Raw genomic sequence first — 226,491 nt, forward strand, 5'->3', positions numbered from 1 at the left:
CGGCGAGGTCGAGCCGCTGCAGGTACGGCCCCGAACTCGCGGCATACCCCTCGGTGAACACCGAGTAGACAACCTGCAGTACACCGGGCAGCCGCTCCGGCAACTCCCCCGGACCGGGCACCCGGAACGGGATCCGCGCATCCCGGATCTTCTGCTTCGCCCGCACGATCCGCTTCGCCATCGTCGCGGTCGGCACGAGGAACGCCCGCGCGACCTCAGGCGTGGTCAGACCGGCCAGGCACCGCAACGTCAGCGCACCGCGGTCCTCAGCCGCGAGCGCGGGGTGAGCGCACGTGAAGAACAGCTGCAACCGTTCGTCCGGCAACTCGTCCCCGGTCGATTGCGGCGCGGCCCGGTCCATGTCGACCTGCAGTACGGCGAGCTTCGCGGCGTACACCTGATCACGCCGAAGCCGGTCGACCGCCTTCCGCCGCGCGGTCGTCATCAGCCAACCACCCGGATTCGGCGGTACGCCGTCGACCGGCCACCGCACCAGCGCCGCCTCGATCGCCTCCGAGGTGACCTCCTCGGCCAGGTCGAGGTCCCCGAACCGCCGGGCGAGCGCGGCCAGCAGTCGGCCGCGCTCCTCCCGGAAGACCGCCTCGACCTGGTCCATCCTCAGAACTCCGCGACCGGCCGGACCACGACCGAGCCGCCGGCCCGCGACCCCGGGCACTTCGCGGCCCAGTCGAGCGCGACATCCAGATCCGGTACGTCGATCACGTAGAACCCGCCCAGTACCTCGCGGGTCTCCGCGAACGGACCGTCCGTCACGGTCCGCTTGCCGTCTCCTGCGACCTGAACCCGGGTCGCCGTGACCAGGTCGGCGAGCGACTCGGACGCGACCACGACCCCGGAGTCGGTGATCTCCTTGTCGAACCGCATCCAGTCCTCCGGCTCGCACCCGACCGGCGCGTTCTCCGTGTCGAGCTCACCGGCGTTGATCAGCAGCATGTACTTCATCAGAACCTCCCGTTTCACCGTATCTACAGCATCACCACGAACGGGGTCGCCCCCGATGGACACCGCCTGTCGTTAGCGCCGGTATGGGCGAGGATGGGGGCATGAGTGTGTTGCCATCTGGGGAGCAATGGACTGTTCGCGGCGGCGGGTACGAGGCGACGGTCGTGAGTGTCGGCGGCGGATTGCGGGGGCTGACGTACGACGGCCGCCCGGTCCTGCTCGGGTACGGCGAGGACGAGGCGGCGCATGCGGGTATCGGACAGCACCTGTTCCCGTGGCCCAACCGCATCACCGACGGGAAGTACACGTTCGAGGGCGCCGAGCAGCAGCTGTATCTGACCGAGCCGGCCCGCTCTAACGCGATCCACGGCCTGACCCGCTGGGCCAACTGGCTCCGCGTGGACGACGGCTCGGACCAGGCTGCGCTTGCCGTCGGCCACCGCCTCCACGGCCAACCCGGCTACCCGCACCAGTTGGACCTGCGCCTGGACTACCGCCTGACCGACCACCTGACCGTCACCGCGACGGCCACCAACATCGGTGCCACCGCCGCGCCCTACGGCTACGGAGCACATCCGTATCTGAGCGTCGGACGTCCCATCGACGAGTGCGTACTCGAGTTCACCGCCGCCGACCGCCTGGAAGTGTCCGCGGATCGCATGCAGCCGGTCGGACTTACGCCGGTGGCTGGCTCGGAGTACGACTTCCAAGGCGGCCGACTGATCGGGGCGACCTCGATCGACAACGCGTTCACCGGGCTGGACGGCACCTGGACGGTCTCGCTGACGGATCCCGACACCGGCGCGCGGTCGGCGCTGACCAGCGACACGCCCTGGATGCAGCTGTTCACCGGCGAAGCGGTCGGGCGTACGGCGCTTGCCGTCGAGCCGATGACCTGTCCGCCGGACGCGTTCGTCACCGGTCAGGACCTGGTCGTCCTGAAACCCGGCGAGTCCCACACAACTAGCTTTGAGGTGGCCGTTTAGCGCCGGCGCCGTGGTCGCGAGCCACCGCCGCGAGTTCCTTCGCGGCGCGGCTCGCCCGGGCACCCTCCGCGGCCTGGACCGCGAGGATGCCGATCCGGTTGCCGTCGGCATCGAACAGCTGCAGCCACGCGTCCCCCGGCCGGAACCGCAGGCCGCTGATCTCCGCCCAGGTCAGCATGTACGTCTTGAACACGTTCCGCACCCGGAGCCCGTCGGCGTACGCCGTCACCCGCAGTGTCGTCATCCGGTACAGGATCCAGAACACCGCGCCGAAGAACGCGATCAAAGTGAGCCGCTGGAACCAGCTGAACGAGTCCTTGGCGTCCGCCGGCAGCCGGATCCAGATCACCGCGAACACCGCGAGCAGCGACAGGCCCATCACGCCCGCCATCGCCGCGAGGATCCGCGGGTGGAAGGTGAAGAGCCTGTCGCTCATGTCAGATCCGGCAGGCGTGGATGTCTGTGGTGAGGATGGCACGGGCGCCCACCTCCCACAGCTGGTCCATCAGGCGCTGCGCTTCCGCGCGCTGCACCATCACCCGGACGGCGACCCAGCCCTGCTTGTGCAGCGGGGAGATCGTCGGCGACTCCAGGCCGGGCGCGACCGAGGTGGCCGCGTCGACGTCCTCGGCGCGGATGTCGTAGTCCATCATCACGTAGTTCCGCGCGATCAGGACGCCTTCGAGCCGGCGTACCAGCTGGTGCATGCCGTTCGGCGTGATCTCGACGCCGTGCCGCTTGATCAGCACGGCCTCGGACTTCAGGATCGGCTCGCCGAACACCTCGAGTCCGGCCTGGCGCAGCGTCGTACCGGTCTCCACCACATCGGCGATGACGTCGGCGACACCGAGCTGGACGGCCGACTCGACCGCGCCGTCCAGGCGGACGACGGACGCCTCGACGCCGTTCTCGGCCAGGTGGTCCTGGAGCACGCCGGCGTACGACGTGGCGATCCGCTTGCCGGCCAGGTCCTTGATCGAGTCCGCGATCCCGGGCCGCCCGGCGAACCGGAACGTGGAGGATCCGAACCCGAGGCCCATGATCACATCGGCGTCGGCGTGGGAGTCGAGCACGAGGTCGCGGCCGGAGATGCCGACGTCGAGGGTGCCCTCCCCGACGTACACCGCGATGTCCCGCGGGCGGAGGTAGTAGAACTCGACCTCGTTGGCCGAGTCGGTGAGCGTGAGGTCCTTGGTGGTCCGGCGCTGCTTGTAGCCGGCTTCGACGAGCATCTCGGTGGCGGCCTCGCTCAGCGAGCCCTTGTTCGGTACTGCGACGCGCAGCATGGCGACTGCCCTTTCTGGGGTATGAACCGTTGGGGGTGTGAACCGGTGATCTGTGGGAGGGGGCTCCTACAGATGTCGGTACACGTCCTCGAGGTCCAGGCCGAGGGCATGCATCATCACCTGAGCGTGGTAGATGAGCTGTGACAGCTCCTCCGCGGCCCGCTCCTTGCCCTCGTACTCCGCTGCCATCCATGACTCGGCGGCCTCTTCGACCAGCTTCTTGCCGATCGCGTGCACGCCGGCATCCAGCGCCGCCACGGTCCCGGAACCCTCCGGCCGCGTCGCCGCCTTCTCGCCCAGCTCGGCAAACAGCTCCTCAAAACTCTTCATCGCGCGCCCAGCCTACGGGGTCCGGCCGGTACCCACCGCCCCCAGGTCCGCCGATCGGACCCCGGTATGGCCCGCCGATGGGTTTACTGGAGCCATGGACGGATTCGCGCAGATCTCCGTGATGCTCGCTGTGGAAGACGCGCCGGCGGCCGCGTCCTGGTACGCCGAGGCGCTCGGGGCGGTCGAGCTCTGGAACCTCGGCAGTGTGATCGGGCTGAGCGTGAACGGCGCCCCGGTCTTCCTCGGCGAGCCGGGGAACAACATCTGGAAGACGCCCGCGGAGACCGGCGCTCCGACGGTCCGGGTCGAGATGTTCGTGGACGATCCGGACGGTTTCGTGCAGCGGGCCGTCGACGCCGGCGCCGATGGGAGCTTCGACCCGGTCCGCGACCACGAGGTGCCGTGGGGAACGCACCGGCAGGGGTCGTTCCTGGATCCGTTCGGGCATTTGTGGTTCGTCGGCGACCGGTCCCCGCTAGGACCCGGCGAGCGCGGCTGATCTCGTCCGCGGCGCGGAGTGGGCGTCGACGTACCAGTCGTGCTGCTCGGACAGGAGCTGTTTGACCATCGCGTAGTCGATCGTGTCGTCGGGCGCGCGGAGGTGGTACGGCGGCGGGTAGAACGCGTCGCCGAGCAGGGCCACGCCGTCCGCGACGACGATGAGCGAGTCCGGGGCGTGGTTTCCGCCGACGTGACGCAGTACGACGTCGGTCGGGAGCGTGCGGGTGGCGTCGAAGGTCTCGTCGGGCAGGACGATCCGGAAGTCGGACCAGTCGGGTACGGCGAGGGCGCGGGCGCGGAAGCTCGGGCCGAGTTTGGGGTTGGCCTCGACCTCGTCGCGGAGGTAGCGATGGCTCCACGGTCGTTGTGCTTCGGCGGTGAGGATCGGGACAGCTGACTCGTGGGCGACGACGGTGACGTCGTTCCAGGCGGCGGCGCCCCAGGTGTGGTCCCAGTGGTGGTGCGTGTAGACGAGCCACTTCGGCGCGGGCAGTCCGGCAGTTTCTATCGCTGCCTGGATCGCTCGGGCGTGATCCGGGCTGTTGCCCGCGTCGACCAGGACTGATCCGTTGTTGTCTGCGATGACGGCGACGGACGGGCGGATGGCGTCGGGATCGGGGTCGTGCGGGTAGATCCAGACCCGGCCGGCGAGGTGCTCGAGCATGTGGCCGACGATAGCCGTATGCAGAATCCCCGGAGAGTCCGCGACCTCGGCGTCGTCGTCGGCACCCTGCCCACCGGTCCGCTCAACGCGATCACCGACGTACCCGGGGTCCGCGTCGGGCAGACCACGCTCACCGGTGACGGCCTGAACACCGGCGTCACCGCGATCGTGCCCGACGGGTACGCCGAGACGCTTCCGGCGGCTGTTGCTGTCGGCAATGGGTACGGCAAGCTCATCGGTACGACGCAGGTCGACGAGCTCGGCGTGATCGAGACCCCGATCCTGCTGACCGGCACGCTCAGCACGTTCCGCGTCGCCGACGCCCTGCTCACCTGGCTCCTCGACCGCAACCCGCGCGCCACGAGCCTCAATCCCATCGTCGGCGAAACCAACGACGCCTACCTCTCCGACATCCGCCGTCGCCCCATCACGCCGGACCACGTCCACGCCGCCCTGGACTCGGCCTCCCCCGGCCTCCCCCTAGAAGGCTGCGAAGGCGCCGGCACCGGCACCACCGCCCTCGGCTTCAAAGCCGGCATAGGTACGTCGTCCCGCACCTTACCGTCGGGCACGGTGGGAGTGATCGTGCAGTCGAACTTCTCGGGCCTGCTGACTGTGCTCGGTCGACCGGTTCCTGCGACGCCTCTGGATGCGGACGGGAACAGCTGCATGATCGTGGTTGCCACGGATCTGCCGCTTGACGCCAGGCAGTTGGGGCGACTGGCCCGGCGGGCGGTGTTTGCGATGGGGCGGGTCGGGTCGGACTTCGCGCCGGGCAGCGGCGACTACGCGATCGCCTTCACGACCAACCGCACCCCGGGGTACGCCGACGCCGACCTGCGCGGCCCGTTCCAGGCCGTCACGGAATCGGTCGAGGAAGCGCTCCTCAACTCTCTCACCATGGCCCGAACCACCACAGGCCACCGCGACCACACCGCCCACGCCGTACCCCACGACCTCATCCGCGCGCTGACATAGCCAGCCGCTGACTACGACCTCGCACGGTCGCGCCGACCTGACTTGCCGCGATCAGCAGACCGAAGGCGAGTACGGCGGCTACCGTGCGGATCGCGTGTGCGACCTGCCAGCGGTCGCGGACATCCGCCCAGTCGGACGGCGGGCTCTGCACCGACCACGCGGTCTGGTCGGAGTTGATCGGCAGGTTGATCGCGAATGTCGTCGCGAAAACGACCACCAGCAAGGCGATCGCGACCAGCACCACCCGTCGATCGTTGCCCCGAGCCCGGATCGCCAGCAGCACGGTCGTGACCATTGCCGGAATCAACGTTGCCGAGGCCAACTTGTCCAGCGAGTCCAGTTCCACCAGCCGCGTCTGCACGTAGACCGCCGCATCGAACCCGCGCAACGAGTTCTCGAGCACCAGCACGCAGACGAGAAATCCCGCGAACACCCCGCTGAACAACAAGCTCGCCGACCGCACCAGCCGCGTCATCAGTACGCCACCCCGACCGGCTGGTCGATCGTCGCCGGGTCGTCGAGCACCGCGAGCATCAGCTGCGCGACGTCGGCCCGCGAGATCAAGTACCCCTTGGTGACCGTGCCGCCGACGACCGTTCGGTACTTACCGGTGAGCGCCTTGTTGCTGAGTTTCGGCGGCCGCACGATCGTCCACTCCGCGGCACTGCTCATGATCGCCGCCTCCATCAGCCGCAGATCCGCGTACACGTCGGCCGCGAACGCGTTGATCATCGGGTACACCACCCGGCGGTTCAGGAAGCTCTCGTCCGCGGGGACCGGCCCGAGCGGCGCGGCGCTGACCGCGACGAACCGCCGCACCCCGGCCGCTTCCATTGCCGTCAGCATCGATCGCGTACTCCTGGACGCGACCGGCCCGTCCTTGCGTCCGCGCGCGCCCACCCCGGACACGACCGCCGCGCTCCCGTCGAGCGCCTCGCGCAGCGGCTCCGCGGCATCCAGACCCGCCACCCGGACCACCTCGAGGGACGGATGCGCCACCTCGAACGCCGACGACTTCCGCACCACCGCGGTCACCTTGTGCCCCGCATCGAGCGCCTGCCGTACGACGTGACCGCCGATCCCGCCCGTCGCGCCGAACACCGTGATCCTCATCCCGCGTCTCCTTGCGCTATCGTGAATCTGATCTGTAACTCATATAATACGGGAATCATAATATATGGAACAGACAGAACCGAGTGACGCACGCCACCACCGGCGCACCGGCAACGAGATCAAGGCCGCGCTCCGCGACCTGCGGATCCAGCTCGCCCTGCTGAACCACCAGGTCGGCGGCAAGCTGGCGCTGAAGGACGTCGACCTGGACTGCCTCGACGTGCTCGCCCGCAGCGGGCCGCTGACGCCGAGCGCACTCGCCCGGCAGGCGGGGCTGCACCCGGCGACTCTGACCGGCATCCTCGACCGGCTCGAGAAGGCCGGCTGGATCGCCCGCGACCGCGCGCGGGCGGACCGGCGCAGCGTCACGATCCGCGTGCTGCCGGATCGCGGGATGGAGGTGTTCCGGCTGTACCAGCCGATGATCGGCGCGATGGACGACGTACTCGCGGAGTACAGCGAGCCGGAGCTCGAACTGATCGCCGATTTCCTGCGCCGTAGCACCGAGGCCGGTCAGCGGGCCAACGGGGAGTTGGCTCAGGAGTAGAGGTCGTGGAGCGCGCGGCCGAGGTCGGCGAGCTCGCTTCGCAGTTCGGCGGGCTCGAGCACCTCGACCGCGGCGCCGAACCGGCTCAGCGAGGCTGCCGCGTTGGCGACCGACTCGATCGGGATCGTCACCACGACGCTGCCGTCGGGCTCCGGATCGGCGGCCGCGACCGCCTTGACCAAGCTCGGGAACGAGACGTCATACATCCTCGCGGCCAGTCGCGCGGAGACCCGTACGACGGCGCGGTCGGTGTACCGGACGCGATCGAAGCCTGTGAGGTGGTCCTGCCAGAACTGGGTCAAGTTGAAGTCGGGGTCCCGCTCGAAACAGTCCTCGGTCGGGGTCAGCTCGAGGATGTTGGAGACGCGGTACGTGCGCAGGCCTCGGGGCGTCGCGGCAACGACGTACCAGCTGCCGTTCTTCAGGACGAGGCCGTGCGGCTCGAGGAGGCGCTCGACCTCGCGGGGTTCCTCCCAGCGGCGGTACAGGACCTTGATCCGGCGATCGTGGAGGACCGCGTCGGCGACGGCCGAGAGATGCGGTGAGTCCTCGGCGTCCTGGTACCAGGCCGGCAGGTCGAGGTGGAAGCGGTTCTTGAGCCGGCCCGCACGGTCGCGTTGATCGGGTGCGAGAGCAGCAAGGAGTTTGAGCTCGGCCGCGCTGGTCTCCGCGGTGAGCCCGAGCGCCGCGGCCGCCCCCGGCATGCCGACGAGGAACAGCGCGGCCGCTTCTTGCTCGGTCAGGCCGGTCAGCTTGGTCCGGTACCCCTCGACCAGTCGATAGCCGCCCGCGCGCCCCTGATCGGCGTACACCGGAACGCCGGCCGCCGCGAGCGCCTCGACGTCGCGGTAGATCGTGCGCAGCGACACCTCGAGCTCGTCGGCGAGCTCACGCGCCGTCAGCTGCCGGCGCGTCTGCAGCAACAGCAGGATCGACAACAGCCGGCTCGAACGCATGCTGTTCAGGTTAGCCGCGAACACTGCCATGGACTGTCAGGTATGGCCGGGAGGCTTGGCTGCATGACGACATGGAACAAGGTCACCGGCGACTTCGACTTCCTGAACGGGTACTTCGACGTCCATCACCGCACGCTGAAACAAGCCTTCGCCGACTGCGACGAGTGGCTCGAGTACGACGGGACCACCACCGCCCACACGTACTTCGACGGACAGATCAGCATCGACGAGATGCGCTTCCCGACCAAGGGGTCGTACGGGTTGTCGCTGCGGGTGTTCGACCCGGTCGCCAAGCAGTGGAGCATCTGGTGGGTCAACAGCACGACGATGAAGCTGTATCCGCCGGTTCACGGCAGCTGGTCGGCGGACGGTACCTCGTGCCGGCTCGTCGGTGAGGACTCGCTGGACGGGTTCCCGATCCTGTGCAGCTACGAGTGGTCGGACATCACCGAGAAGACGGCGCACTGGGAACAGGCGTACTCCAGCGACGGCGGCAAGACCTGGGAGACCAACTGGATCATGGACTTCACCCGGCGCTCCGATCCCCCGCCGGCGCTCGACGTACCGAAGGTCACCGACGACTTCGACTTCCTGGTCGGGCGGTGGTCGTTCCACAACCTCCGGCGCCGGCCGGTGCTGGGCGAGCCGTTCGAGTGGCACGAGTTCGACGCCGAACTGGAGGCCACGACGTACTTCGACGGGGCGATCAGCGTCGACGAAGGCTGGTACCCGACCGAGGGCTTCCGGGGTGCGACATTCCGGCTGTACGACCCGACGTCGCGCACATGGGCGATCCACTGGATCAACAGTGAACGCGGCCACCTTGAGACTCCCGTCATCGGCTCGTTCACCGCCGACACCGGCACCTTCGAAGGCCCCGACGACCTGAACGGCCAACCGATCGACGTCCGCTTCCTCTGGACCCGGGGCACCGACAAAGCTTCCTGGGAACAGTCCTTCTCCACCGACGGCGGCAAGTCGTGGACTGCCAACTGGCACATGAACCACACCCGGATCGGCTGATCGGGTCTGCGATGCTGTCGGTGTGGAGTATGTGTCCCGGGTGCCGCGGTGGCCGCTGGGTGGGCTGGTTGACGACCTCTACTACCTCGAGGGTGTGCCGCCGTACGCCCGGCTGATGCTGCCGCCGATGCCGGCGGCGTTGCTGATCGTCAACCTCGGGGCGCCGTTCCAGATCCGCGGCGGCGCCGACCGCGAGCTGGCCGAGTACGCCGACGGCTGCGTGATCAGCATGCCTACGCGTGCATTCGAGTTCGGCTACCCGGTCCCGACCCGGTCCGTCGGCGTGCACTTGAAGCCGTGGGGACTGGCGCCGTTCCTGCCGATGCCCGCGGCTGAGCTGTGTGACCGGCCGGTGACGATCGAGCAGGTCTGGGGCCGGGCCGCCGTTGCTGAGCTGCGAGACCGGCTGGCGACGGCGGACGGACCGGACGAGATGCTCACGCTGCTCGAAGACGAGCTGATGCGCCGGCTGTGCGAGACAGCCGGCCTGGGGCTGGTACGCAGTACGAGCAGTCTCCTCGACGCGACCAGCGGAGCGGCGGCGATCGGCGACCTGAGTTCGGCGGCCGGTGTCAGCAGCACTCAGCTGACGAAGCGGTTCAAGGAGGTCATCGGCGTCACGCCGAAGCGGCTGGCCCGCACCTACCGCTTCACCGCCACGGTGTTCGCGATCGACCCGGCCGGACCGATCGACTGGGGCGACCTCGCCGGTGGCGCGGGCTATTTCGACCAGGCGCACTTCGGCCACGAGTTCCGGGCGTTCACCGGGTTCACACCGACCCGGTACGTCGAAGTCCGGCGCCGGTTCCTGCGCGAACATCCGGGCCACGTGCTGGACGGCTGGCCACTGCCGGCCGATTGATTTCTTACAAGAGCAACTGCCCACAACACGCTAATTTTGGGCATCCCGAAGCAGAGGAGCGCCTGGTGGGCAAGGTAGTCATGTACAGCTCGGTGTCGGTGGACGGCTTCGTCGCGGACAAGAACGACCAGCCCGGACCGCTGTTCGACTGGCTGACGAGCGGTGACGTGCCGTTGGACGAGAGCGGCGTACTGAAGGTGTCGCAGACTTCCCACGACTACACCCGGGCGTACTGGGACCAGATCGGGGTGACGATCGCCGGCCGCCACGTCTTCGACATGACGGACGGCTGGGACGGGCAGCCGCCCGCCGGGGTCGATCACGCCGTCGTCGTGACGCACCGACCGGCGCCCGAGGGCTGGGACCCCGGGGCGCCGTTCCACTTCGTCGACGGCGTCGAAGCAGCTATGGCCAAGGCACAGGAGCTCGCGGGTGACCGCCTGGTCGAGGTGGCCGCCGGCGACGTCGGCGGCCAGCTGCTTGCCGCCGGCCTGGTCGACGAGGTGCGCATGGACGTCGTACCCGTCGTGTTCGGGTCGGGCAAACGGTACTTCGGGTCAGTCGACGCCCAGCACCTGTTGGAGGACCCTGACGTGATTCAGGGCAACCGGGTGCTTCACCTGCGCTATCAGGTGCGTAAGGCCTAGCTCAGTTGGCGGACGGCAGCGAGGGTGGAGAGGGCTGCCTGGGTTGCTTCGTAGCCCTTGTCCTCGCGGCTGTCCGGGAGACCGGCCCGGTCCAGGGCCTGGGGGTCGTTGTCGCAGGTAAGGACGCCGAACCCGACGGGGACGCCGGTGGAGACGCCGACCTGCATGAGGCCCTCGGTGGCTGCCTGGCAGACGTACTCGAAGTGCGGAGTGTCGCCGCGGATCACCACGCCGAGCGCGACCACCGCGTCGTACCCGGACTTTGCCGCATGCAACGAAGCCACCGGAAGCTCGAACGAACCGGGCACGCGGATGACGGTGTAGTCGCTCACCCCGGAGTCCTCGAGCGCGCGGACGGCGCCGGCCAGCAGACCGTCAGTGACCTTCGGGTGCCATTGCGCCGCGACGATCGCGACGCGGGCGCCGTCGACCCGCGGGGCTTCGATGGTTGGTGCTCCACTGCCCGACATCAGCCGGCTCCGTTCTCTTCCGTGCGAATCTCTTGGGTAAGTACGCCGCCGGGCAGGTGATGCCCCATCCGGTCGCGCTTGGTCCGCAGGTACCGCAGGTTGTGCTCGGTCGGGTCGATCGAGATGCCGCGACGCTCTACGACGTCGATGCCGTAGCCCTGGACCCCGGCGAGCTTGTCCGGATTGTTCGTGAGCAGCCGGACCTCCTTGACGCCGAGATCGGCCAGGATCTGCGCACCGGTGCCGTAGTCGCGAGCGTCGGCGGGCAGCCCGAGATCGAGGTTCGCGTCGACCGTGTCCCGGCCGGCGTCCTGCAGTTCGTACGCCTGCAGCTTGTGCAGCAGCCCGATCCCGCGCCCCTCATGGCCGCGCAGGTACACCACCACGCCGCCCTCGGCCGCGACCTGCCGCATCGCCTCGTCCAGCTGCGGCCCACAGTCGCACCGCAGCGACCCGAACACATCCCCGGTCAGACACTCCGAGTGCAAGCGCACCAGAGTCGGACCATCGCCGATCGAGCCGCGCACCAACGCCAGCTGCTCCGACCCGTCCACCGTGTTCCGGTAGCCGTGGGCAACGAAATCGCCGTACTGCGTGGGCAGCGTCGTGGTCGCGACCCGTTCGATCTGGGACTCCGTACGACGCCGGTACCGGATCAGGTCGTCGATCGACACCAGCACCAGCCCGTGCTCGTCGGCGAACGCCCGCAGCTCCGGACCGCGCTTCATCGTCCCGTCGTCGTTCACCATCTCGGAGATCACGGCTGCCGGCGTCAGCCCGGCAAGCCGCGCCAGGTCGATCGACGCCTCGGTGTGACCGGGCCGCACGAGTACGCCGCCCTCCCGGCCGCGCAACGGGAAGACATGCCCCGGCTGGACCAGGTCGTACGACTCCGAGGCCGAATCCGTCAGTACCCGGATCGTCCGCGCGCGATCAGCCGCCGAGATACCGGTGCTGATCCCGTCCCGCGCATCGACCGAGATCGTGTACGCCGTCCGCATCCGCTCGCGGTTGTGCGGCGTCATCAACGGGATCCCGAGCCGGTCGAGCTCCGAACCCTCCATCGGCACGCACACCACGCCGGAGCTGTACCGGATCAGGAACGCCAGCAGCTCCGGCGTCGCCTTGGACGCGGCGAAGATCAGGTCGCCCTCGTTCTCGCGGTCCTCGTCGTCGACCACGATCACCGGCCGCCCGGCGCGGATCTCGTCGATCGCGTGCTCGATCGTGTCGAGCTTCAGCACGTCACCCATGTCAACCCACCACCACAGCTTCCGGAGTTTCGACCCGCTCGCGGTTCTGGATCTTCCACCACGACGCGAACCCGATCACACAGAACAGTCCGTAGACCACGTACATCGTCGCCGACGGATAGAACTTCGCCTGCACCAGCAGCGGTACGCCGACCACGTCGACCGCGACCCAGATCAGCCAGAACTCGACGAACCCCCGGGCCATCCCGTACGTCGCCAGGATCGAACCGGTCAGGATCCACGCGTCCCACTGCGGGCCCCACGAGCCCAGCTCGCGCAGTACGAAGTACGAGATCGCGTAGAGCACGACCGCGAGGCCGAGCAGCTCGATCCGCTCGCGCGCGGTCGCCCAGCGCGGCTGCACGCCCTTCGCCGCACCCTGGTGACGGGTCTGGTACCAGCGGTACCAGCCGTACAGGCTGATCAGCGCGAAGAACACCTGCCGGCCGGCCTGGCCCCACAGGTCCTTGTCCTGCGGGGTGTCGAAGATCCCGCCGACGAAGACCGTGAACAGCAGCACGTTGCCGACGATGCCGACCGGCCACGCCGCGACCAGCCGGCGCATGCCGAACAGCGCGCTGGCCAGACCGAACACGTTGCCGACGATCTCCCGGACCAGCACCGGCGAACCGGCAATGGTCACCTGGGAGTGCAACAGCCAGTCGATCGGGTTCACTTGTTGCCTCCAGCAATTAGTCTCTCGACGTACTTCGCGATCACGTCGACCTCGAGGTTGACCGTGTCGCCGACCTTGTTCCGCCCGAGAACGGTGAGCTCGAGCGTGGTGGGAATCAGGCTGATCCCGAACGTCGCCGTGGCGTCGTCGACATCGGTGACGGTCAGCGAGACCCCGTCGACCGCGATCGAGCCCTTCTCCGCGACGTACTTGAGGATCTCCGGCGTCGTCTTGATCCGGACGTCCTCCCAGTGCTCGCCGGGGGTGCGCGAGGCGATCGTGCCGGTGCCGTCGACGTGCCCCTGGACGATGTGGCCACCGAGCCGCGCGTGTGCGGTGACCGCGCGCTCCAGGTTGACCGGCGAGCCCTTCTCGAGGCCGCCGAGGCTGGTGCGCTGCAGCGTCTCGCGCATCACGTCCGCGGTGAACAGGCCGTCGCCGTACTCGACCACTGTCAGGCAGCAGCCGTTGACCGCGATCGAGTCGCCGTGGCCGGCGTCCCCGGTCACCTTCGGCCCGCGGATAGTCAGCCGCGCGGCGTCGCCGTCCAGCAGGTCCAGGGACTCGACCGTGCCGAGTTCTTCGATGATGCCGGTGAACATCTACTTTCCTCCCAGAGGAACCAGGGTCAGCCGGACGTCGTCTCCCAGCCGGGTGACGTCCGCTAGCTTGAACCGCCGCAGGTGGTCGATCGATTCCGCGCCGAGGTCGCCGACCGCGGCGAACCCGGAACCGAGCACGGCCGGGGCGACGTACGCGATGATCTGGTCGACCAGCCCGGCGCGTACGAACGCGGCGGCCAGCGTCGGGCCGCCCTCGAGCCACAGGTGCCGGATCTGCCGGTCGTCCAGCTGCCGCAGCACCTCGGCGGGGTCATGGGTCGGCAGCAGCAACGTCTCCGCGCGGTCGTTGCGGACCCGCGCGGTCTCCGGGATCTCCCGGTCGCCGACGACCACCCGCAGCGGCTGCCGCACCGCCGGTACGTCGTTCTCGTCGCGGACCGTGAGCTCGGGGTCGTCGTCGAGCACGGTCTGGGTGCCGACGGCGATCGCGTCGCACTCGGCCCGGTGCCGGTGGACGTCGGCGCGCGCGATCGGGCCGGTGATCCACTTGCTCGTCCGGTCCGGGGCCGCGGAGCGCCCGTCGAGCGTGGTCGCGAACTTCCAGGTGACGAACGGGCGACCCGTCCGCACGCTGTGCAGCCAGACGTGGTTGACCGCCTCGGCCTCGTCCCGCAGTACGCCCTCGACGACCTCGAGGTTCTTGCTGGCCAGCTTCTCGGCGCCGCCGGCCGCAGTCCGGTTCGGGTCCGGTACGGCGTACACGACCCGGGTGATCCCGGCCTCGATCAAGGCGTCGGCGCACGGGCCGGTCCGGCCGGTGTGGTTGCAGGGCTCGAGCGTGACGTACGCCGTACCGCCGCGGGCTCGCGCCCCGGCCATCCGGAGCGCCTCGACCTCGGCATGCGGGCCGCCGGCAACGGCGTGGAAGCCTTCACCGACAGGATGCCCGTCGGGGCCGGTGACGACACAACCGACCACCGGGTTGGGATGGGTGCTGCCGACACCTTTCGCGGCCAGTTCGACCGCACGCCGCATCCACGCGACATCCATCGGCGATGTGTTGCTCACTGCTCTTCCCTCGTCGTCACGGCCGCACTACCGGGGTCTCGTGACGACCGGCGACCACGCTCCGCCACCCGGGCTTCGCCGTACGCCGCCACCGCGCGCACGCCTCGACCGGACGTCAGAGCACACCCGCCGACCGCGTGCGCCTCCCATCCGGACTTTCACCGTCGGTCCCGGAATTCCACCAGGTCAACCAGCCGCCGAACTGCAGCGGCCGGGTCGCGGACTGTCACCGCCGGCTCGGAATTACACCGACCCCGGAGCACGCGAGTGGGTTCACTCGTGGTTCAAGTATGCCCCTCCCCGCAACCCGCACCACGACCCAGGTCACATCGTGGTCCGTTCCAGCTCCTGGGGCCGGGCCGGCGCGATCCGCCGGGTGAGGGCCAGGGCACCCGCTGCCACGGCGCACGCCGCCGCGACGGCGAGGACGAGCGGCCGGTACCCGAACGCGTCGGCCAGCCCCGCGCCGCCGAGCGGTCCGAGCGCCTTCGCGATCGTGGTCGGCGTACCCAGCATCCCGGCGATCGTGCCGAACCCGGCCGCGCCGTACCGCTCGAGCAGGATCGCCGGCGTCGCGACCGAAGAGACCCCGAACCCGAGCCCGAACAACACCAGACACCCGACCGCTCCCGCGACGTGCCGCCCGACAACCGGGAGCAGAGCGATCGCGACCGCCTGGATCGACAGGATCAACGCGGTGATAGTCGCCATCGGCAACCACCGCGCAGACACACTGGTCACCAGCCGCCCCGTCACCGACAACAACCCCAGCAATCCGGCCAGACTCGCGGCCCGCGCCGGCGGATGCCCCAAGCTGACCAGATACAACACAAGGTGCACGGCGATCACCGCCAGCGCCGCACTATGCACAACAAACGCTCCCGCCAACACCCAGAACCCCCCATCCCGAAGCACCCTCCTGGCCGACCTATCGGGAGCCTCGTCGGCAACGCGATCGGAGGAGCGGTTGGAGGCGGCTGCGCGCGGGCTTGGGCGGGCGGAGGCTCCACCGGCGGCGGTCGCGCGCGGAGGTGGGGGGCCGGGGTATACGGCGAGGAGGTGGAGGGGGATGGTGATTGCTGCGAGCGTGGCGGCGAGGATGATGAGCGCCGTACGCCAGCCGTGCGCGTGGGCGAGGTACCCGGTGAGCGGCAGGAAGATCGAGCTGGCCAGCCCGCCGACGAGCGTGATCGTGAGGATCGAGTTCGTCCGCTTGGCCGGCTCGGCGACGGCGACCACGACGGCGAACGCAGGCGGATACAACACCATCGCGCACGCAACGCCGATCACCACGAACACGGCGTACAACTGCACGACGTTCTGCACCTGCGACCACCCGAGTACAGCGACCGCAGCGAGCACCGAGCCGGTCGACATCAGCCCGCGCCCACCCCGCACATCCAGCCGCCGCCCGACCGGGATCGACATCAGCCCGCTCACGAGTACCGCGGTGGTCGACGCACCGACCGCCGTGGTGGTGGAGATCGACAGCTCCGCACTCATCGGCCCGAGCAACGCGCTGAACGCGTAGGTGAGTACGCCGTACCCAACCGTCGTCGTGATCGCCAGCGCCGCCACCATCAGGCGCACCTGGTCCCTCGTCGCCCGAGTAACCAGTGTCGACCCCATCACCGCAAGTATTTCACTTCCCACCCACCCCGTCCGGTGATTTACCACTCACCGAACCAGCAACCACACCGCACTCCCCAACAACCCCACCGCCCCGACAAAACACCCAACCGCAACCACCCACATCCCCCGCCCAGAACCCCGCGAGCGCTCAGGTGGCGCTGCGGGTTGGGGCGTAGGGGCTCGATGGCCCGCCGCTGTTTCGGGAGCCAGCTTGTTGGCTCCGGGCTCGGGGGATGCGGCGGCGCGTGCAGCCGCCGCGGGTCCCGGGGGCTGGGTGTGAGGTGGCCGGGCCGGTTGGTGGGAGCCGAGGTCCGGGGAGTTGCGGGTGCGGGGGCCTGTGGGGGTCCAGGTGGGTGGGAGGGGTGGGAGTTGGTTGAAGACCTCGGGGGTGTCGGGGGTATCCAGCCAGGGCTGGGTTGTGGGGGAAGGTACGGCGCCGGCTGCGGCCAGGAGGCGGCCGGCGGTGGTGGCGGAGTCGGGGCGGTCGGAGGGGTCCTTGGCTGTTAGGTGGCGGACGAAATCGGCGAGGGGCCCGTCGACGTGTGGGAGTTTGCCGTCTGTGCCGGGGCGTTCGCCGGTGAGGAGTTCGGCTGTTACGGCGCCGACGGCGTACAGGTCCTGGCGTGGGTCGGGATCGGCGCCGGCGAGCTGCTCGGGCGCGAGGTACCCGGGGGTTCCGAGGATCGTGCTGTGGCGGGTCATGCGTGGCTCGTCGAGGAGGCCCGCGACGCCGAAGTCCGACAGGCGCAGATGCGGCACCCCGGTACCAGTCGCGTCGAGCAGCAGGTTGGCCGGCTTCACATCCCGGTGTACGACGCGTGCCGCATGCACCGCGGACAGCCCGTGCAGCAGCTGGTCCACCAGCACAGCGGCGTACGACTCCGGCAACGCACCATGGTCGCCAAGCAGCGTTGCGACCGACCCGCCCTGAACCAGCTCCATCGCGAACACGACCTTGTCGTCGTCCGCGGCCCATCCGTGCGGAGCAACGACATGGGGATGCTCGATCCGCAACGACTGCTCCCGCACGAACCGCAGCAGCGTCGCCGCATCGTGCTGCCCCAGCACCTTCGCCGCCACGTACGCCGACCGACGCAGGTCCCACGCGCGCCAGACCGACCCCATGCCTCCGATCCCGACGAGGTCGATCAGCTGATACCGCCCGGCAAACGCCTCCACCCGCCAGAACCTACCGTCCCAACCGCCCACCCCCGAAGCACACCGCCCGGACCACCAAGCGGCGATCCGGCAGGCGCGCACCGAACTACCGGCGCAGTGGACTACCGGTGCGGAGGCTGTTGCGGCGGCTGACCGCCCTGGCCCGGGTACGGCGGCTGCCCGTGCCAGCCCCCGGCCGCAGGAGCAGGCTTCGCACGAAGCCGTAGTACCAGGAGGACTCCGATCAGCAGCAGAAGCAATCCCCCACCGCCGAGTCCCGCGATCAACCCGACCGGAGTCCCGTCGCCCGAATCCGCGCGACCCTGGACCGGACCGCCGGCCTCGGTCTTGCTCCCATCACCAGGCGTCTCGGACACGGAAGGCGTCGCAGTCGGCGTCGGCGTTATCGAGTCGCCCGACACCGGAGTGGCGCCGTCGACGTACGTCGGCTTGCCGGTGCCGGCCGTCCCCTCCAGGGCGACGGTCAGCGTCATCGGAATCGCGAACGCCTTGTCGTCGTCCTTCCGGGTCACCGAGAGCGCGATGTAGTACTCACCGGGCATCGCCGTGCCCTTGTCCATGGTGTTTGCGCCGTCGCGGTTGAGGTAGCGGATCTCCTTGGTCGTGTTCGCCTTGACGACCCCGTCCTTGGTCAACACCCCGCGCCGGCCGACGTTCCCCGGCACCTGCTTGGCGAACGTGGCGATCACGTCCTCGCCGAGCGGCGAGATCAGCCCCATGTCGAGGTACCGGATCCCGTCGATCGCCTTCGCGGTCGCGGCGCCGAGCTTCGGCACTGTCGCCTGCGCCTGGATGCGCTGACCCCAGTCGGCCTTGATCCGGTACAGCTGCACCTCGCCCGGCATCAGCGTCGTCTTGAAGCTGCCCGGGGTGATGAGCGGCGCATCGGCGAAGCTCGAGCCGGGAACGATCGCCTGCGGCGTGACACCCGGCATCGGTGTCCAGGTCGGGTCATCGGCTTCGGGCGGCAGCTGAGTGGTCGATTCCACCGGCGGCTCCTCGTCCACACGCAACTCGTACGGAACACCCTTCATCTCGCGGAAGGCGTCACCGGCGGAGACAGTCAGCACCAGCTGGTCGTCGGTCGAGCAGCCCTTGGGATAGTCACCGGTCCAGCTGGAGGCGGCACCGGTCGCGACGCCCTGATCCCCGTCGAACGCGAGCGGATAGCTCCAACCGCAGTTCTCACCACCGATGGTCTTCAGGAAGACCTCAGCCTTGAGCACGAAGCTGCCGCCCGAGGGCCGCCGGAAGCTGACTCCGGCGCGCAGGGTCGACTTCGCCATCGTCCGCTTGAGCAGGTAGTACTTCGCGGTCTGGTCGTTGACGAAGGTGTCCGAGTAGTGGCCCGGGGCAAGGGTCGGCGCGCCCTCCTGCTGCGGTCCGCCCTGCACTGGCGTCCCGGAGATGCGGAACGGGCGGAACGCTCGCGTGGACAGGCGATCCAGACCGGCCTCGAGGTCGATCGTCGAGTCGGCGTCGTAGTAGTCGCCGCGGCCCTCACGGGCGACGCACTGCAGCTGGGTGCGCGCCTTCCCGGCCACCCGGAACCCGACCACGTCGATCTTCAGATCGATGCCCTGCTTGGCGATCGACTGCGCCACCACACAGGGGTCCGGCGCGCAGGTGGCCTCACCGTCGGAGACCAGCACGATGGTGCGCTGGCCGACCGGCCCGAGATCCTTGGCGGCCTGCTGCAGCGCATAGCCGATCGGAGTCTCGCCGTACGGCTTGTACTTCGCGATCGCGGCCTGCAACTGGGGCCGGTTGTTCGTGCCGATCGGGACGGTCAGCTGGGTGTCCGTGCAGGCGCCGGGCTGGGTCCGCTTGAACACGGTCGCGCCGTACACCCTCAGGCCGACCTCTGCGGCGGTCGGGAGCTTGGTCACCACCTGGGTCAGGGCAGTCCGAGCCGCAGCGATCTTCGTCTGCCCGTCGCCGGCCGGCTCCTGCATCGAGCCGGACGAGTCGAGCACCAGGACGAGCTTGCCCCCGGACGGCGCCGGGTCGGCCAGCGCGGAGCCGGTGGTCAGGCCGGCCAGCACCGCGGTCAGTGTGATGGCGAGGAGCGCCCACACCGCGGGGCGGCGGCGGTGTCCCTGGTGAGTCGTCATCGTTTCCTCCAGTGAGATTCGCTGCCGCAAACCTTCACAGTTTGCGATTGCAAATGTCAAGTCGATCTCCACTGGAAATCTCGGTTCGCAGGTGCGAAGATGTTTGCAATCGCGATGCGGTGGCCGGTGGAAGGGCAGATCAATGGACCAGACAGCGCTCAACATCCAGCAGCAGATCGAGCTGTACGGCGAGCCGCTCGGAGAGACTGTACGACGCGTCCTGGGTCCCCTCGGGCTGACTCAGGGCGGGCTGGCGGAGTTGATCGGGCTGTCCGCGCCGATGCTGTCCCAGCTGGTGAGCGCGCAGCGGGTGAAGATCGGCAACCCGGCGGTGATGTCTCGGCTGCGCGCCGCGTCGGAGCTGGCCGACCTGGTGATCAGCAACGAGATCCTGGAGAGCGACCTCCCGGACGCGGTGCACCGGATCCGGGCGACGAACGGCGCGCTGACCACCTCCGGGCCGACCACGCGACCGCCGGCCCACGGCGGCAACCTGGTGTATGCGACACCGCCGTACGCCACGCCGCCGGGGCTCGGAGCTCAGCCGCCAGGTGCCACCGGGGTGAATGTTGCATCCGGCACGCAATCTGCCTGGCCCACCGCCGCTGCAATGCCACCTCACGACGGCGCCGTCCCGGCGCGGACCGTCGTCCGGGCGATCCAGGATCTGCTGCGCGAGGTCGCATCCACCGACGAGCTCCAGCGAGCAGCCGCCGCCATCGCCACAGAGTCACCGTCCCTGGCCGAGTTACTCCTTGCCTACGGCACCGGCCGGACCGCGGACGCTCTGGCCCACTACGAACAGCATCACGGCTGAGCAGGTAACACCCGCCCTGGCCTAAATGGTTGCCGAGGGCCACTATGGAGACGGGCCCGACAGCCGGGTCGACCATGGCTGGGGGATGGTTATGGTGAGAGATCTTCGGTTGATGATCTCGGCGGCGCTCACCGTCGGGCTGACAGCGATGCTGGGCCTGGCGGTGAGCACCGAGCCACCATCCGCCACCGCCACTACTGCCACCACGGCTGCGGCCGCACAAGTCGCTGCGCCGAGGCAGGCGGCGAAGCCGAAGTGGGTCTACCTGACGTTCGACGACGGACCGAGCGCGCGCTACACCGCGCAGATCCTGAAGATCCTTCAGGCCTACCACGTGCGGGCGACCTTCTTCGAGCTCGGCCAGAACGTCAAGCGGTACCCGGCCGTCACCCGCCGGGTCGATCAACTCGGCCACAGCGTGCAGAACCACTCCTGGTCGCACCCGAACCTCACCAAGGTCAACTGGTCCACCTTCAAGTACCAGGTCCGCACGACCGACCGTTACCTCCTGGCACAGACCGGTTACACCCCGCGCTGTCTGCGACCGCCGTACGGCGCGACGAACCGGGTGGTCGCGAAACGAGCCGCCATGCTCGGCAAGAAGCTCACGCTGTGGACCGTCGATCCGGCCGATTGGAGCCGCCCGGGTACGTCGGTGATCGTCCGCCGCGTGCTGGCGAAGGTGCGGAGTGGCTCCGTGGTCCTGATGCACGACGGCGGCGGCAACCGAAGCCAGACCGTCGCCGCGCTGCCGAAGATCCTGAAGGCGCTCAAGGCCAGGGGCTACCTGTTCTACCCGTTGTGGTGTCACTAGCCGGCGTCCGGTATTCGTTACTCGTTGACGCGGCAGCGGCGTGGGCGCTGGCTTTCGCCGGGATCCTGCCCAGGGTGGACGGGAGGAGTGAGCCACCCACCGCCCTGGGGGACGCATGGATGTTCGCTTGACGCGCGCCGGGAACCGGATGATCGGTCTGGCGATGATGATGCTGGTGAGCGCGGTGATCGGCTCGGTCGTGGTCGCGGCCGCGAAGTCACCCGCCAAACCGGCGACGCCTGACCCGCCCGCCGCGGCGCCGGCAGCGGCCGCACCGACCAAGACTCCGCTACCTACCAAGTACGTCGTGCTGACGTTCGACGACGGCCCCGATGCCGAGTACACCCCGAAGGTGCTCGACATCCTGGCGAAGTACGACGCGAAGGCGACGTTCTTCGAGGTCGGCCAGAACGTCCGGAAGCATCCCGAGCTGACCAAGCGCATCCACGCCGCCGGCCATAGCGTGGAGAACCACACCTGGACGCACGCCGACCTGCGCAAACTCAGCGCGGCCGCGTTCCGGCAGCAAGTCGTGTCGACGGACCAGGTGATCCGCGCGCAGATCGGAAGTACGCCGGGGTGCCTGCGACCGCCGTACGGCGGGGTGAGCGCCGCCGTCCGTCAACGAGCGAAGGCGCTGGGCAAGGACCTCGTCGTGTGGACCGTCGACTCGCGCGACTGGACCAAGCCCGGTACGACGGCCATCGTCCAGCGCGTGATCAAGAACGTCCACAGCGGCTCGGTGATCCTGATGCACGACGGCGGCGGCAACCGCAGTCAGACCGTCGCCGCGCTGCCGGCCATCCTCAAGACGCTGAAGGCGCAGGGGTACGGGTTCCGCACCTTGACCTGCTAGTCCCTCGCACTAGGACAGCGCGCTCACCAGCGGTACGACGTCGGCGATCGACTCGACGATGCGGGTCGGGCGGTACGGGAACCGCTCGACCTCGTGCTCCCCGGTCGAACCGGACAGCACGAGCACGCTGCGCAGGCCCGCCTCGAGTCCGCTGATGATGTCGGTGTCCATCCGGTCGCCGATCATCACGCTGGTTTCGGAGTGCGCCTCGATCCGGTTCAGTGCACTGCGCATCATCAGCGGGTTCGGCTTGCCGACGAAGTACGGCGCGACGCCGGTCGCCCGCGTGATCAGCGCGGCCACCGAACCGGTCGCGGGCAGCGGACCCTCCTGCGACGGGCCGGTCGGGTCCGGGTTGGTCGCGAGGAACCGCGCGCCGTCGGTGATCAGCCGGATCGCCTTGGTGATCGCCTCGAACGAGTACGTCCGGGTCTCGCCGAGAACGACGTAGTCGGGATCGCGCTCGGTCAGCACGTACCCGATCTCGTGCAGCGCGGTCGTCAGACCCGCCTCACCGATCACGTACGCCGTCCCGCCCGGACGCTGGTCGTCGAGGAACTGCGCGGTGGCGAGCGCGCTGGTCCAGATCGCGGCCTCCGGGATGTCGATGCCCGCGGCAAGCAGCCGGGCACGGAGGTCGCGCGGCGTGAAGATCGAGTTGTTGGTGAGGACGAGGAACTTCTTGCCGGACGCCTCCAGCGCGGCGATGAACTCGCCGGCGCCGGGGATCGCGCGCTCCTCGTGCACCAGCACGCCGTCCATGTCCGTCAGCCAGCTCTCGACCGGTTTGTGCTCGCTCACCGGCTCATCGTAGTGGCCGGACGGAATCTGTCGGTGGAGGCCGCAAGAATGCGGGCATGGAGTGGTCCGGGTACCGAGAGTTGTGGCGAACGCACGGCGTGATGTCGCTGCTGTTGGCTTCGTTGCTCGCTCGGCTGCCCGTGCTCGCGACGATGGTGCCGATCGCCTTCCTGGCGAAGGACGCGAGTGGCTCGTTCCGCTGGGCCGGTGTGGTCGCCGGGGCGTACTCGGTGGGTATGGCGATTGCCGGGCCGGTCTGGTCGCGGGCCGCTGATCGTCGCGGGCCTCGGGGCGTGTTGCTGGTGACCGGGATCGCGTGGAGTGTGGCGCTGCTCGCGATCGCGTTGTTGCCGGCCGGGCTGCATCGGTTGCTGCCTGTGTTCACGGTTGTCGCGGGTGCGGTGGTGCCTCCGGTGATGCAGACGTTGCGGGCAGCCTGGCCCCGGGTGGTGCAGGGCCCGGCACTGCGGACGGCGTACTCCGTGGATGCGACGGCGCAAGAGTTGCTGTTCATGGTCGGGCCGATGCTCGGGGCAACTGCTGTGAGCGTGGCCAGTCCGCGGCTCGGTGTGCTGCTCGCGGCGGCGATGTCAGCGGTCTTCATCTGGTGGTATGCGCTTCGACAACCCGAGCCGGTCCCCCACGATCACCAGACCAAGGTGACCGCGCGGCAGTTGCTGTGGCATCGGCATCGGTTGCCGTTGATCCTTGCATTCGGCCTGTGGGTGACATCGTTCAACGGGATCTCACTGGGCATCGTCGCGTTTGCGGACGAGCACGGTCAGCGGCTGATCGCCGGGATCTTCGAGGCCGTCTGGGCGTTCGGCAGCCTCGTCGGCGGTGCCGTCGCGGGCGCGTTGCCCGGTCGACGTACGTCGTACCTGTGGCGGCGGGCCGCTCTGGTGTCGGCCGGGATGCTGCTGTGCGTGTTCGCGACCTGGTCGTCGGTGTCGTTGGGGATCGCGTTGCTGTTGTCCGGGCTGACGTTGGCGCCGGCGATCGGCGCGCTGTACGAGCGGCTCGGTGCGTTGACGCCGGATGTGGCGCGGACCGAGGTGTTCGGCTGGATGGGCAGCGCGGCGATGGGCGGTGCGGCAATCGGAGCCGCGGTGTCGGGTGCGGTGATCGAGGGGTTGGGCGTGCGCTATGTGTGGCTGCTGGCCGCCGTGCTCGCCGCCGCCTCGGTGGTGTTGCTGCTCCGAGTGCCGCCGGACCGGCACCCGGAGGCGGAGCTATCGGCCGGTGGACTGCTCGGCGAGGGTGCGTAGGTTCTCGACCATCGCGTTGGGGTCGTCGGCGGCGTAGACGGCCGAGCCGGCCACGAACACGTCGGCGCCGGCCTCGGCGCACTGCTCGATGGTGTCGGCTGCGACACCGCCGTCGATCTCGATCCACAGGTCGAGGCCGTGCTTGTCCAGCAGTTGGCGGGTACGGCGGATCTTGGGTACGCAGACGTCGAGGAACTTCTGGCCGCCGAAGCCGGGCTCGACGGTCATGATCAGGATCATGTCGAGCTCGGGCAGCAGGTCCTCGTACGGCTCGATCGCCGTCGCCGGCCTGAGCGCCATCGCGGCCCGCGCTCCCTTGGCCCGGATCTCCCGCGCGGTCCGGATCGGCGCCCGGCAGGCCTCGATGTGGAACGTGACGCTCGAAGCGCCCGCCTCGACGTACCCGGGTGCCCAGCGGTCCGGGTCCTCGATCATCAGGTGACAGTCGAGCGGCATGTCGGTCGCCTTCGCGAGCGACTCGACCACCGGCATACCGAGCGTCAGATTCGGCACGAAGTGGTTGTCCATCACGTCGACATGCAGCCAGTCCGCGTTGGACACCGCGGCAGCCTCATCGGCCAGCCGGGCAAAGTCGGCAGCCAGAATGCTCGGCGCGATCTGAATCCCCATGGCGCCAATCTATCGACCCACCCACCGGCCCGCTGCGCTCAGGTGGTCAGCTCAGTGGTGAGGACCTCGTGGAGTGTTGTTGCGGGGCGGCCCAGGAGTGATGGCAGTGTGGGGTCGACGGCGGCGAACTCGCCGTGTCTGGCTGCCCTGAAGATGCCCAGGGTCAGCTCGACCAGATGGTCCGGCATGCCACGGTCGAGGGCAGCCTGCTTCCACTCTTCGTCCCGCACGGTGACCCGGGTGATCTTCCGACCGGTCAGGTCCGTCGCCATCGCGGCGGCCTCCGCGTAGTCGAAGAGTTCGGGGCCGGTCAGCGCGGGCGTGATGCCGTCCAGCCGGCCAGGTTGGGTGAGTGCGAGAACGGCTGCGTCGACCAGGTCCCGATGTGCGGTCCAGGAGACCGGACCGTCCTCGGGCAGGATCAGCTCCCCTGTCTCCAGGGCGGATCGCAGCATGAGCGTCGTCGTACTCGCGTAGAACCCGTTGCGCAGCGCGGTGAACGGAACGCCGGAATCCACCAGATCCTGCTCGGTGGCGGCGTGCCCGCGGGTCGCTGTGAAAAGCGAGTCCGGGCCGGCGGCCTGGTGGCTGGTGTAGACGATGCGCTCGACACCGACCGCCTTGGCCACGTCGATGGCCACCCGGTGAGGCGCGGGGTCGGCTGGGCCGGAGACGATCATCACCTGACTCGCACCCTCGAACGCGCTCGCGAGCGAGTCCGGGTCGGCGAAGTCTCCGCGGCGTACCCGAATACCCCGGGCCGCCAAGTCGGCGGCCTTCGCAGGGTCGCGGACGCTGGCGCCGAGCTGGTCGGCGGGCATGCGGTCGCCGAGGTGTTCGACGACTGCCCGGCCGAGGCGGCCGGTCGCTCCGGTGACGACGATCATGTGCGACTCCTTGTTATCGGTGATTACAGTTGAACGCTATCACTGTTAACACGAGTGACCAACCGCTACCGTTGGCCGCGTGACGGAGCTCCAGCCGGACGGCACCACCCGCGACGACACCCACGACGACACCCACGACGACACCGTCAGCGGACGTGAGCAGATGCGGGCGCAGATCGTCGAGGTCGCTGCGGGCCTGCTCGCGGCCGGCGGGCGCGATGCGGTGTCGACCCGGGCGGTGGCGGCGGCGGCCGGTACGCAGGCGCCGACGATCTATCGGCTGTTCGGCGACAAGGACGGGCTGCTGGCAGCGGTGCTGGAGTTCGGATTCGCGAAGTACCTCGCGGATAAACCGCCGCTGGATCCAACGGCAGATCCGGTCGCTGACCTGCGGGCCGGGTGGGAGCTGCACATCGGGTTCGGGTTGGCGAATCCCGCATTGTTCCTGCTGATGTACGCCGGTACACCCCCTGGCCGGCGGCCTGCGGCGGCCGAGGCGGGGCTGGCGATCCTGCGGACGCGGATCCGGAACATCGCGGCGGCCGGGCGACTCAGGGTCGACGAGGCATTGGCCGCGGACCTCGTCCACGCGGCCGGTACCGGCGCCGTCCTCGCGCTCCTCGCCGTACCGGAGGAACGTCGCGATCCGCGATTGGCGGACACGATGTTCGACGCGGTGGTCACGGCAATCACCACCAACCAGGTCCAGACCCGCAACACCGGACCGACGACAGCCGCGAACGCGCTACGAGCGCAGCTACCGGACCTCGCGATGCTGACCGACGGCGAACGTCACGTGCTCGACGAATGGCTCAACCGCATCACCCACTGAGCGGCTCCGTCGACGGACTCGACGGTCTCGAGTCCGGCGGGAAGCGGAGGGCGGCGGATGATCAGAGTGGGCAGTTCCAGCTCCCGCGCCGCGGCCAGCTTGGCGGCAGTCTGCGAGCTCCCGCTGTCTTTCGTCACCAGTACGTCGATGCTGTTCTCACGCAACAACCCGATCTCGTCGGCGAGCGCGAACGGACCGCGGGCCAGGATCAACGTGCACCACGTCGGGCGGGGTTCGGGGGCGTCGACGCAGCGGGCGAGTGTCCACAGCCCGGTGGTGGCGAAGGCGTCGAGGCCTTGGCGGCCGATCGTGAGGAAGACCCGCGAGCCGAGAGTCGGCAGCAGGTCGGCGGCCGCGGTGGTCGAGTCGGCCCAGTGCCAGGTGTCGTCGGGACCTCGAGTCCAGCCGGGGCGGCGAAGGACGAGGAGCGGTACGCCGGTGTCGCGGCTCGCGGCGACTGCGTGCGCGGTCATCGTCGCGGCGAACGGGTGCGTGGCGTCGATCATCGCGTCGACCGGGTGATCACGAAGCCAGTCCGCGAGACCGTCCGCGCCGCCGAACCCACCCGTCCGGACCTCGCCGACAGGCTGCCGGGCGTCAGTCGTGCGTCCGGCCAGCGACGACATCACCTCGACGCCGGCGCCGGTCAGCACGCCGGCGAGCTTACGAGCTTCACCGGTGCCGCCGAGCAGCAGAATCTTCATCGCGTCCGACCAGGCGGGCCGGCGTGGCGGTACGACGGCACACTCGCCCCGATGAACCGGACCATGTCCACCGTCATCGCGTCCGGTCGGCCGAGTAGAGGTGGCTGTCGCGGAAGGTCGTTGCCGAGAGCACCTTTCCGACGATGATCACGGCGGTACGGCGAATTTTCGCGGCCTTCACCTGGTCCGCGATGCCGGCCAGGGTTCCGCGCAGGATCACCTCGTCGTCGCGGGACGCGCGGGCGACGACGGCGACCGGGCAGTCGGGGCCGTAGTTCGGGGTGAGTTCGTCGACGACGCGGTCGATCTGCTGGACGGCGAGGTGGAGGACGAGAGTTGCCCGGGCGGCGCCGAGGCTCGGGAGGTCTTCGCCGGCAGGCATCGCGCTCGCGCTGCCGCCGATGCGGGTCAGGATGACGGTTTGGCCGACTTCGGGGACGGTCAGTTCGCGGGCAAGGGTTGCGGCCGCGGCAGCGTAGGCGGGTACCCCGGGCGTCACGTCGTACGGGATCTCGAGAGCGTCGAGGCGGCGCATCTGTTCGGCCATCGCGCTGAAGACGGAGGGGTCGCCGGAGTGCAGGCGGGCGACCTCGTGGCCGGCTGAGTGGGCGGCGGCGAGTTCGGCGACGATCTCGTCGAGGTTCAGCTGAGCGGTGTCGATCTTGCGCGCGCCGGGCGGGCAGTGATCGAGCAGTTCGACGGGGACGAGCGCACCGGCGTACAGGCAGACCGGTGAGGCAGCGATCAGGTCGCGCCCGCGCACGGTGATGAGATCGGCAGCACCCGGACCGGCCCCGATGAAGTGAACGGTCACTTCACCACGCTCCAGATCGTCACCGGCATCGCCGGGCGCCAGCCGGTCATGGTGCCGACGGCGGAGGCGCGTTGCACGGAGAGGCGGACCAGGTCGCCGCCGCGTGACTTGTACCAGTCGGCGAGGAGGGACTCGGTTTCGAGCGTGACACCGTTCGCCACCAGGCGGCCGCCGGGTTTGAGGACGTTCCAGCAGGCGTCGAACATGCCTGCGGCGGTCGCTCCCCCGCCAATGAAGATCGCGTCCGGCGCCTCGAGACCGTCGAGCGCTTCGGGTGCGGCGCCCTCGACGATGACGACCGACGCGCCGAGCGTCGCGGCGTTGCGTTCCAGCCGCTTGGCCCGGTCGAGGTCACGTTCGACGGCGATCGCCCGGCAGGACGGGTGATGGCGCGACCATTCGATCGCGATGCTGCCGGCGCCGCCGCCGACGTCCCACAGCAACTGGCCGGGCACCGGGGCGAGTCGCGACAGCGTGACCGCGCGTACTTCGCGTTTGGTGAGCTGCCCGTCGTTCTCGTAAGCGTCGTCGGGCAACCCGGGTGCCGTGGAGAGAACGGGGCCCTCACACTCGACCGCGATGACGTTGAGCGCATCCACGTCCTCGGACCAACTGGCTGCGGGCGCTGAACGGATCCGTTCGGACGGCCCGCCAAGCTGCTCGAGGACGGTGAATTCGCTGGCTCCGTAGCCACGAGCAACCAGCAACTGGGCGACCTCGGCCGGCGTCTGCGCACCACGGCTGAGGATGAGCAGCAGTCGACCGGGCTGCAGGTGCGGGTGCAGCCGCTCGACCGGATTGGTGACCAGGCTCACCACCTGAACCTGATCCTGCGGCCAGCCGAGGCGGGCACAGGCGAGCGACACGCTCGACGGCTGCGGAATGACGTGTACGGCGTCCGCACCCAGCAGCCGCACGAGCGTCGTACCGATGCCGTGGAAGGTGGGGTCGCCACTGGCGAGCACGCAGATCCGCCGGCCGGCGTACTCCGACAGCAGGCCGGGAAGCGCTTCTGACAAGGGCGAGGGCCAGGCAACCCGCGACGCCCCCGCGGGCCTAGCGGCACCAGTCGGCACCAGACCTAGTTGGCGGGTACTGCCCAGCAGGACCTCGGCCGACTCGATGGCAGCGCGGGCCGCCGGGGCCAGGGCTTCCCAACCGTCGGCGCCGATGCCGACGACCGTGATGGGGTCAGGCATTGCCGAGCACCTTGGTGATGGTGATCTCGATGACTACCCGCTGCGGGTTCACTCGCGGTTCCTTGTAGCGCTTGGCGTAGCGGCGCTCGGCATCACGCACGCGCTCCGGGTCGTCGCTGACGACAGCCCGCCCCTCGATCGTGCTCCAGCGCCGGCCGTCCACCTGCGTTACCGCGACCGCGGCCTCCCCCAACCGCCGGATCGCGCGCGCCTTGTACGACGTACCCGAGCAGATGACCCGGACGAGCCCCGCCTCGACGTCCAGCGTCGCCCCGACAGGCGTCGCATGCACGGTCCCGTCCGCGCGGACGGTACTCAGCACGCACAGGTGCCGCTCGGTCCAGAACTCGGCCACTTGCTCACTCAACACCCAGCGATCGTAGACAAGGCGGCCCGCCCGGTGAGGTGCCGGGCGGGCCGTGGTGCGCTGGACCCCTCAGACCAGCGCAGTCTGTAGCAGCTCAGGTCAGCCGATGTCTCGACGCCGGAAGGTGGCGAAGCCGGCCAGGGTCAGTGCAGCGGCGATCGCGGTCAGCCAGAGGACCGGGGTGACGGAGAAGTCCCCGCCCGGCAGCCGCGGCGTGTGGCCGTACGGGCTGAGGTTGATCATCCACTGCGGCAGGTTGAAGATCTCGCCGAACTGGCCGATCAGCAGGAACACGCCGTACAGGACCCACCCGCCGGTGACGAGCTTCGGCGCGAAGCCGAACAGGATCACGACCAGAGCGGTCACCAGCCAGATCGCCGGCAGTTGTACGGCGGCCGCGCCGAGCATCCGCGGTACCTGGCGACCCATGTTGCCCAGCGACGCGCCGCTCGAGATCCCTGAGCCGAGTCCGGCGATCAGGATCAGTGCGCCGGTCCCGAGCAGTGCCATCAGCACGTGGCTGCCGAGCCAGCGCGACCGGGTGACACCGGTTGCCAGCAGCGGCTCAGCGCGCAGCGCAGTCTCCTCGGAGCGGAGCCGGAGCGCCGCCTGGATGCCGAACGCCGACGCGAGCAGACCCATGACGCCCATCTCCGTCGCCAGGAACGCGTCGGTGATGCCCTCCACGCCACCGAGCTTCTGCACCATCTCCTTGGCGCTGTCGCTGGTGACGAACCCGTCGACGTTGCTGGCGATGTTGCCGACCAGCAAGCCCAGCAGCAGGAACGCGAACCCCCAGGCGAAGAACGAGCCTCGGTGCAGCCGCCAGGCCAGTGCGAGCGGTGAGCGCAGCGACGCGGCCGCCCGCGGCGGACCGGGACGTGGACGAACCAGTCCGGCGCCGAGGTCACGCCGCCGGATCAGTGCGGTCGCAGCAGCGATCAGCACGACCAGGAACACCAGCGGGATCAGCAGTACGACGAACCGGTCACCGGCGTACGCGCGGACCTGTTGCGACCACCCGATCGGCGACAGCCACGACACCCACTGAGTGCTGCCGTCTGCCGACGAGTCACCGATCGCCCGCAGTACATACGCGACGCCGAGGACGACCGCGGTCAGTCCGTTCGCGGCGCGGGCGCTCTCGGTGACCTGCGCGGTCACAGCGCCCACACCGGCGAACGCCAGCCCGGCGCCGGCCCACATCAGCCCGAACGCGAACGAGCCCTTGGTGTCCAGCCCGCTCCCCATCAGAGCCAGTGCGGTGACCAGTCCGAGGACGATGACAGTCCCAGCGGAGACGATCAGCGCAGCGGTCAACGCGGCGTACCGGCCGAGCACTCCGGCGCTCAGCAACTCCAGCCGGCCGCTCTCCTCCTCGGTGCGGGTGTGCCGTACGACGAGGATGCCGGCGAGCAGTCCGACCAACAGTGCACCGAACGCCGTCAGCTTGAACAGCGAGACCTCCCCGAGCGAGGACTCGTCGAAGATGCGGCCGTACAGCGAGACCAGCGCCGGCGACGCGTTCGACGTACGTGCGGCCTCGACCAGCGCGTTCTGGTCGGAGTACAGGTCGATCGACGCCTTGGCCGACCCGGCCGCCGAGATCACGAACACAACGACCCAGATCGGAATCAGCAACCGGTCCCGGCGCAGCGCGAGCCGCACCAGCGTCCCGGTCCCGACGAAGTCGCTCATCGCACAGCCGCCTCAGGCTCAGCCGGTGCGTCGTCCTCATAGTGGCGCAGGAACAGCTCCTCCAGCGTCGGCGGCTGCGCGACCAGGCTCTTGATCCCACTCGCGGACAGCTGCCGCATCACCGCGTCGAGCTGTGCGGTGTCGACCTCGCAGCGCACACGGTTGCCCTCGACATCCAAGTCGTGGACGCCGGGCAGCTGCGCGAGACCGTTCGGCGATCCGGCCAGCTCGGCGTGGATCGACGTACGCGTGAGGTGGCGGAGGTCGGACAGCGTGCCGGTCTCGACCACCTTGCCGCGACGGATGATGCTGACCCGATCGCACAGGGCCTCGACCTCGGACAGGATGTGGCTCGACAGCAGCACGGTGCGGTCCTCGCGCTTGTCCTCCTCGATGACCTGCCGGAACACCTCCTCCATCAGCGGGTCCAGGCCGGAGGTCGGCTCGTCCAGGATCAGCAGCTCGACATTCGACGCGAGCGCCGCGACCAGGGCGACCTTCTGCCGGTTGCCCTTGGAGTACGTCCGGCCCTTCTTGGTCGGGTCGAGATCGAACCGCCGCAGCAGGTCGTCGCGCTTCTTCTCGTCCAGCCCGCCGCGGAGCCGGCCGAGCAGGTCGATCACCTCACCGCCGGTCAGGTTCGGCCAGAGGTTGACGTCGCCGGGGACATAGGCGAGCCGCCGGTGCAGCGTGGCGGCGTCGTGCCAGGGGTCGCCACCGAGCAGCGAGACATCGCCGGCGTCACCCCGCAACAGGCCGAGCAGGACGCGGATGGTGGTGGACTTCCCGGCGCCGTTCGGGCCGAGGAATCCGTGCACCTCACCGGTCGCGACCTCCAGGTCGAGACCGTCGAGCGCGTGCGTACTTCCGTACGACTTGTGTAGTCCAGAGACCACGATGGCTGATGTCATGATTCATAACGTACACTGCGTTCAGAAGATTGTGAATCTTCCTAACGACTTGCTGGCAGCTTCCTGACAAGGCAGAGGGGATGATGGGGCGGTGAGTGCACATCGAGACGACGACGCCGTCAAGCGGTACACCGAGCAGTTCGGCAACCTGCTCGCCGAGACAGGCTGGCCGCGGATGGCGGCCCGGGTGTTCGCCGCGATCCTGTCCAGCGTGTCGGGCCGGATGACCGCCGCCGAGCTGTCCGACCAGCTGCAGGCCAGCCCCGCGGCGGTCTCCGGCGCGGTCAACTACCTGCTGCAGCTGCGCCTGGCCACCCGCGAACGCGAGCCCGGCACCCGCCGCGATGTGTACGTCGTCCAGGACGACGCCTGGTACCAGACGATGATGAGCGAGGACGCGTCCCTGCTGCGCTGGTCGGAATCCCTCCGCAAGGTCCTCGACGCCTCCGGCGACGGCACCGACGCCCACCGCCGCATCCGCATCTCCCTCGGCTTCATCGACTTCATCAGCAGCGAGGTCAAAGGTCTCACCGAACGCTGGATGAAACGCAAAGCGGAACTAGACGCCGAAATCGACGCCGAACTCGCCTAGAGCTCGTAGACGGTGAAGATTGTGCAGAAGATGGGTGGGGACTCCAGGCCGGGGTAGTACAGGCGGCCGGCCTCGTCGGTGATTTTGAAGTACGCCGTGGAGGCGCCTACCTGGGCCGGGGCCTGGAGGGGCATCGTGACGATGACGGTCTCCCCTGGCGCCGCATCGGGGACACGCGAGCGGGACGGCGAGCGGAGCCAGCCGGGGGTGCCGGCGGCGCCTTGGCGGGTCAGCCAGCGGTTGTGCCACGGGCGCTCGCCACTGTTGCGGATCTCCCAGCTCTTCTCGAAAGGCTGACCGCGGCAGACCCGTGTGCCGTCCGGGACGGTCTCCCCCACCAGCTCGGCGCGGTCGTCGGGATGATGGTCGATCGGCACGGATCCGCCGAGCAGGACCGGTTGGACATGGCGTCGCATGTCCCGCTGGGAGACCTCCCGGCCGGCGCGTACGGCGGCGTCGAGCTCCACCAGCTGGTTCACCAGAGACTGGCCGGCGCCGAACGAGGCGTCGTACCACTCGGTGAGCTCGCGGCTGGGCTTGGTGAGGCCGCGCTCGACCCGGGACAGATGGCCCTTGTCCCAGCCGGACGCCGCCGCTGCCCGGCTCAGCGGTACGCCGGCCGCTTCCCGGAGCTCACGCATCCGCGACCCGATCACCAAACGAAGCTGCGCAGGCCTCACACCGCACTCCGATCGTTGCGTACCGCTACGACACCGTAACCCTCCGAATCTCAACTGGTCCAGGAAATCAGCCCCCAACCGGCCCAAGGGCGACGGCCCCGAGCCCCCTACCGTCGAGCATGGGAATCCTTTCGAGCTCGAGGGCGGGGCGCCGTACCCGATCAAAGCCGCTCACCTGCGGCGGTGAGGGTCGTTGCCTACTGCGACAACGGTGGGGCGGTCTGGTTCGCTGTAAATAAGTGTCACTTCGCCAGTCGCCCAGCGAAAAGGACAAACATCATGCGTACCGCCCTCATGCGCATCACTCTCACCACCGTGCTGGCCACCGCCGCCGCCCTCGGCACCGGCACCCTGACCGCCAGCGCCGCGACCGGGACCGTGGTCACCGACAGCGGCCAAGGCGTCGCGATCCGGTCCGGCAACGCGACCAGCTTCGGCTCGGTCGGCACCCAGCCCAACGGACCGGTCGAGATCGACTGCCAGATCTACGGCGAGCCCGTCACCGGCAAGTACGGCCGCAGCCTGGTCTGGGACCACATCCCCGGCAAGGGCTTCATCACCGACTCCTACGTCAACACCGGCAGCAGCGGCCTGGTCGCTCCGCTCTGTACCAGCAATCCGCGCGCCGACGCCGCCATCGCCTGGTACGCCGCCCGCAGCGGCTCGACCGCCTACCAGGGGTACTGCGAGATGGCCGCCGAGAACTCCTACGGCAAGACCGCGATCTGGGCCTCCGCCAAGGCCGACTGGAACGACGCCGTGGCCCGCGGGGTCGCCCATCGCGGTGACCTGAACCCGCCAAAGGGCGCCCTGGTGTTCTGGGACCTGGCCGCGCCGTACGGCCACGTCGGAGTCGCCAAGGGAGACGGCACCTTCTGGGCCACCAGCGTCAGCGGCGCGATCGGCACGCGCGCGCTGCCCTACTTCAACAGCTACCTCGGTTGGGCCTGGCCCAACTTCTGATCGCGAGCACCCGGACGCGCGTTCCGCCCCTCACGCGTCCGGGTGCTCGATGCTGTGCTCGATTCTGGCCAGCCAGTCCGACACCAGTGCGCGGTACGTCGCCAGCCCGGGCCCCGGCAGCAGGTGATCCTCCTGGTCCAGTACGGCGAACGTCGCGCGCGGATAGTCCTCGAGGATCGCCCACGCGTCGGCGTACCCGGCCGTGGTGTCCTGGCGACCGGTCACGATCAGAGTCGGACGCTCGAACCGAGCCGCAGGATCTTCCCGCAAGGCGTACGTCGTGACGTCGCGCCGGATGTGGCCGAGGAACGCGAGGTCCGCGGCGGCCTCAGCCGCGTCGTAGTACTGATGCTGGCGTTCCCGATCCGATGACGGGGCGAGGTGTACGTCGGTCGGCAGCGTGCGGCGAGCGCGGTCGACGACGATGCCCGGGGCCCGCAGCAACAATCCGAGAACGCGGTCCGGGTCGCGCCGCAGGATGCCGCGGGCGTGCAGCCCGCCGGCCGACGTACCGGCCAATGCGAACAGCTCGCCGCCGGACAGGTCGTCGACCAGCGCGGCGAGCGCGTCGAGCATCCCGTCCTGGTCGGTGATCGACGGAACCGCCGGCGACTTCCCGGTGCCGGGCGGGTCGACGTAGATCCGCCGCCAGCCCGCTCGCTCCGCGAACACCGGCTCATGGACGTCTCGACCTTCGCCGGCGTCGCCGCCCCAGCTGGGCAGGAAGAAGAACGGTCGGCCCGCACCGAAAGACTCGTAGTACACGTGCCGACCCTAGCCAGCGCGTCAGCGGCTCATCGAGCCTTTCTCTTGGCAGCAGAATCCGGTGGACGTTCGCCGGACCCGCGCTCGATCAGCCCGCACGGCAGCACGATCCGCTGCGGCGGCCGGGTGTCGGCGCCGGACGCGCGATCGAGCAACAACCGCGCTGCGCTGCGGCCGAGCTCGGCGATGTCGGAGGCAACGACCGTGACCGGCGTCGGCAGCATGTCGGCCAGCCGGAAGTCGTCGAACCCGACGACGGCGGGCTCCCGGCCCAGTTCGCCGAGAGCACGCAGTACGCCCTCGGTGAGGAAGTTGGTCGAGGCGAAGATCGCGGTCGGCGGATCCGGCCGCAGCATCACCTCGCGGGTCGCCTTCTCGGCGGCCTCCGCGTTGCCCTCGGGCAACTGGATGACCAGCGACTCGTCGACGTCGATCCCCGCGGCCCGATGTGCCCGGCGGAACCCGCGCAGCCGGCGGCCGATCGTGTAGTACGACGGGGCCAGGATGATCGCGATCCGCTCGTGCCCCTGCGCCAGCAGGTGCTCGGTGGCGAGCCGGCCGCCGCCCTCGTTGTCGACCATCACGATGTCCGCGTCGATCCCGGTCGCCGGACGGTCGACGAACACGACCGGCACGCCGGCGCCTTCGAGGAACGCGTGATCGCCCTGGTCGGGCACGATCATCAGCCCGGCGACCTGCCGGCTGACCAGCTCCTGGATCGCCCGCTTCTCGCCCTCCGGGTCCTCGTCGACACTGCCCAGTACCACGGCGAACCCGGACTGCCCGGCGATCTCCAGCGACGACTTCGCGATCGTCGCGTAGAACGGGTTGGTCAGGTCGCCCAGCACCAGGGCCAGACTGGTCGACTTCTTGCCCGGCCGGAGCGCCCGCGCGACCTCGTTGCGCTGGAACCCGAGCTCGTCGATCGCGGCCCGGACCCGCTGCGCGGTCTCGTCCCGGACACCGTGCCCGCCGTTCACCACGCGCGACACCGTGCCGAGCCCGACACCGGCCCGTCGGGCGACGTCGATCATCGTCGGCCGGGGGACCTCCGGCTTGGTTGGAAACGTTTCGGACACGGGGTTGACTTCCTTTTCACGACACGGCATCGTCACCCAACAGTAAAACGTTGGAAACGTTACCGTCCAGGAGGTCGGGTGAGTAGTTCGTCTCCGGTGAAAGCGCGGCGGTCCGCGAGGAGCGGGATGAGCCGGAACGCCGGGTCCGACGTGAAGGCGGCGTACCTGTTCATCGCGCCGGCGATGATCGGGTTCTTCGTCTTCGTGGGGTATCCGCTGGTCCGTTCGTTCTACCTTGCGCTGACCAAGTACAACGGGCTGACCGACCCGGTCTTCGTTGGCCTGGGCAACTTCCGCCGGTTGTTCACGACCGACCCGGCGTTCTGGCCGGCGCTGCGGGCGACCGGCTATCTGGTCCTGCTGTACGTCCCGTTGTCGCTGGTCCTCGGGCTGGCGCTGGCGATGTTCTGCAACCAGCGGTTCGCCGGGGTGCGGGTGGTCCGGACGCTGGCGTACCTGCCGGTCGTACTGCCCGCGGTCGCGACGATCACGCTGTGGAAATTCATGCTCGACCCGCAGGTCGGGCTGCTGAACACGTTGCTGGACCGGATCGGGTTGCCGACCAGCCTGTGGTTGCAGAGCCCGAAGATGTCGATGCCCTCGGTCGTGCTGGTGATGCTGTGGGGTGTCGGCGGGACGATGATCATCTTCCTGGCCGCGCTGCAGTCCGTGCCGACCGAGCTGTACGAAGCGGCCCGGGTCGACGGCGCCGGGCCGTGGTCGGTCTTCTTCCGGATCACGATGCCGATGATCAGCCCGATCATCCTGCTCCAGGTGATCCTGCAGACGACGGCCGCGCTGCAGACGTTCAACCAGCCGAAGATCCTGACCGGCGGCGGACCGGGATTCAGCACCAACGTGCTGATGCTCTCGATCTACAACAACGGCTTCCCCACCCTGGGCCGGATCCCGCAGCTCGGGTACGCATCCGCGCAGGTGTGGGTGCTGTTCATCATCATCATCGCCGTGATCGCCCTGACCGCCAAGTTCTCCTCACTCTGGACGTACAGTGACAGCACTTCAGACTGAACCCGCCGTGACCGACGCGCCCGCGGCCGCGCCCCCGGCGAAGAAGAAACCCCGCCTGCTCGGTACGACGTCGTGGTACGTCGTCGCGCTGTTCATCTGCGCCGTGATGGTGGTCCCGCTGCTGTGGATGATCACGATCGGCCTGAAGAGCCGGACCGCCGTGTTCGACATCCCGCCGAAGCTGCTGCCGCACGAGTTCCACTGGAGCAACTTCATCAAGGGTCCGCAGGTGATCCACTTCCCGCGGCTGTTCCTGAACTCGATGATCATCACCTCGCTCAGCGTGCTCGGCGGCGTGATGACCGCGATGATGGCCGGCTACGCGCTGGCCCGGTTGCGGTTCCCGGGCCGCAAGGTGTGGTTCTACCTGTTCGTCGGCAGCATGCTGCTGCCGGGCGTGGTCGGGCTGATCCCGTTGTTCCAGCTGTACAAGAGCATCGGCTGGTACGACACCTGGCTGCCGCTGATCGTGCCGGCGTTCCTCGGCGGGAATCCGCTGTTCATCTTCCTGGCCCGCCAGTACTTCCTCGCGATCCCCTATTCCATCGATGAAGCGGCCAAGATCGACGGCGCCGGACACCTGCGGATCTTCGTCAGCGTGATGCTGCCGTTGACCCGGCCGGCCTGGCTGACGATGGCGATCCTGGCGTTCCAGGCGTCGTGGAACGACTTCCTGAACCCGCTGGTCTACCTGTACTCGTCCGGCAAGTGGCCGTTGTCGGTGGGGATGGCGTCGTTCATCTCGCCGTTCGCGGGGAAGACGCCGGACTGGAGCTACTACATGGCCACCAACCTGCTGTACATGCTGCCGCCGCTGATCATCTTCTTCGCCGCGCAGCGCTACTTCATCCAGGGTCTCGGCGCTCTCGGCAGCACGAACCAGAAATAGAAGGAGAATCCTTGTGAAGAGGTCATTGGGCGTCGCCGCGCTGGCGTGCGCCGGGTTGCTGGCGGCAACCGCCTGCAGTGGGTCGGACTCCGGCGGCGGCTCGAGCAGCGGGCCCGTCACCGTCACCGTGATGACGTGGGAGTCGGCGGAGACCAACGCCGCGATCAAGAAGGCGCTCGCGGACTTCAAGGACGACAACATCACCGTCCAGCTGATGGATACCCCGGCCGGCAACTTCGGCGACAAGCTCGCCTCGCTGACCCAGGCGAAGAAGCTGCCGGACCTGTTCTGGTGCGGCAACGACACCGAGCAGCAGTACACGTCGCAGGGCCTGCTGGTCGACTGGGCCGACAAGGTCAAGAGCGGCGACGGCGACTTCAAGGCGGACAACTTCGTCTCGTCCGCGATCGACAACTGGAAGACGGCCGACGGTCAGATGGGCGGCCTGCCGTCGCTGATGAACACGTACGGCGTCTGGTACAACGCCGACGCGTTCACCGCGGCCGGCCTGCCGTTGCCGAAGGCCGGCTGGACGTGGGACGAGATGTACGCCGACGCCGCCAAGCTCGCCAACAAGAACGGCGCGAAGTACGGCCTGGTCGCCGACCAGCTGACCTCGGCCGACGGCCCGTTCACGATGAGCATGTACTCCGTGTCCGCGGGCGGCGCGCCGTTCACCGACAACGTGAACCACCCGACCAAGGCCGAAGCCGACGACAAGTACAAGGAAGGCGTCGAGAAGCTCGTCGCCGCGATCAAGAACGGATCGGTCGCGCCGCCCGGGTACGACGCGTCCAACGTGCAGTCGCTGTTCGCGGCCGGCAAGGTGCCGATGACGTTCGGCGGGCAGTGGCTGGCGGCCGGGTTCCAGACCGACAAGCCGAAGGTCAAGTACGGGTTCGCGCCGTTCCCGCAGGTGCAGACGCCGACGACGCTTTACGACTCGGTCGGCATCTGCACGCCGCAGTACACGAAGGACCAGGACGCGACGTACAAGGTGCTCGAATACATCAACACCAAGGTGTGGGACGCCGTACTGCCGGCTTCTCCGGTCGCGCCGCCGGCGTACAAGCCCGCCCAGACGAGCTACTTCGACGCGCTCACCAAGGCCCAGCAGTCCACCGTCGCCGACACGGTCAAGGCCGACCTGTCCGCCGAGAAGACCGTGGGCGTCCGCTTCACCACCCAGTGGGCCCAGCAGGTCGGCGACCTGACCACAGCCAACTACCAGCCCATCCTGAGCGGCAAGAAGCCAATCACCGACCTCCCCGCCTACATCGACAAGATCAACGGCCTGATCAAGCAGGGCGGCTGAGCCCATTTGCCTGGTCCACCCACGAGTTTGATGGGTTGACCCCCCAGTTGAGGGGTTCCCTACCCGGATTGCGGGTGGGGAACCCCTCATTTGCTGGGTGAGCCAGGGAAATGCCAACCGCGGGACGGCCACCGGCGGCACCGCGATGGGGAAGTGGGGTTGGGGAGGATCTTCTACCCGATTCGGTACAGGATCCTCCCCAGGTCCGGTCGTCCATCCCGGGCGGGAGGTCCACTATGACTGCGTCGTCACACTGCTTGCCAGAGGGACAGGGCGAAGCGGGCTTGGGTGTCGGTCCACCAGGCGGCGGGGGTGAAGCCTGCTTTGTCGAGTTCGGCTTCGACGCCGGGGCGGTGGAACTTGGCGGAGATCTCGGTGCTGAGCTCCTCGCCCTCGTCGAAGGTCACTTCGAGATGGATCTCCGGGATCAGGACCTGCATCGCGCGGGTGGCACGCAGGTGCATCTCGATCCACTCGTTGTCGGCGTCCCAGATCGCCACGTGCTCGAACGCGTCGACGTCGAAGTCCGCGCCGAGCTGCCGGTTGATCACCCGGAGCACGTTCTTGTTGAACTCCGCGGTGACGCCGGCCGAGTCGTCGTACGCCGCCACCAGGGTCGCCGGGTCCTTGACCAGATCGGTGCCGAGGAGCAGCCATTCGCCGGGCTCGAGGACGTCGCGGATCGAGGTGTAGAACGTCTCGCGCTCGGCCGGGATCAGGTTGCCGATCGTGCCGCCGAGGAAGGCGACGATCCGTGGCGGCTCGCCGGGCAGCTTGTCCAGGTGGGCGGTGAAGTCGCCGACCACACCGCGTACGTCGAGCGACGGGTAGTCGAGGTTGATCGCGTCGGCCGCCTCCCGGAGCGCGGACTCCGACACGTCCAGCGGCACGAAGCTGGTCAGGGTCCCGTTGTCGCGCAGCCCGTCGAGCAGCAGCCGGGTCTTCTCCGACGATCCGGATCCGAGCTCGACCAGCGTGTGCGCCTTGGTGATCGCTGCGATCTCGCCGGCCCGGGCGCGCAGGATCTCCCGCTCGGCCCGGGTCGGGTAGTACTCGGGCAGCCGGGTGATCTCCTCGAACAGCTCACTCCCCCGCGCGTCGTAGAACCACTTCGGCGGCAACCACTTCGGCGTCGCCGACAGCCCGGCCCGAACGTCCTCCCGCAGCGCACGAGCCACGTAGTCCGGCGTCAGATGTACGTCGATGAGGGTCACGCTTGTCCTTCCATCGGGGTGATGTGCAAGGTCGTGGCGGTGGCCACGAGCAATGAGCGATCGGGTACTTCGGTCCACTGGTGGGGACCGAACTGCTCGGAGCTGACGGTCACCGAATCCGCCGTCCGGCGTACGTGCAGCGAGTGGGTCCACGTCGTGGCGATGAGTTGCTCGCCGTCGGTCAGCAGGACGTTCAGCCGGCAGCCGGGTGCAGCCGCTTCGACTTCTTGTACGACGGTTGCGACCGCGTCCGCCGGCGGGGCACCCTCGGCGAGGCGGTGGGTGATGAGGGCCCACAGCAACGCCGAGTCGACCGAGGCGTCGAGCTGGAGCAGGTCGGCGACGGGGAGTTGCTCAGCCAGCTTCAGGGTCGAGTCCGGCCAGCCCGGGATCCGTCCGTTGTGGCTGAACAGCCAGTTGCCGTGCATGAACGGCGCGACCGCTGCCTGCCCGTACGGCATGTTGACGGTCCCGTTCCGGATCGCGGCGATGACGGCGCCGGAACGGATCGAGCCGGCCAGACCGGGAAGGTTCTCGTCGGTCCAGATCGGCACGTTCCGCCGGTACCGGACCGGGCCGCCGGACACGGCGACATCACCCTCGGGGTACCAGCCGAGGCCGAAGCCGTCGGCGTTGACCGAGCCGCCGCCGCGCATGTCGGCGGGGGCCCAGCTCTGCTCGTAGATCGAATGGTCGGGGTCGAGGACCAGCGACGCCAGCGTGACCGGCGGGCCCAAGTAGGCCAGATGGCGGCACATCAGTCGTGCAGCTCCTCGGGACGAGGGTCGCGGGCGCAGCGGAAGCCGGCGAAGATCTGCCGCCGGATCGGGTAGTCCCAGTTCCGGAAGGTGCCGCGGGCAACGACCTCGTCGGTGCCGAACGAGCCGCCGCGAAGCACCTTGTAGTCGGGGCCGAAGAAGACCAGCGAGTACTCGTCGTACGGCCAGGCGCGGAAGCCGGGGTAACCGTGGAAGTCGCTCGACGTCCACTCCCAGATGTCCCCGATCAACTGCTCGACACCCAATGGCGAAGCACCCGCCGGGTACGCACCGACCGGAGCCGGCCGGAGGTGGCGTTGGCCGAGGTTCGCGTGCTGCGGACCTGGCGACTCGTCGCCCCACGGGAACCGCCGCGTCCGGCCGCTGTCCGGGTCGAATCGCGCCGCGAACTCCCACTCCTGCTCGGTCGGCAGCCGCTTCCCGGCCCACTTCGCGTACGCCTCGGCCTCGTAGAAGCAGACATGCATGACCGGCTCGTCCAGCGGCAACCGCTCCTGGTGCCCGAACCTGACGCGCGACCACTCGCCGCCGTCGTGAGACCAGAACCGCGGCGCGACCAGCGAAGCCTTCCGCACATGCGCCCATCCGGCATCGGACCACCACTGCGGATCCTCGTACCCGCCGGCGAGCACGAAGCCCAGGTAGTCGCCGTTCGTCACGGGGACCGTGTCGATCACGTACGGCGCGACGTGCACCGCGTGCGCCGGTCGCTCGTTGTCCAGCGCCCACGGCTCGATCGACGTACCCATCTCGAACACACCGCCCGGGACGAACACCTCCTTGCGCGGCAGCTCACGCCCTTGCGGCGGCGGTGGCGCGTCGAGCACTGGTGCACCGGCGCGGAGCTGATGCGTCGCCAGCATCGTCTCGTCGTGTTGCTGTTCGTGCTGCGTGATCATGCCGAACGCGAACGCGTTGTCGACGAGCTCACGCCCGCCGTCGAACTTCACGTGGTCCAGTACGTCCATGACCTTGTCGCGTACTTCGGTCACGTACGCGCGGGTCTCGGACGGGCCGAGCAGCGGCAACGCCGGCCGCTCCGCGCGCGGGTGCTGGAACGCGTCGTACAGCTCGTCGATGTCCTGGCGCAGCGGCTCACGGCCGCCGACGTCGCGGACCAGCCAGAGCTCCTCCTGGTTGCCGATGTGAGCGTAGTCCCAGACCAGCGGTGACATCAGCTTGGAGTGCTGGCGGACCAGGTCATCGGTGTCGACCGCGTCGGTCAGCTGCACGGTCCGCGACCGGGATCGCTCCAGCTGCTCGCCGACGAAGGTACGCAGGCCTTCCGGTGACAGATCTGACAATTGGTGATTCACGAAGCTCGCCTTCCGTGGGTGTCGTCGACGATGCGCTGCAGCCGGGTTGCGACAGCAGCGATGAGTTCGGGATCCGCACCGGTCCGGTCCAGCACCTCGGTGCCCAGGTCGACCACGTCTCGCGCGGCCTGCAGGACCAACTTGTCCTTCAGCCCTTCACGGGCCGCCGGGAACCAGCGGCCGGCTGCGGGCTCGGCCGCGGCCAGCACCTGATCCATCGGTGCGGACATGAGTGCGGTGAGCAGCAGGGTCGGGGCGATCCACCCGTCCCCCGGCTGCGCGTCGAGGTAGCGCACCTCGAGATACCCGCGCGGTCGCACCGGCGGGAACAGCGTGGACAGGTGATAGTCCAGGTCGTCGTACGTCGGTCTGTCGCCGGGCAGCTGCCCATCCGCCCGGCCGTCCGCCCAGTCGCCGAAGGTCAGCCCGGTCGGGGCGTCCCAGGTGTCGCCGCGCCGTAGGCACAGCACGGGGGCCTCCATCGCCATCCGCGCCCAGGCGGCGGCCGGATCACCGTCCAGCGGCGGCGGCTCGGTGAACGGGGCGCAGGTCCCGAAGGTCGCCTCGGTCCGGGCAGAGGCCCACCCGGTGTCCGAACCGGCGCGACGACGGGAGTTGGCGAACAGGCCGACGAGGGCGGGACCGAGATCGTGCAGCGCGCGCCAGCGCACCGCGGTCTGGTCCTGTTCGCCGGCGTCGAGGCAGATCTGCAGGCCTGCCGTGCTGCACATCATCCGCGGGCCGTGCGGTCCGAGCCGCTGGAATGCGTGTTCCATCGCCGCGTAGCGCGGGACGGTGAGGATGCGGCGGGGTGCGCGGAACGGGTCCAGGCCGTAGGCGCCGGGAACGAGGTCCGCATCGAGGAGGAGCGCCGTCAGCTGGGCGGCGTCGGCGGCGGTGTCGTCGATCAACCGGGGAATCGATTCCGCCGCGGGAACTGAGATTTCTACCTGGCCGCCGGGCTCGACGGTGACCAGGGCGCCCCGGCTCAGCGGCAGTTGCGGACTGCCTCGGACCAGGGTCGCGGGGGCGTGCAGCCCCAGGGCTTTGCTCAACCGGCCGGCGTCGAGGGGCCGGTGCGGATCATCCGCGTGATGCACTGTCCACTCGAGCTCGACGCCGAACAGCCGAGGTGGACCGTGCTTGAAACAGACCATCGCGACGTACCCCTCCGCTTCGGCCCGGGAGCCGATCGGAGTCGTCGCCGGAGAACCACCGGGCGAGGTCACGTCAGCGAACCTAGCTCCGGACCCAGGGCTGGACAACCGACCAGGAATTACCCCTCGGTGACGTGTGTGCTGCATGTCGACTCATGCGCAGCATGCTTCCCGAGGCCACCGACACTTTCCGGCCGGATCAGGACAGCTGATTTCGCTCTGAGCGAAATACCGTCGGAAGGCCCGTGGAGCGGCTTGGTTAGGGTCTGGGTGTGACAGTTCTGACTCGGTGGCATGTCGGGCCCTGGACCACTCGCGGCACGCGGCCCGGAGAGAAGTTCGAGCCCGGCCGTAAGCGCACACCGGATGAGCTGAACTTCGACGTGGTCGGGCTGGCCCGCATCCTCGGCCGCCGGCTGTCCGGCCGGGACGAGCTACAGGTCCGCCTCTGGCAGAACGAACTCCGCCCGACCCACACCCGGCTGGTCGGCGTACACACGCTGGCCGACCCATCGAACGCTCAGGTCCTCCACGACACCGCTCAGGAAGCCCTCGCCTGGCTGGCCGAGCGTGCGCCGGCCGGGTACGAGTTCGTCCTGACCGACGCGGTCGAGCTGCGGCCAGTGCTCCACCTCGACGCCGAGGTGGTGGCGGTCGAGGCGGTTGTCGAGCTGGCCGGTGTGGAGCTACCGGCGTCAGGGCTCGCGACAGCTCACGTACGCCGTGCTGCGTCGGGCGACTGGTACGCCGGTGACGCCGTGTGCAACTGGTCCGGTCCACACGAGTCGTCCGACGCCGCGGTGGCCGTCGTACGAGCCGCCCGTGCCGAGCTGATCGACCAGCTGCTGGCAGCCGGTCGCGAGGACCTGGCTGGTACCTCGGCTCGCTGGGCGGACGTTCCGGTCGAGCGCTAACCGGCGGTTTGCGGAGACTTTTCGCCGCTGGGTGACTGATTTGTTCCGGAAAGGTGCTGGGTGAGGAAGGCGAGCTCGGCTTCGACGACCTGTTCGTGGGCGTCGAGGAACGGGGCGTAGTGGCCGCCGGGCACCTGGAGGACCGTGGCGTCGGGGGTCTGGGCGGCGGCTTTCAGCGCCGGGGCTGCGAGGGCCGACTGGTCGTCCTCGCAGACGACGTACATCAGAGGGCAGCGGACCTGCGGGGCGTACTTCGCCGGGCGGTAGAACATCGCGGGGAAGATGGAGCGGGCGGCGATCGTCTGCTGCCAGTCCGTGTAGCGCTGGTCGGGGTCCAGAGCCTTGTCGGTGTCCAAGGCATCCGGGGTGTTCAGCAGTGCGACCGTGCCGGGCGGGCCGGAGAGGGCCACCAGTCTCGGCGTGCCTCCGATGACAGAGTCGAGGATGCAGCGGGCCGTCAGACGGAGCGCGGCACCAGGGGTCTGGTAGCGGGAGGCGTTGCGGGTGACGGTCGGGCCGTCGACGTTCGCCGACTGGGCGATGGCGGCGGAGATGCCGAGGTCCTCCGAGGCGAGCTGCAGGATGTAGCCGCCGGGGAGTGAGAACGCCCAGATGGCTACTCGCTCGACGCCCGGGAGCGTGGCGGCGCAGGCGATCGCGGCGCGCCAGTCGTCGAGCTGGTCTCGGATTCGGGCGACCTGGCGGGGTTCGCCGGCGCTCTCGCCGAAGTTCCTGTGGTCGAAGGCCAGCACGCTGAAACCGGCCGCGTTGAACCGCTCCGCGAAGCGGTCCGTCCCCGGCTCCTTCGTCACTGCGAAGCCGCCGGTCATCACCACGCACCCGCCGTTGGTCCCCGGGTAGTGCCAGGCCGCACACGCGACCCCACCGCTGATGAAGCTCACTTTCTCGCGCATGAGAAAAGTGAACCACGTGGTTCGCAAACTGTCCAGGAGACTTACGGCGCCTGCTCTTCACGCTCCAATGCACGCGTCAGCGCCGCCAGGCCGGCGTCGATGCCGGCCGCGTCGCCGCTCGTCCGCCACTCGATCAGGAAGCCGCGGAGAGTGGCGAGGATCAGCTCGGCAACCTCCTGACGACGCTGCTCGGACCACGACTCCGGGCACAGGGACAGCAGCGTCGGCAGGTACTGGCGTGAGGCGGTCCGCGCCAGATCGGCGTACCGCGGGGCGTCGTACATCGCGAGGCCGATCGCCTGGTCGAGGACCCACGACTCCTCGCCGATGAGTGTCGGCCACATGGAGCGCACACGGTCCGCGAGCGAGCGGTCGGCCGGACCTTCGGTTGCGGCGGCGAGAGCGCGGGTGATGCGTCGTTCGCGCAGTTGCAGGACTGCTTGGGTGAGCAGGTCTTCGGCGCCGTCGAAGTGGTACAGGAGCACCTTGTGCGTCGTACCCGCCGCGCGCGCCGCTCGCCGGAGCGAGAAGTCGACCAGGCCGTTGGTCCCGAGCTCGTCCGCGACCTTGTCCAACAGCTCGCGGCGCCGCGCTTCACCCCGCGGCGACTTCACCGATCGGCGATACCCCGTACGTTCCTCAGTCACCCGGTCAGTATCTAGGTGAACGACGCAACGAGGTAGCCGACGCCGTACGGGGCGGCGTTGTAGGTGAGGTCGGGGGTAAGCGTCGCACCTTCGAGGGCGCCGGCGAGTGCTTGCCAGGGGGCGCGACCGGCGGCTTGCAGTTCGGCGGCGAGATCTGGGTCGAGGGCTGCGAGTGCGTCGAGATCCCTTTGCTGCAAGGCGTTCGCGACGGTGGTGTCGAAGATCTCCGCGCGGGGGTGGAGGTGAACCGGCGAGTGCTCGCTGCGGCGGGCGGAGCCGTCGCCCATCACCAGCAGGCCGACCCGATCGTTGCCTGCAGCAATTTCTCGGCCCAGATCCACGCACTCGGTAGGCGTCGCGGACGTCGGTACGGCGACGTACGTGCGCGGCAACCCGGCCGCCTTCGACTGCTCCAGCAGCCACCCGCCGATCGCGAGCGACAGCGGGAGAACAGGGTCGCCGCTGCCGACCCGCACTCCGGGCGCCCCATACGCCCCGAACGAGCCGCCCGCCGCGGCGGGAAACCATACCAAACCGTATGGTACGGCGAGTGCCGCCGAGCCGCTGGCCACGAGCGTGGTTGGGGTTGATGCCGCCGGCCCGACGACCGCCGGCGTGGTTGGGGCGGATGCCGCCGGGCCGACGACTGCGGGCGTGGTTGGGGCGGATGCCGCCGGGCCGACGGCCGCGGGCGTGGATGGGGTGGAAGTCGCCGAGCCGATGACCACGATTGTGGATGCGGTGGAGAGGGCGTCGATCGTAGCCAGGCAGGCGGCGCGTAGGTCGTCGAGTTCGGGGGCTGCGCCGGAAGCGACTTCGGGCACGAGCAGAGGCGGATGCGGGCAGACGGCAGCAGCGACAACTGGCATGACCTAGACCTCCCGGCGATCAGCGGGCATGGGGGCAGGCCTCCCGGCGATTGGCGGACATCGGTCAGACCTCTCGGGTGTAGCGGAAGAAGAGGTAGTCGTCCTCGGCCCGCAGGGTCGTCCGCAGTTTCATCTGGCGGGTGAGCGTCGTCGGCAGACCTGCCGTGATGCGCCCCGAACCCGGGCCGGCCAGCAGCGGAGCCAGGGCCAAACAGAGCTCGTCGACCAGGTCGGCCTCGGTGAGCGCGCCCAGCAGATGCGGCCCGCCCTCGCACAGGATCTGCGGCATCCCCCGCGCCGCCAGCTCATCCACGACCGCCCGCAGATCGACCTCGCCAGAGCCCAGGACGATCAGGTCCGCCACCTCCCCCAGCGCCTCGCGACGGTCCGTCGGCGCCGCTTCATGCGTCACCACGACCGGCCGTACGGCGGACTGGAACACCGGGTTCACCGGGCTCAACTCGAGCCGCGACGACACGATCGCAAGCGTCGGGTTCTCCGCCAGCCCCGCCGCCGTACGCCACTCCCGCGCCGCCTTCGACAACCGCAGCGGGTTGTACCCCTCGTCGCGGATCGTCCCGGCGCCGACCAGCACCACGTCCGCCAGCCGCCGCACCATACTGAACACCCGGCTGTCCGAGTCGCTCGACAGCGCCTTCGACTTCCCGTCGATCTCGACCGCACCGTCCAGGCTGCTGACGAAGTTCGCCCGCAGATGCGGCACCGACCGGTCCTCGACCGCGTAGACGGCGATCAGCTCCTCGTCGGACAGTTCCTCGAGCATCAAGCCAGGCTCCTTCGGGTTCCGGCGGGCTGCGCACTGCCCCGCAGTACGGCGATGAAATCGAGCGCCTGGCGGGCCGCCGCTACGTCGTGCACCCGGAAGACCCGCGCACCGAGCCAGGCGGAGACGCTCAGCGCCGCCAGCGTCCCGTTGCCGCGCTGACCCGGCGGCAGCTCCAGCGTCTCGCCGATGAAGTCCTTGTTCGACACCGCGACCAGGACCGGCCAGCCCGTCGCGGCGAGCTCGTCGAGGCGGCGGGTCAGCTCGAGCGACTGCAGCGTGTTCTTGCCGAAGTCGTGCGTCGGGTCGATCAGGATCCCGTCCGGCCGGACGCCGGCTTCGACCGCCCACTCGGCCAGCGCGGTCGTCGTACGGATCACGTCGGCGACCACGTCGTCGTACGCCATCCGGTGCGGGTCCGTGCGCGGAGACAGGCCGCCGACGTGGCTGCAGACCAGCCCGGTCCCGGCCTCCGCGGCGGCGTACACGAGGTCGGGGTCGGCGCCTGCCCAGGTGTCGTTGAGCAGATCCGCGCCGGCCTCGGCGACCCGGCGTGCGACCCCGCTGCGGTACGTGTCCACGCTGATCACCAGCGACGGGTGGCGCGCCCGGATCCCGGCCACGAAGTCCACGGTCCGGCGCAGCTCCTCGTCCTGACTGACGGGTTCGCCGTACCCGGCCTTCACGCCGCCGATGTCGACCAGGTCGGCACCGTCCGCGACCGCCTTGTCGATGGCCTCGTACGCCGCGTCGGTCGCGTACGTCGCACCGCGGTCGAAGAACGAGTCCGGCGTCCGGTTGACGATCGCCATCAGCGCGAACTCACCCGCCGCGAACGACCGGTTGCCCAGCCGGAGTACCCCATCGCGCTCGTCCGTCACGCCACCGACTGTAACGGGGGCCGTTGTCCACACACCCAATCAGGTGCCACGATCGCCACATATCCTATAGGATTCACCTCGACAGTCCCGCCCACCGCTGCAGATCGGGTTCTCGATGCCACGATTCACCGAGTTCGAGACGTACGACGTCCGCTTCCCCACGTCGCTGGACCTGGACGGCTCCGACGCGATGAACACCGACCCGGACTACTCCGCGGCGTACGTGATCCTGCGGACCGACGCCGGTGACGGGCTGGAGGGGCACGGTTTCGCGTTCACGATCGGCCGGGGCAACGACGTCGAGACCACGGCGATCGAGGCGCTGCGCGACCACGTCGTCGGGCTCGACCTGGACGCGACGCTGAGCGATCTCGGCGGGTTCTGGAAGTCGCTCGTGCACGACTCGCAGCTGCGCTGGCTCGGCCCCGAGAAGGGCGTCATGCACATGGCGATCGGCGCGGTCGTCAACGCGGTCTGGGACCTGGCCGCCAAGCGCGCCGGCGTACCGCTGTGGAAGCTGCTGTCCGACCTGACCCCGGAGCAGATCGTCGACCTGGTCGACTTCCGCTACCTGACCGACGCCCTCACCCGCGACGAGGCGCTGGAGATCCTGCGCGCCGCGAAGCCGGGCCGGGCCGAGCGGGAGGCGGTACTGCGCGAGCGCGGTTACCCGGCGTACACGACGACGCCCGGCTGGCTCGGGTACGACGACGCGAAGCTGGTCCGGCTGTGTCACGAGGCGGTCGCGGACGGCTTCACCCAGATCAAGCTCAAGGTCGGCGCGAACCTCGACGACGACATCCGCCGGATGCAGCTGGCCCGTGCGGCGGTCGGACCGGACATCCGGATCGCGGTCGACGCCAACCAGCGCTGGGACGTGGCCGACGCGATCCGCTGGGTCGGGGCGCTGGCGCCGTACGACGTCTATTGGGTCGAGGAGCCGACCAGCCCGGACGACATCCTCGGGCACGCGACGATCGCGCGGGCGATCGCGCCGATCAAGGTTGCGACCGGCGAGCACGTGCAGAACCGGGTGATCTTCAAACAGCTGTTGCAGGCCGGGTCGCTCTCGGTCCTGCAGCTCGACTCGGCCCGCGTCGCCGGCGTCAACGAGAACATCGCGAACCTGCTGCTGGCGGCCAAGTTCGGCGTACCGGTGTGCCCGCATGCGGGTGGGGTAGGACTGTGTGAGCTGGTCCAGCACCTGTCGATGTTCGACTACGTCGCGGTGAGCGGATCGATGCAGGACCGGGTGATCGAGTACGTCGACCATCTGCACGAGCACTTCCTGGACCCGGTGGTGATCCGGGACGGGCACTACGTGGCGCCGGTGCGGCCCGGGTTCGGCGCCGAGATGGATGCTGAGACGCTGACCGACTTCCGGTTCCCGGGTGGCAAGATCTGGACAGACCTGACAGAGGAGAAGAAGTGACGGACTTCGCCGGCCTTCGGGCCGTGGTGACCGGCGGTGCATCGGGGATCGGCCTGGCGGCGGCGAAGCTGCTCGCGGCCCGCGGTGCCCAGGTGGTCGTCTTCGATCTGAAGCCCGAGGTCGAGGCGCCGCTGATCGGCATCGCCGCGGACGTCACCGACGACGGCTCGATCCGGGACGCGGTCGCCGCCGCGGCGCTGCAGCTCGGCGGGATCGACATCGTGGTGAACAACGCCGGGATCGGCGCCCAGGGCACGGTCGCCGCGAACGACGACGACGAGTGGCACCGGGTGTTCGACGTCAACGTGGTCGGGATCGCCCGCGTCACCCGGGCCGCGCTGCCGCACCTGCGCAAGTCGGAGGCGGCCGCGATCGTCAACACCTGCTCGATCGCCGCGACCGCCGGCCTACCGAACCGCGCGCTGTACTCCGCGAGCAAGGGCGCCGTCCTCGCGCTGACGATGGCGATGGCCGCGGACCACGTCCGCGAAGGCATCCGGGTGAACTGCGTGAACCCCGGTACTGCGGACACGCCGTGGGTCGGCCGGCTGCTCGACGTGGCAGCCGACCCCGAGGCCGAGCGGGCCGCGCTCGAGGCCCGGCAACCGATGGGCCGGCTGGTGTCGGCGGACGAGGTCGCTTCGGCGATCGCGTATCTGGCCAGTCCGCTGTCGGGCTCGACCACGGGTACGGCGCTGGCCGTCGACGGCGGCATGCAGAACCTCCGGCTTCCGGCGGCGCGCTGATGAAGCTCTTCCCGGACGACCAGCGCGTCGGGCTCGGCGGTGCGCCGCTGGGCAACCTGCTCGGCGAGGTCAGTGACGTCGAGGCGATCGCCACCGTGAACGCGGCCTGGGACGAAGGCTGGCGGTACTTCGACACCGCGCCGCACTACGGTCTCGGACTGGCCGAGGAGCGGCTCGGGGCTGGGCTGCGGGACAAGCCGCGCGACGCGTACGTGCTGTCGAGCAAGGTCGGGCGGATCATCTACCACGCCTCGGATGCGGCGATGGACGACGAGGGGTTCGCGGTCGACACCACCCGGCGCCGCCGGTGGGACTTCAGCCGGGACGGCGTACTGCGGAGCATCGAGGACTCGCTGCAGCGGATCGGCACCGACCGGCTCGACGTGGTCTTCGTGCACGACCCGGACGATCACTACGACGAGGCGGTCGCGACCGCGTTCCCGACGCTGATCGAGCTCCGTGAGCAGGGTGTGATCGGCGCGATCGGGTCCGGGATGAACCAGTCGGCGATGCTGACCCGGTTCGTCCAGGAGGTCGACATCGACGTGATCATGCTGGCCGGCCGCTACACGCTGATCGACCCGGACGGGCTCGACGACGTACTTCCCGCGTGCCTGGAGCACGACGTACAGGTAGTTGCCGTCGGCATCTTCAACTCGGGGTTGCTGTCGCAGCCGCGCCCGGTCGCCGGTGCCACCTTCAACTACGAGCCGGCCGCACAAGCCCTGCTCGACAAGGCCAACAAACTCGCGGACCTCTGCGAATCCCACGGCACGACCCTCCCGGCCGCCGCGCTCGCGTTCCCCCTTGCACACCCCGCAGTAGCCGGCATCGCCGTAGGCTGCCGCACCCCGGAGGAAGTCCACACCAACGCAGCCCTGTCCCGAGCCGAGATCCCCGCGGCCCTCTGGTCGGACCTCAAGTCCGCCGGCCTACTCCGCAACGACGCCCCCACTCCCGGCTAAAGCCCCGTCAGCCGGGAGTGGTGCGGGAGGCTAGGTGTAGGGCTAGGCGTTCGTCTGGGTTGGTGAGGTCTACGCCTAGTAGGTGCTGGATCTTCTGGACTCGGGCGGCTGCTGTGTTGCGGTGGATGCCCAGTACTGCTGCGGTTTCGGCGACGGAGGACTCCGTGTCGAGGTAGACGGCCAGTGTGGTGACCAGGTCGCCGGGCTGGTCCTTGATGGGGGCCAGGAGGGCCTGGGCAGCGGGCTGGAACGTGTCCGTCCGGGTCCACGCCAGCAGCAGCTGCGCCAACCCCAGGCGGTCAACGTGAAGGAAGCGGCCAGTCTCCGCACGACCACGTGCGAGACCGGCAGCATCACCGGCTTCGGCCAGCGTGGTGGCGATCCCGCTCGGACCGGCCTGCACACGACCCACGCCGACGTACGCATCAACGGTCTGCACCAACCGACGGTGCACCCGCCGGATCGTCGCCGCCTGCTCCTGTACCTCGGTCGCGGTCGGCTCACTCACCGCGGTGATCCACGCCGACCACCCATCGCCCTGCTCCACCACAACCGCCTGCAGCCCCTCGGCGTCGAACGCCTCCACCACATCGGTACGCCGACCCGCGACATCCACCTGTCCATCCGCGCCGATCCGGATCCCCGTGTGCCACCCGTCGAGCTGCCAGCCCAGATCCACGGCCCGTCGACGCGTGGCCTCCGACGGCTCACCATGCAGCAGTTCACCGAGCAGCGACGTACGTTGACGCGCATCCCGCTCCAGCTCCAACCGCCGCAACGCCAACCGCTCGCCCACCGCCGGTGCGACCACACTCAGCACCTCAGGTACGGCGGCGACCTCGGCCGGCACCACCGCAGGCAAACGCGCCACCAACCAGCACACCGGCCCCACACCCAGCACAGCAACAGCTATCAGCACCGCACCACTCGCCAGATCCACCCGGTACGGCGCTGCCCACCCAACCGGCACCCGAGGCAACGCAGCAACCAATGCGGTCCGCTCGCCCGGCTCCAGCGGCTCACCGGCGAGCGTGCCGCCGTCGGCGCCCGCTAGCGTGACAGGACGCTCCAGCACGCCAGCCGCAGTCCGCAGCACCGACGCCAGATCTCCATTCGCCCGGCGCAGCGCCGAGACCGCCCGGAGCACCAGGTCAGACCGCACGACCTCCGGCTCGGCCGTGACCCGTCGCAAGTGCTCATGAGCTGCCAGCGGGTCCTGGCATCCCAGCACCGGCAACTGCAACCGCTCTGCCAACAGCTGAGCCCCACGGCCCAACGGCTCGACACCAGCCAGCAGTACGGCCGCTGCCCCGGCCGCCGATGCCCGGCTGATCAGGGCATCGATCCGCCAGTCGGTGTGATCACCCGCCAGCAGCACGACAAGTACCTGCCCGTCCATCGGCTCTGGGTGCACAGACAACTCCAGCGCCACTACAGACCCGGTCAACCGCGGCCCAGGATCCCCGCCGCCTCCCAGCACTACGACATCCAGCCAGCCGGGTGAGGTGAGCATGGCTGCCAGCGTTGGCGACAGGGGCCTCATGACGCCTCCAGCAGCTGGGGCGCGCAGGTGAGGCCGAAGGCTTCGGGTCCGACGTGCGTCAGCCGGTCGGGCCGGCGCCACCATGTGGGTCCGGGCAGTGCGAGTACCAGTACTTCGTCGCCGGTGCGGATCGCGTCCACGGCGATCGGCTGCAGCGTACGGCGGTCCAGCAGACACAGCAGGTCCGGTGTGGTCACTGCGGGTGTGCCGTCGACCAGTGCGAGCAGGTACTCGTTCTCCGTCTCGATCCGGACTACTGCACGGCTGGCAGAGTCCACCACACACACGCTGCCGCGACCGAACGCAGCGCCACCGTCAGCGATCAGGTGCCGGGCAACCTGCTCGACACGACCGCTCGCCAGCAGCCGGCCACCCAGACCGTCAGCGATCTCAGCCGGTGTAGCAGTCGGCTGTAGAGCCGCATGAGCTCGCCCAAGCGCCAGAGCCCGCGTCAAACTCCCCTGTACGGCGTCAGCCGCCGCAGCCTCCACCGGGGTAGGCGCCAACGCCAGCACCGCCCAGCCACCGGTGTGCGCGACGAAGCTGCGCACTGCTCGCTCCAGACCGGCTGCGTCGACGTTATCGACGACAATCACCTGACCGCTCGGCTCACTGAGAGCACATGGCGTCAGCGAACGACCCGCCACCGCCCACGAGAACTGGTCCAGCCGCGGCAGCGCGCGACCCATCAGGTCGGCGTCGACCACCGGAAGGCCCAGATCCAGTGCAGCGATCAGCGGAGTCAGCCCGTTGAGGCCACCGGCCTCCAGCGGCATCAGACCGGTGACGTCCGCCCCGGCCCACCGGCTGACCGCCCGCACCGCAGTGTCGAACTCACCACCACTCGGCAGCTTCTCCATCAGCACACTGGTCGCCCCGACCACGCCGATCGGACTCACCAACGCATCCGGTACGTCCGCGGCGTCACGCAGTACCAACTCGCGGTCACCCAGCCGCCGGCGCAGCATCCGCCCGAACGACCCCGTGTCGCCGCCACCACCCGACCCCAGCAGCGTGACGCCGACAACCAGCGCCTTCAGATCCTGCGGCCTGACGACACTGGTCATGGGGCGATCCTCGCATTGCGGACGTGCGGCACTCACCAAAAGCGCCGAACTGACCGCGGCGGCTGCCAGCTGAGCGTGCAGGCCGTGGGAGCCGTGAGGTTGGTGAGTGGTGGGCGTCCGGTTGGAATCCCGGCCCGCCGCGGAGGGGTCAGCACGGCGGGCCGAGAGCTAGAGGGTGGTGACCAGGTCACCGCGGCGTTCGACCGGCTTGAACTCCACGTCCAGTCCGAAGCAGTCCGGTCCGAAGACCGCCAGGGCCTCAGGCGTCCGCATCAGGTCAGGTGTCGAGATGCCGACCACGGTGACCCGCTGGCCGTACCGGAGGCCCTCGGTGGTGATCGGCTCGGCGGTGTCCGCCTCCAGCACGCAGATCAGGTCCGGCACCGTGCACACCACCTCGCCGTCGACCTCTGCGACCAGGTTCTCGTTCTGGAAACGCAGCTCGAGCTCCGACGTCCCGTCGTACCCGGTGAACCGCGCCCGCCCGCGGGCGAAGCCCTCGAGCGTACGGCGTTCCACGTCGACCACCTTCCCGCGGAACAGCACCCGCAGGTGGTTGTACAGCGTCGGCGCCAACGCAGCCCGCAGCGCCTCGATCGGATCCCGGTGCGCCTCGCGCGCCTCCCGGACCGCACGACCGATCGACAGGCCGAGCGACAGCGTCCGCGGTACGGCGGTGCGCTTCACCTCGGCGCCCGTCATCGAGTACTCCGCGATATGCGCGACCCCGCCGAGCCGGATCGTGATCCCGCGCGCGAGCCACTCCATCTGCTTGTTGTCCGTGCCGGTGTCGATCACCACGGTCTCGTCGTGCTCCCCCGCGATCGCCATCGGCGACCCCGGTACGCCGTACACCGAGAACGTCTCCATCTGCAGCTCGGGGAACGCCCGGCCCATGCCGTCGGCGTCGACCACCGGCAGACCGGTACGGGCGGCAACGAGCAGCGGGATCATCGAGTTGATGCCGCCGCACTCGATCGGCATCGTCGCGTCGGCGGTCCGGCCGAGGTGCTTCTCGAGCGCGCGCAGGGCGCCGACCGGTTCGCTGCCGCGCGGGATCTTCTCCACGATCACGGTCGGCGCGCCCATCTGCGCGGTCGGGATGACGAACGCGTCGTCGTCCAGCTCGTCCGGATCCAGGACCGTCACCGGCCCGTGCTCCCGGATCGCCTGCTCGACCAGCAGCCGCCCGATCAACGGATCCCCGCCACCACCGGTCCCGAGGATCGCCGCCCCGCGGGCGAGGTCCCGCAGGTGCTCGATGTCCAACGTCCAGCTCATACGGTCTCCAAAGCCCGGATCGGGTCGAGGTCGTAGCCGAAGTACCGCGGGCCGACCAGCTGGATACCTTCCGGCGAGTGCCAGCGTTCGTCGGCCGGGGCGGCGAGCACGCTGACACGATGGCCGTAGCGCAGCGCCTCGGTGGTGATCGGCTCGCCGGTCTCGGTGTCGAGCACGATGATGAGGTCCGGCGTGGTCGCGATCGCAGTACCCTCGAGCTCCGCGACCAGGTGCTCGTTCTGGAACCGCAGCACCATCACCCGCCCGTGCGACGCGTCCAGCCCGTCGACGGTCGCGTCGCCACGGGCGAAGCCGGTCGTCGTACGGCGTTGCACGTCGACGACCTTGCCCACATGCAGAAGCCGGCCGCCGAGCTCGTCGACCACGGCCGCGACCGGATCGGCGTGCTCACGTTGGGCCTGCTCGATCGCCCGGCCGATCGTGACGCACTTGCTGAGCGTGCCGGCGACGAACGCACCGCGGATCTCGGCGCCGGTCATCGCGTACAGCGAGACGATCGCCGAGCAGCCCATGTCGATGGTCGCGGAGCGCGCCAGCCGTTCGGCCCATTCGTTCGTGACCGTGTCGAAGACCCCGCGGTTGCCCTTCTCGTCGACGATCGACATCGGGGTGGCCTCGATCCCGGCGAGTGTCGGCAGCACCATCTGCAGCTCGGGGAACGCGCGGCCCATCCCGTCACCGTCCACCAGCGGCAGCCCGAGCTGCGCGGCGGCGATCACCGGCACGGTCGAGTTGACCCCGCCGGCCTCGATACAGGCCAGGTGGGTCGGCGTCTTCCCGACGTACTTCGCGAGCGTCTGCACCGCGACCGAGATCTGGTCCGCGGACGGTAGCTTCTCCACCATCACCGTCGGCGCGCCCATCATTGCCACCGGCAACACACAGGCGTCGTCCGGAAGGTCGCCGACGGCAACGATCTCCACCGGCCCGTGCTCCCGCACAGCCTGCTGCGCGAGCAGCTTCCCGATATGCGGATCCCCGCCACCCCCGGTACCCAGCACGGCAGCACCGCGAGCAAGCGACCCCAGATCCTCAGCACGAAGCTTCATCACAACCACTCCACCCCGGCGCTCATGATGCCTCGCCGAGGCGGAGGTCGCCGACGGCCTTGCAGCGGATGCGGGTCGCGTTGCCGGGCAGGTAGGGGATCGGGACCTCGTCGAAGTCGACGATCCGCACGGCCGCGGGATCCGCGCCGGCCGCGATCGCCCGATCGACGGCCTCCTGCCGAGCCTCGTCCACCACCGCGTCTCGGCGGCCGGGGTCGATCGCGTACACCCGGTCGACCTCGCCGCCGACCTGCGCGATCGCGGCGCCGATCGCGTTGGCGACCGCGAAGTGATCCGGCCGATGGACGGCGAGACTCCCAGGCAGATCGTCCGGCAGCAGGATCGACCCACCGCCGACCGCCACCACTGGCAGCGGGTCGGGCGACGTGCGCATCCGCTCCACCGCATCCGCGATATCCGCCGCCACCCGAGCCAGAGCCGCCTTCACCAGCGTCGGATCCAGCTCGGCGACCGCCGAAGCGTCACCCACCTCGGCCCGGCCGGCCGCGACCGCGATGTCTGTCGCCGTCAGTGTCCGGCCGCCGAAGACCAGGGCCTCCTCGGTCAGGCGGTAACCGACCGACCGCGGACCGACCGTCACCGCATCAGTCGCCGATTGATTGTCCGAGGCAACCAAGCTGCCACCGCCGATCCCGATGCTGAGCACATCGGGCATCCGGAAGTTCGTCCGCACCCCGGCCACGTCGACCTCGGTGGTCGCCTCGCGCGGGAAGCCGTGCGTGAGTACGCCGACATCACTCGTCGTACCACCGACGTCAACCACAGCACAGGTGTCGAGCCCGGACAGCAGTGCCGCACCGCGCATCGAGTTCGTCGGTCCGGACGCGAACGTCGCGACCGGGTACCGGCGGGCGAAGTCGACGTCCATCAGCGTGCCGTCATTCTGGCTCAGGTACAGCGGCGCGGAGATGCCGTGACCGGCAACCGCGCCGGACAACCCGTCGACGATCGAAGCGGCCAGCTCACGCAGCGCGGCGTTGATGATCGTCGCGTTCTCCCGCTCGAGCAGCCCGATCCGGCCGATCTCGTGCGACAGCGAGATCGCCACGTCGTCACCGAGCTCGGAGCGCAGGATCTCCGCCGCGCGCAGTTCGAACTCGTTGCTCACCGGCGAGAACACCGACGAAATCGCCACCGACCGTACGCCGTGCTTCACCATGTCGCCCGCGTGCCGGCGCAGCTCGGCCTCGTCCAGCTCGGCGATGTGCCGGCCGTCGAACTCGTGCCCGCCGTGCGCCAGATAGCTCCGCCCGCTGATCGCCTCGACCAGCCGCTCGGGCCAGTCGACCAGCGGCGGCAGCGATGCCGTGGCGGGCAGACCGAGCCGCAATGCCGCGGTCGGCGCGAGCCGACGCGCCTCGACCAGTGCGTTGATGAAGTGCGTGGTGCCGATCATCACGGCCTGGACCTGCGCGGGGTCGAAGGATCGCTCCGCCTGCAGCCGGTCGAGGGTGTCGATGATGCCTGCCGTGACGTCCGCGCTGGTCGCCGACTTGTTCGCGGCCAGGACGCTCGTCCCGTCGAGCAGCACGGCGTCGGTGTTGGTGCCACCGACATCGATGCCGATACGCATTCAGATCCTCCCAGGTTGTACGACGGTGGTGATCTCGGTCGGTGCACTCTCCATGGTGCGGCTGGTGCCGACGCCGCGGATCAGGCCGAGCTTGCCCGCCACGACGTACGCCGCGAAGCCGACGACCAGTGAGTTGATGCTGGGCAGACCCCAGGCGACGTACTTGCCGATCAGCGCGGCGCCGACCCAGATCACGATCGTGGCCGGCACCCAGGTCGGCGCGGTCGCGGGCAGCGTGCCCTCGGCCCGGGTCGCCTCAAGGTCGGGACGCCAGCGCTTCACCACGAAGTACTCGGCGACCATGATTCCGGCGATCGGCGGGAACGCGACGCCGAGCACGGTCAGGAATTCGGTGAACTTGTCGAGGATCCCGCCGGCCGCGAGCACGCTGCCGAGGACGCCGACGACCAGCGTGACCACGGCCCGGTTGACGTGCCGGCCGAAGACGGTGCCGATGAAGTTCACGATGCCGAGGCCGGAGCTGTACAGGTTCCAGTCGTTGATCTTGATCGTGCCGAGGATGATCACCAGCGTGCCGACCCAGCCGACCGACGAGGTGACGATCGTGATCACGTTCGCCGAACCGACGGCGTGCGCGAGCAGTACGCCGACGAGGCCGATCACGTACTCGCCGAGCGTGATGCCGAGCACGGTCTGCTTGACGACGTCGCCGGCGACGAGCGTCGTACCCTCGAGCAGGCTCAGGTGCGGACCGGGCGGCGCGGCGTTCACGAGCGAGCCGAAGCTGTGGTCGGACAGTTCGCTGATGATCGACCAGCCGACCAGGATCAGGAACGCCGGCACGGTCACGTACGCGACCCAGGCCATCGAGTGGAAGCCGCGCAGTACGACGAGCGTCACCGCGAGACCGAAGACGAGCGACCAGCCCCAGGTCGGGAGTACGCCGATGAGCTGGCTGAGGCCGGCCGCGGACACCGCGGACTGGATCCCGAACCACCCGATCAGGCTGATCCCGATCGCGAGCCCGATCAGCGACGAGCCGGCCTGGCCGAACCCGGTCCAGCGCGCGATCACCGACGTCTGCAGCCCCTCGCGGGCGCCGATGACGCCGATCAGGATCGCGACGAGTTCGAGGATCACCGCACCGAGCGTCAGCGCCCAGAACGCGGTCCAGAAGCTCATCCCGAACCCGAGCGTCGCGCCGAGCAGGAACTGACTCAGCGCCGAGATCTGCCCGAACCGCTGGGTCGCGACAGACCACCAGGAATACCGCGCGCTCTCCGGGACGCGGGCGAGCGCATAGTCGTCCGCACCAACAGATGTACCGGCCATCGAAACCTCCAGCCCTGGGGATTCAACCGAACGTACGACTGTTGGCGGGCCCGCTCACCGTCCAGTGTGCACACCCGACCCGCCCCGACTGTGCAGGCAGCCCAGTGCTCAGACCTGGCGCCAGACGACCTGAAGTGCGTCACGCCGGGCAATCTGCTCGATCCGGTGCGCCACCCGCTCGCTCGCCTGCGCGAGCGCGGCCTGATCACCGGCCTCGACCCGCAGCACCAGGTCATCGTGGGTCGCCCGGACGGTCCAGGTCGCCGTACCGAGATCCACGACAAGCTCGTCCTCAGCCGCCGACAGGATCGTCAACCCGCCCGGCCCGTGCCCCATATGGCTGGTCAGCTGAGCGAGGTACCGATCGGCACGAGGGGTGTCGAGGTGGGCTTCGAGTGCAGGCACGGCAATCTCCTTTATCGAGACACAATGTCTCGATCATAGGCAGACTGTCCAGCTAGACTCCAGGTATGCCGAAGTTGTGGACCGACACCATCGCGGGCCACCGCGAGTCCGTGCGGGAGGCGGTGCTGGACGCGACGGCTTCGGTGGTCGCCGAGCGCGGGCTGACCGGGGTGACGATGTCGGCGGTCGCTCAGCGCGCCGGGGTCGGGCGGGCGACGCTGTACAAGTACTTTCCCGACGTCGAGTCGATCCTGACCGCGTGGCACCAGCGGCAGGTCGCCGACCATCTGCGGCAACTCACCGAGATCTGGACGGAAACCGGGCGACTCGAGGCCGTGCTGGAGGCGTACGCATTCATCTGCCACGAGCATCCGCCGTCGGAGCCGGCCGCATCGTTGCACCGGTCGGAGCATGTCGCGCGAGGCCGGGAGCAGCTCGTCGATTTCCTCGCCGGCCTGATGACCGACGTACGCGATGACGTTCCGGCGAAGGAGCTGGCGACGTACTGCGTGCATGCGTTGGGCGCGGCAGGCGCCGTACCGTCGAAAGCTGCGGTACGGCGCCTGGTGGCGGTCGTGCTGAGTGGGCTACGCGGCGAGGCGGGCCGGTGAGAGGTTGAGGCGGCGTAGCAGTTGGGCGTTGAGAGCGACCACGATCGTGGAGATCGACATCAGCAGCGCGCCGACGGCCGGTGAGACGACGATGCCTGCGAAGGCCAGTACGCCGGCTGCGAGCGGGACCGTGATGACGTTGTAGCCGGTCGCCCAGATGAGGTTCTGCCACATCTTGCGGTAGCTGGCCTTGGACAGCTCGATCACCGAGAGCACCGCGCGCGGGTCGTCGGCGGCGAGGACGACGCCGGCGGATTCGATCGCGACGTCGGTACCGGCGCCGATCGCGATGCCGACCTCGGCGCGAGCCAGGGCCGGGGCGTCGTTGACCCCGTCACCGACCATCGCGACCTTCAGCCCGCGGGCCTGCAGCTCGGCGACCTTGGCGTCCTTGTCCTGCGGCAGCACCTCGGCGAACACCTCGTCGATACCGAGCTCCTTCGCCACCGCGTCGGCCACCTGATGCGCATCCCCGGTGATCATCGCCACCTTCACCCCACGCCGATGCAACGCATCCACCGCCTGCCGGGACTCCTCCCGTACTTCGTCCTCCAGCGCGACAACTCCTACGACCTGCCCATCCCTCACAACATGCAAGACCGCCGCCCCGCGCTCCTTCCACGCAGCGACCTCCGTCCGCAGCTCCTCCGGCTCCTCCAGCCCGCTCTCCCGCAAGTACGCCGGGCCTCCAACCGCAACCACAGCACCATCAACAACCGCCTGCACCCCGCGCCCGGTCAACGACCGGAACTCAGAGGCGACGAGTCGCCCGTTGCCTGCAGCAACCACTCGGTTGCCCGCGCCGGCAGCTGACGTGGCGGAGGCAGCCGAGGTGGCGGCGCCCGCACTCCCCCCGTCCGTAACCGCCCCGGGAGCGGCTGCAGCGGGACGGTCAACCGCCCAGCCTTCCGCGGCGCTGGGCGCAGCGCCGCCGCCGACCCGAACGCCGTTGGCCTGCGCGGCATGAGCGCGGACGATCGCTTTGGCCAGTGGGTGTTCGCTGTCGGCTTCTACCGCGGCAGCCAGCTCCAGCAATTCGTTGTGTGAGACGCTGCCGACGGTGGCGACCCCGGTGACGGCCGGTTCGCCCTTGGTGAGGGTGCCCGTCTTGTCGAACAGGACGGCGTCGATCGTCCGCATCCGCTCGAGTGCAAGCCGGTCCTTCACGAGTACGCCGGCCTTCGCCGCGCGCTCGGTGGAGATCGCGATCACCAGCGGGATCGCCAGGCCGAGGGCGTGCGGGCAGGCGATCACCAGCACTGTCACCGTCCGCGTCACCGCCTCGTCGACCTTGCCGAGCAGCGCCCACACCACGAACGTGATCAGCCCGGCGATCGACGCGAAGTAGAACAAGAACGCCGCCGCCCGGTCGGCCAGCGCCTGCGCACGCGACGACGACGCCTGCGCCTCGGCCACCAGCCGCTGGATGCCGGCCAGCGCGGTGTCGTCGCCGACCGCCGTGATCTCGACCCGCAGAGCGTTGTCAGTGGCAACAGTTCCCGCCACCACGGAATCACCGACCGCGCGTGACACCGGCCGCGACTCCCCGGTGATCATCGACTCGTCGACCTCGGCCTGCCCGTCGACGACGGTCCCGTCCGCCGGCACTCGGCCACCGGACCGCACGAGTACGACGTCGCCCGCCTGCAGTTCGTGCAGCGACACCTCGACGACCTCGCCGTCGATCACCTTCTCGGCCGAATCCGGCAGCAACGCCGCCAGCGCATCGAGCGCGCCGGACGCAGCGCCGAGCGCCCGCATCTCCAGCCAGTGCCCGAGCAGCATGATCACGATCAGCAGCGCGAGCTCCCACCAGAAGTCCAGGTCGAACCCGCCGAGCTTCAGCGTGGTCACCCACGACGCCACGAACGCGACGGTGATCGCCATCGAGATCAGCAGCATCATCCCCGGCCGACGGGACTTCAGCTCACTCCAGCCGCCGGTGAGGAACGGCTGCCCGCCGTACACGAAGATCACCGTGCCGAGCACCGGCGCGATCAGCCCCGAACCCGGGAAGTCCGGCCTGGTGTACCCCAGCAGATCCGCGAACATCGCGCTGAAGAACACCACCGGCACGGCCAGCCCGAGGCTGGTCCAGAACCGATCCTTGAACTGCGCCGCATGATCCCCGTGCCCCGCATGCCCGCCATGTCCGCCGTGCTCCATCTGTCCACCGTGCTCGTCCATGCCCAAAACATACCCCTAGGGGGTATCAAACACAACTGGGAACGCAGAAACGCCCGGCTGGGGTCACCAGCCGGGCGTTTCGAGTTGGAGTTACAGGGGGTCGATATCCGTCAGAGTTTCCGGGGTCAGTTCCAGCCAGCGGGTGATGCCGATGTCGCGGAGGAAAGGCACGTCGTGGCTGGCGATGACGAGAGCGCCGTTGTACGACGCCAGCGCATCCTTCAGCTGGGCGACGCTGGACAGGTCGAGGTTGTTCGTCGGCTCGTCCAGCATCAGCAGCTGCGGTGGCGGCTCGGCCAGCATCAGCGCCGCCAGCGTCGCCCGGAACCGCTCGCCGCCGGACAACGTACTGACGAACTGGTCGGCCGCCCGCCCACGGAACAGGAAGCGGGCCAGCCGCGACCGGCGCTCCTGGTTCTCCGTACTCGGGGCCAGCAGCGCCAGGTTGTCGACGACGGACAGGTCGTCGCGCAGCAGGTCGAGTCGCTGGGGCAGGTACCGGAACGGCACCGCCGGCAGCTCACCCGCCACGATCGACTGCAGCAGCGTCGTCTTGCCGGCACCATTCGGCCCTGTCAGCGCGATCCGCTCCGGTCCGCGGATCTCCAGGTCGACGTGCGCACCGGTGCGCAGTACGTGGTCCTCCAACCGCAGCACCACGCGACCGGCAGGTACGGCGGTCTTCGGCAGGTCCACCCGGATCGTGTCGTCGTCGTGGACCTTCTCCTCCGCGTCCGCCAACGCCTCCTGCGCCGAATCGAGCCGCTCGGACTGCATCCCGAGGTGCTTGCCCGCCGACACCTGCGCACCGCGCTTCAGGTTGCCGGCCATGATCTTCGGGATGCCGCCCTTCTCGAACGCCCGCTGACCGCGGGCCTGGCGCTGGTCCATCTTCATCCGCGCCTCGATCAGGTCGCGCTTCTGCTTGCGTACGTCGGCCTCCGCCGCCCGCAGCATCCGCTCGGCCGCCTCCTGCTCGACCGCGACCGCCTCCTCGTACGCCGTCAGGTTGCCGCCGTACCAGGTGACGTCGCCCTTGCGGAGGTCGCCGATCTGGTCGACCCGATCGAGCAGCTCCCGGTCGTGGCTGACGATCAGCAACGCCCCGCGGAACTGGTCGACGGCGTCGTACAGATGCCGCCGCGCCCGCAGGTCGAGGTTGTTCGTCGGCTCGTCCAGCAGCAGTACGTCAGGACGCCGGAGCAACTCGGCCGCGAGGCCGAGCAGGATCGTCTCGCCGCCGGAGAGCTCGCCGACGCTGCGATCGAGCCCGATCGCACCCAGGCCGAGCTTGCCGAGCAGCGCCTCGGCACGTTCGTCGACGTCCCAGTCGTCGCCGATGATCGCGAAGTTCTCCTCCGAGGCGTCACCGGACTCGATCGCGACGATCGCCTTCCGGACACCCTCGATACCGAGCGCCTGGTCGACGCGCAGCGACGTGTCGAGGGTCAGGTCCTGCGGCAGGTACCCCAGCTCGCCGCTGACGCGGATCGCCCCGCGCTGCGGGGTGAGCCGACCGGCGATCAGCCGGAGCAGCGTCGACTTACCGGCGCCGTTGCGGCCGACCAGGCCGGAGCGGACCGGTCCGGCGACGAAGGTCAGGCCGTCGAACAGGACCTCACCGTCAGGCCAGGCGAAGAAGAGGTCGGTACAGGACAGGGAAAAACTCATAGGCGTTGCAACTCCCAACGAGGTCTCGGACGAGACCGCGCACCAGACAGGTGGCGATCGATCGACTGAAGAAAAGACCTCGGAGCTACAACGCGGACCCCTGACGCCGGGAATGGGACGTCCACCAGGATACTGGCCGCCACCGCGGCCCTTCAACTACTTTTCCGAACGCTTGCGCCAGGCAACTACTACCAGGTCCACGAGGGCGACCACCCCGAGCGCCGCGAAGACGATCACCCAGCCCGACGGGAGGTCGTAGGCGAGCGCCAGCACGACGCTCGCCGCGAACAGCACCACCCCGAACGCCGACAACACGATCCGCAGCACCAACGCGCTCCGGGGCGGGGGTGGTTCGAAGGCCATACCTTGGCTTGTACCCCTACGGAGCCTTGCGCAGCCAGGTCTCGACGCCGGCGATATGAGCGGTCATCCACGCGCGGGCCGCCTCGGCGTCGCCGATCTCGATCGCGTCGAGGATCGCGGCGTGCTCGGCCAGCGTCCGCTGGACGGCGCCGGCCTGGGTGACGCCGCGCCAGATCCGGGCCCGCTGGGTCGCACCCGAAATGCCGTCGAGCAGCGAGCAGACGACCTGGTTCCCGGTGGCCTCGGCGATCGCGCGGTGGAACCGCAGGTCGTTCGCGACCAACTCCTCGACGTCCGCGTCGGGCGTGAGGTCGCTCGTGAGCAGCCGGAGCTCGATCACCTGCTCCTGACTGATCCGGGTGGCTGCCAGCGCGGCGACGCCGGGCTCGAGCAACCGCCGTACCTCGAAGAACTGCAGGACCGAGTCGTCGCGGTGCAGGTCGACCATGAAGTTGAGCGCGTCGAGCAGATGCGCCGAGTCGAGACTGCTGACGTACGTGCCGTCGCCGTGCCGGACGTCGAGCACGTTGACCAGCGTGAGCGCCTTGACCGCCTCCCGCAGCGAGTTCCGCGACAGGCCGAGCCGCGCGGCGAGATCCGCCTCTTTCGGCAGTCGATCCCCCGGCCCCAGTTCCCCCGAGGTGATCATCCCCTTGATCTTGACGATCGCCTCATCCGTCAACGCCATCCAGCCAGTATGCCGCCCTAGCATCGGTTCATGACCACACCTGGTTACTCCGGGAAGCCGCTGGCCGCCAAACTTGGCGTCAAGCCCGAGCACCTGGTCCTGCTCGACAACGCGCCGGACGGCTTCACGGTCGAAGGCCTGCCGGCCGGTACGACGGTCACGCGGCGGGCCGGGCGTTCGCCGTACGACGTCGTACTGATGTTCTGCCCCGACCGCTCACGGCTCGCGAAACGACTGCCCGTCCTGCTGGCCAGGACGGCGACGGCCGGGATGATCTGGGCCGTCTGGCCGAAGCGGTCGTCCGGGGTCGCGACCGACCTCGACGAGAACGGGATCCGCGAGCTCGCCCTCCCGCTCGGCGTCGTCGACGTGAAGGTCTGCGCGATCGACGCGACCTGGTCGGGTCTCAAGCTGGTCCGGAGACTGACCAACCGATGAAGGCCAATCATTCCCAGGTGGACTGATTCCGAGCGTGACGTTGGCCACACTTTTGCGCGGTTGTGATCATCACCGGCGGCGAGTGGACAACTGCATACAGTGGGCAGCCACGCTCAACCACCCCTGTCCGAGGCATCGGAGCGGGCGCCGGAAAGCCACATCTGCAAGGCGTCCCGGAGCACCTGCCGTTGCTCTCCGCACCGACTGACGGTGAGAGGAGGGCGTGTGTCCTGAAACACCTTTGTGAGCAGTGTTTCAGGCGCCGGCGGATCGACTCGCCGGGGCCCGACCACTCGACACACTGGTCCGATGGTCCCGGGCTGTGGAAGTGGTCCGGGTGCTATTAGCCTTTGCTTGGGACACCACCCATAACATCTGAATTAACCGTGCTACCGGACCCGAAATCGGAAGAGGCGAACTGCCAAGTGGCCACCGAGCCATCAGACACCAACCCCCTAGCAGCCTTCGGTGCGAACGAATGGCTGGTCGACGAGCTGTACGAGAAGTACCAGCAGGACCCGAATTCGGTGGATCCGGCGTGGCTCGACTTCTTCAAGACGTATAACCCCGATGGCGACGCGAAGCCGGTGACGACCACCCCGGCCGACGCTCCCCGGCCCGACGCGGTGTCCGACAACAAGACGCCTGAGGCGCCGAGCCGCGGCAGTGCGCCGACCGTGCCCGCTTCGAACGCTCCCGCCGCCGCGGCGGCGCCGCAGTCCCCCGCTACCCAGACGCCGGCTCCTGCGCAGGCCGCCGTACCCCAGAAGGCCGCCCCGACCGGAGGCACGGTGAACCAGCCGACACCCGCACAGCCGGCGCAGCCCAAGGCGGCGCAGCCCAAGACGGCGCAGCCCGCGGCGACCGACGAGACCGAGCGGAAGATCCTGCGCGGTGCCCCGGCCCGGACGGCGCAGAACATGGAGACCAGCCTCACGGTCCCCACCGCGACCAGTGTCCGCCAAGTCCCGGTCAAGCTGCTGATCGACAACCGCATCGTCATCAACAACCACCTCAAGCGCGCCCGCGGCGGCAAGGTGTCGTTCACGCACCTGATCGGCTGGGCGCTGGTCAAGGCGCTGAAGACGCTGCCGGAGATGAACGCGTCGTACGACGAGACCGACGGCAAGCCGACCCTGGTCAACCCGGCGCACATCAACCTCGGCCTGGCCATCGACATGCAGAAGCCGGACGGCACCCGGCAGCTGCTGGTGCCGTCGATCAAGTCCGCCGAGACGATGACCTTCGCCGACTTCTGGATGGCCTACGAGGACATCGTCCGCCGGGCCCGGGACAACAAGCTCGCGCTGCCCGACTTCCAGGGCACCACGATCAGCCTGACCAACCCCGGCACGATCGGCACCCAGCACTCGGTGCCGCGGCTGATGACCGGCCAGGGCTGCATCATCGGCGTCGGCGCGATGGAGTACCCGCCGGAGTACCAGGGTGCGGCCGACGAGACGATGGCCAAGCTCGCGGTCAGCAAGGTGATGACGCTGACCTCGACGTACGACCACCGGATCATCCAGGGCGCCCAGTCGGGTGAGTACCTGCGCCGCCTGCACCAGCTGCTGCTCGGCGGCGAGGGCTTCTACGACGAGATCTTCCAGTCGCTGCGGATCCCGTACGAGCCGATCCGCTGGGCCGCCGACCTCCCGCACAGCCACGAGGAGGACATCAGCAAGCAGGCCCGCATCCTCGAGCTGATCCACGCCTTCCGGGTGCGCGGCCACATCATGGCCGACACCGACCCGCTGGAGTACAAGCAGCGCAGCCACCCCGACCTCGACGTCGCCACCCACGGCCTGACGCTGTGGGACCTGGACCGCGAGTTCGCCACCGGCTCGTTCGGCGGCGACCGGCGGTTCATGAAGCTGCGCGAGATCCTCGGCATCCTGCGCGACTCGTACTGCCGGACCACCGGTATCGAGTACATGCACATCCAGGACCCCGAGCAGCGCAAGTGGCTGCAGGAGCGGATCGAGCGGCCGCACACCAAGCCGCCGCGCGAGGAGCAGCTGCGGATCCTGGCCAAGCTGAACGAGGCCGAGGCGTTCGAGACCTTCCTGCAGACCAAGTACGTCGGTCAGCGGCGGTTCTCGCTCGAGGGCGGGGAGACCACGATCCCGCTGCTCGACGAGCTCTGCGAGGAGGCGGCCGGCGCCGGCCTGGAAGAGGTTGCGATCGGCATGGCCCACCGCGGCCGGCTGAACGTGCTGGCGAACATCGTCGGCAAGTCGTACGGCCAGATCTTCCGCGAGTTCGAGGGCAACATCGACCCGCGGACCGTGCAGGGCTCCGGTGACGTCAAGTACCACCTGGGCGCCGAGGGCGAGTTCGTCTCGGAGTTCGGGGACAAGATCAAGGTGTCGGTGGCGGCGAACCCGTCCCACCTGGAGACCGTCGACCCGGTGCTCGAGGGCATCGTCCGGGCCAAGCAGGACATCCTGGACCGCGGCGCGGCCTTCCCGGTGCTGCCGGTGCTCGTCCACGGCGACGCGGCCTTCGCCGGCCAGGGCGTCGTGGCCGAGACGCTGAACCTGTCCCAGCTGCGCGGTTACCGCACCGGCGGCACGATCCACGTGATCGTGAACAACCAGGTCGGCTTCACCACCTCGCCGGCCTCGTCCCGCTCGTCGATGTACTCCACCGACGTCGCGCGGATGGTGCAGGCGCCGATCTTCCACGTCAACGGCGACGACCCCGAGGCGTGCATCCGGGTCGCCGACCTGGCCTTCGAGTACCGGCAGGCGTTCAACAAGGACGTCGTCATCGACCTGGTCTGCTACCGCCGCCGCGGTCACAACGAGGGTGACGACCCGTCGTTCACCCAGCCGCTGATGTACGACCTGATCGAGCAGAAGCGCTCGGTCCGCAAGCTGTACACCGAGGCCCTGATCGGTCGTGGCGACATCACGATCGAAGAGGCCGAGCAGGCGATGATGGACTTCCAGCACCGGCTGGAGCGGGTGTTCGCGGAGGTCCGCGAGGCGAAGAGCCAGCCGGACACCCCGGCGCCGTACGTCACGGCCCCGGTCTACCCGGACAAGCCCGAAGGCCCGGACGCGACCGCGACCACGCCCGAGGTGCTGAAGAAGATCGCCGACGCGCACACCACGCTGCCGGCCGGTTTCACCGTCCACCCGAAGGTGATGCCGCAGCTGCAGCGCCGGGCGCACGCGATCACCGAGGGCCCGATCGACTGGGCCAGCGCGGAGATCACCGCCTTCGGTTCGCTGCTGCTCGAGGGCCGGCCGGTCCGGCTCGCGGGTCAGGACAGCCGCCGCGGGACGTTCGTGCAGCGGTTCGCCGCGGTCATCGACCGGGTCAACGGCCAGGACTATGTCCCGCTGCAGAACCTGGACGACGCTCAGGCGAACTTCTACGTCTACGACTCGTTGCTCAGCGAGTACGCAGCGCTCGGCTTCGAGTACGGGTACTCCGTGGCGCGGCCGGAGGCGCTGACGCTGTGGGAGGCGCAGTTCGGCGACTTCGTCAACGGCGCGCAGTCGGTCATCGACGAGTACATCTCGTCCGGTGAGGCGAAGTGGGGCCAGAAGTCCGGTGTCGTGCTGCTGCTGCCGCACGGCTACGAGGGCCAGGGCCCGGACCACACCTCGGCCCGGATCGAGCGGTTCCTCGCGCTGTGCGCGGAGAACGCGATGACCGTCGCCCAGCCGTCGACCCCGGCGTCGTACTTCCACCTGCTGCGCCGGCACACGCTCGGCGAGGAGCACAACCCGATGGTCGTGTTCACACCGAAGCAGCTGCTGCGGCGCAAGGAGGCCGTGTCGCGGCCGGAGGAGCTGACCCACGGCACCTTCCGGCCGGTGATCAACGACGCGGAGGCCGAGGCGAACCCGGCGACCGTCGAGCGGGTCATCCTGGCCTCGGGCCGGATCGTCTACGACCTGCTGGCCGAGCGCAAGAAGGTCGAGCCGGACAAGATCAGTACGGCGGTACTGCGGGTGGAGCAGTTGTACCCGCTGCCGGCCGAGGAGATCGCGGCCGAGCTGGCGAAGTACCCGAACGCGACCGAGATCCGCTGGGTGCAGGACGAGCCGGCGAACCAGGGTCCGTGGCCGTTCATGGCGCTGAACCTGACCGAGCACCTGGGCGGCAAGCCGTTCTACCGGGTGTCCCGGCCGGCCATGGCGGCCCCGGCGGTCGGCTCGCACGGTGTCCACGGCACCGAGCAGGCGACGCTGCTGAAGCAGGCGTTCAGCTGACGTGTACTTCACCGACCGCGGGATCGAGGAGCTCGAGAAGCGGCGTGGCGAGGAGGACGTCACGCTCGCTTTCGTGGCCGAACGGCTGCGTGAGTTCGTCGACCTGAACCCCGAGTTCGAGACCCCGATCGAGCGCTTCGCCACCTGGCTGGCCCGCCTCGACGACGAAGACGACTAGTAACCTGAGCGAATGCCCTTCGCCGATCAGCCCGTGCGCCGGGTTGCCGCGGCGGAGGGCATTCGTCCGTCCGGGCGCTGGCCGCACACGATTCCCGCCATCCGCCAACTGCTGACCGACGGGCTGGACCTCGACGCGGGCGTGACCTTCCTCGTCGGCGAGAACGGCGCGGGCAAGTCCACGCTGGTCGAGGCGATCGCCATCGCGTTCGGCCTCTCACCTGAAGGCGGCTCCACCGGCGCCCGCCTCACCACCCGGGCGACCGAGTCGTCGCTCGCCGACGACCTGCAGCTGACCCGCGGCGTCGGCGCCAAGCGCGCCGGCTTCTTCCTGCGCGCCGAGACGATGCATGGCTTCTACACCTACCTGGAGCAGAATCCGGGCACTCGCAACGAGCCGGCGTTCCACGAGATGAGCCACGGCGAGAGCTTCCTCAACCTGATCAGCGACCGCTTCACCCGCCAGGGTTTCTACTGCCTCGACGAACCCGAGTCGGCCCTGTCGTTCTCCAGCAGCCTCGCCGTCATCGGCGTACTCAACCAGCTCGCCGAGCACGGCTCCCAGGTCCTGTGCGCGACCCACTCCCCCGTCATCTCAGCCCTGCCCGGCGCCACGATCCTCGAGGTCGGCGAGTGGGGCATCCGGCGTACGACGTGGGACGAACTGGAACTCGTGCAGAACTGGAAGGCCTACCTGCAAGGACCGCAGCGGTACCTGCGGCACATCGTCTAGCTCCCGGGCACTCGCAAGAGGGCGTCGGCGACCGCTGCGGCGACCTGTGCCGGCGCCTCGTCCGGGAGGAAGAACACCGCGCCCGGGATCGTCACCACAGTCACGTTGGCCGCGGCCTCGAGCGTGTCACGCTGAGCGTCGCTGAGGCCGCCGTCGCCCTTCTCGGCGTGGACCACCCACACCGGACGGCCCGATGCGGCCAACTCGGCGGCATAGTCCCGGTCGGCGGCCAGGTAGTCGAGGTACGGGCCGAGCAGCTGCATCGCAGCGGCGGCCCGGTTCTGCTTGAGGTCCTCGATCAACTCCCGCTTGTGCGGCGCCGGTGTCTTGGCAGACTTGGCCATCAGCGGCATGAGCTTGAACAGAACTGCCATCGGCCAACTGCCCAACCGCTGCGACGCCCCCACCACTCCGCGGAAGAACCCGGCTTCCTCCGCGGTCGTCAGGCTGATGCCCAGGAGCACGACCGGCCCCCGGAAATGACCGCCCAGCAGCATCTCCAAGGCCACCGTCGCGCCGTGGGAGAAGCCTGCGACCACATCGCAGCGGTGCAGCTCGGCCAACTCGCCGGCCCGACGGGCCAGACCCGGCACGGAGACATCCCCCACCGGCGGGGCACCCGCCATGCCCGGCAGCGTCGTAGCCACCAGACGTACGCCGGCCAACGCCGGCTCAGCCATCACCAGGTCGAACGAGCGGGCCGCGTTGGCGCCGCCGGGCAACAGCAGGACCGCGCGCTCGGCATCGTCAGGACCCGCAGTCAACAACTCCCAGGCTTCCCTCATCACAACCGCCCCTGCCCTGAAGGTAGGACGCAGCGAGCCGAGGCAAAACCCCCGGCGCCTTACGGATCCGTGACCGCTCTAGTCGGTGTGTGGCGGTCGCGTACGGCGCGGTGGGTCCGGGGCGAGGGAGCCGTCGGGGGCGATGTGCTCGAAGATCTGGTCGACCAGGTTGAGCACGTGCGGGTCGTCGACGGTGTAGATGTGCCGGCGGCCCTCGCGGCGCGCGGTGATGATCCCGGCCAGGCGGAGCTTGCCGAGGTGCTGGCTGGCGGTGGCGATACTCACGCCGACTCGCTCCGCCAGGGTCCCGACGTCGTACTCCCCTTGCGCGGCCAGCGACACCAAGTGCAGCCGGACGGGTGCGGAGAGCATGGCGAAGGTGCCCGCGGCGGAATCGAGCTGAGCCTTCGTCGGTTCAGGGTTGGTCATCGCGCTGTCATTGTGACCGGTAGACCGGTCCGCGGACAGCTCGCCGGGCCGTCGTGACAACGGTCTCACACTTTCGCAATTGCGAAAGTATCGAAACGGTGGCAGGCTGGAACCATGTTCCGAGCGCTCCGCCCCGTGCTGTTGCTGTTCCTGGTGGCGACCCCCGCGGTCGCCCTCCGGCTCACCGGCACCCATCCGCCGGCACTGGGCTCGATGCTGATCTTCGGCCTCGCCGTGGTCGCCGCATCCTTCGTGCTCGCCTGGGCGGCCGAGGCCGCGGAGATGGACATATCGGGCGGTCTGGCGATCGCGCTCCTGGCGGTCATCGCAGTCCTCCCGGAGTACGCGGTCGATCTGTACTTCGCCCACACCGCCGGCTCGAATCCGGACTACGTGCAGTTCGCCGCCGCCAACATGACCGGGTCCAACCGGCTGCTCCTCGGCCTCGGCTGGTCGAGCGTCGTGCTGATCAGCCTGTACGTCGCCTCGCGGCGCAGCGGGCAATCCGTCAAGGCGCTGGTGCTCGAGTCCGGGTACCGCCGGGAGCTCGGGTTCCTCGCCGTCGCCGGTGTGGTCGCGTTCGTGATCCCGGTGACCGGCGAGATCCACCTGGTGCTGGGGATCCTGCTGCTCGCCTTCTTCGCGTACTACCTGTACCGCGCGGCCACGTCCGAGCACGACGACGAGCCGGACCTGATCGGCCCGGCCGCGACGATCGGCGCGCTGCCACGGGTGCAGCGGCGGATCACCGTGACCGCGATGTTCCTGGTCTCGGCCGGGATCATCCTGGCGGCCGCGGAGCCGTTCGCGGATTCGCTCGTGCAAGGCGGGCACGCGCTCGGGATCGACCAGTTCCTGCTGGTCCAGTGGCTGGCGCCGCTGGCGTCCGAGGCGCCGGAGTTCATCGTGGCGATCCTGTTCGCCTGGCGGGGCAAGGGCGCGGCCGCGCTGGGCCTGCTGATCTCCGCGAAGGTGAACCAGTGGACCCTGCTGATCGGCAGCCTCCCGATCGCCTACGGGATCGGCGGCGGCGGTGCGGCGCTGCACCTCGACGGCCGGCAGGTCGAGGAGTTCCTCCTGACCGCCACGCAGACCCTGCTCGGGATCGCGATCCTGCTGAACCTGCGCTTCCCGCGCTGGGCGGCGTGGACGTTGCTGGGGCTGTTCGCGATCCAGTTCGCCGTACCGGGACAGACCGGGCGCTACGTGATCAGCGCGATCTACCTCGTGCTGGCGGTCGGCGCGGCGATCCACAACCGCGACCAGGTCTTGCGGACGATCACCTCACCGTTCCGCCGCACAGAAGAGCCCGCCGACGCCAAGCGCGCCGACGAGCTCGTCAACGTCTGACCCTGCCGACCGAACGGGGGTGGCTAGCTGGCCTGCTGCTCCTCGTCGATGAGGGGCGGGCGGTTGCGGCGTTCCTGGGGGCCCGGGCGGCCGCGGCGGCGGCCGTAGAGGAACTTCTCGCCGGCGGCGGTGCCGGTGAACTTCGTCCGGCGGGCCCACTCCCGGCATTCCTCGATCACCGGGCAGGAGGTCAGGCAGATCGCCTGCGCCTTCCGCTGCTCCCACTGCGTCGCAGTCTCGTCGTACGACGGGGCTTGTCCGACGCACGCGGCCTTCGTCATCCAGCGGTCGGCCGGGTCAACGATCACCGTCAAAGTAGGCCTCATGGGCTCATCGCTCCTCATCGATCGGGCGGATCGGTAGGAACAGACTGAACCCGTCGCATTGCCCCGGTGCGACGCCTATGTTTCCGGCGTGAAACGTCCACGCCGGACGAGACGGATCTCACGCAGGTCGAAGTACGGATCGTGCTTGCCGACACCGTCCGGCGCGAACCCGTGCCGGCGGTAGAAGCCCAGCGCCTGCTCGTTGCCCTCGAAGACCCAGAGGAACGCGGGCTGTTTGCCGACGGCAACATCCAGCAGCCGGGTGCCGAGTCCGGTTTTCCAGAACGCCTGCCGGGTGTAGATCGCCTCCAGCTCGAACGGCACCGGCGCGTCCTCGTCGCGACCCGGGCCGATCCCGACGAATCCGGCCACCCGGTCCTGGACCGGCGCGTCCGGATCCGGGTTCACCGCGATCCAGCGGCGCCGGCCCTCGCCCAGGGGTGTGGTCCAGCGTTCGATCCGGCGCTCGAGGTTCGACGTACGCTCCAGCAGCAGGTCGGCCGGCACCAGGCCGGCGTACGCCTCCCGCCAGCAGAGCAGGTGACACCAGGCCGCGGCCTCGGCGTCGTCAACAGTGACGGGGCGGATCTCGGGTTGCACTCAGACAGTAAAGACGATCTTGCCGAAGACGTCGCCCGCGTTCATCTTCGCGAAGCCGTCGCGGGCGTCCGCGAGCGGGAAGATCGAGTCGATGTGCGGCGAGATGCCGGCGGTCGCCATGAACTGCAGCAGCTCGGCCAGCTCGGTCCGCGTACCCATCGTGGAGCCCTGGACCCGCAACTGGAGGAAGAAGATCCGGTTCAGCTCGGCCGACTTCGGCGCCTGGCCGCTGGTCGCGCCGGAGATCACCAGCGTGCCGCCCTGCTTGAGCGACTTCAGCGAGTGCGCCCAGGTCGCCTGCCCGACCGTCTCCATCACCGCGTCGACCCGCTCCGGCATCCGCGCGCCGGACTCGAACGCCTCGTGCGCGCCGATGTCGATCGCCTTGGCCCGCTTCGCCTCGTCCCGGCTGGTCGCCCACACCCGCATCCCCGCGGCCCGCGCCAGCGTGATCAGCGAGGTCGCCACGCCACCGCCCGCACCCTGCACGAGCACGGTGTCGCCCGGCTTCAGACCCGACTGCGTGAACAACATCCGGTACGCCGTGAGCCACGCCGTCGGCAGACACGCCGCCTGCTCGAAGGACAGCCCGGCCGGCTTCGGTACGACGTTCCGCGCGGGTACGGCGACCTTCTGCGCGAGCGTGCCCTGGTACCGCTCGCTCAGCAGCGACCGCTTCGGGTCGAGCGTCTCGTCGCCCTTCCACGCCGGATCCGAGACCACCGCGTGCACGACGACCTCGTTGCCGTCCGGGTCCACGCCGGCCGCATCGCAGCCGAGGATCATCGGGAGGTTCTGCTCGGCCAGCCCGACCCCCTTCAACGACCACAGATCGTGATGGTTCAGCGCGGTTGCCTTCACGTCGATGGTCACCCAGCCCTCGGGGACCTCAGGCTCCGGCCGCTCCCCCACCTCCAACGCGGAGATCGGGTCGTCGGCGTCGAACTTGGCGGCATAGGCAGCAAGCATGCGGACCACCTTAGGCGGTGGTCTGGGCGGAGTCAGTTACAGAACTCACCTCGGCCTGGAAAGCAGCTGCCGGCGCGCGACCGACCAGAGCTTGTAGAGCTCCTGCGCGTGGTCCGGGTCGGCCGCCAGGATGCCGCCGGAGTCGGGCCAGACGGTCTCGTTGCCGTTGTCGTCCAGCAGCACACCGCCGGCTTCCCGGACCACGAGTGCCGACGCGAGGTGGTCGATCGGGCTGAACCGCTCGATCACGGCACCCACACCGCGGCCGGCCGCAGGACCGGCGAGAGTAAGCGTCCCGGACCCCATCACCCGCAGCGTGCAGAACCGCTCCCGAAGCCCGTCAAGAAACAGCTCCATCCCAGGCCACGGCGAGTGGTTCAGCAACTCGGTACACACAATCTTCCCGGCAAGCCCGCCGGTAGACCCACCCGCGCTGGACGCCGGGCTGTCCGAGCTGTCCACCCCACTGGACGCGGACCCATCCGCGGCGCTGGACGCCGGGCTGGGTGGGGCGAGGTTGAGGGGGCGGTCGTCCAGGTGGGCGCCGTGGCCCGCGACCGCGGTGAAGATCTGGTTGCGCCAGACGTCGCCGACGACGGCTACGAAGGGTTCGCGGTCGATGGCGAGGGCCAGGGAGAAGGCCGTCCAAGGCACGCCGTTTGCGAGGTTGGCGGTGCCGTCTACGGGGTCGACGTACCAACACGGGGTGCCGGGACGGGCGGTGCCGCCGAGTTCCTCGCCGACCACGAGGTGCCCTGGCAGCCGTTCGGCGATGACCTCGCGGACGTGCTTCTCGACGGCAGTGTCGACCGCCGTGACCAGGTCTGCGGCATCTGCCTTACTGCGGACGTCGCCGAGGTCGGCGCTGCGGGTGAAGGCGTTGGCCCACCGCGCGAGTTCACCGGCGACTGCGATCGCCTCAGCCAGCTCGTCACCGGTGAGCTTGGCCGGCCGCGACGCTCGTTCCCACGACTCCGGCCCTTCCGCGACGACCTTCCGGAGTACGCCGAGCCGGTTGGTCGTGACGATGTCCACGCCACGGGCGAGGACCCAGCGCATCGCCTCCTCGTCGTCGACCGTCCAGCACGCGAGCTCGAGCCCCGCACGGTGTACGACGTCGACGAGCTCGGGGCTGAGGACGAGGTACTCGGAGTTGATGACGTCGGGCCGCAACTCACCGAGGACCTCCGCGGACGGCAGGTCGCGGCGGTCCCACGGGAGCCAGATGCTCGCCTCCGGGTCGAGCACCCGGATGGTCCTCAGCGCCTCCAGGTCACCGCACCAGGCCACCTGTACTCCGGAGCCCAGCACGACCCGCATCGCGGCCTCGACGACCTCAGGCGCACCGACATCGAACAGCAGCGTCGATTCCGTCCCGGCCGCGAGCGCGAGCACATCCGCGAGCAGGGGAATACGAACCGAACCCTCGCCGAGCGCCGCGACGTCGGTCCAGTCGACCTGCGAGACCTCCCGGTCGAGACCCCACAGACGCTCGAGGGTCGCATCGTGCAGGAGTACGACGCGACCGTCCCGGGTCACCCGGACGTCGATCTCGATGAACGCGGCGCCCGCGTCGACGGCCGAGCGCACCGCCGCGATCGTGTTCTCCCGGTGCCGTTCGACGTCTCCACGATGTGCGGTGGCTCGCGTCGTGCTCATGCCGCCGTTCCCTGGCCGACGAGCCGGCCGTCCTCGAATTCGAGCCACTTCTCGATCCGCGCCCAGCCGGTCGCCCCGACAGCGGGCGGGAGACCGGTCACGTAGGCACGCAGTACGGCGTCCTCGCGGCGCAGGTACAGCTCGGCGAAGTGCCCGCGCGGGACGACGCGTTCGACGGTCGCGGCGAGCCCGCGGGATTCGGTGCCGAAGACAACATCCTCGGGCCGTATCCCGACCACGCCCGAGCCGGGCACTACCCGGCCGTCCTTGATCGCACCCTCGAGCCGGTTGAGGCTGCCGATGAACGTCGCGACGAACTCGGTGGCCGGCGTTCCGTAGAGGTCGGCCGGCGTACTGAACTGTTCGATCCGGCCGTTGTTCATCACCGCGATCCGGTCCGAGACCGACATCGCCTCCTCTTGATCGTGGGTGACGATGACCGTGGTGATCCCCAGCCGCTGCTGGATCTCGCGGATGTCCTCGCGGACCTTCACCCGCAGCTTCGCGTCGAGGTTGCTGAGCGGCTCGTCGAGCAGCAGTAGCTCCGGCTCCTGGACGAGCGCCCGCGCGAGCGCCGTACGCTGCTGTTCGCCGCCGGAGATCCGCGCCGGGCGCGAGTCCTTGTGGTGGACGAGGTTCACCAGTTCGAGGGCGGCGTCGACCCGCTCGGCGATCTCTGCCTTCGGCCGCTTGCGCAGCTTCAGCGGAAAGCCGACGTTCTTGGCCACCGTCATGTGCGGCCAGAGCGCGTAGTTCTGGAACACCATCGCGCTCGGACGGCGCTCGGGACCCAGGTGCACGACCTCCCGGCCGCCGACCTTGATCGAGCCCGCGTCCGGGGTGAGGAAGCCGGCGATCATCCGCAGCGTCGTGGTCTTGCCGCACCCGGACGGGCCGAGCAGCGAGACCAGCTCACCCGGGCGCACGGTCATGTCGAGGCTGTGGATGATGCTCCGGCCGCCGAGGACCTTGTGCAGGCCCTCGATGTCGAGACCGCCGGAAACTGTTGTGGTCATGGTGCCCTCTACTTGATCTGGAAGCCCTCGGCGAGGTGGCCGCCGACGATGTGCTTGTGCGCGGCCAGCAGCAACGCCACGGAGGGGATGGCGAGCAGGATCGAGAAGACCGCCGCCACCTGGGTCGGGTAGTTGAGCACGAGGCTGTACATCTGGGTCGGCATCGTCATGTAGTCCGGCGCGCCGACCAGGTACGTGCCCTGGGCCTCGTCGAACGAGGACAGGAAGCTCATGATCGCGGCCACCAGGATCCCCGGCAGCGCCATCGGCAGCGTCACGCTGAAGAACGTCCGCGGCTTCGACGCACCCGCGTCCCGCGCGGCCTCCTCGAGACTGCGCGGTACGGCGGCGAATGCGGCGGCCGGGATCCAGGTCATGAACACGACCGTGCCGAGCACGTGCACGACCAGGATGCCGAGGATCGTGTTCATCAGATTCAGCGCGTAGAACAGTGCGGCGAGCGAGACGAACAGGCCCATCTTCGGGAACGAGTTCGCCGCGAACACCCCGATCAGGAAGAACCGCCGCCCCGGGAACTCGAAGCGCGCGAACGCGTACGCGGCCGGCAGGCAGATCACCGCGGAGACGAGCACGGTGATCGGCGCGAAGAACAGCGAGTTCTGTACGGCGACCCCGAGCGCCCGGTCGCTGAACACGACGCTCCACCACCGGAAGGTCCATGCATCCGGCAACAGGTCCGGGTACGTCCAGCTGGCCGCGAACGCCCGCATGGCCAGCCACAGCAGCGGTCCGATGATGAACAGCGCCAGTACGGCGGCGAGCAGGACGACCACGCCGCGGGACAGTGTCCTGGGCATCAGACCGCCCCGCTTTCCTTGGCCGAGCGGAAGTTCGCCCAGACGTAGACCGCCGCGATCCCGGACGCGATCGCGAACACGATGAACGCGATCACGACGGCCTGCTGCGGCTGGTTGAACGCCGAGAAGTAGTTCGACATGTCGACCCCGAGCATGTTCGGCGAGTTCGGGCCGGTGAAGTACGGCACGGTGAACGAGCCGAGGATCCCGATCGCGGTGAATGTCGTCGCGATGATGATCGGCACCCCCGCCATCGGAACCACGACGCTCCCGACCACTCGCCAGAACGAGGCGCCGGCGTCGCGCGCCGCGTCGATCATCGCCTGCGGGACAGCTTGCATCCCCGAGGTGACCAGCAGGGTCGCGAACGGCAGCGACGTCCAGACCGAGCCGATGACGACGGTCACCAGCGTGTACGACCAGATCGGGAAGCCGAGCCCGAACTGCGCGAAGACGCTGCGCAGGAAGCCGTTGGCGGAGTAGAACCCGAGGATGGCCCAGGAGGCGATGACCACCGGGATGAAGAGCGGGATCACGGCGAGCGCCGACAGTAGCTTGCCGATCAGCCCGCCGGAGAACTTCAGGTACAACCCGATGCCGACCGCGAGCACGATGACGACAGTGGTGCTCACAAGTGTCACGACCACCGTGACGACCAGGTCGCCGAGGAACCGTGCGTTGGTGAACATCTCGGCGTACGCCGACAGCGTCGGGACGAAGCCGTGCGCTGTGTGGACGTTCTGGCCGATCAGCGCGACCGTGCGGTTCAGGCCGCCGGTGAACCCGAGGCTGAACGCGAACGCGAGGACGACCGGGAAGCCGATGAAGAACGCGATCAGCACCATCGGCGGGAGCGCCATCAGCAAGCCCCGGGTCCGGCCCGCCGCCTGGGCAGCGGGCCGGATCACGACAGCCGGGCGGGCTTCGGCTTCCGCCGTCACTTGCCGGGGACCTTCTGGTCCCAGAGCTGGTTGAGGTCCTTGGTCATCGAGTCGAAGTAGCCCTTGCGCAGGTTGTTCGTGTCGGCGTTCGCGAACTTGGCCTGCAGCTCCTGCGGCAGCTTGTCGATCGAGATCGCCGGGTAGCCCGAGATGTCCTTGACGATCATCGCCTGCTGCTCAGGCTGCTCGACGAAGTTCACCAGCTTCAGCGCCGCGTCCTTGCTGGGACTGTTGGCCGGGATGCCGAGGTACGCCGCACCGCCGGTGAAGGACGGGTCCGAGATCTGCGTGGACTTGACCGTCGCGGGGATCGCGCCGTTCGCGACGGCGGTCGTGAACATGTCGGACCACACCGGGGCCATCGAGATCTGCCCGTTCGCGAGCAGGTCCAGCACCTGCTGGTTGCCGTTGGGGTAGACGCCCTTCTGGTACACGTACGGGTTGAGACCGTGCAGCGTCGCGAAGCCCTGGTCCCAGTTGGACTCCAGGCCCTTGTCGTAGCCGACCGTCATCTTCTGCCGGGCGTCGGCCGGCACGTACTTGTCGAGCACGGTGGCCACGAACGATCCGCCGGAACCACCCGACTTGGGCGAGTTGTAGGTGAACTTGCCGGGGTGCGCCTTGATCCACGCGAGCAGCTCGTCCAGCGTCTTCGGCGGGGCCGGGACGGTCTTGGTGTCGTAGGCGAGCAGCACCGAGGACCCGCGGTACGGGATCCCGCCGGTGCCGCCGGCCTTTACGACGTCGGCCGGGATCTCGGACAGCGCGGAGATCTTCTCCGAGTCCGCCGGCTCCAGCAGGTTCGCGGTCGATGCCTTCGGCACGAAGCCGCCGTCGACGACGTCGAAGCCGGGGTCCTTCTTCTGCGCGACCGACGCCGACAGCTTCGCCATCGTCTGGGCGTCGTGCTCGCCGTGCAGGTCGAGCGTGACCTGGACCTTGTAGCCGGGGTTGGCCTTCTCGAACGCCGGGCCGAGGTCGTTCGCCCAGAGCTTCTGGATGTTCGTGTCACCGCTGATGAAGACCCTGACCGTCTTCACGTCGCCGGCCCCTCCGCCCTGGGTGGCGGTGCTGCTCTGCGCACACCCACCCAGTGCGAGGGTCGCGGCGGCGACCGCCGCGACGGCTCCGAATGCGGGCCTGAGCTTCATAGCAGCCTCCAACCATCGGTCCTGTGCGGAATGCCCGGCGGGCAAAACCACGCCAATGGTGGCTGCGGCGGTTTGTTAAGTCAATAGGTTTCCAAGAAGCGTTTGATAACTGGCGGAAAACAACCAACGAAGCGCGGGGAAAGTTGCTCTGAGCAACACTTTGCTCAGGCCGGACGGGCGACGCCGTCGGTCGCGGCGGCTGCGGCGACCGCGGCCGCGACCGCCGGGGCCACCCGCTCGTCGAACGGCGACGGGATGATGTAGCCGGGGCGGAGGTCGTCGGCCGAGATGAGCCCGGCGAGGGCGTCGGCAGCTGCCAGCTTCATCCCCTCGGTGATCCGCGAGGCGTTGGCGTCGAAGGCGCCGCGGAAGATGCCGGGGAATGCCAGCACGTTGTTGATCTGGTTCGGGAAATCCGAGCGGCCGGTGGCGACCACCGCGGCGTGCCGGTGGGCGATATCCGGGTGCACCTCGGGATTCGGGTTCGCGAGCGAGAAAATCATCGCGTTCGGGGCCATTTTCGCGACCGCCTCCTCCGGCACGGTCCCGCCGGAGACGCCGAGGAAGAGGTCCGCGCCCTCGAGCGCGTCGACCAGCCGGCCGGACAGGCCGCCGGTGTTGGTGTCGCGGGCCAGCGACAGCTTCACCGGGTTCAGGTCGGGGCGGTCCTCGTGCAGTACGCCCTTGCTGTCCACCACGGCGAGGTCGCCGACGCCGGCCTGCAGCAGAATCCGCGCACACGCCACCCCGGCCGCGCCGGCGCCGGAGATCACCACCCGGATGTCCTCGATCGCCTTGCCCGTGACGCGCAGCGCGTTGCGCAGAGCGGCGAGTACGACGACCGCCGTACCGTGCTGGTCGTCGTGGAAGACGGGGATGTCGAGCCGCTCCTTCAGCCGGCGCTCGATCTCGAAGCAGCGCGGCGCAGAGATGTCCTCGAGGTTGATCCCCCCGAACGTCGGCGCCATCCGCGCGACCGTCTCGACGAACTCGTCCACGTCGGTGCAGTCCAGCGCGATCGGGACCGAGTCGACGCCGCCGAACTCCTTGAACAGCAGGGCTTTGCCCTCCATCACCGGCAGCGAGGCGGCCGGTCCGATGTCGCCGAGCCCGAGGACGGCGGTGCCGTCGGTGACGACAGCCACCACGTTGGACTTCCACGTGTAGCGGCGTACCAGCGAGGGATCTTCGGCGATCGCGGTGCAGACCCGGGCGACGCCGGGCGTGTACGCCTTGGAGAGGTCATCGGCATCGCGGACGTGGATCGAGGACGACACCTCGATCTTGCCGCCGCGGTGCAGTTCGAAGACGGCGTCACCGGCGAACGGATCGGAAATAGACGTTTCAACGGGCTGGGCGACCATGGACGGACCCTTTCGGAAGACTCGGTTGCAGTGTTCAGAAGCAGGGGATCGCCCGTGCGGGAAAGTAAACCACAGACCCTACTGGTCTGCTGTGAGGGGCCCCACATCCCCCCTCGTGTGCCAGGATTCGTGGACTCACAACCCCTGCCGAGGAGAACTCGCGATGAATTTCGTCCCCACTCCCCGCATGACTCGAGTAGCTGTCGCGCTGGCCGCCGTACTCGGACTGTCCCTGTCCGCCTGCGGCAGCGACTCGGGCAGCGGTGGTTCCGATGACAAGGCGAAGGCGGCCGGCATCACGCTGGTCAAGCCGGGCAAGCTCACCGTCTGCACCCACCTGCCGTACAAGCCCTTCCAGTACAAGGACGGCACCGACGTCGTCGGCTTCGACGTGGACCTGCTCAACCTGGTCGCCGACGACCTCGGCCTGAAGCAGGACGTGGTCAACATCGAGTGGGCCCAGGTGACGTCCGGCGCCGCGTTCCAGGCGAAGAAGTGCGACATGGGTATGGGCGCGATGACGATCACCAAGGAGCGTCAGGCCGCGATCAGCATCACCGATCCGTACATGGACGCCACCCAGGTGCTGATGGCCAAGAAGGACTCCGGCATCAAGACGCTGGCCGATCTGCGCGGCAAGAAGCTCGGCGCGCAGGCCGACACCACCGGCAAGAAGTACGCCGACGAGAACGCCGCCGCGAACGGGTACACGGTGATCCCGTTCAACGACCTCGCGCTGCAGGAGAACAACGTGAAGTCCGGCCGGGTCGCCGCCGCGATCAACGACAACGGCGTGCTGTACGACTTCGTCAAGGACAACCCGGACATGGCCGTGGTGGCCGAGTTCAACACCGGTGAGCAGTACGGCTTCGGCGCGCTCAAGGACGGCAGCGGCCCGAAGCTGGTGGCGAAGTTCAACGAGCTGCTGACCAAGGCGAAGTCCGACGGCAAGTACAACGAGATCTACAAGAAGTGGTTCGGGGTTGAGCCGGCGAAGTGAGCACCTCAACCGATACTCCTGTTGAGCGGAAGGGGCTGAGCCCGCGGCAGCGGGCCCAGCGCTCCCGCTGGATCCAGTACGCCGTCCTGGTCGTGCTGGTCCTGGTCGCGGTGTTCGTCGCGAACTGGCACCAGATCGGCAGCGTGTTCTTCAAGCCGGAGTTCATCAGGTCGACGTTCACCGACGGCGTGCTCAAGGCCCTGCTGAAGACGCTCGAGTACACGGCCGGCGCGTTCGTGATCGGTCTGGCCGGCGGCACCCTGCTGGCGTTGATGAAACTCAGCCAGGTCGGCCCGTACCGGTGGATCGCGACGGCGTACATCGAGTTCTTCCGTGGACTGCCCGCGATCGTGGTGTTCATCGCGTTCAGCTTGCTGCCGCTCGCGTTCCCCGGGATGACGATCCCGTGGGACCCGTACGGCGTGGTGTGGCTCGCGCTCGGGATCGTGGCATCGGCCTACATGGCCGAGGTCATCCGGGCCGGTATCCAGGCGGTGCCGAAGGGACAGGTCGAGGCGGCCCGGTCACTCGGGATGCCGGCCGGGCTGGCGATGCGGAAGATCGTGCTCCCGCAGGCGTTCCGGATCGTGCTGCCACCGTTGACGAACGACTTGATCCTGCTGGTGAAGGACTCGTCGCTGGTGTTCATGATCGGTGTCGCCGCGGATGGCTACGAGCTGACCGGCTTCGGCCGGGACCTGGCCAACACGTACTCGAACCTGACCCCGATCGTGGTCTGCGGCTTCTGCTACCTGGTGATCACCCTGCCACTGGGCATCCTGGCCCGCCGGCTGGAAGCACGAACTGCGAGGACGCGCTGATGGCACTGGTCGAAATCAAGAACCTGCACAAGTCGTTCGGCAGCAACCACGTCCTGCGCGGGATCGACTTCACCGTCGAGCAGGGCGAGGTGGTCTGCGTCATCGGCCCGTCCGGGTCGGGCAAGTCGACACTGCTCCGGTGCGTGAACCTGCTCGAGCAGCCCCAGGAAGGACAGGTGATCGTCCGCGGTGAGGACATCACCGATCCCGACTGCCACCTGGACGCGGCCCGGCAGCAGATCGGGATGGTGTTCCAGCAGTTCAACCTGTTCCCGCACCTGTCCGTGCTGGCGAACTGCACCGTTGCCCAGCGCACCGTTCTCAAGCGCACGCAGGACGACGCGGACCGGGTCGCCCGCGCCAATCTGGAGCGGGTCGGGTTGAGCGACAAGATCGACGCGTACCCGGCGCAGCTGTCCGGCGGCCAGCAGCAACGGGTCGCGATCGCGCGGGCACTGTCGATGGACCCGGCGCTGATGCTGTTCGACGAGCCGACGTCCGCGCTCGACCCGGAGCTCGTCGGCGACGTACTCACGGTGATGCGCAAGCTCGCCCTGGACGGTATGACGATGCTCGTCGTCACGCACGAGATGGCCTTCGCCCGCGAGGTGGCGGACCGGGTCGTCTTCATGGACGGCGGCGTCATCGTCGAGCAGGGCCCGCCCGCCGAGGTGATCGGCAGCCCCACGGAGGAACGCACCCGGACCTTCCTCCGCCGGGTCCTCGACCCGACACACGTCGAACCGGCCTGATAGTCACGCTGCGTGCCCGGGTGATCGACGGGCCGCAGCGTTACGGGCGGTGACGACTACGAATAGGTCTCCTTTCCCGGTTGGTCCGTGCGCTGCCCGCAGGTCGTTGTGTCAAGATGCGGACACATGGCACCGGGGCAGACCGGTGCCCGGGTTTGGAGGACCTAGATGTCTGTCCTGCGTAGGACACTCGCGTTGTCCGGTGTCCTGGTTCTCGCAGCCGCCGGTTGCGGTTCGAACTCTCTCGAAGGTGGTTCGTCCACCTCACCGTCGAGCGCCCCCTCCAGCGCTCCGTCGAGCGGCGGCCCGGACCTGAGCGGTTCGCTGCCGCCGAAGATCAAGTCGGCGGGGAAGATCGTCGTCGGCGTGGACGCCAGCTACCCGCCGAACGAGTTCCTGCAAGGCGGCAAGACCGTCGTCGGCATGGACGTCGACCTGTTCAACGCGGTCGCGCAGAAGTTCGGCGTCACGGTCGACTGGCAGCCGGCCGGCTTCGACACGATCATCACCGGCGTCCAGAGCGGCAAGTACGACGTCGGCGTCTCGTCGTTCACGATCAACGACAAGCGCAAGGCGCAGGTCAACATGGTCAGCTACTTCAACGCCGGCACGCTCTGGGCGACCGCCAAGGGCAACCCGAAGGGCGTGAAGGCCGACGACGCGTGCGGCAAGACCGTCGCGGTCCAGAAGGGTACGACGCAGCTCGAGGACGACATGCCGAAGCGGCAGGCCGCGTGCAAGGCCGCCGGCAAGCCGGAGATCAAGCTGGTCGTCCGGGAGAAGCAGGACCAGGCCACCGCGGACCTGGTCGCCGGGAAGGCCGACGCGATGCTGGCCGACTCCCCCGTCGTGCTGTACGCGATCAAGCAGACCAACGGTCAGCTCGAGCAGCTCGGTGACATCTACGACGCCGCGCCGTACGGCTATGTGATCCCGAAGGCGGAGACGGCGTTCGCGCAGTCGATCACCGAGGCGCTGAAGGCCCTGAACACCGAGGGCACCTACAAGAGCACGCTGCAGAAGTGGAACAACGACTCCGGTGCGCTCACCGACTTCGCCGTGAACCCGTGAGGTTCCTATGAGCACGGATACAACTGAAGCCCGGCCGACGGACGCGAGCCCCGATCGGCCGGGGGCGATCAACGCCGTACCGGTGCGGCATCCCGGCCGGTGGGTCGCGATCGCCGTGATCGCGATCCTGGCCGGGATGCTGGTGCACCTGCTGGTCACCAACAAGGCCTTCGACTGGAGCTTCGTCTTCCAGGCGATGAACCAGCAGCCGGTGATCAGCGGGTTCCTCAAGGGCACGTTGCTGGTCACCGTGCTGTCGATGATCGTCGGCGTCGGCGGCGGCGTGCTGCTGGCCGTGATGCGGCTGTCGGACAACCCGATCCTGGCCGGGGTGTCGTGGGTGTTCACCTGGTTCTTCCGGAGCATCCCGCGCTACATCCTGCTGTTCACGATGGGCACGCTGGGGATCTTGTTCCCGCAGGGAATCGCGTTCGGGATCCCGTTCGACTGGAAGATCATGGACTGGCTCGGGCTGTCGGGCGACTGGCGGTTCTACAACCTCGACGCCAACCAGGTCTTCACCGGCATCGTCGCCGGTGTGATCGGGCTCGGGCTGTCCGAGGCGGCGTACATGGCCGAGATCGCCCGCGCGGGCATCATGAGCGTCGACAAGGGCCAGGCCGAGGCGGCCGAGGCGCTCGGGATGAGCAGCGGCAAGGTGATGCGCCGCGTCGTCCTGCCGCAGGCGATGCGGGTGATCGTGCCGCCGACCGGCAACGAGACGATCGCGATGCTGAAGGACACCTCGCTGCTGCTCGCCGTACCGGTGATCGGCGAGCTGTTCTACCAGCTGCAGTCGATCGGCAGCACCTACTACAAGACGTTCCCGATCGCGGTCGCCGCGACGCTGTACTACCTGGCCGCGACCAGCGTGCTGATGGTCGGCCAGTACTTCCTCGAGCGGCACTTCGGTCGCGGCTTCGGGACCAAGGCACCGCGGGCCGCGCGGCCGGCCGGGGCAGGAGGCGCATGATGCCACTGGTGCACGCGGTCAATGTGACCAAGTCCTTCCACCACAACGAAGTACTCAAGGGCATCGACCTCGACGTCGAGCGCGGGCAGGTGGTGTGTCTGCTCGGGCCGTCGGGTTCGGGCAAGACGACGTTCCTGCGCTGCATCAACCAGCTCGAGACGATCGACGGCGGCCGGATCTGGGTCGACGACGAGCTGATGGGGTACGCCGACCGGGACGGGAAGCTGTACCGCCTGAAGAACAAGGAGATCGCGGCGCAGCGGCGCGAGATCGGGATGGTGTTCCAGCGGTTCAACCTGTTCCCGCACATGACCGCGCTGGAGAACATCGTCGAGGCGCCCACCCAGGTCAAGCGTGAGTCGAAGAAGACCGCGCGGGAACGGGCGATGAAGCTGCTCGACCGGGTCGGCCTCGCGGACCGCTGCAACGCCTATCCGGCGCAGCTGTCCGGCGGTCAGCAGCAGCGGGTGGCGATCGCCCGGGCGCTGGCGATGCAGCCGAAGCTGATGCTGTTCGACGAGCCGACGTCGGCGCTCGACCCCGAGTTGGTCGGCGAGGTGCTCGCGGTGATGCGGGAACTGGCGCTCGACGGGATGACGATGATCGTGGTCACCCACGAGATGTCGTTCGCCCGCGACGTCGCGGACACGGTCGTGTTCATGGACGGCGGCGTGGTCGTCGAGGCCGGTCCGCCCAAGGACGTCATCAACAACCCGCAGCACTCCCGCACCCAGACGTTCCTGTCGAGGCTCCGCTCGGAGCACGAACACCCCTGATTTCAGGTGATTTCCCGCGGTCGGCCCGGTTCGCCGTGCATCGGCGTCCATGAGGTTGGATGATGTACGGCGTTGGGACCGATCCGAGGGAGACGATGTGAGCAGCAGGGGACGAGCCGCCGAGGTCCGCCTGAGTATCCCGGCGGACAGCGCCTACATCGCCGTACCCCGGTCCGTGGTCGGCAACCTGGCTGCCCGCAACGACTTCACCCTGGACGCGATCGACGACCTGCGGATCGCCGTCGACGAGGCCTGCGCGATTCTGCTGCCGGAGGCGGCCGACGGCGTCCTGGACTGCGTCTTCGAGATCGAGCCGCCGCAGCTGACCGTGCGGGCGAGCGCGCTGGTGCGCAGCGGCTGGATGCCGGACACCGACTCGTTCGGCTGGACCGTCCTGACCGCGCTGGTCGAGTCCGCCGCGGCGGAGACCATCGACGGCCGGCTGACCATCACCGTGACGGCCACCGCCACCGCGACGGAGACCGCGTGAGTGACGAGCAGATCCCGAGCGAGCCTCGGGAATCGACGGATCTGCGTACCCGGACGGCGGACTTCTTCCAGCGGATGGCCGCCGCGACCGGGCCCGGTGACGCCGAGCACACCGCGGCGCGCGACGGCCTGGTCGCGTTGCACATGCCGCTGGTGGAGCATCTGGCCCGCCGGTTCCGCAACCGCGGCGAGCCGTACGACGACCTGGTCCAGGTGGCCACGATCGGCCTGATCAAAGCGATCGACCGTTTCGACTCCGACCGCGGGGTCGAGTTCTCGACGTACGCGACGCCGACGATCCTCGGCGAGATCAAGCGATACTTCCGCGACAAGGGCTGGGCCATCCGGGTGCCGCGGCGGTTGCAGGAGCTGCGGCTGTCACTGACCGCGGCTACCGCCGAGCTGACCCAGGAGCTCGGCCGGGCACCGACCGTGGCCGAGCTGTCCGACCGGCTCGGGCTGTCGCCGGATCTGGTGATCGAGGGGCTCGAGTCCGCGAACGCTTACAACACCTTGTCCCTGGACGCTCCCGACCAGAACGAGACCGACGCGACGACGGTCCTGGACGGCCTGGGCGGCGAGGACGAGGCGCTGGAGAGCGTCGAGTACCGCGAGTCCCTCAAACCCCTGCTGGCGCAGCTGGACACCCGTGAGAAGCGGATCCTGACCTTGCGGTTCTTCCGCGGTATGACGCAGTCCCAGATCGCCGAGGAGATCGGCATCTCGCAGATGCACGTCTCCCGGCTGCTGGCCCGCACCCTGACCGAGCTCCGGGCCGGACTCCTCAAGGAGTAAGGGGCCTACAGCACCGGGTGATCGTTGGTCTCGCCACCGGCCAGCGCCTCGGTGGATGCCTTCTGGAACACGCAGATCAGTACGGCGAGGGCCGCGACGGCGAGCGCGATCGTGACAGCCTTGGTCGATCCGCCCCAGAAGCTGTACGCCACCAGGAGCTGGATCAGCTGGGTGAAGACCGTCGGTCCTCGGCTCCAGCGCACCGCCTTCCACAGCCCGCGGGCGACGAAGCCCAGGGCCACGCCGTACACGAGGAAGAAGCCGGCCGTGGTCAGGCCGAGCACCAAGCGATCGCCATGAATCGTCAAGGCTTCGCCAATTCCGAGAACGATGAGTGCGAGGCCTTCCAAAGCGACCACTGCCGCGGCTAGCTTGAGCGGTCTCGGGACGGCGGCAGCTGGGGAGTCGGTCGGCACTTCGTCAGCTTAGTGCCGCATGTGCTCCGGGAGCCTCGCGGACCCAAGGCCCTACAGGGATTTGAGGGTTGTGCGTAACCAAAAGAAGGTTGGAACGGTTACCTGCAGTGAACGGGTGATTGCGGAAGAGCTGCTCCGTCCGATAACCGGATGGAGAGTCCGGCCCTGCGCCAGTTCCGAGTGTTAAGGAAGCGTTGTGATCGGATCGACAACTCCATAACCCTTGTTTCGATCCGCCAAGATTGGGAACATGGTCTCGTTCGTGAATGCGTTCACAACGCATCGCACTAAACCCCCCAGTGCGAGACGAACCGACGAGTACAGCACCGCTGATTGGGCACAGACCTACCCGTCAGCTTACGTCAACTACTGAGAGAGATGGGATCCGCCATGGATTGGCGCCACCGGGCCGTATGCCTCGACGAGGACCCGGAACTGTTCTTCCCCATCGGCAACACCGGCCCCGCGATCATGCAGATCGAGGAAGCCAAGCAGGTGTGCCGACGCTGCGACGTGCGTGAGCAGTGCCTGGCGTGGGCTCTCGAAGCCGGCCAGGACCACGGTGTCTGGGGTGGCCTGAGCGAGGACGAGCGCCGCGCTCTCAAGCGCCGCAACGCCCGCCAGCGCATCCGCACCGCCTGAGTAAGTCCTCTCGGGGCCCCGCGGGAATCACCGCGGGGCCTTTGTGTTTCTCCCGCAGCCGCGGGTTTTTCCCGCGGATCTGTTTCCCGGTCTAGTCCTTCACCGGGATGTCCAGGGTGACCTGCGTACCGGGTTTTCCGTCGTGCCGGTTACCGAATTCCAGCGTTCCGTCCAGCTCCCCGATGACGAGGGTGCGGACGATGGACAGGCCGAGATTGCCGGACAGTTCGGAGTCGAAGTTCGTCGGCAGTCCCTTGCCGTCGTCGATGACGTTGATGTGCAGGCGTCCGACCGACCGCTCGGCGGTCAGCTCGATCCGTCCGGTCGCCTCTCCCCCGTCCCGGGCGCCGAAGGCGTGCTCGACCGAGTTCTGCATCAGTTCGGTCAGCACCATCGCCAGCGGAGTGGCCACTTCGGAGTCCAGTACGCCGAAGGTCCCGCTGCGTCGCGTCTCCACCGCGGTCGAGACCGTCGACACGTCCGCGACCATCGCGCCGACCCGGTCGGCCACGTCGTCGAAGTCCACGTGCTCGTCGAACGACTCCGACAGGGTCTCGTGGACGATCGCGATCGACCCGACCCGGCGCACCGCTTCGGCCAGCGCGGCCTGCCCCTCCGGGACGGTGATCCTTCGGGCCTGCATCCGGAGTAACGCGGCGACCGTCTGCAAGTTGTTCTTGACGCGATGATGAATCTCCCGGATGGTCGCCTCCTTGGTGACCAGCTCCCGCTCCCGGCTCCGCAGCTCCGTGACGTCGCGGAGCAGGATCAGCGCACCGACGTGTGCGCCGTCGGCCCGCAGCGGGATCGCGCGCAGGAACAGCGTGGCGTCGGAGTTCTCGATCTCGATCTCCTTGGCCGCCCGCCCCGTGACCACCGAGGCCAGCACGTCGTCGACCTTGTGTCCGGAATGCAGCAACTCCGCGGTGACGTCCTTGAGCCGGCTGCCGACCAGATCCGTGACGAGGCCCATCCGCCGGTACGCCGACAACGCGTTCGGGCTCGCGAACGTCACCATGCCGTGCCGATCGACGCGGATGCAGCCGTCGCCGACGCGGGGCGTGGTGGACAGCAGCCGCTCCCCGCCGTACGGGAAGACGCCGTCGGTGATCATCCGGGCCAGGTCGGTCGCGCTCTGCAGGTAGGCGATCTCCAGCCGCGACGGCGTGCGGACGCCGAGCAGGTTGGTGTTGCGGGCGATCACCGCGATCACCCGGGTGCCGCGCCGGACCGGGATCGTCTCGACCCGGACGGGGACGTCGTCGCGCCATTCCGGGTCGCCCTCGCGGCAGATCCGGCCGCCGTCGTACGCCTGGTCGAGCAGGTGCCGGCGACCGCGCGGGATGAAGCTGCCGACGATGTCGTCGAGGTACGCCGTCGGGCCGGTGGTCGGGCGCATCTGGGCGCCGGCCCAGAACCCGAGTCCCTCGGTGTCGGGCAGCCAGAGGACAAGATCGGCGAACGACAGGTCGGCCAGCATCTGCCAGTCGGAGATCAGCAGCTGCAGCCGATCCAGGTCGGCGGAGTCCAGGGTGGTGTGGTTTCGGGCCACGTCGGTCAGAGACGGCACAGCTCGATGCTACTAACGCTCTTATACCAGCACGCGGAGTGGCCTGCTCGACAAGTTGGTGTAGACAGGTGTTAGTTGATTCAGCACAGATGAAAGGATGCTCGGGTGGAGTCGACGTACTGGCAGGACGTGATGGCCGCGGACTACGCGGTACCGCACGACCGTACGCTGACCGAGCTCACCGAGGAGCTTGTCCGCGGGCTGGCCAGCACCAACCCGCAGGTCCGTGACGCCCTTGCCTACCCGACGCTCGCCACCTGGCTGGAGCGCGGGGTGTACGACGACCTGCTGCCCGGGTTCGGCGACGGCCTCTGTGCCGGGCTGAACTACGGGCTCGGCGAGGACGGCACCGACAGCGTGTTCCGCCGCTCCTTCACCGCGCTGACGCTGGCCGAAGTCATCCACCGCGACAACGCCGAGTTCCTGGTGCACGACGAGGTCGTGATGCGCTGGGGCGACCGGCTGGCGACCTGGCTTCTGCGCGAGCGCGACCTGCGCGGGTTCGTCAAGGACTGCGGCTGGGCGCATGCGGTTGCCCACGGCGCCGACGCGATCGGCGCCCTGGCCCGGTCCCGGCACTGCGACGCCGGCGTACTGCGGGCTCTGCTCGACGTCCTCGCGGACCGGATCGTCAAGGACACGCCGTACCGCTGGGTGCACGAGGAGCACGACCGGGTTGCACACGCCGTGATGACGATCCTGCACCGGAACATGCTGAGCAGCGACGAGCTCGAGCGCTGGCTGAAGCCGATCGCGGCGACCGCGGGCCAGCAGCCGTTGATGCACGAGACCCTGCCGGAGTGGCCGACCCCGGCGGTGTTCAACGCCCGCGGCGTCCTGCACGTCCTGCTGAGCCAGCTCGCGATCGGCGTGAAGGGGTTCCCGATCCCCGGTGACGACGAGCTCTTCGGCCGTCCGATCGAGGCCCGCGCCGACCTGCTGCTGATGCTGACCGAAGCTGTCCAGGCCTCGCAGCCCTACATCTACCGCCCGGCCACTAATCCGTCCTGAGCGCGGCCGTCGCGACCACGGCCCGGTGATCCGTCCCCTCGATCGGGTACGTCGTGAACCGCCCCGGCTCGAACTGCCGCGTCAGCACGACGTGGTCGATCTGGGTTCGCAGTAGCGCCGGCTGGTCCGCCGGCCAGGTGCCCTGCAGACCCGCCCCGCCGGTCGGCCCCACGCTGCGGCAGTAGCCGCCGAGGGCGTTCCTGAAGTCGGCGTGGTCGAGGGTCGCGTTGAAGTCCCCTGCAACGATCGTCGGCGCGTCCTGGGTGCACCATCGCCGTACGTGCAGGAGGTCGTTCTTCCAGGTGGTCACGGAGTCGGTCAGCGGCGGGAAGCCGTGGTACGCGATCAGCCGGATCGTGCCGAGGTTCCCTCCGGTCACGACGATGTTGCCGAAGGTCGTCCCGGCCTCGGACGCGAACGACACGTTCCCGAGCGCGGACGACACCAGCACACTGGTCGCGCTCTCGACCGCCTTGCTCGGCTGCGCGGTGTAGCCCTTGTACTGCTGGCTCTGCAGCTGCGCCCGGATCTCCTCACGTACGTCGACCTGTGCCTCCGGCAACGAAACCAGGTCCGGTCTGCGGTCCCGGATCACCTGGGCCACCTCCGCGGCCCGGGCGCCGCCGCCGAGCACATTCGCGACCATGATCGTCAGCACCCGGGCGCCGTCCGGGGCCGGCCGGGGGTGGGAGAGTTCACGCGGCGCGACCAGGGCGCCGCCGATCAGAGCCAGCGAGGCGACGAGTACGGCGGCGATCCGCCACCCGCGGCGTACCAGCATCAGGAGAGCCAGGAGCAGCACCACGACCAGCCCCTGCGGGCGGAATGCGGCCAGCTGGGTGAACGGGGTCACCTCGTCCAGCCCGAACAGCTCCGGATACAGCGGCACGGCAACGATGACGAGGAACAGCACGGAGAGCACGACGCGCCGTACGAACCACGCCTTTTCGTTATCCATGCACCAACCTGAAGGTCTAGTACGTACTGTCATCGAACGGTAGCGTGCTGCGTTGCGCCTGTGTCCCGAGGAGGTTTGCAGTGTCTCGATTGTCCGCGGTCAGACCCGCGTACTGGATCTCCGGTGTGTTGCTGGTGGTGGCGGTTGTCGTACCGCTGCTCGTGCCGACGTACGCCAAGGCCGACCCCCATCTGTGGGGCTTCCCGTTCTTCTACTGGTACCAGCTGATGTGGGTCTTCCTGTCGGCGATCCTCGTCAGCATCAGCTACCGGCTGCTCCGTGCCGAGGAACGCCGGCGCCGGGCCGCGCAGGGACTTGGTGACCCTGACGCTCCGGACGCCGACACCGAGGAGGCCGGCCGGTGAACACGAGTGTCGACTGGGTGCAGCTGATCATCGTCGTCGTCATCTTCGGCGCCGTCACCGTGATGGGCTTCATGGCGTCGCGCTGGCGCAGTGCCGGTCATCTGGACAACCTCGACGAGTGGGGTCTCGGCGGCCGGAGCTTCGGTACGTTCGTCACCTGGTTCCTGCTCGGGGGCGACCTGTACACGGCGTACACGTTCATTGCGGTGCCCGCCGCAATGTATGCGACCGGTGCGATCAGCGGCTTCTTCGCCGTTCCGTACACGATCGTCGCGTATCCGATCGTGTTCGTCTTCATGGCCCGGCTGTGGTCGGTCTCGCACCGGAACGGGTACGTGACGCCGGCTGACTTCGTCAGCGGCCGGTACGGCAGCAAGGCGCTGTCGCTGGCGGTCGCGGTCACCGGCATCCTCGCGCTGATGCCGTACATCGCGCTGCAGCTGGTCGGTATGCAGGCGGTCTTCGAGACGATGGGTCTCGGCGGGAACAACACGCTGGCCAAGGACCTCCCGCTGCTGATCGCGTTCGCCGTCCTCGCGGCGTACACGTATTCGTCCGGGCTGCGGGCCCCGGCGATGATCGCGTTCGTCAAGGACTTCCTGATCTACGTGGTGATCCTGGTCGCGATCTTCTACCTGCCGCACGTGCTCGGCGGCTGGGACTCGATCTTCGGTGCGGCCCAGGAGAAGATGGCCAAGCCGAACCCGGTGACGGGCAAGCCGACCGGTTCGTTCATCCCGGGCAACGCGGGCTACGTGTCCTACTGGACGCTGGGTCTGGGTTCCGCGATGGCGCTGTTCATGTACCCGCACTCGGTGACGGCGGTGCTGTCGACGAAGACCCGCAACGTCGTACGGCGGAACGCGGCGATCCTCCCGGCGTACTCGCTGCTGCTGGGTCTGCTCGCCCTGCTCGGCTTCATGGCGATCAAGGCGAACGTCAACGTGAAGGGTCTGGACGGGCTGGCCAACCCGCAGCTGGCGATCCCGCGACTGTTCGACCAGGAGTTCCCGTCGTGGTTCGCCGGGATCGCGTTCGCGGCGATCGCGGTCGGCGCGCTGGTGCCGGCGGCGATCATGTCGATCGCGGCGGCGAACCTGTTCACCCGCAACATCTACCGCGCGTTCATCAAGCCGTCGGCGTCACCGGCCGAGGAGGCCAAGGTCTCCAAGCTGGCGTCGCTGCTGGTGAAGGTCGGCGCACTGGTGTTCGTGCTCGCGATGGACAAGACGATCGCGCTGAACCTGCAGCTGCTGGGCGGTATCTGGATCCTGCAGACGTTCCCGGCGATCGTTGTCGGTCTGTACACGCGCTGGTTCCACCGGTACGCGTTGCTGACCGGCTGGGCGGTGGCGATGGTGTTCGGCACGATCTCGGCGTACAACGTGGTGAACCCGGCGACCAAGAAGCACTTCGGCGGATCGCTGGCGAACATCCCGGGCACCAACACACCGGCCTACATCGCGCTGACCGCGTTCGTGCTGAACGTGCTCATCGTGATCGTGCTGACGGTCGTGTTCCGGGCGCTGAAGGTGCCGGACGGGCAGGACACCACGCACCCGACCGACTACCTCGCCGACCGCGGCGACCCGGGTGTGAAGGACCTGCCGGAGATCCTCGACGACGGCGGCGCCGCAACCGCGAAGTCCTGAGCTCCATGTAGCGGCGGTCCGGTCTCCGGGCCGCCGCTACTTTTTGCAGCTAAGTCGACACGCTGCGGGGTCAGCTTGCCCGGTTTCGGGCCGCGGGTTCGGCAGAATCGCACACGTGCTGCTGGTCCTCCTCGTCATGGTGATCGCTGCCGGGGCGGCGCTCGCGACCGGCGGCGGCTTCGGACGGCTCGCGACCAACACCCTGACCGGCGTGCACTGGCTGGCTGCCGCAGCAATCGGGCAACTGCTCGGCTCGGCCTTCGGAGGCACGGTCTACCCGGTCGGTCTGATCGGTTCCGCGGTCTGCATCGCAGTCTTCCTGCGGCTGAACGTGCGTCATCCCGGCGTCGGCCTGCTGGCGCTGGGCTTCTTCAGCAACGCTGTTGTCGTCGCGTTGAACGGCGCGATGCCGGTGTCCCTCGCGGCCCTTGCCCGGGCCGGCGTGGGCTCGGCGGTCGTCAACGATCCGCGGCACGAGTTGTCCGATACCGCGACGCACCTGCCCTGGCTCGGGGACGTCGTACCCGTGGCCCTTCCCTGGCTCGGCCAGGCCGTCAGCCCTGGCGACGTACTGATCGCCGCGGGCGCCGGCCTCTTGCTGTACGCCGGGATGGGCGCCTCGGGACGGGTGCCCGCGACCTCCGCGCCGGTCTGGGACGACCTGGAACCCTGCGCCGGAACTCCCGCGCTGCTCAGGCTGTCGCCTGAGGCCTGCTCAGAAGCGGAAACCGCGACCGATCACGCGCCTGAGTGACTCGACCACGACCGGGTCATACTCCGCACCGATGCCCAGCCCGATCGATTCCATCGCCTTGTCCGGCGACTGCCCCGACCCCTCCCCCACCAGCTGTTCGTAGGCCAGCGCGACATTCACGATCCCGCTCTCGACCGGGATGTCCGCGTTGTTGGCCCGCCCCTGCCGGTACGGATCGTTGGAGTGCCTGACGATCTCCGCCACATGATCCAGCACCCCCGACCGCTCGATCACCGAAGCCCCGATCTCCGCCGCCCGCTGCCGCTCCTCCCGGGTCCGCAACAACGAAGCCCCACCCGGACTAGGATCCGCCAACGCCAACTGCCCCACCCCGGACAACAGCGCCGCATACTCCAACGCCTCCATCCGCCCCGGCGTCAACCCCAGATCGTTGCCGATAGCCACCGCCAACGTCGCCGTCCGCGCATTCTGCCCCGGACTGCTGAATCCCGCGATCTCCGTACTCCGCGCCATCGACCGCACCGTGGTCCGATAAGTCCGCTGCGCCGAAGCAAACCGCCGAAACGCAAACTGCGTCAACAACAACGGCACCACGACCAGCGGCGGGGCCCACAACCCGACGAGCGAGGTGCCCGCCGCGAGCAGCACACCGCCGATCCCCATCGCCATACCGATCTGGCCGAGGATGACGAGTTCGTCGCGGAGCCCGGCCGGGAACGGCCGGTTGTACCGCTCTGTCGCCTGCCCTGCACCGATCAAGGCATCGGTCAGTCCGGCCGCCAGTACACCGAGGAACATGGCACCGATGATCGGCATCGACTGCCGCCAGGATCCGTTCCAGCTCTCGCTCTCCGGGATGAGTGCGGAGAACACCACGGCGGCGCAGGCCACCGACAGCACCCGTCGGCAGGAGACGACGACGTCCCAGCGGAGGCCTGAGACCGCACGCGGAGCGACCCCGATCATCGTCGCGATGCCCACCACGGTGATGATCTGGGCGATGTCCGGCGGTGTCAGCGCCGGACCGCGGAGCATCGCGTACCCGAGCGCCGCGCTGGTGGCGATCGGCGCCCGGTTCCGGTTGCCGTAGACATTGAACTGCACCATCTCGCCGATCGCGATCAGCGCGCCGAACGTGATCGCGAAGGACCACTCGGAGACACCGCTGCGAACGGTCATCAGCAGGGCTGCGATTCCGACTGCTGCGCCGGCCACCAGGATCACGACGCCACTGCCCAGGTTGCGGGTCGCGAACCGGTCGGCCTCGGCAGGAGCCGTCATCCCGGGGCCGCCGCTGAACCGGACGCGCCGCCGCCGTTGCCGAGGCTCAGGTCATCGTGATCGATGCTGAACTGGACCGAGGCGTCCGGCGCGGGCTGGACCGCGTCGGCAGCCTGCCAGCCCTCGGCCCGGATGACCTTGACGAAGGCGTCGACGAGGTGCGGATCGAAGTGCGAGTACTTGTCTTGTTCGAGGATCGCCAGCGTCTCCTCCACGCCGCGCGCGGGACGGTACGAGCGCGTCGAGGTCAGGCAGTCGAACGCGTCGACGATCCCGATCACGCGGGCGAAGTACGGAATGTTCACACCGCTGAGGCCGGCCGGGTACCCGCTGCCGTCGTACTTCTCGTGGTGATGCAGGACCGCGGACTTCACTTCCTCGAGGAACGGGATGTTGCCGATCAGCTCCACACCCCGCGCGGGATGCAGCCTGATCGCGTCCATCTCGGAATCGTCCAGCCGGCCGGGCTTCTGGATGATGCTGGTCGGAACACCCACCTTGCCGACATCGTGCAGCAGCCCGGCGTGCTCCAGCGCGCTCTGCCGGTCCTCGCTGAGCCCCAGTTGCCGACCGAGCAGGCCGACGCCTTCACTGACCCGCTCGGAGTGGCCCCGGGTATAGAGGTCCTTCACCTCGATCAGCTGGATGAAAGCACGCAACGCCGCGGACTGAGCGCGGCGCTCGGCGGCGTACTGCGAGAGGGCCCACCTGGCCACGACCAAGGGGCCCAGGATCAGGAAGGCCGCGAAGATGTTGAGACCGCCCAGCCAGATCACAGCCATCGACAGGCCGAGCAGACCGTACCCGAGCAGCGGGACGGCGGTCGTACGGACGACGTGCCGCAGGAACTCCGCAACAGCATGGTGGCCGCGCTCGAGGCCCAGGACCATCGTCAGCAACAGCGCATTGACCAGGAGCAGAGCGAACGTTGCGGCAGTGACCGCGATGATGGCGTCCGGAACCCGGTGGAACACCTCGTCGCCGACCGGGCCGTGCAGCGCCGCGTAGACGACGGCGGCAGCCGCGGCGGACAGAATGCGCTGGGCACTGTTGAAGACCCGTTTGATCAGCGGCGCCCGGGCCTGGGCCAACGATCCCACGGCCGCGACAACGACGGCTGCCGCGGGACCTACCACGACATAGACGGCGGCCAGCACAACTGAGACGAGCTCCACAGGGCGCTCGGTGTGCACGGACCGTAAGGCGCTGGCAACTAGGGCGAGCAGGCAGAAGCCGGCTACCAGCAGGGGTTCTTCAGTCTGGCCGAGGGCCAGCACCAGAGAGGCAAGAGCGGCCACCGCGGTGGCCGCGACAGCAATCGGCAGGGTCCTTCTCCGAGGGCTCAATGCCATTCATGCCCTCCATGGCAGAAGGATCACCAGTCCCAGGCGTCGCCGGTCATCATACGTCACCTCCGATCAGCGGTCGCGGTCTTACGCCCAGTCGGATTGCGAGGCGTAGGGGGGCAGACAGCACATCGCTGACTCGTCTGAATTTTGCTCATAACGGCTGCGCCGAAACACTGTAAGCCCAACCGTGACCCGCCGCCGACTCAGCAGTAGCTAGCGTGGTATGAGAGACTGTGACTCTTTGCAGTTGTTTCAAGGAGGCTTAGAAATGGGTAAGACCGGCCGGAAGCGCCGTGCACGCAAGAAGAAGGGCGCAAACCACGGCAAGCGCCCGAACGCCTGAACTCAGGCGGCTACAGACAGCGAGGACCTCGGAGAAATCCGGGGTCTTTGCGATTTGGTCACAGCTTTACAGCAGACCACTTTTATATGAGGTCTTGTATTCGGAGAGTCTCCGCCTGCATACCGAATGCTATCTTTCAAACAGTCGTTGGATTTCGCTGCCGGACGCCCACCCCCTGTGGACAACGGCAAACGGCCGTCGGCGGATCCCCCTAGAGTTGGGTCCGGGATGTTTCCGGTACTGACCGATATCGGGGTGGATCCGAGGAGGGCGCGACGATGAGCGACGCTGCGATGCCAACGCTGAGCGAGCTCCTCCGTACCTTCCGTGCGCGGGCCGGCCTGACCCAGGCCGCGCTCGCCGAGCAGGCCGGCCTCAGCGAGCAGGCCATCAGCGTCCTCGAACGCGGCACCCGCAGCCGTCCGCGGATCGACACGATCCGCGCCCTCACCAAAGCGCTTGATCTCACCGCGGCGGAGGCCGAGCAGTTCCTCACCGTTGCCCGCGGCAAGAGCAAGACCGGCAAGCCGCGTGACGATCCGCCGAAGGAGTCGTCCGCGGTCGACCAGTTTCCGACGCCATGGCAACTACCTCCGGCGGCTCGCGACTTCACCGGCCGAGCCGCCCAGGTCGACGCGATCCTGTCGGTGCTGCGCGATCCCACCGCGGCCGGCTCCGCCGCCGTCGGGCTGGTCACCGTGTCCGGTATGGGCGGTATCGGGAAGACCACGCTCGCGGTCCACGCGGCGCACCAGTTGGCCGACAGCTACCCCGGCGGCCAGCTCTACCTCAACCTGCGCGGTTACGGCCCGGGCGCACCGATGAGCCCGGGCGACGGCCAGCGTCACCTGCTGCGATCACTCGGCTTCGATGTCACGTCGATCCCTGATGACGTCGACGAAGCGGCGGCCGTGCTGCGGTCCCAGCTCGCCGGCCGCCGGGTGCTGATGCTGCTCGACAACGTCGCAGACGTCGGGCAGGTCCTGCCCTTGCTGCCCGGCAGTGCGGGATCGGCCGCGATCATCACCAGTCGGGGCTCGTTGGTGAATCTGCCGGGCGCCAGGCAGATCCTGCTCGACGCTCTGTCGGAGTCGGAGTCGGTCGAGCTGCTGGCCGGTGTCATCGGTCCGGGCCGGGTGGCGGCCGAGCCGGACGCGACCCGCGTCCTCTCGTCGTACTCCGGGCGCCTGCCGCTCGCGATCCGGTTGGTCGGCGGTCGGCTCGCGGCCCGGCCGACCTGGCCGATCCAGCACTTCGTCGACCTGCTGCAGGACGAGGAGCGCAGGCTCGACAGCCTCGGTTCCGACGAGACCGGCGTCCGCGCCAGCATCGCCAGCTCGGTTCACTTCCTCGAGACGAGCGACCGCGAGCTCGACCGGCAAGCCGCCGCCGCGCTGCCGCTGCTGACGGTTCCGGACGGTTCCGACCTGACGACGGAGGTGGTGGCGGCGCTGCTCCAGCTTCCGCGCCGCCGGGCGGACGCGATCGTCGAGCGTCTCGCCGACCTGAATCTGCTGGAGTCCGTTGCCCCGTCGCGCTACCGGTTCCACGACCTGATCCGAGCGTACGGCCGGGAGGTTGCCGATCGGACGCTGAGCCAGGCCGACCGTGACCAGGCCCTTGCGCGAGTCGTCCGGTTCTACACCCAGGCCGGCTGGGTCTGCCATGCGCTCACGCATCCGACCAGTCCGCGGTTGCCACTGGCAACCGTAGGCACCAGCGAGCTGCTCCCAGCCTTCGGCGGTCGGGAACCGAGCCTGCGTTGGCTCGACGGAGAACAGCGGAACTTGCTCGACCGCGTCCGGCAGGCGCGGCAGTCGGGCCTGGCAGACGACGTACTGCTGGCAGAGACCGCGCTCGCGTTCTTCGGGTATCACGAATCACGACGTCGCTGGCAGGAGATGCGCGAGCTGGGCGCCGGGGCGATCGAGCTCGCACAGCGCCACGATCGCCCGGCGACCGCCGCCTGGCTGCAGCACGACAGCGCTATTCCCGATGCGGAGAACGGCGACCCTGGTGCCGCGATCGCCCGCGTTCTGGTCGCTCTGGAGATGTTCCGGGCCATCGACGATCTCTTCGGGCAAGCACGCTGTTGCTCGTCCCTGGCCTACTTGCTCGGCCTGGAAGGCCGGATCGACGAAGCCTTGGAGTATGCCCGGGCAGCTCTGTCGCTGAGTCGTGCGATCCGGGACCAGACACTGGAGGGTGTCGCACTGACCGCGGTCGCCGGGCTGTACGACCGTGTCGGCGACTTCGAGCGTGCGGACACGGCGTTCGCCGAGGGCATTGCCCTTGCGAAGCAGGCCAACGACACGCGAGCCATGTTCAAGCGGTACGTGAACGCGGGCTTCGCGCACCTCCAGGTAGGCCGGTACCAGGACGCCGTGGAGATGGCGTTGCAGGCGCTGGACGTGATGGTGCGGGCCGGCGATTCGACCTTCCAGGCCGAGAGCCACCATCTGCTCGCGCTCGCGTATGCCGCCCAGGGCCGGTACGACACTGCCGTCAGCCACATCGACTCCGGTCTGCGCAGCGCGCGAACCGCCGACGACCCGGAGCGCGAAGGACGCTTATACATCGAACTGGCCAGAATCAATGCGGCGACCGGCCGGCGAAGTGACGCCATCGAGCAGTTGAACACCGCATTGCGGCTGTTGCGAAATGCATCCGCCGTTTACTTCGCGGACGCGCGTCAACTACTGGAGAAACTCGACCGCGGCGAAAGCGTCGACTACTACTTCACGACCCACTCGATCTGACCGCGGACGCCGTCAATCCGTGGTGGTGATGGTGGTTTCTACCTGGATTTGGGTGAGGCGGAGGAGGATTTTCTGGCGGAGGGCGTCGGGGGCGTGGTCGGAGCCGCAGGAGCGGTGGACCAGTTTCTTGACGCAGCGTTCCAGGTCGTATTCGTCCAGGCAGGGGGCGCACTCTTCGAGGTGCTGCCGGATCTCGTCGGAACTGGCGTCCTCGAGTTCGTTGTCGATGAAGACGTAGACCCGCTGCAGGATCTCTCCGCAGTCGACGTCGTGGTGCTCGCCGCAGCTCACGACTCCTCCTTCTCCGCGTCCGCGCCGGTGCTCGCCGCGGTCGCGTCCGTACTCTCGTCCACACTCTCGGCCGCGCTGTCCACACTGTCGGCCGCAGCCGGGATCAGGCCGCGGTCCCGTGCGTAGTCGCCGAGCAGGTCACGTAGCTGGCGCCGGCCGCGGTGCAGCCGCGACATGACGGTGCCGACCGGTGTGCCCATGATCTCGGCGATTTCCTTGTAGGCAAAGCCCTCGACGTCGGCCAGGTAGACAGCCAGCCGGAAGTCCTCCGGGATCGACTGCAGGGCCGACTTGATGTCGGAATCGGGCAGGTGCTCGAGAGCGACCGCTTCGGCCGACTTCAGCCCACCGGGAGTGTGCGACTCGGCAGCGGTGAGCTGCCAGTCCTCGATCTCCTCGGTGGGCGACTGCGTCGGCTGACGCTGCCGCTTCCGGTAACCGTTGATGAAGGTGTTGGTCAGGATCCGGTACAGCCACGCCTTCAGGTTGGTGCCCGGCGTGAACTGGTGGAACGAGCTGTACGCCTTCGCGAAGGTGTCCTGCACCAGGTCCTCGGCGTCGGACGGATTGCGGGTCATCCGCATCGCCGCGGCGTACATCTGGTCGAGGAACGGCAGGGCTTCGCGTTCGAACCGCGCGGTGCGCTGCTCGGGTGTCTCGGTCGTGGTGGGAGTCGGCATCGTGATCGAGAATACCGGTGACTTCCCAGTACTCCGCTCCGGAGCCACTCTCGTCGCCATCATGTTCGTCACAACACGCCTGGCCGTGACGTCATTCCCGACCGTGGACCGTTATCCGGACACCTCACGGGTGACCCACTCGAACACGGCCTCGACCAGCAGGTCGTACGTCTCCTGCTGGTCCAGCTCGGCCCGCTTCGGCACCTTGAACGAATGGTCCGCGTCCGGCACGACGGCCATCTCGGTCAGCGGCGGGAACTCCTCCGGCGTACCGAACGGATCCCGCTCGCCCTGGACGACGAGCGTCGGCAGCCCGGCCTGCTGCAGTTCGTCGACGCGCGACTTCTCCGGCTTGCCGGGCGCATGCAGCGGGAACGACATCGCGAGTACGCCGGAAGCGCCCAAGCTGCTCGCCGTACGACAGGCCACCCGGGCGCCGGCGCTGCGGCCGCCGATCACCAGCGGCGTCCGAACCCGCAGCTGCCCGATGATCGCGATCCAGGCCTCGTCGAGCACCTTCGGCGCCGGCGCGAGCTTGCGGCCGGCGCGACGCCAGGGCTGCTCGATCAGGAACACGTTCATGTCCTGCTTCGGCAGCCGGCCGGCCAGCGCGGCCAGGTCACCCGACTCGATCCCGGCCCCGGCGCCATGACCGAGGGCCAGCGTCGCCACCGGCCGGCGGGCCCGGTACGCGACGATCCGGGCCTCCCCGTGCGGTGTCCCCACAATGCGTTCGTCGGTCACCCGCCCCATCCTGTCATCAGCGACCGGATTCGGTGGACAGGAAACCCACAACAGCCGAGAACAGCTCAGAACAGCGTGGTTTCCTCGGGCGCCTGCGGTTTGTCCAGCGGGTCCACGCCGTCCGGGGGCAGCGGGTCGAGCAGGTGACGGCCGTTGTTCTTGACCGAGCTGACCGCCTTCGACACGGCGTACGCCTCGAGACGGCCCGGTGCAGCCGGGACCAGCAGCTCCAGCAGGTCGTCGGTGTCGGACGACAGCGGGTCGAGCCACGCGTCGTACCGCTCGCGCTCGACGAGGAGCGGCATCCGGTCGTGGATGCGGCCGAGGTCGTCGGTGGCCGAGGTGGTCAGGACGGTGCAGGTCCACAGCCAGGCGTCGTCGGAGTCCGGGTCCTCGACGGACTTGTCCCGCCAGATCTCGTACAGCCCGGCCATCGACAGGATGCTGCCGTCCGGCGGATGGATGAAGTACGGCTGCTTGACCGGCTTGCCGTTGACCTTCTCCTCGGCGGTGTACCACTCGTAGTACCCGTCGGCGGGCAGGATGCAGCGCCGGGTCTGGAAGGCCTTCTTGAAGGCCGGCTTCTCCGCGACCGTCTCCATCCGGGCGTTGATCAGCCGGTTGCCGATCGAGGTGTCCTTGGCCCAGGACGGCACCAGCCCCCATTTGACCGTGGTCAGCTTCCGGATCGTCTGGTCCGGGACCTCGCGGTTCTTCCGCTCGACCACCGCGACCACCTGGTTGGTCGGCGCGACGTTGTAGTTCTCACCGAGCTCCTCGACGGACTCGCGCACGTTGCCCGCCTCGATCTCGAACTCCTCGACGAGATCGGACGGGGCCCGGCCGGACGCGTATCTACCGCACATACCCACAGCCTAGTGACCGGCACGGACAAGTCCGCGGTTTCATCACCAGATCTATATAGACGCGCCTATACTTGTCGCATGACCGCAGGCAACGACGCCGTGGGCGAGGTCCTCTTCGGGCTCGCCGCCGTGGCGATCAGGCGCCGGGACCGCACCCTGAGCCTGACCGCCGTCTCCGTGCTGTCGACCCTGGAGCGCACCGGCCCGCGGCGGCTGACCGACCTGGCCGTCAGCGAGGAGGTCACACAGCCGTCGATGACCGCGCTCGTGACCCAGCTGACCGACCTCGGCCTCGCCGAACGGAGGCGCTACCCCGGCGATGCCCGGGTGGTCCTGGTCGCCGTCACCGAGGCCGGGAGCCGGCAGCTCCGGGCGATGCGCGCGGCGGGGGCGTCGCAGCTGACGGAGCTGATCGGCAAGCTCGACGACCAGGACACCGAGTCGCTGACCGCGGCCCTGCCTGCCCTCCAGCGCCTGATGGAGCTCGCCGGCGAAAGTCAGGACAGCCGCACCCCGTTGCCGAAGAGGTGACCAGATGAACCACGACGCCGAAGAACGGCGCATCCAGCTCCGTCAGCAGAAGGCCCCCGGAACACCGGCCATCGTGGTCGGGATCGACGGTTCGGCCACGAGTTGGGACGCGTTCGCCTGGGCCGCCGGCGAAGCCGTCCGCACCCGCGGCCACCTGGTCGCGGTCTACGTGATGCCGTACGCCGAACCGACCGCGATCCTCGCCGCTCCCTACGCGTACGGCGCGGCCGCGAGCAGCCGGCAGGAGCTGGCCGACGAGATCAAGGCCGACGCGGTCCGCCGGGCGGGCGAGGCCGGCGTACCGATCAGCTTCGTCAGCGAGTACGGCGAGGCGATCGGCACCCTCACCGAGATCGCCCGCACCGTCGACGCGCATCTGATCGTGGTCGGCCGGTCGGCGAAGCGCTGGCACCGCCTGACCGGCTCGCTCGGCCACCGGCTCACCTGCCGCAAGGACGCACCGGTCGTCGTGGTGGTGCCCTGACGGTGCCCTGAGCGGGGCCGGAGGGCCACCTCCGGTAGCGAGATACAGTTAGTTTTGCTAACGAAATCTATCCCGTGGGGAAGTGCCTTGTGAGTGCAGGCAACAAGCCGGCGTCCCGGTTCGCGGTCGAGAAGGATCACCCCCGTTACAAGTGGGTGGCGCTGTCGAACACGACGCTCGGGGTGCTGATGGCAACCATCAACTCGTCGATCGTGATCATCTCGCTCCCGGACATCTTCCGGGGCATCAAGCTCGATCCGCTCCGGCCCGGCAACGTCAGTTATCTGCTCTGGATGCTGATGGGTTTCCTGGTCGTCACGGCGGTGCTCGTCGTGACGCTGGGCCGGCTCGGCGACATCTACGGCCGGGTGAAGATCTACAACCTCGGCTTCACGGTGTTCACGATCGGGTCGATCGCGCTGGTGTTCGACCCGCTCACCCAGAGCAGCGGCGCGCTCTGGCTGATCCTGTGGCGCATCGTCCAGGGTGTCGGCGCCGCGATGCTGTTCGCCAACTCGACGGCGATCCTGACCGATGCGTTCCCGGCCGACCGCCGCGGCTTCGCACTGGGCATCAACCAGGTCGCCGCGATCGGCGGCTCGTTCATCGGGCTGATCGTCGGCGGCGTACTGGCGCCGGTCGACTGGCGGCTGGTGTTCTTCGTGTCGGTCCCGTTCGGCCTGCTCGGCACGGTCTGGTCGTACCACAGCCTGCGCGAGACCAGCACCCGCTCGGCGGCGAAGATCGACTGGTGGGGCAACGCCCTGTTCGCGGTCAGTGTGACGGCGATCCTGGTCGCGATCACCTACGGCATCCAGCCGTACGGCGGGCACACGATGGGCTGGACGAGTCCGTGGGTGCTGGGCGGGCTGATCGGCGGGGTCGCCCTGCTGGTCGCGTTCTGCCTGGTCGAAGCGAACACGGTCGATCCGATGTTCGACATGTCACTGTTCCGGATCAAGGCGTTCTCGGCGGGTAACCTGGCCGGCTTGCTGGCGTCGGTCAGCCGCGGCGGCCTGCAGTTCATTCTGATCATCTGGCTGCAAGGCATCTGGCTGCCCTTGCACGGCTACAGCTTCTCGAGTACGCCGCTGTGGGCAGGCATCTACCTCCTTCCGCTGACGGTGGCGTTCCTGCTCGCGGGTCCGCTGTCGGGCTACTTCTCCGACCGGCTCGGGGCGCGGGCGCTGTCGACCGGCGGGTTGTTGCTCGTGGCCCTCAGTTTCCTCGGCTTCATGCTGCTGCCGACCGACTTCAGCTACTGGGCGTTCGCCGGCCTGCTGGTGCTGAACGGCGTCGGCTCCGGGCTGTTCTCCGCGCCGAACACCAGCGCGATCATGAGCAGCGTCCCGGCCAACCGGCGGGGTTCCGCGTCGGGCATGATCGGCACGTTCCTGAACTCGGGGACGTCGCTGTCGATCGGCGTCTTCTTCACGCTGATGATCATCGGCCTGGCGCAGACACTGCCTCGCACGTTGACCGAGGGTCTGCGGTCCCACGGCGTCGCACAGGCCGCAGCAGTAGCCATCGGCAACCAACCTCCCGTCGGCAGCTTGTTCGCGGCGTTCCTCGGCTACAACCCGATCGGCACGGCACTCAGCAGCCTGCCCGCATCAGCCGTCAAAGGCGCGGACGTGGGCACGCTGACCAGCAAGGCGTACTTCCCGCAGCTGATCTCGGAGCCGTTCCACCACGGGCTGGTGATCGTCTTCTCGATCGCAATCGGCATGTCGCTGATCGCGGCCTGCGCCTCCCTGTTCCGCGGCCCGCGCTACATCTACACCGACTCAGAGGTACTGCCGGCGCCGGTCGCTGCGGTCCCCGAAGGCCACCAGTCAGCTCGGTAGTCGCATGCGAGCGACAGCAGTCGGCTGGGTAGGCGTCGGAGCGCCCGCCCAGCAGTCGCAGGTGAGCGGCAGCGTCACGCCGGCCCAGGTACGTCGACGGACCAGTCGCACGACGTGGCGCCTGCCGACCGGGTAGTCGCATGCGGGCGGCAGCGTCACGCAGGCCCAGGTACGTCGACAGACCGGTCGCGGACCCCAGCACGACGTACGGCTGGTTGTCGCGCGACGTGGCGCCTGTCGGCCGGATAGTCGCATGCGGGCGGCAGCGTCACGCAGGCCCTAGTACTTCGACGGACCGGTCGCGCGACGTGGCGCCTGTCGGCCGGGTAGTCGCATGCCGGCGGCAGCGTCACGCAGGCCCTAGTACTTTGACGGACCGGTCGCACCGCCGCCAGGTAGTCGCATGCGGGCGGCAGCCTGCTGCGGACCCAGCCAACGATCCACGGTCCGAGCAGCGTGGCGCCACCCGCCCGCAGTCACCTGCGAGCGATAGCGAGCAGACCGCCGGCGCCAGCCGGCAGAACCCGGCGATAGCCGGCACGTACGGCGATAAGCCGGGGGCGGGTGGGAACGCGCGGAGCGGGCGCGGGTGAGGAGCGCAGCGACGAACGGAGCGGGCGCGTAGCACGCGGGGGGCACTCACCCCGGCGCCAGCCGGCAGAACCCGGCGATAGCCGCAAGAACCCGGCGGCAGCCGGCACGTACGGCGATAAGCCGGGGGCGGGTGGGAGCGCGCGAAGCGGACGCGGGTGAGGAGCACAGCGACGAACGCAGCGGGCGCGCCGCACGCGGGGGGCACTCACCCCGGCGGAGCGGGCGCGTAGTGCGCGGGGGTGGTCGGCGTACGGCGGGAGTAGATGGGTACGGGCAAGCGACGGTGGATCGCCCACCCCGTGTTAGGCGATCCACCGTCGGACTGATGCGCCCGGCCGCCCCCCTGTTGGCGCCCGGACGCAGGTCTCAGGGTCTGGCGAGCTCGTCGAGCAACCTCCCGGCCATCTCGTCGCTGCCGGGCAGACCTTCGATCCAGATCCGGGCCAGCTGGGGTACGTCGGTGTCCAGCCGCCACTGGGTGATCAGGGCTCGTACCGTCGCGACCTGCTCCGGCAGGTTCGGCTCGCGGCCGACGAGCGCCGCCGCGCGGCGTGAGCCGACGCGACCCAGTACGTCACCGCCGCAGAAGACGATCCGCAGGCATTCCGCGACGTCGACGAGCCGGAGCTCGCGGTCGAACGGCGACGTACCCGCGGGATTGAGCGGCTCGACAACCACCAGTGCATGGGTTTGCGGTACGGAAGTTCCACGGAACTCCGCCTCTCGATAGAGCTCTCCCAGCCGGGACCGCAGGTGCGCCAGGCTGGACAGCCCGGTGAGCGGGTCCTCGCAGGACAGCGAGTGCAGGTAGACCAGTGATGCTTCGGCCCAGCTGGAACTGAGTGCGCGTACCGCTTCGAAAGCCGGCTCGCCCCCGGCGATCGAGCGGTACAACGCACTCAGCCCATCAAGTGCCTCCACCAGCGAGACTCCGTCGGTCGCCAGCTGACGACCGACCTCGTCCGATGCAGGCACAACGTCGGCTCCGTCCGTCAGCGCCTCCGCGATTGCGAGGTAGGCGCTGTGGTCGGTGCCGTCTGTGCCGTGCGGCTCCCTCCGTCCGCACGGTTCCACCCCCGTGAAGTCCCCCGTGTCTTTTGACGACGCCTCCGGCTGGGTCCGGGCGGGCGACCCCGCCAGGTTCAGGGACTTGGCCGGACGCAGGTCGAACCGTCTGCGGAGATCCGCGAACAGCGACATGGCCCTCCTCGAAACAGCCCCGTCAGTCTCCCGACCGGTCGGCCGGAAGCGTCGTACGCCGAAGAGACAGACCGTGACGCGGTTCATGACGCGGATTCGCAGAAGTTTTTTCGGGCGTAACTTCGGCCCTGGTGATCTCGTCAGACAAGAGGCACGATTCCGCGTCAGGAAGGGTGCACGATCTCGTCTCTCGTGGGAGCCTTGTCCTCGGCAACTAAGTGACGGATCGTCACGTTGCCGCACACAGAGTTGTTATGAGCCCACGGGGAGATCGATGGACACGCCGCCAGGCCAGCCGGAGGTAGCCGGCGACGCCGAACTGATCGCGCGCGTCCGCAACGGCGACCTGGAGGCGTACGGCGAGCTCTACGCGCGGCATCACCACGCCGCCGAGCGGATGGCGCGCCAGCTCGTCCCGGCCAACGACGCCGACGACCTGGCCAGCGACGCGTTTGCCAAGGTGCTGGACGCGCTCCGGGCCGGCGGCGGCCCGGACATCTCTTTCCGCGCCTATCTGCTGACGACGGTACGGCGGGTGCACGTCGACCGGATCCGCTCCGGGAAGAAGGTGCAGTCCACCGACGACATCGCGTCGTACGAGCGGGAGCCGGAGACGTTCGACGACCCGACGGTCACCGGCTTCGAGAGCGGTGCGGCGGCGAAGGCGTTCGCGAGCCTGCCCGAGCGCTGGCAGGCCGTGCTCTGGCACACCGAGGTCGAAGGCGAGAAGCCGGCCGCGATCGCTCCCCTGCTCGGCCTGACCGCGAACGGCGTGTCCGCGCTGGCCTACCGGGCGCGTGAGGGTCTGCGCCAGGCGTACCTGCAGCAGCACCTCGCCGACGTCGCCGGCGACCGCTGCCGGTGGACGACCGAGCGCCTCGGCGCCTACGTCCGCGGCGGCCTGACCAAGCGCGAGAACCGGAACGTCCGCGAGCACCTGGACGACTGCTCGAAGTGCACCGCGGTGTACCTCGAGCTCGTCGAGGTCAACAGCGCTCTGCCGGCGCTGCTCGCCCCGGCCCTACTGGGTACGGCGGGCCTCGGCTACCTGGCCGCTGCGTCCGGCGCGAAGGTCGGACTGGTCGGCTTCGTCGTCACCGGCTGGAAGAAGGTCACCGAGAACAGCACGCGTACTGCGGTCGCCGGAGGTGCGGTCGTGGTCGTCGCGATCGCCGCCGCGCTCGCGGCGATGGCGCTGACCGGCAACGACAAGCCCCAGGCTGCGATCGACAAGCCGCCGACCCAGCAGCCGACGCAGCCGCCCGGGCAGAAGCCGACGGTCCCGCCGGTCGTGCCGCCGTCGGTGAAACCCCCGTCGACCAAGCCGCCGGCGTCCAACCCGACGACGGCTCCGACGACAGCGCCCACGACAGCGCCGACCACGGCGCCCACGCAGCCGACGCCGACACCGACAGCCACCACTCCGGTCCCGACGACGCCCACTCCGACACCGACGACGCCGACACCGACCACGCCCATCCGCTACCCCGGCATGGTCGAGATCACCATGCCGGCGGGCGGCGGCGCACCGGCCGTCGCGCCGGCGAACCGCGGCCCGGCCGTCGAGGCATCCGGGTCCGCGGCCGGCGGGATCCGGTTCGTGATCACGATCAAGCCTCCGGCCGGCAACGCGAACCCGGTGACGATCACCTTCAAGTACGGCGCGGAGCTCGCCTGGCCGATCAACGGCAACCCGCCGGGGTGGACCTGCAGCGCGACGACCGAGACCTGTACGGCGGCCGACCCGGCGCAGCCCAAGCCGATCCCGGTGACGTTCGCGGCCCCGACCGGCGGATCCGTCGACGACCGGACCTTCACGGTGAACGCCAAGACCGGGCGGCTGTACGACTACGCGTCGCGCACGCTGACGACCGCGCCGAGCACCGACGAGAACCTGCTGAAGATCGTCGCCGGCAAAGCCGACCCGGACGTCCACCACCGGATCATCACCGTTGCCCCGCGCACCGACCGGACCAAGGTGACGCTGAAGCTCAGCTACGGCTCGGCGTTGGAGTGGCCGATCGCCGCGAACCCGGCCGGCTGGACCTGCTCGCAGAAGACCAAGACGTGTACGGCGCTGAACCCGGACAAACCGGCCCAGCTGCCGGCGAACTTCGACGTACCCGATGACTCGTCGACCGCTGCGCGCACGTTCACCGTGGCCGCGACGGCGGACCTGGTCAGCGACACCGACTCCGAGGTGCTGCCGGCGGTCCAGCAGGACGAGTCGCTGCTGCAGATCCTCACGCCGACGCCGCAGACCGACCCGAACCCGTTCGTCTACAACCGGTTCCTGCAGGTCAACGGCGCCACCGGGCGGAAGGTGACCCTGGACATCTCCTGGGGCCGCAACCTGGTGTTCCTGCCGTCGTGGGCCAGCGGCTGGACCTGTGACCGGACCAGCGACATCCGGCGTGCGACCTGCTGGACGAACAGCTACAAGAAGCCGCTCAACTCGGAGTGGAACGCGTGGCTGCCCGGCACCGGGTCGAACAACGCGATCACCGTGCACGCCCGGCTCGGCGGCCGCGAGGACACCGACAGCGTCCAGATCCCGCCGACGTCGTCGCGCCGGTGAACAGTGCTGTTGGTGAAAATGCGGTTGCCCGATCCCTTACTCTGTAATTGTTCGCGCTGACGGAACCGAGTAGCGCCGTACACCACGTCCGAGAGAGTCGCCGGTAGCTGTGAAGGCGGCACGTGGAGCGGTGGCGAAGACACTCCCGAGCGACTGCTGAGCAAGAGGCCGGGTCGGTCCGATCCGGCGAAGGTGTGGTGGCACCGCGAGATTCCCCTTCGCCCACACCTCCGGGGTTCGAGAAATGACCTGGAGGTGAAACAGCAATGCGCATTCTCAGCCATGAGATCCCCTCAGCAGTAGGCCAGTCCGTCACGGTGGCCGGCTGGGTGCACCGAAGACGACGGCTCGCAGCCGTCAGTTTCCTGATCCTGCGCGACCGGTCCGGCCTGGCCCAGATCGTCGTCAAGGGTTCCCAGGAGCAGTTGGACGAGCTGAGCGAGGAGACCGTTGTTCAGGTGACCGGCACGGTCGCCGCCAACCCGCAGGCTCCCGGCGGCGCGGAGATCGTCGACCCGGTGATCGAGCCGTTGACCGAACCGGCCGCGACACCGCCGATCGAGCTGTGGCGGCCGACGGTCGGCGCGGGACTTCCCGTCGTACTGGACAACGCGCCGGTTGCTCTGCGGCATCCGGTCGTCCGGGCCGGGTGGGAGATCGCCGCGGCGGCTCTGCACGGGTTCCGCGAGGCGTTGAGCAGTCAGGACTTCACGGAGATCCAGACGCCGAAGATCGTCGGTACGGCAACCGAGTCCGGCGCGAACGTCTTCGCGCTGGACTACTTCGGCGGACCGGCGTACCTCGCGCAGTCGCCGCAGTTCTACAAGCAGCAGATGGTCGGGGTGTTCGAGCGGGTCTTCGAGGTCGGTCCGGTGTTCCGGGCCGAGCCGCACGACACGGTCCGGCACCTCGCGGAGTACGTGTCGCTGGACGCGGAGTTCGGCTTCATCACCGACCACCGTGACGTGCTCGCCGTACTGCGGTCCACCGTCGCGGGCATGCTGGCTGCGGTCGGCGAGCGGGCCGGCGGGGCGTTGGAGCGGCTCGGGGTCGAGCTGCCGGAGATCCCGGTCGACGTACCGGTCGTGCACTTCAGCGAGGCGCTGAAGATCGCCGGCGCGGACCCGGACGAACCGGACCTGGCGCCGGCCGACGAGCGGGCGATCGGCGAGTGGGCGCGGCGCGAGCACGGCAGCGAGTTCGTCGCGGTCGAGGGCTACCCGATGGTGAAGCGGCCGTTCTACACGCATCCGCAGCCGTCGGACCCGCGCTGGTCGAACTCGTTCGACCTGCTGTTCCGCGGGGTCGAGCTGGTCACCGGCGGGCAGCGTCTGCACCGGTACTCGGAGTACGTCGCGGCGCTCGAGGCCCGGGGTGAGTCCGCAGACGCACCGGCGTACAGCTCGTATCTGCAGGCGTTCAAACACGGGATGCCGCCGCACGGCGGGTTCGCGATCGGGCTGGAGCGGTTCGTCGCGCGGCTGACCGGTGCGGAGAACGTCCGCGAGGTCACGCTGTTCCCCCGCGACCTGCACAGGTTGACGCCGTAGTGGACACCACCGAGTCGGTTGTCGCCGAGCTGAATGTTGCCCTAGGCACCGATTATCAGCTGGTGCGGCAACTGACCGGTGGGTTCCAGTCGGGTGCGTTCGAGCTGACCGGCGGCGTCGTGCTCAAGTGGACCGACGACCCCGGATGGGCAGCACGGGTACGGCGGGCGGACGAGCTCGTCCGCCGCGCCCGCGCGGCCGGTTACCCGACCCCTGCCTGGCTGACCGTGGGTACGACGGCCGCCGGGTCGCCGTACCAGCTGCAGGAGTTCGTCTCCGGTACGCCGGTTCGCGACTACTCGATGGTCGACGAGGCGCTCGCCCGCGAGCTGATCGCGATCTGCGAGCTGCAACGCGATCTGGTGCCCGAGGACGGGATCAGCTGGTCGGCGTGGTCGCGCGGCGTCGTCCTGGAGGGCTGGGACGGCGTCTGGGAACGCGTCAGCAAGTACGGCGGTGAGACCGACGAGCTGCTCCGCCGCTACGAGCTGCTGTGCCGGCCGTACCGCGACGAGGTCCTGCCGGACGACGACTTCGTCCACGGCGATCTGAACCTCGGCAACCTGATCGTCGAGGACGGGCGTGTCACCGGGATCGTCGATATCGAAGCGGCCGGCGCAGGCTCTCGTGCGTACGACCTGATCTCGCTGGCGACGTCGGCGGCCCGGGACGGCGCCGCGACCGGTGTGGACGAGCTGTTCGTGGAGGCGGCGCTGCGGGCCGGCGGACGGGCGACGGTCGCGCTGTGCGCCGGGGCGGCGTACGTGAGCATCGCCGAGTTCGTCCATGACCGGGTGGGATCGGCCGAACTGATCGAGTACGGCGCTCGGAGGGTCCTCGACCTGCTGGATGCATGATGTCCGCATGAGGAGTGAGGCCGAGCGGGCGGTGCTGGCGGCGATCGACGACGAGCGGATCGTTGCGGAGCTGCGCGAGCTGGTGCAGATTCCGAGCGTTGACGGGACCGCGGCCGAGGGCGTCGTACAGGCGTGGTGTGCGGAGCGCCTCGGGGTGCTCGGGGCGTCGGTTGATCACTGGCAGTTGGACCTGGAGGGGTTGACGTCCGACCCGGAGTTCCCGGGGATGGAGGTCGAGCGCGGCGAGGCCTGGGGTTGTGTCGGCGTACTGGGCGGGGAAGGGACGCCGGGGCTGATCTTCAACGGGCACGTGGACGTGGTCCCGGGTGATGCGTTCGAGGCGTCCGTCGAGGACGGCGTGATGTGGGGGCGCGGGACGTGCGACATGAAGGGCGGTGTCGCGGCGATCCTCGGCGCGATGGCCGCGATTGTTGCCTCTGGCATCCAGTTGCGCAAGCCGCTGGCCGTGCACACGGTGATCGGCGAGGAGGACGGCGGGCTTGGCGCGTTCGCGACGCTGCGGCGAGGCCATCGTGGCGAGGCGTGCCTGATCGCGGAGCCGACCGCGGGAGCGGTGATCCCCGCCAACGCCGGCTCCTTGACGTTCCGGCTGGAGGTGCCGGGGCTGGCCACGCACGGCTCGACGCGCAGTCGCGGGGTGAGCGCGATCGAGAAGTTCACCGTGATCCAGACCGCGCTGCAGAAGCTGGAGGCCGCGCGCAACGCCGATCCGCATCCGCTGCTCGCGCACCTCGACCTCGCCAACCCGCTGTCCGTCGGGACGGTGGCGGCCGGCGACTGGGCGAGCACCGTGCCCGACCGGCTGATCGCCGAGGGCAGGTACGGCGTACGCCTGGGCGAACCGGTCGACGAGGCGCGCAAGGCGTTCGAGGACGCGATCGCCGGCATCGAGGACGACTGGCTGCGCGATCATCCGGTGAAGGTGAGCTGGCCCGGTGGCGCGTTCGCGTCGGGGGTCCTGCCGGATGGTGACCCGCTGCTCACCGATACCGTGCAGACTGTGATCGACACGGGTACGCCGGCCCCCGAGGTCCGGGGCGCGCCATACGGCTCGGACCTCCGGCTGTACGCCGCAACGGGCATCCCGACGCTGCAGTACGGGCCAGGCGATGTTCGGTACGCCCACGCCGCGGACGAGCACGTGGTGCTGGCCGACGTACTCCATGCTGCCCGGGTCTACGCCCTTCTCGCTGTCCGTCGCTGCGGCTGATCCACGGTGGCACCGCTGCGGGGACGGTCCCGGGAGCTCGGACAGCTCCTGGACGCGCTGCGTTCGGCCGGCAACGGTCGCGCTTCGCTTGCCGTCGTCAGTGGTGAGCCCGGGATCGGCAAGTCGGCGCTGCTGGCCGCCGCGGTCGAGCAGGCTGAGCGGCAGGGCTTCCTGGTCGCCAGTGCGGCCGCACACCAGAACGACAACATCAGCCCGCTCGCGTCTCTCGCACCTGCTCTGCGCGCCGGCGCGGAGCCGCTGATCGGCACCGAGGACTTCCTCGAGCTGGCGTCCCTCAACACCCAGCCACTCTGGCTGGCCGAGCGCCTCGCAGACCTGATCGGGCGCCGACTGGCCGGCAACCGCACGCTGATCGTGCTGGACGATGCCCAGTGGTCCGATCCGCTGACTGCCTTCGTACTGCGGGTCGCGATCGCCCGTCTGTCGGCCGCCAAGCTGCTCTGGCTGCTCGGCAGCCGTCCGGGCACCATGACCGACCAGCTGATCGAGGCGGTCGGCGACCAGGTCCCGGTCCACCACCTCCCGCTTCAGCCTCTCACCGCGGACGCCATCCAGGACCTCGCCGCGGACCGGCTGGATCACTCGGTCGACCCAGCTCTCGCCGTCCAGCTCGCCGGTGTGCAGGGCATCCCGTTCCTCGCCGAGCAACTGGTCGCCGGACTGTACCTGGGCGATGCCACAGCCTCCGGCCCGCTTCCCGCAGGTCTGATCGAAGGTGTACGCCGTCGGACCAGCGGTCTGTCCGAGCTGAGCCGTGACCTGGTCCGGACCGCTGCTGTCTTCGGCAGCGAGTTCCGCCTCGAGGACGTCGCCGTACTGATGGCTGCCCCGGTAGCACGACTAGCAGCGCCGTTGGAGGAGGCGATCCAGGCCGCTCTGCTGACGGACGCCGGTTCGGTACTGCGGTTCCGCCATGAGCTGCTGCGGTCGGCTGCACTGGCCGACGTACCGCCATCTGCTCAGCGGGCGTTGCATGGCGCGATTGCGAACCAGCTGATGTCTGCGGGACGCGGTGCGGCTGCTGCGGCGCCGCATGTCCTCGCGGTCGCGCAGTCCGGTGATGTGGCTGCCATCTCTACCCTGCGCGACGCCGCACGCGACCTGCTGGCGACGATGGCGACCACCGCTGCGGAGATCATCCATGACGCGTTCGACCTGACCCGAGTGGACGATCCGCTGCGTGCTGAGGTCGGTGTGGAGGTGGTGAGCATCCTGCTCACCGCACGGCAGTACGACCGGGCCAAGGCGTTCGCCGACGACCTGCTCAGCGGTACGGCGCTGTACCTCGGCCCGGTGTCCCCTGAGCTACGGTCGACGATCCGGCTGCTCTTCGCGCCGTACCAGTGGGCCGGCCGGCGTCTCGACGTACAGGAGCTCGCCGGCGACGACCCGCGGCTCGCTGCCTACCGTGCACTGGCTGGAGCAGACCTCCCAGGGCCATCGGATGACCCGGTGGCGCAGGCGGTTCTCCAGGTGGCTGCTGCGGAGCGGGCGCGTGCCGAGGGCAGGTACGCCGACGCCCGCGACCTGTACGCCGCCGCACGGCAAGCTCCCGAGACTGGTCTCGGGAGCTTGCCCGACACGCTGATTGAGGTCGGTGAGCTCTACTGCCGGGCCGAGACCGACGAGTTACCAGCTGCTCTGGAGCGAGTCCGCGAGCTGATGACAGCAGGTGAGTCCTGGTGGGCGCCGCAGCTCGCAGTGCTCCGAGCGCGCCTCGAGTACGCCGCCGGCAACCTGCAGGAGGCGGAGAGCGCCGCCAACTCCGGTCTGCGCTGGATGGACCAGTTGCACGACCGGAGCCTGGCTCCGGCAGCGGACCAGGTGCTCGCCCTCATCGCACTGGCCCGCGGTCACCTGACCCAGGCCAGGAAGCTGGCCGGGGGCGACCCGACCATCACCACCTTGCTGGCGATCGCAGACGGCGATACGAAAGCCGTCCGTCGCCTGGCTGTCACCCGGCATGACTTCCCCGACCGGATCACGCTGTTGCTGCAGGCCGATGCCGCAGCCGAATTGGCACGGCTCAGTCCGTCCGCAGCGAGCCGCGGCGCACTCGCGGTCGTGGCTGCGGGCAACGATGTCACTGAATTGCTGGAGGCTGTTGAAGTGGTACGTACTGCGAACCGACCCCTGCTGCTCGCCCTGGCCGAAGAACGCCTCGGCCGAGCCGCGCTGGCGGCCGGTGATCGCCAGACCGGTGTCCCGGCGCTGGAGCGAGCGCTGGACAGTCTGACCGCTCTGGGCGCGACCGCGCCGGCCGGGCGGATCCAGGCGGTACTGCAGGCAGCCGGAGTACGCCGACGACGATGGGCCGCCGTACCGCCGCGAGCGCAGGAGGGGTGGGAGGCGCTCACTCCGATGGAGCGCCGGGTCGCACTGCTGGTGTCCGAGGGACACACGAACCGGTCTGCGGCCGAGGAGCTGGTGCTGTCGGCCAGCACGGTCGGGACGCACCTGCGGGCGGTGTTCGGCAAGCTGGGGGTCAACTCGCGGGTCCAGCTGACCCGTCTGGTGCTGGAGCGGTTCGGCCCTCCCCCGAACGCATGAGATTCGGGTGCACCGGCGGCGCCGACCGCGTGATCCGGTGCCGGCAGGTTCACCTGTTCGCTCGATCCGGCGGATAGGCGTTCAGCGGTTTCCTTCAACCAAGCAACCACGAAGGGAACCTGGAAATGAAACTCCGTCACCTGGTCGCAGTCGCCGCCGCGGCGGTTGTCACGCTGGCCGGCGTCACGACCGCGAGCGCCCAGACCGAGCACAAGCCGAAGCCGACCATCGTTCTGCTGCACGGCGCGTTCGCCGATGCGGCGAGCTGGTCCGACGTCACCGCCCGGCTCCAGCGCGACGGGTACACCGTCGTCGCGCCCGCCGTGCCGCTGCGTGGGCCCGCCTCGGACACGACGTACCTGCAGGGTGTGCTGAACTCGATCCCCGGTCCGAAGGTGCTCGTCGGGCACTCGTACGGCGGTGCACTGGTCAGCGAGCTGGCCGGGACGAGCGGCGTGAAGTCGCTGGTGTACGTCGCGGCGTTCATCCCGCAGGCCGGTGAGACGATCGGGGCGCTGAACGCGAAGTACCCGGGGAGTGAGCTCGGGCCGGACACGACCAGCACGATCGCCTACCCGGGCGGTGTGGACCTGGTGGTGAAGCCGGAGTCGTTCCACGAGGTGTTCTCGGCCGACCTGCCGGCGCGGCAGGCCGCAGTACTCGGGGCGTCGCAGCGGCCGATCAACGCAGCGGCCTTCGACGAGAAGATCGAGTCGACGGCACCCGCCGGGCTTCCGAAGTACGCCGTGATCCCGACCGGCGACCACGCGATCGCACCGGCCGCGGAGCGCTTCATGGCCCAGCGCGCGCACGCCACGATCGTGGAGGTGCCCGGTGCGTCGCACCTGGTCGCACTGTCCCACTCGAGCACGGTCGCCCGCGTCATCGAGCAGGCAGCCCGCTGAAACAGCCGCCGGCCGGACCGCTCAGCGGTCCGGCCGGTTGCTGCTAGATGGCCTGGTACAGCGTGGTCCAGAAGTCGCCCGCGAGCTGCACCGCGGACGGCACCGTCGTACCGACCTGGGTGAGCAGGATGCCGACGACCTGGTTGACCGGGTCGGCGTACGTCGACGTCCCGGCGCCGCCGTCCCAGCCGAACTGACCGATCGGTGCGTAGTCGCCTCGGTAGGTGCGGACTGCCATCCCATAGCCCCAGCCGCCCTGCTGTCCCTGGCCGAACGAGATGTGCACGTTGTCCCGGGCCAGCGTCTCGCGTGCAGCCAGCACCTCGGGGGTGAGGCTGTTGCTGGTCATCAGCTCCACTGCAGGCTTGGACAGGATCTGCTCGCCGTTGTGCACGCCGTGGTTGAGCAGCATCCGGAAGTACGCGTGGTAGTCGTCAGCGGTGGAGTTCAGCCCGCCGCCACCGCCCTGGAACGCCGGCGGAGCGCTGTGCCGGCCGCCCTCCGCCTCGTCCCACACCTGGAACTCGCCGGTCGCCGGGTCCGGCGCGTACAGCGGGGGCAGGCGGTCGATCTGGTCGCCCGGTACCCAGAACCCGGTGTCCTTCATCCCGAGCGGCTCGAAGATCCGCTCGCGCAGGAACTCGTCGTACGACTGACCGGTGACTCTGGAGACCAGGACGCCGACGAGGTCGCTGCTGATCTGGTACTGCCAGCGCTCGCCGGGCTGGTACATCAGCGGAAGCGTGCCGAGCCGGCGCATCCATTCGTCCGGCTCGGGCATCGGCACCGGCCCGTTCGGCGTGATGCCCTGCTCGAACAGGGCGGCCATGATCGGCGTACCGATCATCGTCATGTCCATGCCGAGCCCGAACGTCGAGGTGAGCACGTCCCGGACCGTGATCGGCCGCTTCGCCGGCACGGTGTCGTCCACCGGGCTGTCGATCCGGGTCAGCACCTGCCGGTCGGCGAGCTCGGGCAGCCACGGCTCGACCGGGTCGTCGAGCCGCAGCCGGCATTCGTCGAGCAGCACCATCGCGGCCGAGATCGAGACCGGCTTGGACGTCGACGCCATCCGGAAGATGGTGTCGCGCTGCATCGGCGCGCCGCCACCTTCCGGCTGGTGGCGCATGGTCCCGAGCGTCTCGACGTGCGGCTCACCGTCGCCGCGGCTGACCAGGGCGACGAGGCCGGGGATCTTCCCGGAGTCGACGTGCCGGGCGAGTACGTCGTGCAGCCGGCGCAGACCCGCTTCGGTGAAGCCGTTGGAGGTGGACATCGTGGTGTGCTCCTTCGATCGAGAAATGAAAGCTCAGAGGCTTCGGGCGACGATGTTGCCGACGGTGGTGGTCGCGCGGATGGTGAGCTGCGCGCCGCTGCCCTCGGCGTTCTTGAGTGCGTTGTCGATCCGGCCGGTGGTGGTACCGGCGTTCAGCGAGGCCGAGACGCCGGCGGCGGCGCCGACCTCGATCTCGCCGACGTCGGTGCGCAGTTCGAGCGCGCCGGCGGCGGCCTCGGCGATCCGGATGTCGCCCTTGCTGGTGCGAATCTCCGCAGGCCCGTTGAGGCGGCCGATCGAGACGTCACCGGCGGTCAGGGTGAGGCGGGCGCTCGCGACGTCCTCGAGGTCGATCGAGCCGTGCGCGCTGTTGATCGCCACGTCGCCGAGCCGTCCGGTCGACCGGAGCTCGGAGCTGGCGACCTTGACCTCGACCTGGGAACCGGCCGGCAGCTGGACGGTGACGGCCACGGATCCGGACGGACCGAAGTACTGGTTCTTGGCCGGGATCTCGACCCGCAGCACGCCGGCGTCGTACCCGACCTGAGCCGACTCGGCAGCCTTGACGTCGCGGCTCTTCGACGGGTCCGCGGGGACGACCTCGACCGAGGTCTCGGCGGCGGCGCCGGCGACGATCCGGATCGGGCCGGCGGGGATGTCGAGGACTGCGGAGATCGGCTCGGGGGTGTTGAAAGTAGACATTGTCGTGCCTTTCGGATTCGTTTGAGTTGTTCGACTGGGACTAGCTTCGAAGACTGCCCTGACACCGGGCCGTCGCCGTGCTGACACGGCCTCTGACACGGGCGGCCTGCCTGTCAGCAGCCCAGGCGGTCGGCGATCACAGCCAGGACCTGCGCCAGATCACGGGCCATCCGGGACCGCAGACCGAGCTCGGCGATACCTGGCGCGAACCCGGGGTGGTCGGTCAGCACCCGGTGGACGCGGTGGCTGACCAGAGTGCCGTCGGGTACGCCGGTGGCGGTGTGCACTCCGGCGTACCAGCTCTGTACTGCGAGCCTGGCGTGGTCCACGTAGATCTCCACCGGCTCGACCTGTCCCGCCAGCTCGGCGCGGTACCGGCCCGCAGTACCGACGACGGTCATCGCGCCCTGCCGGGCCGCCGACGCTCTGGCCAGCACCAGCAGGTTGTCGTCGCCGACCCGTCCCTCGCCGACCGCGAGCAGCAACTCGGCAACCGCGGCTACTGGTGCAGGCACTGTGCCTTGCACTTCCCACAGCGTGGGCAGCGCATCGAGTTCGGCGAGGAGCGACGGCGTCTTGTCCATGGCCCAGAGCCTGGCCGAGGCGAACGTGCCGGGACCACCTGTGCTGGCCCCACCGGGACGGCGGAACATGGTCTGACCTGCGCCTTTGCTCTCTCGAACAGCTGTCCCGGGACGGGACGGGACACCTCAAGAGACGCGGGACAAACCCGAACGCGCGTCTGGCACCAGATAGTCGAGGCCGTGAGCAGTGGCGAGTTCCAGCGCCTCCTGGAAGTGCAGGGCAGCGGTGTCCCGATCGCCGGTGGCCAGACAGGCCTCGGCGTACGGCAGATGGACGCGGGCGAGCCGATCCGGCTCACCGGCCAGCTCGAGGATCGCGACCGCCTCAGCGTGCCTCGCCGCTGCCTCCTCCGCGCGACCGAGGTGAAGTAGCGCCACAGCTACGTCGGCGAGGCTGATCGCCTCGAAGAACGCGTGATGGGTGACCTGGTTGAGTGCGACGGCCTGTTCGGCGAGGTCAAGCGCGCTCTGCGCGTCTCCCAGGCCCAGCGCGGCCTGGCCGAGCACCTCCAGGCACACGCGGGCTGTCTGACGGTCGGTCTCCCTGGTCATCTCCAGCACGTCAGCGGCGACCTCACGAGCAGCCGCGTAGTCGCCCAAGCTCAGCAGGGCATGGCTGAGGCTGCTGCGCAGTCGGTCGCGTACGGCGGACTCGTGCGGCGGCACCAAGGACACAGCACGCTCCAGCAGCTCCACAGCGCCTGCAGCGTCAGCGAGCTCCTCCCGGACCTCGCCCTGCTGGAACAGCGACATGGCCTCGCCGACGACATCTCCTTCGGCAGCCATCAGCACGCGGGCCGTCTCGAGGTCCGTCATAGCGTCGTCCAGCCTGCCCATCCGCAACAGCAAGCTGCCCAGCAGGTACCGGTGCGAGGCGAGCACGCGCCTGTCACCGAGCCGCTCGGCAGCGGGCAAGGTGACTTCGAGACCTTCGCGCAGCTGCACCGAACCGCCACGTCGCGCATGAGCCATCGTGGCGAGCTGTCCGAGCCCCACCGACGCCGCGTCGATCCCCAACTGCACGGTGAGCGCAAACGTCGCCGTGAGGTTGTCCCACTCGGTATCGAGCCAGCCGATGGCCATGTCCTGGTCGGCGAGCTCGGGCAGCGCGGACGGCGGGTGCAGCACGGTGACCGGGAGCGGGATCAGGATCTGGATCCGCTTCTTCACAGTCAGCATGCAGCTCAGGTAATAGTCGGCCAGCCGGGCGATCGCCGGTCCTGGGTCGGCAGTCGGGTCGTCGGCGCGGGCAGCCTGCCGGAGCAAGTCATGCATCCGGTAGCGCCCCGCGGCCGGCTCCTGGACCAGATGGACGTCGACCAGGTCTTCGAGCAACGAGCGGGCGTTGGCCAGCGGGATGCCCGCCAGCGCGGCCGCGGCGTACGCGTCGATGTCCTCGCCGGGGACCAGGCCAAGCAGACGGAACATGCGTCGCTGGGCCGGGTCCAGCTGTCGCAGTGACATCTCGAAGACGTCCGACACTGCCAGGTCGCCCTCGCGGAGCCGCTCCACCAGGGTGTGAAGCGTCCACGCGGGCCGGTGCCGGAGTCGCGCTGCCGCGACCCGGATGGCGAGCGGCAGGTTCCCGCAACGACGCAGTACTTCGTTGACGTCGCCAGGCCGCGATCCGCCCGCGGACTCGACGAACAACTGCGCCGCGTCCTCGCTGGGCAGCACGTCGAGCGAGATCGGCTGTACGCCGTCCAGCTGCACCATGCGGCGCCGGCTGGTGATGACAACGAAGATCTGACCTGCACCGGGCAGCAGGTCGCGTACATGGTCGGCGTCTGCGGCGTTGTCCAGCAGTACGATCGCGCGCCGGGTTGCGAGCTCAGAACGCCACAGCGCGGCCCGCTCCGCAAGCCCTTCAGGGATCCGGCCCGGCGGCAACGCCAGTGCCGACAGCAGCACACGCAGCGCCTCGGCCGGTTCCACACGCTCTCTTCCCGGAGTGAAGCCGTGCAGGTCCAGGTAGAACTGCCCGTCGGGGAACTGCGTGGTCAGCAGGTGCGCAGCGTGTACTGCGAGCGCGGACTTGCCCACTCCGCCCATTCCGTCGATCGCCACAACCGACGTGGTCCGGGCAGCATCCAGTAGTGCGGACAGCTCGGCTCCGCGTCCGGTGAAGGCTGTGACGTCGTGCGGAAGGTCATTGCGCACAGGCGCAGGAGAAGCCGTCAGCGGTCCGTCCTTGGCACGCTCCCACGGCTCGCGCAGCGGTCGCGGATCGCGACCGGCGGCCTTACAGAGCGCCACGACGGTCGGCCAGGGCGGCACAGCCTGCCCGGAGAAGTACCGCGAGAGCGAAGAACTGCTGGCGCCGATGTCGCGGGCGAGGTCACGCAGGCTCCGTCCGGTCAGGTCGCGCAGCTGTGACAGCTGCCCCGCCAACTCATCGCGCACCCTCAGCCCTTCGCCGGAAATTCCCCGTATTACAGCAGGCGTGCGAGGGCTGCCCGTCCGGCCGGTCCCCAGTGGGTCTTACCGCCGGGGATGCCTTTCTCGCCGTTGATGCCCATCGCGATCAGGAACAGCGCGCGCATGACGGCCCACCCGCGCGCCCGTCGTACCGTCGCCTCGTCGGCCGGGTAGCGCTCGAAGAACCGGTCGGCAGCACCGTCCGGGAGCAGGATCCAGGCAGCCGCCAGGTCGGTGGCCGGGTCGCCGGTGCCTATCTCCTCGAAGTCCACCACACCGGCAAGCGTGCCATCGGCAACGACCACGTTGGCCGGGTGCAGGTCGCCGTGCAGCCACAGTCGGGGGCCGTCCCACGCGGGGGCCGTCGCGGCGTCCTCCCAGACCGCCCTGAGCTCGTCACGGCGCCCGACGTACTCCTGGACCTCCGGGAAGCCCAGGCCCGGCGGCAGATCGCACCGGTCGCTGGCCGGTGCATCCGTCGGCGCCTCGACGTGGAGTGCAAGCAGGAAGTCGGCGAGTACGTCGGCCGCGGCCGGATCGGTGACCGGTGCGTGCTCTGCAGGTGTTCCGTGGACCCAGGTGGTGATCAGCCACGGGTTGGGGAAGCGGTCCGACGGTTCGCAGAGGCGGACCGGGGCAGGCACCGGTAGCGGGAGGCGAGCGGCCAGCTCAGGCATCCACTGGTGCTCCTTGCGAAGCGACGCGGGCGATCCGTGGTCGCGGGGCATCCGGACGGCCAGGTCCTCGCCGAGGCGCCACATCTGGTTCCCCCAGCCGCCGACGACCTCCTTCAGCTCCAGGTCGGCCAGGTCCGGGTGCTGCTCTTTCAAGAGGGTCCGCACGAGTTCGTCGTCCATAGGGCGTCAGACGCGTCACACCAGTGCCTGGTTGGGAATAGGTCCACACAGTGGTCAGTTGCCGACAGATATGCGTATTGATGTGTGGTCCGACGTCGTCTGCCCGTGGTGCTACATCGGGAAGCGTCGGCTCGAGGAGGCGCTGGCCTCCAGTGGCGAGACCGCGACTGTGGTCTGGCACAGCTTCCAGCTCGACCCCTCGTCGACGAACGACGACCCGCGGGACCTGGCCACCCGGCTGGGCGAGAAGTACGGCCGCGGCCGCGACTGGGCCCTACAGGCCAACGCCCACGTCACCGGGATCGCCGCAGAGGTCGGTCTGGAGTACCACCTCGACCAGGCGAAGCCGGCCAACACCGTCGACGCGCACCGGTTGCTCCACCTCGCTCGCGACCTCGAAGAGGCCGGTGAGGTGCCCGCCGAGACCCAGGGTCGCCTCAAGGAGCGCCTGCTCAAGGCGTACTTCACCGACGGCCTCCCGGTCGGTGACCACGCCACGCTGACAGAGCTGGCCACGGAGGCCGGTCTGCCCACGGAGCAGGTGCGTGAGGTGCTCGCGAGTACGACGTACACCGACGACGTCGCCGCGGACCAGGCACAGGCCCTGGCGTACGGCGCGAACGGCGTACCGTTCTTCGTCATCGACGAGAAGTACGGCGTGAGCGGTGCCCAGCCTGTGGAGGTGTTCCAGGAAGCACTGCGCCGGGCGAGCGCCGACCGGAAGCCCGTGACCCTCATCACCGCCCCGGGCGCGACAACCGACGGTGACGCCGCGTGCGGCCCGGACGGCTGCCCGATCTGACCATCCGCATCAGCGGTGGGTACCGGAAGTCGCACAAACCGTGGTGTATGAAGGAGGCTTGACGTCCTCCCGGCCTTGGAGACTACCGGGATTCCAACCGTGCTACACGGAGGCAGCGAGTTGCGGTTCACGCTTCGCAGACCGGCTAACACCGAGGTCTCTGCGTGCTGTCACGGCCCGTCCGGCCGCAATAGTGCGTACTGCGATGTTGCGTGCCGCATTCACGTCAGCATTCGCGGCGTAACCGCAGGATCGGCACCGGAAGACGGCTTGGCTCTCGCGCGCCTCCCGATCCACAGTTCCACACCGCGAACACGTTTGACTGGTATAGGCAGGGTTGATTTTCACGACCCTTCCCGGCGCCTTTTGCTCCAGGCGTCGTACGAGCATGCCCCAAGCGTTGGCCATAATGCCCCGGTTCAGACCCGCCTTCTGCCGCACATTCCGGCCGGGCTTCTGGATGGTGCCTCTGGCAGACCGGGCCATCTGCGTGATGCGGAGGTCCTCGACACCCAGCACGTCGAACCTGCGCGCCAGATCCGTAGAGGTCTGCTCTGTCCAGTTCTGTCGCCGATCCACTTCCCGGGCCTTGAGCTTGGCGATGGCAGCCCGCAGATTCGCCCGACGGTGCGACCCACGTTGTGCGCGGGCGAGTCGGCGTTGCAGTCGCAACAACCGCGCCCGCTCGGTGCTACTGAGCCCCGGAGCCTTCAGGAGCTCACCTGTCGACAACGCCGCCGACACCACGACACCGCGGTCGATCCCGACCACACCGGTCCCGTGCACCTCAATGTGGTCCGGGATCACAGCGAAGGCGAGGTGCCAGCGCCCGGCGCGATCCCGAGCGACCCGGTACGACTTTGCGTTGGGCAATGCCCGCGACAGCCGGAACCGGACCCATCCCACCTTCGGCACGAGAGCCCGGCCCCACTTTCGCGACAGTCGCTCCACGCGCTGCGCCTGGCGACCGACAATGCGGAACCCTTCGTGCCGCCCAGCTCGGCGCCAGGTCGGGCGACGGTGCGTGCCGTTGTAGAAGTTGCTGACGGCCTGCTGAAAGTCCCGCAGTGCCTGCTGCTGGACAGTCTGCGACCCGGCCCGCAACCACTCGGTCTCGGCGCGGGCCGCGGTCAGCTGCGCAGACTGCGCGCCATACCCAGGCGCCGCGGCACGGCCCGGTCGCCACATCGACCACTGCTCCAAGGCGAGGTTCCACACGAACCGCGCATGTTCGCACAGCCTGAAGAGACCAGCCTCCTGCTCCGGAGTAGGCGCGAGACGGAACCTGGACACGAAAGGAACCCTGCCATGCGTCACCGACAGTTTTCGGAGCGTGCCAGAGCGCTCCAGACTTTCCCCAAACGACCGGAATTCCTCGGGAGGAAACGATGACTGTCGTGCGCGCACTGGCCAGGCCGTTGCTGTCCGTCATTTTCGTCGCGCAAGGCGCGAACGCGATCCGCAACCCCGAGCCGCTGGTACCGAAGGCGCAGCCGGTCACGGACCGGCTGGTGCCGATGGTGAAGCGGGTCGCGCCGCCGCAGGTCAGCGACCGGCTCCCTGACACGACCGCCAACCTGGTCCGGCTGAACGGCGCGGTCCACGTGCTCGGCGGTCTCGCACTGGCGACCGGCAAGGGCCGTCGCCTCGGAGCGTCGCTGCTGGCGGCCTCGCTGGTGCCGACGACGCTCGCCGGCCACCCGTTCTGGCTGGAGAAGGACAAGACCGTCCGCAACCAGCAGCGCATCCAGTTCATGAAGAACCTGGGCATCCTGGGCGGTCTCCTGCTCGCCGCGGTCGACACCGAGGGCAAGCCGGGCGTCGCCTGGCGGGCCACCCACGGCGCGAAGGCGGCGAAGCGCGAAACCAAGCGCGGAGCAAAGGCCGCCAAACGCGAAGCCAAACAACTCGCCCACGAGGCCAAGCAGGCCGCCAAGCTGGCCAAGGCCGAACTCTCCTGAAGAGTGGCCCAGGGGTTACCTGGGCCACTCTCTACAGCTGGGCGATCAGCCCTTCTGGACGCCACCGGCGGTGAACTCGTAGGTGGTGTCGTTGATGGTCAGCGAGCGGATCGCGCCGTGCCAGGCGTTGTCGCGGCCCTTGCCGACGCCGGCCGAGATGAACTTGGCGTTGGAGCCCAGGACGGCCAGTGCGTCGTCCAGGGTGCAGCGAGCGCCGTTCAGGCCGCAACGCGACGGGTCGGCGTTGAACCAGGAGCCGGTGAAGCCCCAGTGCTTACCGCTGTCGGCCGCCGCGTCGATCTTCGTCCAGGCGTTCGAGGCCGAGTTGTCCGGCGAGTAGACCAGCGTGGTGTAGGTCGCCGCGTCGGTCGGGTTGGCGATCTCGAACTTGATCGACGGCATGTTGCCCGCGATCGCGCTGTTCTCGCCGGTCTGGAACACCTCGTACCCGACCTTGGTGAGCGAGAACGCCTTACCCGCGAAGTCGGCCTCGTTGCCCCACGTGATCGCGTCCGCGGCGGACGGGACGTTGAAGTTCAGACCCTCGCCGGACGAGGACTGGCCCAGCTCGGCGCGGGCGTTGCCGACCGTGTTCCGGAAGATCTCGCCCCAGTTCTTCAGGTACGACGGCGACTGCGGCAGGCTGTCGATCTTCGTCAGGGCCTCGGTGGCCTTGGAGTCGGCGGCGTTCGCCTTGGCCGTCGCCGAGTCGGCCGTGGACTTCGCGACGGTCGCGGTACTGATCGTCTTGTTGATGTTGGCCCGGAAGTCCGAGCCCATCTTCGACCACGGCAGGGTGTTGTCCAGGACGTCCCAGCCGCCGATCGACTTGTCCTTGATCTTGTAGCTGTCCACCGCGCCGGTCTGGATCTGCGTGGCGCCGACCGAGTTCGCGGGCAGCGGCAGCGGTGCGTAGGCCGTCGGGGCCGCCGCGGCACCACCGCTCAGGCTCACGACCGTCGCAACCGCTGCGACCCCCAGGACTGCCGCACGGGCGGCACCGATGTACTTACGCATGTTGCTTTCCCTCCGTGGATGCCCGGCCCCCAGGACCGGTTCGCCGGACGCCGGGACTCGAACCCGGTAGATGCCTCTGGCAACCAACGCCAGCGCCCGCCCTACTGTCAGAAGGTGGCTTCAGCTGTCACCTTGTCGTACGCACCCGACCGGAGCAGGTTCGCGGCACCGTCGACGGTGTTCAGGCACTCCACCGCCTCCTGCTGACCCGCCTCCAGCTCGTTGCTGGTGCACTGCATGTTCCCGACGACCTGGTTCCCCTTGAGGAACTTGATCGAGAAGATCGCGGTGCTGGTGGACTTGCTGACGTTCGTCACCGTGCCCGTGACGCTGGTGCCGATGTACTCGGTGAACTTCAACTTCCACCCGGCGTCGAGTTGGTGCTTGCCGATGGTGAACGCCTTGCCGACCTGGACCGGACGCGGCTCGTTGCGGGCCAGGGCGGAGCCGGGCTTGCTCGAGGCGGCCGGGTCGGAGCCGCCGCCGCTCGAAGCCACCGAGATGACGATGATCAAGGCGATCAGGCCGACGAAGGGAAGGACCACGAAGTTGCGGAACTTGTGCGTCTTCTTCCGCTCGACGTAGACGACCTGGGCCGGCTGCTGAGGCTGCTGACCCGGGTACTGCGTCTGGTTCGGGCCTTGCGGGTACTGCTGCGACATCTGGAAATCCCCCCTTGTGAAGTACTACCGATCTGCCCACCCCGGCCTAGACCGGTGGTGGACCCACCCGGTGCTCCTATCGGGGCTGGAACACGGAGCGTTACATTCGTGACGTAACGAATTGGACTCCCGAGACGCTCAGGCTGCTGAGAGCGAGGGATGGCCTAGGCTCAGGGCGGGATGACGAACTTAGGGAGTGGGATGGGCGAGCAGGGATGGCCGGCGCCGCGGGCCGAAGGTGCTGTGACCGGGACGGTCACGGTTCCCGGGTCGAAGTCGATCAGTAACCGTGCCCTCATCCTTGCTGCGCTCGCCGATGGGCCGTCGCACCTGACCGGGCTGCTGGCCGCTCGTGACACCGCGCTGATGCGGTCCGCGCTGGTCTCGCTCGGCGTCGGCATCACCGACAGCGGTACGACGGTCACCGTCACGCCCGGTTCGCTCAAGGGTCCGGCCAGCGTCGACTGCGGTCTGGCAGGCACCGTGATGCGGTTCGTGCCGCCGGTCGCCGCGCTGGCCGACGGTGTGGTTGCCTTCGACGGCGACGAGTACGCCCGGGAGCGGCCGATGGGCGTGATCCTCGGCGCGCTGCGGACCCTCGGCGTACAGATCGAGGACGGCGGCACCGGGCGGATGCCGTACACGGTGTCGGGCACCGGCTCGGTGCGGGGCGGGAAGGTGACGCTGGACGCGTCCGGGTCGAGCCAGTTCGTGTCCGCACTGCTGCTGGCCGGCGCGCGGTACGACGAGGGCGTCGACATCCGGCACGACGGGAAGCCGGTGCCGTCCCAGCCGCATCTGGACATGTCGGTCGGGATGCTGCGCGAGCGCGGCGTCCAGGTCGACGACGCCGAACCGAACCGCTGGGTCGTTGCCCCTGGCCCCATTCGGGCGCTGGACACCGCGATCGAGCCGGACCTGTCGAACGCGGCGCCGTTCCTGGCGGCGGCCGTCGTCACCGGCGGCACGGTGACCGTGACCGGCTGGCCGACGCAGACCACGCAGCCGGGCGGTCAGCTGCCCGACCTCTTCACCCGTCTCGGCGCGGAGGTGACCCGGTCGGCGGACGGCCTGACCGTTCGTGGCACAGGCCGGATCCCGGGTGTCGACCTCGATCTGAGCGAGGTCGGCGAGCTGACTCCGGTGATCGCGGCGGTCACCGCCTTCGCCGACGGACCGTCGTACCTGCGGGGTATCGCGCACCTGCGCAACCACGAGACCGACCGGCTGGCGGCGCTCGAGGCCGAGCTCAACGCGCTCGGCGGCGACGTGACCCAGCTCGAGGACGGCCTGGCGATCCGCCCGAAGACCTTGCACGGCGGGCTTTTCCACACCTACGACGACCACCGGATGGCGCACGCCGCCGCCGTCCTCGGGCTGCTCGTCGACGGCCTGGAGATCGAGAACATCGCCACCACCGCAAAGACTTTGCCCGAGTTCCCCGACATGTGGTCAGGGCTCGCGGGCTGATGTCGCGGTACGACGAGGAGGCCAAGTACGACCGGCCCAAGCGCCGGACCCGGCCGCGGACCAAGGACCGCCCCTCGTACGACGACGCCGCCGAAGGCATCGTGATCACCCGCGACCGCGGTCGCTACACCTGCTGGGTCGGGGACCGCGAGGTCACCGCGATGAAGGCCCGCCAGCTCGGCCGCACCGGCGTGATCGTCGGCGACCGGGTCAAGCTGGACGGCAACGCCACCGGCGACCAAGGCACGCTGGCCCGGATCGTCGAAGTACTCCCCCGTACGACGCTGCTGCGCCGCTCCGCCGATGACGACGACCCGGTCGAGCGCCCACTGGTCGCGAACGCGGACCAGCTGGTCATCGTCGTCGCGGTAGCCAACCCAGAGCCCCGGACCGGTCTGATCGACCGCTTCCTGGTCGCCGCGTACGACGCAGGTATGCGACCGCTGCTCTGTCTCACCAAAACCGACCTGGCCGACCCGGACCCGCTGCTGTCGATCTACCGCCCGCTCGGCGTCGAGTCCGTCGCCACGCACCAGGGCGGCGACCTGACCGAGCTCCGCGAGCAGCTGCACGACCGGACCAGCGTCCTGGTCGGCCACTCCGGTGTCGGCAAGTCCACTCTGGTCAACGGCGTCATTCCTGGCGCGGACAGGGCGACCGGCATCGTCAACGAGGTCACCGGCCGCGGGCGGCACACGTCGACGAACACCGTCGTACTGCGGCTCCCTGACGGCGGCTGGCTGATCGACACCCCGGGTATCCGGTCGTTCGGGCTGGCACATGTGGATCCGGACCGTCTGATCCATGCGTTCCCAGACCTGGAGGAGATCACCCAGGACTGCCCCCGTGGCTGCACGCACACCGCCGACGCACCGGACTGCGCGCTCGACGAGGCAATCCGCGAGGGCCGTGCCGATCCGGCCCGGGTGGACTCGTTCCGGCGTCTGCTGGCGTCTCGCGAAGGCCGCGACCTCCGAGAGGCCCCGGAGCCTACTTAGGCGGCAGCTGGCCTCCCCAGACCGCCCGGGCGCCGGCGTCACCGGTCCGCACGGTCTGCCAGATGACGAGCACCGCGATCACGACCACGGCTGCCTGGGTCACCAGCTCCAGCGGACGGCTGTTCGTTGCCTGGTCACCCTTCACACCGGCCAGCAGGAGGAAGGCCGCGACGGCAACGACAGTGAAGATCAGGGCGTACCAGAACAGCAGGTTGCCACGCTTCTCGTGCAGCTGGATCGCCTTCGACAGCGTCGGCACCGCCTCCACGAACGCCTGGCCGCTCTTCTTGGCCACGTAGGCGCACACCACCACCCCGACGCCGAGTACCAGCGCCGGCCAGCGCAACACCCGGCGCCACTTCGGCACGACGGCGAACGCGATCAGGGTCAGCGCGGCCACCGGCAGCAGCACGACCGTCAGATGGATCACGAGCACGTGCAGCGGCAGGTCACCGAAGCGCTCGAACATGGACAGCCTCCATGGCAGTCGTAAGACGTGGTCAGACACTAATGGCACGTTCAACGACCTGATTCGGTTCAATCCACGCCGCAACCGATCCGCAACAGTTCCCGGACAGCCGGAGCCTGCGAGCGGGGTTCAGGCTAGCCTTCCGGCATGCCTTCGCACACGGATGACCTGCGGCTCGCCCACATCCTGGCCGACGACGCGGACTCGACCACGATGGACCGCTACAAGGCGCTCGACCTGCACGTGGCCACCAAGCCCGACCTCACCCCGGTGAGCGAATCGGACAAGAAGGTCGAGGACGTGATGCGCAAGACGCTCGCCCGGGCCCGGCCGCGGGACGCGTTCGTGGGCGAGGAGGACGGCACCAGCGGCTGGGGCGTCCGCCGCTGGGTGGTCGACCCGATCGACGGCACCAAGAACTACATCCGCGGCGTCCCGGTCTGGGCGACGCTGATCAGCCTGATGATCGAGGACCAGGTCGTCGTCGGGGTGGTCTCCGCCCCGGCCCTCGGCAAGCGCTGGTGGGCGTCGTACGGCGACGGCGCCTGGACCGGTCGCGCGCTGCACTCGTCGCAGCCGTGCCGGGTGAGCGACGTCAGCAAGATCGAGGACGCCTCGCTGTCGTACGCGTCGCTCAAGGGCTGGGAGAAGCTCGGCAAGAAGAACCAGTGGGCCGACCTGATGGACTCGGTCTGGCGGACCCGCGCGTACGGCGACTTCTGGTCGTACATGCTGGTCGCCGAGGGCGCGGTCGACATCGCCGCGGAGCCGGAGCTCAACCTGTACGACATGGCCGCGCTGGCCATCATCGTCGACGAGGCCGGCGGCAAGTTCACGTCGGTCGACGGCACCCCCGGCCCCAACGGCCCGAACGCCGTCGCCACCAACGGCCGCCTGCACGACGAAGTACTCAAGCGCCTCGAGTGATCCGGCCCTGGAGGAACTCCGCCTCCACCGGGTTGCTGGTGAACGCCAGCGCCTCTTCGTACGCCGCCCGCGCCTCCTCCACGCGCCCGAGCCGCCAGAGCAGCTCCCCTCGCGTGGACGCCAGATAGGGGTACGTCGCCAGCGCCGGCTCGTCCGCCAACGGTTGGCGTCCCGCCGCGTCGTCCAGCGCCCGGAGCGCCGCCTCCGGGCCGTCGACGTACGCGAGCGCCACCACCCGGTTCAGCGCAACTACGGGCGACGGCCAGCGCGCGAGCAGCACGTCGTACAGCCCCAGGATCTCGCGCCAGTCGGTGTCCTCCCAGCGTCGGGCCTCTGCGTGCGCGGCGGCGATCGCCGCCATCACGCCGAACCGCCCGAGGGAGGTCCGGTCCCGGCCGGCCAACGCGTCGGGCACCAGCTGCAGCGCTTCCGCGATCAACTGCCCGTCCCACCGTGAACGGTCCTGGTCTTCCATCAGTACCAGCCGCCGGTCCTGGTCGACCCGTGCGTTCTCCCGCGCCTGCGTCAGCAGGAGCAGCGCCAGCAGACCCGCCGTCTCCGCGCTGTCCGGCAGCAGCATCCGCATCATCCGGGCCAGGTCGATCCCGCGCCGCGCGAGGTCCGGCCTGGTCAGCTCGTCGCCGTCCAGTGCCGTGTGCCCAGCCGTGTACACGAGGTGCACCGCGTCCAGCACGGCCTCGATGCGCTGCGGCAACTCGTCAGCGCGCGGGATGCGGTACGGGATGCCGGAGCGGGAGATCTTCTGCTTGGCACGCGTGATGCGGGCCTGCATCGTGGCTTCCTTCACCAGGAACGCCTTCGCGATCTCCGCCGACGACAACCCGCACACCAGCCGCAGCGTCAGCGCGACCTGCGCCTCCTGCGCCAGTGCGGGATGGCAGCACGTGAACACCAACCGCAACCGATCGTCCGGAAACACACCGCTCGCAACGCCACCGTCTGGCTCGGGCGACAGGTCGTCCGCCAGGTCCGGCACGAGCAGTGGCAGCTTCCGGTGCGCCACACCAGCCCGCCGCCTCAGCTCCAGCGCCCGCCGGGTCGCGACTGTCGTCAGCCAGGCGCCCGGCTTCCTCGGCACACCGTCGGCCCGCCAATGCACCAGTGCCTTCGCGTACGCGTCCTGCACGCAGTCCTCGGCCAGATCTAGGTCCGCCGCAAACCGCGCGGTCGCGGCGAGTACGGAGGCCCACTCGCTCTCGTGAGCCTCCGCCACCGCCGCGGCGACGACGTCAGCCACCGTTGACCAGCGGGCGGACCTCGACACCGCCCATCGGCGACGGCACCTGCTTGGCGATCGCGAGCGCCTCGTCCAGGTCGGCCGCCTCGATGATGTAGTACCCGCCCATCACTTCCTTGGTCTCGGCGAAGACGCCGTCGGTGACGACGTACCCGCCGCTGCCGTCGGAACGGATCGACGTCGCGGTCTCACTCCCGTCGAGTTGCCCGCCGCCGCGGATCGCGGTCGCGTTGGCCTCGGCGAAGGCCTGATGGTTCTTGTGGTTCTGCTCCATCACCGATCCGTCGTCCGCGGCCCACTTCGCCTCGTCGTCGTAGATCATCACCAGGTACTTGCCCACTCGGGGTCACCTCTCTCGTCCGCCGTCGGTTACAGCATCTACCACTCCGATGCGCGACCCGGACCGGAATCGACAGGACCTGCCGCGAATTTCGTGACCACGTATGGTGGCCGGTATGCCCTTGACGTACCCCATCGCGGAGCAGACGCTCGACAACGGCCTCCGGGTCGTCGTGAGCTCGGACCGCGCCGTCCCGATCGTCGCCGTGAACCTCTGGTACGACGTCGGATCGCGCCATGAACCACCGGGTCTGACCGGGTTCGCGCACCTCTTCGAGCACCTGATGTTCCAGGGGTCGCGCAATGTCGCCTCCGGGCAGCACTTCAGCCTGCTGGAGACCGCCGGCGCCAGCCTGAACGCGAGCACGTTCTTCGATCGCACCAACTACTTCGAGTCGCTGCCCAGCGGCGGTCTCGACCTCGCGCTCTGGCTCGAGGCGGACCGGATGGGCTACCTGCTCGACGCCGTCAACCAGGAGAACCTGGACAACCAGCGCGACGTCGTGAAGGAGGAGAAGCGGCAGAGCTACGACAACCGCCCGTACGGCGACTCGTACGAACGGCTGGTCCGGCTCGCGTTCCCCGAGGGCCACCCGTACGCGCATATGACGATCGGGTCGATGGCCGACCTCGACGCCGCCTCGCTCGAGGACGTGCACGCGTTCTTCCGCAAGTACTACGGCCCGAACAACGCCGTCCTGACGATCGTCGGCGACGTGTCCGAGGACGACGCGTTCGACGCCGCCAAGCGGTACTTCGGCCACCTGCCCGCGATCCCCGCGCCGCCGCCGGCGCCGGACGGGACGATCGGGCCGATGACCGACGTACAGCGCGACGACGTGGAGTCCGACGTACCGTCCGACCTGATCACGATGATGTTCCGGCTGCCGGTCGACGGTACGCCGGAGCTCGACGCGGCCGGGCTCGCCCTCGACATCCTCGCGGCCGGGCAGAGCGGCCGGCTGAACCGGCGGCTGGTCCGCGACGAGCAGATCGCGCAGTCGGTGTCCGGCGGCGCGCTGCCGCTGATCGGCGGCGTCTCGTTCGGCACGCTGACCGGGATCGCGTCGGACGGCGTCGACCTGCAGAAGGTCGAGGACGCACTGCTCGAGGAGATCGAGAAGCTGGCCACCGAGGGCGTGTCCGCGGACGAGCTGGCCACCGTGCAGGCGCAGGCCGAGCGCGACTGGCTGGAGCAGCTCGCCACCTGCGCCGGCCGGGCCGACGAGATCTCGCACCACGCGCTGCTGTTCGGCGACCCGGACCGGATCAACAACCGCATCGACCAGGTCCAGGCCGTGACCGTCGAGCAGGTGCAGGCGGCCGCCGCCAAGTGGATCCGTGCGGCTGGACGGGTGCAGGTCAGCTACCGCCGTACCGAGACCGCAGGAGAGCAGGAATGAACCAGGTGCTCACCACCCCGCCGGCCGTCGGTGCGCCGCGGCCGTGGAAGTTCCCGGAGGCCGTGACGACGCGGACCAGCGTCGGTACGCCGGTGCACGTCTTCGACCGCCCCGGGCAGTACGTCGCCACCGTGCGCGTCACGATCGCGATGCCGTTGATCGCGGAGCCGCGTGAGCTCGAAGGCGTCGCGACGATCATGTCGCGGACACTCGACGAGGGCACCGAACTGCACTCGGCCAACGAGTTCGCGGCCGCGCTGGAGCGGCACGGAGCGGCGTACGGCGTGGACGTCAGCTCGGACGCGTTGCACGTGGAGATCTCCGTCCCGGTGTCGCATCTCGCGCCGGCCGTCGCGCTGCTCGCCGAGGCGATCACGCGGCCTGCGTTCAACCAGGCCGACGTCGGGCGGCACGTGACGATCCGGCTCGGCGAGATCAACCAGGAGCGCGCCAACGCCGGGTACCGGGCGCGCGAGGCGTTCGCGTCGCATCTGTTCGACCCGTCGACGCGCCGTTCCCGTCCGACCGCTGGTACGCCGGACACGATCCGGCCGCTGACTCATCTTGAGGTCGCTGACTTCTACCGGCGGAACATCGGGCCGGAGCGGGCCGAGATCCTCTTCGCCGGCGACGCGACCGGTGTCGACGCGGCGGCGATCATCGACGAGGCCTTCGCCGGCTGGACGTCCGGCGCGGGCCTGGCAGGCGAGGCGCCGGAGCCGATCTACATCCCGGGCAACCGGGTCGTGCTCGTCAATCGGCCGGGTTCGGTGCAGAGCCAGCTGCTGATCGGGTGCAAGGGACCCGACCGGCGCGATCCGTTGTGGGGCTCGGCCGCGGTCGCGAACCACGTGGTCGGCGGGACCATCACCTCCCGCGTGGACACCGTGCTGCGCGAGGAGAAGGGCTACACGTACGGCACGCGGACGAGCTTCGCCGCGCCGCGCAAGGGCGGAACGTTCAGCCTCGGCGGCGCCGTCCGCACCGAGGTGACCGGCGCGGCGATCGGTGACGCGCTGCGCATCCTGCGCGAGGCCCGCGACGGCCTCACCGAGCAGGAGGTCCAGGAGGCGAAGGACAGCCTCATCCGCACCGCTCCCCTGCGCTACGAGCAGGCCGATTCGGTCGCCCAGCAGGTCGGCAGCAACATCGCGAACGGCGTACCGATCGACTTCGCCGACACGTACCTGACCCAGATCGCGGCGACCACCGCCGCCGAGGCGACCGACGCCTACCGCCGGTACGTCGGAACCGACGGCCTGCTGGTCGTCATCGTCGGAGAAGCCAAGGACGTGCGCCCGCAACTCGAGGGCCTCGACCTCGGCGATCTGATCGACCTGAGCTGACCGGCCGCTGTTCGTCCGCTCGGGCTTCGACCCGAGCGGAGGCGGGCCGTCGGATCAGCTGCTGATGTAGTTGGAGAGCTGTTCCTTCTCGAACTCGAGTTCGCCGATCCGGGACTTGACCACGTCACCGATGCTGACCAGTCCCGCAAGGTTGCCGTCGACAACGACCGGGACGTGCCGGATCCGGCGGTCCGTCATCAGTCGCATCAGGTTGTCGATCAGGTCGTCCGGCGTACAGGTGTGTACCTCGGCCGTCATGATCGCGCTCACGCGCACGTCTCCCGCGTCCGGCGTACCGTTCCAGAGCCGCACGACGTCACGCTCCGACACGATTCCGGACACCGTCGACCCGTCCGCGCTGACCACCACCGCGCCGATGTTCCTCTCGGCCAGCAGTGCGAGCAGCTCGGTGACAGTGGCTTCTGGGGAGATGGTGACGACTTGGTTGCCCTTACCACGCAGTACGTCGTTGATCTTCACGGAGCCTCCTGCAGATCGAGGACCAATACCCCAAGGTAACGGCATTCCCCCCATCACACCCTGTGACAACGAAGGACAACCCGTCACCTGACGGGTCCGCCGACATATAGTGTCGGGCGGACTGACGGAGGTGGACATGGACTTACTCGAACCGCCGCGGGTCGTGGAGCGACCGGAGCAGCACTACCTCGGGATCCGGACGATCACGCCGTTCCGCGGCATGCTGTCGAAGCGGAACGAGCTGCTCGACGAGCTGTTCGGCTGGCTCCGGGAGACCGGCGTCGACGACTCCGGGCTGTTCTTCCTGCGTCTGCATGTGATCGACATGGCCGGCCCGATGGATCTCGAGGTCGGCATGACCACCCCGGAAGCGCTGCCCGGCGACGACCGCGTGCGACCGGCCACGCTGCCGGCCGGACGGTACGCGACGCTCACCTACCGTAACCACTCGCTCCGGGCAAACCGCGCCCTCCTCGACTGGGTCGCCGACCAGCAACTGACCCTCGACCGCCGCGATGTCCCCGAGGGCGATCTCTTCGCCTGCAGGTACGAGGCGTTCCGCACCGACCCCCGCACCGAACCACGCAAGACCAAGTGGGAGGTCGAACTCGACTTCCGCCTCGCCGACGGATAGTCACTCTGCCCTCCGGAAAACCGGGCGTCGGTGGGCGCCGTCAGACCGTAGGATCGGCGGGTTCGCGGTGACGGAGGGGGCGTAGTGGGGTTCCGGCAGGATCTGGCTGTACTGCGGCATCGGGACGTGCGGGTGTTCATCTGCGCGCGGTTCATCTCGATCCTCGGGTCGACGATCGCGCCGGTGGCGCTGGTGTTCGCAGTACTCGACGTCTCGGACTCCGCCGGCGCGGTCGGGATCGTGCTCGCGGCGCGGAGCATCCCGAACATCGTCTTCCTGCTGATCGGCGGCATGATCTCCGACCGGCTCCCGCGGCACCTCGTGCTCGTGGTCGCCAACACGGTCAGCGGACTCACGCAGGGCCTCGCGGCGACGCTCGTACTCTCGGGGCACGCGACGATCTGGCAACTCGCCGCAATCGAGGCGGTCAACGGGATCGCGGCCGCGTTCGTGATGCCCGCGATGACCGGCATCCTCCCGTCGATCGTGGATCGCAGCGAACTCCCGCAGGCGAACGCGATCGCCGGCTTCGCCCGGTCGAGCGCGATGATCGGCGGCGGCGCGGTCGCGGGTGTGATCGTCGGCCTGACCGGTCCGGGTGTCGGGCTCGCGGTCGACGGCGCGACGTTCCTGATCGCCGCCGCGCTGCTGTCCCGGCTGGCCATCCCGCGGATCGAGCGCGCCGCCACGTCGATGCTGACCGACCTGCGCGACGGCTGGAGCGAGTTCGTCTCCCGGCAGTGGATCTGGGTGATCGTGCTCGCCTTCGGCCTGCTGAACCTGATCTTCACCGCCTGCTACCAGACGCTCGGCCCGGTGATCGCGGACCGTACCTTCGGGCGAACCGGCTGGGGCCTGGTCAGCGCCTGCTTCGGCGCCGGTTTAGTTGCCAGCGGCATCATCATGCTCCGCCTCAAACCACGCCGCCCGCTGCGCACCGGCATGATCGGCATGCTGCTCACGGTCCCGGTCATGCTGTGCCTGGCGCTCTTCCCGTACACGTGGGCGATGGCGATCGCGGCGTTCCTGCTCGGCGTCGGCTTCGACATCTTCGGCATCAGCTGGGAGACCGCCCTCGGCCAGCACGTCCCGATCGACAAGCTCAGCCGCGTCTCGTCGTACGACATGCTCGGCTCGTTCATCGCCGGCCCCGCGGGTCAACTCACCGTCGGCTACGTCGCCGCGGTCCTCAGCGTAAAAGCCGTCGAACTGTACGGCGCTGCCCTGTTCGTGCTGATCACCGTCATCACGCTGGTGGTCCCGTCGGTGTGGAACCTGCGTAGGGTAGACGTGTGAGCTCAATCGTTCCGGGTCCGCAGAAGAAGCTCGAGCAGGAGATCGACGCGGCCCGCTCCGGCGCCAAGCCGCTGCAGGCGGGTGACCTGAACGCGTCCGCGCCACCGCAGGAGGAGCTGACCGGGCTGGACGACTGGCCCGAGTCGCTGCGTACGACCGTCGAGGCCGAGCACAGCCGTACGATCGCGCTGGCCACCAACCGCCGCAGGACCGCCGACGGCGTACTCCCCGAGGTGGTACGCGGCCTCGACCAGCTGCTCGACGAAATCGCCGACCGCCTGCAGTCCGACAAGCCCCGCCTCTTCGGCAAGTCCACCGCCGAGCCCGCCGACGACCTGGACACCTGCGCCGAGCTCCTAGGAATCCCTGCCGACGAGATCGCCGCATCCACCGGCCGGGGCGAGCACCGCGCCGCCCTCCGCACCATCAAGCAACTCCGCTCCCAACTAAAAGAGCTGGAATCCACCAAGGACCACTCAAAGCTGACCCGCCTAGTCACCTTCATCGTCCGCCTGGCCGTAGTCACCGACACCGCACCCGACTCAACAGCCCCGCTGGCGCCGATCGCCCTCGACCGCTACGCGAAGTCCTCGCCAGACACTCAGTGGGACTGGACTTTCGACCAGAAACTCGCCTTCTGGAAGCAAGCCCGCACCACCCTCACTCCAAACACGTAGCTAACGACAGAACCTTTCTGTCCTTACTTGTTGTCGGTGTGGTTCGACGTGCTGCCGGTGAGCGCTTCCTTCTTCCGGGCGCGGTAGGCGCGCATCGACGCCTGACTCGAGCACTGGGTGCTGCAGTAGCCGGCCGATGTGTTCTTGCTCCGGTCGAAGAACGCGAAATGACAAGGCTCGTTGCGGCACGCCTTGATCCGAGACCATTGGCCTGACAGCGCAAGTTCGGTCGCCGCAGCCAGCACGCCTGCGAACGCCCCTGCTACTCCGCCGCATCCTGGACCAAGCCGTGCCTCTGCGCCACTCAGCCGCACGGCGACCGGACACCTGTCGCCGGCTCTCTCGAGTATTGCCTCAGCAGACCGGACCGCCGGATCCGAGGTAGCAGGATCATTCGAGTGCGAGAGCAGCACCGTCACCAGTGCGTCCCGAAGCTCTCGAGCCTCGACGACGTCTGAGTCCGCGACGGTTCTGGCCGGCTCAGCCCCGCCCCAGGCAACTTCGCCCAGCCAGGTCGTCAATCCTTCAGTGTCGGTGAATCGCTCGACGCGGTCGCCGGCGTCTGCATGCGTGTTCGCGAACGCCAGCACCAACTCGAGCGGGGACAACGTCGAAGTACGCACGCCGCACTCCCTCCGACTAGTTGTGGCCACTCGCGTTTCAACCATAACAGAAACTCCACAGCCCCTCTTGACGTTATGAGTGAAGCTGTTATGGTCCTAACCATGATGACCTCAGCGCACACCCCGACCCCGTCCACCCGCACCTGGTTCATCACCGGTGCCTCATCCGGAATCGGCCTTGCCCTGGCCGTCCGCGCGGCAGATCGGGGCGACAACGTGATCGCCGTCGCACGCCGGGCCGAAGGCCTGACACAGCTCACCGAGAAGTACGGCGACCAGGTGCTCTCCGCCAGTGCCGACGTCGCCAGCCTCAGCCAGCTGCAGAGCGCCGTCACCGCCGGCCTCCAACGGTTCGGTCGCATCGACTTCGTCGCCAACAACGCCGGCTACGGCGTCTTCGGCGCCGTAGAAGAAGCGACCGACGCACAGGTCCGCGCGATCTTCGACACCAACGTGCACGGCGTCCTGAACGTCCTACGCGCAACGCTGCCGACGCTGCGCGCCCAGAAATCGGGCCACATCCTGCAGGGCTCGTCCTACTTCGGGCAGCTGGCGCACGCGGGCGTCGGCATGATCGCGGCAACCAAGTACGCCGTCGAGGGTCTGACCGAAGCCCTGTTCGGCGAGCTCGACCCGCTGGGCATCAAGGTCACGCTGGTCGAGCCCGGCCTGACGGCGACGTCCTTCCTGGCCAACCTGGACCACGTCGAGACGATCGGCGACTACGACCAGACTGTGCGCGAAGTCCTCAAGACGATCGGCAGCCTGCCGCCGACCGCGTTCAACACTGCCGACCGTGTCGTGGACGCGATCATCGCCGCCACCGAGGCGGACACAACGCCGCACCGCATCGCGACCGGGAGCGCCGCCGTCCAGGACATCCGCACCGCACTGGTCGCCCGAATCGCAGAACTCGACGAGTGGGCCCCGGTGAGCAACGCCGTCGACAGCCCCAACTGAGCACTCACTCAAGACGGGTTCGATGCGCAGACCGGCCTCTGGCAATCGCTAGAGGCCGGCTGGCTTTTAGTTGGTCACGTCGGTGGTAGCCGGCGCCCTCGAGGGTGAAGACGTCGGGCGTGGTGGACGGCACGGTCGACGACATCTGCCGACACTCACCTACTCCGGCGAAGCGGCGTGGCGAGCCCACGAATTCAGCTGTTGCGCCGACAACGAACCTGCTCGCCACGACCCACACGCCGGCAAAGCCGGCCAATAGAACAGCCGCCGCGAAGCGGTGTCCTTTCGCGGCGGCTGGTGTTCGAGAGGTCAGCCCTTGATGGCTCCGCCGAGGGCGAAGGCGCCGCCTAGTTTGCGGGAGAGGAGGAGGTAGAGGAGGAGGACGGGGGTCGTGTAGATGAGCGAGTACGCCGCGAGCTGTCCGTAGTTCGGTTCGCCGTACTGGCCGAAGAACGTGAAGATGCTGACCGAGGCCGGCAGCCGCTCAGGCGACAGCAGCAGCATGAACGGGACGAAGAAGTTGCCCCACATGCCGATGAACGTGAAGATCAGCACCACCGCGATCCCCGGCCACATCAGCGGCAGCACGATCGCCCACAGCGCGCGCATGTTCCCCGCGCCGTCGACCCAGGCTGCTTCCTCCAGCGACAGCGGTACGCCGTCCATGAACGTCTTCGTCAGCCAGATCGCAAACGGCAGCGCCGACGTCGCCATGAACATGATCGTCCCGCCGATCGTGTCCACCAGGTTCAGCTGCACGAACAACCCGTACACCGGCACCATGACCGCGGTGATCGGCAACCCCGTGCAGAACAGCACCGTCAGCAGGAACGGCCGGTTGAACCGCGTCTTGAACCGAGACAACGGATACGCGGCCAGCACCGCGCACACCATCGTCAGCAACGCCGCCCCGCCGCACAGCACCACCCCGTTGAGCACCGGCCGGTACGTCGTGTCGGTGTTCAGCACCGCCTTGAAGTTCCCCAACGTCGGATGCGTCGGGAACTCGACCCGCAACCCCGCCGTCCGGTTGATCGATGCGAACAGCACCCACAACAACGGCAGGACGAACAGTACGCCGATGGCCAGCAGCACCAGGTTCGATGCGAGCTTGCTCATCCGGTCGCGGGCAATCATGCTGCCTCCGAGTTCAGGCCACGCAGGTAGATCAGCGAGAAGACCGCACCGATCGCCAGCATCACCAACGCGATCGCCGTACCGTAGCCGATCTGGGAGAAGCTGAACGCCTGCTCGTACATGTACAGCGGCAACGTCTGAGACTTGGTCCCCGGGCCGCCGCGGGTCATCGCGTAGATGAGGCCGAACACGCTCAGCGTCTGCAGCGTGATCAGCATCAGGTTGGTCATTATCGCGCGGGTGATCATCGGCATCGTGACGAACAGCAGTCGCCGCCAGCCGCCGGCGCCGTCCATCTCGGCCGATTCCTCGATCTCCTTGGGGATCTCGCTCAGCGCCGCGGAGTACACCAGCATCGAGAACGCCGTACCGCGCCAGATGTTGGCCAGCGACACCGCGATGATCGGTGCCCCGTACAACCAGTCCTGGCCGGGCAGGCCGACCGCGTGCAGCATCACGTTCAGCGTGCCGTCGTCGTTGAAGAACGCGCTCAGCAGGTACGCCGCGACGATCTCGGGCAGCACCCACGCGCCGATGACGGCGGTACCGACGAAGTTCCGCACGACCTTCGTCGACTTGCGCATCAGCAGCGCGAGTCCGAGGCCGAGCGTGTTCTGCCCGATGATCGCGGAGATCAGCGTGAAGACCAGCGTCAGCCAGATCGAGTTCGTGAACGCGCCGCTGGAGAACGCCTTGCGGAAGTTCTCCAGCCCGACGAACTTCACGTTCGCCGCGCCGGGCCCGGTGAGCGCCATGTTCGTGAACGCGGCGTACACGCAGTAGATGATCGGGCCGGCCAGGAAGACCAGCATCAGTCCGATGGCCGGCGACAGCGGCAGCATCTTGACGAGTTTGGCCCCCCGCGGCCGCCGGCTGGGTGTGCCAGCGGCGGCCGTGGAGGTAGGAGCGACAGTCGTCGTCACAGGGGAGATTCCTCCGTCGGAGCTACTGACCGGTGCTCTGCGTCGTCGTACTGTCCTTGCCGCCGACTATGCCTTCGACCGCCTGGTCGTAGTTCTTCGCCGCCGCGTCGGGCTGGGACTGACCGGTCATCACCGACTCCATCGCGGTGATGATCTCGTTGGAGACCTTCGGGTACTCCGGGAGCGCCGGCCGGTAGACCGTCACCGACACCAGGTCGGTGAAGAACTGCGTGCTCGCCGAGGAGGACTTGTACGCCGCGTCCGAGGCGACATCCTTACGGACCGCGATCTGCGCGCCGTCGGTGGCGTACTTGGCGGCGTTCTTCTGCGTCTGCAGGGTCTTGATGAAGTCCCAGGCGGCGTCGGGGTTCTTCGACTTGGCCGGGATCGCCCAGGTCCAGCCGCCGGAGAGGCTGACCTTGCCCTTGCCACCGCCGTCCTGGGTCGGCATCGCGGTCTGGCCGAGCACCGTGCTCCACTGCGGCCACGGCTTGGCGCCGGACTTCAGCCAGTTGCCGTAGATCCACGAGCCGTCGAGGTCGATCGCCAGCTTCTGCTGCGGCAGCAGCTCGGTGCCGACCTTGCTGCCCATGTTCGGGCTGAGCGCGTCCTTCGGCGACGGCGCCAGGCCCTCGGAGAAGACGGTCTTGACGAAGTTCAGCGAGTCCTTGAAGCCCTGGCTGCCGACGACCCACTTCTTCTGGTCGTAGTTGTACAGGGTGTCCTTGGTGCCGTAGAGCAGCATCTCGAAGCCTTGCATGGCCGAGGCCTCACCCATCGGCTTGCCGGAGTACATGTTGAACGGGATCACGCCCGGCACCTTCTGCTTGATGGTGCGCGCGGCGCTGAGTACGTCGTCCCACGTCTTCGGCTGCCAGTCGGCGGGCAGGCCCGCCTTCTTGAAGATTTCCTTGTTGTACCAAAGCGCCCGGGTGTCGGTGCCGTCCGGTACGCCGTACGTCTTGCCGTCCTGGCCGCGCGCCGCGCCCTTGGCGGTGTCCTCGAACTGGCTCCACTGGTCCCAGTTCTTGATGTAGTCGTCGAGCGGCTTCAGGTACCCCGCGGTGATGTCGGAGTTGATCAGGAAGGTGTCCTCGTAGACGATGTCCGGCGCCGTGTTCGGCGAACGCATCATCAACTGGATCTTGGTGTAGTAGTCGTTCTCGCTGGCGACGACCGGAACGATCTCGACCTGGGATCCCGGGTGTGCGGCTTCGTACTCGGTCTTGACGCCGGTGAGGAAGTTCTTCATCACCACGCCCGGACCCCACTGCTGGTACGCGATCTTGATGTGCGCGGGTCCGGAGCTCTGCGAGCTGCCGGCGTCCGGCTGCTTGGTCGTCGAGCCTTGACTACAGGCCGAGACCCCCAGCAGCAGCGCGCCCGCGGCGGCCGCTGCCATGAAACGTTTCCTAGTCACCATCAGGTCCACCTTCGGGCGATCGTTGTCATGCCGGTACCACGGCCCAAACCCAGCGGGCTTTCCCGCGACCGTAGGAGCCTCGAGCGACCGAAGTCAATGCTTGACAGACAACGTTGTCGCAGCAGTCAGGCAGAAACGCGGTGACCAGGGTGTAACGATCCGGTCACCGCGCTGTCATACCTTCACTTTGTCAGGCTGCGACGGCTGAAGCCTCGTGTCGAGCCGGTACGGCGCGTCCCCGGGTCCGGAGCGATCCGAGCGCACAGAGGGCCAATCCGCCCACCAACCAGCAGGCCAGTACGACGAGTGGTCTGGCCGCGCCGGCGCCGTCGAAGAAGCTCACGGAGCGTAGCGCCGTACCCGCGGCCCCCGGCGGCAGCAACTGCCCGAGAGTGCTCCAGCCGTTCGGCAGCATCTCCGGCGCGCTCGTCATCCCGGACAGCGGGTTGCCGAGCAGCATCATCGTCGCGCCGCCGAGCGCGAGTCCCGCCGTACCGATCAGCCACTCGAGGCCGAGCAGGGTGATGCTGATCGCCCCGATCGACATCGCGATCACGCCGGCGTTCCCGAGGTAGCTGCCCTCGAACGAGCCGAGCCAGAACTGCAGTACGGCGGCCAACGCGAGCCCGCCGGTGATCGCGAACGCCAGAGCGCCGATCACCCGCTTCGCCCCGGGCCGCACCAACTGGGTCAGAGCAGCGGCCGCGATGATCCCGCCGAGCACGAGCGGCAGCGCACCCGCGGCCAGCCCCGCACCCCGCGGATCGTCCTTCGGCAGCGGCACGATGTCCGTGACCTTCGCGCGGCCGTCCAGCTGACCAGCCAGTTGCGTGAGGAGTTGCGCTACGACCGGACCGCCCGCGGACGCCGTGAGCACCTCGGGCTGCGCCGAGTCGAGCACGATCGCGCCGTACACGTCCCGGTCCTCGATCCGCTGCACGGCCGCCTGCCGGTCCGGTACGGCGGTGATGTCGAAGCCGCCCGGTATCGCCTGGTCGAGCTTGGTCCGCACCTGCTCGACGGCGGGCGTCGGACCGGACACCGCGATCGGCACGTCCCGCGGTTCGGAACGTGCGGACGGCCAGGCGAAGGCGATCAGGAACACCGTGAGGACCGCGGTCAGCAGCACGATGACGGCGATCAGCGGCGGCCGGCGACGCTCGGCCGCGTGCGCCTCAGTGGTCATGGCGGGAACTCCTTCAACGAAGAAAACCGAATGTCCGTTCTTTATAGACTCCTCACCGCCTGGCGACTTGTCAAGAACGGACATTCGTTTTATGTTTCGAGCGTGCCGAAGGTCACCGAGGAGCACCGCCTGGCCCGCCGCGAGCAGATCGTCGCGGCGGCGCGCACCTGTGTGATCGAGGAGGGCTTCCACAAGACGACGATGGCCGACGTGATCCGCGCGTCCGGCCTCTCGGCCGGCGCGGTCTACGGCTACTTCAAAAGCAAGGAAGAGATCGTCGAGGCGATCGCCGAGGACGCACTCAGCACGATCGACGAGCTCTTCGAGAAGATCCTCGCCTCGGACCAGCCGCTGACCCCGCTGGCCGCGCTCGAGGCGACCATCGACCATGTCGTGAAGGTCGCCGAGGCGCCCGGCGGCGACGTCACTCGGGTCGCGGTCCAGGCGTGGGCGGAGGCGCTGCGCAACAACGAGATCCGCGACGTCGCCAAGGGCAAGTACTGCCAGCTCCGCGAGCACTTCCTCGAGATCGCGCGCCGGGCCCAGGCCGACGGCACGCTCGAACCGGACGTCGCCCCGGAGCATGTCGCGCAGGTGATGTTCGGGATGATCCCCGGCTTCGTCCTGCAGCGGCTGCTGATCGGCGACATCACTCCGGCCACCTACAAGGCCGGACTGCGAGCGCTGCTGCGTTCCTAGGTGGAGTTTCACCCACCCCGTACGGTGGTCCAGCACCATGGGGCGGTACGCCGTTGCTCCGTAGCGTCGACGGCATGAGAAAGCGGAAGCAGGAAGCAGTCGACGGGACCGGATACTCGGTCGTCCTGCAGGATGTACGACGGGTCTACGGCCGGGGCGGGAACACCGTCACCGCCCTCAACGGGATCTCGATGAAGTTCGCCCCCGGCACCTTCACCGCGGTGATGGGTCCGTCGGGTTCGGGCAAGAGCACGTTCCTGCACTGTGCGGCCGGGCTCGACCGGCCGACATCGGGCTCGGTGCTGATCGACGGCCTGCCGCTGGCCGGGCTGAGCGAGCGCAGGCTGACCGAGCTTCGCCGCGAGCGGATCGGGTTCGTCTTCCAGTCCTTCAATCTGCTGCCCGCGCTGACCGTCTGGCAGAACGTCTGCCTGCCGCAGGAGCTCGACGGCCGGCGGGTGAACAAGGCCGCGGTCCGCCAGGTCCTGGAGCGCGTCGGCTTGTCTGACAAGCAGAGGAGTCGCCCGGGCGAGCTGTCCGGTGGCCAGCAGCAGCGGGTCGCCATCGCCCGCGCCCTCGTCGCCCGCCCGGCTGTGATCTTCGCCGACGAGCCGACGGGCGCCCTGGACACGCAGACCGCGGCCGACGTACTTGAGTTGCTCCGCGAGCCCGTTCGCACGCAGGGCCAGACGGTTGTCATGGTCACCCATGACCCGGTCGCGGCGTCGTACGCCGACCAGGTCGTGTTCCTGGCCGACGGCGTCCTCGCCGGCAGCCTGACCGCGCCGACGGCCGAGCAGGTCGCCGACCGGATGACCCACCTCGGCGCGCGGTCGAACCTGCAGGTGGTGGCGGGATGATACGCCAAGCCATCCGCACCTTGCGTCACCGCAAGAGCGGATTCATCGCCACCTTCGTCGCGGTCGTCTTCGGTACGGCGATCGTGATGGCGTGCGGCGGACTGATGGAGACCGGCATCCGCTCCAACGTCGAGCCGCAACGTCTGGCCGGCACCGATCTGGTTGTCACCGGCAAACAATCCCATCTCCGCCCGGGCGAGGAGGACGCAACTCCCCTGCCGGAACGCGTCGGCGTCTCCGTCGACATGCTCGCCAAGATTCGTTCTGTACAAGGCGTTTCGTCGGCGATCGGCGACTACACCTTCCCCGCGTTCGGACCGTCGGTTGCTGAGGGCCACAACTGGTCCAGCGCCGCCCTCGCGCCCTACCGGTTGACCGCGGGCCACGCCCCGCGCGCCGGTCAGGTCGTCGTGCCGACCGGGAAGGTCGGCCGCCAGGTCACCTTGCTGGTCAACGGCGACCCGCGCACCTACACCATCAGCGGGCTGGCCGCAGGTCCTGCCGGACACGCCTTCTTCTCCGACCACGACGCGGCCCAGCTGGTCCGTAACCCGGCCCGCTTCGCCGACGTCGGCGTACAGGTTGCGCCCGGCACCAACGTCGACACCGTCAAGAAGAGCTTGCAAAAGCTGGATGGCAACCTCACGGTCCGCGAAGGTGTCGACCGTGGGCTGGCCGAGCACCCCGACGCCGAGTCGCAGAAGACGGCCCTCATCGCCGTCGCCGGCTCGTTCGGCGGTATCGCGACCATGACGATGATGTTCGTCGTCGCCTCGACGCTGGCCCTGGCGGCGCAGCACCGCGAGCGCGAGTTCGCGCTACTCCGCGGAATCGGTACGACGCCTGGACAGGTTCGCCGGATGATCCTCGGCGAAGCGCTCCTGGTCTCGCTGCCGGCCGTCGCAGTAGGCGTCATCCCGGGCACGTTCCTTGGACGCTTCCTCTTCGACCAGCTCAGCACGCACGGCGTCGCGTCGTCGGTGATCGAGTTCTCGCAAGGCTGGATCCCGTTCGCGGCCGGCGCCGGTGCCGCCGTACTCGCGGCCGTCGGTGCGGGACTGATCGCGGCCCGGAAGTCCGCGAAGATCCGTCCGGTCGAGGCGCTGGTCGAGGCCTCGCTGCAGCGCAAGTGGTTCGGCTGGATCCGGCTGCTGTTCGGTCTGTTGTTCCTCGGCGGCGGACTCGCGCTGCTGATCGTCACCGCCACGGTGATGACCGGACCGCTGGCTGCCTCAACGGCCGGCCCGTCGATCCTCTGCTGGGCGATCGGTGTCGCCGTCCTCGGGCCCTTCTGGACAAAGGCTGTGCTCGCGTTCTGGCGGTGGCCGGTGCAGGCGCTGACCCGGGTCAACGGTCGGCTCGCGATCCGCAACCTGTCGGCGCGCTCGGTCGCGATGTCCGCCGCGGTCATGCCGGTCATGCTTGCCGTCGGCATCTCAACGGCCAACCTGTACATGCAGACGACGCAGGTCCATGCCTCCTCCGAAGCGTTCACGCGGGACCTGCGCGCAGACGCCGTGGTGGTCTCGGATGCCGGTCTGTCGCCGGCGCTGCTCGAGCAGGTCCGCGCAGTACCGGGTGTCGCGAGTGCGTCGGCGTACGTCCGGAGCATCGGCGCGGTGGACGACCCGCGCAAGTCGCCGTTCGACGAGGACGGCGCGCCGGTGATCGGCGTGGACGCCCAGGGCGCGAACGGTACGGCGCCGGTCCGGCTCACCAGCGGATCGCTCGCGGGGCTGACCGGTTCGACTGTCGCGATTCCGGAGTACATGGCCACGAAGACGGGACGCGGGGTCGGATCCGAGATCGCGATGACGTTGGGCGACGGGACCCCGGTGAAGCTGCGGGTGGTTGCGACGTTCGCGGCGGAGCGCGGGTACGAGACCATCATCATGCCCGCGTCGTTGGTCGCCGCTCACACAACAGACGGTCTGACCAAGCAGATCCTCGTACGGGCCGCACCCGGTGCCGACGTACGGCCGGGGCTGGCCAAGCTGGCAGCGGCTCATCCGACGGTGCAGGTCGCAGACCGCAGTACGTTGGTGGCCGCGAACGCTGAAGATCTGCAGACGCAGGCGTGGGTCAACTACATGCTCGTCGGAATGCTGATCGCGTACACAGCGGTCTCGGTCGTCAACACCCTCGTGTCGTCGACCCTGCGCCGGCGCCGCGAGTTCGCCCTGCAACGGCTGACCGGGTCGACCCGACTGCAGGTCATGCGGATGCTCTGGACCGAGAGCACGCTAGTCACCTTGGCCGGAGTCACGCTAGGCACGGCAGTAGCCCTCGCCTGCCTGCTCCCCTTCTCGGCCAAGGTCGCCAACAGCACGCTTCCCACCGGTCCACTCTGGATCTACGGCGTCATCGTCGCAGCCGCCACCATCCTCACCTTCGGCTCAACCCTCATCCCCGCAACCACAACCCTCCGCCACGCCCCGACCCAACCCAACTTCAGCGACTAGCCAGACACGTCACCAACAGCGGCAGCGGATCCCCCGGCAGATGCCAGAACCCATCGGCGTCCTGCACCATCTCCGGGCTCCGCTGCCGCAGATCCACCGGCAACTCGTCGAGCCGCTCGATCCGCAGACCGGCCGCGCTCAACGCATTCACCAACCCACTGACTGTCCACGGCCACGTGCTCTGCACATGTCCCGGCAGATCTTGCCCGGTGTAGCTGCTCGTCACCTCACGATCAGCAGCACCGCTCCGGAAGTACGACGTACGCACGCGCAGCTCGTCATCCACCATCGACTGCAGCGGATGGAACTCGGCAAGGAACAGCACCCCACCGGGCCGGAGCATCCGAGCCGCCATCCGCGCGAACTTGTCCAGATCCGGCAGCCACACCAGCACCCCGTACGTCGCGACCACCACGTCGTACGACGCAGGCTCGAGTACGTCGGCCACGTCGTACACATCCGACTGCACGAACTTCGCCGCCAGTCCCACCTCGTCGGCCAACTGCCGGGCAGCCGCTATCGCCTCACCAGAGAAGTCGACGCCAGTGACGTCCGCACCCAGCCGAGCCCACGACAACGTGTCCAGCCCGAGGTGACACATCAGATGCAGCAGACGCTTCCCGCGTACGTCGCCGAGCGCCTCGACCTCGAATGGACGCAACGAGCTGCGCCCGCCGCGGAACCCGTCGACGTCGTAGAACTCCGACGACACGTGCGCTCCGGCCCGCAGATCCCACGCAGTGCGATTTCGCTCGACGCGCTCCCGATCGTCCATCCAGCGACGATATGCGGCGAACGGCCGTCGGCGTTACCGGGCCGGTGTGGGTTCTGGGACCGGTTGCAGGGCGATGGTGGTTGCCTGGACGATGCCGGCGTTGTTGCGGATCCAGCCCGACAGGACGACCTGGAGATCTTCGAGGTCGCGCTCCTCGAGGATCACGCCGGGGACCGGGACGCTGGCGCCGAGCTCTGCGAGGACCGGGCGGAGATGCTGGTCGGCGAGCAGTTTGTGGCTCGGCGCCGCGGAGACCGTCACCGGCACGACGACCGCGCCGGCCAGCGCGGCCGGTCGCAGGACGTCGAGAAAGCTCTTCAGCAAACCGGTGTAGCTGCCCTTGTAGACCGGGGTCGCGACGACGATCACCGATGCCGACGACACCAGATCGATCGCGCTGTCCAGCGCCGCACGATCGGCGTCAGGCTCGAAGATCGCCGGGGCCAACGTCACCAGGTCGATCAGCTCGTCGATCCGGTACGGCGTACCGAGCTCGGACGCCAGCAACTCCGCGACCGACGCCGCGGCGGCCGCCGTCCGGGAACCGGCCCGTGGATTGCCGACCACCGTGACCACGGACTGCGGCCAGACCGGCGCATCCTGGGACCCGGCCTGAGAGCCAGCCTGCGGCCCGACCTGCGACTCGAACGCGACTGAGGGCATCTGACCCAACTCCTGAGGCATCGGCAGTGATGCCTCGAGCGTAGTCAAAGTCGAGCGCGCTACTGGACTTTCTCAGGATCTGAACGCCCGCGCAGTTTCACGACCACGAACCACACCACCGCGGCCAGCGCACCTGCGATCACCAGCTTCTGGAACACCCCGACCGACGACTCGACCAGATGCCACCGCTCGCCGAGCTGGTAGCCGGCCAGGATCAGCAGCGAGTTCCACACCAGGCTCCCGAGCGCGGTCAGCGGCACGAACAGCGCGACCCGCATCCGCTCCACCCCGGCCGGCACCGAGATCAGGCTCCGCACGACCGGGACCAGCCGCCCGATCAGCACCGCCTTGGCGCCGTGCCGCAGGAACCACTCCTCGGCCTTGTCGATATCGGCCACCTTCACCAACGGCAGCTTCGCGGCGATCGCGCGGGTCCGGTCACGACCGAGCACGCCGCCCACGCCGTACAGGGCGAGCGCGCCGACGACCGACCCCAGCGTGGTGAACACGATCGCGCTGATCAGCCCGAGATCACCCCGCGCGGCCGCGAAACCGGCCAGCGGCAGGATCACCTCGCTCGGCAACGGCGGGAACAGATTCTCCAGCGCGACCGCCAGCCCCGCACCCGCGGGGCCCATCCGCTCCATCAGATCGATCGCCCACCCGGCCACTCCACCGGTCGGCTCCTGCGTCGCCTGCAGCGCGGTCATCATCACCTGATTCGTCGTCGTCATGGGTGCGACGCTAGGTCCGCGGACATGCCCCACACACTGGAGCCACCCACCGTACCGACCGGGGGAAAACCCCCGCCGTGGGAACATTCGCCATCAATAGAAAGGGTTTTGATGACAGTCGAGCACGCACCCCGGTCCAGCACGTACCCGTCACGCGAGGAACTCGGCCTGGCCGCGGCCACTGCGGCCGCCGAGCAGATCCGTACGGCGATCGCAGCAGCCGGACGCGCCCGGATCATGCTGGCCGCGGCGCCGAGCCAGAGCGCGACCCTCGCCGCGCTGGCCGTGGAGCCGGACATCGACTGGAGCCGGGTCGAGTGCTTCCACATGGACGAGTACGTCGACCTGTCGCCGGACGCCCCGCAGTCGTTCCGGAACTGGCTGCACCGGAGCTTCCTCGATCAGGTGCCGCAGGCAACCTTCCACCCGCTGGCGCCCGAGGCCGGGCCGGACAGCTATGCGGAACTGATGGGTGACGAGCCGTTCGATCTCGTCCTGTTCGGCCTCGGCGTCAACGGCCATCTCGCCTTCAACGACCCGCCCGCCGACTTCGCCGACCCGCGCGCCGCGAAGATCGTCGCACTCGACGAAACCAGTCGCCGCCAGCAGGTCGACGAGGGCAACTTTGCCGCGATGGACGACGTACCCACACACGCCGTCACGGTGACGATCCCCCGCCTGCTCAACGCGCACGCGCTGATCGGATCGGTCCCCGGATCAGTCAAACGCCAGGCCGTCCACGACTCCCTCACGCAGCCGATCAGCCCGGACTACCCCGGTACGGCGCTGCGCACCCACCCGGCCGTACAGCTGTTCCTCGACACGGAGTCAGCCGACTCCGAGGTGTAGACCGCCCGAAGCATCCACCACCTGGCCGGTGATCCACCGGGCCTCGGGTGAGGCGAGGAACGCGACCACCTCGGCGACATCCTCACCCGTGCCCAGCCGGCCGAGCGCGGTGTGACCGACGATCAACTCGGACAGTCCCGGAGTCTCGAAGATCGCGCCGTTCGCCTCGGTCCGGGTCGCGCCGGGCGCCACCGCGTTCACGGTGATGCTCCGCCGGCCGAGCTCCTGCGCGAGCGTGCGCGTCATCGTCTCGACCGCCCCCTTGGTCATCGCGAACGACGTCTGCGTCGGGTTGGCCATCCGGGTCGCGACCGACGAGACCGAGATGATCCGGCCACCGTCGGCCAGCATCGGCAGCAGCCGCTGGATCAGGAAGTACGGCGCACGCACGTTCACCGCCATCAACCGATCGAACGCCTCCTCCGAGTCCGTCCCGATCGGGCCGGCCGGCTGCGCGGCCGCGTTGTTCACCAACACCTCGAGCCGCCCGGACAACCCCGCAGTCAGTTGCTCGACCACCGCATCGACATCACCCGGCACACCGAGCTCGGCCCCGATCACGAACCCACGGCCGCCGATCCGCTCGAGCGTCTCCTCGGCCCCGGCCTTGTCCTGGTTGTAGTGGATTGCGACGTAGTACCCCGCTGCAGCCAGCCGCTCCGCGATCGCCCGACCGATGCCCCGCGACGCACCCGTCACCAACGCCACCCTGTCGCTCATGTTAGAAACTATCATGTTGTTAGTATCTACCACATGAGCTTGAGGGACCGCCAGCGCGCCGACACCCGGCAACGCATCCAGCGACAGGCACTCCGCCTGTTCAGCGACCAGGGGTACGACGCGACCACGGTCAACGAGGTCGCCGACGCGGCCGGCGTCTCGGCGATGACGGTCTACCGGAACTTCCCCACCAAGGAAGACCTCGTCCTGTACGACGACTTCGACGAGCAGGCCGCCGCGTCGATCGCGGAACTCCCCTCGACCGGCTCCCTCACCGACCGCATCGGCCGCGCCGTCCTGGCAACCATCGAGCGCGCGAACACCGACCTACTACTGGTCCGGCTCCAGCTGATGATCTCGACTCCGGCCCTCCAGGCCCGCCACCTCGACAGCCAGTTCCGCCTGCAAGAGGCCTTCGTCCAAGCAATCTGCACTGACGACCCGACCCTTGAGTACGCCGCCCGCGCAGCCGCAAGCGCGTGCCTAGGAGTAACCCACACCGCCCTGCTCCGCTGGGCCGCCGACAACGGCGAGCCCGATCTCCCCGCCCTCTACCGAGAGGCCTTCACCGCAGTCTTCGGCCACGCGCCTTAAGGGCGATGGGCACGAACGATCAGATCGGCGGCCTCGTGCGCGATCCGATGCCGCTCGGCCTTCGACAACGGCTCGGTCCCCTGCAGCGTCGCCACCCGCCCTTCAGCGAGCGCCAGGTAGGTCAGCTGCCGAGTAGCCAGCTCTGGATCGGGAACTCGCAGCAGACCCTTCGCATCACAGGCCCGCAGATAGTCGGCGATCACGGCCGCGCGTTCCCGTTTGCCGGTCTTGTCACGCCACAGCCGCTGCAGCTCCGGGTGATGCGGCAACTCGGCGATCGTCAGCCGATGCAACGCGGCGATCGGCGGCGACAGCACGCCGTCGAGGGTCAGCTCGACGGCCGCGGTCAGATCGGCGAGCGGATCGCCGGTGTCCCGTAGCGCCGGACCGAGCGCGGCATCCTGCTCCCGGCGGGTTTCCTCGATCACCGCCAGGAACAGCTTCTCCTTGTCTCCGAAGTGCCCGTAGACGGTCTGCTTACCGACGCCGGCCTCCGCCGCGATCGCGTCGACGCTGGTCCGCTCGTACCCCTGGGCGAGGAACAGCTTCGAGGCCGCGGCGAGGATCGCCGACCGCTTCGCCGGCGACTTGACCCGGACCGGCGGCCGCCCGGGCCTCCCATGCTCGTTTCCATGCCCGTTGCAGGGACCACCCGGCTCGATCCGCGGCTGGTCCGGCTCGCCCTGGTGCTATCCCTCGGCGCGGTCGCCGCCCAGTTCGACACCACGATCGTCAGCGTCGCGATCAACCGGCTGACGCACGAGTTCGGTTCGCCGTTGTCGACGATCCAGTGGGTCACCACGGCGTACCTGCTGGCGCTCACCGCGACGCTCCCGCTCACTGGTTGGGCCGTCGCCCGGTTCGGCGTACGCCGGATGTGGGCGTTCTGCCTGGTCGGCTTCGGCCTGGGTTCGCTGTTGTGTGTGGGCGCCTGGTCGGCAGGCGCGCTGATCGGGTTCCGGGTGCTGCAGGGCATCGGCGGCGGCATGATGCTGCCACTGATCCGGATCGCTCTTGCGGAGGAGGCCGATCAGGCGACGATGGGCCGGCTGATGACTTTCGTCCTCGTGCCGACCCAGCTCGCCCCGGTCGCCGGGCCGGTGCTCGGCGGTCTGATCATCGGCACGCTCGACTGGCGCTGGGCGTTCCTGATCAACGTCCCGGTCACACTCGTGGCGCTCGTGCTCTCGCGCAACCTCGTCCGGGGCGAGGCGGCCGTCACCCGCCCGTCCCTCGACGTCCGCGGGCTTCTGCTGCTCTCCCCCGGACTCGCGGTCCTGATCTACGGGCTCACGTCGTACGGCGAATCCAGCCGGCTCGCCGTCGGTGCTCTTGCCATGCTGGCGGCCGGGGTGGTCCTGCTTCTCGGGTACGGCGTGCACGCGCTGCGGAGTACGGCGCCGCTGTTCGACCTGCGGTTGTTTCGTGACCGATCCTTCGGCGCATCCGCGGTGCTGGTGTTCATCTTCGGCGGATCGCTGTTCGGTGCGATGTTGCTGCTGCCGTTGTACTACCAGCGGTTGCGTGGTGCGAGTCCGCTCGAGGCCGGGCTGTTGCTCGCACCGCAGGGACTCGGCGCGATCGTCGGTACCTTGTTCGTCGGCCGGATCCTCGACCGCACCGGTGCGACCCGGACCGTCATGCTCGTCGGTCTGGCGCTCGCGGTCGCGGGTACGGTGCCGTTCGCGATCGCCGGCCCGAGTACGCCGATCGTCCTGCTGGCACTCGCTCTCGTCGTACGGGGAGTCGGGTTGACCGCGTCCCTGCTGCCGTCGATCACGGCGGCGTACGCGACGTTGCCGAGGACGGAGTACGCCGCCGCGACGACCGGGACCCGGATCGTGCAGCAGATCGGCGGCTCGCTCGAGACCGCCGTACTCGCGACGGTTCTGCAGCGTGGCTCGTTCCCGGCTGCGTTCTGGACGGCGATCGGGATCACGGCGGCCGCATCGGTCGGCGCCGCGGCGCTTCCGGGGCGGCGTGAAAAGTGAGCGACCGGGTTATATTCCTGGTATGGCAACTACGTTCGAGGTGTTGGCGGAGCCTCGGCGGCGGGACATCCTCGATCTGTTGCGGGCCGGTGAGCGGCCGGTGGGCGAGCTTGTCGACGCGCTGTCACTCAGCCAGCCCGCGGTGTCGAAGCATCTGAAGGTACTGCGCGACGCCGGGCTGGTGGAGGTCCGTCACGACGCCCAGCGCCGCTGGTACCGCCTCCGCCCGGCGCCGCTGGCCGAGGTCGACGCCTGGCTGGCGCCGTACCGCGACCTGTGGCGCGACCGCCTCGACGCACTCGAGGCGCATCTCGACCGGATGGATTAGCTCAGGTCAGTTCGGGCACGCGGAGATGGGCGAGAGCGAGCTCGAACTCGCACACGTCGAGGACTTCGGCGCCCGCATCCTTGGTGGTCGCGGCGCGCATCGATGCGGCGGCTTCGCGGTTGTTGGCCATCGCCTCCTGACTGTCGTAGCTCACCGACGAAACACACCGGCCGGAGGCGCGGTCGATCAGCAAGCTGGCGCTGCAGAACCCGGCCAGGTCCTCCAGCCTCGGCAGTGCGGCCAACTTGTAGACGTCGATGGCGCGCTGGAGGCTCGCAGGGGCGACCTTCATCCAGGTCGCGCGGACACAGGCACCCTCGGTGGAGCGGTGGTCACGGTGCAGTACGGCGATCTCCCACTCCTCCACCGTGGGCCCGCCACTGCCCATCTGGTCCGCCAGTCGGTCCCGGGTCGGGCGGAGCGCTTCGTCGGAGGCCCGCATCGCCTCCTCCGACTGCCAGGCGCTGGTGGCGATGCAACGGCCGGATTCCCGGTCGACCAGCATGGACAGGCCGATACAGCCGTCCAGCTCCAGGATCATGGGCATTACCTCGTCACGCACCTGCGCGATGCCGGCGTCGAGCGACTCCGGCCTGGCGTTGATCGTGGTGGAACGCGCGTACACGATCCACCCCCTTTGCCTCAGGGCGGCGCCCCGGTGACGCCACCGGTCGCACCCCACAGTGCTCCGCCCGGGCCACCGGCGCAAGGGACCGGTGATTGACTGTCCCGATGACAGAACTCGGGCGGGCGCGGGCCGCGCGCTGGTGGCTGCGCGGACGGCGGATCGGGTCGATCGAGCGGGCCGGCGCATTCATCGACGATGTCGGGTTCGCCCTGTTGTTTCCGGCACCGCGTGCCGTCGTACCGTCACTGTGGGAGGCGGTCGCCGGCGAGGACGAGGAGCCGTTCGGCTCGGGGATGGGGAAGAACGAGCAACGGGTCTGGACCTGGAAGGACGAACTGCCTCGTCGCGGCCTCGCCTGGTACGGCGCCTACCTCGGCGGCCGTGGAACATTCCTGTCGCCGGACCTCCTCACCGCGCTCTACCCGGCCGCGGGCCACCCGAGTGACCACCAGTCGCTGGAGCTGTCGCCGGCAGCCCACGAGATCGCCGAGGCCATCGCCGGCGAACCATTGCCGAGCGCAACGCTACGAGCGCTGATCGGTGATCGGAGCCGCTACCAGCGCGCGATCACCGAGCTCCAGCGTCATCTCCTGGTCACCACGGCCGGCGTCCACGAGAGCGGTTCCGGCTGGCCCTCCGCGCGGATCGCCTTGACCTGCGAGCAGTTCGAGGTCGGCGGCGGCACCGACCACGCACTCGCGACCGAGCGGTTCCTGGCCACGATGCTGGAGACCACGCCAGGCGAACTCGGCCGCGCGTTTCGCTGGCCCGTGGCGCACGCACGAGCCCGCCTGGACGACTTGGCCGAGAACGGGCGGGCAAGGTCCGACGGCCTCCGGTACTCTCCCAGCCACCCCTGACGGGGCCGAGGGGCACTCGACCCCGGCCTGGCGGATCAGTGCTCGGCGACGTCGAAGACGTTGCCTTCCGGGTCAGCGAGCGTGATCCAGTGCGTGCCGTACTCGGTGTGCTCGTCGACCCGCTTGGCGCCGAGGCCGACGAGGCGGTCGACCTCGGCGGCCCAGTCGGTGGCGGCGAGGTCGACGTGCAGGCGGTTCTTGCCGTTGCGCGGCTCGGGGACCTGCAGGAACATCAGCGTCGGACCGGCCGCGGCGCGGTTCACGGTCGCGAAGAACTCGTTGCCGTCAGCATCGACCTCGGTGGATAGCACGCCGGCCCAGAAAGTTGCCAGGGCGGCGGCGTCGGTGCAGTCGAAGGCGATGTTCTCAAGAGTTATAGACACGTTTCAGCCTTTCAGGACAGGGATCCGCTGGATCGGCCAGCAGACTTCGGTTCGGTAGTCGGCCGGATCGGGCACGTCGCCCGGGCCGATCGGATACAGCTCACGGATCGGGCCGGCTGCGACCTCGCAGTACTCCGCGACGTGGCTGCCGAGGGCGCCGTACGTGCGGTCGAAGTCGGTCATCGGACCGGCGTGGACGGCGATGGCGAAGTACCCGCCGGGCAGGTCGACGAGCTCCACCCCGTCGGCCGGCGGCTGGTCGGGCGCGACCGGCAGGAAGGCGACGACCTCGCCTTTGTCGTCGGTGAAGAACTCGTCACTGTACGTCGCTCCGGACGTGGCCCGGATGTCGCCGGTGACAGCGCCGAGCCGCCCGAAGGCGAACTCGAACCACGGCCCGAAGTCGTCCCGGACGACGTCACCACGAACGCCGTACGCACGGAACGACGGGATGAACCGGTACTCCACCTCGATCGCCGGCTGCCCCGGGGTCAGCAGCTCGCGCAGCGACGCGACCACGTCACGGGTGTGCTGAAGCTCCTGCTCCATCCGCTCGAGATGCGCCCGCAGCCGCTCCTCCCGAGCCACGCCGTCACCGGCGTCAACCACCGCCTGCACGTCGGCCAGCGGCATCCGCAACTCCCGCAGCCGCCGGATCAACTGCGCGGTGTCGACCTGCGCAGTGCTGTACCGCCGGTAACCCGACGAAGCATCCACCGAGACCGGCGCGAGCAGCCCGATCTCGTGATAGTGGTGCAGCGTCTTCACACTCAGATGCGTCAGGCGGGAGAACTCCCCCACCGTCACCGTCGCCGTCATGCCCCCAGCTTCCACCCTCCGGTAACCGGAGAGTCAACCAAACCCCCGGAGTACGCAGGCGAGCCCGCCGGCTCGGCTCAGGAGGCGGCGGGCTCGTTTTGCGGGCATGAACGGAGCTGACGGCCGGCCCATCGGGCTGGTGGGCCGGGTGGAGGTCAGCCGCGGTAGCGGCCTATTACCTTGGTGAAGTCCCAGGGGTTTTGGGAGATGCCGGAGCAGCTGTCGGCGCTGCCGCCGGTGCAGGGGCGGTCGCGGTTGACCGACCAGTAGGTGAAGCGGGCCAGGTGGTGCTGTGACGCGTAGGAGAGCATCGTCTCGAAGTCGGAGACGTTGACCCGCTCGGAGTTGTCGGTGATGCCGTTCATCGACGAGATGCCGATCTTCCGGTACGCCGCGTCGTCGCTCAGCCCGTATGCCGACTTCACCTGGTTCTTCAGCCCCTCGGCCGCCTGCACGGTCAGCGAACCCATGTTGGTGGTGCCGCCGCCGAAGTCGAACGGCATGATCACCCAGCCGTCGAGGTTCAGCCCGGAGGCCGCGCCGCGCCGGATCAGGTCCTGCCCGTTCCCGTCCGGACCGGACGTGGTCGTCCCGAAGGTCAGGTACGTCGTGATCCCGGGGTTGTTCTGCTCGATGATCTTCAACGCGTCGATCACCTTCTGCCGCGGACCGGCCTGCGCGATCTCCTGGTCCTCGATGTCGATGTCGATCGCCTTCAGCGACAGCGCGTTGATCACCTTCTGGTACGCCGCCGCGAGCTCACTCGCCGACCCGCAACTCTGACCGAGCTTGTTACCCGACCAGCCACCGATCGACACGACGACATCGCCGCCGTTCGACCGGATCGTGTTGATCGCCTGCTGGTCCACGCCACCGGTCAGCGGCCGCCCACCGTCCCACTGCGGGTTGCAGTACCCGTTGGACAGGATGAAGGCCATCGTGAACCACTTGACCCCGGACGCGTTCATCACGGTCGCCGGGTTCGGCGGGTCACCCCAGCCTTCATACAGGTACGGCGCTGCCGCCATCGGCGCGCCACCCGCCGGCGGCGGTCCGTCGTCACCGGCCGGGGCGTTCCACTTCTGGTTCGCCGCGCCAGTACAGCTCCACAGCTGCAGCGGCGTACCGTTCGCGGAGTTGTTGCCCGTGACATCGAGACACTTGTTCGCCTGCGGGTTCACGAGGTCCCGGCCAGATGTGTAGGTCCACTGCTGGGCAGCCGACCCGTTGCAGGTCCACAGCTGGACCCGAGCGCCGTTGGCCACCGAGCCACCCGACACATCGAGACACTTGCCGAGGGCACGCAACGTGCCGTCGCTCGACCGGCTCCACTGCTGCGCGCCGGTCCCGTTGCAGTCGTACAGCTGGACCGCCGTACCGTCCGCACTGTTCGCCGCCGCCACGTCCACGCATTTCCCGGCCAACCCGGTGATCGCCCCGGTCGCCGCCTGTGCGGGAGTTGCCGCCATCAACAATCCCGCGCCGAGCACCAGCGCCGCGACTCCCGCCGCTACGCGCTTCATGACACGGTCCACTTCTGGTTCGCGGCACCGGTGCAGCTCCACAGCTGCAGCGGCGTGCCGTTCGCGGAGTTGTTGCCCGTGACATCGAGACACTTGTTCGCCTGTGGATTCACCAGATCTCTCCCGCTCGTATAGGTCCATTGCTGGGCGGCACTGCCGTTGCACGAATAGAGCTGCACCTTCGCGCCGTTCGCGACGGAGCCCGCGTTGACGTCGAGGCACTTGCCGAGGGCACGGATCGTGCCGTCACCGGGACGGTCCCACTGCTGCGCGGTCGTGCCGTTGCAGTCGTACAGCTGCACCGCCGTACCGTCCGCGCTGTTGGCTCCGGCAACATCCATGCACTTGCCGGCCAGTCCGGTGATCTGACCGCCGCCACCCCCGCCACCGCTCTGCGTGCCGGACCAGGTGAAGGTCGCCGACGTCTTGGTCGGCAGCGTGTAGGTGAAGGACTGCGAGCCCCAGTTCACCCGCACCGACTGGGAGCTGCCGGTGGTGTTGAAGGCGATCAGCGCCTTCGAGCCGTCCGGGTTCTTCCAGGCCACGTTCTTCACCGAGCTGTTCGCGGTCGAGTCGATCCGCAGTGCGCCCGGCTTCACGAACTTGGTCAGGTGGCCCATCGTGTAGTACTCAACGGTCTTCGTGACCTGACCGCGCTGGCCGTCGTTGCGGTGGACCGTGACGAGGCCCGTGCAGACGTTACAGCCGGCGCCGACGTACGGCAGGTGCGCCTCGTCGAGCGCGATCCCCCACTTGACCCACGACTTGTCCCAGTTGCGGGTGTAGTCGATCAGGTTGTTCATGTCCTCGACCTGCTGGTTCGGGATCCAGGTGCCGCCCGAGTGCTCGGTCATGTACGCGTTCACGTTCGGGTACTGGTTGTGGATCTGCGTCTGCAGGTTCACGTCACCGCCGTACCCGTGCCAGGCGATACCGCCGAAGTTCGGATCGTTGCGCAGGGCCGCGTCCGCGATCGGGACCGAACCGAGGTCGTTGTAATTGCCCCAGTTGTAGTCGAGGATCAGCACCTTGGTCGTCAGCCCGGCGGCGTGCAGCGCCGGCATCAGGTTGTTCTTGGTGAACTCCAGCAGCCCGGAGCCGTTCCAGTTCATCGACGCGTAGCCGGTGTTGTCGTTACCGCAACAGGTCGGCTCGTTCTGCACCGAGATGTAGTCGATGTGGTTGCCCTGGGCCTCGTTCTGCTGCAGGTACTTGACGAAGTACTGCGCGTACATCGGGTAGTACTGCGCCTTCAGCCAGCCGCGGTGGACGAAGTCGTTGTTGTCCTTCATCCAGGCCGGCGCACTCCACGGCGAACCCATCACCTTGACGGCCGGGTTGAGCTGCCGGGCCTGCTTGGTCAGCGGTACGACGTCGGCCAGGTCGTGCTGGATGCTGAAGTCGTTCAGGTCGCAGCACGTGTCGTCGTAGGAGTAGTTGAACCGGGCCAGGTCCGAGGCGCCCATCGGGTTGCGGATGAAGGCCAGGCCGATCCCGTTCACCGGGTCGAACAGGTCCTTCATCACCTGGTCGCGGGTCGCGGCCGAGATCGTGTTGCTGCTGTTCAGCAGCCAGGCGGAGCTGTCGGCGAACGACGCGCCGCCGCCCTCGAAGGACTGGTACGTCGTGTTCTCGTTGACCGTGATCGTCTGGTTGGCCGATCCGCCGGCCGGGCCGAAGCTGACCGGGGTCTGCTGCTGCAGGCCGCGGGTGACGTTCTGGCCGGCGCTGTCGTTGGTGGTGGTCAGCCAGATGTTGACCTGCTCGCCGGCGGCCTGGGCCGGTGGAGCGGTGCCGATGCCGAGGCCGGCGGCGGCCGCGCACAGCGCAGCGACCACGAGCGGCAGGAAGCATTTCATGGGGCGGTTCTCCCTTTATATAAAGGAGTTTGGGGCGGTGGTGTTGCCGGCGTCTGCCCGCGCCGCAACTGGTGGTCAGCAAGAGGTAACCATCCGTGCAAACCGGTGTCAACGCCGAAACCGAGACTTTTTTCAGATCTTTTATTTAGTCCCGGGGTTGACCTGAGAGCGTTCTCACGGCACGCTGCGGTCCAGGTCGTGTCCGATGGTCCAGCGCCGTCGCGAGCAGGTGCTCGGTGCGGTGCATCGGTGTGCTGGAGCGAAGGGCTCGATGCGGAGCATCGTGACCTTCGCTCCAGTGCGCCGAGGTGCCGTGCCGAGTGCCGCGCAGTAGGCGCTGGACCATCGGACACGGCCTAGTTCCTGTCCTCATTCAGACGCCCCCGGAAATGAGGTACTCATGAAGCGTCCGCGCATGCTCGCGTTCCTCGCGATCGGTGCCGCACTGGCCGGCACCGCCCTTCTCCAGCCTGCTGCCACCGCGCATCAGCAGGCCGCTGCCGCGACCACGGCAACGGTCTGGGAGGACAACTTCGACGGCCCGGCCGGTCAGGCCCCCGATTCCGCCAAGTGGCGGTACGACATCGGCGGCAGCGGCTGGGGCAACGACGAACGCGAGTACTACACCAACAGCACCCGCAACTCCGCCCTGGACGGCAACGGCAACCTGGTGATCACGGCCCGGCAGGAGAACGCCGGCTACCAGTGCCACTACGGCCCGTGCCAGTACACGTCGGCCCGGCTGCTCACCGCACAGACCTTCACCCAGACGTACGGCCGGTTCGAGGCGCGGATCAAGATCCCGCGCGGACAGGGGATCTGGCCCGCGTTCTGGATGCTCGGCGGCGGCAACTGGCCGAACGACGGCGAGATCGACATCATGGAGAACATCGGCAAGGAGCCGGCCACCGTGCACGGCACGATCCACGGCCCCGGGTACTCCGGCGCGAACGGGATCGGTGCCGCGTACAACCATCCGAACGGCTGGTCGTTCGCCGACGACTTCCACACGTTCGCGGTCGACTGGGCCCCGGACTCGATCACCTGGTACGTCGACGGCGTCCAGTACGAGCGCCGTACGCCGGCCGACCTGAACGGGAACACCTGGGTCTTCAACCACCCGTTCTTCATGATCCTGAACCTCGCGGTCGGCGGCTACTGGCCGGGCTACCCCGACGGTACGACGCAGTTCCCGCAGACCATGACCGTCGACTACGTCCGCGTCTCCACGCTCGGCAGCTCGGGCGGCGGCGGCTCGCAGATCACCGGCCTGGCCGGCAAGTGCCTCGACGTCGCCGGGGCCAACAGCGCGGACGGTACGACGGTGCAGCTGTACGACTGCAACGGCACCAATGCGCAGAAGTGGAGCCGCCCCGGTGACGGCACGATCCGTGCCCTGGGCAAATGCCTCGACGTCGCGAACGCCGGAGTTGCCGACGGCACCAGAGTCCAACTCGCAACCTGCAACGGCAACGCGGCCCAGCAGTGGACCTACACCGGTGGGCACGACCTGGTGAATCCACACGCCAACAAGTGCCTCGATGTCACCGGCAACAACTCCGCCAACGCAACCCCCACGCAGATCTGGACCTGCACCGGCGGAGCGAACCAGAAGTGGACCGTCTAACGGGGAAGCGCGCCACCGTCGCGTAACAACCGCACCACGGGAAGGGTCGCGGCGCCGAGTGCTACGGCGTCGCGGCCCAGCTCGCACAGCACGATCGACACCTGCGCGTACGGCCGCCGCAGCGCGTGCTTGCCGACCTCCGCGCGCAGCTCGTCCAGGTACTTCTCGCCGAGCAGCAGACCGGCCCAACCGCCGAGGACGATTCGCTCAGGGTTCACGAGGTTGACCAGGTTCGCGAAGCCGGCCGCGAGGTATCCGATCGTGTCGGCAACGATCGTTGCCGCCGGCTCCGAGGTCGACGAGAGCAGCTCGACGAACGCTGTCTCCTCGTCGCCCTCGACCACGCCGCCGGCTTCCCGGTACCGATCGAGAACGCCCTCGGCGCCGACGTACGCCTCGAGGCAGCCGAGCGCGCCGCAGCGGCATCGGCGGCCGCCGTACACGATCGTCATGTGGCCCCACTCGCCGGCACTGCTGCGGGTGCCGCGGTAGCTGGATCCACCGGCGACAAGGGCGGATCCGACACCGGAGCCGACCAGCGCCACGACCGCGTCGGTCGCGCCACGGCCCGCGCCGAAGTACATCTCGGCCTGGCCGAGCATGTTCGCGCCGTTGTCGAGATGCACCGGAATATCGGTGCCCTCAGCAAGCATCTCGGCGAGTGGAACAGCTTCCCAACCGAGCGTCTGTGCGTCGACGACCGCGTTGTCCTCGACCACACCGGCGACCGCGACACCGAGCCCGAGCACCTGCTGCGGCTGTACGCCGGACGCCGCGACGACGCTCGAAAGCCCTTCCAGGACGTGCTTCACGACCTCCGCCGGAGTCGGCGTGCTGATCGGGTGATCGGCGCGGGCGAGCACGTTCATCGCCAGGTCGAACAGCTCGACCCGGACTCGCGTCTCGCCGACCTCGGCGCCCACGACGTACCGGAACGTCGGCGCGACCCGCAGCAGCACGCGCGGCCGGCCGCCCTCGGACTCGACCGAGCCGGCCTCCTCGACCACGCCCTCGGCGATCAGTTCCGCGACCAGGTTGCTCACGCTCGCGGCGCTGAGCGACGTCCGCACGGTCAGCTCCTGGCGGCTCAGCGGGCCCTCGCGGTAGATGCTGGTGAGGATCACCGAGCGGTTGGACCGGCGCATGTCACGCACCGTGGTCCGGCGTACTTCCATCCTCACCTCACCGTGAGCCTGCGCAGTCCGGCCCCGGGCGGGCCACTCGGTCCGAGTCCATCATGCCGCCCCGGCGCACGGAAGAGCTCCCTTCTTCCAGGTCGTGAACTAAGACCCGATTCGTTACCGCTCCGTGATTGACGGTGACTTGCGGTCTCGGCTTTGATCTACGGAACCGCTTCCGAAACCGGTTCCGTCCCGCCAGCCCCGACCGCCCGAGGGGAGAGTCAAGCGTGTCCATCACCATCGCCGATGTCGCCGCCCGCGCCGGGGTCAGCAAGACGACCGTGTCGCGCGTGCTCAACGGCAAGGGCGAACTGGACCTGCGGACGGCCGAGCGGGTCCGGCAGGTGATCGAGGAGCTCGGGTACGTGCCGAGCGCCCGCGCCGTCGGCCTGGCCCGCGGCCGGACCCGGATCGTCGGAATGCTGGTCCCGTCGCTCACCTGGCCCTGGATGGGCGAGGTGCTGCAGGGCGCGGTCGACGTGGTCGAGAGCGAGGGGTACGGCCTGCTGCTGTTCACCTTCAACCGGGGTGCGGAATCCATGCAGCAGTTCGCCTCCCAGGTCTCGTCGCAGTCGTTCGACGGCCTGCTGGTGATCGAGCCCGAGGGCACGCTCACCTTCATCGAGCAACTCCACGCGCGCGGTCTGCCGGTGGTCCTGATCGACGACCGCGACAAGCGCCCGCAGTTCCCGTCCGTCGCCACCACGAACTACGCCGGCGGCGAGTCCGCCGCCCGGCACCTGCTGGAGCTCGGCCGCCGCCGGCCACTGGTGATCACCGGCGTCGAGCGCTTCGGCTGTACCCACGAACGCCTGGACGGCTTCCGCGACACCTACGCGGCCGCCGGGATCGAGCTCGACCCGAGACTCGTGTTCGAAGGCGATTTCACCCACGAGAGCGGACGCCGCGGCGTCCAGTACGCGCTCGGCGAACGACTCGACTTCGACGCGGTCTTCGCGCACAACGACCTGTCCGCCGGCGGCGCCATCCAGGCGGTCCGGGAGACCGGGCGGAACGTGCCGGCCGACGTGTCGGTGGTCGGGTTCGACGACATCCCGTACGCCGAACACACCGAGCCGCCGCTGACCACGGTGCATCAGCCGATGCGCCAGATGGGTCAGGCCGCGGCCCGGATGCTGATGGGCTACTTCGGCGGCACCCCGCTGCCGGAACAGCCCCAAGTGCTGCCGACGACGCTGATCGTCCGCAGCTCAACCGCCCCGCGGCATCAACCACTGGCAACGTCGAGGACCGGGTCCGCCCCGAAACACCGGTCCCGCTAAGGCTCCGGCGGCGGGGCAGCTGCCCCTGTCCTGCCGCCGGCGTACTCCCCCGAGATCTATCCGTTAAGGCGTCTGCTCTTCCCATGAGAGCGTTCTCACGCCACGATGCACCTGCTCACGCGGCTCAGGCGTGAGCATCCGCCAACAGATACACAGGAGGAACCGATGCGAGCACGACGTACCGTCGCGCTGGCCCTCACGGGCTTGCTCGCGGCAGCCACGCTGGCTGCCTGCAGTAACGGGGACGGGAAGACCGAAAGCAGCGGGTCGAGCAGTGGCGCGACCGTACTGAACATCGGTATGCCGAACGGGCCGCAGACCGAGAACCACAACCCGTTCCTCGGCTCCTCCGCCGGCGCCTCCTTGGGCTACCGCTGGATGATCTTCGAGCCGCTGGTGATGATCAACGGGATCAAGCCGACCGAGCCGGGCAAGCCGTGGCTGGCGACCGAGTGGAAGTGGGACGCCAACTACACCAAGCTCTCGCTGACCATCCGGGACGGCGTGAAGTTCTCCGACGGCCAGCCGATGACCGCCGACGACGTCGCGTACTCGTTCGAGCTGCGGAAGAAGTACGACGGCCTGAACCAGGACGCGATCCCGTACGGCACGATCACTGCCTCCGGCAACAAGGTGGACCTGACCTTCACCCGGTCGCAGTTCACCAACCAGAACAAGATCCTGACCGTCTTCGTGGTCCCGAAGCACCAGTGGTCCACGCTCAAGGACCCGACCCAGGACACGCTGAAGAACCCGATCGGCACCGGCCCGTACACGGTCAAGTCGTTCACCCCGCAGACCACGACGCTGACGCTGCGCGACTCGTACTGGCAGGACCTGCCGAAGGTCAAGGAGCTGCGGTACACGTCGTACAACGACAACAACGCGCAGACCACCGCGCTGGCCAACGGCTCGTCGGAGTGGAGCTTCGTCTTCGTCCCGAACGTGAAGGCCGTCTACCAGGACAAGGACCCGAAGAACCACAAGCTCTGGTTCCCGGCGAACCTCGGCATCCACGGTCTGTGGATCAACACCACCAAGAAGCCGTTCGACAACCCCGCTCTGCGGCGCGCGATGAACCTGGTGATCAACCGCGACGACATCTTCAACCAGGGCGAGGCCGGGTACTTCTACCCGAAGGTCGAATCGATCACCGGGATCCCGACGCCGGCCGGTGAGTCGTTCATCGCTCCGGAGTACAAGGACAAGAAGCACGCGGTCGACGTCGACGGCGCGAAGAAGGAGCTCACCGACGCGGGCTTCAAGCTAGAGGGCGACGTGCTGAAGGACCCGACCGGCAAGCCGGTGACGATCACGCTGACCGACCCGGCCGGCTGGTCCGACTACATCACCGACCTGGAGATCATCAAGGACAACCTGTCCACGATCGGCATCAAGGCGACCGTCGACAAGGCCAACCAGGACGCGTGGTTCAAGAACATCGACGAGGGCAACTTCGACGCCGCGATGCACTGGACCAACGGCGGCGCGACGCCGTTCGACATCTACCAGAACATCATGGACGGCAAGATCCTGAAGCCGGTCGGCAAGGGCGGCGTGAGCGGCAACTACGGCCGGTTCAACAGCCCGGAGGCGACCAAGGCGCTGGACCAGTACGCCAACGCCGCGGACGACGCGACCCGCACCACGGCGCTGAACACGCTCCAGAAGATCATGGTCGAGCAGATGCCGATCATCCCCACCTCGGCGTCCAACGTCGGCGGTCTCTACAGCACGAAGAACTGGGTCGGCTGGCCCGATGAGCAGAACCAGTACGGGCCGGCGCAGCCGACCCAGCAGAACGCTCTGCAGATCATCCTGAACCTGAAGCCCGCCGGCAGCCAGTGATTCCGGACCGCGGCGCCGAGGCATCCCCTCGGCGCCGCGGTGCCGCGATGGGAGACACATGACGGTCACCGAGACCGAGGTTGTTCTGGAGGCCGAGGGCCTCACCAAGCACTTTCCGGTACGGCGCGGGGTTCGCGACCTGCTGTCCCGCGAGCACAAGGTCGTGCACGCGGTCGACGACATCAGGCTCACGCTGCGCCGGGGCCGGGTGACCGCGCTGGTCGGCGAGTCCGGATCGGGCAAGTCGACGGTCGCGCGGCTGATGGCCCAGCTGTACGGGCGCACGTCCGGTGACATCCGTCTGCACGGCGAATCGGTCACGGTCCGCGGCGGCCGGAAGTTCCGCGCGTACGCCCGCCGCGTGCAGATGATCTTCCAGGACCCGTTCGCCTCGCTGAACCCGACGCACACCGTGCGGTACCACCTGACCCGCTCGCTTCGCATCCACGGCCGTTCCGGAGACCTCGAGGAGAACCTGCGCGCTCTGCTGATGCAGGTGCAGCTCACTCCCCCGGAGCGGTACCTCGACAAGTTCCCGCACGAGCTGTCCGGTGGCCAGCGGCAACGGGTCTCGATCGCCCGCGCGCTCGGCGCGGATCCGGAGGCGCTGCTCGCGGACGAGCCGGTCTCGATGCTCGACGTGTCGATCCGCCTCGGCGTACTCAACCTGCTGCGCGACCTGAAGGAACGGCTCAACCTCGCCATCCTCTACATCACCCACGACATCGCGTCGGCGCGCTACTTCGCCGACGAGACGCTGGTGATGTACGCCGGTCGCCTGGTCGAGGGCGGCGAATCGGAGACCGTCACACAGCACCCGGCCCACCCCTATACGCAGCTGCTGATCGACAGCGCGCCCGACCCCGACCGACTCGGTCAGCTCAGTACGCCGGAGGACCAGGCCGGCGGCGAACCACCCAGCCTGATCGCACCGCCGACCGGCTGCCGGTTCCACCCGCGCTGTGTGCACGCAATGCCGAAGTGTTCGACCGAGCTGCCGCCCCGCTTCGAGCTACCCGCTACCGGCCACTGGGCAGCCTGCTGGCTGTACGAAGAAGGGACGGCGAAGTGAAGTTCCTTCTGCAACGGCTGGCGTTCTACGTCTTCACCGCGTGGGCCGCGCTGACGATCAACTTCTTCATCCCGCGCCTGATCCCGGGCGACCCGGTCACCTCGCTGATCAACAAGTTCCAGGGCCAGATGAGCACCGAGGCGATCAACTCGCTGTACGTGCTGTTCGGCCTCGACAAGAACGCGTCGCTCTGGAGCCAGTACGTCGACTACTGGGGCCAGGTGTTCCACGGCGACCTCGGGTTGTCGTTCACATTCTTCCCGACGCCGGTTGCCGACATCCTCAAGCAGAGTCTGCCCTGGACGATCGCGCTGGTCGGCATCACAACGTTCGCCAGCTTCATGATCGGTACGTCGCTCGGCGTCGTGGCCGGCTGGCGGCGCGGTTCGATCATGGACGGCTTGTTGCCGGTGACAACCTTCCTGTCGTCGATCCCGTACTTCTGGCTGGGCCTGCTGGCGATCACGCTGCTGGCCGGACCGGACAGCTTCTTCCCGTCGTCCGGCGGATACGAGCCCGGCCTGGTGCCCGGCTGGACCGGGTCGTTCATCGGCAGCGCGATCCAGCACAGCCTGCTGCCGGCGCTCACGATCCTGATCTCGTCCGTCAGCGGCTGGATCCTGACCATGCGGAACATGATGGTCACGGTCGCGTCGGAGGACTACATCACCGTCGCGCACGCGAAGGGTCTGTCCGAGCGCCGGGTGATGGTCAGCTACGCCGCCCGCAACGCCCTGCTGCCGAACGTCTCCGGCTTCGCGCTGTCGCTCGGCTTCATCGTCGGCGGCACGCTGCTGGTCGAGATCGTCTTCTCCTACCCGGGCATCGGCTACAACCTGTTCCAGGCGGTCGGGGCCAAGGACTATCCGCTGATGCAGGGCGTCTTCCTGGTCATCACGCTGTCGGTCCTGGTGGCCAACCTGCTGGCCGACGTCGCCTACCTGCTCCTCGACCCGCGCACCCGTAAGGAAGGCTGACCGTGTCCGCACCCACGAGCACCATCACCGCGGTCACGCCGGAAGGACCCGAGGTCGAGGCCGCACCGGCCAAGCGCCGCCGGCTCCGGTTCGTCGCCAACCCGAAGGCCGCCACGGGTCTGGTCGTACTCGCGTTCTTCTGCGTGATCGCGATCATCGGCCCGTGGATCGCGCCGTACGATCCGTCGGCGCGCAGCAGTGACCTGATCCAGCCGCCGTCCGGCAAGCACTGGTTCGGTACGACGCACCTCGGCCAGGACATCTTCAGCCAGGTGCTCGTCGGCACGCGCGGAGTGATGTTCGTCGGTCTGCTGGCCGGCCTGGTCGCGACCGCGTTGTCGATCCTGATCGGTGTCAGCGCGGGCTTCCTCGGCGGCGCCGCCGACGACGGCCTGTCCGCGTTGTCGAACGTCTTCCTGGTCATCCCGGCCCTGCCGCTGATCATCATCGTTGCCTCCACCATCCCGTCGGCCGGTGACCTGATGGTTGCCCTGGTCATCGGCTTCACGTCGTGGGCCTGGGGTGCGCGGGTGCTTCGCGCGCAGACGTTGTCGCTGCGACGGCGGGACTACGTGGAGGCCGCTCGGGCGACGGGTGAGAGCACCTGGCGGCTGATCACCTTCGAGATCATGCCGAACCTGACCGCGATCATCGCGTCGGGTTTCGTCGGCACCGTGATCTTCGCGGTGATGTCCGAGATCACGCTGGCGTTCATCGGCATCTCGACGATCTCCGAGTGGAACTGGGGCACGATCCTGTTCTGGGCCCAGTCCCAGCAGGCGCTGGCTCAGGGAGCCTGGTGGTGGTTCGTCCCGGCCGGCCTCGCGATCGCAGTCCTCGGTACGGCGCTGTCGCTGATCAACTTCGGCATCGACGAGTTCGTCAGCCCGCGGTTGCGGTCGAGCGGTCATACCAAGGTGAAGACCAAGGACGGGCATTCGGTGCGGATGCGGGTCGGATTCACCCCGGTCCTCTCGTCGGCGCGCGAGCCCGTGACGCCCGTCGTACAGCGCCGTGCTGAGGAGGAGGTCGCGTGAAGACGCCAGTACTGGAGATCAAGAACTTCCATGTCGACTACGGCCTCGGCTCCGAGGCGGTGCAGGCCGTCCGGGACGTGACGCTGACGTTGCACCGCGGCGAAGTACTCGGGCTGGCCGGCGAGAGCGGTAGCGGCAAGTCGACGCTGGCGTACGGCGTGACCCGGCTGCTGCCGCCGCCCGGCGTGATCAGCGGCGGCTCGGTCGTCTACCACCCTGCTTCTGGCGATCCTTACGATGTGATGGCGCTGACCGACGCGGAGCTGCGGAAGTTCCGCTGGGCCGAGACGTCGATCGTGTTCCAGGGCGCGATGAACTCGCTGAACCCGGTGCACAAGATCTCCACCCAGATGATCGACGTGATCAAGGCGCACGAGCCGCAACTGTCTCCGTCGGCACGGGTCGCCCGGGCGCAGGAGATGCTCAAGCTCGTCGGGATCTCGGCCGACCGGATGGACGCGTACCCGCACCAGCTGTCCGGCGGGATGCGGCAGCGGGTGATGATCGGGATGGCGCTCGTCCTCGAGCCGCAGGTCGTGATCATGGACGAGCCCACCACCGCCCTCGACGTGGTGATGCAACGCCAGATCCTCGCGCAGTTGGTGGAACTGCGGGAACGCCTCGGCTTCTCGGTCCTGTTCATCACCCACGACCTGTCCCTGCTGGTCGAGTTCTCCGACCGGATCGCGATCATGTACGGCGGCCGCATCGTCGAGCAGGCGCGCTCGGTCGACCTCTACAAGGACTCGTTGCACCCGTACAGCGAAGGCCTGCTCAAGTCGTTCCCGGCGCTGCGCGGCGAACGCCGGGAGCTCGCCGGGATCCCGGGCTCCCCGCCGGACCTTCGCGGCATGCCGTCGGGGTGTTCGTTCCATCCGCGCTGTCCACAGGCCTTCGAGCGCTGCTCGGCGGAGATCCCTGTCCTCGGGATCCCGGCGGCACGCAACGACCCCAACCGATCCGTCGCGTGCTGGCTCCCTGGCCGCGTTCCTGTTGTCTAGAAGGGTTGATATGAGCACAACGTCTGTCTCGGGGGCGGCCGACCTGGTCGCGGGGCTCCCGTCCGGATTCCGCTGGGGGGTCGCGACGTCGGCGTACCAGATCGAGGGCGCGATCACCGCGGACGGCCGGACGCCGTCGATCTGGGACACGTACTGCCGGGTGCCCGGTGCGATCGACAACGGCGATACCGGGGATGTTGCCTGCGACCACTATCACCGGATGCCGGCCGATGTTGCCCTGATCAAGGATCTCGGACTCGACACGTACCGGTTCTCCGTCGCGTGGCCGCGGGTGCAGCCGCACGGCAAGGGCCCGGTCAACCCGGCCGGCCTCGGCTTCTACGACCGGCTGGTCGACGAGCTGCTTGCCCAGGGCATCGACCCGTGGGTGACGCTGTACCACTGGGACCTGCCGCAGGAGCTCGAGGACGCCGGCGGCTGGCCGGTGCGCGACACGGCGTACCGGTTCGCGGAGTACTCGATGCTGGTGTTCGACGCGTTGAAGGACCGGGTCGACACCTGGACCACGCTGAACGAGCCGTGGTGCTCGGCGATGCTCGGGTACGCATACGGCGCGCATGCTCCGGGGCGGCGCGAGTACCCGGCCGCGCTGGCCGCCGTACACCATCTGCTGCTCGGGCACGGGCTCGCGACCCAGGCGATGCGCGATTCCTCACCCCGCAAGCTGGACATCGGCATCACCCTCAACGTCGCCACCGCATACCCCGCTTCGGACGCGGCGCCCGACGTCGACGCCGCGCGCCGGGCCGACGGAATGGGCCGGCGCATCTACCTGGATCCGCTTGTCCACGGCCACTACCCCGCAGACGTAGTTGCCGACCTGGCCCGCGAGGGAATACAACTCCCGATCCAGGACGGCGACCTCGACATCATCTCCGCCCCTATCGACGTCCTGGGCGTCAACTACTACTTCAGCCAGAAGTTCACCGGGTACGCCGAGGACGGGAGCACCACGGACGCTTCCGGATTGCCCATCAGCCGCGACGTACCGATCGGCAAGCCCCGCACCGCGATGGACTGGGAGATCGTCCCCGAAGGCTTCACCGATCTTCTGCTCAGCATCGCCCGCGACTACCCCGGGCTGCCGATGGTCATCACCGAGAACGGGTCCGCGTTCGAGGACGTCCCGGACGCCGACGGCTTCGTCGACGACACCGACCGGACGGCGTACTTCACCTCCCACCTCGCCGCGGTCGCCGATGCCATCCGGCAGGGCGCCGACATCCGCGGCTACCTGGCCTGGTCGCTGATGGACAACTTCGAATGGGCCTACGGCTACGTCAAGCGCTTCGGCATCGTCCGCGTCGACTACGAGACGCAGCAGCGGATCCCGAAGGCCAGCGCAGCGTACCTCAAGGAGCTGGCGGCCCAGCACCGAGCGCGCTGAACATCTCCTCCCAGTGAGCGAAGATCGTGCGGCCGTGGCCCTCGCCGCGGCGAACGGTCAGCGTGGCGTGCGGGATTCGTTGGGCGAACCAACGAGCGTGTGACGGCGGCACCATGCGATCGGTGTCGCCGTACCACAACCAGGTCGGCACGGTGAGGTGCGTGGGATCGATGTCCCACGCACCTCCCCAGGCCACGTTGTCGCGCGCATAACCGTCGTACGACGCGAGCGCCTCGCGTGTGTCTGCCGCCCAGACCTCACGCCCCGCCGCGTCGAGCCAGTTGAGCTCCTCCCCCGGCACGCCGTCGAAGAACGCGTCGACCATCGCGGTGTCGTCGAGGCTGAGCATCCGCTCGAAGTCCTGCGCCGCCTGCTCGCGAAAGCCGTCCAGTGCACCGGTGACGTCGCCCGCATCTACCAGTGCGAGTAGCGGTAGGTCCGGGTCGTCCGGGTCCGGCGGCTCGATCAAGCGCCACGGGCCGACGCCGGCGGCGAGCCCGACCGCGCTCACGCGTTGTGGATCGGCGATTCCGGTGGCGATCGCGTACGGGCCGCCACCCGAGGCGCCGAGTACGGCGAACTCGCCGACGCCGAGCTGATCGGCGACCTGCAGGGTGTCGTGAGCGACCGACGCCAAGCTCGGCGCGGTGTACGTCGACCCGCCGTACCCCGGCCGGCTGAACGAGATCAGCCGAACTCCACAGCTCTTGGCGGCCGCGTCCCCCAGCGACGCCTGCAGGCGGCTGGATGGCGTCCCGTGCTGGAAGACCACCGGCGACCCTGCCGGATCGCCACCTTCCCAGACGTCGACGACCCGGTCGTCGGCGAACACGATGCGCTCCGATCTAGGCAAAATGATCACTCACCGTTACCGTAGTGGCGGATCCCGAGGGGGGCTCGGGGACCGGGGGAAGGAATCATCATGTCTCAGCAGTATCCGCACGACCCGAACCAACCACAGTTCCCGCGCTACCAGCCGCAAGAGCCGCACACACCGCACCCGTCTCAAGAGCACCCGCCCCAAGGGCACCCGTCTCAAGGGCACCCGTCTCAGGGGCAGCAGTCGCCGCCAGCCCAGGCGTCGTACGCTCAGCAGTCGCCGCCAGCCCAGCCGCCGCGGCAGGCGGGATCGCTTCCGCCGCGGAAGCCGCTGTCGCGGAGCGCGAAGATCGGGTGGGCCGCGCTGTCCGGGCTGCTCCTGTTCGCCTTCGGCGCCGCAGCCGGCAACGCCGGGGCCGGCCGACAGCCGACCGCCTCCGCGGACGCACCGGCACCGACGACAACCGTCACAGTCCCAGGCGAGACCGTAGAGGTCACCGCACCGCCCACAACCATCACGGTGACGGCTCCACCAGCCAAACCACCCACCGACCCCAAGCCAACCACCGCACCGAAAACCACCAAAACCACCTACAAGAAGCTAACCGCACGCCAATGGGCAAGGATCGCCAAGAGTCCCGACGACCACATCGGCGAGGCCTACATCGTCTACGGCCGCGTCACCCAGTTCGACGCCGCAACCGGTAAGGACGCCTTCCGAGCCGACGTGGACGGCATCAAGCACAAGGTCTCCTACGGCTTCGTCGACTACCCCACCAACACCGTCCTCACCAACCTCTCCGCCGACGTCTCCGACCTGCTAGAAGACGACCTCTTCCAAGCCAACGTCCAGGTCCTAGGCTCCCTCTCCTACGACACCCAACTAGGCGGCGAAACCACCGTCCCCAACCTCTCGGTGATCTCCCTCAAGATCATCGGCAGCGTGAAGTAGCCGACCGCCGCTCCGTCCGCGTCACTCGTCTCGAGTGGCGCGGAAGACCGGTGAGCGCGACCATCGGAGTATGCGCAGAATCGCCCCGTCTGCGGTCATCGTCTTGTTGTTGGCGTTGATCAGTGCGACCGTTCCCGCTGTTGCCGTTGTGCCGGCTGAGGTTCACAGGCTGGTTGATGGCTGGACGCCTCCGTTGAGTACTCGTGGTCGGTACATCGTCGATGCGGACGGCAACCGGTTTCGGTTGAAGTCCGGGAACTGGCATGGTGCCAGCGGTACGTGGAACGGGTCCGGGGATCCGGGCGAGGACGCGAATCATCACGCCGGTGAGAACAGCAACCGGATGCCGCTCGGGCTGGATCGGGCGCCGATCGGCGACATCGTCTCCGGGTTCGCCGAGCTCGGGCTGAACAGCGTTCGGCTGCAGTTCTCGAACGAGATGATCTACGACACCGCGCCGGTCCCGGCCGCCGCCGTCGCGGCGAATCCGAGTCTGGCCGGCAAGACACCGCTCGAGGTGTACGACGTCGTCGTACAGCAACTGACCGCGGCCGGGTTCGCCGTGATCCTCAACAACCACACCAACACGACCCGCTGGTGTTGTGGTGTCGACGGCAACGAACGGTGGAACGCGAGCCAGTCGACCGAGACGTGGGAGAACGACTGGCTGTTCATGGTCAACCGCTACAAGACCAACCCGCGTGTCGTCGGCGTCGACCTCTACAACGAGGTACGGCGCAACGTCCTCGACGACCCGAACTGGGGTCTCGGCGACGACCACGACTGGTTCGCCGCCTCCCAGCACCTCGGCGATCGGATCCTCACCGAGGCGAATCCGAACCTGCTGATCGTTGTCGAAGGCATCAACTGGACCGGCATCCCGGTCGACGGCTTCCCGCACGACCGCCCGACGCTGACCCCGGCGCGCTATCTGTCCCACACGTTGGTTGCCTCCGACAAGCTTGTGTACTCGGCACACTTCTACGACTACACCGGGCCTCGGCACAGCGGCGCGACCGGTACGGGCGAGACCAGCGATCCGCGGTACCGCGATCTGTCGCCGGAGGAGCTGATCAGCGAACTCAACCGGCAGGCGTTCTTCGTCACCGGCGAGGAGGGCCATTTCACCGCACCGCTGTGGATCAGCGAGTTCGGCATCGGCGGGCGTGCGGAGACGGGGACCTTGCCGCGCGCCTGGTTCGAGCATTTCGTCGATCAGCTGATCCGCACGGACGCGGACTTCGCATACTGGCCGCTCGTCGGCTGGCACAACACCGACGGCACCCCGGACAACGGCTGGGCACTCCTCGCCTGGGACACCGGCGGCCACCGCATCGGTCTGTACGACGGCGACGACTGGCGCGCGTCCGCTTGGACCCGGCTGATGAACGCGCAGTCGAAGACCGGCCAGGTCGATGCCGCCACGGTCTGGAAGATGCTCAGCCCCGATCACGGCGACTTCGTCGAGTCGCTCCGGATGCGGAACGCGGGCGACTGGGACAACGGCGCTCGCAAGGCCGCCTGCCCGGACGGTCTGCGGCTGGTCGGCCTGAGCCATACCGGCAATCGCGGCCTGTGCCGCTCCGGTGGACCGATCTGGTCCAGCGCCTACGAGGTGGTGAAGGACGAGAGCCATGTCTCGTCCGACTGGGCTTCCGGCTACACGAAGTACGAGTGCGCACCGAACTTCTACCTGATCGGCTACAGCGTGCGCGGCGCCCGGGTCTCGTCGGCGTTGTGTGCCGGTACGTCGCAGTCGTTGGGCTCGACCGGACGCACAGTCTGGTTCGACCGCGGCGACAACCGCAGCGGCGGTGGCGGTGATTTCGCGAACGGCAACTACAAGGGCCAATGCGCCGACGACGAGTACGTCGCGGGCGTCGCCTTCACCACCCGGGTCGGATCCAGCGGTACCCCGGACGCCGTGTATTGCCGCAAACTCGTTCCATGAGCCTTCCCGTGATCCCTGCCCCCGCTCACCTCGACCTCAACGACGACACCTTCGCTCTCACCTCCTCGTCAGGCGTCACAGCCGAATCACCCGAGCTGGCCGAGCTGGCGGCGCGCTTCGTCGCGGACGTCGAGCTCGACTGCGGCCTGGCGCTGGCCGGCACGACCGGCATCACAGTCACGCTCAAGCCCGTCGGCCAGGCCGAGGACGGGGTGCCGATGGCGGCTGGGTTGCGTGCTGACGGGGTACCGGTCGACGAAAGGTACGGCTTGGAGATCACCGCCGAGGACATCCAGATCTGGGGTCCGACGCCGGAGGCGGTCTACCGAGGTCTCACTTCGCTCCGCCAGCTGATCTCCGCACATCTGCAGGACGACGCTGCGGTTCTGCCTGCTCTCCGGATCGTCGACGGGCCGCGGTTCGCCTGGCGCGGGTTGTCGCTGGACGTGGTGCGCACGTTCCACGGACCTGACGAAGTACGCCGCATCATCGACATGCTGTCGCTCTACAAGCTGAACGTCCTCCACCTCCACCTCACCGACGACCAGGGCTGGCGGGTCGAAGTACCGTCGCGGCCGTTACTGACCGAGCTCGGTGCGACCGGCGCGATCGGTGATCGGCCGGGCGGTTATTACAGCCAGGCGGAGCTGGCCGAGTTGGTCGCGTACGCCGCCGACCGGTACGTGACCGTCGTACCCGAGATCGACATGCCCGGGCACACGTCGGCGGTGTTCAAGGCGTACCCGGAGCTCGGGCCCGACGAGATCCGCAGTATCGACCTCGGCAACGGCGAGAGTCTCCAGCTGAACACCCTCGACCCCGGCCGCGACGAGACGTGGGCGTTTGTCGAGGACGTGCTGGATGCCGTGATCCCGCAGTTCCCGCAGAGTGCGTACGTGCACATCGGGGGCGACGAGACGTGGGGCATGTCCGACGAGGACCACGTGGCGTTCGTCGAGAAGGCGGCCGCGCTCGTCCGGGCGCGCGGGAAGAAGGTCGTCGGCTGGCAGGAGATCGCCCGCGCCGAGCTCGACTCCGCGGATGTCGTGCAGTACTGGCTGGACCTCGACGTCGACTCGATGGTCCAGAACCCGGACCTGCCGACGCCGCCCGAGGACCTGCTGCCGGTCCTGGTCGAAGGCCTGCGTAAAGCGAAGTACGACGCCCCGAAGGCACTCGAGCAGGGCACCAAACTGATCGTCTCCCCCGTCACCTGGCTGTACTTCGACCGCCCGCACGCCGACGCGTCCTCGGACCCGGACCAGGAGGAGGCCCGCAAGCGCCTCGGCCTCGAGTTCTACGGCGCGGCGTCGATCGAGCACGGCATCTCGTGGGACCCGGTCGACAGCCTCCCCGGCGTCGATTCCGCCGACCGGCTGGCCGGCGTCGAGGCCGCCATCTGGTGCGAGTCGATCGTCACCCCCGACGACCTGGAACTCATGCTCCTCCCCCGCCTCCCCGGCGCCGCCGAGAAGGCGTGGGCCCGGCCGGGCACGGAGTGGACCGACTACGCGAGCCGCCTCGGCGCGCAGTCCACGAGCTGGCGCAACCGCAACTGGACCTGGCTACAGTCCACCGAAGTCGACTGGACCTAGCGCTCCGGACCTGCGCCACTCATCAACCCCACCGGCGAGCCGTCACCAACCGCGCGCCAAGCGTGCCCACCTCACTCCAAGCGCCGTTGGTGAGTGCCCCACGTCCGCCCAAGCCCGCGACCACGACCACGCGGCCTGGCGATCCGTGCCGGGTCTCGGGAGGTGGGTGGACCGTTGCCGGTCCACCCACTTCGCTAGCAGGTTGCGGTGGGGGCTGCCCAGTCGGCGCGGTCGTTGTAGCCGCCGTCGCCGGCGTCGCCGACGAGCAGGTCGAGGACGCGTACGCCGGTGAGGTCCACGTCGAACTGCTTCGGGGTGAAGCGGTCGACGGTGCCGCTGTCGAACAGGACCTTGCCGTCGCCGACAACCTGGAAGGTGGACGTGCCGCCGGCCGTGTCGACGTTGCTGACCACATCGTCGATGCCGACCACACCGGTCAGCCGCGAGCACGACTTGCCGAGGTAGTAGCGGATGAGCGACGGCGAGGCGACACCGATACCGGTCGGGTACGTCGTCCCGGTGAGCTTGATCGGGTTACCGCCGCCCACGCTCTCGTCGATCGTCGGCGACATCCAGCCGCTGGTCGCCGTGATCCAGTCGTGGTGCGACAACGGAACGGTCCCGCTCGGCGGCGCCGGCGCGATCACGATCGGCGACAGCACGGTCGTCTGCTTCTGAACTCCATGCAATACCGTTTGGTATGCCGTCTGAGCGGTGATGCTCGCCGTGCCAGGAGCTGCCGAGGCCGGGAGCTTGACCGTGAAGGCGAAGTTCGCCTGCTGGCCACTGGCCAGGATCGCAGGGGCCTTCGACAACGGCTTGACCGTCCATCCGTTGCCACCAGCAACAGTCACCGTCGGCTGCAGCACCGGCAGTACGCCGTCGTTGCGGACGTTCACCTGAACCGTCAACTCGTCGCCACCGGCAACAACCGGCGCGGCGCCCTCGGGCTGCGGGTCCGTCCCCACCTTCGTCACCTGCGGAATCCCGGCGGTCACATGCGGGACCCCCGGCACGCCGCGAGCCGGCTCGACCCGGAACAGCGCCGTACCGTGTGCCGGAACCGCCGCGCTGATCACGCCGGCGCTCTCGGTCACCTTGTTGGTCCATGCGTTCTTCACCGTGAACCGCGCGCCCTGCAGACCGACTGCCGACGCCGTCGTGGTCAGCGTCTTCGCGCTGTCACCCCGGTTCAGCAGTACGACGGCACGGCTACCGTCAGCGAGCCGCTTGACCCACGTCTCCGTCGTACCAGCCGCTCCGACCCGGACGGCCTGCACCGCGGCCTTGTCCTGGTTGATCGCGATCACGTCGGGATCCGTCAGCATCCCGACGGTCGTCGCGGACAGCTTCCGTACGTCGCTGCCGACGACCAGCGGAGCAGCCGCGACCGCCCACAGCGTGAGCTGCGTCCGGAACTCCTCGTCGGTCATCCCGAGCTCGGGCGCCAGGTAGTCCGGGTCACCGAACGCACCCGGCTTGACCACCTCGGGGTGCCGCGCGTTCGCGTCGTAGTTGCGCAGTACGTCCTTGAACTTGATGTCGCCCTGGAAGCCGACATCGGTGTACGTGCGCCACGACTGCGCGATCGCCGGCGCGTAGGACCAGGAGTTGATCGACTGCTGGGACTCGGGGTAGTTGCCCCAGTCCGGCGAAGTCACCGGGTTGCAGAGGTTGAAGATCATCGGCCGGTGCGAGGAGTTGTTCCGCAGCGCCTGGGCGAACTCGGTGTAGACCGTCTTCGGGTCCAGGTTGGCGGCGATGCCGCACAGGTAGTCGACCTTGACCGCGTCGAATCCCCAAGCGGCGAACGTATCGGCGTCGTGCTGGTAATAGCCGCCGCTGCCGAGACCGCACTTGCCCGGGATGTACGGACCGGCGTCGGTGTAGATACCGGCCTTCAGGCCCTTGCTGTGGATGTAGTCGACGAGCGGCTTCAGGCCGTTCGGAAACTTGGCCGGGTTCGGGACCAGGTCACCGGCAGCGCTGCGGGACTGGTCGGCCTGCCAGCCGCCGTCCAGCCAGACGATGTCGTAGCCGGCCTTCGCCAGTCCGCGGCTCACCAGCGAGTCCGCGACCGACTTGATCGTGTCCTCGGTGAAGTCGCCGCCGAGACCGTAGTACGTGTTCCAGCCCATGTACGGCGTCGGGCTGAGCACAGGTGCCGCAGCTGTGGCCTGAGCCGCCACAGCTGGGGTTGTGGTGGCAGCGAACGCGCCGGCCACCAGGGCCGCCGCAATCACCCCACCCAGGAATCGCCTCATCTGTCTTTCCTCTTCCGTTGAGCGGAACGGGGTCAGTCGAGTGCCTCGACGATCAGGCACTGCGAGTCGGCCGGGCCGTCGAACGCGACCCCGACCTGCAGCAGGTAGCTGCCCGGGTGGGTCTCTGAACCCACCCGGTAGTTCTTCACCGGATCCAGGCCGGCCAGCGGCACCCGCCGCGGCCGGGTCGGCATTGTGCCGCGCACGTTGCCGTCGCCGGTCTCCCACAGGAACACCACGGACCGCTGGGCGCCGACGTACTGCACGCCGGCCGTCAGTCCATAGACCTTGCTATCGGCAATCAGTTCTCGAAAGCCCTTGTACTGCTCGATCTGACGAGTTGCCGTCTTCAACTGTTCGTCGGTCCACCGGGACAGGTCCGCGCCGATCCCGAGTACGCCGGCCATCGCGACGTGGAACCGGAAATCGAGCGACCGCTCGCGACCGTCATGAGTGCCGCCGGCATCGGTCACCCACGAACTCATCAGGTGCGGCGCGAACCCGGTCCGGAACCCCTCCTGAATCCTGAGCCGATCCAGCGGGGCGGTGTTGTCACTCGGCCACAACGTGTCGACGCGCGAGGCCATCCCCAGATCGACGCGAGCCCCGCCCCCGGCGCACCCTTCCAGGTAAACGTCAGGGTGCTCGGCCCGCAGCCGATCCAGAATCGTGTAGAGATTCGCAACCACCAGCCCGTCGACATCCCGCCGCTGGTCGCCACTGTCCAACCGGGGCCGGTTGGCGTCCCACTTCAGGTACTTGATGTCGTACGTCGACAGCAGCCGATCCAGCGTGTCCCAGATGAACTCGCGGACGTCGTCCCGGCTGAGGTCGAGCAACAGCTGGTTCCGCACCGGCACCGGCTCCTGACCGGGCGTCCGCAGAATCCACTCCGGGTGCTCCGCCGCCAGCTGCGACGCAGGACTGACCGACTCCGGCTCCACCCACAACCCGAAGTCCAGCCCCAGCTCGCGAAGCTGCCCGATGAAGGTGTCCAGCCCGTCCGGGAACTTGGCCGGGTCAACGTCCCAGTCGCCGAGCCCGCCCATGTCGTCGGAGCGGCCGACGAACCAGCCGTCGTCGACGACAAAGGTCTCGACACCGATCCCGGCCGCGCGTCGCGCCAGCTCCAGCTGGTGATCGGCGCGGATGTCGAACTCGGTGGCGAACCAGGAGTTGTAGAGCACGTGCGGGGTGCGGTGGCGGGACTGCTGCCGCTCGTAGTCATGGAAGACCCGAGCCAGTCCGTCCTCGCCCTCTGCACTGCAGGCACCGACAGCCTTCGGCGACTCCCACGTCTCACCCGGCCCCAGCGCGATCCCCTGGCTGGACGACACCCGCCCCGCCTGGACCCGAAGCAGTCCGGTCGTGTCGACGTCCGCCGACATCTCCCACGACCCGGACCACGCGAGCTGTACGCCGTACGCCACGTCGCCGTCGGTCGCGAGGAACGGCGAGTACGAGTGCCCGGTGATCCCCTGCGCGCTCCCGATCGTGAACCGGCCCCGCGGCAACGTCACCGAGGCCTGCTGGAACTCGCTGTTCCACTCGCCCCACAGGTATTTGACGGTGTTGCCCGCTGGCACGACAAACCCGGCCGAGTCGTGCCGATGCAGCGTGAGGCCGTCGGTGCCGTCGTTGCCGACGGAGACCCAGCGCTCGACGACATCCCCGACCACCAGGTAGTGCAGGCTGACCCGCACCGTCCGGACAGCGTCCCGGAAAACCAGCTGCAGCTCGGTCCCGGGGGCGACGGCTCCGGGCTCACCGGTCGCCGCTTCGTCGAAGATCGGACGCAGTTCGTCCGACCCGTCAGGTCCGCTGACGATCAGATCGACCGGCGATGTGTAGCGGACCCCGCGGACGGCGTACTCCAGGGGCTCCACATCCGCGCGAGGGACGAAGTGTTCCGTGCCGGCGATCTCGACCGGCGCGAGTCCGTCATGCGGGCCCCAGGCAACCAACTGCGCCCATTGGCCGTGCGACGGGACGCCGACGACGTACGACGTCGTGGTACCGCGTAGCGTCCACGTCCTCACTTGACGGCTCCGATCGCCAGCCCGCCTACGAAGTGCTTCTGGAAACGAAGGAACACCGCCACCGTAGGCACAGCCGCGATCACAGTGCCGGCCGCGATCACGTTCCACGACGACACGAACAGGCCTTGCAGACCGAGCAGCGCCGGCGTGACCGGCATCTTCTCGCCGGATCGGATCACGGTGATCGACCACAGGAGATCGTTGAAGATCCACGTGAACGACAACGCACCGAGCGCGGCCAGCGCCGGCCGCGTCAGCGGCAGGATCACGCTCGAGTAGATGCGGCCCGGACCGGCGCCGTCGATCGTCGCCGCCTCCTGGATCTCCCGTGGCAGGTCGCGCATGAACCCGTGCAGCACGAACGTGTAGAACCCGAGCCCGAACCCGACGTGGACGGCGATCAGCGCGATCAGCGTGTCGTAGTACCCGATCAACTCTACGAACCGGGAGATCGGGATCAGCAGGATCTGCGGCGGCAGCAGGTTGCCCATCAACATCAGCAACAGGATCGTCCGCCGGAGCGGGATCGAGTACCGCGCCAGCCCGTACGCCGCGATCGACGCGAGTCCGAGGCTGAGCAGCACCGCCGGGATCGTCACGAGCAGACTGTTGATCAAGGCCCGGAACTCGTCCGCGTCCTCCCACGCCGACTTGTACGTCGAGAACGTGAACGAATGCGGCAGCGACCCGAGGCCGTTCGCGGCGACGTCGTCGAAGCTGCGGAACGAGATCACGACCACCCAGAGGATCGGCGCGACCCACAGGAACGACACGATCGACATCGCCACGTGGTACCCCGTACGGCGAATCACGATTCCTCCCGGAAGGCGCGGATCAGGTAGCCGAGGATCACGGCCAGGGCGAGCACGAAGATCACCACGGCCAGCGCGGACGCGTAGCCGAGCTGGGTGGACTGGAACGCGGTCGAGTACATGTACGTGCTGAGCAGCTCGGACGAGTGGTACGGGCCGCCCTTCGTCATCGACCAGACGATGTCGAACGATCGCAGCGAGTCGATCACGATCACCGACAGCACGACGGAGTTCACGCCCTTGAGCTGCGGGATCGTCACGTACCGGGTGCGCTGCCAGGCGGAGGCGCCGTCGACCTTGGCCGCTTCGTACAGCGCCGGGTCGACTGCCTTCAGGCCGGCCAGGTACAGCACCATCACGTACCCGATCTGCCGCCAGAGCGCCGGCACGATCACGGCGTACAACGCGGTGTCAGGATCGGCCAGCCACGGGCGAACGAAGTTGCCCAGGCCAACGGTTCGGAAGACCGTGTCGACGAGTCCGTCCGGCTGGTAGAACACCCGCCAGATCAGCGCCGTGACCACCAGCGAGAACACGACCGGGGTGAACAACGCCGCCCGGTAGATCCCGACCCCGCGACGCTCGCGCTGCAACAACAGCGCCATCCCGAAGCCGCCGATCACACTGAGCCCGCCGAACAACACCAGCCAGATCGCCGTGTTCTTCAACGCGGTCCGGAAGATCGGATCCGACACCATGTCCGAGAAGTTGCCGAACCCAACAAACCGCGGCGCCGACAACCCGTCCCAACTGGTCAACGCCAACCAGAACCCCTGCAAAGCCGGCCAGAACACCCACACCGCTTCGATCAGGAACGGCACCAACACGAACGCCAGGATCAACGGCGAGACCCGCCGCGGCCCTGATCGCTTGGTACGACGCGACCCCGCAGCCGGACCGTTCCCGGTCCGGCTCCGTGGTTCCACAGCTGTAGCGGTCACGCCTTGAAGACCTTCTGGGCTGCTGCCTGCCAGTCGGCGAGGATCTTGTCGATCTGGTCGGGCTTGTCGAGGAACTTGGTGAGGGCGGCGTCGGCGGTGGGCTGCAGGGCGTCGCTCGAGTCGCGGTTGAAGAACTGGGTGATCTCCGCGGCGCCCTCGATCATCGCCTTGCCCTTCTTCACCAGCGCGGTGTCGGCCGACTTCCCGTCCGGGTTCGCCGGGATCGCCGTACCGGAAGAGCTTTGCACGTAGATGTTCTGCGCCTCCGGCGTCGCCAGCCAGGCGAGGAACTTCTTCGTGCCCTCCGGATCCTTCACCTTCTTCGACGCGAAGTACCCGTCGGTCGGCGCCTCCTCGGCCACCGGTACGGCGGGATCGATGATCGGGAACTGGAAGAAGTCGATGTCGTCCAGCGCGTCCTTCGGCGCCGAGTCCGCGAAGAACGTCCCGATCAGGAACATGCCGGTCTTGCCCGCGAGCAGGGCCGAGGTCGCCTCCTGGAACGGGAACGACTTGCCCTTCGGGTCGAAGTACGGCAGCACCTCGCGCCACTTGGTGAAGACCGCCTTCACCTTCGGGTCGGTGAAGTCGCCCTCACCGGCCAGCAGCTTGCGGTGGAACGGCGCGCCGTTGATCCGGATGTTCAGGTAGTCGAACCAGGCCGACGCGACCCACGGCGTGTCACCGAGCCCGATCCCGATCGGCGGGATCCCCTTGCCCTGGATCGTCTTGCAGACGGCGACGAACTCGTCCCAGGTCTTCGGCGGCGTCACGCCCCACTTGGCGAAGTTCGACTTCCGGTAGAACATGCCCCACCAGTAGTAGCTGGTCGGCACGAAGATCTTCTGCCCGGCGCTGCTCGTGGACAGCGACTGCATCGCCTTCGAGTAGTTGCCCATGCTGTCCCAGACGCTGGTCACGTCGAGCAGCAGGTCCTTCTTCGCGTACGAGTCCGCGACCGACCCGGCGTACCAGGTGTAGACGTCCGGCGGGTTGGCCGAGGTCAGGTACGTCGGCAACTGGGTCCGGAAGATCTCCGCGGCGACCGTGTTCAGCTTGACCTGGGACCCGCCGGTCTTGTTGTACGCGGCAACGAGTTTCTCCATCGCGGCCTTGGCCTGTTCGCTGGAGAGGTTGGACTGCAGCGAGAGCTCACCAGTCGCCGCGCTGCCGCTACCGGGACTCTTCGTCGATGTCGCGCATCCGGGGATCAGCGTGGCTGCCCCGAGTACCCCGAGTCCCTTGAGGAACGTCCGCCGATCTGCTGCCAGACCCGTCATGCCGAAACTCCTGAGCTCTGCCCGCCCGGCGATGCCAGTCGGGTAAGTGGTGTGTTGCGGACGATCTTGCGGCGAGCGACCTCGGGTGTCAATATTAATTCGTAAATTACGAGCAAATCGCTTGACGCGACACTCATTGTCACGGTCAACTGATGGCTCGTTCATCGTTGGAACGAGCCTGCCTGCGTGCTTGGGTAGGGGTGAGTCGAGGAGGCGCGGGTGCGGCTGGCTGGGCGGGTGATCGTGGTGACCGGGGCCGCGTCGGGGATCGGCGCGGCCTGCGTCGAGCGCGCGCTGACCGAGGGTGCGCAGGTCGTGCAGGTGGACATCCACCCGTGCAAGGAGCTTCCGGGCAAGGCGATCAGCGTGGTCGGCGACGTCGCGTCGCCGGACACCTGGGCCGAGGTCCGGTCCCGTGGCCGCGACGAGCTCGGCCCGGTCGACGGCCTGGTCAGCAACGCGGTCCTCGTCGACGTCAAGCCGGCCCACGAGCTGTCGCCGCCGTCCTGGCAACGCCAGCTCGACGTCAACCTCACCGCGGCCTTCCTCGGTTTCCAGGCGCTGTACGACGACCTGGTCGCGAACGCCGGCTCCGTCGTACTGGTCTCGTCGGTGCACGCGATCGCCGGCCTGCCCGGCCATCCGGCGTACGCCGCGACGAAGGGTGCGCTGATCTCGCTCGGACGCCAGCTGGCCGTCGAGTACGGCCGCTCGATCCGCGTGAACTCGGTGCTACCGGGCCCGGTGCTGACGGCGATGTGGGACCGCGTCGACGCCGAGGGCCGTGAGCAGAGCGCCCAGGCAACAGCACTCAAACGCCTCGGCCAGCCGGACGAGGTAGCCCAAGCGGTCGCGTTCCTGCTGTCGTCCGAGGCGTCGTTCATAACAGCGACCAGCCTGGTGGTCGACGGCGGCTGGTCCGCGGTCAAGGACTCGGCGTGAGGGAGAGCGGTGTGACGGGGATTCAGCGCGGGGTGTCGCGCGGGCTGCACGGACAGATCGTCGAGGTGATGGCGGATCGGATCCTGTCCGGGCAGATCCCGGAAGGCGCGACGATCAACGTGACCGAGCTGCAGTCCGATCTCGGCGTCAGCCTGACGGCGGTTCGTGAGGCGTTGAAGGTGCTGACCGCGAAGGGGCTGGTGGACGCCCGGCAGAAGCGGGGCACGTTCGTCCGGCCGCGGTCGGACTGGAACCTGCTCGACGCGGACATGATCCGCTGGCACTTCAAGGATGCCGACTCCCGGCCCGAGCTGCTCGAGGAGCTGCACGAGGTGCGCGGCATCGTCGAGCCGGCCGCGGCCCGGCTGGCCGCGTTGCGTTCCGAGGACTCGGATCTCGCGGCGCTCGACGAGGCGCTCGCGGGGATGGAATCGGCCGACGACAACCTCGCCGCCGCGGCCGCGGACCTCGCGTTCCACCGGGCGTTGCTGGCGGCAACCGGCAACGAGCTGCTGACGAAGATGGAAGTGATCATGGAGACCGGGCTCGCCGACCGCGACCGGCTGGTGCACACGGTGAAGCCGTCCGACGATCCGATCCCGAGCCACCGCCTGGTCGTGGACGCGATCCGCGCGCACGACCCCGAGGGCGCCGAGCTCGCGATGCGGGAACTGCTCGCGAAGGCGGCCGAGGACCTCACCGAAGTACGCGGATCGACTCGTCGGCGGCGCCGGTGAAGATCGAGAAGATCGAGACGTTCCTGGTCCCGCCGCGCTGGTTGTTCTGCCGGGTCGAGACGAGCGACGGCGTCGTCGGCTGGGGCGAACCCGTCGTCGAGGGCCGCGCGGAGGTCGTGCGCGCGGCGATCGACGTACTCGCGGAGTACCTGATCGGCCAGGACCCGTTGCAGGTCGAGCGCCACTGGCAGGTGTTGACGAAGGGCGGCTTCTACCGCGGCGGGCCGGTGCTCAGCAGCGCCGTCGCCGGCCTCGACCACGCTCTGTGGGACATCGCCGGCAAGGTGTACGGCGCGCCCGTCGCGGCGCTGCTCGGTGGACGGGTCCGCGACCGGGTCCGCGTGTACGCGTGGGTCGGCGGGGATGAGCCGTCCCAGATCGGCGACGCCGTGGCCGAGCAGGTCGAGGCCGGGATGACGGCCGTCAAGATGAACGCCAGCGGCCAGATCCAGACCTCGCCGTCGGTTGCCGAGGTCAACGACATCGTCACCCGGCTCGCCGCCGCGCGCGAGGTGCTGGGCGATTCACGTGACGTCGCAATCGACCTGCACGGACGCGTCGGCGTGGCCGGCGCGCGGCGGATCCTGCACGCGGTCGAGGGTCTGCAGCCGATGTTCGTCGAGGAGCCGGTGCTGCCGGAGCAGATGGCGCATCTGACCTCGGTGGTGGAGGCATCGACGATCCCGGTGGCGCTCGGCGAGCGCCTGTACCACCGGGCCGAGTTCATGGCGCCCTTGAACGCGGGCGTCGCCGTCGTACAGCCGGACGTGTCGCACGCGGGCGGGATCTCCGAGCTGCGACGGATCGCAGTACTGGCGGATGCGCACGGCGCGATGCTGGCACCGCACTGCCCGCTCGGGCCGATCTCGCTGGCGGCCTCGTTGCAGGTCTCGTTCGCGACGCCGAACTTCCTGATCCAGGAGCAGAGCCGCGGCATCCACTACAACCTGTCGAGCGACCTCACGTCGTACGTCGTGGATCCGGCGCCGTTCACCTGGGTCAACGGTCACGCGGAGTGGAATCCCCTGCCTGGCTTGGGAATCACAGTCGACGAGGAGGCCGTGCGCGCCGCCGACAAGATCGGCCACTCGTGGCGCAACCCGGTGTGGACCCACGAAGACGGCTCGTTCGCCGAATGGTGACGATCGGCGCGGCCGATGGCGGTCGGTGGACCTCCTTGGAGCTGGCCGGACGGGAGTGGCTGTGGGCGGGCCCCGGTCTGATGACCGGGTCACGCGCCGGGCTTGCCACCTTCATCGACGCCGGCGGCCTGGACGAGTGCTTTCCGACCGTCCGCGGCACTCCCGATCACGGCGGCCTGTGGAACCAGCCGTGGGAAAGCTCGGTCGAGTACGACGGTGCGGTGCTGACCCGAGTGTTCACCTCGGGCACGGACACGCTCACCGCCGACTACCACCTGGAGGCAGCTCCGGGCTACCGGTTCATCTGGGCCGCCCACGGACTCCTCGATTGCGCCGAGGGCGCGGTCATCTCTGCTCCCACCGGGACCGAATGCAGGCTCTATCCCGAGGCGGCGACGATCCTTCCTTGGGCCTGGCCCGACGACGCGCCCTGGGTGACGTCCGGTTGGCCGACACCACTCGAGTTGGATACCTATGGCCCGTCGGACGGGACCGCGGTCGGTGCCGTTCTGGTGGACTGTCCAACGGTTTCGGTGCGGGATCGCGGCGCCGAGCTGACGATGACGTTGAGTTGCCCTGGGCAACCGGTGTCGACCGCGTTGTGGCGGAACCAGGGCGGCTTCCCGGCGGATGCGCCGTACCGGAGTCTCGGCGTGGAGCCGATGCTGGGCCGCGTGTTCGACCTCGCGGAGGCCGGGCCCGACGACGCCGCGGTCGTGCCGGCGAGTGGTGAGCTGGCCTGGCGGCTCACGCTGTCCGCCAGGCCAGTGTGATGTCACCCAAGCGGAAGATCGAGTACTGCGTTCGGCACCGTCGTGCTGTTGGTGGTGCGGATGCTGTTGAGCTCCGTCGCGGTCAGGGCGCGTTTGTAGAGACGGACCTCGTCCATCGAGCCGTCGAAGTGGTGTGCGCCGTCCAGCCGTTGGCCGACGTACATCTTGAAGGGGCGGCCGGGGCTGACAGAGCCGCTCGGTGCGGTGACGCTCGCAGCCTGGGTGCCGTCGACCCAGATCGAGAGCGTGCCGGCTTTGCGTTGCAGGGCGACGTGGTGCCAGGTGTTGTCGTTGTAGGCCTTCGTCGTCTGCACGGCCGCGGTGTTGCCGCCGGTGGTGATCAGGCCGCGGATCCGTCCGTCCGCGGGTTCAGCCGGGAGCCAGAACTGCGAGAACTCGTTGATGTTGTAGCCCCAGAAGATCGCCTGCGGTGTGGTGCTCGCGCCGTACTTGATCCAGGCCATCGCGGTGAAGTCACCGGCTCCGACAGCCAGCGACTCGGCGTACGGAAGCTGGAGCGCGTCGTCTACTCCGTCGAAGTCTCTGGCCTGGCCGAACTTGCCGGTGACGACTGCGGGCGCGCCGCGCAGGTAGGTGTCGTTGTGCAGGCCGCTGGTGTCGGGCGTCGTCGCGCCGTGCGGTGCGTCCGGGTAGCCGATGTCGTTCTCGGTGAAGCGCGCGAAGCGGATCTGGTCGCGTGCATCGACCGTACCGCCTTCGTAGAGCAGGCCGATCTCGCCGGTGTCGAGGATCGCCAGGTCGGAGTACCCGGACCAGTCGCTGGTGATTCGGGTGCCCTCGGCAACGGTCTGCCAGGTCTTGCCCTCGTCGAAGCTGGACCGGATCGTCATGTACCTGCGTCGGTCGGGATCCGCGGGGGCCGCGAACAGGATCCGGTTGTACTTGTCACCCTGGTCGACGGCTTTGAGGCGTTGCAACGAACCCTGGACGACGGGTGTGGTCAGACCGGCGATGGTGGCGAACGGCGCCGCGAACGTCTGCCCGCCGTCGTTGCTGACCGCAGCCATCCGGCTCGCTCCCGACGTACCGGCGTTGTTGCGGGCACCGGCGTACACGCCGCCGTCGACCTTCTCGACGACGCTGATCTCCTGCGGTGTTGCATCCGACCGGAGATCGGTCGCACCCTTGTGCCAGGTCTCGCCGTGGTCGTCGCTGTAAACCAGTTGGCCGGCGTTCTGACCGGCACCGTTGTCGTAGTTCGTGCCCGCCACCAGCCGACCGGCGTGGGCGCCGCGGGTGAACTGGATGCCGTGCACGGGACCGGTCGCGTACCAGCCCCAGGTCGGGTCGTCGATCTGATCGCCGATGTTCTCGGCCTTGCTCCACGTCTTGCCGTCGTCATCGCTGAACTGGACGTACGGCGTGCGCGGGCGGCTCGTCGTACCGGGGTCCATCGTGCTCAGCAGCACGATCCGGCCGGTCTCGTAATCGACGATCGGGGCCGGGTTGCCGCGGGTCGCCACCGCGGCCGGGTCGGAGTCGGTGCCGGACAACACGGTCTGGGTCGCCGACCAGGTACGGCCGTCGTCCTCGGAGCGGCGCAGTACCAGGTCGATCTCCTGGGAGTCCGCGCACCACGTACGCCGGGCCTCGGCGAAGGCGAGCAGCGTCCCCGCCTTGGTCTTCACGATCGCGGGGATGCGGTAGCAGCCATAGCCGGCGTCCCCTTTGTCGAACAGCACGGTCTGGGTGATGGCGGCCTGGGCCTGCGTCTGACCGGTCAGGCCTGCGGCGGTGAGAGCGAGCGCCGTGAGCAGCAGTTTGAGTCTGGGCATGGGCGGATGCCTCCTGAAAGTAAACAACGGGGCGGTTGTTCACTCAGTAATTTAGCCACAGATCTACCGTCTCGAACAGAGCTCATAGGACGTCCTATCCCTGATGTTGTGACCTAGGTTGGAGACCATGGACCTGCTTGCCGAACTCCGCACCCGGAAGCTGCTCGCGATCATCCGCGCCGACGGCGCGGACACCGCGCTGGCCTGCGTCGAGACGCTGGTCGAGGCCGGTGTCACCGCGCTGGAGATCTCGCTGACCACGCCGGGCGGTGTGGAGGCGATCGCGAAGGCGCGTTCGCAGTACGACCCGCACATCCTGATCGGCGCGGGAACCGTCGTGACCGCGGCCCAGGCCGACGAGGTCGCCGCGGCTCGCGCGGGGTTCGTCGTGACGCCGGCAATCACGCGTGGCGCTCATCGCGCGGTTGAGCTCGGTCTGCCGCTGCTGTGCGGCGCGCTGACGCCGACCGAAGTCGTTGCCGCGCTGGACCTCGGCGCGACCGCGGTCAAGATCTTCCCGGCCAAGCTGCACGGGCCCGGGTACTTCAGCGAGCTGCGCGCGCCGCTCCCTGACGCACCGCTCATCGCCGTCGGCGGAGTCGATGCACAGTCCGCACCGAAGTACCTGTCAGCAGGAGCGCTCGCTGTCGGGGTGGGCTCGCCGCTGCTGGGTGACGCGGGCAACGGCGGCTCGTTGGCCGAGCTCGCGATCCGCGCCAGTACGTTCCGCACCGAACTCAACGTCTGATCACCTCGCTCGCCCGGGCAGCAGACCATACGGTTTGGTATGGAGCAGTCGGGGCGGCGGGTCAGCCAACCTCGGAGAACTCAGATGACCGACCTCCTCACCTTCGGCGAGACGATGGTGTCGGTGCGGACCGCCCGGCCGATGCGGCTCGGCGGCGACGCACACCTCTCGATCGCGGGGTCCGAGAGCAACGTGGCGATCGGGCTGGCCCGGCTCGGGCACGACGCCGCCTGGTTGAGTGCCGTAGGCAACGATGAGCCGGGGCGACTGATCCAGCGGACCCTGCGCGCGGAGAATGTCGACACGTCGTACCTGCGGTTCTCGGACGACTCGTTCACCGGCTTCATCGCGTTCGACCAGCCGTCACACGACATCACCCGGGTCAGCTACCACCGCCGCGGATCGGCCGCGTCGACCCTCACCGCTTCGGAAACCACTGCGGCGGTTGATACTGCGACACCGACCCTGCTGCACGTCACCGGCATCACCCCGGCGCTCTCCGACACCGCGCGGGCCGCAACGCTGGCCGCCGTACGCACGGCATCAGCGGCAGGCGTCCAGGTCTCACTGGACGTGAACTACCGGGCTCGCCTGTGGTCTCGCGCCGACGCAGCCGCAGCCATCCGCGAGCTCCTGCCGCACGTCCACACCATCTTCTCCTCGGACGACGAACTCGACCTGCTCACCGACGCGACCGACCCAATCGCCGATCTCCTCAAGACCGCCGACACTCTCGTAGTAACCGCCGGCGGGAAGGGCGCATGGGCGCACACCAAGGGCACCGGGTCGGCATCTGATCTGCAGACCATCCACCGCCCGGCTCTCCCGGTCAGCGTGGTCGACAGCATCGGTGCGGGCGACGCGTTCGTCTCCGGCTACCTGTCCGCCACCCTCGACAAGCTCTCCACCGAGTCCTGCCTCGAGAGGGCCAGTACGTCCGGCGCGTTCTGCGTCACGGCGTACGGCGACTGGGAGTCTCTGCCTACGCGCGAAGACCTGACGCTCCTGTCACACTCGCAAGGCACCGCGCTTCGCTGAAGTCACCTAGCCCGGGGGACGCCGGAACTGTGAGCGGTACTCCCCCGGTGCCTTGCCGGTGTGCCTCCGGAACAGGCGGCTGAACGAGGCGGGGTCCTTGTACCCGACCTCACCGGCTATGCGAGCCACCGTCTGGGCGGTCGTCTCCAGCAACCGGCTGGCCCGGCGTACCCTCGCGGCCTGCAGGTACTCGAGCGGAGTGGTGCCCGTTGAGTCGCCGAATCGACGGAGCAGTGTCCGGGAACTGACGTGGAGCTCACCGGCCAGTCGCTCCAGGTCGTACGCGGCATCGAGGTGCTGGTCCAGCCAGCGCTTCACGTCGTCCGCGAAGGTCGAGCCGGCGGCGGGAAGGACCGACTGGTCGACGTACGGCGCCTGGGAGGCCCGTGCGTCGTCCACCAACGCGATCCGGGCGGTGGTCCGGGCGATGGACTCGCCGCTGTGCCGGCGGATCAGGGTGAGGGCGAAGTCGTACATCGCGCTGAACGCGGCGGTCGTCGTCACGCCCTGATCGGTGACGACCAGTTGATCGGCTCGGACGTCGACTGTCGGGTAGCGGCGCGCCAGCTGGTCGGCGTACAGCCAGGAGGTCGTGGCCGTACGGCGATCCAGCACGCCGGCCTCGGCGAGCAGGAAGGCGCCGATACACAACGAAACCACCGCACCGCCACCAGCCGCGTGCGCCCGGATCGCCGCCAGCTCCGGCCCGAGGCGGGACAGCACGCCGGCGACGTCCACCGGCGGTCCGACCTCGAACCCAGGCACGACCAACACATCCGACGGCCGCAGCGGAGCGACATCCATCCGCACGTCCCCTGACGCGATCACCCGACGCCGCGGCGACACAACCCGCACGTCGTACACCGGCTCAAGTGCTCCCCGCACCTGCGCAACCCGCGTAGCCATGGTCAGCAGATCCGGCACGCCATGCACTTCCGACGCAAAACACCCCGGATACGCCAACACCGAGACCCGAACCGCCACCACCTGGCGAGATTAACCAACACCTTGGCGATCCCGCCAGTAGCCACCCATCCACCCAACCGACACCCTCAACCCATGCCCCCTCACCACTCGACCTCCCTCGATGACTCGCTCGATGACTTTGAGCATCGGGTGGTGGAGGTTGACGGGGTTGCCAAGACGGTGCACGTGATCGGCTCGGGGCCGGCGGTTGTGATGATGCCGGAGATGCCGGGGATCAGCCCGGATGTCGCCCGGCTCGCGAGGTGGGTGCGGGATGCCGGGTTCACCGTGTTCGTCCCGTCGCTGTTCGGGGTGGATGGCGCCTATCCGACGGCCGAGGACGGCGAGAAGATCATCCGAAGAGCTTGTGTGAGTGCGGAGTTCAGCGCGTTCGCCGGCGGCGGGACGAGCCCAGTGAGCGCCTGGCTGCGTGGGCTCGCCCGGATCGCACTTGCCGAGGCAGGCGGACCAGGCGTGGGCGCGATCGGCCTCTGCTTCACCGGCAACTTCGCCCTCACGATGGCACTCGAGCCCGCGGTCATCGCTCCGGTCGTCAACCACCCGTCACTCCCGCTGGACGCCCCAGGCGGGCTCGAACTCTCACCCGCCGACGCGGACGCGCTGGCAGAGCGGTTCCAGCGCGGAGACCTGCAGGTGCTCGCCTACCGATTCCAAGGCGACCGCTGGTGCACCGGCCAACGCTTCGCGGCGTACCAACGCCTCCTCGGCGACGCCTTCCTAGGACGCGTGCTACCCGCCGACGCCGCGAACCCGGACCCGCCGCCGTTCTTCCGCGACGTCGTCGGCTGTGCGCACAGCGTCGTGACAGCCCATTTCGTCGACGAAGCCGGCCACCCCACGGTACGAGCCCGCGACGAGATCCTGGCGTTCCTCACCGCCAAGCTCCATGTCACATCCGCGGACTCCAGCGCGTCCTAGTCACGACAAGTCCAAGAGGGAGGCATGACGTGAGCAAGTGGGACGAACTGCCCGAGGTACGCAGCGTGGCCGAGCTCGAGCGATTCGGTACGCCGGACCCGATCCCCCGGGACAAGGTGGAGTCGCGGCTGAGCGACGTACATCGCGAGTGGATCGACGGCACGCCGCTCATCTTCGTCGCCACGTCCTCGCTCGACGGCCGCTGCGACGTCTCACCCAAAGGCGATCCGCCCGGATTCGTGAAGGTCCTCGACGAGGTCACGCTCGCGATCCCGGAACGCTCGGGCAACCGCCGGATGGACGGCTTCCACAACATCCTCGAGAACCCACACGCCGGCGTACTCTTCGTGATCCCCGGACGCCCCGAGACCCTGCGCGTGAACGGCCGCGCCCGCATCGTCACGGACGGGCCGTTCTTCGACGACATGGTCGTGCGCTCCCATCGCCCGCCACTCGCGCTGGTCATCCACGTCGAGGAAGCGTTCTTCCACTGCCCGAAGTCGTTCGCCCGTTCACGGACCTGGAAACCCGACACCTGGACCCCGACCGCAGTCCGCCCGTACGCCGAGATCGCCCAGGCCCTCTGGCGCCGCACCGAATCCTTGGAGTCGATCGAGGCCCGCAACCACCCCGACCTCCTCGAAGCCCAGCTCTACCAGCAATAAACAGGTCAGCTGTCGCCTTCGACCGGGAAGAGGATCGGGCTCAACAGGTACCGGGATCGCCCGGGAGCAGCTTCGTTCGACAACGCCGGGAGGATCGCGGCGCGCATGCCCTCGATCAGCTGGTGCAGCTCGTCCTCGCTGAGCCAGATGCCGTGCTGGCGGTAACCGACGAGATCAGCCAGCGGATCCGCTCCCTCATGGTCGAGGTACGTATTGAACTCGGCCACCAGCGCGGCCATCGCGACAGCGAACGCGCGCCGGTGATCGTCGACGGTCACCTGCTCGAGCTCGGCCGGCGTAATCGACGCGCGCTCCTGCCGCAGCCGGAAGCGGCGCTCGACCGCCCCGCGCACCCGCCGCTCCTCCGCGACCTCGAGGATCCCGCCCTCGGCAAGCAGCTCGACGTGCCGGTACAGCGTCGCCTTCGAGACATCGGCGATCCGCTCGCCGAGCTCGCCGGTGGTCAGCTCCCGGCCGCCGCGCAGCGCGTGGACGATCCGCAACCGCACCGGATGACCCAGCAACTCCAACGGACCCATGGCGAAACAATCTCACGTCGTGCTAACTTTCTCAAACATTGAGAAAGGTGCTGCGATGACCGCATGGACTCCCCCGCCGTACGCCGACCCGACCGCCTTCATCGAGCAGGACATCGTCCTCGATGCGGCCGGTCAGACCGTGCCCGGCACGCTCACGCTCCCGAGCGAACCGCCCCGCATCGGCGTCGTACTGCTGGCCGGCGGCGGACCCTTCGACCGCGACGAGACCGCCGGACCGAACAAGCCGCTGAAGGATCTCGCCTGGGGCCTGGCCACGCGGGGCATCGCCGTACTGCGGTTCGACAAGATCACCGCGAACCGGCCTGAAGCGATGGCAGCACCCGGTTACACGATGACCGCGGAGTACGTGCCGCACACGATCGCCGCCGTACGCGCGCTCGCCGAACACGTCGACCGGGTCTTCATCGTCGGCCACAGCATGGGCGGGAAGGTCGCGCCGAAGATCGCCGCGGACGAGCCGTTGGTCGCGGGCCTGGTGATCATGGCCGGCGACACCCAGCCGATGCACCACTCGGCCGTCCGTGTGATGCGCTATCTCGCGGAGACCGGAGCGGTACCAGCCGAGACGATCGCGGTGTTCGAGAAACAGGCCGCGATGGTCGACAGCCCAGACCTGGCCTCCGCCTCGCCGATCGACCTGCCGTTCGGTATGCCAGCGTCGTTCTGGCTGGACCTCCGCGAGTACGACGCGGTCGCGACCGCCGCGAAACTCGACGTACCGATCCTTGTCCTGCAAGGCGGTCGTGACTATCAGATCACCGTCGCCGACGACCTGCCCGCGTGGCGCGACGGCCTTCCCGACGCGACGATCAAGATCCTCGAGGCCGACAACCACGTGTTCATCCCCGGGACCGGCCCGTCGACCATGGCCGACTACGCGATCCCGGGGCACGTGGACCCGGAGGCCCTCGACACCATCGCCACCTGGTTGCTAACAGCAACCAGGTGACGGCGGCTCAGGACAGCAGCGCAGGGTCAGATTCCAACTCCCGCTCGGGATCGAGCGGAAGAACGATCTTGAACACCGTCCGGCCGGGCTCGGACTCGACCCGCAGGTCGCCGTGGTGCTTCTTCACGACGATGCGCCACGAGATGTCGAGGCCCAGGCCGGTGCCCTCGCCGATCGGCTTGGTGGTGAAGAACGGCTCGAAGATCCGCCGCCGGATCTCTTCCGGGATGCCGGGACCGGTGTCGCCGATCTCGACGACCGCGTAGGCGCCGTCCCGCCGGGTCCGGATCGTCAGCGTCCCGGATCCGCCCATCGCGCTGACCGCGTTGTCGATGATGTTCGTCCACACCTGGTTCAGCTCCGCGGCGTACGCCGGGATCTGCGGCAGCTCGGGATCGAAGTCCTTCACGATCTCGTACCCCTGGAGCTTGCCCGACATCATCACCAGCGTCGACTTCAGCAACTCCCGCAGATCAACGGTCTGGTACGGCGCGCGGTCGATCTGCGAGTACTGCTTGGCGGCGCCGACGAGGGTCGAGATGCGCGTGACCGAGTCGTCGATCTCGTTCATCAGCGACTCGGTGTCAATCGTGTACATCAACCACCGCACCGCGCCCTCGAGGTACTTCGGCCCGACGGCCGTCAGGACCTCTTCCATCCACGGCACGTCCAGCCCCGCCGCGGCCAGCACCGGGGCGATGTCCCAGCTGGCCTGGACGTCGTGGTCGTCCAGCCAGTCGGTCAGCGCGTCCTCGCGATCGGACAACTCCATCGGCGGGACGTCTTTGTCCTTGTTCTTGTCCAGCCGCTCGACCGCGTCGTCCTGGAGCGCGACGATCTGGTGCAGCTTGGTCGCGTCCAGCGTGCCGTCGGCGAGCATCGCCAGCTTCGACCGCATCCCGGAGACCCGCTGCCGCAGTGTGGCCGCGGCCCGGACCGCCGCGGCGGCCGGGTTGTTCAGCTCGTGGGTCAGACCGGCGGACAGCGAACCGAGGGCGAGCAACCGCTCCCGCTCACCCAGCGTCTCGTTGGTCCGGCGCATGCCCATCACGAAGCCCTCGATCAGGTGCACCGCCATCGGGAACCACGTGTTCATCATCGTCGCCATGGTCTCGGCGCCGATCACGAAGAACTCGGCCGGCTGGGTCACCTGCATCGTCGCCGTGTAGGACTTGTGGTCCGCGGCGCCGAAGAAGGCGTTGAAGGCCCCGGAGTACACCCCGCGCTGGCCGGTCCGGTTGATCTCGACCAGCTCACCGTGGGACAGCTTGCAGAGCCGGATCTCGCCGGACAGCAGGACGTAGCAGCAGGTCGCCTCGTCGCCCTCGTTGAAGACGATGCCGTCGGACCAGGTCTCGACGTACCCGGCCTCGGACAGCCATTGCAACTGCTCCTCGGTGAGGCTCTCGAAGAGGAACAGCGTGCGCAGTTCGTCGGGTGTCAGCCGCCGCGGCTCGACAGCCTGATCGGTCATCAGAGCATCTCCAGGTATCGGTGCACCAGTGTTACGGCCATCGCTCCGTCGCCGACCGCCGAGGCGACCCGTTTCACCGACTCGGCCCGTACGTCGCCCGCGGCGAACACGCCAGGCATGCTCGTCTCCAGGTGGTACGGCTCCCGCTCCAGCGGCCAGCCCGGCGGTCTGCCGGGCAGGTCGGGTCCGGTGAGGACGAAGCCCCGGTCGTCGCGGAGCAGGTCACCGGGCAGCCAGTCCGTCCGCGGAGCCGCGCCGATGAACACGAACATCCATTCCGTGTCCACCTCGCGCTTCTCCCCGGTCTCGCTGTTGAGCAGGGTGAGATGTTCCAGGTGCTCCGAGCCGATACAGGAAACGACCTGCGTGCAGGTGTGCACCTCGATGTTGTCGATCCCGTCGATCTGGTCGATGAGGTACGACGACATCGTCGCGGTGAGCGATGGTCCTCTTACCAGCATATGCACGCGCTTGGAATACCTGGAGAAATAGACCGCCGCCTGGCCCGCAGAGTTGGCCCCGCCGATGATGTAGACGTCCGATCCGGCGCACGCCGGTCCCTCGGTGGTGGCCGAGCCGTAGTAGATGCCGCGGCCGCACAGATCGTCGACGCCGGGCGCCTGGAGCGTCCGGTACGAGACGCCGGTCGCCAGGATCACGGAGTGCGCCGAGATCTGGCTGCCGTCAGCGAACCGCAACTGGCGGGCGTTCCCGGCCCTCTCCAGGCCGACAACCTGCCGGGTCGTCAGCAACTCCGCCCCGAACCGGACCGCCTGCCGCCTGGCCCGATCCGTCAGCTGTGCTCCGGACACTCCATCCGGGAAGCCGAGGTAGTTCTCGATGCGGCTCGACTGGCCGGCCTGGCCGCCGGTCGCCAGCTGCTCGACCAGGACGGTCCGCAGTCCTTCGCTGGCGCCGTACACCGCGGCGCCGAGGCCGGCCGGGCCGCCGCCGACCACAACCAGGTCGTAGAAGTCCTTGGCCGGCGCGGTGGACAGACCGACCTTGTTGGCCAGCTCGGCCTCGGTCGGCGCGACCATCACGGTGGCGTCGGCAGTGATCACAACCGGCAACGTCGAGCCGTCGACCTCCGCCGCGTCGAGGAGACGCTTGGCCTCTTCGTCGTCGACGTTGAGCCAGCGGTACGGCACCGCGTTGCGGGCGAGGAAGTCACGGGCCGCGAACGACGGCGCCGACCAGCGGTGACCGATCACCCGGGTCTCGTCGCCGGACGGCTCCGGGGTCGACTTCCACAGGTCGAGCATCGCGTCGACCACCGGATACAGCTTCTCCTCCGGCGGATTCCACGGCTTGAGCAGGTAGTGGTCGAGGTCGACCACGTTGATGGCCTGGATCGCAGCGTCGGTGTCGGCGTACGCCGTCAGCAGCACGCGGCGGGCGAGCGGGAACAGGTCCATCGCGGCCTCGAGGAACTCGATGCCGGACATCTGGGGCATCCGGTAGTCGGCCAGCAGCAGGGCGACGGGCTCGCCGCGGAGCTTGAGCTCCTTCAGCGCGTCGAGCGCCTGCGCCGGGTTCTCCGCCCGGACGATGCGGTTCTCCTCGCCGTACCGACGGCGGAGGTCACGGGCGATTGACCGGGAAACGCCGGGATCGTCGTCCACGGTAAGGATCACCGCGCGGGTCGTTGACGCTGTCATGTGTCCTTCATACCAGCGGAAGACCATAAACCGGGATCGGTAATCCACAGGCCCACGCCCGGTTCGCGAGGGGCTGATTCGCGAACCGGGCGCGAGGGGCGGCCTACGGGAGCGCGTCGAGGTACGGCGCGTGGCTGTTCTGGAACTCCCAGTTGTAGTAGTGGTCCCAGTTGATCGACCACGTCATCAGCCCACGGAAGCCCGGTGAAGTGCCGCCGCGGAGGCTGTAGCCGCCGCAGGTCTGGCCCTTCACCAAGCAGTCGAGCGCCTGCTGCACGGCTGCCGGGGCGGTGTAGCCGTTGCCCGCGCTGACTGCTGCCGGGAGCCCGATACCGATCTGGTCGTCGCGCAGTCCCGGGAACGTCTGTCCGGTGTTCGCCACCGGGAAACCGGCCTTGACCATGTCGGTCATGGCGATGTGGAAGTCAGCTCCGCCCATGTTGTGGTACTGGTTGTCCAGCCCCATGACCGGACCGGAGTTGTAGTCCTGGACGTGCAGAACGGTCAGCGAGTCCCGCAGCGCGTGGATGACCGGCAGGTACGAACCGGTCCGGTTGTCGCCGCCACCTGCGCCGCCGTAGAACTGGTAGCCGACCTGCACGAAGAACGTCTCCGGCGCCATCGTCAGGACGAAGCCGGACCCGTACTTGGCCTTCAGCGTCTTCAGCGCCGAGATCAGGTTGACGATGACCGGAGTGGTCGGGTTGCGGAAGTCGGTGTCACCCGCGTTGAGGTACAGCGAGTGCCCCTCGAAGTCGATGTCCAGCCCGTCCAGCCCGTAGCGGTCGATGATCGCGCTGACCGAGCTGACGAACGCGTCGCGGGCAGCCGTGGTGGTGAGCTGCACCTGTCCGTTCGCACCGCCGATGGAGATCAGTACCTTCTTACCGGCGGCCTGCTTGGCCCGGATAGCTGCGATGAACTCCGCGTCGCTCTCCACATTCGGGCACTCGGACGCAGGACACCTGTTGAACCGGATGTCTCCCGACGTGACGCTGGTCGGCTCCCCGAAGGCCAGATCGATGATGTCCCACTGGTCCGGTACGTCGGCCATCCGCACGTACCCGGATCCGTTCGCGAAGCTCGCGTGCAGGTAGCCGATCAGCGCATGCTTCGCGAGACCAGTGCTGGTGCAGCCTCCCGTCGTACTGCTGGTTGCCGCTGACTTCGGAGACTCACCGACGCTGTTGTACGCCGCCACCGAGTAGCTGTGGCTGCTGCAGGCCTGGAGCCCGCTGATCGTGGCAGCAGTCCCGGTGACGGTCTGGACGACGCTGGTTCCTTCATAGACCCGGTAACCGGTGACAGTGCCAGTCGCAGCCGGCCAGGTCAACGAGATGGCGGAGTTGGTGGCGCTGGTGACAGTCGGCGTACCAGGAGCGGACGGAGCACCCGGCGTACCGCCAGGACCGTCCAGACTGAAGTCATCCGCCTGGTACGCCGGTTGCCCGTACCAGCCGTGCACGTAGATCTGTGCGGACGTCTGACTCGCTCCTGTCGTAAAGGACAGACTCAGCTGCGTGTAGCTCGCCGCCGACGGCGTCCAGGTGGACGACCCACCTGTCACCCCGAGGTACACGTACGAGCCGCGCACCCAGCCGGACAACGTGTACGCCGTGTTGGGCTGCACCGACACCGTCTGGCTGCACTGCGCGTAGTCGGAGCTGGTCGCCGCACCGTTCAACGCATAGCCACCGCTGCGCGTCGGACTGCTGACCACCGAGCCGCCGGAGCAGCTCCAGCCACTCAACGACCCGGTCTCGAATCCCGGGTTGCTCAGAATGTTCGCCGCCTGCGCCGGCACCGTGACCCCGGCCAGCAGCACCCCAACCACCACAGCAAGCCACCGTGCACGCATGAGACCTCCTCGACGATGGATTTAGTAGAGAGCCTCCATAAATCCACGTCAATGCGTCACCCACGGCGGGAATCCGACGCTGTCGGGAACCGGCCGCCGCCGGATGGCGGGTTTTCGCCAGCGGCCAGTTGGAGCCAAAACCGTGTGGTCGGAGCGGCCGATTGGCAGGCTCTTCCGCGTCCGGGCTCGGGGGCGGGCGGCCGGGGCTACAGCCCACGGCCAGGACAACATGCCGTGGAGGCATCACGTGAACCATCCCAACCTGCGCAGGCGTGCCGCACTCTTGGCCGGCGCCGCGCTGATCACCACCGCCTTGGTGGCTCCACCAGGATCAGCAACACCTCCCCCGACCCCGCAGGGCCGGTCGAGCTTCGCACCGGGCCGGTACGTCGTGACGCTGGCCGACAAGCCGCTGGCGACGTACCAGGGCGGTGTGACCGGGCTCAAGGCCACCAAGCCGGCGGCCGGCCGCAAGATCGAGGTCAACAGCAGCAATGCGAAGGCGTACCGCTCCTTCCTGACCGGTAAGCACACACAGGTCGCGGCAGAGGTCGGAGCCAAGGTCGACCACGACTACTCGACCACTCTTAACGGCTTCGCCGCCTCGCTGACCTCCAAGCAGGTCAACGAGCTCAGCAAGACGCCTGGCGTCGTCTCCGTCGTACCTGACCAACTGCACGTCGCTCTGGACGACCGCAAGTCGACCGACTTCCTCAAGCTGTCCGGCAAGACCGGCGTGTGGAACGCGCTCGGCGGTACTGCGACAGCGGGCCAGGGCGTCGTGGTCGGCGTCGTCGACACCGGCATCTGGCCCGAGAGCGCCTCCTTGTCCGGCCCGAAGCTCGGTACGAAGCCGCCGACCGCGGCAGACCCGTACCGCCCCTACTTGTCGGGCTCGACGACCATCATGGAGAAGGCTGACGGCAGCACCTTCACAGGTAGTTGCGAGGCCGGCGAGGACTTCACCGCCGACCAGTGCAACACCAAGCTGATCAGTGCGAAGTACTTCGGCGACGGCTGGCTCAGCCTGGTCCCACCGGACCAGCGGGCCGACTACGTCTCGCCGCGCGACGGTGAGGGCCATGGGACCCACACCGCGACGACCGCGGCCGGCCGGGCCAACGTGGACGTCTCGGTCGGAGGTGTCGGCTTCGGTACGATCACCGGTGTCGCTCCGGCCGCCAAGATCGCTGTGTACAAGGCACTCTGGTCCGGCAAGGACGGACAGAACTCTGGCGGCCTCACCTCCGACATCCTCTCCGCCATCGACCAGGCGGTCGCGGATGGCGTCGACGTCATCAACTACTCGGTCGGCTCGATCTTCGAGTCCGAGCACACCGATCCGATCCAGCTGGCATTCCTGTCCGCAGCGTCGGCCGGTGTCTTCGTCTCCGCGGCCGGTGGCAACTCCGGTCCGGACGCGTCCACCCTCGACAACACCTCCCCGTGGGTGACCACGGTCGGCGCCAGCACGGTCGCGCCGTACGAAGGGACCGTCGTACTCGGCAACGGCCAGAAGTACGCCGGCCTCAGCACGACAGTGGCGATGCCGACCGGCAGCAAGCCGCTGGTCAGCCCTGCTGCGGTGAAGAACGCGAGTGCCAGCGACGCCGACGCACTGCTCTGTATGGCGAACACTCTGGACCCGAGCAAGACGGTCGGGAAGATCGTCGCGTGCGAGCGGGGTGTCAACGCTCGAGTGGACAAGTCCACCGAGGTGAAGCGAGCAGGTGGTGTCGGGATGGTGCTGCTCAACCTGTTCCCGCAGGACATGGTCGGCGACTCCCACGCCGTACCGACTGTGCATCTCAACGCACCGGACGCGCTGACGGTGAAGTCCTACGCTGCGCAGGACGGAGCGACGGCTGAACTCGTGCCGGGCAACACGACTACTTCCAAGACGCCGTACCCGCAGATGGCCGACTTCTCGTCGCGCGGTCCTTCGCTGGCGAGCCACGGCAACCTGCTGAAGCCTGACATCGCAGCACCTGGTGTGAACGTGCTGGCTGCGGTCGCACCGCCCACCAACAACGGACAGAGCTACGCGTTCCTCTCCGGTACGTCGATGGCCGCGCCGCACGTGGCGGGACTGGCAGCGCTCTACCTGTCGAAGCACCCGGACTGGTCGCCGATGGCAGTCAAGTCTGCCCTGATGACCACTGCCGGCAACGTGCTCACCGCCAGCGGAGCTGTCGACACCAACCCGTTCGACGCAGGTGCCGGTGAGGTGCAGCCCTCCAAGATGCTGGACCCCGGTCTGGTCTACGACTCGGGTGACGCGGACTGGCTGGGCTACCTGGAGGGCAGCGGCGTCAACACCGGCACGGGCGTACCTGCGATCAACCCGAGCGACTATAACGCTCCGTCGATCGCGGTCGGCCAGTTGCTGGGCACTCAGACCATCACCCGACGCGTGACCGCTGTGACTCCGGGCCTGTACCGGGCGACGGTCTCCGTACCAGGGATGAAGGCAGTGGTGACACCGTCGATCCTGAACTTCACCGAGGCCGGTCAGACCAAGACATTCACGGTGAAGCTCACTCTGGACACCGGTGACTCCGGTGCAACCACCAGCGGTTGGCTGACCTGGCAGGGCGCTGGGAAGACAGTGCGCAGCCCGGTCGTTGCCGTACCGACGTCCGTACTCGCTCCGACCGCAGTGTCCGGGTCTGGTGCTACCGGCTCGGTGTCGTACACAGCCACCTCAGGCGAGGCCGGCGCACCGATCCGCTCGTACGGCGTGGTGTCGGCTCCGCTGGTGCCCGGTGCGGTGCCCGCAGGTGCCGCGGACGCTGACCTGCCGGACTACCCGGTGACGGCGACCACGCAGACGAAGGCGGTGCAGTGGAACATCAAGACCGTGGACCCGGCCGGCAGCATCTGGCTGGTGCTCTACAAGGTCGTGAACGGTCAGAAGCAGTTCCTCTCGTTCGAGGGTGACGGCTCGAACCAGGCATCGGCCAGTGTGGCCGCACCTGCTCCAGGTGTCTGGGGCGTTCTCGCAATCACCCTGTCCAACCCGCCCGGTGCGGACACGACGGAGTACACGATGCAGACCAACGTGGTGACCGCCTCGTCGGGCAGCACGCTCAAGGTCTCGCCTCCGGTGGCTCCGGGCGCCTTCAAGCCCTTCCAGGTCACCGCGTCCTGGTCGGGCCTGCCGACCGACAAGCGCTCCACCGGCTTCGTCGAGTTCCCGAACCGGGCCGGGACGGTGGTGACGATCAACTAGATCCAGCGGCGGCGGGCGGCTTGAACGCCCGCCTGGAACCGGGTCTGCGCGCCGAGGGCATCCATCAGCGCGCGGACCCGGCGCTGGGTCGTCCGGGGACTGATCCGCAACCGCCGGCTGATCGTGTCGTCGGTTGCGCCACCCGCCAGCAGCATCAGGACATCCCGGTCCGGAGCACGCAGTGCTGCCACCTCACCGGTGGCCTCGAGCTCCGGCATCGGGACGGCCAGTCCCCACAGCATCTCGAATGTCGCGATCAGACCGTCGAGCAGACCGGTCGACCGGATCAGCAGATGACACTCCGCCGGCGCCCGCTTGGTCAACGCGACCAGGGCCATGTTGTCGTCGCCCAGCACCATCTTCATCGGCATCTGCGGCAGCACCCGGCTCTGCTCACCCGCCGTCCGCAGCTCCGGCAGCACCGACATGACCTCCTCGGACTCGAACACCTCGAACCCGTAGATCGCCCGGTACACCAGTCCGTCGCCCAACCGCTCCAGCTCGAGCTTCTGCTGCGACGCCGGCGGCGCCGAATACGGCCCGCGGTCGAGCGCCCGGATCTGCTCCCGGCAACTCCGCTGCATCTCCTCGTACGCCGCGAGCAGTGTCGGCCCGTCCTCGATCAGCTCGACCTGGTCCCCGCTCAGCACCGGATTCGCCCGAGCCGACCGCAACTCGTCCGCCACCAACCGAAGCCGGGCCACCTGAGCATCCAACTCATCCAGCGGATCAACCACCACCCGGATCACCCCTCACCGAACCAACCAAAACCCCTTCACACTAAACCGCGTCAAGTAACTCCTGACACCGTTGTCTCAAACACACCCGCACCTGCCCGCACTGCTAGGGACCGCAGCTGAGGCAGGGCCAGCGTTGGCCGCAGCGGGAGCAGAGGCCGTCCGGAGTGGCGACCGGTAGCCAGACCGTCCGCACGGGGTCGGCTGGTGGTGCCGAGGTTGATCTTGTGACGTCTGGTGCGGTTGTGAGCCAGTGGAGGGTCGCGCGGTCGGCTGTGGCGTGGACTTCCAGTAGTGCTTGCACGCCGCCGTCCCAGGTGGAGGTGCTGGGGTGAGGGGCACGCCAGCGGAGGGCTGCTGTGCCGTCGGACCACTCCACGCCTTCGGCGAGGGTGGTGGTTTGGTGGATCAGGTGGAAGAGGCGAGCCTGTCGCTGCAGTGTGTTCACCTCTTCAGAATGACCAGAGGGGGCTGCGTACAACAGGTGTGGGCTGTGGGCTGTGGGAACAGCCCACAGCCCACATGCCCTTGTTTTTCACGGTTTTTGTCGGCGAGGGCTTGTAACGTCGCGGCACGCACCACATGAGCTCGAAGCGTGAACGGGGTGGTTCTGTGACTACTACTGCGGTGACTTTCGGGACGCACTTGCGGCAGTCCAGGCAGGCGGCCGGCCTGAGCCTGCGGCAACTCGCAGCCCGCGTCGGGTACGACCACAGCTACCTGTCGCAGGTGGAGCGCGGGCAACGGCCGGGCTCTGCTGACCTGGCGCGGCTCTGCGACCGTGAGCTCGGCACTGGCGACCAGCTGAGTGTCACCTTCGAGCCCAGGCCTTCCCGCGCAGAGCGGCCGGGGCAAACAGCCGACCCGTTGGAGTTGGCGTGGCAAGGGGTCGTGGCAACTGCCGGCATCGCCGACGCGACCGTTGCCCTCGACGACTTCCGCGGTACTCCGCCAGCTGCTCTGCTGCCCGAGCTGGTGAGTGAGCTGCAGCTGCTGCAGGCGCGGGGCGGTGACGAGCTGGAGGCGGTCGAGCTGAGCATCCTGATCGCAGAGACGCTCACCGGGCTTGGTGAGCGACGTTCGGCGAGGCGTTGGTGGTGGGCCGCACATGCGTCCGCAGTCGGCGCCGGAGAGGCGCTGGTGTGCGCGAGAGAAGCCATCAGTGGTCTCGCCGAGCAGCGTCCGTTGCCACCGTTGCTGGAGCTTGCTGACAAAGCCTCGGCGCACGAGTCGCCGATGTCCCATGCGGCCCGCGCGCTGGTCCTGGCCGAGCTTGGCCGCAGCGAGGAGGCACATCAAGCGCTGCAGATGCTTGTGGGCATCGAGGCCCTGGGCACGCGGCCAACGGACTGGATGCCCTATCAGCAGCACTGGGCCGAGGGACGAGTGTGCGCGCGACTGGGGTACGGCGTACCGGGGTGCATCCTGCTGGAGCGAGCCAGAGAGCTCTGCCCGGAGCGCTGGATCGGCGAACGCGCCCTGCTCGACCTGGCCCTGGCCGAGAGTCTGGCTGTCGCCGGAGAGGTCCCAGCCGCCCTGGCCACGGCTCTGCGGGTCCTGGTCGAGCTGCCCGACGAGTGGCGCGACCTCTGGGTGGACGACGCTGCCGAGCGGGTGCTCCGCGTCGTGCCCGAGAGCGAGCGCGGTGCAGCGGAGCTACGCAGGCTGCTGGCAACCAAGGGCCGGAGTGTGGGCGGCGGGTCGAGCTGGAGGTGAGGGCAGGGGTAGCGTGCGGTGAGTGACAGGTGAACAGCGGACAACGGCAGTGGCAGACAAGTGGGACTTCGCGGTTGAGCTACGGAGCGACCCGGCCGGCGCAGCGGCTCGGGCGGCTGTGCTCGCGGACCCGGCGTTCGGGCAGTCGTTCACCGACCACATGGTGGTTGCCAACTGGACGGTCGATCAGGGCTGGCACGACGCCAAGGTGACGGCGTACGCGCCGCTGAAGCTGAGCCCGGCAGCTGCTGTCTTCCACTACTCACAGGAGATCTTCGAGGGACTCAAGGCGTACCGCCACCCGGACGGCTCGGTCTGGGCATTCCGCCCCGACCGGAACGCAGCCAGGTTCACGGCGAGCGCCGAGCGACTGGCGCTGCCGCAGGTGCCGGAGGACGAGTTCGTCGCTGCACTGCGCGCGCTCGTGACCGTTGACGAGGCCTGGGTGCCGTCAGCCGAGGCCAGCGAGACCAGTCTGTATCTCCGGCCCTACATGATCGCCACCGAGGCCGCACTGAGCGTCCGGCCGTCGCATGAGGTGTTGTTCGGCGTCATCGCATCGCCGGCCGGCCCGTACTTCGACACCGGCCCCAAGCCGGTCTCCATCTGGCTGACGACCTCGAGCATCCGCGCGACGCCGGGTGGGACGGGCGCGGCCAAGTGCGGCGGCAACTACGCGTCCAGCCTGGCCGGTCTGGCCGAGGCAGTGGCCAACGGCTGCGAGCAGGTCGCCTTCGTTGATGCGGTCGAGCACAAGTGGCTCGAGGAGATCGGCAGCATGAACATGTTCTTCGTGTACGCCGACGGCCGCATCGCCACACCCGAGCTGAACGGTTCGATCCTCGAAGGCGTCACCCGCGCCTCCGTGCTCGAGCTCGCCGCCGACCTCGGCCACCCGGTCGAGGAACGCCGGATCTCCGCCGACGAGTGGCGCGACGGCGTCCGCAGCGGCGAGATCACCGAGGTCTTCGCCTCCGGCACGGCCGCCGTCATCACCCCGATCGGCCGCGTCGCCTGGCCAGACGGCGAGCTGACCATCGGCGACCACTCCGTCGACTACGGCGTCGGTCCGGTCACCGCCAAGATCCGGTCCACGCTGCTCGACCTCCAGTACGGCCGCACCCCGGACACCCGCGGCTGGCTCACGCGGCTGGCTTGATGCCGTTTGTCCCCGGCGCCGGTTAAGTTGGCGTCATGGCCGAGTCCAAGGGCAAGTCTCCGGCGATCGAGCTCGAAGTCGGCGAACGGACGGTCCGGATCTCCAATCCGGACCGGGTGTACTTCCCTGCCCGCGGCGAGACCAAGCTGGACCTGGTCAAGTACTACCTGTCCGTCGGCGACGGCATCGTCAACGCACTCCGCGAGCGTCCGTGCATGATGCACCGGTTCCCCGAGGGCGTCGCGGGCGAGAAGGTCCACCAGAAGCGGCTGCCGCACGGAGCGCCGCCCTGGATGGAGACGGTCCGCGTCAAGTTCCCGCGGTACAACCGGACCGCCGACGAGCTGTGCGTCACCGAGATCGCGCACGTCGCCTGGGCGGTGCAGATGTCGACGGTCGAGTTCCACCCGTGGAACTCCCGCCGCGCCGACACCGAGAAGCCTGACGAGTGGCGCATCGACCTCGACCCGATGCCCGACTGCCCGTTCGATCGGGTCCGCCGGGTCGCGCACACGGTCCACGAGGTGCTCGAGGAACTCGGCGCGGTCGGCTACCCGAAGACGTCCGGCGGTTCGGGGATCCACGTCTACGTCCGGGTCGAGCCGGAGTACGGCTTCTCCGACGTACGGCGGGCCGCGCTGGCCTTTGCGCGCGAGGTCGAGCGACGGACGCCGGACGACGTGACGACGACCTGGTGGCGCAAGGACCGCGACCCGAAGAAGCTGTTCGTCGACTACAACCAGAACGCCCGCGACCACACGATCGCCAGCGCGTACTCCGTCCGCGGCAACCCCGAAGGCACGGTGTCGACCCCGATCCGCTGGGACGAGATCGACGACGTGAACCCGAAGGACTTCACGATCGAGACCGTCCCCGCGCGGTACGCCGAGTTCGGCGACCTGCACGCGGACATCGACGACAACGTCTACTCGCTGGCCACGCTGATGGAATGGGCCGAGCGCGACGAACGCTCCGGCGAGGAAGCACCACCCGAGGACGATTAGCCAACCAGCCCGTGGTGCAGGAGGTTGGTGAGCGTGTCGATCGCCGCTTCGTCGGTGATGGTCTGGCCGTTCGCCGGGTTCACGACCAGCCAGGTGTAGGCGAAGCCCTCCATCAACGCGTTCATCGCCGAGATCGCGACCAGCGGATCGGCGGGCGGACGCGGCAGGTGGGAGAAGTGCTCGATCATGTGCTGGTCGTCGTCGGCCATGATCTGCTGCAACCGCCGGCCGAGCTCCGGATCCGCCATCGCGGCCTGCTTGACCGCGACCATCTCCGGCAGATGCGCCTGGTAGAACCCCCAGAACGCGGCCACGTGCCAGCGGATCGCTGACAGCTTGCTGAAGTCGGCGTCGTGCCCGGCGACGTCGACGACCGCCTCGTCCGCCTCCAGCAACATGTCCTTGAGCAGCGCCTCGAGCAACTCTTCCTTGCCCGCGAAGTGGTTGTAGAACGACCCCGTCGCGCGGCCCGCGGCCGCGGTGATGTCGGTGATCTTCGTGTTCAGGTATCCGCGCTCGGCGAAGATTTCCCGCGCGGCCTGCTTCAGCGCCACCTCGGTCCCGGCCGCCCGTTGCCGGCGGCTCACCGTGTCGGTCACGACAACCTCCTTGACACCGAACCCTAGCCACGTTCAAACTGAATCTGAATTCAGTGAATCATAGTTCAGTCAAGGAGACCAGAGATGAACGTCCTGATCGCAGGCGCCGGACCGACCGGACTGACCCTGGGAATCGAGCTGGCCCGGCGCGGGATCGCGGTCCGCGTGATCGACAAGGCGACCGGGTTCTTCAACGGATCGCGTGGCGACGGCCTGCAGCCGCGGACCCTCGAGGTCTTCGAGGACCTCGGCGTCGTGGATCAGGTGCTCGAGCAGAGCATCGCGATCCCGCTGATGAAGATCTACCTCGCCGGCGAGCTGGTCGGCGAGCGCCGGATGGCCGAGCCCGTCGACGCGACTCCGGACATCCCGTACCCGAACGCCCGGATGCTCGGCCAGTCGCGGACCGAGAAGATCCTGCGCGACAAGCTCGCGGAGTACGGCGTGAACGTCGAGCTGGACACCGCGATCGTCGGCTTCACCCAGACCGGGGACTCGGTCACCGCCGAGCTTTCCACCGGCGAGACCGTCGAGGTCGACTACCTGGTCGGTGCCGACGGCGGCAAGAGCTTCGTCCGCAAGCAGCTGGGGATCGCATTCGAGGGCACCACCGACGACTCGATCCGCACTCTGCTCGGCGACGTCGCGGCCGACGGGCTCGACCACGAGGTCGGCTACTGGTTCGCGAGCAAGGACAACCCGATGGCCGGTATCGCGATGACTCCGCTGAGCGGCGGCGACCAGTTCCAGTTCGGCGCGCCGCTCGACGGCGACGATGCCGACACCTCGCTCGAGGGCCTGCAGGCGCTCGTCGACAAGTACGCCGGTGTGGGTACTGCGAAGCTTCGCGACCTGACCTGGTCGACCGTCTGGCGTCCGAACGTGCGTCTCGCCGCAAAGTTCCGGGTCGGCCGCGTCTTCATCGCCGGCGATGCCGCTCATGTGCACCCGCCGACCGGCGGCCAGGGCCTGAACACCGGCGTGCAGGACGCATACAACCTCGGCTGGAAGCTGGCGGACGGACGCGAAGAGGTGCTGGCGACCTACGAGACCGAGCGCCGGACCAACGCGATGCGGGTGCTCGGGATCAGTGAGGACCTGATGCAGAAGCACGTCGAGGGTGACGAGTCGGCGATGGAACGCGGCGAGAACACTCGCCAGCTGGACGTCTCGTACCGCGACCCGTCGGACACCGGCCCGCTCGTCTCCGGCGACCGCGCGCCCGATGCGCCGCTCGTAGATGCCTCCGGCAACAAAGTACGACTGTTCGAGCTGTTCCGCGGCCCGCACGAGACCCTGCTGCGGTTCTCCCCCACCACCGTGTCTGACCACCCGTACGCCGTCGACATCACCTCACCGGAGGCGTTCGAGATCTACCACGCGCAGCCGGGCGACGAGATTCTGATCCGCCCCGACGGTTACCTCGCTTAGGATTTTCGGGTGCAGACCCTGGATTCGGCCGCCGCCTACGACCGCGCCGTCGAGCTGGCGACGCGTGGGCGGCGGCAGATCCTGGGGATCTCGGGCGCGCCGGCCGCGGGTAAGTCGACGTACGCCGAGCAACTCGCCGCCAAGCTGAGCGCGGACGGCCACCAGGTCGCGCTGGTGCCGATGGACGGCTATCACCTCGCGCAGTCGGTGTTGGAAGACCTCGGCCTCGCAGACGTGAAGGGCGCGCCGCACACCTTCGACGGCTACGGCTTCGTCGCATTGCTGAAGAGACTGAAGGAAGCGCCGGACGAGCAGATCTGGGCGCCGCGCTTCGACCGCAGCATCGAGGACTCGATCGCCGCGAGCATCGGCGTCGCACCTGCGGTGACGCTCGTCCTCACCGAGGGCAACTACCTTCTCCTCGACGAGCCGCCATGGACGACAGTCCGCACCCTGCTCGACGCGTGCTGGTACGTCGAAGTACCCGAGCCGCTCCGCCATTCGCGACTCGAAGCCCGGCACCGCGCCTTCGGCAGATCACCCGAGGAAGCGCACGAACGGACCTTCGGCTCCGACGAACGCAACGCGCACCTGATCGCCGCGACCGCACCGGCGGCCGACGCGATCATTCACCCTTGACGCAGACCCGTTCGATGAACGCTGCGACGCCGTCCAGATAGAGCTGCAGACCGAAGTCGAAGTCCGCCTCGTTGTCTTCCTCGAAGCTCCCGACCTGGTCGAACACGCCGGCCTCGACCGTCCGCGCGACCGCGGGATAGACGCGCGGATCCGCGACCCGCCGCAGCGTCGAGCCGAACCGCTGAAAGGCATCCGGATTGTCCGCGTACCCGGCAGCGAGGTCGAACGCCATCCGGATCTCGCCCTGCACGTAGGTGATGAGGCCCATCACCACGCCGACCTTCGCCTCCTCCGGCAGGCCGGTGTCCTTCAGCACGCCCAGCGCAGAGTCGAACCAGGCGAGGTTGTTCGGACCGGCCGGCGGACCCGAGATCGGCACCTTCGCGTACCACCGGTGCCGACGGATCGCCGTGAGTACGCCGTCCGCCCAGAACGTCAGCCCGGTCCGCCAGTCGACACCCTCCGGCATCGGTTCCGGACGCTCGAGTGCCGCGTCGGACATGATCACGAGCAGCTCGTCCTTGCTCTTCACATGCCGGTAGAGCGCCATCGTCGAGTTGCCGAGCCGCTCCGCGACGCGAGCCATGGAGACGGCCGCCAGATCCTCCGCATCGGCGATCTCGATCGCGGCCCTGACGATGTCGTCGAGCGTCAGCGACGGCTTCGGTCCGCGCCGCGGGGCCTCCCGCAACCGCCACATCGCCGCGATGTCGGCCGACAGCTCCTCGTTCTCCACCAGGTCAGTTTAGGGCTTGCCTGGCGATACTGCGTAGATGCTACGCTATTTAGCGTACTTGATACGCAGTAAGGAGGGGACGATGATCGTCGAAGCAATCGGGCTTCGGAAGTCGTACGGCGCGAACGACGTACTCACAGGGGTCGACCTGAGTGTCGACGAGGGGTCGGTGCTCGCCCTGCTCGGTCCGAACGGGGCCGGCAAGACCACTGCGGTGCGCATCCTGACCACGCTGACCAGACCTGACGCCGGCACGGCGACCATCGCCGGGTACGACGTACTGCGCGAGCCGGCCCGGGTCCGTGAGGCGATCAGCCTCACCGGGCAGGACGCCGCGGTCGACGAGAACCAGACCGGTCGGGAGAACCTGGTCATGGTCGGTCGGCTGATGCACCTCGGTCGGCGTACTGCCCAGCGTCGTACTGCGGAGCTGCTGGAGCAGTTCGCGCTGACCGACGCCATGGACCGGCGCGTGAAGACCTACTCGGGCGGCATGCGGCGGAAGCTCGATCTGGCGATGAGCCTGATCGCCCGGCCGCAGGTGATCTTCCTCGATGAGCCGACGACCGGGCTGGATCCGGCCAGCCGTTCGGCGATGTGGGACGCGATCGTCGAGCTGGTCCGTGGCGGTACGACGATCCTGCTCACAACGCAGTACCTGGAGGAGGCGGACCGGCTGGCGGACCGAATCGTGCTGCTCGACCACGGTCGGATCGTGGCGAGCGGTACGGCCGATGCGCTCAAGAGCCAGATCGGTGGCGAACGGATCGAGCTGCGGTTCTCCGACGAAGCACAGCTGCTGAAAGCGACTGGAGTGCTCGACGGGGTCGCCACTGAGCTGGTGCTGAACGTGCCGTCCGATGGTACGGCGGCGCACCTGCACCACGTGCTCGACGTACTGCGCGACAACGGGCTGGAGCCGGAGCGGGTCTCGTCACACCGTCCGACCCTCGACGACGTATTCCTCGCCCTGACTGCCTGAGAGGTTGCTCATGACACATGCAGTCACTGACGTGGTGACGATGATCGACCGTAGCGTGCGGCTGGCGCGGCGCAACGTCGACACGTTGTTCGCTTCGATCCTGCTGCCGTTGCTGATGATGGCGCTGTTCGTCTACGTGTTCGGCGGCGCGATCAACACGGGCACGGAGTACGTGAACTACGTCGTACCGGGGATCCTGCTGCTCACCACCGGGTACGGCGCCGCGTCGACCGCCATGGTGGTCGCTGACGACATGAACGGCGGCATGATCGACCGGCTGCGATCACTGCCGATCCACAGCTTCGCCGTACTCACCGGACACGTGGTGGCGAGTGTGGCGCGCAACGCGGCATCCACTGCGATCGTCATACTCGCCTCATTGGCCATGGGGTTCCGCCCTGGCGGCGGAGTGGTCGATTGGCTCGCGGCTGTCGGTCTACTGCTGCTGTACGTCGTCGCGCTGTCGTGGCTGGCTGCTGGTCTCGGTGTGATCGCCAAGTCGGTGGAGTCGGCCAGCACTCTCAGCTTCTTCATGCTGTTCCTGCCGTACCTGAGCAGCGCCTTTGTACCGCCGGAGTCGATGCCTTCGTGGCTGCAGCCGGTCAGCGAGCACCAGCCGATCACTCCGGTCATCGAGACGATCCGCAGCTTGCTGATCGGTACGCCGATGGGCAACAGCGGTCGAGTCGCGCTTGCCTGGTGTTCTGGTCTGCTCCTGTTCTCCGTCGTACTGGCGACTTCGCTGTACCGCCGGCGCAACAGCCGCTGAGCGCAGGACTTCTACCGTTCGGCGAAGGATCGGCGCCGAAACGACCGGGCGTGACCCCTTGGTCGCGTTAACGTCAAAGTCCCCCCCAACGTGTGGTGGTCCCACTCCCCCCGGGACCCACACGGACGAGCGCCCCGATCACTGATCGGGGCGCTTTGTTTTTCCAGATTTTCTTTTCGGGCCGTGTCGATTCCGGCCCTCCCGGGTCGACGTATCAGTAAGAGCGACCAAGGGAGAGGGTCAGAATGAACATCACCACCGACACCCGGAACATGATCATCAGCATGCTGGCCGAGGGCAGCCCGGTCTGGTACGTCGCCGGCATGGTCAAGATGCGCAACCACGACGTCTACGCGGTCGGCCGAGAAGCCGGCTATCCGGACAAAGCGTCACTGCGGCGAGCCGTCTGGGCCGCCCGGAACCGCACACTGCAAGCAGCCTGACCACCTGTCCCAGGCCGCTCTCGAGCCGCCGTCTACCCCTCTCATCGGGGGTGGGCGGCGGCTTTCGTTTGTCTAAGGTGTTCGCGTGGATGATGTCAGCGTTGTGGATTACCACACGGCCGGCGAGCCGTTCCGGATCGCGACGTCGGTGGAGATCCCGGGCGCGTCAGTGGCCGAACGCCGGGTCGCGGCGCAGTCGTCCGACGCGATCGACGCAGTACGGCAGTTGCTGGTGAACGAGCCGCGCGGACATGCGGACATGTACGGCGGGTTCGTCGTACCGGCTGATGACGACGGCGCTGACTTCGGCGTCGTGTTCTGGCACAAGGACGGGTACTCGACGGCGTGCGGGCACGGGACGATCGCGCTCGCGACGTGGGCGATCGACACCGGTCTGGTCCAGAGGCGGGACGTCGTCATCGATGTGCCGTCCGGGCGGGTCGCCGCTCGGGTGGACGGTTCAAGCGTTGCCTTCCGCAACGTTCCGTCGTACGTGCTGAAACGTGACGTGCCGGTGTCGACCGCCCGCGGAGACGTGCTCGCGGACATCAGCTACGGCGGCGCGTTCTATGCCTCCGTGCCTGCCGCGTCGGTCGGCTTGTCGGTGACGCCGGAGTGCTACGCGGACCTGATCGCCGTCGGCCGCGAGATCAAGTGGGCGCTGGACCCGGTCGCCGTCCATCCTCACGATCCTCGACTGAGCGGTCTGTACGGCACGATCCTGTACGACGACCTCGGCACCGTCGACGGCAATCCGCACCAACGGAACCTCGCGGTCTTCGCCGACGGCGAGGCAGACCGCTCCCCCTGCGGCTCAGGTACGTCGGCACGCCTCGCCCTCCTGCACGACGAGGGACGCCTCGGCCCCGACCAGGTCCTCCGCCACGACTCGATCGTCGGTACGACGTTCCTCGGCCGGGTCGTGGAGCAGACCGAGGCCGGCGTCATCACCGAGGTCACCGGCAGCGCGTACCGCACCGGCACGGCCACCTTCACTCTCGATCCGCGCGACACGCTGGGCACCGGCTTCACGCTCCGCTGATCTCAGATTGCGACCGCCCACCCGCCTCGCGACCGCTAGCATCGGTCCCGGTCCCATCGATCCAGCGGAGGAAGCCTGATGATCTTCATCACCGCCAAGTTCCGGGTGAAGCCTGAACACGCCGACAACTGGCCATCCATCACCGCCGACTTCACCACCGCGACCCGCTCCGAGCCGGGTTGCCTGTGGTTCGACTGGTCCCGCTCCCTGGACGACTCGAACGAGTACGTCCTGGTCGAAGCCTTCGCCGACGACGACGCGGCGACCCACCACGTCACCTCGGCCCACTTCAAGGCCGCGCAGCAAGACCTGCCTCCGCACCTCGTGGAAACTCCTCGCATCGTCAACTTCAAGCTCCCTCAGGACGACTGGTCCGAGCTCGGCGAACTCGCCGTAAAGTAACCTCTTGACCCCGTAGGGTGACCGAGTCGGTCACTCATACGGGGAGAGATCTTGATCAGGACTATCGCTCTGCTGGCAGGTTGCGCGGGCGTGGCACTCGCGGGGGTAGCGCTGGGGCAACCCAGCACCTCACAGCAGGTACGGGTCAAGCCGGAGCTCGTCGATGCCGAGCAGTTCGCCACCGCGGTTTCTACGCCTGGCAATCCGCAGTTCCACCGCTACCTGAGCCCGGACGCGTACGAGGCCCGATTCGGACCGACTGCCATAGAAGCGTCCCCTGAGCTGAGTTCCACTCGGCTGGGCGCCGCCAAGGCGTCGGCGGCCCGCACAGCACGCACCGGGCCGGTCACCTGCTCGCGCTACTGGGCAGAGCACGTGCGCCGTTTCAGCCCGGCGTATCGGGGACTGACCAAGGGCTCACTGCCGGTCTGTGGGTACTCCGCTCGGCAGCTGCGCGCTGCTTATGGAGCGAACTGGGCGTTCACCGGCAAGGGCCAGACGATCGCGCTGACCGAGAGTGACGCGCCGACCGAGATGTTCCGGACGCTGAGCGAGTACGCACGTCGCAATCACCTTCCGGCGCCGAAACCCAGCCAGTTCCGGGAGGTCCACCTCGACGGCGGGAACTGCGGCACTCGGAGCGCGTCGCAGTACAACGACGAAGCCGAGATGGATTCCGAGGCCGTCTACGCGATGGCGCCCGGCGCGAATCAGCTGATGGTCGTCGGTGGCAGTTGCGACGAAGACCAGGCGCTGCTCAACGCAGTACTCGCGGTTCTGAAAGGGGACGGACATCGGCCGAGCGCCTCGATCGTCTCCAACTCCTGGCAGATCCCGATCGGCGACCTGCCTCCCCAGGCCGTGCACGCTCTGACCGTCCGGGCGGCCGCCGAAGGTGTCGGCCTGTACTTCTCGTCCGGCGACACACCAGGCCTCACGACGACCGCCTCGGATCCGTTCGTAACAGCAGTCGGCGGTACGACGCTGAGCCTCGGCGCCGGCAACACCCGGATCTTCGAGACGGGCTGGTCGAACAACACGGCGATGATCGACGCGGGCAAGTGGAGCGACCTCGGCATCACCGGTGCCGGCGGCGGGACCAGCGAGGTCTACGCACAACCGGCGTACCAGAAAGGCGTTGTCCCGCCGTCGATGTCGCACGTGCGGGTGGGCGGTCGGACTGTGGTCAACCGAGCCGTGCCGGACATCGCCGCCGTCGCCGACCTCGACACGGGCATGCTCACCGGCTACACGGCGGATGGTCGCTATCAGACCCAGGTGAATGCAGGGACCAGCCTCGCTGCCCCGCTGGTCGCCGGGCTGGTGGCCGACGCACAGCAGGGACAGCGGTCCAGCTTCGGATTCATCAACCCACTGATTTACAGGCTGTCCGGGACGCGAGCTTTCCACGACGTACTTCCAGTCACGCCGGCAATGCCGCAGCAGAACAGGGCTGCCTACACGCCCGCTACCGCCGAGGACAGCGCGACCGTCGACGTCTTCGACTCCAGAGGTCCCGACACCGATCAGGTCACCGCGAAGGGCTACGACACCGTCACTGGCGTTGGCACACCCAACGGTCTCGCGTTCATCCTCGGTCTCCGCAGTACCGCCGGATGACCTCAGCGGACAAGCGGTTGCCCGAGTGGCAGTGCCTTGCCACCTGTCGCTTGCGAGGCCGAGTTGAAGAACAGGTAGACACCCAGCGCGGCGAACACGAACACCACCACACCGGCGACGTTCAGCGTGCCCGCTGACTGCTGCAGTGTGCCGATCAGGACCAGCACCAAAGCGATTTCGATGAGCCCGAAGAGTGCTGTGTACGCAATCGGCAGCCGGAGTGTGGCGAGTGTGAGCATCCCGATCACGACCAGCCAGGAGATCACGAACAGCCCCTGCGTGTGGAGGGCGTCCGCTTCAACGATGGCGAACCATTTGTGCAGCAGGCCGAACACGAGCGTCGCATAGCTGAGCCAGAACCCGGCGAAGATGCCGAACACCCCGGCCACCGCGCTCTGACCGACCGCTGCCGCCCAGATCGCCGCGATCAGCAGGCCCAGTCCGGTGGCCGCGCCAATGATGGCGAGCGAGGCCCCGACCCCGGCCGCCGACACGTAGCCGACCAGCACGAGACCGAGCGCGACCGAACCCACGATGAAACTGGGCAGCCCGATCATCATCGGGTCCCCGGCCGCTGGAGCCGCGGCCTCAGCCGCAGGTTGTACCTCCTGGACGCTTTGGGCATCGGCGTCGATCGTGGTCATGGCGAGCTCCTCCCTTTCCGGGCGCATCCCCGGCTCTGATCAGTCTCACCACTTCGCGCGCGGGAGAGTGTCTCGATTTGAGAGGCGGCGCCCGGCCCAGCGTTCACGGAGCTGTCTCAAGATGAGATGCGCGTCCGGCTGCTGCGGTGTGACGATCCGTTAGGTACCGGTGCGCGCCCTTGGTGCCGATCGAGTCACCCGCGTGGCCGATGAGAAAGGGAGTGCCGATGAAGGCTCTCGTCTACCACGGACCCGGCCAGAAGATCTGGGAAGAGGTTCCGAACCCCGCCATCAAGGACCCGACCGACGCCATCGTGCAGGTCGAGGCCACCACGATCTGCGGCACGGACTTACACATCCTCAAAGGCGACGTTCCCGCCGTGACCGACGGCCGGATCCTCGGCCATGAAGGCGTCGGGGTGGTCACCGAGGTCGGCTCCGGCTGCAAGAACGTGAAGGTCGGCGACCGGGTGATCATCTCCTGCATCAGCAAGTGCGGGACGTGTGACTACTGCAAGGCCGGCCTGACCTCGCACTGTAAGACGCTCGGCGGCATCGGCTGGATCTTCGGGCACCTCATCGACGGGACCCAGGCCGAGTACGTGCGCGTGCCGTTCGCCGACAACGGCCTGATTCCGCTGCCCGAGGGAGTCTCTGCCGAAGCAGGAACCATGCTGAGTGACATCCTGCCCACCGGCTACGAGATCGGCGTCCTGAACGGCGCCGTCAAGAGCGGCGACATCGTCGCGGTCATCGGTGCCGGCCCTGTCGGGCTCGCCGCGATCATGACCGCCCGCACCGCCGGCGCCGCGAAGGTCATCGCCGTCGACACCAACAAGTTCCGGCTCGATCAGTCCCGTGATTTCGGGGCGACCGAGACCCTCGAGGTGAGCTCCGGCCAGGACATCGCGGCCGCACTACGCGAGCTCAGCCCCGACGGGCTCGGCGTCGACGTCGCCATCGAAGCCGTCGGCCTGCCCACGACCTTCGGCACCGCCCTGGAGTCGGTCCGCCCCGGCGGTCACGTCGCCAACGTCGGCGTCCACGGCGAGAGCGTGGAGTTCCCGATCGAGCGCCACTGGATCAACAACCTCACGATCACCACCGGCCTCGTCAACGCGACCACGGCCCCCGAACTCCTCGAAAGCATCAAGACCGGCGCCATCGCCCCCGAGAAGTTCATCACCCACCGCTTCACCTACGACCAGTTCGCCCAGGCCTACGACACCTTCGCCAACGCCGCCGAACAAGAAGCCCTCAAGGTCATCATCACCAACACCCCATGACCTGCACATAAAACGAAGGCCCGGACCTGATGGTCCGGGCCTTCTGTGGTAGCGGGGGCAGGATTTGAACCTGCGACCTCTGGGTTATGAGCCCAGCGAGCTACCGAGCTGCTCCACCCCGCGCCGTTGTGTCTTTAGTTTAGAGGATCTGGGCTGAGCAACCAAATCGGTTCCCGGTGTGCCGAAATCCCGTGTTCGTCGGCGGCGGATCGGCGTACCTTCCGAGTATGTCCCGAGACCTCATCCGCCCGTTCGAGGAGGCGGATCTGGCAGCCGCTGCCAGTCTGCTCGCCCAGCGGCACCGGGCGCATCGCAAGCGTCACCCTTTGCTTCCGGCGGACTACGAGGACGAGCGGCTTGCGCTGGTCGAGGTCACGGCGGCCTGGGAGACCGAGGGCGCGTCCGGCGCGGTCATGGTCGAAGGCGGCGAAATCACTGGCTACCTCCTCGCAGCCCCCAAGCCGTCGACGACCTGGGGGCCGAACATCTGGGTCGAGGCGGCCGGCCACGCCGTACGTGAGCCAGAGCACATTCGCGACCTGTACGGCGCTGCCGCCGCGAAGTGGGTGGAGGACGGCCGCATCGCGCACTACGTGCTGGTGCCCGACGAGGCCGAGCTGATCGACGCCTGGTTCCGTCTGGCCTTCGGCTCGCAGCACGCGCACGCCGTCCGCCCGGTGCCCGACGCTCCGTTGCCCCCGGCACGCGATCTCGTCGTACGTCGCGCAGCCCGCGCGGACATCCCCATACTCGCGGAGCTCGATCTCGTGCTGCCCCAGCATCAGGGCCTGTCGCCGGTGTTCTCGTCCGGAGGGATCCCGACGCTCGAGGAAGCCGTGGCGGACTGGGAGGAGTCGATCGAGGATCAGGACTACGCGACCTTCGTTGCCGAGTACAACGGTCAGGTCATCGGGTCCGCGATCGGTTGCTCGCTGGACAAGTCGAGCGCGCACAGCGGGCTGGCCAAGCCGGACAACGCCGGCTTCCTCGGGTTCGCAGCCGTCCTGCCGTCAGCACGCGGGCTCGGTGCCGGACGCGCGCTGGGCGAGAAGGTGCTTCAGTGGTCGGCCGACACCGGCTACACGTCGGTTGTGACCGACTGGCGGGTGACCAACCTGTTGTCGTCACGGACGTGGCCGCGGCTCGGGTTCCGGCAGACATTCCACCGGCTGCACCGGCTGATCGGTCACTGATTCCCGGTTGTCCACAGGATCGAATTCGCGTGTTCCGGCGCATGCCGATCGCTGCATCTTCTTGGGCGTAAGGCGTCTCGCAGCAGGCGAGGCGCCCCCTTCCCAGGAGGCAGTCATGTCGCGTTCATCGCTTCGTTCCCGAGTCGTGCCGTCCGCGCGTCGTATCGTGATCGGGAGCGCGGTCGTCCTGGCCTCACTCGGGCTTTCGGCGACCGTCCCTGCCTCAGCAACTCCGACGTACTCCCTGGCATCTCCATCGACCGAGCAGAGGGCTGGCACCTTGGACGGCTTCGTGATCGAGAACCTTCCCGACGGCGTCGGCACGCCGAGCGACTTCGAGTACGAGTGGGAGGACGTGTCCTTCCACAGCCGGGTCTGGGAGACCGGCCCCGATCCCGACGGGGCGTACAAGGTCGACCTCACCGTCAAGACCATCCGCGGCGAGAAGCTCACCGACCTCGAGGCCCTGCACGACTTCCTGGTCGAGTACGAGGAGAGGGAGCCGGGATCGTGGCAGCTGACCCCGGTCAAGGTCGGTGGGTACGACGGTCTGTTCTCCGGCGACGAGGTGTTCTACTTCATCGCGCCGGGTGTCGCGGCCGAGGTGACGATCGACCACGACCGCTTCACCGACGAGGACGTGCTCGACACCGCCGCCGGCTTCCACCCGGAGTCCACGACCTGATGCCCTAGGCAACGGACGGGTGGCAACGGAACGGGGCGGCGACCCCGACGTGTGTCGGTGTCGCCGCCCCGGGAAGTTCCCTGCGACTCAGCCTGACGGCGAAGTCGGCGGGCTGGTGGGTGTCGAAGCCGGTGTTGACGCCGGTGTCGACGGTGCCCCTGACGGCTTCGTGGTCGGCGTCGGCGTCGGGCTCGTGGTGGCTGCAGCAGCTGCCGCGGCCTTGTCGAGTGCCGTCTTCATCTGGTTGACGTTGGCCTGGTAGCCGGCGAGGTCACCCTTCTTGAGGGCATCCTGCGCTCGGTTGTACGCCGCCTGCGCATCGGCCAGCGCCTGCTTGACCGTTTGGTTCGGCTGGTTCGCCGGCGGCGTCTTGGTGCCAGGTGGCTGCTCACCCGTGTCGACGCTGGTGTTGAAGACCTTGGTCAGGGCCTCCTGCAGCGTGGAGCCGTAGGCGACCCGATCACCGAAGGACACCAGGACGTATCTCAGGACCGGATAGCTACCGGGCCCGCTCGTCCGCACCGAGTAGACCGGCTGGACATAGAGCAGACCACCGCCGAGCGGCAGCGTCAGCAGGTTGCCGTACTGCGCTCTGGCGCCGCTGCTCGGCTGGTTGATCGGAAGCAGCGCCTGTCTGATGCCTTCGTCGGTCTGGAACTTGTTGTAGACCTGCCCCGGCCCAGGGATCTGCAGGTTGCCGGGCAATCGCAGTATTCGGAACTTGCCGTAGTCCGGGGAGGTCGCCTCGGAATCGACGGCCATGAAGGCAGTGAGGTTCTCCCGTTCGGCGTTCGGCACGTAGACCGACGTCAACGAGAACTTCGGCTCGGTCTGATCGGGCATCCGCAACGAGAGATAGAACGGAGGCTGGCTGATATGCGTCGAGGAGTCGCCGCCGGACGAGACCGCGGTCGGGTCGTCCGGGACGCGCCACAGGTCGCTGTTCTGGTACCAGGTGCCCGCGTCGGTGACGTGGTACTTCGCCAGCAGATCGCGCTGGACCTTGAACATGTCCTCCGGGTAGCGCAGGTGCGACATCAGGGCCGGCGAGATCGCCGAGCGCGGCTTGACCGTGCCGGGGAAGGCCTTCATCCAGGTCTTGAGGACCGGGTCGCTCTCGTCCCATGCGTACAGCTCGACCGAGCCGTCGTAGGCGTTGACCACGGCCTTGACCGAGTTGCGGATGTAGTTGATCTTCTCGCTCGGCTGCTGCGCGATGGTCCCGCGACCGGTGGTGGTGTCCCGGGTGCTGACGTCCAGGGCGACCTTCTCGGAGTACGGATAGTTGTCCGACGTGGTGTAGCCGTCGACGATCCAGACCACCTGGCCGTCGACGATCGCCGGGTACGGGTCACCGTCCGGCGTCAGCCACGGTGCGGCCTTCTCGACCCGCTCGCGCGGGGTGCGGTCGTAGAGGATCTTCGAATCGGAGTTCACCCGGCTCGACAGCAGGATGTTCGCGTCCCGGAACTTGGTTGCGTAGAGCAACCGGTTGCCG

Annotated in this window: 222 protein-coding genes, 1 tRNA gene, 1 pseudogene and 1 riboswitch (2 of these 225 only partly in view); of the genes and pseudogenes, 106 read left to right on the plus strand and 118 right to left on the minus strand. The window is 68.5% G+C overall.

From position 1 onward, the window contains the following. Both ABT313_RS31835 and ABT313_RS31840 read right to left on the minus strand, forming a co-directional pair. A protein-coding gene (locus ABT313_RS31835; protein ID WP_350861457.1) for an RNA polymerase sigma factor crosses the window boundary here: on the minus strand, window positions 1-616 show its 5' portion. The gene continues 605 nt to the left of window position 1, outside the view; 616 of the gene's 1,221 nt are visible here — the first part of the coding sequence; it begins with the start codon at window positions 614-616; its stop codon lies off the left edge, out of view. A 2-nt stretch (window positions 617-618) separates the two neighbouring features. Continuing rightward, a complete protein-coding gene (locus ABT313_RS31840) occupies window positions 619-963 on the minus strand; it encodes a YciI family protein (RefSeq protein ID WP_350861459.1) in 345 nt (114 codons plus the stop codon). 101 nt (window positions 964-1,064) lie between these two features. On the opposite strand from ABT313_RS31840, the gene ABT313_RS31845 reads away from it, so the two are divergent. Beyond that, the gene (locus ABT313_RS31845) at window positions 1,065-1,949 is read left to right on the plus strand and encodes an aldose 1-epimerase family protein (RefSeq protein ID WP_350861461.1); all 885 of its coding nucleotides are present in this window, start codon (window positions 1,065-1,067) and stop codon (window positions 1,947-1,949) included. Here the strand turns inward: ABT313_RS31845 and ABT313_RS31850 are convergent. The 3 genes from ABT313_RS31850 to ABT313_RS31860 form a co-directional block, all read right to left on the minus strand. Continuing rightward, window positions 1,927-2,385, minus strand: coding sequence for a PH domain-containing protein (locus tag ABT313_RS31850; protein WP_350861463.1), 459 nt, complete (start codon window positions 2,383-2,385; stop codon window positions 1,927-1,929). The genes ABT313_RS31845 and ABT313_RS31850 overlap by 23 nt on opposite strands. Window position 2,386: 1 nt before the next feature. Beyond that, window positions 2,387-3,235 carry an ATP phosphoribosyltransferase gene (gene hisG / locus ABT313_RS31855; protein WP_350861465.1) on the minus strand — a complete coding sequence of 283 codons (849 nt, stop codon included), beginning with the start codon at window positions 3,233-3,235 and terminating at the stop codon, window positions 2,387-2,389. Window positions 3,236-3,301: 66 nt separating this feature from the next. Beyond that, the gene (locus tag ABT313_RS31860; protein ID WP_130439463.1) at window positions 3,302-3,565 is read right to left on the minus strand and encodes a phosphoribosyl-ATP diphosphatase; all 264 of its coding nucleotides are present in this window, start codon (window positions 3,563-3,565) and stop codon (window positions 3,302-3,304) included. A 94-nt stretch (window positions 3,566-3,659) separates the two neighbouring features. Here ABT313_RS31860 and ABT313_RS31865 point away from each other — a divergent pair, with 94 nt between their 5' ends. Continuing rightward, entirely contained in the window at window positions 3,660-4,064 is a 405-nt protein-coding gene (locus tag ABT313_RS31865; RefSeq protein WP_350861468.1) for a VOC family protein, read from the plus strand. Here ABT313_RS31865 and ABT313_RS31870 read toward each other — a convergent pair. Beyond that, entirely contained in the window at window positions 4,041-4,730 is a 690-nt protein-coding gene (locus tag ABT313_RS31870) for an MBL fold metallo-hydrolase (RefSeq protein WP_350861470.1), read from the minus strand. The genes ABT313_RS31865 and ABT313_RS31870 overlap by 24 nt on opposite strands. Before the next feature lie 18 nt (window positions 4,731-4,748). On the opposite strand from ABT313_RS31870, the gene ABT313_RS31875 reads away from it, so the two are divergent. Continuing rightward, on the plus strand, window positions 4,749-5,708 hold the full coding sequence (locus ABT313_RS31875; protein WP_350861472.1) for a P1 family peptidase: 960 nt from the start codon (window positions 4,749-4,751) through the stop codon (window positions 5,706-5,708). Here ABT313_RS31875 and ABT313_RS31880 read toward each other — a convergent pair. After that, complete coding sequence (locus ABT313_RS31880; protein ID WP_350861474.1) at window positions 5,689-6,183, minus strand: anthrone oxygenase family protein; 495 nt, start codon at window positions 6,181-6,183, stop codon at window positions 5,689-5,691. The genes ABT313_RS31875 and ABT313_RS31880 overlap by 20 nt on opposite strands. Then, window positions 6,183-6,821: an NAD(P)-dependent oxidoreductase gene (locus ABT313_RS31885; protein WP_350861476.1), complete on the minus strand. Its 639-nt coding sequence runs from the start codon at window positions 6,819-6,821 to the stop codon at window positions 6,183-6,185. Before ABT313_RS31885 ends, ABT313_RS31880 begins: the two co-directional genes overlap by 1 nt. Before the next feature lie 64 nt (window positions 6,822-6,885). On the opposite strand from ABT313_RS31885, the gene ABT313_RS31890 reads away from it, so the two are divergent. Then, entirely contained in the window at window positions 6,886-7,368 is a 483-nt protein-coding gene (locus ABT313_RS31890; RefSeq protein ID WP_350861478.1) for a MarR family transcriptional regulator, read from the plus strand. On the opposite strand, the gene ABT313_RS31895 is transcribed toward ABT313_RS31890, so the two are convergent. After that, window positions 7,359-8,324 carry a helix-turn-helix transcriptional regulator gene (locus ABT313_RS31895; protein WP_350861480.1) on the minus strand — a complete coding sequence of 322 codons (966 nt, stop codon included), beginning with the start codon at window positions 8,322-8,324 and terminating at the stop codon, window positions 7,359-7,361. The genes ABT313_RS31890 and ABT313_RS31895 overlap by 10 nt on opposite strands. 63 nt (window positions 8,325-8,387) lie before the next feature. Here ABT313_RS31895 and ABT313_RS31900 point away from each other — a divergent pair, with 63 nt between their 5' ends. From ABT313_RS31900 to ABT313_RS31910, 3 genes are all read left to right on the plus strand, one after another. Next, entirely contained in the window at window positions 8,388-9,347 is a 960-nt protein-coding gene (locus ABT313_RS31900) for a hypothetical protein (protein ID WP_350861482.1), read from the plus strand. Window positions 9,348-9,369: 22 nt separating this feature from the next. Continuing rightward, on the plus strand, window positions 9,370-10,209 hold the full coding sequence (locus tag ABT313_RS31905) for a helix-turn-helix domain-containing protein (RefSeq protein WP_350861484.1): 840 nt from the start codon (window positions 9,370-9,372) through the stop codon (window positions 10,207-10,209). 65 nt (window positions 10,210-10,274) lie between these two features. After that, window positions 10,275-10,856: a dihydrofolate reductase family protein gene (locus ABT313_RS31910; protein WP_350861486.1), complete on the plus strand. Its 582-nt coding sequence runs from the start codon at window positions 10,275-10,277 to the stop codon at window positions 10,854-10,856. On the opposite strand, the gene ribH is transcribed toward ABT313_RS31910, so the two are convergent. The 8 genes from ribH to ABT313_RS31950 all read right to left on the minus strand — a co-directional run bounded on the left by ribH (window position 10,853) and on the right by ABT313_RS31950 (window position 19,811). After that, window positions 10,853-11,326: a 6,7-dimethyl-8-ribityllumazine synthase gene (gene ribH, locus ABT313_RS31915; RefSeq protein WP_350861488.1), complete on the minus strand. Its 474-nt coding sequence runs from the start codon at window positions 11,324-11,326 to the stop codon at window positions 10,853-10,855. The genes ABT313_RS31910 and ribH overlap by 4 nt on opposite strands. Further along, window positions 11,326-12,579 carry a bifunctional 3,4-dihydroxy-2-butanone-4-phosphate synthase/GTP cyclohydrolase II gene (locus tag ABT313_RS31920; RefSeq protein ID WP_350861490.1) on the minus strand — a complete coding sequence of 418 codons (1,254 nt, stop codon included), beginning with the start codon at window positions 12,577-12,579 and terminating at the stop codon, window positions 11,326-11,328. The genes ribH and ABT313_RS31920 overlap by 1 nt, the downstream gene beginning before the upstream one ends. 1 nt (window position 12,580) lies before the next feature. After that, window positions 12,581-13,255, minus strand: coding sequence for a nicotinamide riboside transporter PnuC (gene pnuC, locus ABT313_RS31925; RefSeq protein WP_350861492.1), 675 nt, complete (start codon window positions 13,253-13,255; stop codon window positions 12,581-12,583). Beyond that, the gene (locus tag ABT313_RS31930) at window positions 13,252-13,857 is read right to left on the minus strand and encodes a riboflavin synthase (RefSeq protein ID WP_350861494.1); all 606 of its coding nucleotides are present in this window, start codon (window positions 13,855-13,857) and stop codon (window positions 13,252-13,254) included. Before ABT313_RS31930 ends, pnuC begins: the two co-directional genes overlap by 4 nt. After that, a complete protein-coding gene (ribD, locus tag ABT313_RS31935; RefSeq protein ID WP_350862445.1) occupies window positions 13,858-14,868 on the minus strand; it encodes a bifunctional diaminohydroxyphosphoribosylaminopyrimidine deaminase/5-amino-6-(5-phosphoribosylamino)uracil reductase RibD in 1,011 nt (336 codons plus the stop codon). Window positions 14,869-15,020: 152 nt separating this feature from the next. Then, window positions 15,021-15,152, minus strand: a riboswitch (FMN riboswitch). 58 nt (window positions 15,153-15,210) lie between these two features. Continuing rightward, window positions 15,211-16,515, minus strand: coding sequence for an MFS transporter (locus ABT313_RS31940; RefSeq protein WP_350861496.1), 1,305 nt, complete (start codon window positions 16,513-16,515; stop codon window positions 15,211-15,213). A 48-nt stretch (window positions 16,516-16,563) separates the two neighbouring features. After that, window positions 16,564-17,697: a serine/threonine-protein kinase gene (locus tag ABT313_RS31945; RefSeq protein ID WP_350861498.1), complete on the minus strand. Its 1,134-nt coding sequence runs from the start codon at window positions 17,695-17,697 to the stop codon at window positions 16,564-16,566. Window positions 17,698-17,798: 101 nt separating this feature from the next. Beyond that, window positions 17,799-19,811, minus strand: a complete 2,013-nt coding sequence (locus tag ABT313_RS31950) for a vWA domain-containing protein (RefSeq protein WP_350861500.1) — start codon at window positions 19,809-19,811, stop codon at window positions 17,799-17,801. 142 nt (window positions 19,812-19,953) lie between these two features. Here ABT313_RS31950 and ABT313_RS31955 point away from each other — a divergent pair, with 142 nt between their 5' ends. The 3 genes from ABT313_RS31955 to ABT313_RS31965 all read left to right on the plus strand — a co-directional run bounded on the left by ABT313_RS31955 (window position 19,954) and on the right by ABT313_RS31965 (window position 22,298). Beyond that, the gene (locus ABT313_RS31955; protein WP_350861502.1) at window positions 19,954-20,628 is read left to right on the plus strand and encodes a DNA-binding protein; all 675 of its coding nucleotides are present in this window, start codon (window positions 19,954-19,956) and stop codon (window positions 20,626-20,628) included. A gap of 94 nt (window positions 20,629-20,722) precedes the next feature. Next, window positions 20,723-21,442, plus strand: coding sequence for a polysaccharide deacetylase family protein (locus ABT313_RS31960; RefSeq protein ID WP_350861504.1), 720 nt, complete (start codon window positions 20,723-20,725; stop codon window positions 21,440-21,442). A 115-nt stretch (window positions 21,443-21,557) separates the two neighbouring features. Next, window positions 21,558-22,298: a polysaccharide deacetylase family protein gene (locus ABT313_RS31965; RefSeq protein ID WP_350861506.1), complete on the plus strand. Its 741-nt coding sequence runs from the start codon at window positions 21,558-21,560 to the stop codon at window positions 22,296-22,298. Window positions 22,299-22,307: 9 nt separating this feature from the next. Here ABT313_RS31965 and ABT313_RS31970 read toward each other — a convergent pair whose 3' ends face one another. Then, window positions 22,308-23,060 carry an HAD-IIA family hydrolase gene (locus tag ABT313_RS31970; protein WP_350862447.1) on the minus strand — a complete coding sequence of 251 codons (753 nt, stop codon included), beginning with the start codon at window positions 23,058-23,060 and terminating at the stop codon, window positions 22,308-22,310. A 95-nt stretch (window positions 23,061-23,155) separates the two neighbouring features. Here ABT313_RS31970 and ABT313_RS31975 point away from each other — a divergent pair, with 95 nt between their 5' ends. Continuing rightward, window positions 23,156-24,367, plus strand: coding sequence for an MFS transporter (locus ABT313_RS31975; protein ID WP_350861508.1), 1,212 nt, complete (start codon window positions 23,156-23,158; stop codon window positions 24,365-24,367). On the opposite strand, the gene rpe is transcribed toward ABT313_RS31975, so the two are convergent. After that, the gene (gene rpe, locus ABT313_RS31980) at window positions 24,332-24,997 is read right to left on the minus strand and encodes a ribulose-phosphate 3-epimerase (protein ID WP_350861511.1); all 666 of its coding nucleotides are present in this window, start codon (window positions 24,995-24,997) and stop codon (window positions 24,332-24,334) included. The two genes, ABT313_RS31975 and rpe, sit on opposite strands and share 36 nt — an antisense overlap. A gap of 38 nt (window positions 24,998-25,035) precedes the next feature. After that, complete coding sequence (locus ABT313_RS31985) at window positions 25,036-25,884, minus strand: SDR family oxidoreductase (protein WP_350861513.1); 849 nt, start codon at window positions 25,882-25,884, stop codon at window positions 25,036-25,038. A gap of 79 nt (window positions 25,885-25,963) precedes the next feature. Between ABT313_RS31985 and ABT313_RS31990 the strand changes: the two genes are divergently transcribed. Further along, on the plus strand, window positions 25,964-26,716 hold the full coding sequence (locus ABT313_RS31990) for a TetR/AcrR family transcriptional regulator (protein WP_350861515.1): 753 nt from the start codon (window positions 25,964-25,966) through the stop codon (window positions 26,714-26,716). On the opposite strand, the gene ABT313_RS31995 is transcribed toward ABT313_RS31990, so the two are convergent. The 6 genes from ABT313_RS31995 to ABT313_RS32020 all read right to left on the minus strand — a co-directional run bounded on the left by ABT313_RS31995 (window position 26,677) and on the right by ABT313_RS32020 (window position 32,409). Continuing rightward, window positions 26,677-27,420, minus strand: a complete 744-nt coding sequence (locus ABT313_RS31995) for a cobalt-precorrin-6A reductase (protein ID WP_350861517.1) — start codon at window positions 27,418-27,420, stop codon at window positions 26,677-26,679. The two genes, ABT313_RS31990 and ABT313_RS31995, sit on opposite strands and share 40 nt — an antisense overlap. Window positions 27,421-27,493: 73 nt before the next feature. Next, window positions 27,494-28,234, minus strand: a complete 741-nt coding sequence (gene cobM, locus ABT313_RS32000; protein ID WP_350861519.1) for a precorrin-4 C(11)-methyltransferase — start codon at window positions 28,232-28,234, stop codon at window positions 27,494-27,496. Further along, window positions 28,231-29,433 carry a precorrin-6y C5,15-methyltransferase (decarboxylating) subunit CbiE gene (gene cbiE / locus ABT313_RS32005; RefSeq protein WP_350861521.1) on the minus strand — a complete coding sequence of 401 codons (1,203 nt, stop codon included), beginning with the start codon at window positions 29,431-29,433 and terminating at the stop codon, window positions 28,231-28,233. The genes cobM and cbiE overlap by 4 nt, the downstream gene beginning before the upstream one ends. Further along, entirely contained in the window at window positions 29,426-29,803 is a 378-nt protein-coding gene (locus tag ABT313_RS32010; protein ID WP_350861523.1) for a pyridoxamine 5'-phosphate oxidase family protein, read from the minus strand. The genes cbiE and ABT313_RS32010 overlap by 8 nt, the downstream gene beginning before the upstream one ends. Before the next feature lie 96 nt (window positions 29,804-29,899). Further along, entirely contained in the window at window positions 29,900-31,498 is a 1,599-nt protein-coding gene (locus ABT313_RS32015) for an ABC transporter permease (RefSeq protein WP_350861525.1), read from the minus strand. Further along, the gene (locus ABT313_RS32020) at window positions 31,495-32,409 is read right to left on the minus strand and encodes an ABC transporter ATP-binding protein (RefSeq protein ID WP_350861527.1); all 915 of its coding nucleotides are present in this window, start codon (window positions 32,407-32,409) and stop codon (window positions 31,495-31,497) included. Before ABT313_RS32020 ends, ABT313_RS32015 begins: the two co-directional genes overlap by 4 nt. Window positions 32,410-32,500: 91 nt before the next feature. Here ABT313_RS32020 and ABT313_RS32025 point away from each other — a divergent pair, with 91 nt between their 5' ends. Next, window positions 32,501-33,001: a GbsR/MarR family transcriptional regulator gene (locus ABT313_RS32025; protein ID WP_350861529.1), complete on the plus strand. Its 501-nt coding sequence runs from the start codon at window positions 32,501-32,503 to the stop codon at window positions 32,999-33,001. Here ABT313_RS32025 and ABT313_RS32030 read toward each other — a convergent pair. After that, window positions 32,998-33,681, minus strand: a complete 684-nt coding sequence (locus ABT313_RS32030) for an NBR1-Ig-like domain-containing protein (protein WP_350861531.1) — start codon at window positions 33,679-33,681, stop codon at window positions 32,998-33,000. The genes ABT313_RS32025 and ABT313_RS32030 overlap by 4 nt on opposite strands. Window positions 33,682-33,960: 279 nt before the next feature. On the opposite strand from ABT313_RS32030, the gene ABT313_RS32035 reads away from it, so the two are divergent. Then, entirely contained in the window at window positions 33,961-34,644 is a 684-nt protein-coding gene (locus tag ABT313_RS32035; RefSeq protein ID WP_350861533.1) for an SH3 domain-containing protein, read from the plus strand. Between the two features lie 30 nt (window positions 34,645-34,674). On the opposite strand, the gene ABT313_RS32040 is transcribed toward ABT313_RS32035, so the two are convergent. Together ABT313_RS32040 and ABT313_RS32045 are read right to left on the minus strand one after the other, a co-directional pair. Continuing rightward, window positions 34,675-35,409 carry an alpha/beta fold hydrolase gene (locus ABT313_RS32040; RefSeq protein WP_350861535.1) on the minus strand — a complete coding sequence of 245 codons (735 nt, stop codon included), beginning with the start codon at window positions 35,407-35,409 and terminating at the stop codon, window positions 34,675-34,677. 29 nt (window positions 35,410-35,438) lie between these two features. Then, complete coding sequence (locus ABT313_RS32045) at window positions 35,439-36,488, minus strand: LacI family DNA-binding transcriptional regulator (protein ID WP_350861537.1); 1,050 nt, start codon at window positions 36,486-36,488, stop codon at window positions 35,439-35,441. A gap of 126 nt (window positions 36,489-36,614) precedes the next feature. On the opposite strand from ABT313_RS32045, the gene ABT313_RS32050 reads away from it, so the two are divergent. From ABT313_RS32050 to ABT313_RS32060, 3 genes are read left to right on the plus strand one after another with little or no spacing between them, the layout of a single operon-like run. After that, window positions 36,615-37,517, plus strand: coding sequence for a carbohydrate ABC transporter permease (locus tag ABT313_RS32050; RefSeq protein WP_350861539.1), 903 nt, complete (start codon window positions 36,615-36,617; stop codon window positions 37,515-37,517). A 7-nt stretch (window positions 37,518-37,524) separates the two neighbouring features. Next, window positions 37,525-38,406, plus strand: coding sequence for a carbohydrate ABC transporter permease (locus ABT313_RS32055; RefSeq protein WP_350861541.1), 882 nt, complete (start codon window positions 37,525-37,527; stop codon window positions 38,404-38,406). Window positions 38,407-38,419: 13 nt separating this feature from the next. Next, the gene (locus tag ABT313_RS32060) at window positions 38,420-39,721 is read left to right on the plus strand and encodes an ABC transporter substrate-binding protein (protein WP_350861543.1); all 1,302 of its coding nucleotides are present in this window, start codon (window positions 38,420-38,422) and stop codon (window positions 39,719-39,721) included. 248 nt (window positions 39,722-39,969) lie between these two features. On the opposite strand, the gene egtD is transcribed toward ABT313_RS32060, so the two are convergent. The 4 genes from egtD to ABT313_RS32080 are packed head-to-tail and all read right to left on the minus strand — an operon-like array spanning window position 39,970 to window position 44,259. Beyond that, a complete protein-coding gene (egtD, locus tag ABT313_RS32065; RefSeq protein WP_350861545.1) occupies window positions 39,970-40,935 on the minus strand; it encodes an L-histidine N(alpha)-methyltransferase in 966 nt (321 codons plus the stop codon). After that, window positions 40,932-41,693: an ergothioneine biosynthesis protein EgtC gene (gene egtC, locus ABT313_RS32070; protein WP_350861547.1), complete on the minus strand. Its 762-nt coding sequence runs from the start codon at window positions 41,691-41,693 to the stop codon at window positions 40,932-40,934. The genes egtD and egtC overlap by 4 nt, the downstream gene beginning before the upstream one ends. Next, window positions 41,693-43,030, minus strand: a complete 1,338-nt coding sequence (egtB, locus tag ABT313_RS32075; protein ID WP_350861549.1) for an ergothioneine biosynthesis protein EgtB — start codon at window positions 43,028-43,030, stop codon at window positions 41,693-41,695. Before egtB ends, egtC begins: the two co-directional genes overlap by 1 nt. After that, window positions 43,027-44,259, minus strand: coding sequence for a glutamate-cysteine ligase family protein (locus tag ABT313_RS32080; RefSeq protein ID WP_350861551.1), 1,233 nt, complete (start codon window positions 44,257-44,259; stop codon window positions 43,027-43,029). The genes egtB and ABT313_RS32080 overlap by 4 nt, the downstream gene beginning before the upstream one ends. A gap of 200 nt (window positions 44,260-44,459) precedes the next feature. Between ABT313_RS32080 and ABT313_RS32085 the strand changes: the two genes are divergently transcribed. Next, window positions 44,460-45,101 (plus strand): hypothetical protein, encoded by a 642-nt coding sequence (locus ABT313_RS32085; RefSeq protein ID WP_350861553.1) that lies wholly within the window; start codon window positions 44,460-44,462, stop codon window positions 45,099-45,101. Here ABT313_RS32085 and ABT313_RS32090 read toward each other — a convergent pair. The 5 genes from ABT313_RS32090 to folP all read right to left on the minus strand — a co-directional run bounded on the left by ABT313_RS32090 (window position 45,098) and on the right by folP (window position 49,127). Beyond that, a complete protein-coding gene (locus ABT313_RS32090) occupies window positions 45,098-46,015 on the minus strand; it encodes an alpha/beta hydrolase (RefSeq protein ID WP_350861555.1) in 918 nt (305 codons plus the stop codon). The two genes, ABT313_RS32085 and ABT313_RS32090, sit on opposite strands and share 4 nt — an antisense overlap. 41 nt (window positions 46,016-46,056) lie before the next feature. Next, the gene (locus ABT313_RS32095; protein WP_350861557.1) at window positions 46,057-46,662 is read right to left on the minus strand and encodes a TetR/AcrR family transcriptional regulator; all 606 of its coding nucleotides are present in this window, start codon (window positions 46,660-46,662) and stop codon (window positions 46,057-46,059) included. Window positions 46,663-46,673: 11 nt separating this feature from the next. Continuing rightward, the gene (locus ABT313_RS32100; protein ID WP_350861559.1) at window positions 46,674-47,531 is read right to left on the minus strand and encodes a class III extradiol dioxygenase subunit B-like domain-containing protein; all 858 of its coding nucleotides are present in this window, start codon (window positions 47,529-47,531) and stop codon (window positions 46,674-46,676) included. Between the two features lie 64 nt (window positions 47,532-47,595). Beyond that, a complete protein-coding gene (locus ABT313_RS32105) occupies window positions 47,596-48,315 on the minus strand; it encodes a pyrimidine reductase family protein (RefSeq protein ID WP_350861561.1) in 720 nt (239 codons plus the stop codon). Continuing rightward, window positions 48,315-49,127 (minus strand): dihydropteroate synthase, encoded by an 813-nt coding sequence (folP, locus tag ABT313_RS32110; RefSeq protein WP_350862449.1) that lies wholly within the window; start codon window positions 49,125-49,127, stop codon window positions 48,315-48,317. Before folP ends, ABT313_RS32105 begins: the two co-directional genes overlap by 1 nt. 184 nt (window positions 49,128-49,311) lie before the next feature. Here folP and ABT313_RS32115 point away from each other — a divergent pair, with 184 nt between their 5' ends. The 3 genes from ABT313_RS32115 to ABT313_RS32125 are packed head-to-tail and all read left to right on the plus strand — an operon-like array spanning window position 49,312 to window position 52,339. Further along, the gene (locus tag ABT313_RS32115; protein WP_350861563.1) at window positions 49,312-50,628 is read left to right on the plus strand and encodes an L-fuconate dehydratase; all 1,317 of its coding nucleotides are present in this window, start codon (window positions 49,312-49,314) and stop codon (window positions 50,626-50,628) included. Continuing rightward, window positions 50,625-51,374, plus strand: coding sequence for an SDR family NAD(P)-dependent oxidoreductase (locus ABT313_RS32120; RefSeq protein ID WP_350861565.1), 750 nt, complete (start codon window positions 50,625-50,627; stop codon window positions 51,372-51,374). Before ABT313_RS32115 ends, ABT313_RS32120 begins: the two co-directional genes overlap by 4 nt. Continuing rightward, complete coding sequence (locus tag ABT313_RS32125) at window positions 51,374-52,339, plus strand: aldo/keto reductase (protein WP_350861567.1); 966 nt, start codon at window positions 51,374-51,376, stop codon at window positions 52,337-52,339. The genes ABT313_RS32120 and ABT313_RS32125 overlap by 1 nt, the downstream gene beginning before the upstream one ends. Window positions 52,340-52,346: 7 nt before the next feature. Here ABT313_RS32125 and ABT313_RS32130 read toward each other — a convergent pair whose 3' ends face one another. From ABT313_RS32130 to ABT313_RS32160, 7 genes are all read right to left on the minus strand, one after another. Further along, on the minus strand, window positions 52,347-53,882 hold the full coding sequence (locus ABT313_RS32130; RefSeq protein ID WP_350861569.1) for a helix-turn-helix domain-containing protein: 1,536 nt from the start codon (window positions 53,880-53,882) through the stop codon (window positions 52,347-52,349). Then, the gene (locus ABT313_RS32135) at window positions 53,879-54,949 is read right to left on the minus strand and encodes a DUF917 domain-containing protein (RefSeq protein ID WP_350861571.1); all 1,071 of its coding nucleotides are present in this window, start codon (window positions 54,947-54,949) and stop codon (window positions 53,879-53,881) included. The genes ABT313_RS32130 and ABT313_RS32135 overlap by 4 nt, the downstream gene beginning before the upstream one ends. A gap of 168 nt (window positions 54,950-55,117) precedes the next feature. Next, window positions 55,118-56,230 carry an S-methyl thiohydantoin desulfurase family protein gene (locus ABT313_RS32140; protein ID WP_350861573.1) on the minus strand — a complete coding sequence of 371 codons (1,113 nt, stop codon included), beginning with the start codon at window positions 56,228-56,230 and terminating at the stop codon, window positions 55,118-55,120. After that, on the minus strand, window positions 56,227-57,300 hold the full coding sequence (locus tag ABT313_RS32145; RefSeq protein WP_350861575.1) for an S-methyl thiohydantoin desulfurase family protein: 1,074 nt from the start codon (window positions 57,298-57,300) through the stop codon (window positions 56,227-56,229). The genes ABT313_RS32140 and ABT313_RS32145 overlap by 4 nt, the downstream gene beginning before the upstream one ends. A 22-nt stretch (window positions 57,301-57,322) precedes the next feature. Next, window positions 57,323-58,894 carry a hydantoinase/oxoprolinase N-terminal domain-containing protein gene (locus ABT313_RS32150; protein ID WP_350861577.1) on the minus strand — a complete coding sequence of 524 codons (1,572 nt, stop codon included), beginning with the start codon at window positions 58,892-58,894 and terminating at the stop codon, window positions 57,323-57,325. Further along, a complete protein-coding gene (locus ABT313_RS32155) occupies window positions 58,895-60,187 on the minus strand; it encodes a purine-cytosine permease family protein (protein WP_350861579.1) in 1,293 nt (430 codons plus the stop codon). 108 nt (window positions 60,188-60,295) lie between these two features. After that, entirely contained in the window at window positions 60,296-60,592 is a 297-nt protein-coding gene (locus ABT313_RS32160) for a DUF2218 domain-containing protein (protein ID WP_350861581.1), read from the minus strand. A 65-nt stretch (window positions 60,593-60,657) separates the two neighbouring features. On the opposite strand from ABT313_RS32160, the gene ABT313_RS32165 reads away from it, so the two are divergent. Then, window positions 60,658-61,203: a TetR/AcrR family transcriptional regulator gene (locus ABT313_RS32165; RefSeq protein ID WP_350861583.1), complete on the plus strand. Its 546-nt coding sequence runs from the start codon at window positions 60,658-60,660 to the stop codon at window positions 61,201-61,203. On the opposite strand, the gene ABT313_RS32170 is transcribed toward ABT313_RS32165, so the two are convergent. The 4 genes from ABT313_RS32170 to ABT313_RS32185 form a co-directional block, all read right to left on the minus strand. Continuing rightward, window positions 61,180-63,390 (minus strand): heavy metal translocating P-type ATPase, encoded by a 2,211-nt coding sequence (locus ABT313_RS32170; RefSeq protein WP_350861585.1) that lies wholly within the window; start codon window positions 63,388-63,390, stop codon window positions 61,180-61,182. The genes ABT313_RS32165 and ABT313_RS32170 overlap by 24 nt on opposite strands. A 90-nt stretch (window positions 63,391-63,480) precedes the next feature. Next, window positions 63,481-65,061: an ABC-F family ATP-binding cassette domain-containing protein gene (locus ABT313_RS32175; RefSeq protein WP_350861587.1), complete on the minus strand. Its 1,581-nt coding sequence runs from the start codon at window positions 65,059-65,061 to the stop codon at window positions 63,481-63,483. Between the two features lie 156 nt (window positions 65,062-65,217). Next, complete coding sequence (locus ABT313_RS32180; RefSeq protein WP_350861589.1) at window positions 65,218-65,424, minus strand: DUF6343 family protein; 207 nt, start codon at window positions 65,422-65,424, stop codon at window positions 65,218-65,220. Window positions 65,425-65,440: 16 nt separating this feature from the next. Beyond that, entirely contained in the window at window positions 65,441-66,112 is a 672-nt protein-coding gene (locus ABT313_RS32185; RefSeq protein WP_350861591.1) for a FadR/GntR family transcriptional regulator, read from the minus strand. A 30-nt stretch (window positions 66,113-66,142) separates the two neighbouring features. Here ABT313_RS32185 and ABT313_RS32190 point away from each other — a divergent pair, with 30 nt between their 5' ends. From ABT313_RS32190 to ABT313_RS32205, 4 genes are all read left to right on the plus strand, one after another. Further along, complete coding sequence (locus ABT313_RS32190; RefSeq protein WP_350861593.1) at window positions 66,143-66,550, plus strand: DUF3052 domain-containing protein; 408 nt, start codon at window positions 66,143-66,145, stop codon at window positions 66,548-66,550. Window positions 66,551-66,975: 425 nt separating this feature from the next. Continuing rightward, complete coding sequence (locus ABT313_RS32195; protein WP_350861594.1) at window positions 66,976-70,779, plus strand: multifunctional oxoglutarate decarboxylase/oxoglutarate dehydrogenase thiamine pyrophosphate-binding subunit/dihydrolipoyllysine-residue succinyltransferase subunit; 3,804 nt, start codon at window positions 66,976-66,978, stop codon at window positions 70,777-70,779. A gap of 1 nt (window position 70,780) precedes the next feature. Continuing rightward, a complete protein-coding gene (locus tag ABT313_RS32200; RefSeq protein ID WP_165546322.1) occupies window positions 70,781-70,957 on the plus strand; it encodes a DUF6104 family protein in 177 nt (58 codons plus the stop codon). Between the two features lie 12 nt (window positions 70,958-70,969). Continuing rightward, a complete protein-coding gene (locus ABT313_RS32205) occupies window positions 70,970-71,689 on the plus strand; it encodes an AAA family ATPase (RefSeq protein WP_350861597.1) in 720 nt (239 codons plus the stop codon). On the opposite strand, the gene ABT313_RS32210 is transcribed toward ABT313_RS32205, so the two are convergent. Both ABT313_RS32210 and ABT313_RS32215 read right to left on the minus strand, forming a co-directional pair. After that, complete coding sequence (locus tag ABT313_RS32210; RefSeq protein ID WP_350861599.1) at window positions 71,686-72,474, minus strand: alpha/beta fold hydrolase; 789 nt, start codon at window positions 72,472-72,474, stop codon at window positions 71,686-71,688. The two genes, ABT313_RS32205 and ABT313_RS32210, sit on opposite strands and share 4 nt — an antisense overlap. 78 nt (window positions 72,475-72,552) lie before the next feature. After that, window positions 72,553-72,903, minus strand: a complete 351-nt coding sequence (locus ABT313_RS32215) for an ArsR/SmtB family transcription factor (protein ID WP_134109011.1) — start codon at window positions 72,901-72,903, stop codon at window positions 72,553-72,555. 114 nt (window positions 72,904-73,017) lie between these two features. On the opposite strand from ABT313_RS32215, the gene ABT313_RS32220 reads away from it, so the two are divergent. After that, window positions 73,018-74,253: a calcium:cation antiporter family protein gene (locus ABT313_RS32220; protein ID WP_350861602.1), complete on the plus strand. Its 1,236-nt coding sequence runs from the start codon at window positions 73,018-73,020 to the stop codon at window positions 74,251-74,253. Between the two features lie 23 nt (window positions 74,254-74,276). Here ABT313_RS32220 and ABT313_RS32225 read toward each other — a convergent pair whose 3' ends face one another. From ABT313_RS32225 to ABT313_RS32265, 9 genes are all read right to left on the minus strand, one after another. After that, window positions 74,277-74,579: a WhiB family transcriptional regulator gene (locus ABT313_RS32225; RefSeq protein WP_350861604.1), complete on the minus strand. Its 303-nt coding sequence runs from the start codon at window positions 74,577-74,579 to the stop codon at window positions 74,277-74,279. Window positions 74,580-74,654: 75 nt separating this feature from the next. Next, window positions 74,655-75,179, minus strand: coding sequence for a GNAT family N-acetyltransferase (locus tag ABT313_RS32230; protein ID WP_350861606.1), 525 nt, complete (start codon window positions 75,177-75,179; stop codon window positions 74,655-74,657). Continuing rightward, complete coding sequence (locus ABT313_RS32235) at window positions 75,180-76,148, minus strand: zinc-binding dehydrogenase (protein WP_350861607.1); 969 nt, start codon at window positions 76,146-76,148, stop codon at window positions 75,180-75,182. A gap of 45 nt (window positions 76,149-76,193) precedes the next feature. Further along, window positions 76,194-77,807, minus strand: a complete 1,614-nt coding sequence (locus tag ABT313_RS32240; protein WP_350861609.1) for an inositol monophosphatase family protein — start codon at window positions 77,805-77,807, stop codon at window positions 76,194-76,196. Beyond that, window positions 77,804-78,823, minus strand: coding sequence for an ABC transporter ATP-binding protein (locus ABT313_RS32245; RefSeq protein ID WP_350861611.1), 1,020 nt, complete (start codon window positions 78,821-78,823; stop codon window positions 77,804-77,806). Before ABT313_RS32245 ends, ABT313_RS32240 begins: the two co-directional genes overlap by 4 nt. A gap of 8 nt (window positions 78,824-78,831) precedes the next feature. Next, window positions 78,832-79,641, minus strand: coding sequence for an ABC transporter permease (locus ABT313_RS32250; RefSeq protein WP_350861613.1), 810 nt, complete (start codon window positions 79,639-79,641; stop codon window positions 78,832-78,834). Beyond that, the gene (locus ABT313_RS32255) at window positions 79,641-80,582 is read right to left on the minus strand and encodes an ABC transporter permease (RefSeq protein ID WP_350861615.1); all 942 of its coding nucleotides are present in this window, start codon (window positions 80,580-80,582) and stop codon (window positions 79,641-79,643) included. Before ABT313_RS32255 ends, ABT313_RS32250 begins: the two co-directional genes overlap by 1 nt. Beyond that, window positions 80,579-81,733, minus strand: a complete 1,155-nt coding sequence (locus ABT313_RS32260) for an extracellular solute-binding protein (RefSeq protein ID WP_350861617.1) — start codon at window positions 81,731-81,733, stop codon at window positions 80,579-80,581. The genes ABT313_RS32255 and ABT313_RS32260 overlap by 4 nt, the downstream gene beginning before the upstream one ends. 164 nt (window positions 81,734-81,897) lie before the next feature. Continuing rightward, a complete protein-coding gene (locus ABT313_RS32265) occupies window positions 81,898-83,097 on the minus strand; it encodes an NAD(P)-dependent malic enzyme (protein ID WP_350861619.1) in 1,200 nt (399 codons plus the stop codon). Window positions 83,098-83,284: 187 nt separating this feature from the next. Between ABT313_RS32265 and ABT313_RS32270 the strand changes: the two genes are divergently transcribed. The 8 genes from ABT313_RS32270 to ABT313_RS32305 all read left to right on the plus strand — a co-directional run bounded on the left by ABT313_RS32270 (window position 83,285) and on the right by ABT313_RS32305 (window position 89,774). Next, window positions 83,285-84,097 (plus strand): ABC transporter substrate-binding protein, encoded by an 813-nt coding sequence (locus ABT313_RS32270; protein ID WP_350861621.1) that lies wholly within the window; start codon window positions 83,285-83,287, stop codon window positions 84,095-84,097. Next, window positions 84,094-84,918: an amino acid ABC transporter permease gene (locus ABT313_RS32275; protein WP_350861623.1), complete on the plus strand. Its 825-nt coding sequence runs from the start codon at window positions 84,094-84,096 to the stop codon at window positions 84,916-84,918. The genes ABT313_RS32270 and ABT313_RS32275 overlap by 4 nt, the downstream gene beginning before the upstream one ends. After that, on the plus strand, window positions 84,918-85,670 hold the full coding sequence (locus ABT313_RS32280) for an amino acid ABC transporter ATP-binding protein (protein WP_350861625.1): 753 nt from the start codon (window positions 84,918-84,920) through the stop codon (window positions 85,668-85,670). Before ABT313_RS32275 ends, ABT313_RS32280 begins: the two co-directional genes overlap by 1 nt. 168 nt (window positions 85,671-85,838) lie before the next feature. Next, a complete protein-coding gene (locus ABT313_RS32285) occupies window positions 85,839-86,741 on the plus strand; it encodes an ABC transporter substrate-binding protein (protein ID WP_350861627.1) in 903 nt (300 codons plus the stop codon). A gap of 7 nt (window positions 86,742-86,748) precedes the next feature. After that, entirely contained in the window at window positions 86,749-87,714 is a 966-nt protein-coding gene (locus ABT313_RS32290; protein ID WP_350861629.1) for an amino acid ABC transporter permease, read from the plus strand. Beyond that, window positions 87,711-88,490 carry an amino acid ABC transporter ATP-binding protein gene (locus tag ABT313_RS32295; protein ID WP_350861631.1) on the plus strand — a complete coding sequence of 260 codons (780 nt, stop codon included), beginning with the start codon at window positions 87,711-87,713 and terminating at the stop codon, window positions 88,488-88,490. Before ABT313_RS32290 ends, ABT313_RS32295 begins: the two co-directional genes overlap by 4 nt. Window positions 88,491-88,587: 97 nt before the next feature. Next, on the plus strand, window positions 88,588-88,980 hold the full coding sequence (locus ABT313_RS32300; protein ID WP_350861633.1) for an ATP-binding protein: 393 nt from the start codon (window positions 88,588-88,590) through the stop codon (window positions 88,978-88,980). Then, window positions 88,977-89,774 carry an RNA polymerase sigma factor SigF gene (locus ABT313_RS32305; RefSeq protein WP_350861635.1) on the plus strand — a complete coding sequence of 266 codons (798 nt, stop codon included), beginning with the start codon at window positions 88,977-88,979 and terminating at the stop codon, window positions 89,772-89,774. The genes ABT313_RS32300 and ABT313_RS32305 overlap by 4 nt, the downstream gene beginning before the upstream one ends. Before the next feature lie 5 nt (window positions 89,775-89,779). Here ABT313_RS32305 and ABT313_RS32310 read toward each other — a convergent pair whose 3' ends face one another. Then, window positions 89,780-90,190 (minus strand): hypothetical protein, encoded by a 411-nt coding sequence (locus tag ABT313_RS32310; RefSeq protein ID WP_350861637.1) that lies wholly within the window; start codon window positions 90,188-90,190, stop codon window positions 89,780-89,782. Between the two features lie 390 nt (window positions 90,191-90,580). Here ABT313_RS32310 and ABT313_RS32315 point away from each other — a divergent pair, with 390 nt between their 5' ends. Continuing rightward, a complete protein-coding gene (locus ABT313_RS32315; RefSeq protein ID WP_130383822.1) occupies window positions 90,581-90,832 on the plus strand; it encodes a WhiB family transcriptional regulator in 252 nt (83 codons plus the stop codon). A gap of 91 nt (window positions 90,833-90,923) precedes the next feature. Here the strand turns inward: ABT313_RS32315 and ABT313_RS32320 are convergent, their stop codons facing one another. Then, entirely contained in the window at window positions 90,924-92,402 is a 1,479-nt protein-coding gene (locus tag ABT313_RS32320) for a sensor histidine kinase (protein WP_350861640.1), read from the minus strand. 105 nt (window positions 92,403-92,507) lie between these two features. Between ABT313_RS32320 and ABT313_RS32325 the strand changes: the two genes are divergently transcribed. Continuing rightward, on the plus strand, window positions 92,508-93,413 hold the full coding sequence (locus ABT313_RS32325; protein ID WP_137258058.1) for a DUF2785 domain-containing protein: 906 nt from the start codon (window positions 92,508-92,510) through the stop codon (window positions 93,411-93,413). Here the strand turns inward: ABT313_RS32325 and ABT313_RS32330 are convergent. Next, window positions 93,400-94,371 (minus strand): endonuclease/exonuclease/phosphatase family protein, encoded by a 972-nt coding sequence (locus ABT313_RS32330; protein ID WP_350861642.1) that lies wholly within the window; start codon window positions 94,369-94,371, stop codon window positions 93,400-93,402. The genes ABT313_RS32325 and ABT313_RS32330 overlap by 14 nt on opposite strands. An 80-nt stretch (window positions 94,372-94,451) precedes the next feature. On the opposite strand from ABT313_RS32330, the gene ABT313_RS32335 reads away from it, so the two are divergent. The 3 genes from ABT313_RS32335 (at window position 94,452) to ABT313_RS32345 (ending at window position 97,142) form a co-directional block, all read left to right on the plus strand. Beyond that, window positions 94,452-94,736, plus strand: coding sequence for a DUF3311 domain-containing protein (locus ABT313_RS32335; protein ID WP_350861644.1), 285 nt, complete (start codon window positions 94,452-94,454; stop codon window positions 94,734-94,736). Next, window positions 94,733-96,388 (plus strand): monocarboxylate uptake permease MctP, encoded by a 1,656-nt coding sequence (gene mctP, locus ABT313_RS32340; protein ID WP_502884045.1) that lies wholly within the window; start codon window positions 94,733-94,735, stop codon window positions 96,386-96,388. Before ABT313_RS32335 ends, mctP begins: the two co-directional genes overlap by 4 nt. A 115-nt stretch (window positions 96,389-96,503) precedes the next feature. After that, window positions 96,504-97,142: a DUF5317 domain-containing protein gene (locus tag ABT313_RS32345; protein ID WP_350861646.1), complete on the plus strand. Its 639-nt coding sequence runs from the start codon at window positions 96,504-96,506 to the stop codon at window positions 97,140-97,142. Here ABT313_RS32345 and ABT313_RS32350 read toward each other — a convergent pair. Continuing rightward, complete coding sequence (locus ABT313_RS32350; protein ID WP_350861648.1) at window positions 97,104-98,384, minus strand: HD-GYP domain-containing protein; 1,281 nt, start codon at window positions 98,382-98,384, stop codon at window positions 97,104-97,106. The two genes, ABT313_RS32345 and ABT313_RS32350, sit on opposite strands and share 39 nt — an antisense overlap. After that, complete coding sequence (locus ABT313_RS32355; RefSeq protein WP_350861650.1) at window positions 98,381-99,736, minus strand: HD-GYP domain-containing protein; 1,356 nt, start codon at window positions 99,734-99,736, stop codon at window positions 98,381-98,383. The genes ABT313_RS32350 and ABT313_RS32355 overlap by 4 nt, the downstream gene beginning before the upstream one ends. A gap of 265 nt (window positions 99,737-100,001) precedes the next feature. Here ABT313_RS32355 and ABT313_RS44765 point away from each other — a divergent pair, with 265 nt between their 5' ends. Continuing rightward, window positions 100,002-100,076, plus strand: a complete 75-nt coding sequence (locus tag ABT313_RS44765) for a 50S ribosomal protein bL37 (RefSeq protein ID WP_369759046.1) — start codon at window positions 100,002-100,004, stop codon at window positions 100,074-100,076. 278 nt (window positions 100,077-100,354) lie between these two features. Continuing rightward, on the plus strand, window positions 100,355-102,835 hold the full coding sequence (locus ABT313_RS32360; RefSeq protein WP_350861652.1) for a tetratricopeptide repeat protein: 2,481 nt from the start codon (window positions 100,355-100,357) through the stop codon (window positions 102,833-102,835). A 12-nt stretch (window positions 102,836-102,847) separates the two neighbouring features. Here ABT313_RS32360 and rsrA read toward each other — a convergent pair whose 3' ends face one another. The 4 genes from rsrA to ABT313_RS32380 all read right to left on the minus strand — a co-directional run bounded on the left by rsrA (window position 102,848) and on the right by ABT313_RS32380 (window position 105,416). Continuing rightward, the gene (gene rsrA / locus ABT313_RS32365) at window positions 102,848-103,126 is read right to left on the minus strand and encodes a mycothiol system anti-sigma-R factor (protein ID WP_130439634.1); all 279 of its coding nucleotides are present in this window, start codon (window positions 103,124-103,126) and stop codon (window positions 102,848-102,850) included. Continuing rightward, window positions 103,123-103,806 carry a sigma-70 family RNA polymerase sigma factor gene (locus ABT313_RS32370; RefSeq protein WP_350861654.1) on the minus strand — a complete coding sequence of 228 codons (684 nt, stop codon included), beginning with the start codon at window positions 103,804-103,806 and terminating at the stop codon, window positions 103,123-103,125. Before ABT313_RS32370 ends, rsrA begins: the two co-directional genes overlap by 4 nt. A 111-nt stretch (window positions 103,807-103,917) precedes the next feature. Then, window positions 103,918-104,559, minus strand: a complete 642-nt coding sequence (locus ABT313_RS32375) for an alpha/beta hydrolase family protein (protein ID WP_350861656.1) — start codon at window positions 104,557-104,559, stop codon at window positions 103,918-103,920. 56 nt (window positions 104,560-104,615) lie between these two features. Beyond that, window positions 104,616-105,416: an SOS response-associated peptidase gene (locus tag ABT313_RS32380; protein WP_350861658.1), complete on the minus strand. Its 801-nt coding sequence runs from the start codon at window positions 105,414-105,416 to the stop codon at window positions 104,616-104,618. Between the two features lie 78 nt (window positions 105,417-105,494). Between ABT313_RS32380 and ABT313_RS32385 the strand changes: the two genes are divergently transcribed. The 4 genes from ABT313_RS32385 to ABT313_RS32400 all read left to right on the plus strand — a co-directional run bounded on the left by ABT313_RS32385 (window position 105,495) and on the right by ABT313_RS32400 (window position 108,414). Continuing rightward, on the plus strand, window positions 105,495-105,947 hold the full coding sequence (locus ABT313_RS32385) for a MarR family winged helix-turn-helix transcriptional regulator (RefSeq protein WP_350861660.1): 453 nt from the start codon (window positions 105,495-105,497) through the stop codon (window positions 105,945-105,947). 4 nt (window positions 105,948-105,951) lie between these two features. Continuing rightward, on the plus strand, window positions 105,952-106,431 hold the full coding sequence (locus ABT313_RS32390; RefSeq protein ID WP_350861662.1) for a universal stress protein: 480 nt from the start codon (window positions 105,952-105,954) through the stop codon (window positions 106,429-106,431). A gap of 89 nt (window positions 106,432-106,520) precedes the next feature. Next, window positions 106,521-108,278 carry an MFS transporter gene (locus ABT313_RS32395; protein WP_350861664.1) on the plus strand — a complete coding sequence of 586 codons (1,758 nt, stop codon included), beginning with the start codon at window positions 106,521-106,523 and terminating at the stop codon, window positions 108,276-108,278. A gap of 4 nt (window positions 108,279-108,282) precedes the next feature. Next, window positions 108,283-108,414 (plus strand): hypothetical protein, encoded by a 132-nt coding sequence (locus ABT313_RS32400; RefSeq protein WP_350861666.1) that lies wholly within the window; start codon window positions 108,283-108,285, stop codon window positions 108,412-108,414. A gap of 824 nt (window positions 108,415-109,238) precedes the next feature. Here the strand turns inward: ABT313_RS32400 and ABT313_RS32405 are convergent. After that, window positions 109,239-110,072 (minus strand): hypothetical protein, encoded by an 834-nt coding sequence (locus ABT313_RS32405; protein ID WP_350861668.1) that lies wholly within the window; start codon window positions 110,070-110,072, stop codon window positions 109,239-109,241. Window positions 110,073-110,346: 274 nt separating this feature from the next. On the opposite strand from ABT313_RS32405, the gene ABT313_RS32410 reads away from it, so the two are divergent. The 6 genes from ABT313_RS32410 (at window position 110,347) to ABT313_RS32435 (ending at window position 119,764) form a co-directional block, all read left to right on the plus strand. Beyond that, the gene (locus tag ABT313_RS32410) at window positions 110,347-112,650 is read left to right on the plus strand and encodes a sigma-70 family RNA polymerase sigma factor (protein ID WP_350861670.1); all 2,304 of its coding nucleotides are present in this window, start codon (window positions 110,347-110,349) and stop codon (window positions 112,648-112,650) included. A gap of 266 nt (window positions 112,651-112,916) precedes the next feature. Next, entirely contained in the window at window positions 112,917-114,200 is a 1,284-nt protein-coding gene (aspS, locus tag ABT313_RS32415) for an aspartate--tRNA(Asn) ligase (protein ID WP_350861672.1), read from the plus strand. Then, window positions 114,200-115,057 (plus strand): phosphotransferase family protein, encoded by an 858-nt coding sequence (locus tag ABT313_RS32420; RefSeq protein WP_350861674.1) that lies wholly within the window; start codon window positions 114,200-114,202, stop codon window positions 115,055-115,057. Before aspS ends, ABT313_RS32420 begins: the two co-directional genes overlap by 1 nt. 7 nt (window positions 115,058-115,064) lie before the next feature. After that, window positions 115,065-116,288, plus strand: coding sequence for a M20/M25/M40 family metallo-hydrolase (locus ABT313_RS32425; protein ID WP_350861676.1), 1,224 nt, complete (start codon window positions 115,065-115,067; stop codon window positions 116,286-116,288). A gap of 6 nt (window positions 116,289-116,294) precedes the next feature. Continuing rightward, window positions 116,295-118,859 carry an ATP-binding protein gene (locus ABT313_RS32430; RefSeq protein ID WP_350861678.1) on the plus strand — a complete coding sequence of 855 codons (2,565 nt, stop codon included), beginning with the start codon at window positions 116,295-116,297 and terminating at the stop codon, window positions 118,857-118,859. 125 nt (window positions 118,860-118,984) lie between these two features. Then, window positions 118,985-119,764: an alpha/beta fold hydrolase gene (locus tag ABT313_RS32435; protein WP_350861680.1), complete on the plus strand. Its 780-nt coding sequence runs from the start codon at window positions 118,985-118,987 to the stop codon at window positions 119,762-119,764. A gap of 43 nt (window positions 119,765-119,807) precedes the next feature. Here the strand turns inward: ABT313_RS32435 and ABT313_RS32440 are convergent, their stop codons facing one another. The 5 genes from ABT313_RS32440 to ABT313_RS32460 all read right to left on the minus strand — a co-directional run bounded on the left by ABT313_RS32440 (window position 119,808) and on the right by ABT313_RS32460 (window position 125,601). Then, complete coding sequence (locus tag ABT313_RS32440) at window positions 119,808-121,040, minus strand: serine hydrolase domain-containing protein (RefSeq protein ID WP_350861681.1); 1,233 nt, start codon at window positions 121,038-121,040, stop codon at window positions 119,808-119,810. 33 nt (window positions 121,041-121,073) lie between these two features. After that, window positions 121,074-121,742: a DUF4097 family beta strand repeat-containing protein gene (locus tag ABT313_RS32445; RefSeq protein WP_350861682.1), complete on the minus strand. Its 669-nt coding sequence runs from the start codon at window positions 121,740-121,742 to the stop codon at window positions 121,074-121,076. A 113-nt stretch (window positions 121,743-121,855) separates the two neighbouring features. Then, window positions 121,856-122,326, minus strand: coding sequence for a hypothetical protein (locus ABT313_RS32450; protein ID WP_350861684.1), 471 nt, complete (start codon window positions 122,324-122,326; stop codon window positions 121,856-121,858). A 126-nt stretch (window positions 122,327-122,452) separates the two neighbouring features. Next, window positions 122,453-124,729: an ATP-binding protein gene (locus tag ABT313_RS32455; protein WP_350861686.1), complete on the minus strand. Its 2,277-nt coding sequence runs from the start codon at window positions 124,727-124,729 to the stop codon at window positions 122,453-122,455. 29 nt (window positions 124,730-124,758) lie between these two features. Further along, window positions 124,759-125,601, minus strand: a complete 843-nt coding sequence (locus ABT313_RS32460) for an aminoglycoside phosphotransferase family protein (RefSeq protein ID WP_350861688.1) — start codon at window positions 125,599-125,601, stop codon at window positions 124,759-124,761. A 70-nt stretch (window positions 125,602-125,671) separates the two neighbouring features. On the opposite strand from ABT313_RS32460, the gene ABT313_RS32465 reads away from it, so the two are divergent. Next, on the plus strand, window positions 125,672-126,403 hold the full coding sequence (locus ABT313_RS32465) for a DsbA family oxidoreductase (protein WP_350861690.1): 732 nt from the start codon (window positions 125,672-125,674) through the stop codon (window positions 126,401-126,403). Between the two features lie 102 nt (window positions 126,404-126,505). Here ABT313_RS32465 and ABT313_RS32470 read toward each other — a convergent pair whose 3' ends face one another. Further along, window positions 126,506-127,810, minus strand: a complete 1,305-nt coding sequence (locus tag ABT313_RS32470; protein ID WP_350861692.1) for an RNA-guided endonuclease InsQ/TnpB family protein — start codon at window positions 127,808-127,810, stop codon at window positions 126,506-126,508. Here ABT313_RS32470 and ABT313_RS32475 point away from each other — a divergent pair. Continuing rightward, a complete protein-coding gene (locus ABT313_RS32475; protein ID WP_350861694.1) occupies window positions 127,792-128,364 on the plus strand; it encodes a DoxX family protein in 573 nt (190 codons plus the stop codon). The two genes, ABT313_RS32470 and ABT313_RS32475, sit on opposite strands and share 19 nt — an antisense overlap. 45 nt (window positions 128,365-128,409) lie before the next feature. Here ABT313_RS32475 and ABT313_RS32480 read toward each other — a convergent pair whose 3' ends face one another. Together ABT313_RS32480 and ABT313_RS32485 are read right to left on the minus strand one after the other, a co-directional pair. Continuing rightward, window positions 128,410-129,381, minus strand: a complete 972-nt coding sequence (locus ABT313_RS32480) for a hypothetical protein (RefSeq protein ID WP_350861696.1) — start codon at window positions 129,379-129,381, stop codon at window positions 128,410-128,412. Between the two features lie 107 nt (window positions 129,382-129,488). Next, window positions 129,489-130,043, minus strand: coding sequence for a hypothetical protein (locus ABT313_RS32485; RefSeq protein WP_350861698.1), 555 nt, complete (start codon window positions 130,041-130,043; stop codon window positions 129,489-129,491). A gap of 180 nt (window positions 130,044-130,223) precedes the next feature. Here ABT313_RS32485 and aroA point away from each other — a divergent pair, with 180 nt between their 5' ends. Next, a complete protein-coding gene (aroA, locus tag ABT313_RS32490) occupies window positions 130,224-131,513 on the plus strand; it encodes a 3-phosphoshikimate 1-carboxyvinyltransferase (protein WP_502884047.1) in 1,290 nt (429 codons plus the stop codon). Beyond that, window positions 131,513-132,511, plus strand: a complete 999-nt coding sequence (gene rsgA / locus ABT313_RS32495; protein WP_350861699.1) for a ribosome small subunit-dependent GTPase A — start codon at window positions 131,513-131,515, stop codon at window positions 132,509-132,511. Before aroA ends, rsgA begins: the two co-directional genes overlap by 1 nt. Here rsgA and ABT313_RS32500 read toward each other — a convergent pair. Then, a complete protein-coding gene (locus ABT313_RS32500) occupies window positions 132,504-132,980 on the minus strand; it encodes a DUF2231 domain-containing protein (RefSeq protein ID WP_350861701.1) in 477 nt (158 codons plus the stop codon). The two genes, rsgA and ABT313_RS32500, sit on opposite strands and share 8 nt — an antisense overlap. Window positions 132,981-133,127: 147 nt before the next feature. Here ABT313_RS32500 and hisN point away from each other — a divergent pair, with 147 nt between their 5' ends. Beyond that, window positions 133,128-133,907, plus strand: coding sequence for a histidinol-phosphatase (gene hisN / locus ABT313_RS32505; RefSeq protein WP_350861703.1), 780 nt, complete (start codon window positions 133,128-133,130; stop codon window positions 133,905-133,907). On the opposite strand, the gene ABT313_RS32510 is transcribed toward hisN, so the two are convergent. Together ABT313_RS32510 and ABT313_RS32515 are read right to left on the minus strand one after the other, a co-directional pair. Further along, window positions 133,891-135,165 (minus strand): RNA polymerase sigma factor, encoded by a 1,275-nt coding sequence (locus ABT313_RS32510; protein WP_350861705.1) that lies wholly within the window; start codon window positions 135,163-135,165, stop codon window positions 133,891-133,893. The genes hisN and ABT313_RS32510 overlap by 17 nt on opposite strands. Beyond that, window positions 135,158-135,505 carry a YciI family protein gene (locus ABT313_RS32515; RefSeq protein WP_350861706.1) on the minus strand — a complete coding sequence of 116 codons (348 nt, stop codon included), beginning with the start codon at window positions 135,503-135,505 and terminating at the stop codon, window positions 135,158-135,160. The genes ABT313_RS32510 and ABT313_RS32515 overlap by 8 nt, the downstream gene beginning before the upstream one ends. A gap of 115 nt (window positions 135,506-135,620) precedes the next feature. On the opposite strand from ABT313_RS32515, the gene ABT313_RS32520 reads away from it, so the two are divergent. Both ABT313_RS32520 and ABT313_RS32525 read left to right on the plus strand, forming a co-directional pair. Then, complete coding sequence (locus ABT313_RS32520; RefSeq protein ID WP_350861708.1) at window positions 135,621-136,907, plus strand: M16 family metallopeptidase; 1,287 nt, start codon at window positions 135,621-135,623, stop codon at window positions 136,905-136,907. Further along, window positions 136,904-138,253, plus strand: coding sequence for a M16 family metallopeptidase (locus tag ABT313_RS32525; protein ID WP_350861710.1), 1,350 nt, complete (start codon window positions 136,904-136,906; stop codon window positions 138,251-138,253). The genes ABT313_RS32520 and ABT313_RS32525 overlap by 4 nt, the downstream gene beginning before the upstream one ends. 54 nt (window positions 138,254-138,307) lie before the next feature. Here ABT313_RS32525 and ABT313_RS32530 read toward each other — a convergent pair whose 3' ends face one another. Then, window positions 138,308-138,733, minus strand: a complete 426-nt coding sequence (locus ABT313_RS32530) for a CBS domain-containing protein (RefSeq protein WP_350861712.1) — start codon at window positions 138,731-138,733, stop codon at window positions 138,308-138,310. Window positions 138,734-138,869: 136 nt separating this feature from the next. Between ABT313_RS32530 and ABT313_RS32535 the strand changes: the two genes are divergently transcribed. From ABT313_RS32535 to ABT313_RS32545, 3 genes are all read left to right on the plus strand, one after another. Continuing rightward, complete coding sequence (locus ABT313_RS32535) at window positions 138,870-139,367, plus strand: GyrI-like domain-containing protein (RefSeq protein WP_350861714.1); 498 nt, start codon at window positions 138,870-138,872, stop codon at window positions 139,365-139,367. 84 nt (window positions 139,368-139,451) lie between these two features. Further along, complete coding sequence (locus tag ABT313_RS32540; RefSeq protein ID WP_350861716.1) at window positions 139,452-140,663, plus strand: MFS transporter; 1,212 nt, start codon at window positions 139,452-139,454, stop codon at window positions 140,661-140,663. Then, a complete protein-coding gene (locus ABT313_RS32545; protein WP_350861718.1) occupies window positions 140,660-141,340 on the plus strand; it encodes a hypothetical protein in 681 nt (226 codons plus the stop codon). Before ABT313_RS32540 ends, ABT313_RS32545 begins: the two co-directional genes overlap by 4 nt. 23 nt (window positions 141,341-141,363) lie before the next feature. On the opposite strand, the gene ABT313_RS32550 is transcribed toward ABT313_RS32545, so the two are convergent. After that, the gene (locus ABT313_RS32550) at window positions 141,364-141,963 is read right to left on the minus strand and encodes a CGNR zinc finger domain-containing protein (protein WP_350861720.1); all 600 of its coding nucleotides are present in this window, start codon (window positions 141,961-141,963) and stop codon (window positions 141,364-141,366) included. A gap of 102 nt (window positions 141,964-142,065) precedes the next feature. On the opposite strand from ABT313_RS32550, the gene ABT313_RS32555 reads away from it, so the two are divergent. Then, window positions 142,066-142,923: an SDR family NAD(P)-dependent oxidoreductase gene (locus ABT313_RS32555; RefSeq protein ID WP_350861722.1), complete on the plus strand. Its 858-nt coding sequence runs from the start codon at window positions 142,066-142,068 to the stop codon at window positions 142,921-142,923. A 309-nt stretch (window positions 142,924-143,232) separates the two neighbouring features. Here the strand turns inward: ABT313_RS32555 and ABT313_RS32560 are convergent, their stop codons facing one another. The 4 genes from ABT313_RS32560 to ABT313_RS32575 all read right to left on the minus strand — a co-directional run bounded on the left by ABT313_RS32560 (window position 143,233) and on the right by ABT313_RS32575 (window position 147,592). Beyond that, window positions 143,233-144,060, minus strand: coding sequence for a carbohydrate ABC transporter permease (locus ABT313_RS32560; protein ID WP_350861724.1), 828 nt, complete (start codon window positions 144,058-144,060; stop codon window positions 143,233-143,235). Further along, the gene (locus tag ABT313_RS32565) at window positions 144,057-144,902 is read right to left on the minus strand and encodes a carbohydrate ABC transporter permease (protein WP_350861726.1); all 846 of its coding nucleotides are present in this window, start codon (window positions 144,900-144,902) and stop codon (window positions 144,057-144,059) included. The genes ABT313_RS32560 and ABT313_RS32565 overlap by 4 nt, the downstream gene beginning before the upstream one ends. Window positions 144,903-145,005: 103 nt before the next feature. After that, complete coding sequence (locus ABT313_RS32570) at window positions 145,006-146,406, minus strand: extracellular solute-binding protein (RefSeq protein ID WP_350861728.1); 1,401 nt, start codon at window positions 146,404-146,406, stop codon at window positions 145,006-145,008. 190 nt (window positions 146,407-146,596) lie between these two features. Beyond that, on the minus strand, window positions 146,597-147,592 hold the full coding sequence (locus ABT313_RS32575; RefSeq protein ID WP_350861730.1) for an ABC transporter permease: 996 nt from the start codon (window positions 147,590-147,592) through the stop codon (window positions 146,597-146,599). Between the two features lie 102 nt (window positions 147,593-147,694). On the opposite strand from ABT313_RS32575, the gene ABT313_RS32580 reads away from it, so the two are divergent. From ABT313_RS32580 to ABT313_RS32590, 3 genes are all read left to right on the plus strand, one after another. Further along, window positions 147,695-148,291, plus strand: a complete 597-nt coding sequence (locus ABT313_RS32580) for a TetR/AcrR family transcriptional regulator (RefSeq protein ID WP_350861732.1) — start codon at window positions 147,695-147,697, stop codon at window positions 148,289-148,291. A 74-nt stretch (window positions 148,292-148,365) separates the two neighbouring features. After that, complete coding sequence (locus ABT313_RS32585; RefSeq protein WP_350861734.1) at window positions 148,366-149,151, plus strand: ABC transporter ATP-binding protein; 786 nt, start codon at window positions 148,366-148,368, stop codon at window positions 149,149-149,151. Beyond that, complete coding sequence (locus ABT313_RS32590; RefSeq protein WP_350861736.1) at window positions 149,148-151,613, plus strand: ABC transporter permease; 2,466 nt, start codon at window positions 149,148-149,150, stop codon at window positions 151,611-151,613. The genes ABT313_RS32585 and ABT313_RS32590 overlap by 4 nt, the downstream gene beginning before the upstream one ends. Here the strand turns inward: ABT313_RS32590 and ABT313_RS32595 are convergent. From ABT313_RS32595 to ABT313_RS32605, 3 genes are read right to left on the minus strand one after another with little or no spacing between them, the layout of a single operon-like run. Further along, window positions 151,603-152,388 (minus strand): class I SAM-dependent methyltransferase, encoded by a 786-nt coding sequence (locus ABT313_RS32595; protein ID WP_350861738.1) that lies wholly within the window; start codon window positions 152,386-152,388, stop codon window positions 151,603-151,605. The two genes, ABT313_RS32590 and ABT313_RS32595, sit on opposite strands and share 11 nt — an antisense overlap. A 33-nt stretch (window positions 152,389-152,421) precedes the next feature. Then, the gene (locus ABT313_RS32600; protein WP_350861740.1) at window positions 152,422-153,051 is read right to left on the minus strand and encodes an NADPH-dependent FMN reductase; all 630 of its coding nucleotides are present in this window, start codon (window positions 153,049-153,051) and stop codon (window positions 152,422-152,424) included. 59 nt (window positions 153,052-153,110) lie between these two features. Continuing rightward, window positions 153,111-153,785, minus strand: a complete 675-nt coding sequence (locus tag ABT313_RS32605; RefSeq protein WP_350861742.1) for a DedA family protein — start codon at window positions 153,783-153,785, stop codon at window positions 153,111-153,113. A gap of 111 nt (window positions 153,786-153,896) precedes the next feature. Here ABT313_RS32605 and ABT313_RS32610 point away from each other — a divergent pair, with 111 nt between their 5' ends. Then, window positions 153,897-154,634, plus strand: a complete 738-nt coding sequence (locus ABT313_RS32610) for a 6-phosphogluconolactonase (RefSeq protein ID WP_350861744.1) — start codon at window positions 153,897-153,899, stop codon at window positions 154,632-154,634. On the opposite strand, the gene ABT313_RS32615 is transcribed toward ABT313_RS32610, so the two are convergent. Beyond that, window positions 154,614-155,354 carry an SDR family NAD(P)-dependent oxidoreductase gene (locus ABT313_RS32615; protein WP_350861746.1) on the minus strand — a complete coding sequence of 247 codons (741 nt, stop codon included), beginning with the start codon at window positions 155,352-155,354 and terminating at the stop codon, window positions 154,614-154,616. The two genes, ABT313_RS32610 and ABT313_RS32615, sit on opposite strands and share 21 nt — an antisense overlap. 33 nt (window positions 155,355-155,387) lie before the next feature. On the opposite strand from ABT313_RS32615, the gene ABT313_RS32620 reads away from it, so the two are divergent. Then, window positions 155,388-155,948 carry a TetR/AcrR family transcriptional regulator gene (locus tag ABT313_RS32620; RefSeq protein WP_350861748.1) on the plus strand — a complete coding sequence of 187 codons (561 nt, stop codon included), beginning with the start codon at window positions 155,388-155,390 and terminating at the stop codon, window positions 155,946-155,948. Here ABT313_RS32620 and ABT313_RS32625 read toward each other — a convergent pair. Further along, window positions 155,945-156,376: a TetR/AcrR family transcriptional regulator C-terminal domain-containing protein gene (locus tag ABT313_RS32625; protein WP_350861750.1), complete on the minus strand. Its 432-nt coding sequence runs from the start codon at window positions 156,374-156,376 to the stop codon at window positions 155,945-155,947. The two genes, ABT313_RS32620 and ABT313_RS32625, sit on opposite strands and share 4 nt — an antisense overlap. A gap of 9 nt (window positions 156,377-156,385) precedes the next feature. Beyond that, window positions 156,386-156,610, minus strand: a pseudogene (locus ABT313_RS32630) (TetR/AcrR family transcriptional regulator); the annotation flags it as partial. On the opposite strand from ABT313_RS32630, the gene ABT313_RS32635 reads away from it, so the two are divergent. Beyond that, window positions 156,581-157,939 (plus strand): DHA2 family efflux MFS transporter permease subunit, encoded by a 1,359-nt coding sequence (locus ABT313_RS32635; protein WP_350861752.1) that lies wholly within the window; start codon window positions 156,581-156,583, stop codon window positions 157,937-157,939. The pseudogene ABT313_RS32630 and the gene ABT313_RS32635 sit on opposite strands and share 30 nt — an antisense overlap. A 22-nt stretch (window positions 157,940-157,961) precedes the next feature. Beyond that, window positions 157,962-158,267: an ArsR/SmtB family transcription factor gene (locus ABT313_RS32640; RefSeq protein WP_350861754.1), complete on the plus strand. Its 306-nt coding sequence runs from the start codon at window positions 157,962-157,964 to the stop codon at window positions 158,265-158,267. Window position 158,268: 1 nt separating this feature from the next. Here the strand turns inward: ABT313_RS32640 and ABT313_RS32645 are convergent, their stop codons facing one another. Further along, on the minus strand, window positions 158,269-158,892 hold the full coding sequence (locus ABT313_RS32645; RefSeq protein ID WP_350861756.1) for an antibiotic biosynthesis monooxygenase: 624 nt from the start codon (window positions 158,890-158,892) through the stop codon (window positions 158,269-158,271). A 107-nt stretch (window positions 158,893-158,999) separates the two neighbouring features. Here ABT313_RS32645 and ABT313_RS32650 point away from each other — a divergent pair, with 107 nt between their 5' ends. Then, window positions 159,000-159,755 carry an AlkZ-related protein gene (locus tag ABT313_RS32650; protein WP_350861758.1) on the plus strand — a complete coding sequence of 252 codons (756 nt, stop codon included), beginning with the start codon at window positions 159,000-159,002 and terminating at the stop codon, window positions 159,753-159,755. A gap of 35 nt (window positions 159,756-159,790) precedes the next feature. Here the strand turns inward: ABT313_RS32650 and ABT313_RS32655 are convergent, their stop codons facing one another. The 4 genes from ABT313_RS32655 to ABT313_RS32670 all read right to left on the minus strand — a co-directional run bounded on the left by ABT313_RS32655 (window position 159,791) and on the right by ABT313_RS32670 (window position 164,339). Beyond that, entirely contained in the window at window positions 159,791-160,138 is a 348-nt protein-coding gene (locus tag ABT313_RS32655) for a VOC family protein (protein WP_350861760.1), read from the minus strand. Window positions 160,139-160,141: 3 nt separating this feature from the next. Beyond that, a complete protein-coding gene (locus tag ABT313_RS32660; protein WP_350861762.1) occupies window positions 160,142-160,957 on the minus strand; it encodes a MerR family transcriptional regulator in 816 nt (271 codons plus the stop codon). Window positions 160,958-161,112: 155 nt separating this feature from the next. After that, window positions 161,113-162,480, minus strand: coding sequence for a ricin-type beta-trefoil lectin domain protein (locus ABT313_RS32665; RefSeq protein ID WP_350861764.1), 1,368 nt, complete (start codon window positions 162,478-162,480; stop codon window positions 161,113-161,115). Next, a complete protein-coding gene (locus ABT313_RS32670; protein WP_350861766.1) occupies window positions 162,477-164,339 on the minus strand; it encodes a ricin-type beta-trefoil lectin domain protein in 1,863 nt (620 codons plus the stop codon). The genes ABT313_RS32665 and ABT313_RS32670 overlap by 4 nt, the downstream gene beginning before the upstream one ends. A gap of 400 nt (window positions 164,340-164,739) precedes the next feature. On the opposite strand from ABT313_RS32670, the gene ABT313_RS32675 reads away from it, so the two are divergent. Continuing rightward, window positions 164,740-165,966 (plus strand): family 16 glycosylhydrolase, encoded by a 1,227-nt coding sequence (locus tag ABT313_RS32675; protein WP_350861768.1) that lies wholly within the window; start codon window positions 164,740-164,742, stop codon window positions 165,964-165,966. Here ABT313_RS32675 and ABT313_RS32680 read toward each other — a convergent pair. After that, window positions 165,963-167,141 carry an ROK family transcriptional regulator gene (locus tag ABT313_RS32680; RefSeq protein ID WP_350861770.1) on the minus strand — a complete coding sequence of 393 codons (1,179 nt, stop codon included), beginning with the start codon at window positions 167,139-167,141 and terminating at the stop codon, window positions 165,963-165,965. The genes ABT313_RS32675 and ABT313_RS32680 overlap by 4 nt on opposite strands. Before the next feature lie 233 nt (window positions 167,142-167,374). Here ABT313_RS32680 and ABT313_RS32685 point away from each other — a divergent pair, with 233 nt between their 5' ends. The 7 genes from ABT313_RS32685 (at window position 167,375) to ABT313_RS32715 (ending at window position 175,773) form a co-directional block, all read left to right on the plus strand. Next, a complete protein-coding gene (locus ABT313_RS32685) occupies window positions 167,375-168,430 on the plus strand; it encodes a LacI family DNA-binding transcriptional regulator (protein WP_350861772.1) in 1,056 nt (351 codons plus the stop codon). A gap of 165 nt (window positions 168,431-168,595) precedes the next feature. After that, window positions 168,596-170,278, plus strand: a complete 1,683-nt coding sequence (locus ABT313_RS32690) for an ABC transporter substrate-binding protein (RefSeq protein ID WP_350861774.1) — start codon at window positions 168,596-168,598, stop codon at window positions 170,276-170,278. Between the two features lie 58 nt (window positions 170,279-170,336). Then, window positions 170,337-171,350, plus strand: a complete 1,014-nt coding sequence (locus tag ABT313_RS32695; protein WP_350861776.1) for an ABC transporter ATP-binding protein — start codon at window positions 170,337-170,339, stop codon at window positions 171,348-171,350. Beyond that, window positions 171,347-172,327, plus strand: a complete 981-nt coding sequence (locus ABT313_RS32700; protein ID WP_134108864.1) for an ABC transporter permease — start codon at window positions 171,347-171,349, stop codon at window positions 172,325-172,327. The genes ABT313_RS32695 and ABT313_RS32700 overlap by 4 nt, the downstream gene beginning before the upstream one ends. Window positions 172,328-172,329: 2 nt before the next feature. Continuing rightward, the gene (locus tag ABT313_RS32705) at window positions 172,330-173,364 is read left to right on the plus strand and encodes an ABC transporter permease (RefSeq protein WP_350861778.1); all 1,035 of its coding nucleotides are present in this window, start codon (window positions 172,330-172,332) and stop codon (window positions 173,362-173,364) included. Then, window positions 173,361-174,365 (plus strand): ABC transporter ATP-binding protein, encoded by a 1,005-nt coding sequence (locus ABT313_RS32710; RefSeq protein WP_350861780.1) that lies wholly within the window; start codon window positions 173,361-173,363, stop codon window positions 174,363-174,365. Before ABT313_RS32705 ends, ABT313_RS32710 begins: the two co-directional genes overlap by 4 nt. A gap of 10 nt (window positions 174,366-174,375) precedes the next feature. Beyond that, complete coding sequence (locus ABT313_RS32715; protein ID WP_350861782.1) at window positions 174,376-175,773, plus strand: GH1 family beta-glucosidase; 1,398 nt, start codon at window positions 174,376-174,378, stop codon at window positions 175,771-175,773. On the opposite strand, the gene ABT313_RS32720 is transcribed toward ABT313_RS32715, so the two are convergent. Next, window positions 175,739-176,635: an alpha/beta fold hydrolase gene (locus ABT313_RS32720; protein WP_350861784.1), complete on the minus strand. Its 897-nt coding sequence runs from the start codon at window positions 176,633-176,635 to the stop codon at window positions 175,739-175,741. The genes ABT313_RS32715 and ABT313_RS32720 overlap by 35 nt on opposite strands. Before the next feature lie 60 nt (window positions 176,636-176,695). Between ABT313_RS32720 and ABT313_RS32725 the strand changes: the two genes are divergently transcribed. The 3 genes from ABT313_RS32725 (at window position 176,696) to ABT313_RS32735 (ending at window position 181,090) form a co-directional block, all read left to right on the plus strand. Further along, window positions 176,696-177,544 carry a hypothetical protein gene (locus ABT313_RS32725; protein ID WP_350861785.1) on the plus strand — a complete coding sequence of 283 codons (849 nt, stop codon included), beginning with the start codon at window positions 176,696-176,698 and terminating at the stop codon, window positions 177,542-177,544. Between the two features lie 193 nt (window positions 177,545-177,737). Beyond that, window positions 177,738-179,495, plus strand: a complete 1,758-nt coding sequence (locus ABT313_RS32730; protein WP_350861787.1) for a glycoside hydrolase family 5 protein — start codon at window positions 177,738-177,740, stop codon at window positions 179,493-179,495. Beyond that, on the plus strand, window positions 179,492-181,090 hold the full coding sequence (locus ABT313_RS32735; protein ID WP_350861789.1) for a beta-N-acetylhexosaminidase: 1,599 nt from the start codon (window positions 179,492-179,494) through the stop codon (window positions 181,088-181,090). The genes ABT313_RS32730 and ABT313_RS32735 overlap by 4 nt, the downstream gene beginning before the upstream one ends. 194 nt (window positions 181,091-181,284) lie before the next feature. Here the strand turns inward: ABT313_RS32735 and ABT313_RS32740 are convergent, their stop codons facing one another. Genes ABT313_RS32740 through ABT313_RS32760 form a run of 5 tightly spaced genes read right to left on the minus strand, consistent with a single transcriptional unit; the run spans window position 181,285 to window position 188,426 of the window. Further along, complete coding sequence (locus ABT313_RS32740) at window positions 181,285-183,354, minus strand: NPCBM/NEW2 domain-containing protein (protein ID WP_350861791.1); 2,070 nt, start codon at window positions 183,352-183,354, stop codon at window positions 181,285-181,287. 32 nt (window positions 183,355-183,386) lie between these two features. Beyond that, entirely contained in the window at window positions 183,387-185,393 is a 2,007-nt protein-coding gene (locus ABT313_RS32745) for an alpha-galactosidase (RefSeq protein ID WP_350861793.1), read from the minus strand. Then, complete coding sequence (locus ABT313_RS32750; RefSeq protein WP_350861795.1) at window positions 185,390-186,205, minus strand: carbohydrate ABC transporter permease; 816 nt, start codon at window positions 186,203-186,205, stop codon at window positions 185,390-185,392. The genes ABT313_RS32745 and ABT313_RS32750 overlap by 4 nt, the downstream gene beginning before the upstream one ends. Next, entirely contained in the window at window positions 186,202-187,146 is a 945-nt protein-coding gene (locus ABT313_RS32755) for a carbohydrate ABC transporter permease (protein WP_350861797.1), read from the minus strand. Before ABT313_RS32755 ends, ABT313_RS32750 begins: the two co-directional genes overlap by 4 nt. Beyond that, on the minus strand, window positions 187,143-188,426 hold the full coding sequence (locus ABT313_RS32760; protein WP_350861798.1) for an ABC transporter substrate-binding protein: 1,284 nt from the start codon (window positions 188,424-188,426) through the stop codon (window positions 187,143-187,145). The genes ABT313_RS32755 and ABT313_RS32760 overlap by 4 nt, the downstream gene beginning before the upstream one ends. A 219-nt stretch (window positions 188,427-188,645) precedes the next feature. Between ABT313_RS32760 and ABT313_RS32765 the strand changes: the two genes are divergently transcribed. Genes ABT313_RS32765 through ABT313_RS32780 form a run of 4 tightly spaced genes read left to right on the plus strand, consistent with a single transcriptional unit; the run spans window position 188,646 to window position 192,020 of the window. Next, complete coding sequence (locus tag ABT313_RS32765) at window positions 188,646-189,368, plus strand: SDR family NAD(P)-dependent oxidoreductase (RefSeq protein WP_350861800.1); 723 nt, start codon at window positions 188,646-188,648, stop codon at window positions 189,366-189,368. An 11-nt stretch (window positions 189,369-189,379) separates the two neighbouring features. After that, complete coding sequence (locus ABT313_RS32770) at window positions 189,380-190,105, plus strand: FadR/GntR family transcriptional regulator (protein WP_350861802.1); 726 nt, start codon at window positions 189,380-189,382, stop codon at window positions 190,103-190,105. After that, window positions 190,102-191,247 (plus strand): galactonate dehydratase, encoded by a 1,146-nt coding sequence (dgoD, locus tag ABT313_RS32775; protein WP_350861804.1) that lies wholly within the window; start codon window positions 190,102-190,104, stop codon window positions 191,245-191,247. Before ABT313_RS32770 ends, dgoD begins: the two co-directional genes overlap by 4 nt. After that, on the plus strand, window positions 191,241-192,020 hold the full coding sequence (locus ABT313_RS32780) for a hypothetical protein (RefSeq protein ID WP_350861806.1): 780 nt from the start codon (window positions 191,241-191,243) through the stop codon (window positions 192,018-192,020). The genes dgoD and ABT313_RS32780 overlap by 7 nt, the downstream gene beginning before the upstream one ends. A 2-nt stretch (window positions 192,021-192,022) precedes the next feature. Here the strand turns inward: ABT313_RS32780 and ABT313_RS32785 are convergent, their stop codons facing one another. Then, window positions 192,023-193,816, minus strand: coding sequence for an exo-alpha-sialidase (locus tag ABT313_RS32785; protein ID WP_350861808.1), 1,794 nt, complete (start codon window positions 193,814-193,816; stop codon window positions 192,023-192,025). A 127-nt stretch (window positions 193,817-193,943) separates the two neighbouring features. Here ABT313_RS32785 and ABT313_RS32790 point away from each other — a divergent pair, with 127 nt between their 5' ends. Both ABT313_RS32790 and ABT313_RS32795 read left to right on the plus strand, forming a co-directional pair. Then, the gene (locus ABT313_RS32790) at window positions 193,944-194,564 is read left to right on the plus strand and encodes a bifunctional 4-hydroxy-2-oxoglutarate aldolase/2-dehydro-3-deoxy-phosphogluconate aldolase (RefSeq protein ID WP_350861809.1); all 621 of its coding nucleotides are present in this window, start codon (window positions 193,944-193,946) and stop codon (window positions 194,562-194,564) included. 84 nt (window positions 194,565-194,648) lie between these two features. Further along, the gene (locus ABT313_RS32795) at window positions 194,649-195,602 is read left to right on the plus strand and encodes a sugar kinase (RefSeq protein ID WP_350861811.1); all 954 of its coding nucleotides are present in this window, start codon (window positions 194,649-194,651) and stop codon (window positions 195,600-195,602) included. A gap of 6 nt (window positions 195,603-195,608) precedes the next feature. On the opposite strand, the gene ABT313_RS32800 is transcribed toward ABT313_RS32795, so the two are convergent. After that, window positions 195,609-196,508: a GlxA family transcriptional regulator gene (locus ABT313_RS32800; RefSeq protein WP_350861813.1), complete on the minus strand. Its 900-nt coding sequence runs from the start codon at window positions 196,506-196,508 to the stop codon at window positions 195,609-195,611. A 213-nt stretch (window positions 196,509-196,721) separates the two neighbouring features. Between ABT313_RS32800 and ABT313_RS32805 the strand changes: the two genes are divergently transcribed. Next, window positions 196,722-197,507: a dienelactone hydrolase family protein gene (locus ABT313_RS32805; RefSeq protein ID WP_350861815.1), complete on the plus strand. Its 786-nt coding sequence runs from the start codon at window positions 196,722-196,724 to the stop codon at window positions 197,505-197,507. A gap of 29 nt (window positions 197,508-197,536) precedes the next feature. Then, a complete protein-coding gene (locus tag ABT313_RS32810; RefSeq protein WP_350861817.1) occupies window positions 197,537-198,172 on the plus strand; it encodes an MSMEG_1061 family FMN-dependent PPOX-type flavoprotein in 636 nt (211 codons plus the stop codon). A 5-nt stretch (window positions 198,173-198,177) separates the two neighbouring features. Here the strand turns inward: ABT313_RS32810 and ABT313_RS32815 are convergent, their stop codons facing one another. After that, a complete protein-coding gene (locus tag ABT313_RS32815; RefSeq protein ID WP_350861819.1) occupies window positions 198,178-198,711 on the minus strand; it encodes a helix-turn-helix domain-containing protein in 534 nt (177 codons plus the stop codon). A 55-nt stretch (window positions 198,712-198,766) separates the two neighbouring features. On the opposite strand from ABT313_RS32815, the gene ABT313_RS32820 reads away from it, so the two are divergent. Next, entirely contained in the window at window positions 198,767-199,681 is a 915-nt protein-coding gene (locus ABT313_RS32820) for an alpha/beta hydrolase family protein (RefSeq protein WP_350861821.1), read from the plus strand. Window positions 199,682-199,688: 7 nt separating this feature from the next. Here ABT313_RS32820 and ABT313_RS32825 read toward each other — a convergent pair whose 3' ends face one another. From ABT313_RS32825 to ABT313_RS32835, 3 genes are all read right to left on the minus strand, one after another. Then, window positions 199,689-201,155 (minus strand): ATP-binding protein, encoded by a 1,467-nt coding sequence (locus ABT313_RS32825; protein ID WP_350861822.1) that lies wholly within the window; start codon window positions 201,153-201,155, stop codon window positions 199,689-199,691. Then, the gene (locus ABT313_RS32830; RefSeq protein WP_350861824.1) at window positions 201,155-202,816 is read right to left on the minus strand and encodes an FAD-dependent oxidoreductase; all 1,662 of its coding nucleotides are present in this window, start codon (window positions 202,814-202,816) and stop codon (window positions 201,155-201,157) included. Before ABT313_RS32830 ends, ABT313_RS32825 begins: the two co-directional genes overlap by 1 nt. A 103-nt stretch (window positions 202,817-202,919) precedes the next feature. Continuing rightward, on the minus strand, window positions 202,920-204,674 hold the full coding sequence (locus ABT313_RS32835; RefSeq protein WP_350861826.1) for a chitinase: 1,755 nt from the start codon (window positions 204,672-204,674) through the stop codon (window positions 202,920-202,922). A gap of 247 nt (window positions 204,675-204,921) precedes the next feature. Between ABT313_RS32835 and ABT313_RS32840 the strand changes: the two genes are divergently transcribed. Then, window positions 204,922-207,906 carry a S8 family peptidase gene (locus ABT313_RS32840; RefSeq protein ID WP_350861828.1) on the plus strand — a complete coding sequence of 995 codons (2,985 nt, stop codon included), beginning with the start codon at window positions 204,922-204,924 and terminating at the stop codon, window positions 207,904-207,906. On the opposite strand, the gene ABT313_RS32845 is transcribed toward ABT313_RS32840, so the two are convergent. Together ABT313_RS32845 and ABT313_RS44770 are read right to left on the minus strand one after the other, a co-directional pair. Then, window positions 207,903-208,646: a hypothetical protein gene (locus tag ABT313_RS32845; RefSeq protein WP_350861830.1), complete on the minus strand. Its 744-nt coding sequence runs from the start codon at window positions 208,644-208,646 to the stop codon at window positions 207,903-207,905. The two genes, ABT313_RS32840 and ABT313_RS32845, sit on opposite strands and share 4 nt — an antisense overlap. Before the next feature lie 103 nt (window positions 208,647-208,749). Further along, window positions 208,750-209,091 (minus strand): hypothetical protein, encoded by a 342-nt coding sequence (locus ABT313_RS44770; protein WP_502884048.1) that lies wholly within the window; start codon window positions 209,089-209,091, stop codon window positions 208,750-208,752. A 164-nt stretch (window positions 209,092-209,255) separates the two neighbouring features. Between ABT313_RS44770 and ABT313_RS32850 the strand changes: the two genes are divergently transcribed. The 3 genes from ABT313_RS32850 to ligD are packed head-to-tail and all read left to right on the plus strand — an operon-like array spanning window position 209,256 to window position 212,522. After that, complete coding sequence (locus tag ABT313_RS32850) at window positions 209,256-210,359, plus strand: helix-turn-helix domain-containing protein (RefSeq protein WP_350861832.1); 1,104 nt, start codon at window positions 209,256-209,258, stop codon at window positions 210,357-210,359. A gap of 22 nt (window positions 210,360-210,381) precedes the next feature. Beyond that, entirely contained in the window at window positions 210,382-211,518 is a 1,137-nt protein-coding gene (locus tag ABT313_RS32855) for a branched-chain amino acid aminotransferase (RefSeq protein ID WP_350861834.1), read from the plus strand. 35 nt (window positions 211,519-211,553) lie between these two features. Beyond that, window positions 211,554-212,522 (plus strand): non-homologous end-joining DNA ligase, encoded by a 969-nt coding sequence (ligD, locus tag ABT313_RS32860; RefSeq protein WP_350861836.1) that lies wholly within the window; start codon window positions 211,554-211,556, stop codon window positions 212,520-212,522. Here the strand turns inward: ligD and ABT313_RS32865 are convergent. Beyond that, window positions 212,519-213,121, minus strand: a complete 603-nt coding sequence (locus ABT313_RS32865) for a TetR/AcrR family transcriptional regulator (RefSeq protein WP_350861838.1) — start codon at window positions 213,119-213,121, stop codon at window positions 212,519-212,521. The genes ligD and ABT313_RS32865 overlap by 4 nt on opposite strands. Window positions 213,122-213,205: 84 nt before the next feature. Here ABT313_RS32865 and ABT313_RS32870 point away from each other — a divergent pair, with 84 nt between their 5' ends. Continuing rightward, window positions 213,206-214,552, plus strand: coding sequence for an FAD-dependent monooxygenase (locus ABT313_RS32870; protein WP_350861840.1), 1,347 nt, complete (start codon window positions 213,206-213,208; stop codon window positions 214,550-214,552). Window positions 214,553-214,561: 9 nt separating this feature from the next. Beyond that, window positions 214,562-215,191, plus strand: a complete 630-nt coding sequence (locus tag ABT313_RS32875) for a nucleoside/nucleotide kinase family protein (protein WP_350861842.1) — start codon at window positions 214,562-214,564, stop codon at window positions 215,189-215,191. Here ABT313_RS32875 and ABT313_RS32880 read toward each other — a convergent pair. After that, window positions 215,178-215,927 (minus strand): TetR/AcrR family transcriptional regulator, encoded by a 750-nt coding sequence (locus ABT313_RS32880; protein ID WP_350861843.1) that lies wholly within the window; start codon window positions 215,925-215,927, stop codon window positions 215,178-215,180. The two genes, ABT313_RS32875 and ABT313_RS32880, sit on opposite strands and share 14 nt — an antisense overlap. 82 nt (window positions 215,928-216,009) lie before the next feature. Between ABT313_RS32880 and ABT313_RS32885 the strand changes: the two genes are divergently transcribed. The 6 genes from ABT313_RS32885 (at window position 216,010) to ABT313_RS32910 (ending at window position 221,185) form a co-directional block, all read left to right on the plus strand. Then, the gene (locus tag ABT313_RS32885; protein ID WP_350861845.1) at window positions 216,010-216,909 is read left to right on the plus strand and encodes an ATP-binding cassette domain-containing protein; all 900 of its coding nucleotides are present in this window, start codon (window positions 216,010-216,012) and stop codon (window positions 216,907-216,909) included. 40 nt (window positions 216,910-216,949) lie between these two features. Beyond that, the gene (locus ABT313_RS32890; protein ID WP_350861847.1) at window positions 216,950-217,678 is read left to right on the plus strand and encodes an ABC transporter permease; all 729 of its coding nucleotides are present in this window, start codon (window positions 216,950-216,952) and stop codon (window positions 217,676-217,678) included. A 245-nt stretch (window positions 217,679-217,923) separates the two neighbouring features. Beyond that, on the plus strand, window positions 217,924-218,121 hold the full coding sequence (locus ABT313_RS32895; protein WP_350861848.1) for a hypothetical protein: 198 nt from the start codon (window positions 217,924-217,926) through the stop codon (window positions 218,119-218,121). Between the two features lie 85 nt (window positions 218,122-218,206). Continuing rightward, complete coding sequence (locus ABT313_RS32900) at window positions 218,207-219,163, plus strand: proline racemase family protein (protein WP_350861850.1); 957 nt, start codon at window positions 218,207-218,209, stop codon at window positions 219,161-219,163. 78 nt (window positions 219,164-219,241) lie between these two features. Next, window positions 219,242-219,565, plus strand: coding sequence for a putative quinol monooxygenase (locus tag ABT313_RS32905; protein WP_350861852.1), 324 nt, complete (start codon window positions 219,242-219,244; stop codon window positions 219,563-219,565). Window positions 219,566-219,655: 90 nt separating this feature from the next. Beyond that, entirely contained in the window at window positions 219,656-221,185 is a 1,530-nt protein-coding gene (locus ABT313_RS32910; protein ID WP_350861854.1) for a S53 family peptidase, read from the plus strand. Between the two features lie 2 nt (window positions 221,186-221,187). Here ABT313_RS32910 and ABT313_RS32915 read toward each other — a convergent pair whose 3' ends face one another. Next, complete coding sequence (locus tag ABT313_RS32915; protein ID WP_350861856.1) at window positions 221,188-221,829, minus strand: GPR1/FUN34/YaaH family transporter; 642 nt, start codon at window positions 221,827-221,829, stop codon at window positions 221,188-221,190. Window positions 221,830-222,056: 227 nt separating this feature from the next. Here ABT313_RS32915 and ABT313_RS32920 point away from each other — a divergent pair, with 227 nt between their 5' ends. Next, on the plus strand, window positions 222,057-223,115 hold the full coding sequence (locus ABT313_RS32920) for a zinc-dependent alcohol dehydrogenase family protein (RefSeq protein WP_350861858.1): 1,059 nt from the start codon (window positions 222,057-222,059) through the stop codon (window positions 223,113-223,115). A 46-nt stretch (window positions 223,116-223,161) separates the two neighbouring features. Here the strand turns inward: ABT313_RS32920 and ABT313_RS32925 are convergent. Continuing rightward, window positions 223,162-223,238 (minus strand) — tRNA-Met (locus tag ABT313_RS32925). Window positions 223,239-223,342: 104 nt separating this feature from the next. On the opposite strand from ABT313_RS32925, the gene ABT313_RS32930 reads away from it, so the two are divergent. Both ABT313_RS32930 and ABT313_RS32935 read left to right on the plus strand, forming a co-directional pair. Then, entirely contained in the window at window positions 223,343-224,308 is a 966-nt protein-coding gene (locus tag ABT313_RS32930; RefSeq protein WP_350861860.1) for a GNAT family N-acetyltransferase, read from the plus strand. 292 nt (window positions 224,309-224,600) lie between these two features. Next, on the plus strand, window positions 224,601-224,993 hold the full coding sequence (locus ABT313_RS32935; RefSeq protein WP_350861862.1) for a hypothetical protein: 393 nt from the start codon (window positions 224,601-224,603) through the stop codon (window positions 224,991-224,993). A gap of 87 nt (window positions 224,994-225,080) precedes the next feature. Here ABT313_RS32935 and ABT313_RS32940 read toward each other — a convergent pair whose 3' ends face one another. Beyond that, window positions 225,081-226,491 carry the final stretch of a UPF0182 family membrane protein gene (locus ABT313_RS32940; protein ID WP_350861864.1) on the minus strand. It continues 1,592 nt past the right edge of the window, so the window shows 1,411 of its 3,003 coding nt (coding positions 1,593-3,003); its start codon lies off the right edge, out of view; its stop codon occupies window positions 225,081-225,083.

Origin of the sequence: Kribbella sp. NPDC000426, assembly GCF_040300265.1 — a bacterium.
Taxonomy (GTDB): Bacteria; Actinomycetota; Actinomycetes; order Propionibacteriales; family Kribbellaceae; genus Kribbella.

Bases quoted from the DNA above. Each gene is read 5' to 3' on its own strand.
- ABT313_RS32695 (WP_350861776.1), top strand. From the start codon at position 170,337: ATGACGGTCACCGAGACCGAGGTTGTTCTGGAGGCCGAGGGCCTCACC.
- ABT313_RS32930 (WP_350861860.1), top strand. From the start codon at position 223,343: ATGTCCCGAGACCTCATCCGCCCGTTCGAGGAGGCGGATCTGGCAGCC.
- ABT313_RS32295 (WP_350861631.1), top strand. From the start codon at position 87,711: ATGATGCCACTGGTGCACGCGGTCAATGTGACCAAGTCCTTCCACCAC.
- ABT313_RS32915 (WP_350861856.1), bottom strand. From the start codon at position 221,829: ATGACCACGATCGACGCCGATGCCCAAAGCGTCCAGGAGGTACAACCT.
- ABT313_RS31920 (WP_350861490.1), bottom strand. From the start codon at position 12,579: ATGGGTGACGTGCTGAAGCTCGACACGATCGAGCACGCGATCGACGAG.
- ABT313_RS32435 (WP_350861680.1), top strand. From the start codon at position 118,985: ATGAAACTCCGTCACCTGGTCGCAGTCGCCGCCGCGGCGGTTGTCACG.
- ABT313_RS32885 (WP_350861845.1), top strand. From the start codon at position 216,010: ATGATCGTCGAAGCAATCGGGCTTCGGAAGTCGTACGGCGCGAACGAC.
- ABT313_RS31885 (WP_350861476.1), bottom strand. From the start codon at position 6,821: ATGAGGATCACGGTGTTCGGCGCGACGGGCGGGATCGGCGGTCACGTC.
- ABT313_RS32315 (WP_130383822.1), top strand. From the start codon at position 90,581: ATGGATTGGCGCCACCGGGCCGTATGCCTCGACGAGGACCCGGAACTG.
- ABT313_RS32590 (WP_350861736.1), top strand. From the start codon at position 149,148: ATGATACGCCAAGCCATCCGCACCTTGCGTCACCGCAAGAGCGGATTC.
- ABT313_RS32605 (WP_350861742.1), bottom strand. From the start codon at position 153,785: ATGACGACGACGAATCAGGTGATGATGACCGCGCTGCAGGCGACGCAG.
- ABT313_RS32190 (WP_350861593.1), top strand. From the start codon at position 66,143: ATGACCACACCTGGTTACTCCGGGAAGCCGCTGGCCGCCAAACTTGGC.
- egtC (WP_350861547.1), bottom strand. From the start codon at position 41,693: ATGTGCCGCCATCTGGCCTACTTGGGCCCGCCGGTCACGCTGGCGTCG.
- ABT313_RS31850 (WP_350861463.1), bottom strand. From the start codon at position 2,385: ATGAGCGACAGGCTCTTCACCTTCCACCCGCGGATCCTCGCGGCGATG.
- ABT313_RS32150 (WP_350861577.1), bottom strand. From the start codon at position 58,894: ATGCGTATCGGCATCGATGTCGGTGGCACCAACACCGACGCCGTGCTG.
- ABT313_RS32715 (WP_350861782.1), top strand. From the start codon at position 174,376: ATGAGCACAACGTCTGTCTCGGGGGCGGCCGACCTGGTCGCGGGGCTC.
- ABT313_RS32585 (WP_350861734.1), top strand. From the start codon at position 148,366: ATGAGAAAGCGGAAGCAGGAAGCAGTCGACGGGACCGGATACTCGGTC.
- ABT313_RS31895 (WP_350861480.1), bottom strand. From the start codon at position 8,324: ATGCGTTCGAGCCGGCTGTTGTCGATCCTGCTGTTGCTGCAGACGCGC.
- ABT313_RS31955 (WP_350861502.1), top strand. From the start codon at position 19,954: ATGGACCAGACAGCGCTCAACATCCAGCAGCAGATCGAGCTGTACGGC.
- ABT313_RS31985 (WP_350861513.1), bottom strand. From the start codon at position 25,884: ATGATCGTCGTCACCGGAGCGACCGGCCGCCTCGGCCGGGCAGTCGTC.
- ABT313_RS32820 (WP_350861821.1), top strand. From the start codon at position 198,767: ATGACCGCATGGACTCCCCCGCCGTACGCCGACCCGACCGCCTTCATC.
- ABT313_RS32725 (WP_350861785.1), top strand. From the start codon at position 176,696: ATGTCTCAGCAGTATCCGCACGACCCGAACCAACCACAGTTCCCGCGC.
- ABT313_RS32570 (WP_350861728.1), bottom strand. From the start codon at position 146,406: ATGGTGACTAGGAAACGTTTCATGGCAGCGGCCGCCGCGGGCGCGCTG.
- ABT313_RS31875 (WP_350861472.1), top strand. From the start codon at position 4,749: ATGCAGAATCCCCGGAGAGTCCGCGACCTCGGCGTCGTCGTCGGCACC.
- ABT313_RS31865 (WP_350861468.1), top strand. From the start codon at position 3,660: ATGGACGGATTCGCGCAGATCTCCGTGATGCTCGCTGTGGAAGACGCG.
- ABT313_RS32575 (WP_350861730.1), bottom strand. From the start codon at position 147,592: ATGACCACTGAGGCGCACGCGGCCGAGCGTCGCCGGCCGCCGCTGATC.
- ABT313_RS32835 (WP_350861826.1), bottom strand. From the start codon at position 204,674: ATGCGTGCACGGTGGCTTGCTGTGGTGGTTGGGGTGCTGCTGGCCGGG.
- ABT313_RS32370 (WP_350861654.1), bottom strand. From the start codon at position 103,806: ATGCCGACTCCCACCACGACCGAGACACCCGAGCAGCGCACCGCGCGG.
- ABT313_RS32870 (WP_350861840.1), top strand. From the start codon at position 213,206: ATGAACGTCCTGATCGCAGGCGCCGGACCGACCGGACTGACCCTGGGA.
- ABT313_RS32905 (WP_350861852.1), top strand. From the start codon at position 219,242: ATGATCTTCATCACCGCCAAGTTCCGGGTGAAGCCTGAACACGCCGAC.
- ABT313_RS32250 (WP_350861613.1), bottom strand. From the start codon at position 79,641: ATGCCCAGGACACTGTCCCGCGGCGTGGTCGTCCTGCTCGCCGCCGTA.
- ABT313_RS31995 (WP_350861517.1), bottom strand. From the start codon at position 27,420: ATGAAGATTCTGCTGCTCGGCGGCACCGGTGAAGCTCGTAAGCTCGCC.
- ABT313_RS32135 (WP_350861571.1), bottom strand. From the start codon at position 54,949: ATGACCAGTGTCGTCAGGCCGCAGGATCTGAAGGCGCTGGTTGTCGGC.
- ABT313_RS32185 (WP_350861591.1), bottom strand. From the start codon at position 66,112: ATGGCGTTGACGGATGAGGCGATCGTCAAGATCAAGGGGATGATCACC.
- ABT313_RS31840 (WP_350861459.1), bottom strand. From the start codon at position 963: ATGAAGTACATGCTGCTGATCAACGCCGGTGAGCTCGACACGGAGAAC.
- ABT313_RS32500 (WP_350861701.1), bottom strand. From the start codon at position 132,980: ATGTTCGAGCGCTTCGGTGACCTGCCGCTGCACGTGCTCGTGATCCAT.
- ABT313_RS32330 (WP_350861642.1), bottom strand. From the start codon at position 94,371: ATGGATAACGAAAAGGCGTGGTTCGTACGGCGCGTCGTGCTCTCCGTG.
- ABT313_RS32460 (WP_350861688.1), bottom strand. From the start codon at position 125,601: ATGGACGACGAACTCGTGCGGACCCTCTTGAAAGAGCAGCACCCGGAC.
- ABT313_RS32620 (WP_350861748.1), top strand. From the start codon at position 155,388: ATGAGCTTGAGGGACCGCCAGCGCGCCGACACCCGGCAACGCATCCAG.
- ABT313_RS32660 (WP_350861762.1), bottom strand. From the start codon at position 160,957: ATGACGGCGACGGTGACGGTGGGGGAGTTCTCCCGCCTGACGCATCTG.
- ABT313_RS32140 (WP_350861573.1), bottom strand. From the start codon at position 56,230: ATGAGCTGGACGTTGGACATCGAGCACCTGCGGGACCTCGCCCGCGGG.
- ABT313_RS32520 (WP_350861708.1), top strand. From the start codon at position 135,621: ATGCCCTTGACGTACCCCATCGCGGAGCAGACGCTCGACAACGGCCTC.
- ABT313_RS32390 (WP_350861662.1), top strand. From the start codon at position 105,952: ATGAACCACGACGCCGAAGAACGGCGCATCCAGCTCCGTCAGCAGAAG.
- ABT313_RS32235 (WP_350861607.1), bottom strand. From the start codon at position 76,148: ATGCTTGCTGCCTATGCCGCCAAGTTCGACGCCGACGACCCGATCTCC.
- ABT313_RS32790 (WP_350861809.1), top strand. From the start codon at position 193,944: ATGGACCTGCTTGCCGAACTCCGCACCCGGAAGCTGCTCGCGATCATC.
- ABT313_RS32105 (WP_350861561.1), bottom strand. From the start codon at position 48,315: ATGCTCGAGGAACTGTCCGACGAGGAGCTGATCGCCGTCTACGCGGTC.
- ABT313_RS31900 (WP_350861482.1), top strand. From the start codon at position 8,388: ATGACGACATGGAACAAGGTCACCGGCGACTTCGACTTCCTGAACGGG.
- ABT313_RS32665 (WP_350861764.1), bottom strand. From the start codon at position 162,480: ATGAAGCGCGTAGCGGCGGGAGTCGCGGCGCTGGTGCTCGGCGCGGGA.
- ABT313_RS32615 (WP_350861746.1), bottom strand. From the start codon at position 155,354: ATGAGCGACAGGGTGGCGTTGGTGACGGGTGCGTCGCGGGGCATCGGT.
- ABT313_RS32555 (WP_350861722.1), top strand. From the start codon at position 142,066: ATGATGACCTCAGCGCACACCCCGACCCCGTCCACCCGCACCTGGTTC.
- ABT313_RS32380 (WP_350861658.1), bottom strand. From the start codon at position 105,416: ATGTGCGGTAGATACGCGTCCGGCCGGGCCCCGTCCGATCTCGTCGAG.
- ABT313_RS32485 (WP_350861698.1), bottom strand. From the start codon at position 130,043: ATGTCGCAGCAGTACCCGCAAGGCCCGAACCAGACGCAGTACCCGGGT.
- ABT313_RS32800 (WP_350861813.1), bottom strand. From the start codon at position 196,508: ATGGCTACGCGGGTTGCGCAGGTGCGGGGAGCACTTGAGCCGGTGTAC.
- aroA (WP_502884047.1), top strand. From the start codon at position 130,224: ATGACGAACTTAGGGAGTGGGATGGGCGAGCAGGGATGGCCGGCGCCG.
- ABT313_RS31860 (WP_130439463.1), bottom strand. From the start codon at position 3,565: ATGAAGAGTTTTGAGGAGCTGTTTGCCGAGCTGGGCGAGAAGGCGGCG.
- ABT313_RS32270 (WP_350861621.1), top strand. From the start codon at position 83,285: ATGACTCGAGTAGCTGTCGCGCTGGCCGCCGTACTCGGACTGTCCCTG.
- ABT313_RS32795 (WP_350861811.1), top strand. From the start codon at position 194,649: ATGACCGACCTCCTCACCTTCGGCGAGACGATGGTGTCGGTGCGGACC.
- hisN (WP_350861703.1), top strand. From the start codon at position 133,128: ATGCCTTCGCACACGGATGACCTGCGGCTCGCCCACATCCTGGCCGAC.
- ABT313_RS32170 (WP_350861585.1), bottom strand. From the start codon at position 63,390: ATGGACGAGCACGGTGGACAGATGGAGCACGGCGGACATGGCGGGCAT.
- ABT313_RS32785 (WP_350861808.1), bottom strand. From the start codon at position 193,816: ATGCCCAGACTCAAACTGCTGCTCACGGCGCTCGCTCTCACCGCCGCA.
- ABT313_RS32050 (WP_350861539.1), top strand. From the start codon at position 36,615: ATGAGCCGGAACGCCGGGTCCGACGTGAAGGCGGCGTACCTGTTCATC.
- ABT313_RS31890 (WP_350861478.1), top strand. From the start codon at position 6,886: ATGGAACAGACAGAACCGAGTGACGCACGCCACCACCGGCGCACCGGC.
- ABT313_RS32285 (WP_350861627.1), top strand. From the start codon at position 85,839: ATGTCTGTCCTGCGTAGGACACTCGCGTTGTCCGGTGTCCTGGTTCTC.
- ABT313_RS32240 (WP_350861609.1), bottom strand. From the start codon at position 77,807: ATGAGCACGACGCGAGCCACCGCACATCGTGGAGACGTCGAACGGCAC.
- ABT313_RS32525 (WP_350861710.1), top strand. From the start codon at position 136,904: ATGAACCAGGTGCTCACCACCCCGCCGGCCGTCGGTGCGCCGCGGCCG.
- ABT313_RS32735 (WP_350861789.1), top strand. From the start codon at position 179,492: ATGAGCCTTCCCGTGATCCCTGCCCCCGCTCACCTCGACCTCAACGAC.
- ABT313_RS32895 (WP_350861848.1), top strand. From the start codon at position 217,924: ATGAACATCACCACCGACACCCGGAACATGATCATCAGCATGCTGGCC.
- ABT313_RS32225 (WP_350861604.1), bottom strand. From the start codon at position 74,579: ATGAGGCCTACTTTGACGGTGATCGTTGACCCGGCCGACCGCTGGATG.
- ABT313_RS32165 (WP_350861583.1), top strand. From the start codon at position 60,658: ATGCCGAAGTTGTGGACCGACACCATCGCGGGCCACCGCGAGTCCGTG.
- ABT313_RS32175 (WP_350861587.1), bottom strand. From the start codon at position 65,061: ATGAGTTTTTCCCTGTCCTGTACCGACCTCTTCTTCGCCTGGCCTGAC.
- ABT313_RS32560 (WP_350861724.1), bottom strand. From the start codon at position 144,060: ATGATTGCCCGCGACCGGATGAGCAAGCTCGCATCGAACCTGGTGCTG.
- hisG (WP_350861465.1), bottom strand. From the start codon at position 3,235: ATGCTGCGCGTCGCAGTACCGAACAAGGGCTCGCTGAGCGAGGCCGCC.
- ligD (WP_350861836.1), top strand. From the start codon at position 211,554: ATGGCCGAGTCCAAGGGCAAGTCTCCGGCGATCGAGCTCGAAGTCGGC.
- ABT313_RS32440 (WP_350861681.1), bottom strand. From the start codon at position 121,040: ATGTCCACCTCCAACGGCTTCACCGAAGCGGGTCTGCGCCGGCTGCAC.
- ABT313_RS32480 (WP_350861696.1), bottom strand. From the start codon at position 129,381: ATGCGTAAGTACATCGGTGCCGCCCGTGCGGCAGTCCTGGGGGTCGCA.
- rpe (WP_350861511.1), bottom strand. From the start codon at position 24,997: ATGGGGATTCAGATCGCGCCGAGCATTCTGGCTGCCGACTTTGCCCGG.
- aspS (WP_350861672.1), top strand. From the start codon at position 112,917: ATGCGCATTCTCAGCCATGAGATCCCCTCAGCAGTAGGCCAGTCCGTC.
- ABT313_RS32130 (WP_350861569.1), bottom strand. From the start codon at position 53,882: ATGAGGCCCCTGTCGCCAACGCTGGCAGCCATGCTCACCTCACCCGGC.
- ABT313_RS32690 (WP_350861774.1), top strand. From the start codon at position 168,596: ATGCGAGCACGACGTACCGTCGCGCTGGCCCTCACGGGCTTGCTCGCG.
- ABT313_RS32815 (WP_350861819.1), bottom strand. From the start codon at position 198,711: ATGGGTCCGTTGGAGTTGCTGGGTCATCCGGTGCGGTTGCGGATCGTC.
- ABT313_RS31940 (WP_350861496.1), bottom strand. From the start codon at position 16,515: ATGGGGTCGACACTGGTTACTCGGGCGACGAGGGACCAGGTGCGCCTG.
- ABT313_RS32565 (WP_350861726.1), bottom strand. From the start codon at position 144,902: ATGCTGCCGCTGTCGCCGGCCATCGGACTGATGCTGGTCTTCCTGGCC.
- ABT313_RS32780 (WP_350861806.1), top strand. From the start codon at position 191,241: ATGGTGACGATCGGCGCGGCCGATGGCGGTCGGTGGACCTCCTTGGAG.
- ABT313_RS31870 (WP_350861470.1), bottom strand. From the start codon at position 4,730: ATGCTCGAGCACCTCGCCGGCCGGGTCTGGATCTACCCGCACGACCCC.
- ABT313_RS32260 (WP_350861617.1), bottom strand. From the start codon at position 81,733: ATGAAGCTCAGGCCCGCATTCGGAGCCGTCGCGGCGGTCGCCGCCGCG.
- ABT313_RS32405 (WP_350861668.1), bottom strand. From the start codon at position 110,072: ATGTCGCTGTTCGCGGATCTCCGCAGACGGTTCGACCTGCGTCCGGCC.
- cbiE (WP_350861521.1), bottom strand. From the start codon at position 29,433: ATGCCTGACCCCATCACGGTCGTCGGCATCGGCGCCGACGGTTGGGAA.
- ABT313_RS32355 (WP_350861650.1), bottom strand. From the start codon at position 99,736: ATGGCATTGAGCCCTCGGAGAAGGACCCTGCCGATTGCTGTCGCGGCC.
- ABT313_RS32760 (WP_350861798.1), bottom strand. From the start codon at position 188,426: ATGACGGGTCTGGCAGCAGATCGGCGGACGTTCCTCAAGGGACTCGGG.
- ABT313_RS32825 (WP_350861822.1), bottom strand. From the start codon at position 201,155: ATGACCGATCAGGCTGTCGAGCCGCGGCGGCTGACACCCGACGAACTG.
- ABT313_RS32145 (WP_350861575.1), bottom strand. From the start codon at position 57,300: ATGAAGCTTCGTGCTGAGGATCTGGGGTCGCTTGCTCGCGGTGCTGCC.
- ribD (WP_350862445.1), bottom strand. From the start codon at position 14,868: ATGGATGTCGCGTGGATGCGGCGTGCGGTCGAACTGGCCGCGAAAGGT.
- ABT313_RS32675 (WP_350861768.1), top strand. From the start codon at position 164,740: ATGAAGCGTCCGCGCATGCTCGCGTTCCTCGCGATCGGTGCCGCACTG.
- ABT313_RS32830 (WP_350861824.1), bottom strand. From the start codon at position 202,816: ATGACAGCGTCAACGACCCGCGCGGTGATCCTTACCGTGGACGACGAT.
- ABT313_RS32450 (WP_350861684.1), bottom strand. From the start codon at position 122,326: ATGGACAAGACGCCGTCGCTCCTCGCCGAACTCGATGCGCTGCCCACG.
- ABT313_RS32475 (WP_350861694.1), top strand. From the start codon at position 127,792: ATGACTGTCGTGCGCGCACTGGCCAGGCCGTTGCTGTCCGTCATTTTC.
- ABT313_RS32115 (WP_350861563.1), top strand. From the start codon at position 49,312: ATGCCACGATTCACCGAGTTCGAGACGTACGACGTCCGCTTCCCCACG.
- ABT313_RS31965 (WP_350861506.1), top strand. From the start codon at position 21,558: ATGGATGTTCGCTTGACGCGCGCCGGGAACCGGATGATCGGTCTGGCG.
- ABT313_RS32245 (WP_350861611.1), bottom strand. From the start codon at position 78,823: ATGACCACAACAGTTTCCGGCGGTCTCGACATCGAGGGCCTGCACAAG.
- ABT313_RS32290 (WP_350861629.1), top strand. From the start codon at position 86,749: ATGAGCACGGATACAACTGAAGCCCGGCCGACGGACGCGAGCCCCGAT.
- ribH (WP_350861488.1), bottom strand. From the start codon at position 11,326: ATGTCGGGCAGTGGAGCACCAACCATCGAAGCCCCGCGGGTCGACGGC.
- ABT313_RS32670 (WP_350861766.1), bottom strand. From the start codon at position 164,339: ATGAAATGCTTCCTGCCGCTCGTGGTCGCTGCGCTGTGCGCGGCCGCC.
- ABT313_RS32385 (WP_350861660.1), top strand. From the start codon at position 105,495: ATGACCGCAGGCAACGACGCCGTGGGCGAGGTCCTCTTCGGGCTCGCC.
- ABT313_RS32035 (WP_350861533.1), top strand. From the start codon at position 33,961: ATGCGTACCGCCCTCATGCGCATCACTCTCACCACCGTGCTGGCCACC.
- ABT313_RS32375 (WP_350861656.1), bottom strand. From the start codon at position 104,559: ATGGGGCGGGTGACCGACGAACGCATTGTGGGGACACCGCACGGGGAG.
- ABT313_RS32280 (WP_350861625.1), top strand. From the start codon at position 84,918: ATGGCACTGGTCGAAATCAAGAACCTGCACAAGTCGTTCGGCAGCAAC.
- ABT313_RS31970 (WP_350862447.1), bottom strand. From the start codon at position 23,060: ATGGACGGCGTGCTGGTGCACGAGGAGCGCGCGATCCCCGGCGCCGGC.
- ABT313_RS32890 (WP_350861847.1), top strand. From the start codon at position 216,950: ATGATCGACCGTAGCGTGCGGCTGGCGCGGCGCAACGTCGACACGTTG.
- ABT313_RS32155 (WP_350861579.1), bottom strand. From the start codon at position 60,187: ATGGCCGGTACATCTGTTGGTGCGGACGACTATGCGCTCGCCCGCGTC.
- ABT313_RS32360 (WP_350861652.1), top strand. From the start codon at position 100,355: ATGAGCGACGCTGCGATGCCAACGCTGAGCGAGCTCCTCCGTACCTTC.
- ABT313_RS32020 (WP_350861527.1), bottom strand. From the start codon at position 32,409: ATGACATCAGCCATCGTGGTCTCTGGACTACACAAGTCGTACGGAAGT.
- ABT313_RS32740 (WP_350861791.1), bottom strand. From the start codon at position 183,354: ATGAGGCGATTCCTGGGTGGGGTGATTGCGGCGGCCCTGGTGGCCGGC.
- folP (WP_350862449.1), bottom strand. From the start codon at position 49,127: ATGGCGATCGTCAACCGGACGCCGGACTCGTTCTTCGACCGCGGTGCG.
- ABT313_RS32100 (WP_350861559.1), bottom strand. From the start codon at position 47,531: ATGCCAGTTGTCGCTGCTGCCGTCTGCCCGCATCCGCCTCTGCTCGTG.
- ABT313_RS32090 (WP_350861555.1), bottom strand. From the start codon at position 46,015: ATGCGCGAGAAAGTGAGCTTCATCAGCGGTGGGGTCGCGTGTGCGGCC.
- ABT313_RS32265 (WP_350861619.1), bottom strand. From the start codon at position 83,097: ATGGTCGCCCAGCCCGTTGAAACGTCTATTTCCGATCCGTTCGCCGGT.
- ABT313_RS32425 (WP_350861676.1), top strand. From the start codon at position 115,065: ATGAGGAGTGAGGCCGAGCGGGCGGTGCTGGCGGCGATCGACGACGAG.
- ABT313_RS32640 (WP_350861754.1), top strand. From the start codon at position 157,962: ATGGCAACTACGTTCGAGGTGTTGGCGGAGCCTCGGCGGCGGGACATC.
- ABT313_RS32445 (WP_350861682.1), bottom strand. From the start codon at position 121,742: ATGTCTACTTTCAACACCCCCGAGCCGATCTCCGCAGTCCTCGACATC.
- ABT313_RS32535 (WP_350861714.1), top strand. From the start codon at position 138,870: ATGGACTTACTCGAACCGCCGCGGGTCGTGGAGCGACCGGAGCAGCAC.
- ABT313_RS32595 (WP_350861738.1), bottom strand. From the start codon at position 152,388: ATGGACGATCGGGAGCGCGTCGAGCGAAATCGCACTGCGTGGGATCTG.
- ABT313_RS32215 (WP_134109011.1), bottom strand. From the start codon at position 72,903: ATGACCAACCCTGAACCGACGAAGGCTCAGCTCGATTCCGCCGCGGGC.
- ABT313_RS31975 (WP_350861508.1), top strand. From the start codon at position 23,156: ATGGAGTGGTCCGGGTACCGAGAGTTGTGGCGAACGCACGGCGTGATG.
- ABT313_RS32205 (WP_350861597.1), top strand. From the start codon at position 70,970: ATGCCCTTCGCCGATCAGCCCGTGCGCCGGGTTGCCGCGGCGGAGGGC.
- rsgA (WP_350861699.1), top strand. From the start codon at position 131,513: ATGTCGCGGTACGACGAGGAGGCCAAGTACGACCGGCCCAAGCGCCGG.
- ABT313_RS31845 (WP_350861461.1), top strand. From the start codon at position 1,065: ATGAGTGTGTTGCCATCTGGGGAGCAATGGACTGTTCGCGGCGGCGGG.
- ABT313_RS32180 (WP_350861589.1), bottom strand. From the start codon at position 65,424: ATGGCCTTCGAACCACCCCCGCCCCGGAGCGCGTTGGTGCTGCGGATC.
- ABT313_RS32220 (WP_350861602.1), top strand. From the start codon at position 73,018: ATGTTCCGAGCGCTCCGCCCCGTGCTGTTGCTGTTCCTGGTGGCGACC.
- ABT313_RS32920 (WP_350861858.1), top strand. From the start codon at position 222,057: ATGAAGGCTCTCGTCTACCACGGACCCGGCCAGAAGATCTGGGAAGAG.
- ABT313_RS32400 (WP_350861666.1), top strand. From the start codon at position 108,283: ATGCGAGCGACAGCAGTCGGCTGGGTAGGCGTCGGAGCGCCCGCCCAG.
- ABT313_RS32350 (WP_350861648.1), bottom strand. From the start codon at position 98,384: ATGACGGCTCCTGCCGAGGCCGACCGGTTCGCGACCCGCAACCTGGGC.
- ABT313_RS32015 (WP_350861525.1), bottom strand. From the start codon at position 31,498: ATGAGCGACTTCGTCGGGACCGGGACGCTGGTGCGGCTCGCGCTGCGC.
- ABT313_RS32680 (WP_350861770.1), bottom strand. From the start codon at position 167,141: ATGGAAGTACGCCGGACCACGGTGCGTGACATGCGCCGGTCCAACCGC.
- ABT313_RS32465 (WP_350861690.1), top strand. From the start codon at position 125,672: ATGCGTATTGATGTGTGGTCCGACGTCGTCTGCCCGTGGTGCTACATC.
- ABT313_RS31930 (WP_350861494.1), bottom strand. From the start codon at position 13,857: ATGTTCACCGGCATCATCGAAGAACTCGGCACGGTCGAGTCCCTGGAC.
- ABT313_RS32210 (WP_350861599.1), bottom strand. From the start codon at position 72,474: ATGAGGGAAGCCTGGGAGTTGTTGACTGCGGGTCCTGACGATGCCGAG.
- ABT313_RS32610 (WP_350861744.1), top strand. From the start codon at position 153,897: ATGACAGTCGAGCACGCACCCCGGTCCAGCACGTACCCGTCACGCGAG.
- ABT313_RS32410 (WP_350861670.1), top strand. From the start codon at position 110,347: ATGGACACGCCGCCAGGCCAGCCGGAGGTAGCCGGCGACGCCGAACTG.
- ABT313_RS31950 (WP_350861500.1), bottom strand. From the start codon at position 19,811: ATGACGACTCACCAGGGACACCGCCGCCGCCCCGCGGTGTGGGCGCTC.
- ABT313_RS32600 (WP_350861740.1), bottom strand. From the start codon at position 153,051: ATGCCCTCAGTCGCGTTCGAGTCGCAGGTCGGGCCGCAGGCTGGCTCT.
- ABT313_RS32650 (WP_350861758.1), top strand. From the start codon at position 159,000: ATGACAGAACTCGGGCGGGCGCGGGCCGCGCGCTGGTGGCTGCGCGGA.
- ABT313_RS32635 (WP_350861752.1), top strand. From the start codon at position 156,581: ATGCCCGTTGCAGGGACCACCCGGCTCGATCCGCGGCTGGTCCGGCTC.
- ABT313_RS32125 (WP_350861567.1), top strand. From the start codon at position 51,374: ATGAAGCTCTTCCCGGACGACCAGCGCGTCGGGCTCGGCGGTGCGCCG.
- ABT313_RS31880 (WP_350861474.1), bottom strand. From the start codon at position 6,183: ATGACGCGGCTGGTGCGGTCGGCGAGCTTGTTGTTCAGCGGGGTGTTC.